The sequence below is a fragment of the Streptomyces sp. CA-106110 genome, from assembly GCF_050936285.1.
GTDB lineage: Bacteria > Actinomycetota > Actinomycetes > Streptomycetales > Streptomycetaceae > Streptomyces.
Genome location: NZ_JBNJNB010000001.1, coordinates 11697063 through 11925829, shown reverse-complemented (window position 1 = coordinate 11925829; position 228767 = coordinate 11697063). Strand labels below are relative to the sequence as shown.

Annotated in this window: 198 protein-coding genes and 29 pseudogenes (1 of these 227 only partly in view); 123 read left to right on the top strand and 104 right to left on the bottom strand. The window is 68.7% G+C overall.

Annotation, left to right across the window (positions count from 1 at the left end):
- Window positions 1–249: 249 nt before the first annotated feature.
- Window positions 250–1698: a dihydrolipoyl dehydrogenase family protein gene (locus ACQEXA_RS55300; protein WP_432920905.1), complete on the bottom strand. Its 1449-nt coding sequence runs from the start codon at window positions 1696–1698 to the stop codon at window positions 250–252.
- 145 nt (window positions 1699–1843) lie between these two features.
- Window positions 1844–3559 carry an MOSC domain-containing protein gene (locus ACQEXA_RS55295; RefSeq protein ID WP_433133978.1) on the bottom strand — a complete coding sequence of 572 codons (1716 nt, stop codon included), beginning with the start codon at window positions 3557–3559 and terminating at the stop codon, window positions 1844–1846.
- Window positions 3560–3817: 258 nt separating this feature from the next.
- Here ACQEXA_RS55295 and ACQEXA_RS55290 point away from each other — a divergent pair, with 258 nt between their 5' ends.
- Both ACQEXA_RS55290 and ACQEXA_RS55285 read left to right on the top strand, forming a co-directional pair.
- Window positions 3818–4249 carry a VOC family protein gene (locus tag ACQEXA_RS55290; RefSeq protein ID WP_433133976.1) on the top strand — a complete coding sequence of 144 codons (432 nt, stop codon included), beginning with the start codon at window positions 3818–3820 and terminating at the stop codon, window positions 4247–4249.
- A 131-nt stretch (window positions 4250–4380) separates the two neighbouring features.
- Window positions 4381–5307 carry a LysR family transcriptional regulator gene (locus ACQEXA_RS55285; RefSeq protein WP_432920914.1) on the top strand — a complete coding sequence of 309 codons (927 nt, stop codon included), beginning with the start codon at window positions 4381–4383 and terminating at the stop codon, window positions 5305–5307.
- A gap of 781 nt (window positions 5308–6088) precedes the next feature.
- Here ACQEXA_RS55285 and ACQEXA_RS55280 read toward each other — a convergent pair.
- Window positions 6089–6610, bottom strand: coding sequence for a CGNR zinc finger domain-containing protein (locus ACQEXA_RS55280; RefSeq protein WP_432938741.1), 522 nt, complete (start codon window positions 6608–6610; stop codon window positions 6089–6091).
- A gap of 219 nt (window positions 6611–6829) precedes the next feature.
- On the opposite strand from ACQEXA_RS55280, the gene ACQEXA_RS55275 reads away from it, so the two are divergent.
- From ACQEXA_RS55275 to ACQEXA_RS55260, 4 genes are all read left to right on the top strand, one after another.
- Complete coding sequence (locus ACQEXA_RS55275) at window positions 6830–7108, top strand: hypothetical protein (protein WP_433133974.1); 279 nt, start codon at window positions 6830–6832, stop codon at window positions 7106–7108.
- A 192-nt stretch (window positions 7109–7300) separates the two neighbouring features.
- Complete coding sequence (locus ACQEXA_RS55270; RefSeq protein WP_432920919.1) at window positions 7301–8170, top strand: alpha/beta fold hydrolase; 870 nt, start codon at window positions 7301–7303, stop codon at window positions 8168–8170.
- A gap of 76 nt (window positions 8171–8246) precedes the next feature.
- Window positions 8247–8669 (top strand): ATP-binding protein, encoded by a 423-nt coding sequence (locus tag ACQEXA_RS55265; protein WP_432920922.1) that lies wholly within the window; start codon window positions 8247–8249, stop codon window positions 8667–8669.
- A gap of 82 nt (window positions 8670–8751) precedes the next feature.
- A complete protein-coding gene (locus tag ACQEXA_RS55260) occupies window positions 8752–9612 on the top strand; it encodes a DUF427 domain-containing protein (RefSeq protein ID WP_433133969.1) in 861 nt (286 codons plus the stop codon).
- A gap of 308 nt (window positions 9613–9920) precedes the next feature.
- Here ACQEXA_RS55260 and ACQEXA_RS55255 read toward each other — a convergent pair whose 3' ends face one another.
- Window positions 9921–10217 (bottom strand): hypothetical protein, encoded by a 297-nt coding sequence (locus ACQEXA_RS55255; RefSeq protein WP_432920928.1) that lies wholly within the window; start codon window positions 10215–10217, stop codon window positions 9921–9923.
- A 103-nt stretch (window positions 10218–10320) separates the two neighbouring features.
- Here ACQEXA_RS55255 and ACQEXA_RS55250 point away from each other — a divergent pair, with 103 nt between their 5' ends.
- From ACQEXA_RS55250 to ACQEXA_RS55220, 7 genes are all read left to right on the top strand, one after another.
- Window positions 10321–11208 carry a haloalkane dehalogenase gene (locus tag ACQEXA_RS55250; protein ID WP_432920930.1) on the top strand — a complete coding sequence of 296 codons (888 nt, stop codon included), beginning with the start codon at window positions 10321–10323 and terminating at the stop codon, window positions 11206–11208.
- 956 nt (window positions 11209–12164) lie between these two features.
- The gene (locus ACQEXA_RS55245) at window positions 12165–12923 is read left to right on the top strand and encodes a DUF899 family protein (RefSeq protein ID WP_432920936.1); all 759 of its coding nucleotides are present in this window, start codon (window positions 12165–12167) and stop codon (window positions 12921–12923) included.
- A gap of 656 nt (window positions 12924–13579) precedes the next feature.
- Window positions 13580–14890 (top strand): NtaA/DmoA family FMN-dependent monooxygenase, encoded by a 1311-nt coding sequence (locus ACQEXA_RS55240; RefSeq protein WP_433133967.1) that lies wholly within the window; start codon window positions 13580–13582, stop codon window positions 14888–14890.
- A 71-nt stretch (window positions 14891–14961) separates the two neighbouring features.
- Complete coding sequence (locus ACQEXA_RS55235; RefSeq protein ID WP_432920942.1) at window positions 14962–16131, top strand: ABC transporter ATP-binding protein; 1170 nt, start codon at window positions 14962–14964, stop codon at window positions 16129–16131.
- Entirely contained in the window at window positions 16128–16778 is a 651-nt protein-coding gene (locus ACQEXA_RS55230; protein ID WP_432920945.1) for an ABC transporter permease, read from the top strand. Before ACQEXA_RS55235 ends, ACQEXA_RS55230 begins: the two co-directional genes overlap by 4 nt.
- Window positions 16775–17617 (top strand): ABC transporter permease, encoded by an 843-nt coding sequence (locus tag ACQEXA_RS55225; protein WP_433133965.1) that lies wholly within the window; start codon window positions 16775–16777, stop codon window positions 17615–17617. The genes ACQEXA_RS55230 and ACQEXA_RS55225 overlap by 4 nt, the downstream gene beginning before the upstream one ends.
- Entirely contained in the window at window positions 17614–18564 is a 951-nt protein-coding gene (locus ACQEXA_RS55220) for an ABC transporter substrate-binding protein (protein ID WP_432920951.1), read from the top strand. Before ACQEXA_RS55225 ends, ACQEXA_RS55220 begins: the two co-directional genes overlap by 4 nt.
- Window positions 18565–18786: 222 nt before the next feature.
- On the opposite strand, the gene ACQEXA_RS55215 is transcribed toward ACQEXA_RS55220, so the two are convergent.
- Window positions 18787–20007 carry an RNA-guided endonuclease InsQ/TnpB family protein gene (locus tag ACQEXA_RS55215; RefSeq protein WP_433133962.1) on the bottom strand — a complete coding sequence of 407 codons (1221 nt, stop codon included), beginning with the start codon at window positions 20005–20007 and terminating at the stop codon, window positions 18787–18789.
- Window positions 20008–20186: 179 nt separating this feature from the next.
- Here ACQEXA_RS55215 and aroQ point away from each other — a divergent pair, with 179 nt between their 5' ends.
- Together aroQ and ACQEXA_RS55205 are read left to right on the top strand one after the other, a co-directional pair.
- Window positions 20187–20843 carry a gamma subclass chorismate mutase AroQ gene (gene aroQ, locus ACQEXA_RS55210; RefSeq protein ID WP_433133959.1) on the top strand — a complete coding sequence of 219 codons (657 nt, stop codon included), beginning with the start codon at window positions 20187–20189 and terminating at the stop codon, window positions 20841–20843.
- A 213-nt stretch (window positions 20844–21056) separates the two neighbouring features.
- A complete protein-coding gene (locus ACQEXA_RS55205) occupies window positions 21057–21821 on the top strand; it encodes an alpha/beta hydrolase family protein (protein WP_432920966.1) in 765 nt (254 codons plus the stop codon).
- 753 nt (window positions 21822–22574) lie between these two features.
- Here the strand turns inward: ACQEXA_RS55205 and ACQEXA_RS55200 are convergent.
- The 3 genes from ACQEXA_RS55200 to ACQEXA_RS55190 form a co-directional block, all read right to left on the bottom strand.
- A complete protein-coding gene (locus tag ACQEXA_RS55200; RefSeq protein WP_432920968.1) occupies window positions 22575–22751 on the bottom strand; it encodes a hypothetical protein in 177 nt (58 codons plus the stop codon).
- Window positions 22752–22929: 178 nt separating this feature from the next.
- The gene (locus ACQEXA_RS55195; RefSeq protein ID WP_432920971.1) at window positions 22930–23637 is read right to left on the bottom strand and encodes an alpha/beta fold hydrolase; all 708 of its coding nucleotides are present in this window, start codon (window positions 23635–23637) and stop codon (window positions 22930–22932) included.
- A gap of 125 nt (window positions 23638–23762) precedes the next feature.
- A complete protein-coding gene (locus tag ACQEXA_RS55190) occupies window positions 23763–24245 on the bottom strand; it encodes an alpha/beta fold hydrolase (RefSeq protein ID WP_433133957.1) in 483 nt (160 codons plus the stop codon).
- Between ACQEXA_RS55190 and ACQEXA_RS55185 the strand changes: the two genes are divergently transcribed.
- Window positions 24189–25432, top strand: a protein-coding gene (locus ACQEXA_RS55185; RefSeq protein WP_432920220.1) for an IS3 family transposase whose coding sequence is annotated in 2 segments (ribosomal slippage) — window positions 24189–24528 and window positions 24528–25432 — 1245 coding nt in all. Because the reading frame shifts where the segments join, the coding sequence is not laid out codon by codon here. The two genes, ACQEXA_RS55190 and ACQEXA_RS55185, sit on opposite strands and share 57 nt — an antisense overlap.
- Here the strand turns inward: ACQEXA_RS55185 and ACQEXA_RS55180 are convergent.
- Window positions 25390–25983 carry an alpha/beta fold hydrolase gene (locus ACQEXA_RS55180; protein WP_433133954.1) on the bottom strand — a complete coding sequence of 198 codons (594 nt, stop codon included), beginning with the start codon at window positions 25981–25983 and terminating at the stop codon, window positions 25390–25392. The two genes, ACQEXA_RS55185 and ACQEXA_RS55180, sit on opposite strands and share 43 nt — an antisense overlap.
- A gap of 446 nt (window positions 25984–26429) precedes the next feature.
- Here ACQEXA_RS55180 and ACQEXA_RS55175 point away from each other — a divergent pair, with 446 nt between their 5' ends.
- Entirely contained in the window at window positions 26430–26663 is a 234-nt protein-coding gene (locus ACQEXA_RS55175; RefSeq protein WP_433133951.1) for a transposase, read from the top strand.
- A 333-nt stretch (window positions 26664–26996) separates the two neighbouring features.
- Here ACQEXA_RS55175 and ACQEXA_RS55170 read toward each other — a convergent pair.
- The 4 genes and pseudogenes from ACQEXA_RS55170 to ACQEXA_RS55155 form a co-directional block, all read right to left on the bottom strand.
- Window positions 26997–27999 (bottom strand): annotated as a pseudogene (locus tag ACQEXA_RS55170) (IS5 family transposase).
- A 203-nt stretch (window positions 28000–28202) separates the two neighbouring features.
- The gene (locus tag ACQEXA_RS55165) at window positions 28203–29468 is read right to left on the bottom strand and encodes an IS701 family transposase (RefSeq protein ID WP_433133949.1); all 1266 of its coding nucleotides are present in this window, start codon (window positions 29466–29468) and stop codon (window positions 28203–28205) included.
- Between the two features lie 69 nt (window positions 29469–29537).
- Window positions 29538–30176, bottom strand: coding sequence for an IS630 family transposase (locus ACQEXA_RS55160; RefSeq protein ID WP_433134462.1), 639 nt, complete (start codon window positions 30174–30176; stop codon window positions 29538–29540).
- The gene (locus ACQEXA_RS55155) at window positions 30089–30670 is read right to left on the bottom strand and encodes a helix-turn-helix domain-containing protein (RefSeq protein WP_433128951.1); all 582 of its coding nucleotides are present in this window, start codon (window positions 30668–30670) and stop codon (window positions 30089–30091) included. The genes ACQEXA_RS55160 and ACQEXA_RS55155 overlap by 88 nt, the downstream gene beginning before the upstream one ends.
- 198 nt (window positions 30671–30868) lie before the next feature.
- Here ACQEXA_RS55155 and ACQEXA_RS55150 point away from each other — a divergent pair, with 198 nt between their 5' ends.
- Both ACQEXA_RS55150 and ACQEXA_RS55145 read left to right on the top strand, forming a co-directional pair.
- Window positions 30869–32290: a transposase gene (locus ACQEXA_RS55150; RefSeq protein ID WP_433133947.1), complete on the top strand. Its 1422-nt coding sequence runs from the start codon at window positions 30869–30871 to the stop codon at window positions 32288–32290.
- 35 nt (window positions 32291–32325) lie between these two features.
- Window positions 32326–32724 carry an STAS domain-containing protein gene (locus ACQEXA_RS55145; RefSeq protein WP_432920977.1) on the top strand — a complete coding sequence of 133 codons (399 nt, stop codon included), beginning with the start codon at window positions 32326–32328 and terminating at the stop codon, window positions 32722–32724.
- Here ACQEXA_RS55145 and ACQEXA_RS55140 read toward each other — a convergent pair.
- The 5 genes and pseudogenes from ACQEXA_RS55140 to ACQEXA_RS55120 all read right to left on the bottom strand — a co-directional run.
- Window positions 32659–33024, bottom strand: a pseudogene (locus tag ACQEXA_RS55140) (alpha/beta hydrolase); the annotation flags it as partial. The gene ACQEXA_RS55145 and the pseudogene ACQEXA_RS55140 sit on opposite strands and share 66 nt — an antisense overlap.
- Before the next feature lie 253 nt (window positions 33025–33277).
- A complete protein-coding gene (locus ACQEXA_RS55135) occupies window positions 33278–33442 on the bottom strand; it encodes a hypothetical protein (RefSeq protein WP_433133945.1) in 165 nt (54 codons plus the stop codon).
- A gap of 62 nt (window positions 33443–33504) precedes the next feature.
- Window positions 33505–35706, bottom strand: a complete 2202-nt coding sequence (locus ACQEXA_RS55130; protein WP_433133943.1) for an ATP-binding SpoIIE family protein phosphatase — start codon at window positions 35704–35706, stop codon at window positions 33505–33507.
- A gap of 593 nt (window positions 35707–36299) precedes the next feature.
- On the bottom strand, window positions 36300–37985 hold the full coding sequence (locus ACQEXA_RS55125) for an FAD-dependent monooxygenase (RefSeq protein ID WP_433133941.1): 1686 nt from the start codon (window positions 37983–37985) through the stop codon (window positions 36300–36302).
- Window positions 37986–38720: 735 nt separating this feature from the next.
- Window positions 38721–39496: pseudogene (locus tag ACQEXA_RS55120) on the bottom strand (3'-5' exonuclease); the annotation flags it as partial.
- Window positions 39497–39613: 117 nt separating this feature from the next.
- On the opposite strand from ACQEXA_RS55120, the gene ACQEXA_RS55115 reads away from it, so the two are divergent.
- From ACQEXA_RS55115 to ACQEXA_RS55090, 6 genes and pseudogenes are all read left to right on the top strand, one after another.
- Complete coding sequence (locus tag ACQEXA_RS55115; RefSeq protein WP_433133939.1) at window positions 39614–40102, top strand: transposase; 489 nt, start codon at window positions 39614–39616, stop codon at window positions 40100–40102.
- Window positions 40103–40160: 58 nt separating this feature from the next.
- Window positions 40161–40565, top strand: a pseudogene (locus ACQEXA_RS55110) (helix-turn-helix domain-containing protein); the annotation flags it as partial.
- Window positions 40463–41236, top strand: coding sequence for an IS630 family transposase (locus ACQEXA_RS55105; RefSeq protein ID WP_432921848.1), 774 nt, complete (start codon window positions 40463–40465; stop codon window positions 41234–41236). The pseudogene ACQEXA_RS55110 and the gene ACQEXA_RS55105, both read left to right, overlap by 103 nt.
- Window positions 41237–41504: 268 nt before the next feature.
- Window positions 41505–42734: an IS110 family transposase gene (locus ACQEXA_RS55100; protein ID WP_432938746.1), complete on the top strand. Its 1230-nt coding sequence runs from the start codon at window positions 41505–41507 to the stop codon at window positions 42732–42734.
- 12 nt (window positions 42735–42746) lie between these two features.
- Window positions 42747–43922: a transposase gene (locus tag ACQEXA_RS55095; protein ID WP_433133937.1), complete on the top strand. Its 1176-nt coding sequence runs from the start codon at window positions 42747–42749 to the stop codon at window positions 43920–43922.
- A gap of 227 nt (window positions 43923–44149) precedes the next feature.
- A complete protein-coding gene (locus ACQEXA_RS55090; protein ID WP_432942438.1) occupies window positions 44150–45379 on the top strand; it encodes an IS110 family transposase in 1230 nt (409 codons plus the stop codon).
- A 133-nt stretch (window positions 45380–45512) separates the two neighbouring features.
- Here the strand turns inward: ACQEXA_RS55090 and ACQEXA_RS55085 are convergent.
- Window positions 45513–46541: pseudogene (locus ACQEXA_RS55085) on the bottom strand (helix-turn-helix domain-containing protein); the annotation flags it as partial.
- A gap of 382 nt (window positions 46542–46923) precedes the next feature.
- On the opposite strand from ACQEXA_RS55085, the gene ACQEXA_RS55080 reads away from it, so the two are divergent.
- A complete protein-coding gene (locus ACQEXA_RS55080; RefSeq protein WP_432920995.1) occupies window positions 46924–47295 on the top strand; it encodes a hypothetical protein in 372 nt (123 codons plus the stop codon).
- 63 nt (window positions 47296–47358) lie between these two features.
- Here ACQEXA_RS55080 and ACQEXA_RS55075 read toward each other — a convergent pair whose 3' ends face one another.
- The 3 genes from ACQEXA_RS55075 to ACQEXA_RS55065 are packed head-to-tail and all read right to left on the bottom strand — an operon-like array spanning window position 47359 to window position 48993.
- Entirely contained in the window at window positions 47359–48210 is an 852-nt protein-coding gene (locus tag ACQEXA_RS55075; RefSeq protein ID WP_432920997.1) for a helix-turn-helix domain-containing protein, read from the bottom strand.
- A gap of 23 nt (window positions 48211–48233) precedes the next feature.
- Complete coding sequence (locus tag ACQEXA_RS55070; protein ID WP_432921000.1) at window positions 48234–48761, bottom strand: DUF6879 family protein; 528 nt, start codon at window positions 48759–48761, stop codon at window positions 48234–48236.
- A complete protein-coding gene (locus ACQEXA_RS55065; protein WP_433133935.1) occupies window positions 48733–48993 on the bottom strand; it encodes a hypothetical protein in 261 nt (86 codons plus the stop codon). The genes ACQEXA_RS55070 and ACQEXA_RS55065 overlap by 29 nt, the downstream gene beginning before the upstream one ends.
- A gap of 183 nt (window positions 48994–49176) precedes the next feature.
- Here ACQEXA_RS55065 and ACQEXA_RS55060 point away from each other — a divergent pair, with 183 nt between their 5' ends.
- Window positions 49177–49593, top strand: a complete 417-nt coding sequence (locus ACQEXA_RS55060) for a hypothetical protein (RefSeq protein WP_361003558.1) — start codon at window positions 49177–49179, stop codon at window positions 49591–49593.
- Between the two features lie 370 nt (window positions 49594–49963).
- Here the strand turns inward: ACQEXA_RS55060 and add are convergent, their stop codons facing one another.
- The 4 genes from add to ACQEXA_RS55040 form a co-directional block, all read right to left on the bottom strand.
- The gene (add, locus tag ACQEXA_RS55055) at window positions 49964–50965 is read right to left on the bottom strand and encodes an adenosine deaminase (RefSeq protein ID WP_433133932.1); all 1002 of its coding nucleotides are present in this window, start codon (window positions 50963–50965) and stop codon (window positions 49964–49966) included.
- A 136-nt stretch (window positions 50966–51101) separates the two neighbouring features.
- A complete protein-coding gene (locus tag ACQEXA_RS55050) occupies window positions 51102–51875 on the bottom strand; it encodes an SDR family oxidoreductase (protein ID WP_432921006.1) in 774 nt (257 codons plus the stop codon).
- A complete protein-coding gene (locus ACQEXA_RS55045) occupies window positions 51875–52777 on the bottom strand; it encodes a dihydrodipicolinate synthase family protein (RefSeq protein WP_433133929.1) in 903 nt (300 codons plus the stop codon). Before ACQEXA_RS55045 ends, ACQEXA_RS55050 begins: the two co-directional genes overlap by 1 nt.
- A 223-nt stretch (window positions 52778–53000) precedes the next feature.
- Window positions 53001–54434 carry an aldehyde dehydrogenase family protein gene (locus ACQEXA_RS55040; protein WP_433133926.1) on the bottom strand — a complete coding sequence of 478 codons (1434 nt, stop codon included), beginning with the start codon at window positions 54432–54434 and terminating at the stop codon, window positions 53001–53003.
- Window positions 54435–54736: 302 nt separating this feature from the next.
- On the opposite strand from ACQEXA_RS55040, the gene ACQEXA_RS55035 reads away from it, so the two are divergent.
- The 5 genes from ACQEXA_RS55035 (at window position 54737) to ACQEXA_RS55015 (ending at window position 60009) form a co-directional block, all read left to right on the top strand.
- Window positions 54737–55294, top strand: a complete 558-nt coding sequence (locus ACQEXA_RS55035; protein ID WP_359408036.1) for a helix-turn-helix domain-containing protein — start codon at window positions 54737–54739, stop codon at window positions 55292–55294.
- A gap of 168 nt (window positions 55295–55462) precedes the next feature.
- Window positions 55463–56695: an MFS transporter gene (locus ACQEXA_RS55030; RefSeq protein ID WP_433133924.1), complete on the top strand. Its 1233-nt coding sequence runs from the start codon at window positions 55463–55465 to the stop codon at window positions 56693–56695.
- A complete protein-coding gene (locus ACQEXA_RS55025) occupies window positions 56688–58052 on the top strand; it encodes an FAD-dependent oxidoreductase (protein WP_433133922.1) in 1365 nt (454 codons plus the stop codon). Before ACQEXA_RS55030 ends, ACQEXA_RS55025 begins: the two co-directional genes overlap by 8 nt.
- The gene (locus ACQEXA_RS55020) at window positions 58049–59227 is read left to right on the top strand and encodes a CaiB/BaiF CoA transferase family protein (RefSeq protein WP_432921025.1); all 1179 of its coding nucleotides are present in this window, start codon (window positions 58049–58051) and stop codon (window positions 59225–59227) included. The genes ACQEXA_RS55025 and ACQEXA_RS55020 overlap by 4 nt, the downstream gene beginning before the upstream one ends.
- Window positions 59224–60009: an enoyl-CoA hydratase-related protein gene (locus ACQEXA_RS55015; RefSeq protein ID WP_361829642.1), complete on the top strand. Its 786-nt coding sequence runs from the start codon at window positions 59224–59226 to the stop codon at window positions 60007–60009. Before ACQEXA_RS55020 ends, ACQEXA_RS55015 begins: the two co-directional genes overlap by 4 nt.
- A gap of 56 nt (window positions 60010–60065) precedes the next feature.
- Here the strand turns inward: ACQEXA_RS55015 and ACQEXA_RS55010 are convergent, their stop codons facing one another.
- Together ACQEXA_RS55010 and ACQEXA_RS55005 are read right to left on the bottom strand one after the other, a co-directional pair.
- Window positions 60066–60500 (bottom strand): hypothetical protein, encoded by a 435-nt coding sequence (locus ACQEXA_RS55010; RefSeq protein ID WP_433133919.1) that lies wholly within the window; start codon window positions 60498–60500, stop codon window positions 60066–60068.
- Window positions 60497–61393 (bottom strand): annotated as a pseudogene (locus ACQEXA_RS55005) (hypothetical protein); the annotation flags it as partial. The pseudogene ACQEXA_RS55005 and the gene ACQEXA_RS55010, both read right to left, overlap by 4 nt.
- On the opposite strand from ACQEXA_RS55005, the pseudogene ACQEXA_RS55000 reads away from it, so the two are divergent.
- A pseudogene (locus ACQEXA_RS55000) lies at window positions 61380–62339 on the top strand (IS630 family transposase); the annotation flags it as partial. The pseudogenes ACQEXA_RS55005 and ACQEXA_RS55000 overlap by 14 nt on opposite strands.
- A gap of 82 nt (window positions 62340–62421) precedes the next feature.
- Here ACQEXA_RS55000 and ACQEXA_RS54995 read toward each other — a convergent pair.
- From ACQEXA_RS54995 to ACQEXA_RS54985, 3 genes are all read right to left on the bottom strand, one after another.
- Complete coding sequence (locus ACQEXA_RS54995) at window positions 62422–62799, bottom strand: fic family toxin-antitoxin system, toxin component (RefSeq protein ID WP_432921031.1); 378 nt, start codon at window positions 62797–62799, stop codon at window positions 62422–62424.
- A complete protein-coding gene (locus ACQEXA_RS54990; RefSeq protein WP_433133917.1) occupies window positions 62799–63035 on the bottom strand; it encodes a hypothetical protein in 237 nt (78 codons plus the stop codon). Before ACQEXA_RS54990 ends, ACQEXA_RS54995 begins: the two co-directional genes overlap by 1 nt.
- Window positions 63036–63163: 128 nt before the next feature.
- Window positions 63164–64384: an RNA-guided endonuclease InsQ/TnpB family protein gene (locus ACQEXA_RS54985; protein ID WP_433133915.1), complete on the bottom strand. Its 1221-nt coding sequence runs from the start codon at window positions 64382–64384 to the stop codon at window positions 63164–63166.
- A gap of 179 nt (window positions 64385–64563) precedes the next feature.
- Here ACQEXA_RS54985 and ACQEXA_RS54980 point away from each other — a divergent pair, with 179 nt between their 5' ends.
- The 3 genes from ACQEXA_RS54980 (at window position 64564) to ACQEXA_RS54970 (ending at window position 66149) form a co-directional block, all read left to right on the top strand.
- Entirely contained in the window at window positions 64564–64719 is a 156-nt protein-coding gene (locus ACQEXA_RS54980) for a hypothetical protein (RefSeq protein ID WP_433133913.1), read from the top strand.
- Window positions 64716–65024: a transposase family protein gene (locus ACQEXA_RS54975; RefSeq protein WP_432921042.1), complete on the top strand. Its 309-nt coding sequence runs from the start codon at window positions 64716–64718 to the stop codon at window positions 65022–65024. The genes ACQEXA_RS54980 and ACQEXA_RS54975 overlap by 4 nt, the downstream gene beginning before the upstream one ends.
- Before the next feature lie 450 nt (window positions 65025–65474).
- Window positions 65475–66149 (top strand): DUF4097 family beta strand repeat-containing protein, encoded by a 675-nt coding sequence (locus ACQEXA_RS54970; protein ID WP_432921044.1) that lies wholly within the window; start codon window positions 65475–65477, stop codon window positions 66147–66149.
- An 80-nt stretch (window positions 66150–66229) separates the two neighbouring features.
- Here the strand turns inward: ACQEXA_RS54970 and ACQEXA_RS54965 are convergent, their stop codons facing one another.
- Both ACQEXA_RS54965 and ACQEXA_RS54960 read right to left on the bottom strand, forming a co-directional pair.
- Window positions 66230–67450, bottom strand: coding sequence for an RNA-guided endonuclease InsQ/TnpB family protein (locus ACQEXA_RS54965; RefSeq protein WP_433133911.1), 1221 nt, complete (start codon window positions 67448–67450; stop codon window positions 66230–66232).
- A 338-nt stretch (window positions 67451–67788) separates the two neighbouring features.
- Complete coding sequence (locus ACQEXA_RS54960; protein ID WP_433133909.1) at window positions 67789–68265, bottom strand: hypothetical protein; 477 nt, start codon at window positions 68263–68265, stop codon at window positions 67789–67791.
- A gap of 141 nt (window positions 68266–68406) precedes the next feature.
- Here ACQEXA_RS54960 and ACQEXA_RS54955 point away from each other — a divergent pair.
- Window positions 68407–69144, top strand: a pseudogene (locus ACQEXA_RS54955) (HARBI1 family protein); the annotation flags it as partial.
- Here the strand turns inward: ACQEXA_RS54955 and ACQEXA_RS54950 are convergent.
- Entirely contained in the window at window positions 69145–69918 is a 774-nt protein-coding gene (locus ACQEXA_RS54950) for an IS630 family transposase (RefSeq protein ID WP_432921848.1), read from the bottom strand.
- A pseudogene (locus ACQEXA_RS54945) lies at window positions 69816–70196 on the bottom strand (helix-turn-helix domain-containing protein); the annotation flags it as partial. The gene ACQEXA_RS54950 and the pseudogene ACQEXA_RS54945, both read right to left, overlap by 103 nt.
- 101 nt (window positions 70197–70297) lie before the next feature.
- Here ACQEXA_RS54945 and ACQEXA_RS54940 point away from each other — a divergent pair.
- Window positions 70298–70408, top strand: a pseudogene (locus ACQEXA_RS54940) (IS5/IS1182 family transposase); the annotation flags it as partial.
- Window positions 70409–70432: 24 nt separating this feature from the next.
- Here ACQEXA_RS54940 and ACQEXA_RS54935 read toward each other — a convergent pair.
- Complete coding sequence (locus ACQEXA_RS54935; protein WP_433133907.1) at window positions 70433–71038, bottom strand: hypothetical protein; 606 nt, start codon at window positions 71036–71038, stop codon at window positions 70433–70435.
- A gap of 212 nt (window positions 71039–71250) precedes the next feature.
- Window positions 71251–71442 (bottom strand): hypothetical protein, encoded by a 192-nt coding sequence (locus tag ACQEXA_RS54930; protein WP_432921060.1) that lies wholly within the window; start codon window positions 71440–71442, stop codon window positions 71251–71253.
- Window positions 71443–71974: 532 nt separating this feature from the next.
- Between ACQEXA_RS54930 and ACQEXA_RS54925 the strand changes: the two genes are divergently transcribed.
- The 3 genes from ACQEXA_RS54925 (at window position 71975) to ACQEXA_RS54915 (ending at window position 73817) form a co-directional block, all read left to right on the top strand.
- On the top strand, window positions 71975–72574 hold the full coding sequence (locus ACQEXA_RS54925) for a hypothetical protein (protein ID WP_361004122.1): 600 nt from the start codon (window positions 71975–71977) through the stop codon (window positions 72572–72574).
- A 222-nt stretch (window positions 72575–72796) separates the two neighbouring features.
- On the top strand, window positions 72797–73264 hold the full coding sequence (locus ACQEXA_RS54920; protein WP_433133905.1) for a hypothetical protein: 468 nt from the start codon (window positions 72797–72799) through the stop codon (window positions 73262–73264).
- A 43-nt stretch (window positions 73265–73307) separates the two neighbouring features.
- A complete protein-coding gene (locus ACQEXA_RS54915) occupies window positions 73308–73817 on the top strand; it encodes a hypothetical protein (protein ID WP_432921066.1) in 510 nt (169 codons plus the stop codon).
- 510 nt (window positions 73818–74327) lie between these two features.
- On the opposite strand, the gene ACQEXA_RS54910 is transcribed toward ACQEXA_RS54915, so the two are convergent.
- From ACQEXA_RS54910 to ACQEXA_RS54880, 7 genes are all read right to left on the bottom strand, one after another.
- On the bottom strand, window positions 74328–74777 hold the full coding sequence (locus tag ACQEXA_RS54910) for a hypothetical protein (protein WP_433133902.1): 450 nt from the start codon (window positions 74775–74777) through the stop codon (window positions 74328–74330).
- Window positions 74778–74806: 29 nt separating this feature from the next.
- Entirely contained in the window at window positions 74807–75532 is a 726-nt protein-coding gene (locus ACQEXA_RS54905; protein WP_432921072.1) for a hypothetical protein, read from the bottom strand.
- A 91-nt stretch (window positions 75533–75623) separates the two neighbouring features.
- Window positions 75624–76028 (bottom strand): hypothetical protein, encoded by a 405-nt coding sequence (locus ACQEXA_RS54900; RefSeq protein WP_432921075.1) that lies wholly within the window; start codon window positions 76026–76028, stop codon window positions 75624–75626.
- Between the two features lie 126 nt (window positions 76029–76154).
- A complete protein-coding gene (locus ACQEXA_RS54895; protein WP_361005811.1) occupies window positions 76155–76346 on the bottom strand; it encodes a hypothetical protein in 192 nt (63 codons plus the stop codon).
- A gap of 17 nt (window positions 76347–76363) precedes the next feature.
- Window positions 76364–77218: a hypothetical protein gene (locus ACQEXA_RS54890; protein ID WP_433133901.1), complete on the bottom strand. Its 855-nt coding sequence runs from the start codon at window positions 77216–77218 to the stop codon at window positions 76364–76366.
- 200 nt (window positions 77219–77418) lie between these two features.
- A complete protein-coding gene (locus ACQEXA_RS54885) occupies window positions 77419–77775 on the bottom strand; it encodes a hypothetical protein (RefSeq protein ID WP_432921081.1) in 357 nt (118 codons plus the stop codon).
- Complete coding sequence (locus ACQEXA_RS54880) at window positions 77772–78248, bottom strand: DUF6247 family protein (protein WP_432921084.1); 477 nt, start codon at window positions 78246–78248, stop codon at window positions 77772–77774. Before ACQEXA_RS54880 ends, ACQEXA_RS54885 begins: the two co-directional genes overlap by 4 nt.
- A gap of 816 nt (window positions 78249–79064) precedes the next feature.
- Between ACQEXA_RS54880 and ACQEXA_RS54875 the strand changes: the two genes are divergently transcribed.
- Window positions 79065–79406 (top strand): DUF6233 domain-containing protein, encoded by a 342-nt coding sequence (locus ACQEXA_RS54875; protein ID WP_433133898.1) that lies wholly within the window; start codon window positions 79065–79067, stop codon window positions 79404–79406.
- Window positions 79407–79421: 15 nt separating this feature from the next.
- Here ACQEXA_RS54875 and ACQEXA_RS54870 read toward each other — a convergent pair whose 3' ends face one another.
- From ACQEXA_RS54870 to ACQEXA_RS54860, 3 genes are read right to left on the bottom strand one after another with little or no spacing between them, the layout of a single operon-like run.
- On the bottom strand, window positions 79422–79796 hold the full coding sequence (locus tag ACQEXA_RS54870; protein ID WP_433133895.1) for an alkaline phosphatase family protein: 375 nt from the start codon (window positions 79794–79796) through the stop codon (window positions 79422–79424).
- A gap of 27 nt (window positions 79797–79823) precedes the next feature.
- Complete coding sequence (locus ACQEXA_RS54865; RefSeq protein ID WP_433133893.1) at window positions 79824–80144, bottom strand: hypothetical protein; 321 nt, start codon at window positions 80142–80144, stop codon at window positions 79824–79826.
- A gap of 10 nt (window positions 80145–80154) precedes the next feature.
- Complete coding sequence (locus ACQEXA_RS54860) at window positions 80155–80301, bottom strand: hypothetical protein (protein WP_433133891.1); 147 nt, start codon at window positions 80299–80301, stop codon at window positions 80155–80157.
- Window positions 80302–80627: 326 nt separating this feature from the next.
- On the opposite strand from ACQEXA_RS54860, the gene ACQEXA_RS54855 reads away from it, so the two are divergent.
- The gene (locus tag ACQEXA_RS54855) at window positions 80628–80774 is read left to right on the top strand and encodes a hypothetical protein (RefSeq protein ID WP_433133888.1); all 147 of its coding nucleotides are present in this window, start codon (window positions 80628–80630) and stop codon (window positions 80772–80774) included.
- A gap of 181 nt (window positions 80775–80955) precedes the next feature.
- Here ACQEXA_RS54855 and ACQEXA_RS54850 read toward each other — a convergent pair whose 3' ends face one another.
- Entirely contained in the window at window positions 80956–82347 is a 1392-nt protein-coding gene (locus ACQEXA_RS54850) for an IS1380 family transposase (RefSeq protein ID WP_433133885.1), read from the bottom strand.
- A 494-nt stretch (window positions 82348–82841) separates the two neighbouring features.
- Here ACQEXA_RS54850 and ACQEXA_RS54845 point away from each other — a divergent pair, with 494 nt between their 5' ends.
- Window positions 82842–83789 (top strand): hypothetical protein, encoded by a 948-nt coding sequence (locus ACQEXA_RS54845; RefSeq protein WP_432921101.1) that lies wholly within the window; start codon window positions 82842–82844, stop codon window positions 83787–83789.
- A gap of 190 nt (window positions 83790–83979) precedes the next feature.
- On the opposite strand, the gene ACQEXA_RS54840 is transcribed toward ACQEXA_RS54845, so the two are convergent.
- Window positions 83980–85200 (bottom strand): RNA-guided endonuclease InsQ/TnpB family protein, encoded by a 1221-nt coding sequence (locus ACQEXA_RS54840; protein ID WP_433133883.1) that lies wholly within the window; start codon window positions 85198–85200, stop codon window positions 83980–83982.
- Window positions 85201–86053: 853 nt separating this feature from the next.
- On the opposite strand from ACQEXA_RS54840, the gene ACQEXA_RS54835 reads away from it, so the two are divergent.
- Window positions 86054–86614 carry a hypothetical protein gene (locus tag ACQEXA_RS54835; protein ID WP_433133881.1) on the top strand — a complete coding sequence of 187 codons (561 nt, stop codon included), beginning with the start codon at window positions 86054–86056 and terminating at the stop codon, window positions 86612–86614.
- Window positions 86615–86912: 298 nt separating this feature from the next.
- A complete protein-coding gene (locus tag ACQEXA_RS54830; RefSeq protein WP_433133189.1) occupies window positions 86913–90665 on the top strand; it encodes a S8 family peptidase in 3753 nt (1250 codons plus the stop codon).
- Window positions 90666–90894: 229 nt separating this feature from the next.
- Here ACQEXA_RS54830 and ACQEXA_RS54825 read toward each other — a convergent pair whose 3' ends face one another.
- The 4 genes from ACQEXA_RS54825 to ACQEXA_RS54810 all read right to left on the bottom strand — a co-directional run bounded on the left by ACQEXA_RS54825 (window position 90895) and on the right by ACQEXA_RS54810 (window position 95065).
- Window positions 90895–91365 carry a GAF domain-containing protein gene (locus ACQEXA_RS54825; RefSeq protein WP_432921109.1) on the bottom strand — a complete coding sequence of 157 codons (471 nt, stop codon included), beginning with the start codon at window positions 91363–91365 and terminating at the stop codon, window positions 90895–90897.
- Between the two features lie 162 nt (window positions 91366–91527).
- Complete coding sequence (locus tag ACQEXA_RS54820) at window positions 91528–94362, bottom strand: NACHT domain-containing protein (protein WP_433133879.1); 2835 nt, start codon at window positions 94360–94362, stop codon at window positions 91528–91530.
- 295 nt (window positions 94363–94657) lie between these two features.
- Window positions 94658–94861: a hypothetical protein gene (locus ACQEXA_RS54815; protein ID WP_432921117.1), complete on the bottom strand. Its 204-nt coding sequence runs from the start codon at window positions 94859–94861 to the stop codon at window positions 94658–94660.
- Window positions 94862–94873: 12 nt separating this feature from the next.
- Complete coding sequence (locus ACQEXA_RS54810) at window positions 94874–95065, bottom strand: hypothetical protein (RefSeq protein ID WP_432921119.1); 192 nt, start codon at window positions 95063–95065, stop codon at window positions 94874–94876.
- A 98-nt stretch (window positions 95066–95163) separates the two neighbouring features.
- Between ACQEXA_RS54810 and ACQEXA_RS54805 the strand changes: the two genes are divergently transcribed.
- Both ACQEXA_RS54805 and ACQEXA_RS54800 read left to right on the top strand, forming a co-directional pair.
- Window positions 95164–95883, top strand: a complete 720-nt coding sequence (locus ACQEXA_RS54805; protein WP_432921122.1) for a hypothetical protein — start codon at window positions 95164–95166, stop codon at window positions 95881–95883.
- Between the two features lie 188 nt (window positions 95884–96071).
- Window positions 96072–97324: pseudogene (locus ACQEXA_RS54800) on the top strand (IS3 family transposase).
- A 77-nt stretch (window positions 97325–97401) separates the two neighbouring features.
- Here the strand turns inward: ACQEXA_RS54800 and ACQEXA_RS54795 are convergent.
- Window positions 97402–97830, bottom strand: a complete 429-nt coding sequence (locus ACQEXA_RS54795) for a hypothetical protein (protein WP_432921124.1) — start codon at window positions 97828–97830, stop codon at window positions 97402–97404.
- A gap of 9 nt (window positions 97831–97839) precedes the next feature.
- Window positions 97840–98595 carry an IS110 family transposase gene (locus ACQEXA_RS54790; protein ID WP_432938752.1) on the bottom strand — a complete coding sequence of 252 codons (756 nt, stop codon included), beginning with the start codon at window positions 98593–98595 and terminating at the stop codon, window positions 97840–97842.
- Here ACQEXA_RS54790 and ACQEXA_RS54785 point away from each other — a divergent pair.
- From ACQEXA_RS54785 to ACQEXA_RS54765, 5 genes are all read left to right on the top strand, one after another.
- Complete coding sequence (locus tag ACQEXA_RS54785; protein ID WP_433134807.1) at window positions 98482–98886, top strand: transposase; 405 nt, start codon at window positions 98482–98484, stop codon at window positions 98884–98886. The two genes, ACQEXA_RS54790 and ACQEXA_RS54785, sit on opposite strands and share 114 nt — an antisense overlap.
- 76 nt (window positions 98887–98962) lie before the next feature.
- Window positions 98963–100150, top strand: coding sequence for a CE1758 family FMN-dependent luciferase-like monooxygenase (locus ACQEXA_RS54780; protein WP_432921127.1), 1188 nt, complete (start codon window positions 98963–98965; stop codon window positions 100148–100150).
- The gene (locus tag ACQEXA_RS54775; RefSeq protein ID WP_432921130.1) at window positions 100150–100632 is read left to right on the top strand and encodes a MarR family winged helix-turn-helix transcriptional regulator; all 483 of its coding nucleotides are present in this window, start codon (window positions 100150–100152) and stop codon (window positions 100630–100632) included. The genes ACQEXA_RS54780 and ACQEXA_RS54775 overlap by 1 nt, the downstream gene beginning before the upstream one ends.
- Window positions 100629–101357, top strand: a complete 729-nt coding sequence (locus tag ACQEXA_RS54770) for a CE1759 family FMN reductase (protein ID WP_432921133.1) — start codon at window positions 100629–100631, stop codon at window positions 101355–101357. Before ACQEXA_RS54775 ends, ACQEXA_RS54770 begins: the two co-directional genes overlap by 4 nt.
- On the top strand, window positions 101347–102552 hold the full coding sequence (locus ACQEXA_RS54765) for a flavin-containing monooxygenase (protein ID WP_432921136.1): 1206 nt from the start codon (window positions 101347–101349) through the stop codon (window positions 102550–102552). Before ACQEXA_RS54770 ends, ACQEXA_RS54765 begins: the two co-directional genes overlap by 11 nt.
- Here the strand turns inward: ACQEXA_RS54765 and ACQEXA_RS54760 are convergent.
- Complete coding sequence (locus ACQEXA_RS54760; RefSeq protein ID WP_432921139.1) at window positions 102461–102991, bottom strand: PAS domain-containing protein; 531 nt, start codon at window positions 102989–102991, stop codon at window positions 102461–102463. The genes ACQEXA_RS54765 and ACQEXA_RS54760 overlap by 92 nt on opposite strands.
- Window positions 102992–103287: 296 nt before the next feature.
- On the opposite strand from ACQEXA_RS54760, the pseudogene ACQEXA_RS54755 reads away from it, so the two are divergent.
- From ACQEXA_RS54755 to rbsK, 7 genes and pseudogenes are all read left to right on the top strand, one after another.
- Window positions 103288–104280: pseudogene (locus ACQEXA_RS54755) on the top strand (SMI1/KNR4 family protein); the annotation flags it as partial.
- A 254-nt stretch (window positions 104281–104534) separates the two neighbouring features.
- Window positions 104535–104896 (top strand): annotated as a pseudogene (locus ACQEXA_RS54750) (SMI1/KNR4 family protein); the annotation flags it as partial.
- Between the two features lie 808 nt (window positions 104897–105704).
- A complete protein-coding gene (locus ACQEXA_RS54745; RefSeq protein WP_432921145.1) occupies window positions 105705–106745 on the top strand; it encodes an ABC transporter substrate-binding protein in 1041 nt (346 codons plus the stop codon).
- Between the two features lie 47 nt (window positions 106746–106792).
- The gene (locus ACQEXA_RS54740) at window positions 106793–107371 is read left to right on the top strand and encodes a hypothetical protein (protein WP_432921148.1); all 579 of its coding nucleotides are present in this window, start codon (window positions 106793–106795) and stop codon (window positions 107369–107371) included.
- Complete coding sequence (locus ACQEXA_RS54735) at window positions 107368–108180, top strand: ABC transporter ATP-binding protein (protein ID WP_432921150.1); 813 nt, start codon at window positions 107368–107370, stop codon at window positions 108178–108180. Before ACQEXA_RS54740 ends, ACQEXA_RS54735 begins: the two co-directional genes overlap by 4 nt.
- Window positions 108177–109775 (top strand): ABC transporter permease, encoded by a 1599-nt coding sequence (locus ACQEXA_RS54730; RefSeq protein ID WP_432921153.1) that lies wholly within the window; start codon window positions 108177–108179, stop codon window positions 109773–109775. The genes ACQEXA_RS54735 and ACQEXA_RS54730 overlap by 4 nt, the downstream gene beginning before the upstream one ends.
- A 48-nt stretch (window positions 109776–109823) precedes the next feature.
- Window positions 109824–110984 (top strand): ribokinase, encoded by a 1161-nt coding sequence (gene rbsK, locus ACQEXA_RS54725; RefSeq protein WP_433133877.1) that lies wholly within the window; start codon window positions 109824–109826, stop codon window positions 110982–110984.
- Window positions 110985–112154: 1170 nt separating this feature from the next.
- On the opposite strand, the gene ACQEXA_RS54720 is transcribed toward rbsK, so the two are convergent.
- The 5 genes from ACQEXA_RS54720 to ACQEXA_RS54700 all read right to left on the bottom strand — a co-directional run bounded on the left by ACQEXA_RS54720 (window position 112155) and on the right by ACQEXA_RS54700 (window position 119363).
- Window positions 112155–113375, bottom strand: coding sequence for an RNA-guided endonuclease InsQ/TnpB family protein (locus ACQEXA_RS54720; RefSeq protein ID WP_433133875.1), 1221 nt, complete (start codon window positions 113373–113375; stop codon window positions 112155–112157).
- A gap of 620 nt (window positions 113376–113995) precedes the next feature.
- The gene (locus ACQEXA_RS54715) at window positions 113996–115270 is read right to left on the bottom strand and encodes an IS701 family transposase (RefSeq protein WP_433133873.1); all 1275 of its coding nucleotides are present in this window, start codon (window positions 115268–115270) and stop codon (window positions 113996–113998) included.
- 95 nt (window positions 115271–115365) lie between these two features.
- Window positions 115366–116835 (bottom strand): transposase, encoded by a 1470-nt coding sequence (locus tag ACQEXA_RS54710; RefSeq protein WP_432928856.1) that lies wholly within the window; start codon window positions 116833–116835, stop codon window positions 115366–115368.
- Between the two features lie 82 nt (window positions 116836–116917).
- Window positions 116918–118165: an ISL3 family transposase gene (locus ACQEXA_RS54705; RefSeq protein ID WP_433133871.1), complete on the bottom strand. Its 1248-nt coding sequence runs from the start codon at window positions 118163–118165 to the stop codon at window positions 116918–116920.
- Window positions 118166–119147: 982 nt separating this feature from the next.
- On the bottom strand, window positions 119148–119363 hold the full coding sequence (locus ACQEXA_RS54700) for a hypothetical protein (RefSeq protein WP_432921173.1): 216 nt from the start codon (window positions 119361–119363) through the stop codon (window positions 119148–119150).
- A gap of 267 nt (window positions 119364–119630) precedes the next feature.
- Here ACQEXA_RS54700 and ACQEXA_RS54695 point away from each other — a divergent pair, with 267 nt between their 5' ends.
- Window positions 119631–120248, top strand: coding sequence for a DUF6230 family protein (locus tag ACQEXA_RS54695; RefSeq protein WP_433133869.1), 618 nt, complete (start codon window positions 119631–119633; stop codon window positions 120246–120248).
- 148 nt (window positions 120249–120396) lie between these two features.
- Here ACQEXA_RS54695 and ACQEXA_RS54690 read toward each other — a convergent pair whose 3' ends face one another.
- Together ACQEXA_RS54690 and ACQEXA_RS54685 are read right to left on the bottom strand one after the other, a co-directional pair.
- A complete protein-coding gene (locus ACQEXA_RS54690) occupies window positions 120397–121599 on the bottom strand; it encodes an IS1380 family transposase (protein WP_432921179.1) in 1203 nt (400 codons plus the stop codon).
- 99 nt (window positions 121600–121698) lie between these two features.
- Window positions 121699–121857: a hypothetical protein gene (locus ACQEXA_RS54685; protein ID WP_432921182.1), complete on the bottom strand. Its 159-nt coding sequence runs from the start codon at window positions 121855–121857 to the stop codon at window positions 121699–121701.
- 518 nt (window positions 121858–122375) lie between these two features.
- Between ACQEXA_RS54685 and ACQEXA_RS54680 the strand changes: the two genes are divergently transcribed.
- Window positions 122376–123821 carry an aldehyde dehydrogenase family protein gene (locus ACQEXA_RS54680; protein ID WP_432921185.1) on the top strand — a complete coding sequence of 482 codons (1446 nt, stop codon included), beginning with the start codon at window positions 122376–122378 and terminating at the stop codon, window positions 123819–123821.
- 570 nt (window positions 123822–124391) lie between these two features.
- Window positions 124392–125395: pseudogene (locus ACQEXA_RS54675) on the top strand (IS5 family transposase).
- 161 nt (window positions 125396–125556) lie between these two features.
- Here ACQEXA_RS54675 and ACQEXA_RS54670 read toward each other — a convergent pair.
- The gene (locus ACQEXA_RS54670) at window positions 125557–126306 is read right to left on the bottom strand and encodes an SDR family oxidoreductase (RefSeq protein WP_390747414.1); all 750 of its coding nucleotides are present in this window, start codon (window positions 126304–126306) and stop codon (window positions 125557–125559) included.
- 378 nt (window positions 126307–126684) lie between these two features.
- Between ACQEXA_RS54670 and ACQEXA_RS54665 the strand changes: the two genes are divergently transcribed.
- The 3 genes from ACQEXA_RS54665 to ACQEXA_RS54655 all read left to right on the top strand — a co-directional run bounded on the left by ACQEXA_RS54665 (window position 126685) and on the right by ACQEXA_RS54655 (window position 130142).
- Window positions 126685–127272, top strand: coding sequence for a TetR/AcrR family transcriptional regulator (locus ACQEXA_RS54665; RefSeq protein ID WP_432921189.1), 588 nt, complete (start codon window positions 126685–126687; stop codon window positions 127270–127272).
- Between the two features lie 591 nt (window positions 127273–127863).
- Window positions 127864–128307, top strand: a complete 444-nt coding sequence (locus ACQEXA_RS54660; protein WP_433133867.1) for a VOC family protein — start codon at window positions 127864–127866, stop codon at window positions 128305–128307.
- 362 nt (window positions 128308–128669) lie between these two features.
- Window positions 128670–130142 (top strand): FAD-dependent monooxygenase, encoded by a 1473-nt coding sequence (locus tag ACQEXA_RS54655; RefSeq protein WP_432921195.1) that lies wholly within the window; start codon window positions 128670–128672, stop codon window positions 130140–130142.
- 113 nt (window positions 130143–130255) lie between these two features.
- On the opposite strand, the gene ACQEXA_RS54650 is transcribed toward ACQEXA_RS54655, so the two are convergent.
- The 3 genes from ACQEXA_RS54650 to ACQEXA_RS54640 form a co-directional block, all read right to left on the bottom strand.
- Window positions 130256–131548: an IS701 family transposase gene (locus ACQEXA_RS54650; protein WP_433134805.1), complete on the bottom strand. Its 1293-nt coding sequence runs from the start codon at window positions 131546–131548 to the stop codon at window positions 130256–130258.
- 469 nt (window positions 131549–132017) lie between these two features.
- Window positions 132018–133019 carry a transposase gene (locus tag ACQEXA_RS54645; protein ID WP_432921204.1) on the bottom strand — a complete coding sequence of 334 codons (1002 nt, stop codon included), beginning with the start codon at window positions 133017–133019 and terminating at the stop codon, window positions 132018–132020.
- Between the two features lie 57 nt (window positions 133020–133076).
- A complete protein-coding gene (locus ACQEXA_RS54640) occupies window positions 133077–134426 on the bottom strand; it encodes an ISL3 family transposase (protein WP_432920902.1) in 1350 nt (449 codons plus the stop codon).
- A gap of 457 nt (window positions 134427–134883) precedes the next feature.
- On the opposite strand from ACQEXA_RS54640, the gene ACQEXA_RS54635 reads away from it, so the two are divergent.
- From ACQEXA_RS54635 to ACQEXA_RS54600, 8 genes and pseudogenes are all read left to right on the top strand, one after another.
- On the top strand, window positions 134884–136089 hold the full coding sequence (locus ACQEXA_RS54635) for an ISAs1 family transposase (protein WP_433133865.1): 1206 nt from the start codon (window positions 134884–134886) through the stop codon (window positions 136087–136089).
- Between the two features lie 153 nt (window positions 136090–136242).
- The gene (locus ACQEXA_RS54630; protein ID WP_432921207.1) at window positions 136243–136995 is read left to right on the top strand and encodes an SDR family NAD(P)-dependent oxidoreductase; all 753 of its coding nucleotides are present in this window, start codon (window positions 136243–136245) and stop codon (window positions 136993–136995) included.
- A gap of 407 nt (window positions 136996–137402) precedes the next feature.
- Window positions 137403–137663, top strand: a pseudogene (locus ACQEXA_RS54625) (hypothetical protein); the annotation flags it as partial.
- 378 nt (window positions 137664–138041) lie between these two features.
- The gene (locus ACQEXA_RS54620; RefSeq protein WP_432921210.1) at window positions 138042–139433 is read left to right on the top strand and encodes a C69 family dipeptidase; all 1392 of its coding nucleotides are present in this window, start codon (window positions 138042–138044) and stop codon (window positions 139431–139433) included.
- Window positions 139434–139541: 108 nt separating this feature from the next.
- On the top strand, window positions 139542–140990 hold the full coding sequence (locus ACQEXA_RS54615) for an ABC transporter substrate-binding protein (RefSeq protein ID WP_432921213.1): 1449 nt from the start codon (window positions 139542–139544) through the stop codon (window positions 140988–140990).
- A gap of 77 nt (window positions 140991–141067) precedes the next feature.
- A complete protein-coding gene (locus ACQEXA_RS54610; protein ID WP_432921216.1) occupies window positions 141068–142504 on the top strand; it encodes a purine-cytosine permease family protein in 1437 nt (478 codons plus the stop codon).
- 122 nt (window positions 142505–142626) lie between these two features.
- Window positions 142627–143026 (top strand): annotated as a pseudogene (locus tag ACQEXA_RS54605) (transposase); the annotation flags it as partial.
- Window positions 143027–143663: 637 nt separating this feature from the next.
- Window positions 143664–143951: a reverse transcriptase N-terminal domain-containing protein gene (locus ACQEXA_RS54600; RefSeq protein ID WP_432921219.1), complete on the top strand. Its 288-nt coding sequence runs from the start codon at window positions 143664–143666 to the stop codon at window positions 143949–143951.
- Between the two features lie 84 nt (window positions 143952–144035).
- On the opposite strand, the gene ACQEXA_RS54595 is transcribed toward ACQEXA_RS54600, so the two are convergent.
- Both ACQEXA_RS54595 and ACQEXA_RS54590 read right to left on the bottom strand, forming a co-directional pair.
- Entirely contained in the window at window positions 144036–144413 is a 378-nt protein-coding gene (locus ACQEXA_RS54595) for a transposase (protein WP_433130488.1), read from the bottom strand.
- Window positions 144414–144490: 77 nt separating this feature from the next.
- Window positions 144491–145495, bottom strand: a complete 1005-nt coding sequence (locus ACQEXA_RS54590; protein ID WP_433133863.1) for a transposase — start codon at window positions 145493–145495, stop codon at window positions 144491–144493.
- Window positions 145496–145594: 99 nt separating this feature from the next.
- On the opposite strand from ACQEXA_RS54590, the pseudogene ACQEXA_RS54585 reads away from it, so the two are divergent.
- The 4 genes and pseudogenes from ACQEXA_RS54585 to ACQEXA_RS54570 all read left to right on the top strand — a co-directional run.
- A pseudogene (locus tag ACQEXA_RS54585) lies at window positions 145595–146191 on the top strand (reverse transcriptase domain-containing protein); the annotation flags it as partial.
- A 317-nt stretch (window positions 146192–146508) separates the two neighbouring features.
- The gene (locus tag ACQEXA_RS54580; protein WP_433133861.1) at window positions 146509–148221 is read left to right on the top strand and encodes a recombinase family protein; all 1713 of its coding nucleotides are present in this window, start codon (window positions 146509–146511) and stop codon (window positions 148219–148221) included.
- Window positions 148130–149224, top strand: a complete 1095-nt coding sequence (locus ACQEXA_RS54575; protein ID WP_433133859.1) for a group II intron maturase-specific domain-containing protein — start codon at window positions 148130–148132, stop codon at window positions 149222–149224. Before ACQEXA_RS54580 ends, ACQEXA_RS54575 begins: the two co-directional genes overlap by 92 nt.
- Before the next feature lie 8 nt (window positions 149225–149232).
- Window positions 149233–149379, top strand: a pseudogene (locus ACQEXA_RS54570) (IS1380 family transposase); the annotation flags it as partial.
- Window positions 149380–149602: 223 nt separating this feature from the next.
- Here ACQEXA_RS54570 and ACQEXA_RS54565 read toward each other — a convergent pair.
- From ACQEXA_RS54565 to ACQEXA_RS54555, 3 genes are all read right to left on the bottom strand, one after another.
- Window positions 149603–151678, bottom strand: coding sequence for a prolyl oligopeptidase family serine peptidase (locus ACQEXA_RS54565; protein ID WP_433133857.1), 2076 nt, complete (start codon window positions 151676–151678; stop codon window positions 149603–149605).
- A gap of 223 nt (window positions 151679–151901) precedes the next feature.
- A complete protein-coding gene (gene lysA / locus ACQEXA_RS54560) occupies window positions 151902–153290 on the bottom strand; it encodes a diaminopimelate decarboxylase (RefSeq protein WP_433133855.1) in 1389 nt (462 codons plus the stop codon).
- Window positions 153291–153294: 4 nt separating this feature from the next.
- Window positions 153295–154017, bottom strand: a complete 723-nt coding sequence (locus ACQEXA_RS54555; protein ID WP_433133853.1) for a helix-turn-helix domain-containing protein — start codon at window positions 154015–154017, stop codon at window positions 153295–153297.
- A gap of 128 nt (window positions 154018–154145) precedes the next feature.
- Between ACQEXA_RS54555 and ACQEXA_RS54550 the strand changes: the two genes are divergently transcribed.
- From ACQEXA_RS54550 to ACQEXA_RS54485, 14 genes and pseudogenes are all read left to right on the top strand, one after another.
- Window positions 154146–155114: a MurR/RpiR family transcriptional regulator gene (locus ACQEXA_RS54550; RefSeq protein ID WP_361828978.1), complete on the top strand. Its 969-nt coding sequence runs from the start codon at window positions 154146–154148 to the stop codon at window positions 155112–155114.
- Window positions 155115–155307: 193 nt separating this feature from the next.
- Window positions 155308–156681 (top strand): M20/M25/M40 family metallo-hydrolase, encoded by a 1374-nt coding sequence (locus ACQEXA_RS54545; protein ID WP_433133850.1) that lies wholly within the window; start codon window positions 155308–155310, stop codon window positions 156679–156681.
- 345 nt (window positions 156682–157026) lie between these two features.
- Window positions 157027–157416, top strand: a pseudogene (locus ACQEXA_RS54540) (ABC transporter substrate-binding protein); the annotation flags it as partial.
- A 116-nt stretch (window positions 157417–157532) separates the two neighbouring features.
- Window positions 157533–158870, top strand: coding sequence for an ABC transporter substrate-binding protein (locus ACQEXA_RS54535; protein ID WP_433133848.1), 1338 nt, complete (start codon window positions 157533–157535; stop codon window positions 158868–158870).
- A 3-nt stretch (window positions 158871–158873) separates the two neighbouring features.
- A complete protein-coding gene (locus tag ACQEXA_RS54530) occupies window positions 158874–159932 on the top strand; it encodes an ABC transporter permease (RefSeq protein WP_433133846.1) in 1059 nt (352 codons plus the stop codon).
- Complete coding sequence (locus tag ACQEXA_RS54525) at window positions 159929–160894, top strand: ABC transporter permease (protein ID WP_432921230.1); 966 nt, start codon at window positions 159929–159931, stop codon at window positions 160892–160894. Before ACQEXA_RS54530 ends, ACQEXA_RS54525 begins: the two co-directional genes overlap by 4 nt.
- Before the next feature lie 5 nt (window positions 160895–160899).
- On the top strand, window positions 160900–161940 hold the full coding sequence (locus tag ACQEXA_RS54520; protein ID WP_432921233.1) for an ABC transporter ATP-binding protein: 1041 nt from the start codon (window positions 160900–160902) through the stop codon (window positions 161938–161940).
- Window positions 161937–162965, top strand: a complete 1029-nt coding sequence (locus ACQEXA_RS54515; protein WP_432921236.1) for an ABC transporter ATP-binding protein — start codon at window positions 161937–161939, stop codon at window positions 162963–162965. The genes ACQEXA_RS54520 and ACQEXA_RS54515 overlap by 4 nt, the downstream gene beginning before the upstream one ends.
- Window positions 162962–163816: a hypothetical protein gene (locus ACQEXA_RS54510; RefSeq protein ID WP_432921239.1), complete on the top strand. Its 855-nt coding sequence runs from the start codon at window positions 162962–162964 to the stop codon at window positions 163814–163816. The genes ACQEXA_RS54515 and ACQEXA_RS54510 overlap by 4 nt, the downstream gene beginning before the upstream one ends.
- Window positions 163817–163846: 30 nt before the next feature.
- On the top strand, window positions 163847–165001 hold the full coding sequence (menC, locus tag ACQEXA_RS54505; RefSeq protein WP_433133844.1) for an o-succinylbenzoate synthase: 1155 nt from the start codon (window positions 163847–163849) through the stop codon (window positions 164999–165001).
- Complete coding sequence (locus ACQEXA_RS54500) at window positions 164998–165837, top strand: M55 family metallopeptidase (protein WP_432921245.1); 840 nt, start codon at window positions 164998–165000, stop codon at window positions 165835–165837. Before menC ends, ACQEXA_RS54500 begins: the two co-directional genes overlap by 4 nt.
- The gene (locus ACQEXA_RS54495) at window positions 165830–166999 is read left to right on the top strand and encodes a M20/M25/M40 family metallo-hydrolase (RefSeq protein ID WP_432921248.1); all 1170 of its coding nucleotides are present in this window, start codon (window positions 165830–165832) and stop codon (window positions 166997–166999) included. Before ACQEXA_RS54500 ends, ACQEXA_RS54495 begins: the two co-directional genes overlap by 8 nt.
- Window positions 167000–167104: 105 nt before the next feature.
- The gene (locus ACQEXA_RS54490) at window positions 167105–168034 is read left to right on the top strand and encodes a S66 peptidase family protein (RefSeq protein ID WP_433133842.1); all 930 of its coding nucleotides are present in this window, start codon (window positions 167105–167107) and stop codon (window positions 168032–168034) included.
- Between the two features lie 460 nt (window positions 168035–168494).
- Window positions 168495–169046 (top strand): annotated as a pseudogene (locus tag ACQEXA_RS54485) (site-2 protease family protein); the annotation flags it as partial.
- Window positions 169047–169421: 375 nt separating this feature from the next.
- Here the strand turns inward: ACQEXA_RS54485 and ACQEXA_RS54480 are convergent.
- Window positions 169422–170128 (bottom strand): annotated as a pseudogene (locus ACQEXA_RS54480) (phosphorothioated DNA-binding restriction endonuclease); the annotation flags it as partial.
- 343 nt (window positions 170129–170471) lie between these two features.
- Between ACQEXA_RS54480 and ACQEXA_RS54475 the strand changes: the two are divergent.
- Window positions 170472–171113, top strand: a complete 642-nt coding sequence (locus ACQEXA_RS54475; RefSeq protein WP_433133840.1) for a hypothetical protein — start codon at window positions 170472–170474, stop codon at window positions 171111–171113.
- Between the two features lie 423 nt (window positions 171114–171536).
- Window positions 171537–171825 (top strand): annotated as a pseudogene (locus ACQEXA_RS54470) (RNA-guided endonuclease TnpB family protein); the annotation flags it as partial.
- 40 nt (window positions 171826–171865) lie between these two features.
- Here ACQEXA_RS54470 and ACQEXA_RS54465 read toward each other — a convergent pair.
- On the bottom strand, window positions 171866–173092 hold the full coding sequence (locus tag ACQEXA_RS54465; protein WP_433133838.1) for a hypothetical protein: 1227 nt from the start codon (window positions 173090–173092) through the stop codon (window positions 171866–171868).
- A 51-nt stretch (window positions 173093–173143) separates the two neighbouring features.
- On the bottom strand, window positions 173144–173455 hold the full coding sequence (locus ACQEXA_RS54460; protein WP_433133836.1) for a hypothetical protein: 312 nt from the start codon (window positions 173453–173455) through the stop codon (window positions 173144–173146).
- A gap of 95 nt (window positions 173456–173550) precedes the next feature.
- Here ACQEXA_RS54460 and ACQEXA_RS54455 point away from each other — a divergent pair.
- Window positions 173551–173634, top strand: a pseudogene (locus tag ACQEXA_RS54455) (IS6 family transposase); the annotation flags it as partial.
- Here the strand turns inward: ACQEXA_RS54455 and ACQEXA_RS54450 are convergent.
- Window positions 173633–173767, bottom strand: coding sequence for a hypothetical protein (locus ACQEXA_RS54450; protein ID WP_432921272.1), 135 nt, complete (start codon window positions 173765–173767; stop codon window positions 173633–173635). The pseudogene ACQEXA_RS54455 and the gene ACQEXA_RS54450 overlap by 2 nt on opposite strands.
- 246 nt (window positions 173768–174013) lie before the next feature.
- On the opposite strand from ACQEXA_RS54450, the gene ACQEXA_RS54445 reads away from it, so the two are divergent.
- Window positions 174014–174529, top strand: a complete 516-nt coding sequence (locus tag ACQEXA_RS54445; RefSeq protein WP_432921275.1) for a VOC family protein — start codon at window positions 174014–174016, stop codon at window positions 174527–174529.
- 413 nt (window positions 174530–174942) lie between these two features.
- Here ACQEXA_RS54445 and ACQEXA_RS54440 read toward each other — a convergent pair whose 3' ends face one another.
- Window positions 174943–176931 (bottom strand): transposase, encoded by a 1989-nt coding sequence (locus ACQEXA_RS54440; RefSeq protein ID WP_433133834.1) that lies wholly within the window; start codon window positions 176929–176931, stop codon window positions 174943–174945.
- 335 nt (window positions 176932–177266) lie between these two features.
- On the opposite strand from ACQEXA_RS54440, the gene ACQEXA_RS54435 reads away from it, so the two are divergent.
- On the top strand, window positions 177267–177407 hold the full coding sequence (locus ACQEXA_RS54435; RefSeq protein ID WP_433133832.1) for a hypothetical protein: 141 nt from the start codon (window positions 177267–177269) through the stop codon (window positions 177405–177407).
- Between the two features lie 701 nt (window positions 177408–178108).
- On the opposite strand, the gene ACQEXA_RS54430 is transcribed toward ACQEXA_RS54435, so the two are convergent.
- Together ACQEXA_RS54430 and ACQEXA_RS54425 are read right to left on the bottom strand one after the other, a co-directional pair.
- A complete protein-coding gene (locus tag ACQEXA_RS54430) occupies window positions 178109–178375 on the bottom strand; it encodes a hypothetical protein (protein ID WP_433133830.1) in 267 nt (88 codons plus the stop codon).
- A 478-nt stretch (window positions 178376–178853) separates the two neighbouring features.
- Complete coding sequence (locus tag ACQEXA_RS54425; protein ID WP_432921284.1) at window positions 178854–179060, bottom strand: DUF6417 family protein; 207 nt, start codon at window positions 179058–179060, stop codon at window positions 178854–178856.
- A 189-nt stretch (window positions 179061–179249) separates the two neighbouring features.
- Here ACQEXA_RS54425 and ACQEXA_RS54420 point away from each other — a divergent pair, with 189 nt between their 5' ends.
- The 6 genes from ACQEXA_RS54420 (at window position 179250) to ACQEXA_RS54395 (ending at window position 187055) form a co-directional block, all read left to right on the top strand.
- On the top strand, window positions 179250–179387 hold the full coding sequence (locus tag ACQEXA_RS54420; protein WP_432921287.1) for a hypothetical protein: 138 nt from the start codon (window positions 179250–179252) through the stop codon (window positions 179385–179387).
- Between the two features lie 569 nt (window positions 179388–179956).
- Window positions 179957–183610 (top strand): nitrate reductase subunit alpha, encoded by a 3654-nt coding sequence (locus ACQEXA_RS54415; protein ID WP_433134806.1) that lies wholly within the window; start codon window positions 179957–179959, stop codon window positions 183608–183610.
- Window positions 183610–185241, top strand: coding sequence for a nitrate reductase subunit beta (gene narH / locus ACQEXA_RS54410; protein ID WP_433133828.1), 1632 nt, complete (start codon window positions 183610–183612; stop codon window positions 185239–185241). Before ACQEXA_RS54415 ends, narH begins: the two co-directional genes overlap by 1 nt.
- 50 nt (window positions 185242–185291) lie before the next feature.
- On the top strand, window positions 185292–185957 hold the full coding sequence (narJ, locus tag ACQEXA_RS54405) for a nitrate reductase molybdenum cofactor assembly chaperone (RefSeq protein WP_433133826.1): 666 nt from the start codon (window positions 185292–185294) through the stop codon (window positions 185955–185957).
- On the top strand, window positions 185954–186697 hold the full coding sequence (gene narI / locus ACQEXA_RS54400) for a respiratory nitrate reductase subunit gamma (RefSeq protein WP_432921295.1): 744 nt from the start codon (window positions 185954–185956) through the stop codon (window positions 186695–186697). Before narJ ends, narI begins: the two co-directional genes overlap by 4 nt.
- Before the next feature lie 25 nt (window positions 186698–186722).
- Window positions 186723–187055 (top strand): cupin domain-containing protein, encoded by a 333-nt coding sequence (locus ACQEXA_RS54395; protein WP_359410360.1) that lies wholly within the window; start codon window positions 186723–186725, stop codon window positions 187053–187055.
- A 212-nt stretch (window positions 187056–187267) separates the two neighbouring features.
- Here ACQEXA_RS54395 and ACQEXA_RS54390 read toward each other — a convergent pair whose 3' ends face one another.
- From ACQEXA_RS54390 to fdxA, 3 genes and pseudogenes are all read right to left on the bottom strand, one after another.
- Window positions 187268–187696 carry a hypothetical protein gene (locus ACQEXA_RS54390; RefSeq protein WP_433133824.1) on the bottom strand — a complete coding sequence of 143 codons (429 nt, stop codon included), beginning with the start codon at window positions 187694–187696 and terminating at the stop codon, window positions 187268–187270.
- Between the two features lie 231 nt (window positions 187697–187927).
- The gene (locus ACQEXA_RS54385) at window positions 187928–188119 is read right to left on the bottom strand and encodes a hypothetical protein (protein ID WP_432921301.1); all 192 of its coding nucleotides are present in this window, start codon (window positions 188117–188119) and stop codon (window positions 187928–187930) included.
- 136 nt (window positions 188120–188255) lie between these two features.
- Window positions 188256–188577 (bottom strand): annotated as a pseudogene (fdxA, locus tag ACQEXA_RS54380) (ferredoxin).
- 508 nt (window positions 188578–189085) lie between these two features.
- Here fdxA and ACQEXA_RS54375 point away from each other — a divergent pair.
- The 5 genes from ACQEXA_RS54375 to ACQEXA_RS54355 all read left to right on the top strand — a co-directional run bounded on the left by ACQEXA_RS54375 (window position 189086) and on the right by ACQEXA_RS54355 (window position 191576).
- Complete coding sequence (locus ACQEXA_RS54375; protein WP_433133822.1) at window positions 189086–189496, top strand: DUF2249 domain-containing protein; 411 nt, start codon at window positions 189086–189088, stop codon at window positions 189494–189496.
- Complete coding sequence (locus ACQEXA_RS54370) at window positions 189453–190154, top strand: DUF2249 domain-containing protein (protein WP_432921307.1); 702 nt, start codon at window positions 189453–189455, stop codon at window positions 190152–190154. The genes ACQEXA_RS54375 and ACQEXA_RS54370 overlap by 44 nt, the downstream gene beginning before the upstream one ends.
- A complete protein-coding gene (locus ACQEXA_RS54365; protein ID WP_433133820.1) occupies window positions 190147–190575 on the top strand; it encodes a cupin domain-containing protein in 429 nt (142 codons plus the stop codon). The genes ACQEXA_RS54370 and ACQEXA_RS54365 overlap by 8 nt, the downstream gene beginning before the upstream one ends.
- Before the next feature lie 29 nt (window positions 190576–190604).
- Window positions 190605–190784 (top strand): DUF6104 family protein, encoded by a 180-nt coding sequence (locus tag ACQEXA_RS54360; RefSeq protein WP_433133818.1) that lies wholly within the window; start codon window positions 190605–190607, stop codon window positions 190782–190784.
- Window positions 190785–190871: 87 nt separating this feature from the next.
- Entirely contained in the window at window positions 190872–191576 is a 705-nt protein-coding gene (locus tag ACQEXA_RS54355; protein ID WP_433133816.1) for a helix-turn-helix transcriptional regulator, read from the top strand.
- A 184-nt stretch (window positions 191577–191760) separates the two neighbouring features.
- Here the strand turns inward: ACQEXA_RS54355 and ACQEXA_RS54350 are convergent, their stop codons facing one another.
- From ACQEXA_RS54350 to ACQEXA_RS54330, 5 genes and pseudogenes are all read right to left on the bottom strand, one after another.
- Complete coding sequence (locus tag ACQEXA_RS54350; RefSeq protein WP_432923211.1) at window positions 191761–192795, bottom strand: IS630 family transposase; 1035 nt, start codon at window positions 192793–192795, stop codon at window positions 191761–191763.
- A gap of 688 nt (window positions 192796–193483) precedes the next feature.
- Window positions 193484–193900 (bottom strand): hypothetical protein, encoded by a 417-nt coding sequence (locus ACQEXA_RS54345; protein WP_433133814.1) that lies wholly within the window; start codon window positions 193898–193900, stop codon window positions 193484–193486.
- Window positions 193897–194439, bottom strand: a pseudogene (locus tag ACQEXA_RS54340) (transposase); the annotation flags it as partial. The gene ACQEXA_RS54345 and the pseudogene ACQEXA_RS54340, both read right to left, overlap by 4 nt.
- 78 nt (window positions 194440–194517) lie before the next feature.
- Complete coding sequence (locus tag ACQEXA_RS54335; RefSeq protein WP_432921322.1) at window positions 194518–195861, bottom strand: IS110 family transposase; 1344 nt, start codon at window positions 195859–195861, stop codon at window positions 194518–194520.
- 225 nt (window positions 195862–196086) lie between these two features.
- Window positions 196087–196398: pseudogene (locus tag ACQEXA_RS54330) on the bottom strand (transposase); the annotation flags it as partial.
- Window positions 196399–196584: 186 nt separating this feature from the next.
- On the opposite strand from ACQEXA_RS54330, the gene ACQEXA_RS54325 reads away from it, so the two are divergent.
- The 4 genes and pseudogenes from ACQEXA_RS54325 to ACQEXA_RS54310 form a co-directional block, all read left to right on the top strand.
- Window positions 196585–197637, top strand: coding sequence for a M4 family metallopeptidase (locus ACQEXA_RS54325; RefSeq protein ID WP_432921325.1), 1053 nt, complete (start codon window positions 196585–196587; stop codon window positions 197635–197637).
- A gap of 154 nt (window positions 197638–197791) precedes the next feature.
- Window positions 197792–198052: pseudogene (locus ACQEXA_RS54320) on the top strand (transposase); the annotation flags it as partial.
- Between the two features lie 225 nt (window positions 198053–198277).
- Window positions 198278–199621, top strand: coding sequence for an IS110 family transposase (locus ACQEXA_RS54315; RefSeq protein WP_432921322.1), 1344 nt, complete (start codon window positions 198278–198280; stop codon window positions 199619–199621).
- Between the two features lie 78 nt (window positions 199622–199699).
- A pseudogene (locus ACQEXA_RS54310) lies at window positions 199700–200206 on the top strand (transposase); the annotation flags it as partial.
- 62 nt (window positions 200207–200268) lie between these two features.
- Here the strand turns inward: ACQEXA_RS54310 and ACQEXA_RS54305 are convergent.
- Window positions 200269–200505, bottom strand: a complete 237-nt coding sequence (locus ACQEXA_RS54305; protein ID WP_432938763.1) for an integrase core domain-containing protein — start codon at window positions 200503–200505, stop codon at window positions 200269–200271.
- A 567-nt stretch (window positions 200506–201072) separates the two neighbouring features.
- Here ACQEXA_RS54305 and ACQEXA_RS54300 point away from each other — a divergent pair.
- Window positions 201073–201606 carry an NUDIX hydrolase gene (locus ACQEXA_RS54300; protein WP_433133812.1) on the top strand — a complete coding sequence of 178 codons (534 nt, stop codon included), beginning with the start codon at window positions 201073–201075 and terminating at the stop codon, window positions 201604–201606.
- Between the two features lie 13 nt (window positions 201607–201619).
- On the opposite strand, the pseudogene ACQEXA_RS54295 reads toward ACQEXA_RS54300, so the two are convergent.
- A pseudogene (locus ACQEXA_RS54295) lies at window positions 201620–202318 on the bottom strand (hypothetical protein); the annotation flags it as partial.
- A gap of 281 nt (window positions 202319–202599) precedes the next feature.
- On the opposite strand from ACQEXA_RS54295, the gene ACQEXA_RS54290 reads away from it, so the two are divergent.
- Window positions 202600–202731, top strand: coding sequence for a hypothetical protein (locus ACQEXA_RS54290; protein WP_433133810.1), 132 nt, complete (start codon window positions 202600–202602; stop codon window positions 202729–202731).
- A 633-nt stretch (window positions 202732–203364) separates the two neighbouring features.
- Here the strand turns inward: ACQEXA_RS54290 and ACQEXA_RS54285 are convergent.
- The 10 genes from ACQEXA_RS54285 to ACQEXA_RS54240 all read right to left on the bottom strand — a co-directional run bounded on the left by ACQEXA_RS54285 (window position 203365) and on the right by ACQEXA_RS54240 (window position 214074).
- On the bottom strand, window positions 203365–203691 hold the full coding sequence (locus ACQEXA_RS54285; RefSeq protein WP_432921334.1) for a putative quinol monooxygenase: 327 nt from the start codon (window positions 203689–203691) through the stop codon (window positions 203365–203367).
- Between the two features lie 33 nt (window positions 203692–203724).
- On the bottom strand, window positions 203725–205134 hold the full coding sequence (locus ACQEXA_RS54280; protein WP_433133808.1) for an Nramp family divalent metal transporter: 1410 nt from the start codon (window positions 205132–205134) through the stop codon (window positions 203725–203727).
- Between the two features lie 82 nt (window positions 205135–205216).
- Window positions 205217–206884, bottom strand: coding sequence for a chaperonin GroEL (gene groL, locus ACQEXA_RS54275; protein WP_432921339.1), 1668 nt, complete (start codon window positions 206882–206884; stop codon window positions 205217–205219).
- A 139-nt stretch (window positions 206885–207023) separates the two neighbouring features.
- Window positions 207024–208049 carry an NAD(P)-dependent alcohol dehydrogenase gene (locus ACQEXA_RS54270; protein WP_433133806.1) on the bottom strand — a complete coding sequence of 342 codons (1026 nt, stop codon included), beginning with the start codon at window positions 208047–208049 and terminating at the stop codon, window positions 207024–207026.
- Complete coding sequence (locus ACQEXA_RS54265; RefSeq protein WP_433133804.1) at window positions 208046–208780, bottom strand: iron-sulfur cluster assembly protein; 735 nt, start codon at window positions 208778–208780, stop codon at window positions 208046–208048. The genes ACQEXA_RS54270 and ACQEXA_RS54265 overlap by 4 nt, the downstream gene beginning before the upstream one ends.
- Window positions 208777–209784, bottom strand: a complete 1008-nt coding sequence (locus ACQEXA_RS54260; RefSeq protein ID WP_432921348.1) for an amidohydrolase family protein — start codon at window positions 209782–209784, stop codon at window positions 208777–208779. Before ACQEXA_RS54260 ends, ACQEXA_RS54265 begins: the two co-directional genes overlap by 4 nt.
- A 19-nt stretch (window positions 209785–209803) precedes the next feature.
- Complete coding sequence (gene mimD, locus ACQEXA_RS54255; protein WP_432921350.1) at window positions 209804–210160, bottom strand: propane 2-monooxygenase effector subunit MimD; 357 nt, start codon at window positions 210158–210160, stop codon at window positions 209804–209806.
- Complete coding sequence (locus ACQEXA_RS54250; protein ID WP_433133802.1) at window positions 210157–211287, bottom strand: aromatic/alkene monooxygenase hydroxylase subunit beta; 1131 nt, start codon at window positions 211285–211287, stop codon at window positions 210157–210159. Before ACQEXA_RS54250 ends, mimD begins: the two co-directional genes overlap by 4 nt.
- A gap of 46 nt (window positions 211288–211333) precedes the next feature.
- A complete protein-coding gene (locus ACQEXA_RS54245) occupies window positions 211334–212365 on the bottom strand; it encodes an FAD-binding oxidoreductase (protein WP_432921356.1) in 1032 nt (343 codons plus the stop codon).
- A 65-nt stretch (window positions 212366–212430) separates the two neighbouring features.
- Window positions 212431–214074, bottom strand: a complete 1644-nt coding sequence (locus ACQEXA_RS54240; protein WP_432921359.1) for a methane monooxygenase — start codon at window positions 214072–214074, stop codon at window positions 212431–212433.
- A gap of 280 nt (window positions 214075–214354) precedes the next feature.
- Between ACQEXA_RS54240 and ACQEXA_RS54235 the strand changes: the two genes are divergently transcribed.
- On the top strand, window positions 214355–216271 hold the full coding sequence (locus ACQEXA_RS54235; protein WP_432921362.1) for a sigma-54-dependent Fis family transcriptional regulator: 1917 nt from the start codon (window positions 214355–214357) through the stop codon (window positions 216269–216271).
- Between the two features lie 51 nt (window positions 216272–216322).
- Here the strand turns inward: ACQEXA_RS54235 and ACQEXA_RS54230 are convergent, their stop codons facing one another.
- Window positions 216323–216538: a hypothetical protein gene (locus ACQEXA_RS54230; protein WP_432921365.1), complete on the bottom strand. Its 216-nt coding sequence runs from the start codon at window positions 216536–216538 to the stop codon at window positions 216323–216325.
- A 275-nt stretch (window positions 216539–216813) separates the two neighbouring features.
- On the opposite strand from ACQEXA_RS54230, the gene ACQEXA_RS54225 reads away from it, so the two are divergent.
- Together ACQEXA_RS54225 and ACQEXA_RS54220 are read left to right on the top strand one after the other, a co-directional pair.
- Window positions 216814–217302 carry a hypothetical protein gene (locus ACQEXA_RS54225; protein ID WP_432930635.1) on the top strand — a complete coding sequence of 163 codons (489 nt, stop codon included), beginning with the start codon at window positions 216814–216816 and terminating at the stop codon, window positions 217300–217302.
- An 81-nt stretch (window positions 217303–217383) separates the two neighbouring features.
- Entirely contained in the window at window positions 217384–218904 is a 1521-nt protein-coding gene (locus ACQEXA_RS54220) for an ISKra4 family transposase (protein ID WP_433133530.1), read from the top strand.
- A 120-nt stretch (window positions 218905–219024) separates the two neighbouring features.
- Here ACQEXA_RS54220 and ACQEXA_RS54215 read toward each other — a convergent pair whose 3' ends face one another.
- Window positions 219025–220392 (bottom strand): 6-phospho-beta-glucosidase, encoded by a 1368-nt coding sequence (locus tag ACQEXA_RS54215; protein ID WP_432921368.1) that lies wholly within the window; start codon window positions 220390–220392, stop codon window positions 219025–219027.
- Window positions 220389–221174 carry a DeoR/GlpR family DNA-binding transcription regulator gene (locus ACQEXA_RS54210; RefSeq protein ID WP_432921370.1) on the bottom strand — a complete coding sequence of 262 codons (786 nt, stop codon included), beginning with the start codon at window positions 221172–221174 and terminating at the stop codon, window positions 220389–220391. The genes ACQEXA_RS54215 and ACQEXA_RS54210 overlap by 4 nt, the downstream gene beginning before the upstream one ends.
- Before the next feature lie 145 nt (window positions 221175–221319).
- On the opposite strand from ACQEXA_RS54210, the gene ACQEXA_RS54205 reads away from it, so the two are divergent.
- The 4 genes from ACQEXA_RS54205 (at window position 221320) to ACQEXA_RS54190 (ending at window position 225538) form a co-directional block, all read left to right on the top strand.
- Window positions 221320–222267, top strand: a complete 948-nt coding sequence (locus tag ACQEXA_RS54205; protein WP_432921372.1) for a carbohydrate kinase family protein — start codon at window positions 221320–221322, stop codon at window positions 222265–222267.
- A 111-nt stretch (window positions 222268–222378) separates the two neighbouring features.
- The gene (locus tag ACQEXA_RS54200) at window positions 222379–223761 is read left to right on the top strand and encodes an extracellular solute-binding protein (RefSeq protein WP_433133800.1); all 1383 of its coding nucleotides are present in this window, start codon (window positions 222379–222381) and stop codon (window positions 223759–223761) included.
- A gap of 11 nt (window positions 223762–223772) precedes the next feature.
- Window positions 223773–224720 (top strand): carbohydrate ABC transporter permease, encoded by a 948-nt coding sequence (locus tag ACQEXA_RS54195; protein ID WP_432921377.1) that lies wholly within the window; start codon window positions 223773–223775, stop codon window positions 224718–224720.
- On the top strand, window positions 224717–225538 hold the full coding sequence (locus ACQEXA_RS54190; RefSeq protein WP_433133799.1) for a carbohydrate ABC transporter permease: 822 nt from the start codon (window positions 224717–224719) through the stop codon (window positions 225536–225538). The genes ACQEXA_RS54195 and ACQEXA_RS54190 overlap by 4 nt, the downstream gene beginning before the upstream one ends.
- A gap of 41 nt (window positions 225539–225579) precedes the next feature.
- On the opposite strand, the gene ACQEXA_RS54185 is transcribed toward ACQEXA_RS54190, so the two are convergent.
- A complete protein-coding gene (locus tag ACQEXA_RS54185; RefSeq protein ID WP_433133797.1) occupies window positions 225580–226287 on the bottom strand; it encodes a response regulator in 708 nt (235 codons plus the stop codon).
- On the bottom strand, window positions 226284–227120 hold the full coding sequence (locus tag ACQEXA_RS54180; protein ID WP_433133795.1) for a sensor histidine kinase: 837 nt from the start codon (window positions 227118–227120) through the stop codon (window positions 226284–226286). The genes ACQEXA_RS54185 and ACQEXA_RS54180 overlap by 4 nt, the downstream gene beginning before the upstream one ends.
- Window positions 227121–227256: 136 nt before the next feature.
- Between ACQEXA_RS54180 and ACQEXA_RS54175 the strand changes: the two genes are divergently transcribed.
- Window positions 227257–227982: an ABC transporter ATP-binding protein gene (locus ACQEXA_RS54175; protein WP_433133793.1), complete on the top strand. Its 726-nt coding sequence runs from the start codon at window positions 227257–227259 to the stop codon at window positions 227980–227982.
- Window positions 227979–228767, top strand: partial view of an FtsX-like permease family protein gene (locus ACQEXA_RS54170; protein ID WP_433133791.1) — the beginning only. 1548 nt of this gene lie beyond the right edge of the window; only the first 789 of its 2337 coding nucleotides appear in the window; the start codon lies at window positions 227979–227981; its stop codon lies off the right edge, out of view. Before ACQEXA_RS54175 ends, ACQEXA_RS54170 begins: the two co-directional genes overlap by 4 nt.

Sequence of the window (228767 nt, the reverse complement as noted above, 5' to 3'; positions counted from 1 at the left end):
CTGCTGCGTTGACACACGACACCTCCCACTATAACCTCCTTCATCGATTTGAGCAGTTAGATACAGTCAAGCATGCGAACACTAACTCGTCAACCTCGCCGTGGTGGTTAGATTTCTTGCGACAAGGGTCTTCTGCCGTCTGTTCACACCCCAACTGGCCGTGGAGGGCCGCAGCCACGGGGCGTCCATGGCGCCCGGCGTGGTCTGCGGCATCTTGTGACGGATAGTGGCGTGGTTCCTTAATGCGGCTCAGTCGCGCTGGTAGGCGGCGAGGAGGAAGAGCCAGATCTCGCTGACGGTCGGGAAGCAGGCGATCGCATGCCGCAGCCGCTTGAGCGGGACCTCGCCGACGACCGCGACGGTGGCCGAGTGCAGGAGCTCGCCGACCCCGGGGCCGACGAAGGTGACCCCGAGCAGGATTTCCCGGTCCAGGTCGACGACGATGCGGGCATGGCCCCGGTAGCCGTCGGCGTAGAGGTTGGCGCCCTGGGCGGCATTGAAGTCGAGGTCGACCGTCTTAATCCGGTGGCCGGCGCGGGCCGCCTGCTCGGCGGTCAGGCCCACTGCGCCGGCCTCGGGGTCGGTGAAGAAGACCTGGGGAACGGCGTGCTGGTCGGCGGTGGTGGCGTGGTCTCCCCAGGCGGTGTCGTCCACCGGGCGGCCGACGGCGCGGGCACCGATCGCATCGCCTGCGGTCCGGGCCTGGTACTTGCCCTGGTGGGTGAGCAGAGCACGGTGGTTGACGTCGCCGAGGGCGTACAGCCAGTCGCCGTCGACGCCTTCGACCAGACAGGTGGTGTCCACATCCAGCCAGGAGCCGGGGGTGAGACCGACCGTATCCAGCCCAATGTCGTCGGTGGCCGGGGTCCGGCCGGTGGCGAACATGACCTCGTCGGCCTCGAGTTCGCTGCCGTCGTCGAGGGTGAGCATGACGGGGCCCGTGGGGTCCGGGCGGCGCAGGGCCGACACCTTCACACCGATTCGCACGTCCGCGCCGGCCCCGGTGAGGCTGCGTTCGATCAACTCGCCCGCGAAGGGCTCCATGCGAGGCAGCAGGCGGCGGGCGAGCAGGGTGACCTGGGAGCCGAGACCCTGCCAGAGGGTGGCCATCTCCACCCCGACCCCACCGCCCCCGACGACGACGAGCCGGGCGGGCACAGTGCTGGAGTCGGTGCCATTGCGGTTGGTCCAGGGCCGGGTCTCCTCGATGCCCGGGATATCGGGCAGCGCCGGCCGGCTGCCGGTGGCGATGGCCACCGCGTGCCGGGCGCTGAGGATGTGCTGTGCGCCGTCGTCCCGGGTGACGGTGACCCGGCGGGGACCGTCCAACCTGCCGTGGCCGCGGAGCAGGTCGGCGCCGATGGATTTCACCCACCGGGCCTGGCCGCTGTCGTCCCAGTCGGTGACATAGCGATTGCGGCGGGTGAACACCCCATCGGTGTCGAGCCGGCCGGTCACGGCCTGCCGAGCGCCCTCCACCCGGTTGGCGTCGGCGAGCGCGATGACCGGGCGCAGCAGTGCCTTGCTGGGCACGCAGGCCCAGTAGGAGCACTCGCCGCCCACGAGTTCGCGTTCCACGACGGCTACGGAGAGTCCGGCGGCGCGGGCGCGGTCGGCGACATTCTGGCCGACCGGACCGGCGCCCAGCACGATCACGTCATAGGTGCCGTTTCCCTGGGCTTGCTGTGTTTCGCTCATGGTGTCCTCACATCACGATCGGGCTGATCATTTCGTTCGTTCATGGGATTGCTTGCCGCCGGTCTTCGCCCTGACCTGCGGACGAGGCAGGGGCAGGAAGGCATCGGGAGAGGAGTTGCTGGCCGGCCGTGCGGTCGCCGGCCGGTTAGAGGTCGAGGACGACTTCGGTGGTCGGTTGGCTGCAGCAGATGAGGATGGTGCCGGGCTCGGAGAGTTCGAGGGGTGGGGTGGTGTAGGTGATGTCGCCTGCCACGAGGTGGGTGATGCAGGTGTGGCAGACGCCTGTGCGGCAGGACCAGCGGGTGGGGATGTCGCAGGCTTCCGCGAGATCGAGGAGGGACGCGTGGGCGGGTGACCATGCAGTGGTGATGCCGCTGCGGGCGAAGGTGATGAGGGGGCCCGTGTCCGTGGGGCCGGGTGGTTGGTGCGGCCGGATCGCGGCGGTGAGTGTGAGGCCGGGGTTGATGGCGGGGAGAGCGCTGAACTGTTCCGTATGGATCTGCTCAGGGCGTAGGCCGTGATCGCGCAGGAAGCCACCGAGGTCGTCCATGAAAGCGGGCGGTCCGCAGAGGTAGGCGTCGGCGTCGGTGGGGATACCCAGGGCCATGAGTGATTGGGCGGTCGGGCGGCCCTGGGCGATGTGGAACTCGTCGCGTTGCGGGGTGGTTTCGGCGGTGTAGTAGATGTGCTCGTGGGCGTGGGGAAGTTGCGCCAGAAGGGTGTGGGCCTCGTCCGCGAAAGCGTGGTGGGCGCGGTCGTGGGCGGTATGGATCCACCACACCGGGCGTGGGTCGCGCGTGGCGGCGAGTTGGTGAAGCATGGCCAGGACGGGAGTGGCACCGATCCCCGCGGAGATGAGGACGACCGGGCGGGTGCTTTCTTCGAGCACGAACGTTCCGCGGGGACTGGTGATGTCCACGAGGTCCCCGGGGCGGAGCGTTGCATGGATGTAGCTGCTGACTTGCCCGTGGGGCTCGTCCTTGACGCTGATGCGGTAGGTGGTGGCTGTGGGCATGCAGGACAGGGAGTAGCTGCGCACGGCGGGGGCGGCATCGCTGATCGCGAGGCGGATGGAGAGGTACTGGCCCGGGCGGGCCTCGGGTAGGGGTGTGCCGTCGGTGGTGTCGAGGTAGATCGACGAGACGGTGGGGGTTTCGGGGACGATGCGGGCGACGCGCAGGGTTTTGAAGCCCGGCCATCCCGGTTCTTGTCTGGGCTGCGGGGCGGCGGCCAGTTCGCGGAAGGACTGCTGCCATCCGGGGCTGAGGGCGGGGACGTTCAGGGCTTTGCGTAGCTTCGCGGGGTCGCGGTCGGGGAGGTAGAGCAGTGCGTCAGTGTCGGCGACGCTAAGTTCTTCGGGCCCTTTGCGGGCCAGGGTGATCTCGTCGCCGGCCTGCACGTGTCCCTCGGTGATCACACGGAGGTAGAAGCCAGGGCGGCGGTGGGCAACCAGCAGGGAGGCCATGGCGGGTTCACCCAGCCGCATGCCGACGCGGTAGCAGGTGACACGGGGCTGGGTGACTTCGAATTCGGCTTCACCGATGCGGTACCGGTCGCCGATGCACACCTCGTCGTCGGGCAGTCCGTCGACGGTGAAGTTCTCCCCGAAGCTCCCCAACGTCAGGTCGTCGCGACCGAGCTGCTTCTGCCAGTACTGGTAGGACTGCAACTGGTACACGAGGACGGCACGAATTTCACCGCCGTGCCCGGCCAGGTCTCCTTGACCGTCTCCCTCGATGTTCAGCCGCCGCACCATCCGGGGACCGTCCACAGGGGACTTCCAAGCTCCGGTGTGGACGGTCCTTCCCCGCCAGGACACGTCCTTGGGCATTCCTACATTCAGGGACAGCAGCGTCGCCATTGCGGACCTCCTGCGGGGCGGCCGGCCGGGGCAGCCCTCATGGCGCTGTGACTCTGCGCGCTGGAGCCGATCCTGCGTTCTTGTGCCGGTGCCGCCGCGATTCCGTGATCATGAAGCTATTGGTGCACTCGCTGAGATTCTTCGAAATGGAGGGACCGGCACGGAAGGTGATGTCCATTCGTTTTTCCTGGGCGGATCATTCGTATCGCGCATGCTCGTAAGGTGGCGGCGTACTTCGCGATGCACCAGAATGATCATATGGAGTACATGTTCGAGGTCGTCGTCCTGCCGGTAAGCGACGCCGACCGCTCTTTGGCCTTCTACACCGAGCGTCTGGGCTTCAATCTCGACGTGGACTACGGGCCCAGCCCCGATTTCCGTGTGGTGCAGCTGACGCCTCCCGGCTCCGCCTGCTCGGTGCAGATCGGAGTGGGTCTCACCGACGCCGAACCCGGCTCGGTGAAAGGCCTTTACCTGGTGGTCCCCGACCTTGAAGCTGCACGGGCCGAACTTGCGGAACGCGGCGTCGACGTCAGGGAGATCAAGCACAAGGCGCCTCTCGACACGTGGCAGGGCAGCTTCGAGCCCGGCGTCGACCCGGAGCGCCGCGACTACGCGAGCTTCGCCGAGTTCACCGACCCCGACGGCAACACGTGGACGCTGCAGGAGCGCGGTTTCCGTCCCTCGTGAGCTAAAGCCGTCGCCTCTGGCATCCTGACTTTGACGTTGCTGTAAATTTCCGGGCCTGTGCCCGCTCATTCCGGCTCAGCGGTCCGGCCGTGCGGCCGCTCACGCCTGCAGCCGATCACTAGGAATCAAGCATGGCCACTTTGCGGGCGCTGGAGTGTCTGGTGGCATTGGTCGACGAAGGCTCGGTGACCAAAGCCGCAGGCGTACTGCACATGTCGCAGCCGGCGCTGTCCCATCAGATCGCGGCACTGGAGAGAGAACTGGGCACCCCTGTGGTGGAGCGGCTGGCCCGGGGCATCCGGGTCACGGCTGCGGGCCGAGCTGTCGCCGAGGAAGCACGCGTGGCTCTGGCGGCCTCCTCGCGCGCGGTCCAGGCCGGCCGGCGCGTGGGGGAAGGGCTGGGTGGCCGTCTGCGGATCGCGTGCGCGGAGACAATGACGGCCTGGTTGCTCGTGCCCGTGCTGAGGCATTGGTGCACACGCTGGCCTGAGGTGCAGTTGGACCTCATGGAGTTCAGCAGCGCGGACCGCATGATCGAGCACTTGATGGCCGATGGCACGGACCTGGTCGTGGGGCCCGAGCCGACGGTTACCTCCGCACACGTCGAGGTGCTGGGACGCGAGGAAATGGTGGTCGTCACCTCGCCCGGACACCCATTCGCAGACCGGGAGTCCGTCGCGGTGAAGGAGCTCGTCGGCGAGCCGTTCGTGCACTACGACCCGGAGAACGGTATGAGCGTGTGGGTCGATCAGTTCGTCGCCGCCCGGCAGACCGATCTGACGGTCGTCCTGCGGACCCGCAGCCCGCGGACCGCCGCCCAACTGGCGGGCGCCGGCATGGGAGTGACCATCGTGCCGGTGTCCGCGCTGGCGGGACGGCCCTCGGCTGTCATGCGCCGTCTGGAACCGCGGGTGCACCGTGACATCCTCGCCATCACGATGGCTCCCTCCGACGCGCTGGTCCGCAGGTTCATCGCCGACCTGCGGCGGCGGGGGCTGCCCTCGGTGAACACCGAAGCGCGGGACCAGTTGGGGGTGGTCCTGCCGCGGGAGGGGTGAACCCCGCCGCCCATCAGTAGCCGTGAACGAGCTGATCTGCGCGCGTGCCGACCGTGAACCAGTAGGTGCCGGCCGGCACACCGGCAGCGCTCGCGAGTAGCTTCTGGTGCCCGGGGCTGGGGCATGACAGAGCCGGTCGGGATCCAGCAGAGTCAACGCCGTTCGGCGGAAAGCGCGATCCCGCTCGGGTGGTCGCGTTCAGCGAGGCCGTCACGCCATCGCCATCACGCTGCTCGTCCTGGGTCCGCACGACACCCGCCACCTGTGGCACGGCCTCGCCACGCTCTCTACGCCATCGCCTTCATGCTGATCGGGCCGGTGTTTGCCGACCATCGCATCATGGTCGACCACATCCGCAGCGCCGACCGGGTGGTGCTGTTTCTCGACACCGTGCTGCTGATGGACATCGCGTTCCCGCTCTTCGCCGCCTACGTACTGGCCGAAGCACTCTGCGACGGACACAGGCAGCGCACCGCCGCCGTTTTGCACAGCATCGCGTTCCAACTCGCGGCCGCGTCCCGTCCAACGTCATCTGGTAGTACGCCCGTCATGATCGTCAGCTGCTCGCCGCCACCATCCGACGGCGAGCCAGACAAGAGCGAGCCGGAAGCGCCGGACGATGCCTGCCAGGGCGGCCGAACCATGCTCGGCGCCCTGCTTCCCGCACTCGACGTGACAGTGATCGCCGCCCCCTTCTCTGATGCCGACTTCCATCGCGGGCGAGATCGCCAAGGCGAAGCGGCGGCGGGCCCGCGGGCATCAGAGGTGACCGCCAAAGGTGTTACCCGGCTGCGCCGTCGCGGGCGCGCTGGTAGTGGCGCCTGGCCTTCATCCTGTTGCCGCAGACGGCCATCGAGCACCAGCGAGCCTTGTTGGTCTTGCTGTGGTCGAGGAGGAACAGCCGGCACTCCGGGTTGGCGCAGGGCCGCAGCCGGCCGGGCATGGTCTCCTGCAGCGCGCTCCAGGCCAGGACGGCCTCTACCGCCATCCGGCGCTCAGCAGGGGCGTCCAAATCCCACGACACCCCGGCAGACGAGAGGTGCGGACGGGAGGTGACGCCTTTGAGGAGCGGAGCCAGCGACGCGGCAGGCTGGCTGCCGCGCACCACGTCCTGCAGGGCATCACGTGCCTGTAGGAGGCGCTGGTGCTCTTGTGTGCTGCCGCTGCCACCGTGGACCTGCTGCCAGGACCTGGCCGCTTCCGGGTCTGCCAGCTGGTCCTGGACGACGCCCTTGACCACTGGCGTGGTGTTGAGGAGCTCCAGCAGTGCGTTCTGCTGTTCTGGACCGGTCACCGTCACCATCATCGCCTCCTAACCGCGGTGATTAAGTTGACAGGTTAGCACGAACCTGGCCGCCCTAACTAGAGAAAGGCATTGATTGGTTAGTTTTCCTCCTCGTTTGAAGAACTGCAGTCCCACGCCGGCCGCGTCGAGCGCGACATCGCCTCGGCCGACTGCAGCGGGGTCCCAGGGACACCCTTCTTCAACAGACAGCGCCACCACGGTACCCATGACCTCGCCGTGCTCACGCCGGCCCTCGACGCGGCGCGCGAAGGGGCCGAGGACATCCGCTCCGGGCCGGTGCCGAGGGAGCAGTTCTGCGTCCTGCGCCTGGCCGTGCGGCATTACCGGACCCGTGCGCCACGCGGGCTCACCGTGCCAGGCCGGGCAGGCCGCCGTGCCGCCGTGTGCGCGGGTACGAGGCCGGAGTCCGGGCGCCTCGAGACGGTCGGCCGCGACAGTCCACAGAGCCGAGCCGACCTGCCCCTGATGGACCGCGAGGCAGGCAGGCCGGCGTGACGGCCTGAGCAGGCCTGGGGTGGGCGGCTGCGCCGATGGACTGAGGGTGAAGGCAGGCCGCCGCCCTGCCGCCAGGGCGCGGCGGGTCCTCGACCTCACCCAATCTAACCCTCAAAACCATCTTGACAGGTTAGGTCGAGTGTGCTCGACTGGAGGTGTAACCACTAAAACGCAACCACAGGGGTTAGGGATATGGCCTCCGCAGTCCACCACCGCACCGCCACCATCGACGGTCTCGAGGTCTTCTACCGGGAGGCCGGCGATCCGAAGGCACCCGCCGTGGTACTGCTCCACGGCTTCCCGACCAGCTCGCACATGTTCCGCCACCTGATCCCGGCGCTCGCGGACCGGTACCACGTCATCGCCCCCGACCACATCGGGTTCGGCCAGTCCGCGATGCCGTCGCCGCAGGACTTCCGCTACACCTTCGAGGCCCTCACCGAGGTCACCTCAGGGCTGCTCCAGCACCTCGGCGTCGACCGGTTCGCGATGTACGTACAGGACTACGGAGCCCCCATCGGCTGGCGGCTCGCACTCCAGGCCCCGGACCGCATCACCGCGATCGTCACCCAGAACGGCAACGCCTACGAGGAAGGCTTCGTCAAGCCCTTCTGGGACGGTGTGTTCGCCTACGCCAAGGACCCGCGACCGGACACCGAAGCCCCCATGCGCGGCGCCCTGACCGCCGAGGTCACCCGCTGGCAGTACCTCAACGGAGTCGCCGACCCCAGCCTCGTCAGCCCCGACAACTGGGTCCACGACCAGGCACTGCTGGACCGGCCCGGCAACGACGAGATCCAGCTCGGGCTCTTCCGCGACTATCCCACCAACGTGGACCTCTACCCGCAGGTCCACCAGTACTTCCGCGACTCCCAGGTCCCGCTGCTGGCGGTCTGGGGAGCGGGCGACGAGATCTTCGGCCCCGACGGCGCCCGGGCGTTCGCCCAGGACCTGCCAGGCGCCGAGATCCACCTGCTCGAGTCCGGGCACTTCGCCCTGGAAAGCCACCTCGAGACCATCACACGGCACATCCGCGACTTCCTCGGCCGCGTCCTCGCCTGACGCGCAGGAGCCGAGGCGGCTGCGGCGGACGTGGACCCCCAAGCCCCGTCCGCAGCAGTCGGGCAAAGGACCCGTCATGCAGTACCTCACCCAGCACGCTTTCAGCCCCACCCCCCAGACCGTGCGCGCCGCCCGCGACTTCGCGATGCAGGCCCTCGACTCCTGGGGCGGGTGCCGGCGCCGGGACGACATCCAGGTATGCGTCTCGGAACTGGCCAGCAACGCCGTCCAACACGGAAGCCCCGAAAGCCGCGACTACCTGCTGCGCCTCATCCGTCACCCGCACTGCCTCCACATCGAAGTCCACGACAGCACGCGCCACTCCCCCGTCTGTACCCCGCCCGCATCACCGAGCGCGGAGTCGGGGCGCGGCATGTACATCGTCCAGGAGCTCTGCGACGACTGGGGCGTCAGCAGCACCGACGACGACGGCAAGATCGTGTGGACCTGCTTCCACAGGCCCGAGGCCCACACCTCCCGCTGCTCCTGCACGCCCTGACCGTCAACAAGAATCACCCCACCCTGGGCGCGGCCACCCGCGCACCCCGCACCCCGCACCCCGCATCCGGAAGGAGCACGCCATGGGACTGTCCTGGCAGCAAGGCCCCCTTTCCGCCGGCACGATCGGGCACTTCCTCACGCCCGAACCGCTTCCCGAACGCCTCCTGTTCGCCGAGCGGCTGCGTCGCCGCATGCGCGTCAAGTTCAACGACACCTGGGTCGCCGACAGCGAGGACGTGGTCCTGCTCCACGAGCCTGGCCGCTATCCCGTCGCCTATTTCCCGCGCGCGGACGTCGACGAGCAGGCGCTGGTCCCGAGCGGCAAGGTGACGCAGCACAAGGACCTGGGCGATACCGCCTGGTTCACGGTGCGGTCCGGCGACCGCACCACCGAACGCGCCGCCTGGGAGTTCACCGCGCTGCCCGGGCACGCCGCCGAACTCCAGGGCCGCATTGCGTTCGCGTGGCGGGCGATGGACGCCTTCTACGAGGAGGACGAGCGCATCCTGGGACACGCCGCGGACCCGTACCACCGCATCGACATCCGCAGCACCTCCCGCACACTGGAGGTCCGTCTCGGCGACACCGTGGTGGCCCGCTCCGAGCACCCTGTCGTGCTCTTCGAATCCGGGTTCGCCCCGCGCTGGTATGTCCCGCGCGCCGACATCGACCAGACCCGGCTGCGCCCGGTCGAAGGCCAGACCTTCTGCCCCTACAAGGGCCTGTGCGACTACTACGACATCGGTGACGCGCGCCGTGCCGCGTGGTCGTACCGCAACGCCTACCGGGAGGTCGACCGGATCAGCGACCTGGTGTCCTTCGAACAGGACAAGGTCGAGGTCTATCTCGACGGAAAGCGCCTGTATCTCGAGCCCGGGCAGAACGTCGTCCCCCACGGCGTCGACCGCGGCCTGGACGTCGACGAGATCAAGCCACACTGACCCAGACGAACTCACGTCCTGACTCTGCACCCGTACCAGAGTCCACCGATCCCGACGGTGATGCGGAGACCCTGCAAAGACAGCGGACTTCCCCGCGCGAGGGGGGCCACCTCTTCAGGCAGGCTTTCTGTACTTCGATGGACCTTCCCGGACGGAATCCTCGCACGTTTCGGGATCGCGAGTCGGCTGCTCACCGCCACCACCCATTCAGCTCACTGAAGACCCGTCAAGCAAACAGCGGCAACCCGGTGGTTGGGGTCAGTGACGTGCCACCGAAAGACGGCCGCCGAAGGGGACAGCTAACGCGTTCAGCTGTCGTTCGAGCTCTCAGGACACATCTTCCGGGAAAACCTGCAGTTGGAAGATGGCTCCCGAGGACCGGGGCCCAGTGACGTGGCCGGCCGAGTGCCGCGCACCACGGCCTGCCGTGCGACGCACACCCCAAACAGGTGCAGGCGCTCCCCGAGGCGCAGCTGCGGCCGTGCACCTGCCGAGAAGGGCCGGCTGTTCGGGTCCGCCAGCTGGTGCCGGGCCGCGCCGTTGACCACCGGTGTGATGTTGAGGAGTTCCAGCAGGGCGTCCTGCTGCTCTTGATCGACGACCATGACACCCCCATTCCTCTCCTAACTCTATTGAAGCCATTGACGGGTTAGAAATATGGGGTCACCCTGTAAGAGCAAGTCCCAGAAAGAAAGAACCAGGAACAAAATGATCTCTGCGGTATTTCCATATGAAAAGCAGCGGCGGAAGGTCCTCGACCGCGAGATGGCGTACGTGGAGGTGGGAGAGGGCGACCCCATCGTGCTGCTGCACGGCAATCCCACCTCGTCGTACCTCTGGCGCAACGTGTTGCCGCATCTGCAGCCGCTGGGCCGCTGCATCGTCCCCGACCTGATCGGGATGGGCGACTCCGACAAGCTGCCTGACAGCGGCCCCGGCTCGTATCGCTTCGTCGAACACCGCTGCTACCTCGACGCCCTGCTCGAGGCTCTGGATGTGCGCGAGCGGGTCACCCTCGTAATCCATGACTGGGGCTCGGCCCTGGGCTTCGACTGGGCCAACCGCCATCGCGAGGCCGTGAAGGGTATCGCGTACATGGAGGCGATCGTGCAGCCCCAGGACTGGACTCACTGGGACCTGATGAATATGCGTCCAGTTCTGCAGCAACTGCGTTCAGAGGCAGGCGATGCGATGGTCCTGCAGAACAACTTCTTCGTGGAGGAGATTCTCCCGAAAGCAATCCTGCGCACGCTCTCCGAGGAGGAGATGGCGCAATACCGGCGGCCGTTCGCCGAGCCCGGCGAGGGGCGACGGCCGACGCTGACGTGGGTCCGGCAGATCCCCATCGACGGCGAGCCCGCCGACGTGGCTGAGATCGCGACCGCCTACGCAGAGTGGCTGGCCACGAGCAGTGTGCCCAAGCTGTTCGTGAAGGCCGAGCCCGGTGCACTCCTCGCCGGCGGCGCGAATCTCGAATTCGCCCGCGGGCTGCCGGCGCAGACCGAGGTGACGGTCCCAGGGGTGCATTACCTCCAGGAAGACTCGCCGGACGAGATCGGGCGAGCCATCGCCGACTGGATGGGCACGCTGGGCTGACCAGGGACCACGCCAAGCCACGATCTGGGGCTGGAGTAGTTGGTACAACAGTCGCCAATTACTGGCTGACCAGGGCGTAGTCCAGGCCCGTGCACGTTGGCAGAACCAACGCGCACGGGCCTGGTGGGCAGAGGACGTGCACCTTCACCGCTCACTGAGATATAGGCATGTCTCAGCGAGACACCCATTCCTGGATGAAAGTCCCGTACCCACCCGAAAGAAGGCAGGTCATGGGTACACGCTTCGCAGCCGACCGCCTGGCATACACCTGGTCTCACACCGGCTCCACGTGCGGTTTTACGTCTCCGAGCCGCTCCCGGCGACGACGGGCCGAAGCCCACACATGAGGCGCTTTTCACCTGGCACCGCAGGATCCGAGCGCCCGAACGGCTTGGCTCTCGCCGACCGGACGCCCCCAAACTGCCAAAAAGCGACGGCAGTTGGCAGCCCCCAGGACGCCGAGGAGCACGACTCGCTGGAACCGCGCAACGTCGCTCAGGCGGTCACCGTGGCGCGCCCTGCCGTCCCACCTGGCGTGCGAATCGGGGCCACCACCTGGGCCCAGGCGGTCCCGGATCCCGAGCAGCGAACGGCACCGTGCGCTCCAGGAGCACCATGTCCGACCATGGCTTGGTGAAGTGGCATGAAGAAGGCATTGAGTAGGTGGCCGAGGCGCTGCTGGACCGCGAAACCGGCACGCTGGCTCTGCGTCTCGCCGCTGGCCGGCTGGGTCCTGCGAGGCTGGCCGAGGTCACCGACAACTCGTTCGGTCACCGTCGAACGAACTGCCCTGGATCTGCTGGAGGCTGTCTGGATGCTGGCCGGCGGCTTTGTTGCGACGGACAACGCCGCACTCGTGTGCGCGGCGTTCAGCAGCTCGGCGGCACAGGGGCGCTGACCCGGTGCCAGCAGGGCGCGGCCGATGAGTTCGCGCCGGCCAGCAAGTCAGTATCGGCATGACTGCTACGAACAAACCGCCGGTCGTCTCCCGCTCGGAATGGCTGGCCGCGAACGACGCCCTGCGCACGCGGGAGAAGGCACACACCCGGGAGGGCGACGCGATCGCCGCCGCACGGCGACGGCTGCCCATGACCGAGGTCGACGCGTCGACCCCGCTCGCTGGAGGCACGGGAGAAGTTTCCCTGATCGACGTTTTCGACGGCCGTACCCAGCTGTTCGCGTCGTATCACATGTGGCACGGCGGCCGCCCCGCCGCAGACCAGTGCGAGGGCTGCACCTTCTTCACCGGCCAGGTCCGCGAACTGTCCTACCTTCACCAGCGCGACGTCACCTTCGTCGCCTTCTGCCAGGGTCCCTACGAGGAGTCCGAACGCTACCGCCGCTTCATGGGCTGGGACATGCCCTGGTACTCCGTACCGGCCGAGTCCCACGAACGGCTCCTCGCCGGCCGCCACTTCGGGATGAAGGCGTGCTACCTCCGCGACGGGGACCGCGTCTACGAGACGTACTGGACAACCGGCCGAGGAGTCGAGCCCATGGCGCCCTCCTACGGCATCCTCGACATGACCGTCTACGGACGGCAGGAGACCTGGGAGGACTCCCCCGCGGGCTGGCCGCAGCCTTATGAGACCCGGGGCCAGCAGTTCCGCAAGGATGGACGCCCGACCGCGCAATGGGCACGGCTTGCCACCGGACACGACGACGACATCCACGGCGAGCAGGCCGGTACGGGCCACTCAGGCTGCTGTGGCTGACCCGGCCCCAGCTTCTCAGCGGAACCACCACCCGAAGGCCAGGGCTTCCGGCTCGCCTCTGAGGCCCCGGTCCCTCGGTGGGCACGATCCGCGGGCACGCCTGGCACGCCGGGCTCCCCCGCCAGGGCCACCCACGGCACAACGATCAGATGGTGCACGGGGCCCGAGTCCAGGCCCGGCTCTGCGAGGTGCGGGCGAGGGCGTCCTCGAGCCCGCAACGCTCGTCATGCCAGTGCTGACAGTCCGCGGTGAGGCACGTCCCGGCGAAGCGGAATCATTCCTCGGACCGCCGAAGCGCGCGAGTCCCTGCGACGAAGGCCTGCCGTCCGGACGGGACGGCTTCCCAACAAACCACCTCCACCCCTAACCCGCATACGCCACTTGACAGGTTAGGTCGAGTGTGCTCGACTGAACATATCACCACTGAAGTTCGATAGAGGGGTTAGGGACATGGCGGGCTGTCCGCGGCCGACCCCGTGCGCCGTATCGGCGGTACTGGGGACGTGGCACGCGTGATCTTCGCGTGGACGAAACAGCTTGCCCGTCGATGACGAGCCCGTTCTCGCCTGACTCCGTCACGCTACCCGCCGACAACCGGGGCCTGCCGGCTCCGAGCCCGTCCTTACCCGAACCCGTTCTTCCGAGAGGATCCGGCGGTGACCGAGGAAGCTCCTCATCTCAGCCTCAATCTGTATCTGCGCAATTCTGGCTACCACGAGGCCGGGTGGAAGATCAGCTCGGCTGACCCCGCCGCGCCCCTCGACCCGCGCTACTACGTGGACCTAGCTCGGACGGCGGAACGGGGCGTGCTGGACTCGGTCTTCCTGCCCGACAGCCCCGGCCTGGTCATGTTCCGTGCAGCGCACTTGCCCTCGACCGGGCTCGATCCCGTACAACTGCTGTCCGCGATAGCGCCGGCCGCCACACATATCGGCCTGGTCGCCACCGTCTCCACCACCTACACCCAGCCTTGGGAGACCGCCCGGCGCCTGGCCACGCTGGACTTCCTCAGCCACGGGCGGGCCGGTTGGAACATGGTCACCACCGCCGAACCCGAAGTCGCCGCCAACTTCGGCAGCCTTCCCCACCCTCCCCACGCTCGACGCTACGAGCGCGCCCATGAATACGTCGACGTCGTGCTCAAGCTTTTCGACGGCTGGAGCGACACGGCGGCCGTAATGTCCCGAACTGCGGGCATCTGGGCCGACACCACGCAGGTCACTCCACCGCGCCATCACGGACAGTACTTCGACGTCGAGGGGCCGCTTCCGCTGCCGCGCTCTCCCCAGGGCCGCCCCTATCTCACGCAGGCCGGAGCATCGCCTGCGGGCATGGAACTGGCCGCCAGGTATGCCGATGCGGTGTTCACCCCGCAGCGCGACATTCCCTCGGCCGCCGCCTTCCGCAGCCGGCTGCGAGAGATGGCCACTCGCTGTGGCCGGGCAGCCGACCACATCAAGGTTTTGCCGGGTCTGCCCTTCCTTCTGGCCTCCACCGACGCCGAAGCCAAGGCCCTGCACGCCGAACTGGAGAACGCCTCCAGCGATGAGTTCCGTTGGCGCAACACCGCCCACCTCGCCGGCCTGGACCACACCACCGTTGACCCGGATGCACCGCTGCCCGACCACATCCTCGGCGCCCCGCCCCTGACCAGTTTCGGTGCATCGATCTATCAGCTCGCCAGGCAGGCACCGGCGCCCTTCCGGGAGGTCGCGCGGCGTTTGTCCGCACTGCCGGGTGCGCTGGACTTCATCGGCACCCCCGAGGGCCTTGCCGACCTCATCACCGACTGGTGGCAGGCCGGTGCGAGCGACGGCTTCACTCTGATGCCCAATCTCCTGCCGGATCAGGTCGACATCTTCGTCGACCACGTGGTGCCGATCCTGCAGGGCCGGGGCATCGGCCGCCGCGAGTACCGCGGCACCACGCTGCGCGAACACACCGGACTGCCACGGCCCACTCACTGACAGAGCCAGAAATTGATGACACAACGACCCACCGGCATGCGACGGCGCGGTGCGGCCCGAGGAGATGCACGATGATCCGGTTCGATGCGGTGACCAAGTCCTATCCCGAGGGGACCGTCGCCGTGAACGCTCTCACCTTGGAGGCGGCCACGGGTGAGACGACCGTGCTTGTCGGTCCCTCCGGCTGTGGCAAGACCACCTCGCTGCGGATGGTCAACCGTATGGTCGAGCCCACCTCGGGGCGGGTGTTGCTCGACGACCGCGACACCGCTGTCATGGCGCCCCACGAACTGCGCCGTGGCATCGGCTATGTCATCCAGCAGGCGGGCTTGTTCCCCCACAAGACCGTCTTGGACAACATCGCCACCGTTCCTGTCCTCACGGGCCGCACCCGCCGCCAAGCCCGAACCCGCGCCGCGGAATTGCTCGAGTTGGTCGGCCTCTCGGCCGATCTCGCCTCCCGCTATCCCAACCAGCTCTCCGGCGGCCAGCAGCAGCGCGTAGGCGTCGCCCGGGCCCTGGCCGCCGACCCGCCGGTGATGCTGATGGACGAGCCCTTCAGCGCCCTCGACCCGGTGGTCCGCGAACAGCTCCAGAATGAGTTCGTCCGTCTCCAGCACGACCTCGGCAAGACGATCATCTTTGTCACTCACGACATCGACGAGGCGATCAGGCTCGGGGACAAGGTCGCTGTCCTGGCCGCCGGAGGAGCCCTCGCCCAGGTTGGAAGCCCGGCCGCACTTCTTTCCCGGCCCGCGAACCCCTTCGTCGCCTCGTTCCTCGGCCGCGACCGCGGCTACCGCGCACTGACCTTCGCCCAGGCCGGCCCGCTCCTGGCGACCGACGAGGCCACCGTTCGGCTCGGCGATCCCCTGGCTCTGGCCCGCGACCGGCAATTGGACGGCTGGGTCCTGGTCGTCGACGACCAGGACGCCCCCCAAGGATGGTTGAACACGGCCTTTCTGACCGACCGCCACTCGACCGGCACTGTGAGCGCGGAGCTGCTGTACCTGGGCGGCACGCTCGCCACCGCCCACGGCACGCTGCGCGAGGCCTTGGACGCGGCACTGTCCTCCCCCAGCGGACGCGGAGTGATCGTCCAGGAGAACGGACAGCTGGCCGGAACCGTCACCGCCTCCCAAGTGCTGGCCCGCGTCGAAAGCCGAGCCGCTCACCTGCGCGCCGCCGACCTCCCATCCGCGGCCGCGGCCAGCACCGAGATATCTAAGGCACAGCGATGAACCAGCTGCGGATCTACTTCACCGCCCATCAAGACCAGATCCTCAGCTGGGCCTGGACCACCGTGTGGCTGGCCGCACTCCCCGTTGTGATCGGTCTTGCCCTTGCACTGCCCTCCGGATGGCTCGCCCACCGCCACCGAGCCGTCCGCGTCCCGTTGGCCTCAGGCCTGGGGGTGCTCTACACGATTCCCTCGGTGGTCATGTTCCTGATCATCCCCGAAATCCTTGGCACCAAGATCCTCTCCCCGGTCAACGTGGTGGCAGCCCTGAGTCTCTACGCCTTCGCTCTGCTCGTGCGCAGCGTCCTCGATGGCCTGGACTCGGTTCCGGAAACGCTCCTGTCCACGGCGACGGCCATGGGACACACCACCCGGCAACGACTGCTGTTCATTCAGCTGCCCCTTGCGCTGCCGGTCATCGGTGCCGGGGTGCGGGTCGCGGCGGTCTCCAACGTCAGTCTCGTCTCTGTCGCTTCTGCGATCGGAACCTCCCAGCTCGGACAGCTCTTCCTCGTCGGCAATAACACCAGTTCGCTGCCACCCATCGTCCTGGGCCTGGTGTTCTTCGCCGCTATCGCCCTCCTTTTCGACCTCGTCGTCCTCGCGGCCATCCGGCTGCTGGCCCCCTGGCGGGCGGTGAACCGATGAACCTCGCTCTCGACAACGGGCTGCCCAGTCCCGGCCGGGTTCTCGTCTGGTTCGACGATCCCCTGAACTGGTGGGGCCCGGGCGGGCTCATCGCCGACGTCCGCCAGCACATCGTCTACACCTTGATCGTGATCACGGTGGCAGCCATGATCGCGCTGCCCGTGGGTCTGGTGATCGGCCACACGAGCCGCGGCACCCTGCTGGTCGCCGGAGTTGCCAACGTCCTTCGTGCCGTACCGGCTCTGGGGCTGCTCATCCTCCTGGTCGTGGTCCTGTCTCCGCACATCCACGTCCAAGGCGGCGTGCCCGGCATCCTCGCCCCCGGCAGCGTCCCCTACTTCATTCCCGCGGCCCTGGTCCTGATCCTGATCGCCGTACCGCAGATCCTCACCAGCACCTACGCCGTTATCCAGGCCCTCGACCCCGCCGTCCGCGACGCAGCCCGAGGCTGCGGCATGACCCCCCTCCAGGTCGTCCTCAAGGTCGAGCTGCCTGCCGCGGCCCCACTGATCATCTCCGGCATCCGCAGTGCCACGCTCCAGGTCATCGCCACCCTCGCCGTCGCGGCCTACGCACCGCTCGTGGGCGGCCTGGGCCGACTGATCGTCGACGGCCAGCAAGACCTCGCAGACCCCCGCTACGGCTATCCCGCCATGCTCGCGGCCGGCATCACGGTCGCCGTCCTTGCTGTCGCCACCGATGCCCTCCTCGCCCTGGCCCAGCGCAAGGCCACCTCACCCGGACTCGCACTCGCCCCCACCGACACCCGCCCCCACACGCGCTCCCGGTCGCACCGCGGCCCCGGTCGCATCCCCGCCACATCCAAGGAACTCACATGAGGCGCATCCTGCCTACAGCACTCGTCCTAGCCACCGCACTCGCCGCCGCGGCATGCGGAGCACCAGGCTCCTCTTCCAAGACCACCGCCCCACGCCAGACCACCAGCGCCGCCCCCCGGGCAAAAACCCCTCTCCCGAACGTCCCTGGGAAGGTCACCATAGGATCGGCCGACTTCCCCGAGTCCGAACTGCTGGCCCACCTCTATGCCGGCGCGATGACGGCCCGCAAAGTCGCCGTGCAGATCCACGCCAACATCGGCGAGCGCGCCGCATACGTGAGCGCCCTCAAGGAAGGGTCCATCGGCGCGGTCCCTGAATACACCGGAGCCATCCTCAACTACCTCGCCCCTGAGCAGAAGGCCACCAGCCCGCAGGACATCTACGCACAACTGCAGCGCAGTGCACAGGCGCAGGACCTCACGGTGACCAACTACGCGCCCGCGCAGGACGCCGACACCATCACCGTCACCAAGGCCACCGCCCACAAGTACCACCTGCGCAGCATCGAAGACCTGCAGCATGTCGCGGGCAGGTTCCGGCTCGGAGCCCCCCAGCCCCTGCTGACCGTCCCCTACGGCGTACCGGGTCTGAAGAAGGTGTACGGCGTCTCCTTCAAGCAGTTCGTCGCACTCGCACCGACCGGAACGATCACGCAGACAGCACTGCGCAACGGCACCGTCGACGCGGCCGACATCTTCTCCACCGACCCGGCCATCCCCCGCTACGGCTTTGTGTCGCTCAAGGACCCCCAGAACCTCTTCGCCGCCCAGAACGTCGTGCCCCTGTTCAAGAAGGACGTCCTGACCCAGCCCATGGCCGATGCCTGCAATGCCGTCTCCGCCAAGCTCACCACCGCCGCCCTCGGCGAACTCGACGCACAGGTCGCCCAGGGTGCCGACCCGGACATCGTCGCCCACAAGTGGCTTTCCTCCAACGGACTGGCATGAACCCGCAATCGCATCCTGGCCAACCGAACGCAAGGGCGATCGCCACTCCGTCAACCACACAGCACGATCGCCCGGCGGCGCTTCGCACCTGCCGGCGGACACAGCCGTCCATGCCAGCAGTTCGCAGCACTGCACACGAGTAAGGAAGGAACGCATTGAAGGCTCCCCTCCCTGAAGGGAGGGGATTCTCCACTCTCCAGGGCTGATGTGGGGATTTACGGCTCAGGCCGCCACCGGAGCCGGCGGCTCAGGTGGTCTTACGCCCTCGGCACCGTCCGGGTTCCAACCTGCCCGGACCAGCATCACGCGGGCGAAGTTCTTGTCCCTGGGCGAGACGGCTCCGCACACGGTGCAGGCATAGGTTCTCATCGAGAGAGGTAGTGCGTGCTTGGTTCTCGCTGCGCACTGCGCGCAGTCCATCGTGGTGTGCGCCGGGTGCACGAGGCGGACGTCCCGTGCGTGCTTGCGCCCCATCTCGACCAGAGCGCGTTTGGTGGCGGCGATGGCGGCATCGGCTGCCTTGCGGGCCATCGTGGTTTTCGCGAGGAACTTCGGGCGGAAGTCCTCCACCGCAACCCCGTCATGACCGCGCATGACGGCCTTGGCCCACTTGCGGCCGGTGTCCTCCCGCTGCCGCGCGATCTTCCTGTGCAGCTTCGCTGCCTGTACCTGCGCCTTCCGGTAGCCCTTGGATGCGGGCCGGCCCTTCGGACGCCGGCACCGGGCCATCATCCGCTGGTAGCGGGCGAGCCCCTGCGCGGCCCGCTTGCCGTGCTCGGCATGCGGGAGATCGTAGGCGTCATCCGTGGTGGTAGCGGTCTCCTTCACACCCCAGTCCACCCCGAGCACCCGCCCCGTGAGGGCGAGCGGTTCGCTCCGCGCGGGGGCGACGAAGGACACATACCAGTGCCCGAGCGTGTCCTGGTACACGCGCACACTCGACGGGTCGGCCGGAAGAGCCCGCGACCACACCACGCTCACCACGATCTGGCCCGCAAGGTGCAGACGACCGTCCTTCAGACGGAAACCGCGCCGGGTGTAGTTCAGGCTCGGCCTGGCCTCCCGCTTCTTCTTCCAGCGGGGCATCCCGGCCCGGCGGTGCACCGGAAGCCCGTCCTTGATGTCCTTCAACGCCTTCGCCCGCGACTTGGCGAAGTCCCGAATCACCTGCTGCTGCGGCACCGAGGCACCCTCAGCCAGCCACGGCATCACCCCGCGGGCCTCGGTCAGCATCCTGTCCAACTGCGCCGGACCACACGTCAGCTTCCCGCCGGACTCCTTGCTCTGCCGGTGGACCTGCTTGGACTTGGCCACGCATTCATTCCAGAGCCACCGGCAGCGGTCCCACTCCGCTTCAAGTGCGCGCCGCGCGGTAGCCGACAGGCGCACACGAAAGGAGTACCGGGCATGCCCGGCCCCCTCCGTGGTCGCGTCTGTCGTCATGCATCCGAACCTATATGGGAGGACTGACAGTTGAGACCTCTTGATCGCCACGGGCTCGCTCACCTCGTCGCGGGTGGACGGTCCTTCGCCCTGGAGGCGAAACCCCTATTTCCCGTCCTGCTCCGCAGGAGACCGATTCCTCCCCGGCCTGAAGGCCGGGGCATCCTCGGAGGAACCCGGTGAAATCCCAGAAGACGCTTCGCCGTCCCCTAGCACTGAGTGCGGCCGCGGTGGCGGCGACGGCGTTCGCCGGCCCCCGGGCCGTGGCCGCAACACCCGCTCCCCCCGCGCAAACACAAGGCTCGCCTGTGCACCTCAAGAAGCCCCTTGGCCGGCTGGGCTCGCTCACGAACCTGATCGTCCAGCGACTCCTGGTCAGCGACCTGGTCGCGGCCGCGAAGTTCGGCACGGGCACACCCATCAACGATCCTGCGCGTGAGCAGCAGGCACTGGGCGAGGTCAGACAGCAGGCCATCACTCTCGGTCTGGATCCCGACGAAACGGTGGCCTTTTTCCAAGGCCAGATCACCGCAAGCAAGATCGTTCAAGAGGGCCTCTTCGCCGAATGGACGGCACACCCCAACGAGGCCCCCACGGCGCGCCCCGACCTTAGCAAGATCCGCGCCCAACTCGACCAACTCACCACGGAACTCCTCCAGGAGCTAAAGGCCACCCTGTTTGTACGCGGCACCCTTATCGGCTGCGCTGAGGAATTGACACTGTCCAAGCAGTGGATCACGGCTCTCGACCACGTGGATTTGCTCCATCGCCAAGCCCTCGCCGCGGCCATGCAGTCGGTCTGTACGGGCCCCAGTAAGCGACGGAAGCGGAGCTGAGCACTCACATTCCCGCTGCGCCCCGTACGCCCATCAAGTCCATCGGGAAACTGACTACGACGGAACATCGATCTCCGTCGCCGACAGCGCCGGCGATCATCTGCTCACGCAGCTGCTTTCACCGCGAGATCCGCCTCAGCACGGTCCGCCCCTGAAGACATCGTCGAGAACGGCGACGACGCCGACATCCCATACGAGGAGCTGGAAATTATCGTGACAGACATCATGCAACGCCCCGCGCCCGGACCCGACCTCACACTGTCCTACGGCGAACTGCCGGACCAGGTGATCGACCTGCGTATCCCGCCCGGCATCCCGGCACCGCTCGTCGTCCTGGTGCACGGCGGCTTCTGGCGTCCGGAGCGGGACAGGACCTATATCGCGCCGATGGCGCACGCATTGGCGGCGGCGGGGTACGTCGTGGCGGTGCCGGAATACCGGCGGGCCGGCATGTGCGAGGAGGGCTGGACCGGCACGTTCAACGACGTAGCCGCGGCCTTGGACCAGGTCGGCAAGCTGGCAGAACCACACGGCGCTGACCTGAGCCGGACCACCTGGGTCGGTCACTCGGCCGGCGGCCACCTAGTGCTCTGGGCAGCCGCGCGGCCCTTCCTCCCGGCAGACTGTGCCTGGCACGGATCTTGCGAGGCCACTCAGATCGTGTCACTGGCCGGGTGCAATTCGCTCCGCCTGGGCGCAGAGTGGAACCTCGGCGACGGCGCGGCCAAGAACCTGATGGGCGGAACACCGGACGAGGTGCCAGATCGCTACACCCTCGCCGATCCCGCCGCGCTCACGCCGACGCCGCTGCCGGTCACTCTGGTACACGGGAGTAGCGATACCAGGGTCCCGCTCGCCATGAGCCAGGCTTACCAGGCTGGGCGGCTGGTCGAGGTACCGGGCGCCGACCACCTCGACCTCGTCGACCCGCTGAGCGGCGCCTGGCCGCACGTGCTCGCGGCGATCAGGGTTCCCTGACCACGCAAGGTCAGGGCTCCGGGTTCGAATGCTAGCCCGCCGGGCCGCCGGGGGATCTCACCCCGGGCGGCCACGGGGTGAAGTAGGCCCCGACGAGGTGCCCGTGGCTCGGGTCCTTTTGCGACACGGCAGCTGTAGAGCTTAGTCGTTGGCGTGCCTGTGCAGGTCACGCTGGCATGGGAACGGCCACCGCGATCATGGTCGTTTGTGAAGACAACGCAAGACGTGATGGCCGTGGAGGCCGCGATAGCTCAGCAGAAGTGGACAGTCGGCGCAGGTCGCGGGCTGCTTCCCACGACGGGACTCGCGGCTGCTGGCCCGGGAGACGATGGAGCCAATGCTGATGGAGCTGGAGCGGCGCCACTGCTGGTCGCTGGCGGAGGCGCTGGCGCGTCGGCGGTTCGCAGCGCCCGTTCTGCGGGGTCGATGGCCAGCAGCGGACGCGGGCAGCGCCGCCACCTCGCCCGGCGCGACGGTGGTCAGGACAACGGCGTTCAGGCGGCGGGCAGTCGTGGAAGTGGACGCAGGTTCCCCCTGCATAGTGCGGGCGGGCCCCACGCGGCCTGACGGCCGCGCACGAGCGGTGCGAGGTGCGGTTGCGGGCCGGGATGCCCGCGCGTTCACACTGTGCAGGGAATCTGGGCGATCCATAATGGGCTGCCGAGCGCTGGGCACGTGCGCCTCGTCTACGTACCCCAGCAGCCCGCAGCGGTGCGTAGACATAACCGCCACCACGAAGGCGGCGTAGTACGCCTAGTCGCCGCCGTGCAGCTCGGCCGCGACCGAACCGACGTACCAGGTGGTGTCCATGAAGGGCACCGCGGCGAACGCCACGACGAAGGCCAGGATCGCCGGCCACCGGGGCTGCTGTGCCTCCCATCCCCCAGTGCTGCGGCCGTACGCCGCCGGCGCGCGCCTCCAGATCACCAACGCTTCAGCGTGGGAAGGCGTAACAGCCGGCGTGCCGCCCTTGGGGTCCGGCCACCCTCAGCTGACTGAGGCCAATTCTCTCGGCCGAGTGCAAGCTGGGCGAGGGCAGCAACCCTCTGGCCGAGGCCTTCGGACACCGGACCCCGCGCAACCCGCACTGGTTGGCGTAGCGTCTGGGCTAGTGGCCGACCGGCTGGTCCTGCTTGATCTTCTCCACGACGTCCAGGAGGAGGTCGCTCACGAGGGCGGGTGCTGTGACGATCGGGGTGTGGTCCACGGAGTGGGAGCGCACCGTGGCGCCCATACGCTCGGCCATGAAGTGCTGGTTCTCGGCGGGGATCATGCGGTCGTCCTCGGCGATGAGGTACCAGCTTGGTCGGTCCTTCCAGAGCGGGCGGTTGACCGCGGCCGTGATACAGACCACCGAGATGGGTCGCTGCGCCGCGCGTAGGCGGGTGTGCTCCTCGGCCGTGGCGTTCTGGGCGAACGCGGTGGGGAAGGCTGCGTCGGGAAGCCACATGAGGCCATTGGCGTCGGGCGCAAGTACCGGGGCGTCAGGATGCGGGGTTCCGCGGCTGAAGACCTGGCCCACCGTCTCTCCCTCATCCGGGGCGAGCGCTGCGACGTAGACCAGCGCGCGGACGTTCTCGGCCCGCGTGGAGCCTATGACTCCTCCTGCGTAGGCGTGCCCGGCCAGCACAACCGGGCCGACGACGTGCTCCAGGGTGTGGTTGAGCGCAGCTACATCGTCCTCGAACGAGGTTAGGGGCAGCGGCGCCGCGATCGTGCGTACACCCGCGGCCTCGAGCGCGCTGATGACCTTGCCCCAGCTGGAACCGTCTGCCCAGGCGCCGTGGGTGACGACGACGGTCAGTTCGGAAGACATGTGTACTCCTCGTGGATAGGCCGGTTGCGGCCTTCGTGGCCCGGCCCGGCGTTGACGTGCGTGCGGAAAGGTGCAGAGCCCCGAGGCCGGTGATGGTGCTGTTTCATTCGGGGTCCGCAGGGGGCTTAGAAGCCGTGGTTCGCAAGGAACTCGCGGATTGCTTCGGCGATCTGGACGGCGTGGGTCTCGAGGGCGAAGTGGCCGGTGTCGAGAAGCCGGACCTCGGCGTTGGGGTTGTCACGTTTGAAAGCCTCGGCGCCGGTCGGCAGGAAGAACGGATCATTGCGTCCCCAGATCGCCAGCAGCGCGGGGGTATGCGTGCGGAAGTAGTGCTGGAAGACGGGGTAGAGCTCGACGTTGGTCTTGTAGTCGCCCAGCAGGTCGAGCTGGACCTCATCGGCGCCGGGGCGGGCGAGGTAGAAGTTGTCCAGGTTGTAGCCGTCCGGCGAGACCAGTTCGGGATCCGGGGCACCGTGGGTGTAGGAGCCTCCCCCTGAGTGGTGGACACCCTGACCTCGACCCCGGTGGGGGTCGGGAGAGGGTGACCGATTATGGTGATGAAGGTCTATTCGCCCGAGTTCAAGGCCGACGCCGTGGCCCTGTTCCACTCGGATGCTGATCTCACGATCGCGCAAGCCGCGCGTGACCTGGGACTCAACGCGGAGACCCTGCGGAACTGGATCCGCGCCGACCGCGCCCGCGGCGGCAGCACCACCGGCTTGACCAGGAAGAACGTGACCAGCACCACCCCGGCCGTCGAGGCCACCCGCGAGGAGCTCGCAGCCCGCATCCAGGCCCTGGAGGCCGAGCTGAAGGCCGCCCGCAAGGAGAACGCCACGCTCGCCACCGAGCGGGACATTCTGCGCAAGGCGACGAAGTTTTTCGCCTCGGAGATGACCTGGTAGGCCGCTGCCAGTTCATCGAGGACCACTGCGAGACCTACCCGGTCAAGCGGCTGTGCCAGGTGCTCGACGTGCACCGCTCCAGCTTCTACAAGTGGCGGGCGGGTCGCGAGGCCCGCGCCGCGCGGGAGCGGACCGAGGCGGCCCTGGCGACGAAGATCAAGGCCGTGCACGACGACTCCGACGGCACCTACGGCTCCCCGCGCGTCACCGCCGAGCTGCGGGACACGCACGGCATGGAGATCAACGAGAAGAAGGTGGCCCGCGTCATGCGCAAGTTCAACATCGTCGGGGTGCACCTGCGCAAGAAAGTCCGCACCACCGTGCCCGAGCCGGCGAACCAGGTGGTGCCGGACCTGTTCGGCCGGGACTTCACCGCCGCCGAGCCGGGTGCGAAGTACATGGGCGACATAACCTATCTGCCCGTCGGCGACGGCGAGTTCCTCTATCTCGCCACCGTGCTGGATTGCTTCAGCCGCCGGGTGGTCGGCTACTCCATCGCCGACCACATGCGCACCGAACTGGTCGCCGACGCGCTGCGGATGGCCGCCACGACCCGCGGCAGCCTGGACGGGGCGATCTTCCACAGCGATCACGGAGCCCAGTACACGTCGAAGGAATTCGCCGACCTGTGCAAGGAGTTGGGCATCACCCAGTCCATGGGCGCCGTCGGCACCAGCGCGGACAACGCCGCCTGCGAGAGCTTCCACGCATCCCTGAAACGCGAAACACTGCAAGGCGCCCGCCGCTGGGACGGCGCCCGCGCCTGCCGGCTGTCCGTGTTCCGCTGGCTCACGCGCTACAACACCCGCCGCAGACACAAGAAGAACGGCCAGCTCAGCCCCGTCGCCTACGAGGCCCGACACTCAGCTACACTCACACTTGCCGCATAAGCATACAAACCGGTGTCTACTTCTCGGGGGGAACCCCCGTACTGCCACACGGTGGTCTCTGGGGTCAGGAAGGTGCGCAGTCCTTCGCGGTTGGCCGGGGAACGCTCCTCCCAATATGCGCGGATCGGGGCCCATCCCTCGCTCAGTCCCTCGTCGTACGCGTTGCCGTTCTGGGAGATGATCGCCGCGATCTTCTCGGGATGCGTTGCTGCGAGGCGGAATCCGGTCGGCGCGCCGTAGTCGAAGACGTAGAGCCCGAACCTGGTCAGCCCGACCTCCTCGGTGAACCGGTCGATGACCTGGGCGAGGTGGTCGAAGGTGTAGTCGAACTCGGCTCGGCTGGGCATCTCGGACTGGCCGAAGCCCGGCAGGTCAGGGGCGATGACCCGATACCGGTCGGCCAAGTGCGGGATCAGGTCCCGGAACATGTGGCCAGCGCTCGGGAAGCCGTGCAGCAGGAGCAGGACGGGGGCATCGGCCGGCCCTGCTTCGCGGTAGAAGATGTTCAGCCCGTCGACCTGGACGGACCGGTAGCTCACTACGTTGTTCATTTCACAGCTCCGTGGCTCTGATCGGTGGCGGGGTCTAGCCAACCAAGCACTTTCTAACCTGTCAAGTGAGTTTTAGTAGTTAGATAGATGGGGGTCGGCGCCGCCGGCTCTCGCGCGCGCTCACAATGTGGGGCAGGGTGGGCATGACTACCGGCAGCCAGTCGGCGCGGGCCAGGCCAGCGTGGGCACTTACCGGGGGCGAAGGTCCGGCGCGAGGATCTCGACTGGCGAGCGAACCAGGTGCGCCCCGTCCGGAACGGGCGCTGCCGGGCGCGACTTCCGACGCCCTTGGTCACTTGCCGGGGAGATCGGGTGTCGCAGGCCGCAGATGTGACTCGGGCTAGCGCACCTCAACCCGCGGCCCTCCGGCACGAGACTTCACCGGCCCGGAGTCGCGATCAGGGCACCGCCCGAGTCTTGGTGCTGCGACTTGCGGCCAGGGCCCAGTGCCTCGCTTCCTGCCCCGGACGGAGGCAACCGGCTCAACTGGTTGTGCGGTTGGTGCCAGATTCGTTGCGGGAGCTCTTCCGCTGGGTGGTCCCCCCACCGTGGTGCAACGACGTCAGGGTCGGCGTCGCGCCGGAGACCGGGAAACGCTGGCGGCGATCTTGTTCGTGGCCACCTCCGGCTACACCTGGAGGCAACTCCCGCCTGTCGGACCGTGCTGGCAAACGGTGTGAGGAGCAGGCCTTCTCCAACTGAGGCTGGTCCAGCCAGGCAGCAGCGAGCCGAACTCGACGCCCTTCGCATGCGCTGGCATGCATCGGCTCGGGTGTCGGGAGCTGCGGAACGAAGTTCCTTCGCCCATCCAATCGCCGGGTAGGCCGAGGCCGGCTCCAGGCCCTCGCTCTACTTCCGCAATCATCGCGACGACGTTGGTGTCTTGCTTCCAGCTTGCGATCAAGAAACGGGCGTCTTCGATTGGAACCAGGCCTCCTATGGATATACACGCCTGACCATGGAGAACGTCGGACCCTGCGCCCAAGAGCGTTAGGGCGCGTATTTGGTTGTGATCAATGGGCGGTCCGGGTGAGGTCCCTGATCCAGATCATCGAGGCCCGCAGGTGGAGGCCGGCGAGGTAGCTGTCTGGGGTCTTGTCGTATCGGGTGGCGATGCCTCGCCAGGCCTTGAGTTTGTTGATCAGACGCTCGACGGCGTTCCGTTCCTTGTAGAGGTCGGCGTCGTGGCTGACGGGCCGTCCGCCTCTGGAGCCCTTCTTCCTCCGGTTGGCGGCCTGGTCCTTCTTCTCCGGGATGACTGCCTTGATGCGGCGTTTCCGCAGGTGGGCGCGGTTGCCGCGGGACGAGTAGGCCTTGTCCCCGGCTACCGCGTCGGGGCGGGTGCGGGGGCGACCGACGGGGCCGCGGACCCGTATTTTCTTGAGCACGGGGATGAATTGCGGGCTGTCGGCGGCCTGGCCTGCAGTCAGGACGAACGCCAGCGGGCGGCACTTGCGGTCGGCGGCGAGATGGACCTTGCTGGTCTGCCCGCCCCTGGAGCGTCCGAGGAGAGCGGCCTTCAGCCGGAGTTTTCGTCGGCGCCGAATGCGTCGTCGTTCTTCCCGCTCGCGGCCGTTTCCGGCGTCCTGCCCGTCTTGTCCTTCCGGACTGCCCCCTTGACCTGGCCTTTTCCTCCTCGGCGGCGGCGTTCTCCAGTGCGGTGAGCACGTCCTCGCTCAGGTGCATCCCGGCGGCGTCGTGGTGAGCGCGTGCGGTGGTGGAGTCGACGCTGACCAGGGACAGGTCCACCTCGCCCCGCTTCGCGGCCTCCGCGATCAGCCCCTCCAGCAGGGCCTCGAACACGCCGGCGTCACGCCACTGACGGAAGCGGTTGGAGACGGTCGACCAGGCGCCGAACTCCTGCGGCATCTCCCGCCACTGCCCGCCGGTCTTGAACCGCCAGATCACGCCCTCGAACTGCTGCCGCAGGCGCTCGGGGTAAGGGCCGTACTCGCCGATCGGCAGGTACGGCCCGATGAACTCCCACTCTTCGTCTGTCAGTTGCACTCGCGTCACGCAAGACGATCTACCGGATCAGACCTCGGCACGAGGGCAAATCCACAAGATTGATCGCGACTCGATACGCGCCCTAATAGGGCTTTGTTAGGTGGGAGCTCGGGCTTGTTGCTGGTTCTGCAGAAGTGGTTGGCGGCAAGCTCGGCATATCCCGGTCCACAGCGCCAGAAGGGTCTGGAGTGCCTTCAGGACGGCGTACAGCGTCAGGCCCGAGCAGGGACTTTTGGGTCCAGCCGCAGCTCTGTGCAGAACGCCTGGGCCAGCGCGGCCATGGTCACGTGACGGTGCCAGCCGGTGAAGTTGCGTCCTTCGAAATGGTCCACTCCGAGGCCGTACTTCAGTTCCCGGTAGTCGTGTTCCACCCGCCAACGGATCTTGGCGAGGCGGACCAGGTCGCGCAGCAAAGTGCCGACGGGCAGGTTCGAGAGCCAGTAGTCGGTCGGCTCCGCCGCTCCCGGGGGCCATTGGGCCAGCAGCCAGCACTCGGGCAGACAGCCGTCGTCGGCACGGGGGATGTCTCGGTTGGCCGGGCGCACGCGCAGGGCCAGGAACCGCGAGCGCATCGCGGCGGAGGGGTTGCTCCTGCTGGCGCGGGTGCCGTGCCGCCAGGTCACATAGTGTCCTGCCGTTCGCCCGGCAGCCATGGCCAACTCCTTGAGGGAGGACGGATCCTGTGGGTAGCGCGGGCGCGGGCGCGGGCCGCGTCCGGCGTAGGGGGGCTGTTGCGGGACGGCCTGCCCGGGGTGGGCGCTGGTGGTGGCCTTGACCGCAGCGACGTAGGCCAGGCCGCGCTCTTCCAGGGCCAGGCGGAAGGCGGTGATGTCGCCGTAGCCGGCGTCGCAGACCACCGGTAGGGGCTGCAGGCCCCAGTCCCCGGCCATCTCGTCGAGCATGTCCAGTGCCAGGTGCCACTTGGCCCGGTGGCCGAAGTCCTCTCCGATGCCGCAGCGTCGGCGCCGGGTGCGGACCAGGGCGGCCTGCTCGGGGTCGTCGATCAGGGCGGGGTCCCAGCTCTCGGGCAGGAACAGGCGCCAGTTGGCCGCCGCCGAGGCGGTGTCGCCGGTGAGGTTGACGCTGACGCCGATCTGGCAGTTGGTGATCTTGCCCGCGGTACCGGTGTACTGCCGGGCCACCCCGGGACTGCTGACGGAGGCGGCGTCCTTGAGGAAGCCGGTGTCGTCGACGACCCAGGCCCGCACGGGGAACGCCCCGCTCGCCCAGGTGGCGATGTTGGCTCTGACCTGGGTGTAGTCCCAGGTGGAGGAGGAGATGAACTGCTGCAGGCGCTGGTGGTCCACGCCCAGGCGTTCGGCCATGGGCTGCATGGACTTGCGTTGCCCATCCATCATCAGGCCCCGGACGTAGAGCTCTCCCTTCTCCCGCTGGTCGGCGCGGGGGAGCTCGGCCAGCATCGGGGCGATGAAGGCTTCCAGGCGGGGGCGCAGTTCGTTGATCTCTTCTGGCGTCACGGAACAGATCAACACAAATCCGGCACACAATATTTCCGAGCTAACAAAGTCCTACTAATGCTGCGTTCCTCAAAGTAGGTAGGCGAACTTCCGGCGTAGTCGGCGGTGCGGTGGCGGGGGTCGCCCCCAAACCCACGGTTTGGCACGGGCGTTGAGCTGGGCGGTGGCCAGGCGGGTGGCCTGGTCGATCTCGTCGGGGTCGGCGAAGGTCTGCCCGGCCAGCGCGGTCTTGCGGAAGATCCGCCACCACCCCTCGGCCAGGTTCAGCCAGCACGCGCCGACGGGGATGAAGACCTGATGGACCCTCGGATGCTTCCTCAGCCACCTGCGGATGGGGCCGCTGGCGTGGCTGGAGAGGTTGTCGGCGACCACGTAGACCTGGCCCCGCGGGTTGGCCCGGGCGATCTCCTGCAGCAGCTTCAGCCAGCCGGCGGTGTTGCGGGACGGCGCGCAGAGGGTCACCTCCTGGCCGTCGCGGATGCGCAGGCCCCCGTACACCCAGGTCTTCTGACTGCCGCGGGCGTACTCCAGCGGCGCCTTGATCCTGTGCCCGTCGGGGGACCAGGCCGGCGCGGGGGCGAAGGTGCGCGGGATGACCGGGCCGAGCTCGTCGCCGCAGATCACCGTGGAGCGCGGCGGCGGGTCGGTGTAGAGCCCGACGACCGCCGTTCTTTTGGGGCGAAGTCGGGGTCCTTGCTGGTCGCCCAGGAGTGGGTACGGCGCCAGCGCACCCCCTCGGCCAGCAGGATCCTGCGCACCTGGCTGCGGTGCACGTCGATACCGCCGGCCCGGGCTGTCTCGGTGAGCGTATCCAGCGTCCAGGCCGGCGCTCCGGTCTCGTCGGCGGCCTGAAGGGCGCCGCCGGGGCCGGGCACCGGGCGCCCGGGAGGATCGCTTTGGGCCAGGGCGATGACCACCGAGCGCTCGGCCTCGGTCAGCCGGCGCGGGCGTCCGCTGATCGGCCGGTCGCCGAGCCCGTCGATGCCCTCGGCGTTGAACCGGTGCAGCCGCTCCCGCACGGTCTTGGGATGGCAACCCAGTTCGGCGGCGATGGCGGTGACCTGCTTCCCGGCCCAGCTGAGGCTGATCATGCGGGCTCGCAGGATCCAATCAGCGGGGGCATGACGAGCGCCGGCCAGCTTGCGGATCTTGTGCTCCTCGTCCGGATCACGCGCCGGACGCGCGTACAGAGGCAGATACATGGCACAGTCCTCCACCACGCATCATGCGCCCCCTGACGCCCAGCGGTCCACACCCACTTTGAGGAACGCAGCACTAAGCTTGCGATTTTAGGACGTGAAGATCGTTTAGGTTTGGATTCTGCTGTTCGCCGGACATGGGAACGGCCTTCGGGTGACGCTGGGTTCTCGCCAGAGATCCAGCTGCACCAGAAGGCCGTGATGGACAGTCTGCAAGACACCCCTGCCCGCGTCGAGGCGTTGTCCGAGTTATCCAGGTTCCGTGCGGGTCTCCATGCCTGCTTCACCCGCCGCGGGGATGCCTTGTTCGAGTTGGCGGACGCGATGCTGTGCGCGCAGGGCCCGGTGCGATCACCGGTTGAGCTGTCCTTGGAGCCGGAGTTCCGCCGACGACACGGCTCTGTCTACGACGCCCTGGCCCATGGCCAGATAAGCAGTAGCCGCTTGCGGTACCTGCTGATCGGCCTGTCGGCCCCGGCCAGGGAGGACGAGCCGCTGATGTTCGCGATCGACACCACTCCGCACGCGCGCCCCGACGCCGAGTACGCCGACGAGCGGACGATGGTGCAGGTCCGCGGCAAGGGCGGGGACCGCTGGCTGCCCGGCTGGCCCTACAGCCTGCTCGTCGGCATCCAGTGGGGGTCCTCCTCCTGGGTCGACCCCATCGAGGCACGCCGACTGCGGCCCGGCGAGGAGCACACCGACGTCACGATCGACCAGATCACCGGGCTGCTCAAAGACCTGACCGCGACCGGGAAGTGGCAGCCCGGCGACCCGCCGCCGCTGGTCCTGCTCGACGCCGGCAACTACGCCACCGACCTCACCCACGCCCTGGCCGGCCATGACGTGCAACTGCTGGTCCGGCTACGTGCCACCCGGGTCTTCTACCTCGACCCCCCGCCCCGGCGACCGGGCCAGATGGGCGCGCCGCTGCGCCACGGCGCGGAGTTCTCCTGTTCCGACCCCGCCAAACGACACGCCCCCGACTTCGAACGCACCGTGGAGTCCGAGCTGTACGGCACCGTGACCGTCCGCGCCTGGAGCGGACTGCACCAAAAACTCGGCAGCACCGGCCGCTGGGCCAACTGGCCGCGGGACAAGCAGTTGCCGATCGTGCGCGGCACGGTCCTGCAAGTGGTCGTCGACCACCTGCCCGACGGCCGCAAGCCACCCAAGGACCTGTGGCTGTGGCACGCCGGCCCCGTTCCGGCCGACCCGGACCTGCTCTGGAAGGCCTACCTGCGGCGCTTCGACCAGGAGCACTTCCACCGCTTCGCCAAGTCCTATCTCGGCCTGGCCAGCGCGCACCTGAGCTCGGCGGCAGCCACCGACCGGTGGGTGTCCCTGACCATGGGCGCCTACGCCCAACTACGCCTCGCCCGCCACCTCGTGGACGACCTGCGCCGCCCCTGGCACCCAAGACCGGACCCGGGTAAGCCCCTCAGCCCCTACAAGGTCCGCCTCGGCTTCCGCCGACTCCGCGCACGCATCGGCACACCCGCCGACTCGCCGAAACCCACCCGCCCCGGCCCAGGCCGCCCGAAAGGCTCGAAGAACCGCTCGAAATCCAAGCGACCGCCCTACCGCAAGAGCGAACCGACCACCGGTAAACACACAGAGTGACGACAGAAGCTAAAATCGCAAGCTAAGGGGGTGTCATGAGAACGAACATGATCCGCAACGACCACATGGCCATCACCTACGACGTGATCAACGGCTGGACCGTTATCGAGGTCGATGGCGAGGTCGACGCCCACACCGCTCCTCTGATCTGCGAAGCAATGATCAAGCTTCTCGACGAAGGACACCGCCACTTCGTCCTCGACCTGTCCATCGTTCCCTTCCTCGACTCGATGGGGCTGCGCATGGTCGTGGCGGTGACCAAGCGCATCCGCGGCTGTGGGGGCTCACTGCGGATCACGTGTACCTCCAGCCGAATAATCAGGGTCTTCGAGTTCACCGGCCTGGGAGACGCCTTCGAGTTCTACAGCTCACCCGAGGAGGCAACACGACGCGGCCCGCTGGCCGGCGGCCTGGCGAGCCGGCCCCGCTCCTGAGACCCATGTGGCTCTGCCACCACTTGGGTGTGGTCGACGGAGCCCCGGTAGCGGCCTGGGCGTGGCCGGCAACAGGTGGAGCCCAGCGGAAGCCCAGGCGGCCTGCACCAGGCCGGAAGCGAGGTTACCGCCGCCCGAGTCGCCGGACACCACGATGTTTGACACCTGCAATTCGGCGATGTGCGCCGCGATCCACTTCAGACCGATGGCACAGTCCTCCAGTCCGGCCGGGTAGGTGTGCGGGCCGAGCTTGCCCGCGCCGTTGCGGAACTCGACGCCGACGACGACCAGACCGGTGGCGGCGAGTTCCTGCCGCCAGCGCTGTTAGGGGCGCTCGTGGCCCCCATCATGACCATGGCGCCGCCGTGTATGTGGTATACGCGCGGCAGCGGAATCTCTACGCCCTTCGGGCGGGACACGTAGAGCTTGGTCTCATGGCCGTCCGCTGCCGTGACACTGTGCGTTTTGGCGGCGCCCTCCGCCACACCGCCCGCGACTACAGACGTCCCCTGATCACGCTCGGCCTCACCTGACGAAACCGGACAGAAGGCAATCACGCAAAGACGCTGTGCAACAGCCAGCCTTCTCCGGTCAGTTGCAGACCCTCGTTGCGGGCCCTGTCGACGATCATCGCGATCAACTGCTCGTCGGTTGCCGTATCCGACGCTGCTCCGACGGAAGGCTCTACGGACTCGCGCTCACCGGCGGTCTTGGTCATCTGGCGTGTCCTTGATCATCAGATCCGCTGCTGATTAGACACTCCCCCAGCCCGGTGTCCGGTTAGGCTCTGGTCGCCTGCTCGAACCAGATCGTCTTCCCGCGACCGCTCGGCGTGTTGCCCCATTCGGAGGCGAGACCGTCGACGATGATCAGTCCGCGCCCGTGCTCCGACTCGGAGCCGGGCTGATTCGACAGGACGATCGGCTCCGGCACGGGCGGTGTGGGGTCGGAGTCGCGGACCTCCACACGGACGCGGTCCTCGTACTGCTTCACTCTCAGATCGACGTCGCTGTCGGCGTGCACCAGGGCGTTGGTCACGACCTCGGAGGTCATGAGCTCCAGTTCGTCGGCACGGTCGTCGAGGCCCCACTCGTGGAGATGCTCGCGGACGAAGGTCCTGGCGGCCCCGACCCCCTGCAGGTTGTGGCGGCGGATGCTCGTGCCCTCTGCGTGCTGCAAACCGCCGCCCTGGCCGCCCTGGTACTCCGCAATCAGCAGCGCGACGTCGTCTCGGCGGACCGGTGGCTCGGGCCAGGCTTGGAGGACAAGGCCGACCAGCCGCTCCGGCCGGGTCTCCGCAAAGCGGCCGAGCGAAGCGAGCAGCGACTCCGCGGTGAGCTCATCCGCGGACGACGCGCTCAGGCCGTTGGTGTACAGCATGAGAACTGTCCCGGGAACCACGGACAACTCGGTCGGCCTGTAGCACGGGTCAAGGTCGACGCCGAGCGGTAGGCCGGTCGATATATCCGGAGCAAGCACAGAACCGTCCGGGTAGCGGACCACAGGCCCGGGGTGGCCCGCCGAAGCGATTTCGAGTGTCCCGTCGTCGGAGTCGACATCGACGATGCAACATGTCGCCAGCAGGCCAGGATCGAGCACGGCCAGCATCCGGTTGGTCCGCTCCAGTGCGGAGGTAGGCGTGTGGCCTTCCATGAGGTAGGAACGAATACCGGTGCGGAGCTGAGCCATGACCACGGAACTGTCAATGCTGTGGCCTTCGACGTCGCCCACCACCAATGCGGCCTTCGCCTGGCTCCGCGTGATCACGTCATACCAGTCGCCACCCAGGCCGGAGGCGCACGCCGGAAGGTATCGGGCTGCGGTGGCGAGGCCGGGCAGATCCCAGGTGGCCTCCGGCAGCAGCTTTTTCTGCACACGCTCGGCAAGGCTCTGCTCTGCCTGGTGCAGCCAGGCTCTGAGAAGGGTGGGCCCGAGCAGATCGACCATCATAAGCAAAACGGCCTGTTCATCGATGCCGAGATGCAGCGGGCGGCGGAACCCGAGCGCGAACGCGCCCGTCGGGCGGGAGCCGACACCGATGGGGAGATAGACCCATCCGCCGTCCGCGTTCTCCTCGATCCGCGGTAGGCCCTCGGCCTCGGGGTACTCGTCCAGCAGCGCCGCCTGGTCGCAGTAGACCAGCGGGGCCCTCGTTTCGAGTACGGTCGTGAACGGACTGGGCAGGTGAACGCTAGACCCGTGCAGGCGCTTCACGGCTTCCTGGGGGCAGTCGCTGTACCCTGCCACCCACAGCCTTTCGTACTTAACCGAGGTCACAAGAAAGCTCTCGGCTCCGAACGGCTTCATGATCCTCTGCTGCACCACCTCCATGACGTCTGTGATGTTCGTGGCCTCGTTGAGAGCCGCAGCGAGCTGGTGGATGTGGTACATGAAGGTGATCGCGCTGGACCCGGGAATCTCCGGCAGTCCCCAGTCGCTCGCCCCGGCCTGGCCATCGGCACCACCGGCGAGGACGCGGGCCGGACGCAGGACCGGCGCGATCACCGGTTTGGGCCCCGGAGTCATTGGCACTCCCGCCTCCGCCAGCTCCGAGAGTCTTGTCGACAGTTTGTCGGCCATCGCCCCGAGGTGCGAACCGCTCTTGTCTGTTGGTGACGCTGTTGGAGCCAGCGCCCACACCGCGGTGAGAGCCCCCAGGGGGTGTCCATGGCACGCGAGCGGAGCCGAGACCACCTGCCAGGGGATCGGCACGGCCCCCGGCAGCCTCACCGCTGTACAGGCCGAGGGGCCTCCTATGGCGATCTCGCCACTCCGGGCGGCGACCGCCGTGGGGTACTGAGTCTTGACCGCGATGCGCTCGGGCATGATGTAAATCGTCGGCGGAGTCCCATCCGCTGCCGTCAGCCGCAGGGCCTCGCCGTCCTCTTCGAACAGGTAGGCAAGGACAGCCTCGGCGTCGAGGGCTACGACAGCCTCTCTCAGTGCCTCAACGAGAATGGTGTTCCGGCCGGAGAAATCCATCAGGGTCGACTCCTCGATTCGTGGCACTGCCACGCTCCAGACGACCACTGCCAGTATCGCGCCGTCGGCCCCGACCAGCCCCCTGAGCAGACTGGCTCACGAGGACCGAGCCAGGGTGACGGGGACGATCACCGGCCGAGAATATGTGCACCCCGCACCCTGGCGGCGTCAGGCTTACTGATGCGGCTTGACGAGGGTGAATTCGTTGTTGGAGCAGCGGTCTCCGGCAAAGTTTCGGCGCATTTCGGCTGCCGCGACACAGGGGTGGAAGGTGAGGGTTCGCCTGAGGTCATAGCGCTGCTGGGTCACCAAGAGGGCGATCTGCGCGGCGGCTGCCCCGCAGCGCTTCGCTGGTGTAGCTGTTGAGACTACTGAGGCTGCTGTTGAAACTGTTGCTCAAGGTGCGGCGTTGGCTGATGGTGCGGTCCTGGCCGTGGCTACTCACACACACTCCCGTCGGCCTGGAGGCGTTTCAAGATCCTGCGATTCAGCTCATGGGCGAGCCGCTCGGTGAGCTGGAGCTCGCCCATGAGCCGGCGAAGGTCCTCTGCAGGGTGTCGTTCACCCGGAGGACGCCTTCAAGCACTGGAGTCTTAGCCAGGGAGGCGGGTGAACTCATTGCGCAGGTCGGTTATCAGGCCGTTCTGGTCGACCGTCGCATGTTCCACTCCAGCCACCGTGATGAGGCTGTCGTCTGCCATGCGGGCCGCGGCCACCCATTCGGCTCGCAAGGTGCCGTCCTCGAGAACCGTGGTGTTCCAGTAATGCCGGGAGTCGGCGAAGGTGGCGAAGTGGGTGCGGTAGAAGGCCGCGATGGCCGCGCGCCCGCGCACCGGTTCGGGACCGATCAGGACGGTCGCTTCGGGTGCGAACACCGCCAGCAATTCGTCCAACGCCGACTTTTCGTGCACCGCCCGGTCGGCAAGGCCGATGTAGCGGTCGAGCGGGGTTGCCGTCATTTTGGCCGACGCCGCGTCGTTGGCGGCGACGGCCCGTTCCAGCAGCGCGGGATCGGCCAGGGTGGCGGGATGGCGCAGCATGTAGGAGACGTCGTTGAACGCACGCGCGATGCTTCCGTCGACGAGGGTCGCGCCGACCACCTGCTCCATGGCCCACCGCTGCCGCCGCACGTCCTCGGGCACCACGCGGTCGTTCGTTGCGTCGAGGCGGGCCTTGTCACCGGCCGTGGACACCGACCAGGCCGCGTCCACGACCAGCTGCTGCAGGCGGAAGAACTCCGTGGCCGCCGTGCCGAGGTCAGGGCCGTCGCCAAGGTAAAAGGACAGGCAGGAGGCTTGCAGCGCTGCGGAGCTCATGCCTTGGCCGTATACCGGATTGAAGGACGCCACGGCGTCTCCCACGCTGACCAGGCGCGCCGGGAAGCGGGGCGCTTCGGTGAAGTGGCGCCGTCTGCTCTCCGCCTGGTGATAGGTCACCACGTCGCGGGTGACAGCGCCGCTGGTGGCCTCGCCGAAGATCGCCGGCAACTTGTCGCAGGCCGCGCGGAACTCGTCGATCGTCCTGCCGGGCCGGATGTTGCCGTACCCCATCAGCATGACGAGCCACTGCTCGTCCTCGATCGCGTTCGCCGCGGCGACGGACACCCCGCCCGAGGGGTACTGCGGCGTGAACAGTCCCAGCACACAAGCCTTGTCCAAGTCGTCGGACTTCACTGGGCGTTCGAACAGGGCGGTCGCGTAGTTGATGGGGGCTTCCAGCCGCTCAAGCCGGGGCTGGTCGTAGCCGTCCTGCCCGAGCCAGTCCGACAGCCTGCTGGAGCGGCCCATCGCGTCCACGACGAAGTCCGTCTCCACTACCTCCTCAGCTCCCCTCTCCGGCCCGTTCGTGACATAGCGGACGGCGCTGACGGCGCCGTCGCGGTAGCGCAGCCCCGTCGCCTGGGCGTGCAGGACCGAGACGTTGGGCAGGCCGGTGACCCGGGCCCGGATGAGGGCCTCCAGCAGAGGCCGGCTGATCGACAGCAGTTGGTAGTCGGTTCCGCTCGGCGCTTGGGGGCGTCCGTCCACGGCGGTGAGCGTGAGATCGGTGCCGGCCAACGTCGCGCCTCGGTCCTGTGCCGCGTGACTGAGGCCCGGAAGCCACCGCTCGATCCACAGCCGACCGGCTGGCAGCAGCGTGTGCACCTGCTGGTCGTGGGGCACGCCAGGTCGCGAGGTGCCCTCCGCCGAGACCTCATCGCGTTCAATGATGACGACCCGGCGCGCATGGTCGGAGAGCACCCGCGCCGCGAGCAGCCCCGCGACGCTGCCGCCGAGCACGCAGGCAGTATCCAATACGACGGGCCCACCGACAGGCGGCTCGGCGTCGACGAGTCTTTCGAAGAGGGAAACTACGGTCTCGGTCACGGACGCACTTCCAAAGCAGGTGAGGTGAACATGGGCATGGCTAAAATTTGCGCCCCAAGAAGGGACCCGAGGGGCGAATGGCCGTCACAGCGGCTGTTGGTGCCGAGGAAATCTGCGATCAGCGGATCAAGGCCACTCTCGAGTGGCCCGGACAACGGCTCGTTGCACCTGAGTGCCAATGCCTTCCATACCGAAGGACGGCCGTCTTCCCAGCGGAGGTCCGGGCCGTTGGGCTGTCCACGGACGGACTGAAACTGAAGTGCCTTTAATCTTAGGGGCGTTGGGAATTGCTACCGCAGCGGGTGAGATGAAACTGCTCCGCGTAGCGCGACGTGGCCAAGCGTCATGAGGCAGATGCACCGCCCCACGGGCTGCACCACCAACCGCACTGGCGGTTCCGGTGCTATTGCCCACGCCGAGATTCCTCTTGACCTGCATGGTGCTGACACGGTGTCCCTTACTTTGGATCATCCCAGATCGATGCTAGAGCCCCTTCGGTTACCTGCCGCACGTTCTGCCATGCATCTTTCGGTGGCTCGTGCCAAGTTTTCCTGATACCAGGCGTCAGCCGCTCGTAGGCGGCCTGAGGATCAGCGCGGGCCAGCCGGGCCGCGTCGCGTAGCTCATTTTGGGGCCCCGAGCTACCTCTCAGCCCTGATAGGACCAGGCATGCGGGGGCCGTTGCTGGCTGTGGGGGTTTCCATCCGGGTGGTGGTCGATCCACGACAGTCCGTCCATGTCCAGGCGCTCGCGGGTACGGGTGACGGCTACGTAGGCGAGGCGGGCCTCGCTGTCGTCGATCGGCCCGGGAATGGCGCATCCGTTGGCGTTTTTTTGATCGCTGTCCTTCGGCGGGGTGAGTCGTCGGCGATTCTCACGCGGGCCCATTCGCGTCCCTTGGCCTTGTGCGCGGTGGAGACGGTGACCTCGGCGTGCTGCTCGGGCGCGAGTCCGTCCACGGCGTTGAGGATGGCGTCGGTGCCGTGCTTGTCGACGAGTTCGACCAGGGGCTGCAGGTCGCGCCCGGCGGGATCGTGGGCGGCATAGTCCTGGAGCTCGCCCCAGGCCGGGAAGAGGAGGAGTTCGGGGTGGGCGGTGCGGCGGCCTTCCTTCAGGTCACGGGCGGCCAGGGCGAGGGCGCGCAGGCCGTCTCCTCCCCCGGCCAGAGCGACCCGTTGTCCGACGGTCATCACGGTCATGACTTGGGCCATGGCGCCGGCGTTGGTGCGGCACAGGATCGCGTCGGGGCAGGCCACGGGGCCGAGTTCGGTGGGCACGGTCGGTGTGCCGGTGAGGCGGATGGGTGCGCCTGCGATGTGCAGCCAGCGGTTGGCTTCCTGGGCCAGGTGGGGGCCGAAGCGGAAGGACTGTGAGAGGGCCAGCTGGGTGCCGTCGAAGCCGGTCATGACGTCTTTGGCGCCGCGCCGACCCTGTTGCCCATTGGCAGTTGAGAGCTGACAGCGGCTTGGTGGTGCTGGCAGGGTTGGTGGTGCGGCCGGTTCCTTTCTGATCCTCGGTCGTGGGGTGGGATGGGCGTGTCGATGGAGCCGCAGTCGTGGCCGGAGCCGGATCCCGTGGTGGCGCGGGCGGTGCGGGCGAAGAACTACGGGCGGCAGGTGCCGCTGCCGGTGGCGGTGCGCGACCGGCTGGGGGAACTGTTCCCGGACGAGGAGTTCGCGCAGGCTTTCGGCGCGACGGGGCCGGCGGGCTGGTCCCCGGGTCGGCTGGCGTTGGTGACGGTGTTCCAGATGGCGGAGAACCTGACGGACCGCCAGGCTGCGGAGGCGGTGCGTGACCGGCTCTCGTGGGCCTACGCGCTCGGGTTGGAGCTGACCGACACCGGCTTCGACTTCACCGTGCTGTCGCAGTTCCGTACCCGGGTGGTCGAGCACCATCTGGAGGAGAAGGTCCTGGACCTGCTGCTGAAGAGGCTGACGGAGCAGGGTCTGGTCGGAGCCGGGGGCAAACAGCGCACCGACTCCACCTACATCGTCTCCGCGGTGCGGGACCTACTGATTTCGGCGTTTTGAGGTCAGGCTGGGGCTGGTCCTGTTGGCGTCCTCCGGATGCGGCGGTAGACCGGGAGGTATGAGGTACGCAGACGGTGGCGGGATGAACGCCAAAGAGCGTGCACGGCGTGAGGCAGTACGCCTGCGGGCGTCCGAGCTGTTCGCGGCCGGGGCCGGCGTCCCGGAGGTGGCCCGGCAGCTGCGGGTGTCGCCGAAGTCGGTCTACCAGTGGCGGCGGAACTGGGCCGCCAGCGGCCCGGCGGCCCTGGCCTCCACCGGGCCGGGCGGGCAGCGGTGCAAACTCGGCCCGGCCCTGCGCGGGAAGCTGGCCGCCATGCTGGAGCAGGGCCCGGCCGCGCACGGCTGGGATGAGGACCAGGTGTGGACCGGTGCCCGGGTGGCGACCCTGATCGGCCGGAAGTTCCACGTCTCTTACAGCGTCTCGGGGGCGACCCGGCTGATGCGCCGACTCGGCTTCACCCCGCAGAAGCCCGCCCGGCGGGCTGCCGAGCGCGACGAGGCAGCGGTGACCGCCTGGAAGGAAGGCGCCTGGCCGGAGGTAAAAGGACACAGGCGGCCACCGGCGGCTGGATCTGCTTCGAGGACGAGGCCGGTCAGCGTCAGCGGCCGCCCACCGGGCGCACCTGGGGCCGGCGGGGCCGCACCCCGGTGGTGACGGTGTCCGGCCGCCGGTCGGGCCGCATCTCCATCGCGGGCCTGATCGCACTGCGGCCCGGTTCCCGGACCCGACTGTGCTACCGGATCCGCGTCCATCACGGCCGCAGGGGCGAGCGGCGCAGCCTGTCGGAGACCGACTACATGCGGCTGGTCGATGGCGCCCACCAACTGCTGCGGGCGCCGATCGTGCTGGTCTGGGACCGGCTCAGCACCCATGTCTCGAAGGCGATGCAGCAACTGGTGGCCGCCCGCCCGTGGCTGACCGTCTTCTTCCTGCCCACGTACGCACCGGAGTTGAACCCGGTAGAGGGTGTGTGGTCGCAGTGCAAGCGCAGTCTGGCCAACCTCGCCGCCGGTACGGTCGACCGGCTGGAATCCCTGGTCCGCAATCGGCTCAAGAGCCTGCAGTACCGCCCCGCAACACTCAACGGCTTCATGACCGAGACCGGACTCCAACTCGACTCACCACCGCCCTGACCTCAAAACGCCGAAGTCAGTAATGGGGCTCGTCGGGCGGTAGGAGAGACTACGGTCCGTAGCCGCCAGTAGGTGAGCACTACCGGGACCGGAGCCCTTGGAGCTCTGGGTTCAGACCGTGCCCCTACTGGTCGGCCGGGAGGCCTGACTGCTGATGGGATGGCGTGCCCGCCGGGTGGTTGGGCGTGAGCACTTGATCCATTAGGGCGCGAGCCGTGCCTTCCGTCGGCTGTGCAAGGTCCGTACGAGAGTGAAGGGTTGGGTGCTGGTGCTGTTCATCGGCGATGACTGGGCCGAAGACCACCACGACGTCGAGCTGCAGGATGCGACGGGCCGCAGACTGGCCTCAGCGCGGCTGCCGGAGGGCGTTGCGGGCATCGCGAAGCTGCACGCCCTGGTCGCCCGGCATGGCGGCGATGACCTGGAACCGGGGCAGGTGGTGGTCGGGATCGAGACCGAGCGCGGTCCGTGGGTCCAGGCGCTGATCGCAGCCGGCTACACGGTCTACGCGGTAAACCCCCGCCAGGCGGCCCGGTTCAAGGAGCGGTACGGCACTTCCGGGGCCAAGAGCGACAAGGGCGACGCGCACGCTCTGGCGGACATGGTCCGCATTGACGGCGCCCAGCTGCGGCCAGTGGCTGGGGACAGCGAGCAGGCCCAGGCCGTCCGCGTCGTCGCCCGTGCTCACCAGACCCTGATCTGGGAGCGCACCCGCACCTTCCAGCGGTTGCGAAGCACGCTGCGCGAGTACTTCCCCGGCGCGCTGGCCGCTTACGCGGGGCTGGAGCTGACCAGCACCGACGCGCTGGAGCTACTGATCAAGGCGCCCACCCCGGAGCGGGCGACGAAGCTGACGAAACAGCAGATCACGGCGGTGTTGGCCCGGCAACGCCGACACCACCGGGATCAGAAGGCCGCCGCGATCCGGGCCGCACTGCGCGAGCCCCAGCTCGGCGTCCCGGCACTGGTGGTCTCCGCCTACGCCGCGGCGGCGGTCGCACACGCGAGACTGCTGATCGCCATGAACGAGCAGATAGCGGAGCTGGAAGAGCAGGTGAGTGCGCATTTTCTCGCGCACCCGGACGCTGAGATCTACCTGTCGATGCCCGGCATCGGCGAAGTCACCGGTGCCCGGGTGTTGGCCGAGTTCGGGGACGACCCCACCCGTTACACCAGCGCGAAGGCGCGCAAGAACTACGCCGGGACCAGCCCGATCACCCGCGCCTCCGGCAGGACACACAGCGTCCAGGCCCGCTACGCGCGCAACGACCACCTCGCCGACGCCCTCCACAAGCAAGCGTTCTCCGCCATCAGCGTCTCGCCCGGCGCGCGGCGCTACTACGACAAGCAGCGCGCCCGCGACGCCGGCTACAACCCCGCCCTGCGCCAGCTCGGCAACCGGCTCGTCGGCATCCTCCACGGTTGCCTCAAGACCCGCACCCTCTACGACGAGGCCACCGCGTGGTCACACCACGCAACCCTCACCGCAGCTGCTTGACATCCCTACGCCATGGGATGTCTGAACCGCCTGGAGCTGGCCGGGGAGAGCGTGCGGGCGGCGGTGGAGGCGTTGACAGTGGCCGCGCCGCACTGGGTCGCCGACGTGCTGGACGTGCCCGGCTGGTCGCGCCGCTACGACACCCGCATCGACACCTGGCGCATGCCCTCCTCCGCCACCAAGCGCGACCAGCTCGCGCTGACCTACGCCCGCGACGGCTTCGCCCTGCTCAGCGCCGTCTACGATCCGCGCTCCGAACCCTGGCTGCGCGAGCTGCCCGCGGTGCAGACCCTGCGCACTGTGCTGCTGCAGAACTACACCCGTACCACAGCGCGGGGCGGACGCGAGGTCGTGGCCCGCCGCGCCAGGACCGAGGAGGGCGGTGACGGGCTGCCGCCCGGCCATCTGCGCATCGCTTCCCCCTACGATCTCGACACCCGCTGGTCCGCCAAGCGCGACACCTTCTGGAACGGGTTCAAGCTGCACGTGAGCGAGAGCTGCACGGACGCGCCCGAGAAGGAGCGCACCGCCCCGAACCTGATCACGAACGTGGCCACCACTGCCTCCACCGTCCCCGACACCAAGGCCCTGGACGGCATCCACCAGCAGTTGCAGCGCCGCGGCCTGCTCCCGGGCGAGCACTACCTCGACTCCGGCTACCCCAGCGCCGACCTGATCGTGAAGTCCCGCCAGGCCTACGGCATCGCACTGATCACCCCGGTCCTGCTCGACCAGTCCCGCCAAGCCCGCGAGAACGCGGGCTTCCAGGCCGACGCGTTCACCATCGACTTCAAGTACCAGCAGGTCACCTGCCCCCAGGGCCGGGCCAGCTCCTCCTGGAGCCCGTGCACCCAACACGGCTATCCGATGATCGTGGTCGCTTTCACCAAGCCGACCTGCGGCCCCTGCCCGGTCCGGGAGTTGTGCACCACCAGCCGCCGGGGCTTCCGCCAGCTCACCTTGAACCCGCGCCCGCTGACCGAGGCCCTGCGCACCGCCCGTGCCGAGCAGGCCGACCGGGACTGGCAAGACGCGTACGCCCTACGCGCCGGCGTCGAGGGAACCATCCACCAGGCCCTCACCGCCACCGACAGTCGCCGGGCCCGCTACCGCGGCCTGGCCAAGACCCACCTCGAACACGTCCACAGCGCCGTCGCCCTCAACCTAATGGGGCTCAGCGGGTCGTAGGTGAGACTACGGTCCGTAGCCGTCAGCCGGTGAGCACTACCTCAACCCGAGCCACTGTGAGTTCTGGGATGAGACCGTGCCCCTGCTGGTCGGCCGGGAGGCCAGACTGCTAATGGGATGGCGTGCCCACCGGGCAGTTGGGTGTGAGCACTGGATCCATTAGGGCGCGAGCCGTGCCTTCCGCAGGCTGCGCAAGGATCCTACGAGAGCGAAGGGTTGGGGTGCTGGTGCTGTTCATCGGCGACGACTGGGCCGAAGACCACCACGATGTCGAGCTGCAGGACGGGACGGGCCGCAAGCTGGCCACCACGCAGCTGCTGGAGGGTGTGGAGGGCATCGCGAAGCTGCACGCCCTCATCGCCCGGTACGGCGGCGAGGAACTGGAGCCCGAGCGGGTGGCGGTGGGGATCGAGACCGACCGCGGGCCGTGGGTGCAGGCGCTGATCGCCGCCGGCTACCGGGTCTACGCGATCAACCCACGCCAGGCAGCCCGGTTCAAGGAGCGCTACGGCACTTCCGGAGCCAAGAGCGACAAGGGCGACGCGCATGCGCTGGCGGACATGGTCCGTATCGACCGCGATCAGCTGCGACCGGTGGCCGGGGACAGCGACCAGGCCCAGGCCGTCCGCGTGGTCGCCCGGGCCCATCAGACGCTGATCTGGGAGCGCACCCGCACCTTCCAGCGGCTGCGCAGCACGCTGCGTGAGTACTTCCCCGGCGCGCTGACCGCCTACGCCGCCCTGGAGCTGACCAGCACCGACGCCCTGGAGCTGCTGATCAAGGCACCCACACCCGAGACGGCGGCGAAGCTGACGAAGCAGCAGATCACTGCGGTCCTGGCCCGGCACCGCCGCCGCAACCGGGAGCAGAAGGCCGCCGCGATCCAGGCCGCGCTGCGCGAGCCCCAGCTCGGCATCGCCGCCCCGGTGGCCGCCGCCTACGCTGCGGCGGCGGTCGCGCACGCCAAACTGCTGATCGCCCTGAACGAGCAGATAGACGCCCTGGAAGAGCAGGTGAGCGCGCATTTTCGCGCGCACCCGGACGCTGAGATCTACCTCTCCCTGCCCGGGATGGGTGTGATCACCGGCGCCCGGGTGCTCGCCGAGTTCGGAGACGACCCCACCCGCTACACCTCCGCCAAGGCCCGCAAGAACTACGCCGGCACCAGCCCCATCACCCGCGCCTCCGGCAAGAGCCACACCGTCCAGGCCCGCTACGTCCGCAACGACCGCCTCTCCGACGCCCTCCACAAGCAGGCCTTCTCCGCCCTGAACACCTCGCCGGGCGCCCGCCGCTACTACGACAAGCAGCGGGCCCGCGACATCGGCTACAACCCCGCCCTGCGCCAGCTCGGCAACCGCCTCGTCGGCATCCTCCACGGATGCCTCAAGACCCGCACCCACTACGACGAGGCCACCGCCTGGTCACATCACGCAACCCTCGCCACCGCCGCTTGACACCGCTACGGCATGGGATGTCTCATCCGACTCAACGCCTGGTGGAACGGCAAGCCACTCGACCGCCGCCACACCAGCCACCTCGCCCGACTCGAACTCAGCCTCGCCGCGTAGCCGAATGGGCAACAGGGTCGCGGGTGGATGGGCGCAGTGCGGTCATCAGTTCCAGGCCGGTGACGGCGGTGGAGCCGCGCGGAGTGTGGACGCGGGTGGCGTAGGTGCCCAGCAGGCGGGCGAGTTCGGCTGACTCGAGTTGGTCGGCGGGGCCCCAGGCGCGGGTGTCGAGGGCGTCCCAGGGCAGGATGGCGAACTGGACGCAGTGGCGGCGGGTGCCTTCGGCGGTGCGGTAGACGCGTGCCCAGGGGCCGAAGCCTCGCTTGGTCAACTTCCACTGTGCTACCGCTAGTTGCTAGATGGCCGGGTGGTCGTCGGGCAGGCGCAGGCCGCGTCGGTCCTCGAGCACGGTCGGCAGGCCGAGGCGTTGGGTGGCGGATGCGGTCAGGACAATCAGCGGGTCGGCGTCTTTGCCGGAGCGGTGAAGGCGGGGTGCGCCGAGCTTCGCCTCGAGCAGTGTCCACTCCACCATTACCGGTAGGTCGGTGAGGGGGCAGTCGAGCACCAGGCCGCCGACGCAGTACGCGGAGCCGTCCCCGTCGACGACGGCGAGCGGCCCGTTGATGAAGCGCTCATCCGTGTTGGCTGGGGCCGCCTGCTTGTTCGCCGTGCCCTTCATGGGACCTGGGTGGCGCGGTGTCGCTGATGCGGGAGCCGAAGCCGCAGGCCGTGTTTTGGGTGCCGCCATTGATGCGGGGGCTGCCGGCTGCGCTGTGGTGGACGGAGCGGGAAGGGGCCGCGGTGCGGAGGCGGCGAGAGACGGGGGTAGGGGGAAGCGGGCAGCGAGGCCGTCCAAGAGCCGGATGTAGGCGGCCCGCTTGGGCGGGCGCGGTTCAGTGCGGCCGGACTCCCAGCCGGTCACCGTCTCCCGCCGTACGTGCAGAGCGGTCGCGATCTGCTCCTGGCTCAGACTCGCCGCCTCGCGTAGCCGCTTACGCTCGGCCGGGGCAGGCAGAACGTCCGGCGCGGCAGCCTGCTCGAGCAGGGCGTCAACCGCCGTGAAGAGCCTGTTCTGCTCATCGGACACAAGCGTCACCTCCACCCTCATCCTACCTGAAACACACACTCAATCGCACGTCAATCACACACATTTTGCGTGGAGTTGGGAGAGGTGCGCGGTTATCCGGATAGTCCCTTGACCTGTCGCAGCCAAGGTTGAGTTTCTTTTCTCGCCGAAGGTTGAGCGACCTCAGTGTGGCTAGGGCCAGCCCGTCTCGGCTTTCCGGATCACGCCCTGTTGTCGACTCGGCCAACAGCCCTTGGCCCCAACTGGAGCCGGTCACCACACTCGAGCAGTACCTGCGCGCACTGCACACCTTCAGCGTCGGACGGTTCGCCGGGGAACGGGACGGTATCTGCCTTCCATCGGCCCGTTCCTGGGCGAACTGGCATGCCGTGGTCTCTCGTTCGATCGTCAGGAGTCGAGCCACGTGTTCATAGCGGACACGCAGCTCCGCCCAGACCTGGCCGACCTCTGGCCGTTGCCCGAAGACATGAACCTCTTTCTGAACCTGACCCCGTCCTTCGGCGGCCCCGGCAGCGAGCCCGAGGAGGAACTGGACCGGATGGTCTCCGTACTCGGGCCACTGACCATGAACGTCAGCTGTGACTGCGGCTGGCGGGACCTGCCCGATTTCAAGGGGGGTGGCGTCCAGCTCTGTCTGAACAGCGTCTGGACCGAGCAGTACGCCGAGCCGACCCCCAGTGAGTTCGGTTTCTGGGTCTCCTTCGGCTCCCGCGTCTCCTGGAGCCCGGCCGGCAAGGCCTGGCTGCGTGACTCGGGACTGCCGCGACGCACGTAGGCATGACGACGCCGCCTGCGCGACCACCATGGTCGTGCAGGGGGCGTTCTGTCATGCCCAGGGTCAGTGCAGCGCGTCGATGGCCTTCACGATCAGGGCGCGGGCGTCTGCTCCGTATACGGCCATGCTGCGCAGTTGCTCGAATGCCTTCACGTAGAGGGCGATCTCGGAGGGCCGGGTGACTTGGACGCGCGCTGCGAGCAGTTCGACGGAGACGAGGGTCTCGTCGTACAGGTGGAACAGTTCCTGCGGCCACATCGGGCGTTCTTGGACCGTGCTGGGGATGATGCCCAGTGACACCTGTGGCAGCGCCCCGGCCGTGAGGAGGTAGCCCAGTTGGGCGGCCATCGCATCGGGGTCACCCAGCCGGTAGTGGAGCACCGGTTCCTCGATGACCATCGTGAACCGGTGGCCGGGCTCGTGAATGATGCGGGATCGTTCCAGTCGGGCGGCGACCGCGTCGGCGACGTCGTCGGGGATGTCCCGGAAGCGGGTGATCGAGGTCATTAGGCCGCGTGCGTAGCCTTCGGTCTGCAGCAGGCCGGGCACCATCGTCGGCGAGTAGATCCGAAACTGCTTCGTCGCCTTGAACAGCGGCACGTAGCTGTGTTGCAGCTGCTTCAGTCCGGTGCGGGTCTTGCGTCGCCACTCCAGGTACATCGACTCGGCGGTATGGGACTGGGCGATGATGTCGTCCGCTTGGCTGGTGGCTTCGCAGGCTTCGCACCATCGTCGGATGTCGTTGGCCGATGGCGGGGTGCGGGCGCCCTCGATGCGGTACGTCTTCGGGTGGGACCAGCCGCAGCGTGCGGCCAGCTCAGGCCCGGTGATTCCGGCGTCGGCACGGAGTTCTTTCAGGCGCTGCGCGACGGCTTCGCGGGCGGCCTGGGCCGACGAGGACGGGGAGATGGGCATGAGCTGGCCGGGCACCTTCCGTGTTAGCTGATCGTGTATTGGTCGTGTGGGATCGCGCGTGCCCACACTGCTTCGAAGGCGTCGGCGCACAGCTTCGCAGCGGCCGGGTCCTCGCTGATCTGTCCGCCTGCCGAGGCGCCCTGGCCGGTGAAGTGGTTCCAGCGGATGAGTCGGCCGTCGATGAGCCAGAAGTCGTTGCCCGGCAGGGCGATTGTGCTGGCCTGGCGGCGGGGCAGCCAGCGCACCTGCTCCCCTGCGGCGACGTTGGTGAAGGTGTTGTCGTACAGGAAGCGGGTGTACTCGCTGACCGGCTCGGACACGATGCGCGCCCGACGTACGACGACGCCGCGGCCCACGGTCTCCTGGATGAGATCGAGCCACGCGCGCCACCAGGACGCCCGGTCGGCGGGGTTGTGCCGGTGCCCCGCCCGCCAGTCGGCGAACGGGCCTTTCTCGTAGTCCACGGCGTAGGAGTCGCGCATCTCCAGGTGGACAGCAGTGCTCGTTGCCGAGCCGAGGAGCTCAGGAAATGTCGGCACGTTCGACGGCATCGCACGCCTTTCTGATCATCGGCACCATCCTGGCGGGGATACGGATCAGGGCCTCGTGGTCCGGGATGCCTACCGCGTGGCCGGGGACTGCGAACGCAGCGCACTCGGCTTCGAGTTCGGGTCCCGGCTTCCAGCCCTGCAGTACGAGCTCCCTCGCCTCCTGGTCGACCCACACGGTCGGGCTCTCGCCGTCGCCGGTGTTCGGGTCGATCCCGATGAACTGTAGATCCACAGTCGCCTCCACTGCTCTGTGTGTTCAGGGATGTACACCACCGTTATGCGGCACACATGGCAGGTCAAGACCGCAAACAAGCCGCGTGTACATCGGTGCACATTCCTGGCGATGGCGCTGTTCACGCTCCTAGCGTCGGGAGAAACGACGAAATCCCGGCGAGGCGGCAAAGCCTGCCGGGACATGGCCGACGCCGCGAAGGAGCGCCGACATGAGGCAAGGCACAGCCCGGCCGCCCGAGGCGGCGATCCGGTGAGCAGCGTCGTCCAAGAGATCCCGCCCGACGTACTGGCCGTTCTGGCGCTTCCCCCGCTCGACGGGCTGACCGACGATCAGAGGCGCGGAGCCACATGCGTATGGCACGACGGCAAAAGGCTCACCGGCGAGAAGGCCGTCGCCCTCGGCGAGCACATGAGCCCCCTACGCGGCTCCACCACGCCCACGCGATGGTTCCCGCGTGCCTGCCACACCTGCGTCGCGGACCGCGCGCACCACAGCCTGTTCGCCCACTGCACGACGTGCAAGGACTGTGCGGACGAGGCCGGCCGGTGCGAGATAGGGCGAGGCCTGTACCGCCTCGTCAGGCAGTACCGCCGATGATCTGCGCACGCTGCGACGAGCGGATCAAGCCCGGCCAGGACTACGTCAAACGGGACGTCGAGACAGGGTCGGCGGCGGCCCCGACCGTCTACCTGCACGCCTGGTGCCGGCAGGCCGCTGTCACCCAACCCCTGAGGTACCACCGCAGGTCCCGGATCGCGCTACCGCAGGTATTGGGGTGTTATCTGTGGGATGACTTCAGACGGGTCAGCGACGGGGGAAGAAGTGACGGCGCCGCAGGGTGAGACGGCGGGCCTGCCCACGGCGCGACACCCACGCGGCCCGGCGACGACGTGGGCGGCCGCCCGGTGGACGCCCCCTGGACCCGGCACACCCCGAACGTCCCACGTCCCGCAGCCCGCGACCGCTTTCACCCCCCTGACCGTGCGCGCCAGGCGGCCAGTCGGGTCAGTGCGGCCGTCCGCCGGGGAGCGGGGCACGCGCTGAAGCGGACGGAGCTCTCCGCGAGGTCGGCGAGCGCGGGCGCGTCGAGGGCGAGCCATTCCTGCACTCGCCGGTACTCCTCGAGGAGGGTGGTGCCGCAGAACAGCGGGCAGTCGCTGTTCACCGTCACGGGCACGCCCGCGGCCATGATGGCGGGCAGCGGGTGGTCCGCCAGGGAACTGCTGACCTGCAAAAGCGTGTTGGAGGTCGGGCAGACGTCCAGGCACACGCCCCGCTCAGCGAGTTCGCTGAGCAGCCGGGGGTCCTCCGCGGCCCGGACCCCGTGGCTGATCCGGTACGCGCCCAGCGCCTGAACGCAGGTCCGGACGCTGGCCGGACCCGCGCCCTCGCCGCCGTGCGGCACCGCGGGCAGCCCGGCCTCCCGGGCCTCGCGGAACAGTTCCGTGAAGCGCTCGGGTGGATGGCCGGCCTCGTCACCCGCGAGACCGAGGCCGACCACCCCCGCTTCGCGGTAGGCGACGGCCAGTTCGAGCGACCGGCGTGCCGACTCCATGGGCAGCCCGCGGTTGATTCCGACGATCACGCCCGCCGCGGAGTCCTCGGTCGCGCCGGCCCGCATGCCGTCAAGAACCGCTTCGACGATCCCCTCCGCCGGGCCGAGCCGGCCGCCGTAGCTCGGCGGGATCAGGTACACCTCGCTCCACACCACCCCCTGGGCAGCGGCGTCCTCGACCAGTTCACGCCCTATCCGGTGCAGGTCGTCCAGGCTGCCGACGAGGTCGCGGGCGCCTTCGTAGGCACCCACGAACTCGCCGAGCCCGGCGAACGGCCCGACCGGCGGCGCCGGCCGACCGTGGGCATCGGCCAACTCCGCCGCCGTGGAGGGGCGCAGCGCGCCCTCCAGATGCAGATGCAGTTCGGCCTTGGGAAGTGAGAGCAGATCCGGCGGGACTTGTTCTCCGTTCATTTGGTGTGTCCTCCGTTTCCGGCCGCGCCCGCGGGCGTTGCTTGTTCCAGGGTCTGGCACGGGCGGCCGGTGAGGTCGCACGCGGCGGTGGTGGTAGGGGTGTCGCCGGCTCGGGGGCGGAGCGCCGGCGGGTCGGTCACAGGTTGCGGATCAGGCCGCCGTCGCAACGCAGGGCGACACCGGTGACGTAGGAGGCGGGGGCGCCGCACAGGAACGCGGCGGCGGCGGCGAACTCCTGCGGCCGTCCGTAGCGGCCGGCAGGGATGGTGCGGCGGGACTCGGCCGCGACCTCGGCCGGTGAGCGGCCGGTCCGCTCGGCGGCCGCGGCGTCCAGGCGGGCCACCCGCTCGGTGCCGATCCTGCCGGGCAGCAGCAGGTTGACGGTGACTCCGTCCGCGGCCACCTCTGCCGCGAGTGTCTTGAGGTACGCCGCGAGCGCGGCCCGTGCGAGGTTGGACGAGGCCAGTTGCGGCAGCGGGGCGGCGACGCCGCTGGAGCCGATGGCGAGCACGCGGCCCCAGCCGCGTTCGCGCATGGCGGGCAGGGTGAGGGCGACCAGCCGCTGCTGCGGTCGGACCAGCGCGTCGACCGCCTCGGTGACGTCCTGCGCGGTGACGTCGGCTGCGGCTTTGGGCCGCGGGCCCGGCCCGTTGAGGACCAGGACGTCGATCGCGCCGAGTGCCTTGGTGGCGGCGGCCACCAGCCGTTCGGGGCCGTCGGCGGCGAGCAGGTCGGCGGCGATCCCGATCGCGCCCGGCAGTTCGCCGGCGATCTGCCGCGCGCGGTCGCCGGAGCGCCCGCAGATGACGACGCTCGCGCCCTCTGCGGCGAGCGTCCGTGCGGTGGCCTCGCCCAGTCCCTGGGTGGAGGCGCAGACCAGAGCGGTGCGTCCCTTGAGTCCGAGGTCCATCAGCGCGTCCCCGTCGTCCGCGCCACGGCGTCCAGGTGGCGTTGGAGTTGCTCGGCCAGGGTGTCCGGCATGGCCGAGGCGGGCGGCCGTACGGCGGAGTCCTGGAACAGCCCGCGCCGGCGCAGGCATTCCTTGCGGATGGCGAGCGCGATCTGGGCCTGCTGTTCGAAGTTGACCAGTGGCAGGTACGGCAGCCACGCCTGCCTGGCCTGCTCGTAGCCGCCGCTCTGCCACGCCTCCACGCAGGCGATCAGACCTTCGGGGTAGGAGAAGCCGGTCATCGCGCCGGCGGCGCCGCAGGCCAGTTCGTCCAGCAGTCCGATGCCGCCGAGCCCGCCGAAGACCGGGACGTCCAACTCTTTGGTGAGGGCCGCGACGGCGCCCGGGGTCGGCGGGGCCTCGGCCTTGACGGCGGCGACGAACGGCAGGTCCCGCAGTGCCCTGGCGAGTGCGGAGACTGCGATGCGCACCCCGCTGACCACGGGGTAGTCCTGGACGACGATGCTGGCACCGGTCCGCCGGTGGACCGCGCGCAGGTGTTCGGCGAGCACCGCCGGGTCCGGCGAGTTGACCTGGACCATCACGGCGGCCATCCGGTCGCCGAGCACCTGCTGCGCCAGCCGGGTCTCCTCGGCCACGGTCGCGGTGCCGAGCGAGGTCGCTCCCACCACGAGCGGGAGCGAGCTGTTGGCGGCGACGGTCTCAAGGACCGCGCGCCGTTCACCGGTGTCGAGCTGTGCGGCCTCGCCGAAGACGCCGAGCGCGGTGAGGCCGGTGGCTCCCGCACGCTCGTACGCCTCGACGATACCGGCCAGGCTGGTCGTGTCGATGTCGAGGGCGGGCCCGGTGAAGGGGGTCGCGAGAACGCCCCAGACTCCGGGTTTCAGGGTGGTCGATGACATTCCTGTTCCTCGGTTCCTCACTACTCGTGCGCTGTGAACGGCTGCCGCCGGATCCCGCGGTGGATCGGCGGACGGGCCGCAGTCGCGCGCGGTCCTCCCGGGGCGGCGTGGAATGCGTCTTGTCGGTGTGGTTCGGGCCGGTGATCCGCCCGCGCGGGTCGTCGGCCGCCGGCTGCGTCACGGCGGTGGCGGTCCTGGCCACGTGCACGGATCGCTGCCTTCCTCACTGCGCGGCCGGAAGGAGCCGTGCTCGAACCTCCCGGGGCAGCAGCTCCACGGGCCAGTTCTGGTACGTGACCGGGCGCAGCCAGCGCTGGGCCGAACCCGCGCCGATCGAGCCGTAGGTCGGCGAGGTCGTGGCGGGGAAGGGGCCGCCGTGGTGCAGGGCGCGGGTCACGCTCACTCCGGTCGGCCAGCCGTTCCAGATGACCCGGCCGGCCAGGGAGCTGAGCTGGTCGACGAGGGACGCGGCGACGGTGTCGGCCGGCTCACCGTGAATCGTCGCGGTGAGGCTCGGGCCGAGCGAGCGGGCGATCGCGCCGATCTCGGCCGTGTCCCGGTACTCGATCACGACGGCCGCCGGCCCGAAGCACTCCTCGATGCCGCCACCCCCGCCGGCGAGCACACTCGCGGGGGGTATCGAGACGAGTGTGGGCGAGGTGCCCCCCGAGCCGGCCACCACACGTGCGCCTGGCAGGCCGGACAGGGACGTGGTGCCTTCGGTGTAGGCGCCGGTGATGCGGTCGGTCAGGAGTGTCGCCGGTTCGAGACCGGCGAGGGCGGTGGCGGCGGCGTCGAGGATTCCGGAGTTCTCCGGTGCGATCAGCACGCCCGGCTTGGTGCACAGTTGTCCACCGCGGAAGGAGACGCTGGCGGCGAATTGGGCGGCGATCTCCTCGGCCCGTGCGGCGGCGGCCGCGGGGGTGACGAACACCGGGTTGAGGGAACCGAGTTCACCGTAGAACGGGATCGGGTCCGGACGGCCCACCGCGATGTCGAACAGCGCACGGCCGCCGGCGAGCGAGCCGGTGAACCCGCACGCCTTGATCCGGGTGTCGCGCAGCGCGGCCACTCCCGGCTCCACTCCCTGGATGTGAGCGAAGGTGCCCTTCGGGGCGCCGGCCTTCGCCAGGGCGGTGGCGACGATCTCCGCCGTCAGGGCGCTGAGTGCGGGGTGCCCCGGGTTGGCTTTCACCACCACCGGGCAGCCCGCGGCCAGGGCGGAGGCGAAGTCGTTGCCGGCCACACTGAACGCGAAGGGGAAGTTGCTGGCGGTGAAGACCAGCACGGGGCCGAGCGGCATCATCGACTGGACGAGATCGGGACGGGCCGCGACGGGGTAGTCCGCATCGGCGGGTTCGGCCAGGATCCGGAGCAGCTCGCCGGACTCGGCCGCCTGCGCCAAGTGCTCCAACTGGAACACCGTGCGGTTCACCTCGCCGTCCAGCGCGGTCCGATCGAGGTGGGATTCCGCCGCCGCCAGGTCGAGCAGTTCCGCCCTTTCCTCATCGATCGCCGCACCGACTGCACGCAACCACGACGCCCGCTCGCTGCCGGTGGAGTCACGCAGTGCGGAGGCGGCCTCCTGCGCCGCCGAAAGTATGGATTCAAGCTCGCCCGCGGTGGTATCCGCGCTGGCCAAGGACGGGTTGTTCACGGGACAGGCTCCCTAGCGACGTCGCAACAAACCGTTGACAGAATGAAAATCTTCACTACGTTGTGCCCATGCGTCAAGGCAACGGAGTCACGCAGTGCAAAGGCGGCCTCCTGCGCCGCCGAAAGCATGGATTCAAGCTCGCCCGCGGTGGCGTCCGCGTCTGACCAAGGACGGGTTGCTCACGGGACAGGCTCCCCAGCAACGTCGCAACAAACCGTTGACAGAATGAAAATCCTCACTAGGTTGTGTCCATGAGTGAAGCAGCGAAGCCTCGGTCGAGCGACGGTCCAACGATCGCCCCCATGGTTGCTGCCATCGGTGAGACGGTGCGGTCCATACGCCGGGAACGCACGCTGACACTGGAGCAGCTTGCTGAAGCCAGCGGTCTTTCGGTGGGTGTGATCAGCCAGCTCGAGCGCGGAATCGGCAACCCTGCTTTCGCCACCCTGGTTCAGCTGGCGCACGCCCTGGACGTTCCCGTGGGCCGGCTCCTGCTGCGCATCGAGGACAACAAGTCGCCCATCGTCCGCAAGACGGAACGCCGTCGGGTGGGCGGGCACGGCCTGGCGACCGCCGCGGCCACCTACGAACTGCTCACGCCCGACCTGTCCGGCGCCCTCGAAGCGACCTGGGTGACTTCGCAACCGGGCCACGACACCAGTAAGACGCCGTTTACCCACAACGGAGAAGAGTTCGGGATCGTCCTCTCGGGCAGTCTCGACGTGTTCGTCGACGGCGTGCGTCACCATCTCGAAGCGGGCGATTCCATCCGCTATTCCTCAACGATTCCGCACTGGTACGTCAACGCCGGCGACGAGCCGGCGAACTGCATCTGGGTTTCCACGCCGCCGACTTGGTAGTCAGAGCGGCGCTCCCCGTCCCCTATGCCCGACGGTCCGCACTCGCGGCGGCCGTCCGGAAGGCGAGCCATGTCCATATCTCCCGAAAGGGCGCTCGGCGCCGCCGATTTCACCAACGAAACGTCCGCCAGAGAATCTAAGGATCGTCCCCCAGCGACGCGCCGCGCGATGCTCGGCCTGGGTCTCGGCAACACCCTCGAGTGGTACGACTGGCAGATCTTCGGCCTGCTGGCGGTCACCATCGGCCCGCACTTCTTCCGCAACGAGAGCTCTGTCGACGCGACACTGAGCACCTTGTCGATCTTCGCCGTCGGCTTCGCGATGCGGCCTATCGGCGGAATTGTGCTCGGTGGTGTCGCCGACCGCATAGGCCGCCGCAGGGTGATGCTTCTGTCAGTGGCGATGATGGCACTGACGACTTTGGTCATCGGGGTGATACCCGACGCCGGCACCATAGGTGTGGCGGCACCGCTGATCCTGCTCGTCTGCCGCCTGCTGCAAGGGATTTCCACCGGCGTCGAAGCACCGCTGTCCACGGCGTACGGTGCGGAGGTCATGCCGAAAGGCCGGTCGGGCACGGCCGCCGGTGTCATCAGCTTCTTCGTCAACTTCGGCATTTTGCTCGCCTCGCTGATCAACTATGTGTTGGGGCTCACGCTGGGCGATGCGCTGATGGGTGACTGGGGTTGGCGCATCCCGTTCTGGGTCGGCGCCGTGATGGGCCTCGTCGTACTGTGGCTGCGCCGTTCCCTCCCGGAGACCCTGCACGAGGACGACCCCGAATACGTCGGCTCCACCTCGAGGGTCTGGGGCTCGGTATTCCGCCGGTGGCGGAGCCTGTTGGCGATCATCTTCGTGGTCGGCGCTGCGCAGGCGTTCAACTACGGGTGGAACGTGGGCCTGCCGACCCTTGCGCGCGCCAGATTCCACGAGGACCCGACGGTCGTCTTCGGCATCACCACCGTGCTGGCGCTGATCATGATGGGCGGCTCGCTCGTCGTCGGACGGCTCGCGGACCGATGGGCCCTGTCCCGGGTGTTCCTCTACGGACGGTTCCTGATGATCCCCGCGGTCTTCCTGATCCTGCTCTACGTGCACAAGAGCATCGCCACGTTCACTGTCGTGCTTCTGGTGGGCGCGCCGGTACTGGTGATCAACATGACCCTCTACGTTCTGGTGAGCACCTCGTTGATGCCCAAGGGAGTCCGGGCCGCGGGCTGCGGACTTGGTTACGGGGTCGGGGTCGCCGCGTTCGGTGGCACCGCTTCCTATCTCGTGGTCTGGCTCTCCAGCAACGGATTGAGCGGACTGTTCCCCCTCTACATGGCCGTTCTCGCGGCCCTGAGCATCGCCTTGTATGTGTGGGCGAAGAAAACTGAAGGAGTGTCCCTCGGTGAGTGATCTTCGAGTTGCGCCCGGCTCACTCGACTGCGAGGTCGTGGCCCAGTCCGACGTCGTCGTCGTCGGTGGTGGCCCGGCCGGCGTGTCCGCCGCCGTGACCGCAGCCCGCAGCGGAGCTTCCGTCACCCTGCTGGAGCGCTATCCGGCGCTCGGCGGCCTGGCCTCGGGCGGCATGGTGCTCGTGCTGGACGACATGATCAACGGCCAGGAGATCACCGTCACCGGAATCGTGGCGGAGTACGTCGAGCGCATGACCAAGATGGAGCTGGCTGTCGTACCGCCCGAGGAAGACCGTTACGCCTCGACGGAGATGTGGAACAAGTGGGGCCGCTACGGCGTCTTCGACTTCCACCAGTCGCAGACCCCGAAACCCATCTGCTACGCGGTCGCGTTCGACCCCGACGCATGGAAGAGGGTGTCCAACGATCTGGTGCGCGAAGCAGGCGTGAATCTACGGCTGCACAGCTGGTTCTCGCGGCCGATCGTCGACGACGGGACGATGCGCGGAGTGATCGCGGAAACGAAGGAAGGTCCGCAGGCGATCCTGGGCGACGTCGTCATCGACACCACCGGCGACATTGACGTGGCGTCCCGTGCGGGTGCCTCCTACGTCAAGGATTCCTATCTGACCACGCTCGTCTTCCGCCTCGGCGGGGTCGACACGGCGCAGGCCGAGCGGTTCGAACAGGCCGATCCGAAGGCGGCCCGCCTGATCAATAAAAAGATCAAGCGGGTACTGGGCGGGGCCTGGGAGCTGTGGTGGCTCAAGACCCCGGTCCCTGGCGTGGTGTGGTGCAACGCACCGCACATGACCGGTTACGACGGCACGGACCCGACGTCGATGACCTCGGCCGAGTTCGCGGCACGGGACCGTATCGCGGAAGCCGTCGCCCTCTGCCGGCACACACTGCCAGGCTTCGAGAACGCCTACATCGTGGATGTAGCGGAACAGATGGGCGTGCGGCAGACCCGACTGCTCCAAGGTGAGTACGTAGTCACCGCCGAGGATGTCCACTCGCGAAGGCACTTTGCCGACTCGGTGGCACGCGGACGGGACTACTACACGCCCTACCGTGCCCTACTGCCGAAGGAGGTCGATCAGTTGCTGGTGGCCGGACGGCACTATTCCGCGACCCCACAGGCGCAGAAGATGTCCCGGGAGATTCCGCCGTGCATGGCGATGGGCCAGGCCGCAGGCGTGGCGGCGGCCTTGGCGGCCGATCGTGGCTGCACGGTGCGGGAGGTTCCCCCACCCGACATCCAGGCAGTGATGCGCAAGTTCGGGGCGGACCCGGGCGACCAACCGAGCGCGAACGCGACGGTCACCACCGCATCGACCGAAGGAACGGACGTATGAAAGCACTCGAAGGCATCACGGTCGTCGACTTCACCCAGGTGTTCATGGGCCCCTCAGCCACGCAGCTGCTCGGCGACTACGGCGCGGACGTCATCAAGATCGAGCGCCCGAAGGTCGGCGACCTCTCCAGGTCGTCCATCGTGGACCCGTCCGGCTTGGATAACCCCATCTTCTACTCCATCAACCGGAACAAACGCAGCATCAGCATCGACACCCGCGGCGAGGAAGGCAAACAGGTCGTCCTCGACCTGATCCGTGACGCCGACGTGGTGGTCAGCAACTTCCGGGCCGGGGTGATGGACCGCATCGGGTTCGGGTACGAGGCGATGAAGGCGATCAACCCGCGCCTGATCTGGGCGTCCGGAACAGGCTTCGGCGAAAGCGGCCCCTACGCCCACAAGGGCGGGCAGGACGTGCTGCTGCAGGCCCTTTCGGGGGTGATGTGGCGCCGCCAGAGCGAGGACATCCCGCTGAGCATCTACCCGACAACGTTGTGCGACTACACCACCGGAATGCATCTCCTCCAAGGAATCCTGCTGGCCCTACTCGCGCGCGAACGGACCGGCGAAGGCCAGCGCGTCGACGTCCGCATGTTCGACTCCATGCTCCACATGCAAATGCAGGAGGCAGCAACCCACCTCAACCGCGGAACGGAGATCAACTGGGCGGCCATGCCACTGTCCGGGGTCTTCGCGACCACCGACGGCGCGGTGTGCATGGTCGGCGCCTTCAAGCAGGAGCCCCTGCGCGACATCTGTGCCGCGCTGGACCTCCCCGACACCCTGTGGCAGCGAGCGGACCTGCAGGATCCACCGGGGCACATGGCAGCCAAGGCGGAGCTGCAGGAACTCTTCCGCGACAGGTTCGCCACGAACACCACCGCCCACTGGGTGCATAGGCTCGAGGAACAGGACCTGCTGTGCGCTCCGGTGCTGACCATGGCCGATGCATTGGCGGACGAGCAGACCGCGGTCAACAACATGATCGTCAAAATGGAACACCCCGGCGAAGGCGTCGTGCAGGTGCTCAACTCCCCCATCAGCCTGTCCGCGACCCCGGCCACGGTGGACCGCCGCGCGCCGCAGCTCGGTGAGAACACCGCCGAACTGCTGGCCGAGCACGGATACGACGAGGTACGGATCGCGCGGCTGCGCGAGAACGGAATCGTGTCATGACCGATGAAGTCCGCCTCGAAATCAAAGACTTCGTCGCCTACGTGACGATCGACCGGCCAGCGGTACTCAACGCCGTCGACGGACCAACCACCGACCGCCTCAACCAGATCTGGGCGACGATCGAGGCCTCGTCCGAGGTACGGTGCGTGGTGCTCACCGGAGCCGGCGACCGCGCGTTCTGCGTCGGCGCGGACATGTCCCAAAAAGCGATCGACAAGACCGGCCTCGAGTACTGGTCGCAGCTCGATCCGAACGGCTTCGGCGGGCTGAGCCTGCGCACGACCCTGGACGTGCCGATCATCGCGAGGGTCAACGGCTACGCCGTCGGCGGTGGGATGGAGATGGTCCTGGGCTGTGACATCGTCATCGCCGCAGATACCGCCAAATTCGGACTGACCGAGCCGCGGGTCGGCCGACTGCCGCTCGACGGCGGCATGGTGCTGCTGCAGCGCAAAATCCCGCACAACGCGGCCATGGGCCTGCTGCTGACCGGCAAGCGAGTGCCCGCGAGCGAGTTGCACCGCCTCGGCCTGGTCAACGAGGTCGTCCCCGCGGTAGAACTCGACAACGCAGTGCAGCGCTGGGTGGACGACGTGCTGGCCTGCTCGCCGTCGTCGGTTCGGGCGATCAAGCAACTGGCCACCCGAACCGCTCAGCTCAGCGCCCGCGAGGCACGCGACGCGCGCCTGCCCGCCGTGATGGCTGCCCTCGACAGCGAGGACAGCAAAGAGGGAGTGCTGGCCTTCCAGAACAAGCGCGCCCCGGTGTGGACGGGACGCTGACGACGACGCCCGACGAGGGCGCCTGGGCATGATCGCGACACCCGTTCCACGACAACCTACGCCTGGACCGGGACGTCGAGGGGGATCCCGTGGCCAGCGGCAAACAGTCCCGTGAGCAGGCTGATGAGGGCGACGGCAGCGACGGATAACCGCAGGGATGCGGGGATGCTGCCCAAAACGATGCGCTGTGCGGGGCGCCGGGTCAGCCAGCGAAGGGCCAGGCCTTGCATGCGGGTCGCGGCCGGCGTGAGCGCCCCGACCTGGTGGGGACCTCGGGCGGGCTGCCGTCGCCGGGGACGGTCCAGGCGAGCCACCCCCCAGGGGGTGCGTTCGTGGACGAGCACGGGCTCGCAGGCGGCCGAGCAGGAGTGGTCACGGACGTGGCCGGTCCATGCGGCGCGGGCACGTTCCCTCTCCCATCGGCCCGGGTGGCCGATGAAGGGTCGCTCGTGGTGCGCGGTGGGCGGTGGGGTGTGGGGCGGGTTCGTCACGAGGTACTTCCCTCCAGGTGATCGGTGAAGGCGGAAGTGCAGCTGGTGCAGCGGCCGTCGCCCTCGGGGTGGGCGTGCCGGAGGGTTGGGCCGGGGCAGGTGCGGCACAGTGGCCAGTCGAGGCAGGCCGGGCAGAGGTCCTCGCCCGGGGCGGTTCCGGGCACGCCGCAGCCGGCGCATTCGACGAGGGCGCGGTAGGTCAGGGCCTCGCTCACCGTGCGGGCGGCGGCGGAGCCGGTCATGAGCTGCGGCCGCGGGTCGTCCCGCGCGGGCTGGTCGAGGTGAGCGGCCGCGATAGCGGGCGGCGGGTAGGCCTGAGCGGCGCGCAGGCGGGCGGCGATGATCGCGCCGACCGTGGTCCGCACCGGGTGGGGCAGGGGCCGGGCGGCGATGACGTGCCTCAGTTGCTCAGCTCTCCAGCCGGCCTCGAGCATCACGGTCACGACGCGGCCCTGGTCGGTCAGCGCCTGCCCGGTCAGCAGCAGCTCGGGGCGGGCCGCCCCGAGGTCGAGCAGCAGCCGGATCCCCAGGTGCATGTCATCCGCCGCAGGCGGGGCTGGCGGGGATGTTGGCATGTCTGGCCGGTCCGTCCGTCCAGGTGCTCGTGTCGCTTCGCCGCGGCACGGACGGAGGGGTCTGGTGCTCTGCCTGTTGGTCTTCTGATCGTTGGTGTTCTTAGTACCGGGATCAGCCAACGTAGGCTCAGCCAATCTTGGAAAACCCGACTCTGGTTGCGACCTGGGGTTTTGCAGGGCGGGCAGATCGGTGATGAAGTACAGCGCCTGGCCGAGCGTGCCGTTGGAGTTCCGCTCACGGGTGCGGTAGAGGAATCCGTGCCGCTCCAGCTGCTTGAGCCCCGTGGTGACCGCGTCGACGCCCTCGCGGCGATTACGGGTCTCCCGGAAGTCCGCTTATGCCTGGCATGCCCGGTGGCGGGAGGCCGGCGTGGAGGCGCTGCGGTCCAAGGGGGCGTCGGGGCGGCCGTCGCGGATGACGCCCAACTGGCGGGCCTGGCTGGCCGTCGAGTTGGAGAAGGGCCCGGCCGCGCACGGGTGGGTGGAGGACCAGCGGTGGACGCTGGCCCGGGTGGCCACGATGATCACGCGGCGCTTCCATGTCCGCTTCAGTGCGGCGCAGACCTGGCGCATCCTGCACCAGATGGGTTGGACGGTGCAGGTCCCGCAGCGCCGGGCCGCCGAGCGTGACGAGGATGCGGTGGCGACCTGGATCAGGGAGACCTGGCCGCGCGTGGAAAGACGGTGAGGGACCAGGACGCGTGGCTGTGCTTCGCGGACGAGTCGGGCCAGGTGCTGCGGCCGCCGAAAGCACGGACCTGGTCCCGGCGCGGGCACACGCCCCGGGTCACCGTCCGGGGCGGGGGCTCGGGACGTATCTCACTGGCAGGTGTGGTGTGCCGCAGGGAGGGGCGGCCAACCCGGCTCATCTTCCGGATGCTGGTGCACCACGGCCGCAAGGGCGAACGGAAGGGGTTTTCGGGAGAAGGACTTCGCCGCGTTGCTGGACGCGGCTCACCAGCAGCTTGGCGGGCCCGTCGTGCTGGTGTGGGACAACTACACCCATCACGTCGACGCCGCGATGCGTGAGCTGATCGAGGCCCGGAGCTGGCTGACCGTCTTCCGTTTCCCCGCCTACACGCCCGACCTCAACCCGGCCGAGGGCGTGTGGGCACATCTGAAGAACAGCCTGGGCAACCTGGCCCCGTGCAGCCTCGACGAGCTTGCCGCACTGGCCCGCTCCCGCCTGAAACGGATGCAGTACCAGCCCGCTCTACTCGACGGATTCATCGCCGAGACCGGAGTCATCCCGGCCCCGCCATGACGTCACCCCGAACCGAAAAGGTCAGTAGCGGCGCGCAACAGCACCGACCGGCTACTCCTGAGACGCCGAAGTGGCTCTCGGTTCAGGTGGCCTGCGGCCAGGTGCGCAGCAGGGCGGCAATCCGCGCGGCGGTACAGCCGGGATCCCGAAGCAGGTCACGCAGGGCTATGGCGTCCTCCCGGGTGGGCTTGACCGGGATGTTGGAGGCCTCCAGGTACATCACACCGGTCGCTGCGGCCACGGCGAGGTTGGAGCGCTCCAGCCAGCGGCAGCGGCCGAGGATGTGCACCAGGGCGGCGGCGCGAGCGTAGGGGCCGTCGTAGAGGGGCTGCTCGAGCAGCTCCGCCCGGTGGCAGGCGACCGCGGCCACGGGCACCCCATAGTCGTCTGGGGCCGGGTCCCCGGCGCCCGCGAGCTCGGCGACCTGCAGGATCCAGGGGACGTCGATGAACAGGTCCATTACGCGGCGTGCGCTCCCGGAGCGTGACGGTCGGCACCTTCCGCCTCGTCGAAGACGGCCTGATGATCGTCGAGGAAGCGTCGCGCGGCGTCCAGGCCACGCCGCAGTCCGCCGGCGTCCTCCTTCACGAGGGCGGCGATGTAGTCACCCACGCTCAGGCCGCGATCCTTGGCGCGGGCTCTGGCGAGCTCCGCGATGTCGTCATCGACGCGTGCGCCCAGCTGTGTCTTCGCCATCCCCCGATGGTAACACCTGTTACCACATCGCGGGGCGCGCAGCGGATGCCGGATGCGGGGCTTTGAAGGCTCCCCTCCCTGAAGGGAGGGGATTCTCCACCCTCCAGGGTTGAGCGGGGATGTACGGCTCAGGCCGCCTCTTGGTCCAGCGGACCAGGTGGTCTTACGCCCTCGACACCGTCCGGGTTCCAACCTGCCCGGACCAGCATCACGCGGGCGGAGTTCTTGTCCCTGGGGGACACGGCTCCGCACACGGTGCAGGCATACGTTCTCATCGAGAGAGGGAGTGCGTGCTTGGTTCTCGCCCCGCACGTTGCGCAGTCCATCGTGGTGTGCGCCGGGTGCACGAGACGGACGTCCCGTGCGTGCTTGCGGCCCATCTCGATCAGGGCACGCTTCGTCGCCGCGATGGCCGCGTCGGCCGCCTTGCGGGCCATGGTGGTCTTCGCGAGGAACTTCGGGCGGAAGTCCTCCACCGCCACTCCGTCATGATCGCGCATGACGGCCTTGGCCCACTTGCGGCCGGTGTCCTCCCGCTGCCGCGCGATCTTCCTGTGCAGCTTCGCTGCCTGTGCCTGCGCCTTCCGGTAGCCGGTGGATGCACGCTGTCCTTTCGGTCGCCGGCGCCGGGCCATCATCCGCTGGTACTTCGCGAGCCGCTGAGCGGACCGCTTGCCGTGTTCGGCATGCGGAAGGTCGTAGGCGTCATCCGTGGTGGTCGCGGTCTCCTTCACACCCCAGTCCACGCCCAGGACGTGGCCGGTCTCCACAAGCGGCTCGACCTGGGCCGGGGCGACGAAGGAGGCGTACCAGTGCCCGAGCGTGTCCTGGTACACGCGCACACTCGACGGGTCGGCCGGAAGAGCCCGCGACCACACCACGCTCAGCACGATCTGGCCCGCAAGGTGCAGACGGCCCTCCTTGAGGCGGAAACCGCGCCGGGTGTAGTTCAGCGACGGTCGGCTGTCACGCTTGCGCTTGAAGCGGGGCATCCCCGCCCGGCGGTGCTGCGCAAGCCCGTCCTTGATGTCCTTCAGCGCCTTCGCCCTCGACCTGGCGAAGTCCCGGATCACCTGCTGCTGCGGCACGCTCGCGCCCTCAGCCAGCCACGCTGTCACCCCGCGGGCGTCGGTCAGCATCCTGTCCAGCTGCGCCGGACCACACGTCAGCTTCTCGCCGCCCGCTCTGCTCTGCGCGTGGGCCTGCCGGGACTTGGCCACGCATTCGTTCCAGATCCAGCGGCAGCGATCCCACTCGGCTTCGAGTGCGCGCCGGGCTGTCTTCGACAGGCGTACACGGAAGGTGTACCGGGCATGCCCGGTGTCCTTCGTGGTCGCTTCTGTCGTCATGCATCCGAACCTACCTGGGAGGACTGACAGTTGAGAGTTCTTGACCGTTGTGGGCGGCATCACGGCCGTGCGGGGTGGACGCCGGATCGCCCTGACGGCGATCCGGCTGTCCCTGCCCTGCTCCGCAGGAGTCCGATTCCTCCCCGGCCTGAAGGCCGGGGCATCCTCGGAGAAAGCCGGTGAAGATCTACGACATCGTGACGATCCTCGACGAGCTCCAGGGGCAGGGCCTCGGCATAGTCGCCGGACGTCCGGTTCATGGCGATCTATCAGATATGTCCTGGGAACATGACAGGCACGGATTCCAAGATCATGGAGTTCTCGACGCCCCGTGATCCGAGTGGAAGACCGTGCCGACGCATCATCGCCGATCCCGCCTGCTCTTGACCAGCTTCGCCGGAAGCCCGCGCCCCGGCCTGAGGAGATCCCGGGCCTGCTGGAACAGCTCGCGGAAGTGCCGGACCCGCGTGATTCGCGCGGTGTGCGCCACGCCCTGGCCGTGGTGCTCGCACTGATCGCGTGCGCGGTTCTGGCCGGGGCGACCTCGCTTCTGGCGGTCGGCGAGTGGATTGCCGACGCCCCGGCCCACGTGTTCGACGTCCGCCCCGATCCGGAAGAGGCGGACCCGGCGGACGACTGACCTGACCTCGTCATGGTGCGCTCCGTAGCCGAGGCAGCCGGATGGGCCGAGCCCCTGCAGAGGGCGGTCCGCAGGGCGCTGCGCACCGTCCGTCCCGCCGGCAGCGACGTGGCCTGTCGGTCTATCACCCGTGGATGCTGGCAGCGCTGGACCACGGCGGCTGGCTGATGGCCAAGGCAGGCACACTCGTCCCAGCGGGCTGGGCCGCCAGGTCCCACACCGCTGCGGCGCTGCGCACGGAGTAGGGCGTGGTGACGGCACCCCGAGCCGAAAACCTCAGTAGCCGACCGCTTTGACCTTGCGCTTCCCGGAGGCGAACGGCTTGGCCGCTTTCGCACGTCACTCTTGCGACGGACAGGCAAACCGCTCGTACGAGGGATCTCGGCGGGTTCGACGGATGGCACGCTGGGACCAGCGAGAACCGTTGAGGGGAAAGTAATGATCCACCGTTTGGCAATCCGACTGCTCGGCACGGCCACCGCCGCCACGACCGCTGTCGTGCTGCTGTCCGCATGCTCCGCGCTGGCCCCTAACCAGCACCGCGAGGTCAGCTACGGCGTGAGTGCACCGGTGCACAAGCTGGTCATTGAGGGCCACACAGGGGACGTACAAGTGACCGGCGGTGGTTCGACGGTCAGCGTCACCGAGAGGCAAGACTACAAGAGCGCCCCACCGCACACCACACACACCGCTGCCGACGGTACTCTGACCCTGACCTACAACTGTCTTGACTGCGGCGTCGACTACGACGTACGAGTCCCGACCGGTACGATGGTCTACGTTACCGAGGACACCGGTGCCGTGTCGCTCACCGGCATAGGCGGCCCGGTGACGGCCAACACCGACACCGGAACCATCACCGGCACGCAACTCACGGCCGAGCAGGCCCGCTTGACCACGCAAACCGGCGGCGTCCGGGCGACATTCAGCCGCACCCCGTCCGTCGTCCACGCCACCAGTCAGACCGGCAGTGTCAACATCGCCGTCCCGCGCGGCACGCGGTACGCGGTCCAGGCCGGCGCTCGGACAGGCAAGGTCAATGTCAGTGTCGATCGGGCTGACGACAGCCCGCACGCCATCACCGCGAAGACCGGGACTGGCAACGTTACGGTCGAGCCGGCGTGAGATCGCTTTTCCATTTGAAGGCTCCCCTCCCTGAAGGGAGGGGATTCTCCACCCTCCAGGGCTGCGTGGGGATTCACGGCTCAGGCCGCCACCGGAGCCGGCGGCTCAGGTGGTCTTACGCCCTCGGCACCGTCCGGGTTCCAACCTGCCCGGACCAGCATCACGCGGGCGGAGTTCTTGTCCCTGGGCGAGACGGCTCCGCACACGGTGCAGGCATAGGTTCGTTCTGAGAGAGGGAGTGCGTGCTTGGTTCTCGCTCCGCACTGCGCGCAGTCCATCGTGGTGTGCGCCGGGTGCACGAGGCGGACGTCCCGTGCGTGCTTGCGCCCCATCTCGACCAGAGCGCGTTTGGTGGCGGCGATGGCGGCATCGGCCGCCTTGCGGGCCATCGTGGTTTTCGCGAGGAACTTCGGGCGGAAGTCCTCCACCGCCACCCCGTCATGATCACGCATCACGGACTTGGCCCACTTGCGGCCGGTGTCCTCCCGCTGCCCCGCGACCTTCTTGTGCAGCTTCGCGGCCTGTACCTGCGCCTTCCGGTAGCCCGCGGATGCGGGCCGGCCCTTCGGACGCCGGCACCGGGCCATCATCCGCTGGTAGCGGGCGAGCCCCTGAGCGGCCCGCTTGCCGTGCTCGGCATGCGGGAGATCGTAGGCGTCATCCGTGGTGGTAGCGGTCTCCTTCACACCCCAGTCCACCCCGAGCACCCGCCCCGTGAGGGCAAGCGGTTCGGTCCGCGCGGGGGCGACGAAGGACACATACCAGTGCCCGAGCGTGTCCTGGTACACGCGCACACTCGACGGGTCGGCCGGAAGAGCCCGCGACCACACCACGCTCAGCACGATCTGGCCCGCAAGGTGCAGACGACCGTCCTTGAGGCGGAAACCCCGCTTCGTGTAGTTGAGGCTCGGGCGGCTGTCCCGCTTGCGCTTGAAGCGGGGCATCCCGGCCCGGCGGTGCACCGGAAGCCCGTCCTTGATGTCCTTCAACGCCTTCGCCCGCGACTTGGCGAAGTCCCGAATCACCTGCTGCTGCGGCACCGAGGCACCCTCGGCCAGCCACGGCGTCAACCCGCGGGCCTCGGTCAGCATCCTGTCCAGCTGCGCCGGACCACACGTCAGCTTCTCTCCGGACTCCTTGCTCTGCCGGTGGACCTGCTTGGACTTGGCCACGCATTCATTCCAGAGCCACCGGCAGCGGTCCCACTCCGCTTCAAGTGCGCGCCGCGCGGTAGCCGACAGGCGCACACGGAAGGAGTACCGGGCATGCCCGGCCCCCTCCGTGGTCGCGTCTGTCGTCACGCATCCGAACCTACCCGGGAGGACTGACAGTTGAGACCTCTTGATCGCCACGGGCTCGCTCACCTCGTCGCGGGTGGACGGTCTTTCGCCCTGGAGGCGAAACCCCTATTTCCTGTCCTGCTCCGCAGGAGTCCGATTCCTCCCCGGCCTGAAGGCCGGGGCATCCTCGGAGGAACCCGGTGAAGCGATGGAGGCGGCGACTGCCCGCTCTTCCCCCCGGACGCTGTGGACACTGCCCTCGCGCTACTTGCGGTGGTGGACCGATCACGAAAACGACGAAGCCCTGGTGGCAGGGTGGCCATCAGGGCTCTGTCGTTTTCGCGATCGGCGCGGAATGATCAGTTGAGTCCGAGGGCGGCCGGCGGCCGGGTCATGTCCCGCCCGTGATGGCGCAGGCCCTCCGCAATGTTGGCCCACCCGGCCAGGCGGAGCGCGGCGATGGCCAGATTCCGCAGGGCGACCATCGCCCGCGGCGCGCCGCCGGTCCGCACCCGCGAGGCGTCCTCCGCGAACGTCACATCCCTGACGTGGTGCTCACGATTCTCGATAGCCCAATGCCCGCGGACGCGTTCCGCCAGGTCAACAGCGTTCGCCTGATGCACTGTCAGGCTCGTGATCGCGTAGACGCGCTCGATCGACACCTTCCCGGTGCGCAGGGTGCGCCGTCGGCGGACGATCTGCAGTGCCTGGTCGGCGTGCGGGAATGGCAGTCCTGGCAGGGTGGCGGCCTTGAGCCGGCGGATCTCGTCACGGCCGTGGGCGGTGGCCCGGGTGCGGTCCAGTAGCGGAACCTCCTTCCACGGTAGGTCCTTCACCAGTGAGCCTTTCCCGGTAACCGACGGTCGCTGAGGGTGATCGCCTCCGGGAGTTTCGTGGTGCACTCCCAACTCCGGGCAGGCGTAAGGCCCCTGGTAGGAACGATCTTGCGACAGAAAGATCCGACCGAGGGGCCTCACGTGCCGACCAGTGTCACATACACCGCCGTGCTCGATGTCCGGCGCTCCACCGCCGAGCACCTGGCCCGGCTCCTGCGAAGCCATCGAACCGAGGTCGGCACCCGCCGCGGGCGCCGCGCCCTGGGCTGCTTCAAGCAGGCCGTGCTGATCCTGAGCTGGTTCATCGACGGCACCCGTCTGTCCCAACTCGCCCGCGACAACGCCCTGTCCACGTCCACCGCCTACCGATACCTGCACGAAGGACTGACGGTCCTGGCGGCCGGGGCACCGGACCTGGCCACCGCGCTGGAACGGGCGAAGGCGGCCGGCCTGACCCATCTCAATCTGGACGGCACGGTCATCCGCACCGACCGCGTCGCCGCCCCGGGGCCCAACGGGGCAGACCTCTGGTGGTCGGGCAAGCACAAGCATCACGGCGGCAACGTGCAGGTCATCTCCGCCCCGGACGGCTGGCCGATCTGGGTCTCGCCGGTGCGGCCCGGCCGCGAGCACGACACTACCTGCGCCCGCCACCACGGGCTCGTCGATGCTCTGAACCGGCTCGCCGACCAACTGGGCACACTGACCCTGGTCGACCTCGGCTACGAGAACGCCGGAGACGGCTTCCGTCACCCGGTCAAGAAGCCCGCGGGCGGTGAACTCACCGAAGCCCAGCAGACCTTCAACAAGGTCATCCGAGGCATCCACGGGATGTGCGAACGCGCGAATGCCCTGCTTACTGACTTCGGCGTTTTGAGGTCAGGGCGGTGGTGAGTCGAGTTGGAGTCCGGTCTCGGTCATGAAGCCGTTGAGTGTTGCGGGGCGGTACTGCAGGCTCTTGAGCCGATTGCGGACCAGGGATTCCAGCCGGTCGACCGTACCGGCGGCGAGGTTGGCCAGACTGCGCTTGCACTGCGACCACACACCCTCTACCGGGTTCAACTCCGGTGCGTACGTGGGCAGGAAGAAGACGGTCAGCCACGGGCGGGCGGCCACCAGTTGCTGCATCGCCTTCGAGACATGGGTGCTGAGCCGGTCCCAGACCAGCACGATCGGCGCCCGCAGCAGTTGGTGGGCGCCATCGACCAGCCGCATGTAGTCGGTCTCCGACAGGCTGCGCCGCTCGCCCCTGCGGCCGTGATGGACGCGGATCCGGTAGCACAGTCGGGTCCGGGAACCGGGCCGCAGTGCGATCAGGCCCGCGATGGAGATGCGGCCCGACCGGCGGCCGGACACCGTCACCACCGGGGTGCGGCCCCGCCGGCCCCAGGTGCGCCCGGTGGGCGGCCGCTGACGCTGACCGGCCTCGTCCTCGAAGCAGATCCAGCCGCCGGTGGCCGCCTGTGTCCTTTTACCTCCGGCCAGGCGCCTTCCTTCCAGGCGGTCACCGCTGCCTCGTCGCGCTCGGCAGCCCGCCGGGCGGGCTTCTGCGGGGTGAAGCCGAGTCGGCGCATCAGCCGGGTCGCCCCCGAGACGCTGTAAGAGACGTGGAACTTCCGGCCGATCAGGGTCGCCACCCGGGCACCGGTCCACACCTGGTCCTCATCCCAGCCGTGCGCGGCCGGGCCCTGCTCCAGCATGGCGGCCAGCTTCCCGCGCAGGGCCGGGCCGAGTTTGCACCGCTGCCCGCCCGGCCCGGTGGAGGCCAGGGCCGCCGGGCCGCTGGCGGCCCAGTTCCGCCGCCACTGGTAGACCGACTTCGGCGACACCCGCAGCTGCCGGGCCACCTCCGGGACGCCGGCCCCGGCCGCGAACAGCTCGGACGCCCGCAGGCGTACTGCCTCACGCCGTGCACGCTCTTTGGCGTTCATCCCGCCACCGTCTGCGTACCTCATACCTCCCGGTCTACCGCCGCATCCGGAGGACGCCAACAGGACCAGCCCCAGCCTGACCTCAAAACGCCGAAATCAGTAAGACCACTTTCAAGGCCCTGCGGCGGGTCAGCCTCGATCCCAGCCGCATCACCCAGATCGCCGCCGCGGCCCTCGTCCTGCTCCAGCTCGAATACGACCGCACCATCTGAACGATCACACACAGACATGAGGGCTTACCGGGAAACGCTCAGTGCGTGCAGGCTCGGATGGTTGTCCTTGAGCACGGCGATGTAGTGCGCTCCTTTCTCCTCGACCAGGAACTTCGCGTGGTCGACGTCCTTGCCCGGCGCCGCGGGACGCAGGACGTTCACCCCGCACGCGGTCAGGGCGTTGGCCAGGCCCGCGATGTCCTCGTTGAGCTCGTCCACCAACTGCGCGGGGATCGGGAGCAGTTCCTCCCCCGACGAGCTGGTGTGCTTGCCGAGTTCTGGGGCGACGTTGTCGAAGAAGAACAGGCGCCACGAGGTGTCGGTGTGGTGGCTGGTGTTCGTCAGGGTGACCGCGGTGTCCAACTCAACGGTGGGTATGTCGTGCAGGTCGTGCTCCGAGTACCTTCCGTTCTTGTCGTTCTGGGCCCAGAAGTACCTGATGCTCCCCAACGCGTCCCGCTTGTAGCCGACTTCGATCCAGCTGGACGTACCGCTGTAGGTCGTGAGCCAGAACTCGTTGGTGATCAACCCGTCTCCAGGGGCCATCGTCGGGGTGACGTGGACACGCGTCTGGAACCCCAGGATGTGGTCGCCCAGGATCGTCTTCGCATAGCAGTGTCCCCGAGTCACATCGCCGCAACGGTAGGGCCCCGGTGCTGGCTTCCCGGAATTGCACGCGAGGACCAGTGCCCCCGTGGTGAGAACGGCCGTCCACAGCCGCCCCTTCCTGGCCCCCATCTCTGCCCCTCCCCAAGCTCTGCCTTGAGCGGCCCGTTCCTAGGGCCCGAGCAGCACCGGAATGCCCACGGAAGGAACGGGCGCACCGGCGCCGTCCGCGCCGATCACGAACAGGAGGTACGGGCCCGGGGCAGAGGATGCCGCCGCCCTCGCTCCGCGCGCCGGTCAGGGACCTGTCGCAGCCTGCTGAACAACGCAGACTCCACTGCCGCAGGGTCGGCGGCGAGCTCGGCCTCCCACAGCGCGAGGTCGGTGAGCCGGCCAAGGACAGGGCTGATCAGAGAGGATGCGGACACGAGCGCGGCTCCTGAGACGATCTTCTGGCGTAGGAACCTGAAAGATCATCAGAAGCCGTGCTCGCCTTGCAACTTGCCACCTCACTCCACGGACAAACAACCCAAAACCCATCAAAGATCAACTACGCCGGGGCCGTGCAGCTGCCGTGGCTGAACAGCTACGCTCACGCAGACCGACCGGCCGCTATCAAAACTCCACGTACTGACAACACACATCCACGTCGAAAAATAAATACCGAAAAACCGATACAGCTCAACAGGTCAACGCGGGCGGGCGCCCTGAACAGAGGGGCGGGCCGGGAAGCCCACGGTGCCCGGACGCGATGCTATCGCTTCCGCCTCTCCCTATGAAGATTTGCTGCCCGGGGTCCGTGTCTGGGATCTTGTCCGGGGCGGCTACCTCAAGCGACGCGCCCAGCCGCCTGCACCACTCGCCCCGGGGTCACCACTAGACCGACTGGTGGGGCCGTGGCCGAGCCACGAGCAGCGGCTCTCCGAACTGTCCGTGGCCATAAGAAGAAGGGGAAATAGCGTGAACACCGAAAAGGTTATGGCTCGACGTCTTACGACCGAGGAGGTTTCAGAATTGGGCCTCCAGGAGGATATCTTCGTCTCGGCAGAGATGGACGATCTTCCTCTCGACTGCTATGCCCCGGCTTTCCTTACGAAGCCGGGTAAATATTTCGATGGAGGATCCTTCACGGCAAGGACGATCTTCGGTAAGGAAATTCATATCCTTCCGGACAATGCCGAAGAGCGGGGGATCTGGGTTGCCGACGAGGCAGGGGAAGAAATCGAGGTTCTCCAGAGTGCTGGCGTCCTCCTGAATCTCGCCCTCTTCGTGCCCAACGGGAACAAGGAATCTCTGGAGTCGCTCTACACCGCCGCAAGAGAAGCGTTCGGCGCGGGACTCGTTCAGCGCTGGAACGAGGAAGTCGTCGCAGTCCCGGACGTCAAGGTCGACCTCTTCGAAGAGCCGACCCGCGGGCGGAAGAACACGAACAGCCAGACCCGCGACCGCCGCGCCCTGGACATCTACCCCACCCGAGTGCGGTTCATGGAGCCCAGCGCTGGCTGGAGGTTCATCGTCGAACCGCACGAGGAGACCATCGACAGCACACCGACGATCTGAGCTGACAGCAGCCCAGAGAAGGTACGCCAGCCGATCGGATGCGATCTCTCACAGGCCGATTCCAGCACGCAACATGGGCCGATCGGCTCGGAACGGGGCGCTGGTGGCCGGCGCCCCGCCCTGCGTGACCCACATAGGTTGCGGAGCACGGCCCCGGCGTTGTTCCGTTACGCCCGACTTCGTAGTAGTTGATCAGATGCCGTAGACGGCGAAGGCGTCGTTGTGGTTGAGGAGATCGCGGCGGGCGTGGGCGATGTTGGCTCGTCCGGCGAGGCGGAACGTGCTGATGCCCAGGTTGCGGAAGCTGGCCAGGGCTCGGGCAACCGGCGCATCACCGTCGGCAGCCACGTCCGCCCGCTCGACGACCTCACCCACCGAGCGGTCCTGGACTGGCTCGACCACCGCCGCAACCGCTGGCCGAACACGGCCAACCCCCACCTGCTGATCACCCAGAAGACCGCCGTCGAACTCGGCCCGGCCGGCAAGCTCTGGACCACCAGGGCCACCCGCAACCTCACCGCCACCCTCGAACGGCTCCGCGTCGACCGTCAGCTCGAAGAGGCGCTCACCCACGGCGCCGACCCGCTCCCCCTCGCCCTCGTTTTCGGCATCGACGAGAAGACCGCCATCCGCTACGCGGACTCAGCACGCGCGCTTCTGCGAGAAGCTGCCGAGCAGGCATCGCAATGAAACCCACTCGACCCGCTCAACCCACTGACGAGATCATGGACAGATGCCGTCGACCGAACCAGCAGCCCGCGAGCTTCAGGACCGTGCCGTCCTCTGGCGGATGGGCGAGATCCGCGCAACCGACGTCGTCACTGCTGCCTGTGATGCACTCGTTGCCGGCCTCGACAGTCCTGCCCTGCGGATCTTGGCCGCGTGCACACGCGCGGAGGCGGATTACGATGTCCCCGACCTCCTTCCCCCGGCACTCGACGAACTGGGTCTCACCTTCTACTCAGTGGGCAGCGTTGCCGGACAGGAAGCCGCCGCACGAGCACTTGCCGCCCGGATGCTGGCCGGCGAGCTGACGCCACGCGAGCTGGCCTTCAGGATCCATCAGTGCTTCGGGCACAAGCTGCCTCTGGCCGAGCGACTTGCCGAACTGGACGACGACTACGACGTCCTCGAATACGGCGACAGAACACCGGCACAGGTCGACGCCGATGTCACGGCCGAAGCTCTTCGGCTTGCACAGCATCCTCGTGTTCCAACCGAACCCACGGGTCTACCGACCTGAAGCAGACCGGTGGACCCGTGGGTTCAGGCTGAAGAACCTTCGGTTTCCTTGAACCCACGGGGATCGAGGCCCCGTGCTCCTATCTGTGACCTCAGGTGCAAGGTAGACGGAGGAGCGCAGGTCAGCAGCACAGCGGCCATGGTGGAGAGGCCGCCGGTTCGAGAGAGCCGACTGCGCCGATGACCTGCGCCAACCGCACCAGTTGGCCCCTCAGGTCGCAGATAGGAGCACAGGGCCTGTTCCCCCGGGGAACACCCGCCGAACCCCTCCCGCACCCTCGGGTGCACCCCGTCTGACCTGCGCGGACGAGGCGAACCCTCGAGGTGTGCGGCAAAGGCGAACCCGAACCCATGCGCCTTCCCAAGGCGAACCCGTACGGCGAACCCCAGCAAGGCGAACCCCTCGGCCGCAAGGCGAACCCTGCCGCTCGAGGGTTCGTCTTGAAGCCGTCCCACGAGGAAGGGCGCACCGCTCGGGGGTACGCCCTCACGTCCGCGCGGGGGTTCGCCTTCAGCTGTGCCCGGGGTGCTTCGCTCTGGCCCTCTTCGCCTTCTTGCGCTCGAGCGCCTGCGCGGCCGCCCGCACCCTGTCGGCCTCCTGCTCATCGCGGAGGAGCTCGAGGTACCGCACCGGGTACTCGTCGGCGAGCCGCCGCCGCGCCCGGGCCCGCGGGTTCGCGTCCGGGAGGAAGAACCCGCGGCGCGCAGCCTCACCGGCGAGCACCAGGTGCAAGAACTGCTCTTCACGCTCAGCCCGCGATCGGAAGGTGCCCACGCGCTTGAGGTAGGCGGCGCGGCTCTCCTCGGCCGGGGCGTACTGATACCGGTCCGGCTCGCGCACGACGTCGGGCAGGACCCGCAGCGCCTTGCGCGCCAGCTCCGGGGAGCGGATCGCGTACGCCTGGAGCTCGTAGTCCTCGCCGCGCGAGGCGGCGGGCTTGGACCCGGCAGTGACGAACACAGCGACAGCCTCAGCGAACTCCGGCGTGCTCATCGAGCGGTACAGCTCGATCTGCCGGGCGACTTCGGCCGGATCGGGGTCAGCGCGGCGGGGGCGTCGTGGCTCCTCACCGGCGGGCCCGGGACTGTGCTGCGGTGCCGCCATGCGGGCTGGCCCTCCTGGAATCGCTCGCGGCCGGCCAGAGCCGACAGTGGCTGATGCAAGAACGAGGCGACCGCGCCCCCCGTGTGCCGGATCGTCCCGGGAGCGACCAGTCCCCGACCCCTGGGCCCTCTCGAGCGCAGTGGGCTTGGCGCGTTCCCCGCGGCCGCTCCCGGCCCCAACCAGAAGTGGGCCCGGAACCGCGGGGCGCTGCCTGCGACGGTGGGCGGCGGCCACCTCTTCCTGCGGATGATACCCGCGCGATCTCCACAGAGCGCACGGTCAGAGCACTCTCCGGTCGTGCGCGCCGATCCGCTGGTCACGTCCTCCACGGCCGGGGCGATCTTGCTGGGCTTCCAGATCAGGTCATAGGTGGTCTGCGAAGCGGCGAGAACGGCCGCGACACCCGCGAGGGCGGGGAGCGGACCGTGCTGGAACTGGGCCAGTCCGCCGGCGGACGCCACGGTGGCGACGCCGCCCACGAGCGCGGCGACGACAGCCACGACCCGCTTGATACCGGCGGACCACTTCGGCTTCTGGACGATGGCGGTCAGGGGCGGGAGGAGAGAGCCGACCGCGGAACCGGTGGCGATGAGATCGAGTGTGCTGCTCATGAGGCCTTCCCTTGGGGTGGAGGGGTGGGGTGGGACGGCCGGGACTGTGCCGCAGGGCGGCCGCTTGCGTCCCGGCCGGCCGAGGCCTGGCTCAGTGCGTCTCGGTGAGATCGTCGGCGAGCTCCGGCGGCGGGGCCGGTACAGGCTCGTCGTGCAGCCTGGTGAGCATGGCGCGCAGGCGGTGGATGTACTCGACGGCTGCGGCCTTCCAGCGCCGCGACTGCCGCTGTTCCTCTTCCAGCCGCTCGACGCGGCTCTCGAGCGTGGTCACCCGCTCGAGGGTCTGGGTGTTGGTCGCGCGCTGCTGCTCCAGCAGCCTGGTGAAGCCCTCGGTCACGGTCTGCACGACGGTCACGTACGTCTGGCCCTCGGCTGTGTGCGCGTCCGTCTCGGCCTTGCGGGTGTCCTTCCGGTACACCAGCCACGCTCCGCCCAGCACGCCGGTCATACCGAAGAGGGGGGTGAGGACAGGCGCCAGAGAGGTGAGCCACTCCATGGCGCCTCCTCGGTCATCAGTCATCGGTCGGGGTGCGCGGGAGCCGGGACCCCGAGAGGTCCGCGGCTCCCCGCAAACCCGAACGCTGCACGACCGGGCACGCTTACGTCGTGGCCTGACCCGCGGTCAGGGCGCAGGCACCGTGACCGGGGTGATGTCGGTGATCTCTTGACCGCAACACCCGCAGCTCGCCCGGTAGATGGGCTCGGCAGCGTTGGGGAACAGGTTGATGGTGCGTGCCTGCTCTACGAGGACGCATCCCACGGTGTGGCAGACCACGATGCACGGGGTGGGGGTGGGTTCTATTTCGTCGGGCATCTCTGTCTTCTCCTTGGTTATCGGGCGAGCATCATCCACATGAGGGTCGTGGTGGCGTTGTCCTTCCGGTTGATCCAGAGCGTGAAGCCGTCGGAGCTGATGTTGCTCGCGCTGACCATGACGACGGTGCCGGGAACGGTGCTGTTCGCGGTGACCAGCACGGTGTAGGACCCGGCAGACGCGATCGGCACACCAGTGAGGGTGATGCTGGTGGGGGTATTGGGCACGGGGGTGATCAGGGTGTTGCCCCACGCCATGTTCCCCGGGGTCATATTGCCGAGGACCTTCAGGTCACCGGAGACCGTGGTGAGGTCGGTGTCGATCGTGGCCGTTGTCTGTGCGCCTACCTGCCGCAGGGTGAGGCCGTAGTCAATGATGTCGTCGGTCTTCGGGCCGAGCACGGCGAGCGACGTCTGAGACCCGTTCGGCTCGACCCGGTCGGGCGCAAACTCGAGGGCCGAGCCGGTGTAGAAGATCAGGGTTCCGCTGGGGTTTAGGACGATGCGGTGCCCGTTCGCCGAGCTCTGGACCGTCTTGCCGGTGATGGCGTTGGCGTCCAGCTTGTCGGCTGTGATGGACCCGGCGACTACCAGCGCGTTGTCGATGGCCTTGCGCATCTTGACGTTGGTGACGCACCAGTAGCCGGCCGCCGTGGTCGGTGTCGTCTGGCTGGTCCCGACGCCGAAGGCGGCGAGGTACTTCCCGGCCGGGATCGTGATCAGGCCGCTGATCTTGGTCCAGGTCTGCGCCGCGGAAGGTGCGGTGTTGCCGATGGACGGCCAGAAGACGTTCCCCCCGGACGCGTCCCAGGTCGAGAAGAAGAAGCGAATGTTGCTGTTACAGGTGCTGGACGCGACGACCCACGCCTCCACGTAGGCCCCGTGCTCCTATCTGTGACCTCAGGTGCAAGGTAGACGTAGGAGCGCAGGTCAGCAGCACAGCGGCCATGGTGGAGAGGCCGCCGGTTCGAGAGAGCCGACTGCGCCGATGACCTGCGCCAACCGCACCAGTTGGCCCCTCAGGTCGCAGATAGGAGCACAGGGCCGCTTTGTCGTAAATCCCGCGACGGGCGCTAGCGGTCGGTGGCCTTGGGGTGGCCGGTGGACGCCTGGTCCATCCAGACCGTGCGGCGCTCGACGTCGACCAGGTACCAGATTCTCCCACCGGCCGTGACCTCGATCTGCCACCTGTCCATCGTCTCGCCACGGTGCGTGCCGCGGGCCAGCTCGCCCCTGAGCCGGTGGTGGCGCTCGGTGCGGGTGGCCGGGGCCGGGTCGGTGCGCATCTGGTTCCAGGCGGCGCGGGTGTTGGTCGCGGCCTGGCTGCTGAGCTGGTCCCATCCCTTGGCAGCCTCGCCGTTGGCGAAGCGGATGTCCCACTCGTCCTCGGCGGGTGGTGGCGCGGCGCGGTCTCCGCGCTTTGGGCTCACGCGGCGGCTCCGGGCTCGGGAACGGGAACGGGCCCGAGGTCCTCGCCGGAGTCGGTGGTCAGGGCGGCGTACAGCTCGGGGTCGGCATGCACCTCGGCGGTGTGCCGCCACTCGGCGATCAGCTGGGCGACGGCGGCGGTGTTGTCGAGCTCGTCGGCGGCTTGCAGCGCGTCGACCAGCTCGACCGAGAACTCCCGAACGTCGTGGGCGGGCAGGTACTGCACCCACGGGAACGTCGCCGGCATCACGTCCAGGACCAGCGTGCGGCCCTCCGGCGTGCGCATCATCTCCACGAACATGCGGCTGGTCGCGCCCATCACCTCATGGTCCTGCTTGGCGCGTGCGGCCGTCGTCAGCACCAGGTCCTCGTCGTCCCGCCGCCGGAGCAGTATCCGGCGAGACCCACGCAGCGCGGCCAGCGTCAGCTTGGGCCTGTTCAGCAGCTCCGACAGATTCATCTCCAGCAGACTCATGACTTGAAGTTTAATTGACAAGTCTGGCGAGCGGCGGATGAACGCGGATCACACCACCCGTTCGGGTACTGCTTGAGATCCCCACGCGTCCATGCCGACCACCCCACCCGCAGGTCAGCGCCCAGGTGATGCTCGGCTTGCCGCACCGGGCAGGGCGGCAGCCTCTGCGCGAGGCCGCGTCTTCACGGGTGACGGCTGACGTACGACGGGTGACGCAGCCGTTTGCGGCTCCGACTTCACCGGTGAGGGCGGCAGCTCGTCGGGGCGGACACCTGCCGCCACCACTCGGTCCGGGCGTCATCGAGCCGGGCGGTCCGCGGCGGACGTTCTCAGCTGTCGCGGTCCTCAACCTCGCCTTGCGCCGTCCAGGTCTTGCGCACGCGCTCGGCGCCGTCGGTCTCCTCGATGAGCCGGATCACCACGGACGGGTTGCTGCCGTAGAGCCCGACCCACTCCGTGTACCGATCCTAGGCGGAGCCCGGAACGGTCCACTCGCCCTCGACGGCCGGGCCGCCCGCCTCGAACTGCAGCCGGACGAGATGCCTGGTCCCCATGTGCTGCTCCTCGCCTCGGTGATCGTCTCCATCATCTCGTCCGCGCCCGCCGGCGGCATCGGGACTGGTGGCATGACGTGCCGGACGGCCTCGCCGACGTCCCGTGCGGTGACGGCATGTCCGCCCCCGACCCGGCCCCGCCCCAGATCCGGGTGCTCCTGCCGGACGGCCAAGAGCTGCTTGGCAGCTCCATGGGCGACGACAGTGGCAGCTTGGCGGGTGGATGTACTGGGTGGGGTTGCCCATGTGGGCCATCGATTCAGTGAGCGAGGGGGTCGAGCCGCGGGAGTACCGGGTGTGGCTGACCCCGGAGCAGGCCCAGCCTGTCGAGGGCGCCTCGTACGAGCGAGTCCCGACATACGCCCTGTACGGGGAGCACCAAGGCGCTCAGGCTTCCGACCGGTGGGCGTGGAAGATCCAGCGAACGCGCCCTCGGGACGGGCGCCCCGGACGGGTCGTTGTGCACGTCTGGGACTGCCCCGACGCGCCCGCCGACGGCCCCGAGGTCGACGTGCACGAGGCGCTCGACGTCCTGCGCTCCACCGCCGGCGCGGTCACATGCGCGGACTGCAGCGCCACTGTGGCCCTCGATCCGCTGCGGTAGGCGCGGGTGGTTGGCCTACCAGATCGACACGTTCGTGGTCTGCTGGTGGTAGACCCCGGCGCGCACGTACGGGGAGACGATCATCGTGGGGGTGCGCGACCCGTAGCCGTAGTCGTTGACCATCGGCGGGGCGACGTGGTCCCAGAAGCCGCCGGCCTCGTCGTAGGTGATGAAGATGGCCGTGGAGTTCCAGTCGGGGCTCTTGGCGACGGCGTCGGCCACCTGTCCGACCCAGGCGTCAGGGTTGCCGAGGTCCTCCTCCGGCTCGCCGCTGTAGTCGCCGCCGGGGCGCAGGAAGGAAAAGTCGGGCAGGTTGCCCGAGGACACGTCGGTGAAGAACTGGTCCACGGTGGACAGGTCCGTCAGGTCCGGCGGAACGATCTTCTCCATCCCTACGAGCACGGCGTCTACAGGTGTCTACTTGGGCGGCTCCGGGTGCTGCTCGCCAGGCTGAGGTACCAGTCCGGCCCCGGATTGTTGCTCCAGGCTGGGAACGGTCGCCTTGACCGCGCACGCGTCCGCAGGAAGCTGCTCGAGCGCCTGGTGGGCCTCGGGCAGTTGCGGGGTGGCGATGTGCAGGATCGCGGTGTAGTTGCCGCGGCAGCCGCTGACGGTGAGCGAGGTGGAGGACCAGCGGGTCTCCACCTCGCAGAACCCGGCTTCTTTCAGCATGGCCACGGTCTTGGCCGCGAGCTCCCGGTCGGTCTCCTTCAGTGTCTTTCCGCTGTTGTTGGCCACGGTTGTTCTCCTACGGAAGAAGGACCAGGGCGACATTGCTGTCGGCGTTCTCCGAGCGGCCGCCCGGGTCCTTCGAACCGGAGCCGGGCAGGTAGTAGAGCATCGAGTGCGTGCCCGCGCCGAGCAGCCCAACTGCCTGGTCGACCAGGCTCTGCACCGTGGACACCCCCCCCGGGCACGGCCGCGTTGAGCTGGTCGTTGATGCCGTTCCTGCAGATCGGCTGCCCGCCGTCGTAGTGGTAGGACCAGCCGTCGACGTAGCCGTGGAGGTGCCTGGCTGCATCGAGGTAGAACACCAGCCAGTAGGAGATGGTGCCGTCCGCGTTGGTGCAGTACCCCGGCGTGGTGATGTGGAAGGGAACGAAGATGCGCACGAGCATGTCCCACGGCCGGTGCCGGGCGGGGTTGCTCCCGTAGTAGGGGACGTTCGTCCAGAACACGCCCTGGGCCTGGATGGGGCCTGAACGGTGCGCGGGTGCGTGGATGATGTTGTCCACCGCGCCGGTCACCAGCGGGTTCGACAGCACTTGGGCGAAGTTGATGATCGTCTCGTTGTCCTGCCGGTTCCACGACAGCGTGGCCGCGCTGTTCCCGCCCCGCGATATCCAGGCCCAGCCGCCGAGCGGATAAGGCTGGTTGTAGTTACTGAGCCCGGATCCACCGGCTTGATTCCGGAGTGAGCGTTTCGGGGGTTGTCCTGGCGGTCGGCGAGATGATCTGGCCGTTCGGGCAGGGAGTACTCGCTGGTCTGCCCAGCTCTTCCACGTGTTCGGTGCTCTCGGGCCCTTGCGGGCGGGGTGGTCAGGACTTCTCAGGCGGTGGGTGGCGGTCCGTGCACCAGGTCGAAGAGCCGGGTGAAGTCGTCGGCCCAGGGCCAGTGTTCGGGCAGGTGGAGAGTGAGACGCCGGGCCGAACGGGCCAGGCGGGCCGGCACGCCGATCAGATGGTCGCGGATCGTTTCGGTGGTGGCCTTGGCGTGGAACGCGGACGCCAGGGCGCCGGCGGCGCGGGTTAGATTGTGCGCGAGAGCGGCCAGCGCGAGCCAGGCGGCGTTCGCCTGGAAGTGCCCGGAGGGGGCGTGGGCGAACGGGCCGTTCTTCAAGTCCGCGATCGCCTGTTCCACGACAGCGTGCCGCCTGTGATCACGCTCGGCGTCCGTCAGCGGGAGCGGAGAGTCGGTGAACGCGGCGTGGTAGCGCCAGGTGTCGAAAAGCGTGCCCTGCCCCTCGGGCAGGGCCGCCGGGTTGAGCCGTTTGACGCGGCGCACGATCAGACGGGCGGTGACCTGCTGCTTCTTCGGCTTGGAGGTGAAGGCGGTGTAGCTGGTCTCGGCTATCTCGGCGTCCGAGATCCAGCCCTGTCCCTCCTCGTCCCACACCGCCTTGGGGTACTTGATCGCCTTCCACGCGGCTTCGTCGATGCCCGCGATCGCGGCCTTGATGGAGGCGTTCATCCGCACCGTGACCGAGAACCGGACGCCCAGGGCCCGGCAGGCGTTGACGACATCGGCGCCGTAGAACGCGGAGTCGGCCCGCACGACCAGCAGCCCGCTCGCGCCGCACGCTCGCGCGGTGCGGATCGATTCGGCGACGAACGCAGCCGCACCCCGGGCGGAGTTGGACGGTCCCTTGCGCAGGCGGGTGGCGGCGATCACCGGAGCGGCCAGCGGGGTGGAGACGATCCCGACCAGCGCGTTCAAGCCCTTGACCTTGCTGTATCCATAGCCGGCTCCCTGCTTGGCGTAGCCGTAGGTGCGGCGGATCGTGTCGTCGATATCCACGTAGGCCACCTGGTCGGCGCCGGGCAGCAGCGGGGTGTGCACGGCCAGGTGGGGCAGGAACCGGCGGGCCACCGCGTGCAGTTGCTTCACGTGTCCGTGACTGAAGGAGCGCAGGAACGAGCCCAGCGTGGACGGCGCCCGCACCCCGCTGAACAGCCGCGGCAGCCCACCGTGCCGCAGCCGGTCCATGTCATCGATGCTGTCCGACCCGGCGACCATGCCACCGACCAGCGACATCAGCTTCGCCGCGGGGAAGGCCCCGGTGCCGTCCTTCGAGGCCGGCAGCCGGACGTGCTCGTCGACGAGTGCGGGCAGTGCGCACCGCTCGGCCAGCCGTACCACCGGGGCCAGCCCGCCGTAGCCGACCAGATTCGGATCATCAAACCGTGCGGAGACCCTCGCCGCGGCATGGGAAGATTGCATCTCGGAAGTGCCTTGCCGATCGTGCGTGCTGGAAGCCTGAAGAACTCCCGTCATCGCAGGTCACAAGGCACTTCCTCGTTTCTGGAGAAGCTATCCACAGGCATCAAGCCGGTGGATCCGGGCTCAGTCGCTAGGAAACGTGCACGGTTTGTCAGCCAGCTGCATCCAGCGGGCGAAGCAGCGTGGCACCTGATGGGCGGGGCATGCGATGTTGAGCGACTCGCTCATCACGACGACTGGAAAAGATCTTGATGCGCGCGGGAAATAATCTTCGATGCCGTGTCCCCGTGCCTGATCAGCGCGCTCCGTCGGTGCGTGTCCGTTTCTGACCAGACCTGCCACGCCGGACCTCGACCGCGGGACGTACAACCATCGCCCGGCTTGGCATGTCTGAGTCTCTGTCACAGGCCAGCCCTCTCGGTTGGCTTTCCGAATCTGTGCGCCGGGAAGGAAGATCCGATCGCTGTTCCCGGCGCTTCTCCAACGGAGATCGCATGCGTATTCGCGCTACTGCGGCCGTTGCCGTCGTCTGCGGCGCCGCACTGACCGGCGCTGCCATCCCGGCCGCCCAGGCGGCTGGCACCCTGGGTGCCGCGCGCCCCTGGCAGCTCGCCGGCCACTCCGCGCCCACCACGTGGAAGTCCGCCTTCGCGGCATCCGCTACCGCGGCCGCGCCGTACCCGCTGGCGGTGACCTTCTCGAACGTGAAGGTCGCCGGCGGCAAGCCCGCCGTGTCCGTGGGCACCAGCGCCATCGTGCACGTGCCCTACAGCTTCACCCTCACCGCGACCAACGTCGACGTCTCCGCTTCCGACTTCTACGTCGGCCTGGATCTGTACCGGGGCTCCGCCACTTCCCCGTCGGCCGACCTGTACGGCGACCAGCCGGCGACGTGCACCGTGACCTCCTCCCAGTCCTCGCCCGAGAAGGTCGTCACCGTGGAGACCTGCAAGGGGACCGTCGACATCTACCCGAAGTCCGACCTGCGCAACGCCGACGCCGGAACGAGTTGGCACTCTGTGGCCTGGGCCATCGCCTACAACGGGCAGAACCCCAGCAACCCCTCGGACGTCAGCAAGATCGGCACCGCTGAGTTGACCGGGCAGCGCTCCCCCGCCGTCCAGCGCTTTTCCAAGCTCACCGTGAATGCCGCGCCCGAGCCGGTCAAGAAGGGCAGGACGCTCACCATCACCGGTCGCCTCACCCGCGCGAACTGGGAGACCCACACGTACGCCGGTTACACGGGCCAGAAGGTCAAGCTGCAGTTCCGGAAGAAGGGCACCAACACCTACACGACTCTCAAGACCATCAGCACCGACAGCCACGGCAACCTGAAGACAACTTACAAGGCGACGGTCGACGGTTACTGGCGCTACTCCTTCGCGGGTACGTCCACCACCCCGGCCGTCTCGGCCGCGGGTGACTACGTCGACGTCAAGTGATCACACGCCGAACCTGGTCCTGCGCCGCGGAAGCCCGTGCACACTGTGCGGAGCCCGCACGCAGGACCGAAACTGCTGCCGCGCACCGGAGCGGTGGCCAGTTCGTCCAACCGCCTCGGTGGCATTGAAGGCTCCCCTCCCTGAAGGGAGGGGATTCTCCACCCTCCAGGGTTGAGCGGGGATGTACGGCTCAGGCTGCCACCGGAGCCAGCGGCTCAGGTGGTCTTACGCCCTCGACACCGTCCGGGTTCCAACCTGCCCGGACCAGCATCACGCGGGCGGAGTTCTTGTCCCTGGGGGACACGGCTGCGCACACGGTGCAGGCATACGTTCTCATCGAGAGAGGGAGTGCGTGCTTGGTTCTCGCCCCGCACGTTGCGCAGTCCATCGTGGTGTGCGCCGGGTGCACGAGACGGACGTCCCGTGCGTGCTTGCGGCCCATCTCGATCAGGGCACGCTTCGTCGCCGCGATGGCCGCGTCGGCCGCCTTGCGGGCCATGGTGGTCTTCGCGAGGAACTTCGGGCGGAAGTCCTCCACCGCCACTCCGTCATGATCGCGCATGACGGCCTTGGCCCACTTGCGGCCGGTGTCCTCCCGCTGCCGCGCGATCTTCCTGTGCAGCTTCGCTGCCTGTGCCTGCGCCTTCCGGTAGCCGGTGGATGCACGCTGTCCTTTCGGTCGCCGGCGCCGGGCCATCATCCGCTGGTACTTCGCGAGCCGCTGAGCGGACCGCTTGCCGTGTTCGGCATGCGGAAGGTCGTAGGCGTCATCCGTGGTGGTCGCGGTCTCCTTCACACCCCAGTCCACGCCCAGGACGTGGCCGGTCTCCACAAGCGGCTCGACCTGGGCCGGGGCGACGAAGGAGGCGTACCAGTGCCCGAGCGTGTCCTGGTACACGCGCACACTCGACGGGTCGGCCGGAAGAGCCCGCGACCACACCACGCTCAGCACGATCTGGCCCGCAAGGTGCAGACGGCCCTCCTTGAGGCGGAAACCGCGCCGGGTGTAGTTCAGCGACGGTCGGCTGTCACGCTTGCGCTTGAAGCGGGGCATCCCCGCCCGGCGGTGCTGCGCAAGCCCGTCCTTGATGTCCTTCAGCGCCTTCGCCCTCGACCTGGCGAAGTCCCGGATCACCTGCTGCTGCGGCACGCTCGCGCCCTCAGCCAGCCACGCTGTCACCCCGCGGGCGTCGGTCAGCATCCTGTCCAGCTGCGCCGGACCACACGTCAGCTTCTCGCCGCCCGCTCTGCTCTGCGCGTGGGCCTGCCGGGACTTGGCCACGCATTCGTTCCAGATCCAGCGGCAGCGATCCCACTCGGCTTCGAGTGCGCGCCGGGCTGTCTTCGACAGGCGTACACGGAAGGTGTACCGGGCATGCCCGGTGTCCTTCGTGGTCGCTTCTGTCGTCATGCATCCGAACCTACCTGGGAGGACTGACAGTTGAGAGTTCTTGACCGTTGTGGGCGGCATCACGGCCGTGCGGGGTGGACGCCGGATCGCCCTGACGGCGATCCGGCTGTCCCTGCCCTGCTCCGCAGGAGTCCGATTCCTCCCCGGCCTGAAGGCCGGGGCATCCTCGGAGAAAGCCGGTGAACAATCGCTGGCTCTCGTCACTGCTTCCGGCCCGGCCGTCGGGGAGGTCGCTGATCGCGTAGCGATGGTCATCGATCTCTTTAGCCGACGCCACGGGTGGTCCTGCGGCGGTCAGCCTCCCGGCCTCGGCCGCGATGTGCGTCCCGCGGCCGCCGGAGTCGAGGAGCGGCAGCCCGTCGGCAGCCTTTCCCCATCGCCGGGTCCTCTCCCCGACGCGAAGTTTCCCACCCCAACTGGAGCGGTCCCGCGCGGCGTGCGAATGAAGCGCGGGACCGCCATGCCCTGCTGTCCTGTCAGAGCCGGGCAGTGGAACAGTACGAAGTGCTCCCTGACTCCGCATGCTGTGCAGCGCGTTCGAGTGAGCGCCGGCAATGCCACCCCGGGACGGCTCGGACGCTATCCCCCGTGTTTGTTAGCCCTCCCGCACGGCCGCGTCGGACACCGCTGCCACGATCATCCAGGCCCGCGGGACCCAGGCAGCCCGCACCGCGGGACATCCGCGCACCGCCTGCAGATGATCCGCCTGTCCCACGGGACGGAAGCACCGGCCACAGGCCCCGGCATGCCACTGCTGTCGATGATGGGCGCGTTCCGTGACCCCGTCATACATGGCAGGAAGTTGATGACGACTCAGCACCGCACGCACCACCCCCGCCGTCGCCTTGGTGCGGTGACCGTTGCAGTTCTCGGCGCTGCGGTGTTGACCGCGTGCAACCCGGGCGCGACCAACTCCTCCGGCGCAGGCGGCGCCGGCCCAGCCGCCGGGGCGGCCATGAAGACCCTCGCGCTGGGACAGCCGAGCCCAGGGGACCAGGAGATCTCCCGGTACGGCAAGACCGCGAGATTCTCCATCACGCCCCTCAAGGTGAAGGCAGGCTCGCACAGTGACGTGCGGGAACTAGGGAACGATCCCAAGTACGCCAACAAGCGGCTGGTGTGGGTGTACGTCCACGTCCGGGACGTGGGGGGCCCGACTATCAAGGGGCCCATGGTGATGACCGACATCGGTGTCGAGACCAGCATCGGCAAAGCGACCCGCCTGATCCTCATCGGCGACCTGAGCAGCAGGCCCAACGACTGCGTCAGCGAGAACCCTGACCTGATCTGGCGGAAGGGCAACAGCTGGACGGCCTGCGAGCGGTACGTGATCGACGCCAACGCCAAGGTCACCAAGATCACGTACTTCCAGGGCTACTACAACGACCCCCTCAAGTGGACCGTGACCCGGTGATCGCGCATCTCTCGACGACCACGGGCTGGGACGTTCCCGGGTCGGGCTGACGACCAACTGTGCCCTCGGTCCTCCCGCTGGCGCATCTGTGCCATGACCAACGGCGACACCTCTCCGGTATGGCTGGCCGGAAAGTTAACACTGCATCATCTGCCGGTACTGCACCCGCAAACACGGCGGTGAATTCACATTGCCCTTCATATCTTCTCGTAGAGGACGGCTGACGGCACTCGGCATCACAGCGGCCATGCTGTCCCTTTCGACCACAACATCCGCAGACGCGCAGCCCGTTGGGCAGGTGGAGAGCACGGCACCGGCCGGTGCATCCGGCCCGGCCGCAGCGGCCCCGCAGCCCGGCCCACGTACCGTCACCCTGATCACCGGTGACAAGGTCGTGGTCACGCCCGCCGGAGGCGCCGGCACCGTGACGGTGAGCGGTCCGCACGGTGAGCCCATCGCCGCGCACACCGACACGGTCGGCAAGGACCTGTATGTGTACCCCGAGTCGGCCGCGCCGTACGTCACCGCCGGACTCCTCGACAAGGAGCTCTTCAACGTCACCCAGCTGGTGGCCGACGGTTACGACGACGCCCGGGTGAACCGGCTGCCGCTCCTCGTCACCTACATCCGCAACTCTGCCGCCCGCGCACAGGCCGCACCACGCGGCGCGGCCCGGGTCCGCACCCTTTCCAGCATCAACGGTGCAGCTCTCACCGAGGACCACGGCAAGGCAGCCGAGTTCTGGTCGGCGATCACCTCAAAGGTGAGCGCATCCGCGATGGCCCGCAGCAGCCCCCTCCTCGCCTCGCCCGCACCCAGGCCCACCCTGGCCGGCGGTATCTCCAAGATCTGGCTGGACGGCAAGGCCAAGGCGACCCTCGCCGACTCGACCGCGCAGATCGGTGCACCCGAGGTGTGGCACGGCGGCAACACCGGCCAGGGCGTGGACGTCGCCGTGCTGGACACCGGCGTCGACGACGGTCACCCCGACCTGGTCGGCCAGGTCGCAGAGGCGACCAGCTTCGTACCCGACCAGGACCCCGGCGGCGGTGGCGGCCCCCAGGGGCAGGCGACCGCCGACACGGACACCGTGGACCGCCACGGACACGGCACCCATGTGGCCTCCACCATCGCCGGTACCGGCGCGGCCTCCAGCGGCAAGGAGAAGGGCGTCGCCCCCGGCGTCCGGCTGCACGTGGGCAAGGTCCTCAACGACTCCGGCCAGGGACAGGACTCCTGGATCCTGGCCGGTATGGAGTGGGCCGCCCGGGACGCGCACGCCAAGATCATCAGCATGAGCCTGGGCGGGAGCCCGTCCGACGGGTCCGACCCGCTCAGTCAGGCCGTCAACCAGCTCAGCGCCGAGACCGGAGCGCTGTTCACCATCGCCGCCGGAAACTCGGGCCCGAACTCGCAGACGGTCGCTGCGCCCGGCGCCGCGGACGCGGCGCTGACCGTCGGCGCCGTGGACGGCAACGACCAGCTGGCCTACTTCTCCAGCCGCGGCCCCCGCTGGTCGGACAGCGCGCTCAAGCCGGAGATCACCGCCCCCGGCGTCGACATTCTCGCCGCCCGCTCGCGGTACGCCGGCGGCACCGGCGACTACACGACGATGAGCGGCACCTCGATGGCCACCCCGCATGTCGCCGGAGCCGCCGCGCTGCTGGCCGCAGAGCACCCCGACTGGACCGGCCAGCAGATCAAGGACGCCCTGGTCAGCACCTCCAAGCCGACCCCGGACTACACCGCCTTCCAGGCCGGTGCCGGCCGCGTGGACGTCGCGGCCGCCACCAAGGCCACCCTGTTCGCCACCGGTACGGTCTCCCTGGGCCGACACCCCTGGCCCGCCGAGCCCGGCGCGACGGCCGACAAGACGGTGACGTACACCAATACCGGTGACGCCCCGGTGACGCTGGACCTCGCGGTCTCGGCCCCGAAGGCCCCCACCGGCCTGTTCACCCTGTCCCAGGACAAGATCACCGTCCCGGCGCACGGCACCGGTACGGTCACCGTGACCGCCAACGTCGACCAGGCCGCCCGGGGGAAGAACTACGACGCACGTATCGACGCCTCGGCGGCGGGCGTGCACCTCGCCCACACCGCCGTCGGCTTCACCACCGCCAACCAGACCTTCAAGGTCACCATCATGCCCAAGGACCGGTCGGGCGCGATCTACACAGGCCCCGCGGATCTCATGGGGGCGTCCGACGAGGACTCCGACCCCCTTGTGAACAACTGGGATCTCCCCCTCGGCCTCTTCACCGGCACGTCGCCCGGCGTGATGACCCTCGAACTGCCGGCCGGCACCTGGTCGCTGGGCGAGTGGATGCAGGTCGAGGGCGTTCATGGTCCACAGTCCCGCGGACGCGCCCTGGTCATGGCGCCGGAGTTCGACCTGGACCACGACACCACCATCGTGCTCGACGCCCGCAAGGCCCGCCAGATGAAGCTGCTGACCCCGCGGGAGTCCACGAGCACCGCGCTTCGGGTCGACTACACCCGGACCTTCCCCGGTGTGAGCAACCAGGTCGTGTCCTTCCTCGCGCCGCGCACGGAGGACAGCCTCTGGGCGACGCCGACCCCAAAGGTGACCAAGGGAACCTTCGACGTCCGTACGCGGTGGCGCAACGAGCAGCCCGCGCTGAAGATCTCCATGGGCGGCACGTCGTTCGACGACCTGCTGGTGCGGCGCGGGACCAAGCCCCTGTCCAAGGGTTCGCACCGGCTCGAGCCCGTGTATGTGGGGCAGGGCGCCGCGGCGGACTACACGGGACGTGACGTCCGCGGCAAGGCCGTCGTCGTCGACCGTAACGACACGGTGGGGCTGCCCGACCAGGCGGCCACCGCAGCGGCAGCGGGCGCCCAGCTGCTCCTCGTCGTCAACGACGGCCCCGGCCTCGTGGAGCCGCTTGCCTTCGACAGCATTGCGCCGCTGAACATCGCGACGCTGGACCAGGAGGAAGGCCGGCGCCTGATCTCCCAGGCCACCAAGGCCAGCACCGCACTGGACGTGTACTCCAACCCGACCACTGAGTACCTCTACGACGTGGTGCGGAAGTACCACAACGAGATCCCGGCGGATCTCTCCTACCGTCCGGACACCAGCGACCTTGCGCGGGTCGACATGTCCTTCCGCAACTACCGCCCCGCCCCGGCGACGGACTTCCGCTACGACGTGTGGCCGGAGTCCGATTGGTGGGCCATCGGGTGGCCGGAGATTCCGGGGCAGGGCCAGGGCAATCGCACCGACTACGTGTCCCCCGATGTGCAGTACCAGGAGAGCGCGATGGTCACCGGTGAGACCCGGGTCATCGCCGCGGACAAGCACTACAGTGCGGGCAGCCACACGGCGGAGAACTGGTTCTCCCCGATCCAGCGGCCGCGCATCTCGTACGGCAGCACGATGCTGTCCCGCCAGGACGACGCCCTGTTCGCGTTCGTCGCCGGATGGGGCGACGCGGGCGCCGACCGCGTGGGATACGCCTCGGACCCGGGTGTCCAGGCGAGCACGTCGATCTACCAGGGCGACACCCTGCTCGCCCAGACGCCCAACTACTACACCTATGCGACCGGGCTGAAGCCCGAGCGGCTTCCGTACCGGATCGTCTCGGAGTTCTCCCGGGGCACCTGGGTCAGCCCCTACTCCACCCGCACCCGCACGGTCTGGGACTTCACGTCCGCGGCTGGTCAGCGGTACCAGAACCTGCCCTTGCCGCTGGTCCAGCTCGACTACGACGTCAACACGGACTTCTCGGGCAAGGCGGGCCGCGACGCGGCGTTCACCATCAAGCCGGCCAAGCCGGGCCAGTGGCCGACCGCCTACGCGGAGCTGCCTCCGGCCGCCTTCCATGACGTGACCCTGCAACTGTCCTACGACGACGGCGCCACCTGGCACGAGGCGCACCTGGCCCGGACGCCCGACGGCCGTGGCTGGCGGACCGAGCTGAACGCCCCGAAGGACGCCCGCTTCGTCACCCTGCGGGCAAGCGCTCGTGACTCCGACGGCAACGCCGTGGAGCAGACCATCACCCGGGCCTTCGGCCTGAAGTGACGCCAGCTCACCACCGCTGAGAACGGAACGCAGCCGCCGGGGGCGGGGCCAAGACACGGTCCCGCCCCCGGTCGGCGTACCGGGCACCCTGCGGTGCGTCATGCCCGGAGGAGTGGGATTTCACGTCCGCTGCTGGTCAGCGGTTCCAAAATCTGCGGATCAACCAGTAGACGCGTCCGCAGTCGACATCCCGCGTCGAGGCCAGAACCGACTGTGTCCGGCGGGCCGGTCAGCGGCCACGGCGGGCCGCGTTCTCAAGCCTTTCGACCAGTTCGGCAGCCATCGCCTTGATGGTTTCCAGGCCCTTACGGCCCCACGGCTGCGGGTCCTGGTCGACGACGCAGATGGTGCCGAGCACCACGCCGGTGCTGTCTATCAGTGGTGCGCCCAGGTAGGAGTGGACGCCGATCGCGTCGACCACCGGGTTGCCGGCGAACCGCGGGAAGTCCCGGATGTCCTCCAGCACCAGCGCCCGGCGGCGCTTGACCACGTGCGGGCAGATGCCCATGTCGATGTCGCGGGGCATGACGCGGCCGGGCACCGGGTCCTCCAGCAACGGCGGTCCCACATGGACCGTGGTGTCCTGCGCGGTGCTGTACAGCCCCGCGAAGTACTGGCGGTCGGCGTCGAGGAAGAATTTGACACCGGTTGTTTTTCGGCGAGTACTACCGGAACCCCCAGATGTGCCGCAGAGCCACACCGAAGTCCTTGCCGCTCACCGCCAACCTTGCACGAGCTCGTTGGCTGACAGCGGCTCGAACGTGTTCGCGTCGCAGTTCCGCGAGAACCAGTGCGCGGACGCATCCGTATCCGTCACAAACGGCCCGCACTCGGCGAACCCGCGGGGTTGCTCAGAGACGAGTCATTCCGGGTCGGCGGCTAGTTGTTCTTGCAGTCGGGCGTGCCGGAACTGATACACGGCCCCGGCCTGACGGAGGACACCCCTGCGGTGCGCGTCGTCGAGGAAAGCCATGAGCCGCCAGGGCAGCCTGCCAGCCGCGCACAGCCACAGCCGGGTGGTGAGCAGCCAACCCCAGGCGCTTAGACCGATCGTGAGCGGGCCGACTGGGGCCCAGACAAGCCATAGAGCCAAGTAGTACCGGTAGGGCTCGGCCAAGAGATCGCCAGTGATCAGTACCAGGAGGATGCCGGTTCCGAGCGCGGTCAAGGAGAAGCCTCGGGCAATGACGGCCGCCCGGTCGGCCCTGAGACTGGCCAGAGGGCTGGAGGTGCGAGCGGTGTCGGCTGGTGACACCAGCAGGTAGAACAGCCCAGCCGCGGCGCTGCTGATCACGGCGAGGCCATAGCCAACTTGCAGGCCGAAGGCGGACGACTCGGTAAAGAGCTGCTCGGGGGCGGCGGTGTAGATCCAGTCCTCGATGCGTGGAGGCAAAGGGAAGTCGTAGTCGGGACTGTCCTTGAGGACGGCACCACTCGGCAGCTTCAAGGAAGAATATTGGTCATGCATGTCTTTATCGAATTCGATCGGCCCAAAGAGGGCGGTGCATCGGAGCCTGTACCTACCGCAACCCACCGCCTCGGAGACTTCGGCCAATGTCCCCGGGGTTGCAGAGTCTCCGGCGACGACGACGTGCACCGGGCCGCGAGTGCGCGCATATTTGACGCCATTCGGGAGTCGACCGAGAAGCCAGCCGTTCGCAGTGGTGGCATAGCGCGTGCCATCGGGCCGTTCGTGCAGCACGGCACCGGCAGGAAACTCGCGCAGGCTCGCCCTGGCCGCGAGGGTGGTCCCCTGAGCCAGGCCGAAAGCGGCACCCAAACAGATACCGGCGAGCAAGCCGTAGGCCAACCCTTGAACCAGAGCCCGGCCCGCCTGGCGATTCCGCCGTGCAGCCTGGCCGCGCCCTTGCGCCGGGACACGGACTTTCCACAGCAACCGCACCATCAGCAGGCCGACCACCACGCCGGCTGCAATCAAGACCAGCAGCGTCCTCGCGCCACTTTCTCCGAAGGCGAGGAACGCGGCGGCAGGTAGCAGCACGCCTACCACCACCGTCAGCACGCGGAGCAGGAGAAGGCCAACCGCCGCGCCCCTAGGGGACAGTGCAGCGGGAAATGGGTCCCGGGTAGCGCCAAGAACGGCAAGTACAGGCGCGACGGCCAGCCCGGCTGCTACCGCGTATGCCAGGCCGCCCGGACCTGACCAACTCGGCCCGTCTGCCAACTGATATCCGGAGGTCAGCAAGTTGCCTACGGTGCCCGCAAGGACACCTGCGGGCACCGCCACCGCTGCCAGCATCACGGCGCGTGCCACCGGCCTTCGCCGTGGCCGCCTCGGAGCTGTGGTGCGCGTGGTGTCCTGGGACAACACCAAATATCCGATGCACCCACCGGCAACGGAGGCTCCCATCACCTTGGCCGCTGCTGCCGCGTGACCGAAGCCGGCGGCTATCTCCGCGGACGCGACTACTGTCACGCCTCCCAGGAGGAGGATCGGCGCGAGTTGGCGCAGCGGCCACGGTAGTAGCAGGCGCAGGTGCCACCAGGCGAGGTCGCGTGTCTGCTGGTGTTGCAAGTGGCGGGCGAGGAGGCCGAGCCAGCGCCGGGCGTGCTCGCCGTTGACGGAAGGGGCGTCGCGGAATGCGGCGGGTACGAAGGCGTCCAGGAGGTGCTGTTCCAGGACGGCCACGTCGTGGAAGCGGGGGGCGAGGAGTTCGGCGGGGTCCTCTTCGGTGTCGTCGTAGGCGGCGCGGGCCATCGCCACCATCAGCGGGCTGGTGAGCACCTGGCGCAGCGCCCGGGCCGCCGGCTCGTCGGCATCGGAGCGCAGCCGGTCGAGGACCGGGTCCCAGCGGGTCGTGCGTTGCCCGTTGGCGCCCCGGGTGGGGCGGGCGGTGTGCTGCAGGTAGGCGCTGACGTCCTCGATGGGGAGGGGCTGCAGTTCGACCACTGCGGCTGCGGTGAAGACGTCTCCGTTCTCTACGACGTCGGCGTACTCCTGGGTGCGGCAGGTCAGCAGGACCGGGGCGTCGGCGTCAAGCTCGGCGTTGAGCCGCTGTATCGCGTGCCCCTGCATGGGTGCGGGGATCTCGTCGAGACCGTCGAGGACGGGCAGGATGCGGCCGGCGGTCAGCAGCTCGCGTCCCCAGGTGGCCCCGGGGTAGGTGGCGGTCAGCGAGGCCGTCATCCACTCCTGCAGGCTTTGGTGGTCTGGCAGCCAGTTGGACAGGGGGAACAGGACGGGGACGGCGTCTTGGGGCTGGCGGTGCTCGAGTTGGTCCAGGGTGAAGCGCACTGCCAGCACGGTCTTGCCGCTTCCCGGCTCGCCCAGCACCACCAGCCGCCTGGACGGCACTTGGGTGAAGACCTCGGTGATCTGCTCGAGCCGGGCGCTCAGGTCTTCCGGGCCGCCGATGTTCTCTCGGTGATCGGACAGCCACGGGTCGGCCGACGCCCAGCCAACTTGCAGCGGAGCCGGGTCCTGCAGCCGCCGCAGCCGCCACTCCGCCTGCCACTGCTCCTGGACAACGGCGGCCAGTTGCCCGGTGAGCCGGTCGATCCGCTCCTGCGGCGACCGCCTGCCGTCTTCCGTGGTTCCTTCGCGCAGCAGGCTCATGGCCAGGCCCGTCATGGACAGCCCAAACCCGAGGACAGCCGTTAACGGCTCGGTCTTTCCAAGATCCCCGTTCCTGTCCGCCACGAGGAAGACCACGCCCGTGACGAGCACCGCCGCCACCCAGATGCCATGCCGCCAGTACCGCATCCCGCGGCCCCCCGCCCCCTGGATTTCCCCTGCCCAGACAATACGTGCCGCCACAGTGCCCGGGAACGAGAGAACGCGGACGAGTGCCCGCGATTACCCGGCGCAACGCCGTTACATCGCGAGCTGACCACCAGGCTCGGATTGCGCTCGACCGGCGAGTTGGTCGAGCAACGGCAGGCCGATCCGGAACACCACGATGAGGAACATGCTGAGGACCGTGACCAGTCCGTATTCGCTTGTCCGGACGGTGGTTTCGGGCATCGTCCGCTTACCGCGGCGTCCCATTGCAGTCGACGTACTCGCCATCGGCGGCCCGGTGGGGCTCGACGCAATCGGCGTGTGCCTCTTCGGGGTCGGCTGCGGCGGCGTGCTGGGCGAGGAAGGCGCCGGCGTAGGCGGCGGCCTCGGTACGGCTTGCGTACGGTTCTTCGGCCTGGCCGCTCGTGCCGTCGGCTCCGGTGGCCTCCCACACGTATCCGCGTTCTTACGGGAGTTGCCTGATCTCGGCGATGCCGTCGCCGAGCTCCAGTTCAAAGGGCTCGGAACCGTCCGAGCGGTCAGTCGGCTTGCGTACGGCGCCGGGCCAGCGGAGCCGGACGGCCTGCTTGGTCACGCCCCAGGCGGCTCCAAGGTGGACGTACTTCGACGACGGCACGGTCATCTCTGCGGCCGACATCGAGGTGACGTCGTACGGGCGGCGTGGCCGTGACCAAGAGGGCCCAGTGACCGTTCACACTCTCACCACCACTCGCCTCAAGGCCCCGGAGACACCTGATGATCATGACCGATGACCGGCCCCGCCTGACAACCCCGACCGGCGGGGCGGAATCGAAGCCGGAAAGGCCCCTGAACTGGCACGGTCACCCCTACGTGTGGGCGTGGAACGTGTGCCTGGGGGCGACCAACCCTACGTTCATCGAGGGCGAGTGCCTGGCCGCCGACCTGGCCGGGGCCCCGGCGGACGCGGTGTACAAGGACGAGCGGGACGAGTGGATCACCGTCGGCATGATCGTTCATGTCGACCGGCAGCAGCGGGTGCGCGAGTACGCCCAGGCGCTCATCAAGTGGGAGGCGGCGCTGAAGGCGTACCGGAGCGGGCCGGTGGTGCGGCCGCTGCGGGAGGCCAAGCAGTCGGAGGGCGGGCCGGAGCGGGGCGGGGAGGAGTTCGAGTACTGCATCGCTTTCACTCCTTCAACCATCACGGGTGTGGTGAGGGCGCGCAGTCTGCGCGAGGCGTACGCGAAGCTGACGTCCGGGGAGCAGTTCTCTCCTAGCGGCTACGGCGTCCTCGATCTGACGGGCCCGGACGGAGTCATGTGGCACGTCGGGTTCGACTCGACCAAGAGCCGGATCATCGGCACGAACGACCCCTACATCACCGAGGCGCCCACGCCCGGGGAGGAGGCGCCGGCCGGGCCGGACACCCCGCCGGCGCCGGCCGTCCCCGGGACGGGACGCGGCGTGACCCGCGTCAAGCGCTGGCCCCAGTCGTAACCGCACCGCCCCCTGTACGGCCCGCCCCTCACGACGGGGGGACGGGCCTTTTTCATGGCAATCCCAGGCTGGGTGCCATTGAAGCCTTTTTCCATGTCTCGCAACCTGGGGTTCGGCCGAACTGAGGTGACCCCGGTGGTGTGGACACTCTGACAATGGATCTTGCAGATCCGAGGGAGGGTGTCCTGGTGGGACGTAGGTCTCCGTATCCGGTGGATTTCAGGAACGATGCCGTCGCGCTGTACCGTGCGGCGGGCGGGAAGCGCACGTATGCGGCGGTCGCGGCGGATGTCGGGGTGACCGGCGAGACCCTGCGGAGCTGGGTGCGCCAGGCCGACGAACACGCGGGCCGCGATCACGGCCGCGGCGAGTAGAACTCGGAGAGCCGGGAGGAGGAACTGGCCCGGCTGCGCGCGGAGAACGGCCGGCTACGCAAGGCCGAGAAGGAATGGGAACTCGAGCGGGAGATCCTGCGCCGGGCGGCGGCCTATTTCGCAAAGGAGATGAAGTGAAGACCCCTCCCCAAGCTCTGCGAGCAGGGGATACCCCATGCTGGGACTTCGTCTCCGCCCACGCCGAGACCTTCGGCGTTCAGCGGATATGCCAGGTCCTTGAGGTCTCCCGCTCGGGCTATTACCGGTGGCTCGCCAGCGCGAAGGCCCGCGCCGAGAGGCAGGCCGCCGAGGACGCGCTCGTCGCGGAGATCCGCGAGGTCCACACCGCGCACAAGGGAACATACGGGGTCCGCCGCGTCCACGCCGAGCTGCGGGGCTTCGGGCACACCGTCAACCGCAAGCGCGTCGAGCGCCTGATGCGCCGGCACGGTATCGAGGGCCGGCACCTACGGCGCCGCAAGCGCACCACGGTCCCCGACCGGCTTGCACCACTGGCCCCGGACCTCGTCCAACGTGACTTCTCCGCCGCGCAGTTGGATGAGAAGTGGTGCGGCGACATCACATACGTGCAGGCCGGCGGGACGTGGCTGTATCTCGCCTGCGTCATCGACATCTGCTCCCGCCGGGTGCTCGGCTGGTCGATGGCCACTCACATGCGCACGGAACTCGTCATCGACGCCCTGACGATGGCGGTGGCGACCCGCGGCGGCCACGTGGACGGGGTGATCTTCCACGCGGACAGGGAGCCCGGGCAATACACATCGGCCGCGTTCGCGCAGGTCTGCGACGGCCACGGGATCCTCAGGAGCATGGGCCGGGTCGGCTCGAGCTACGACAACGCCCTCGCCGAGTCGTTCTGGCAGGGACTCAAGAGGGAGACGATGCACCAGAGGCTGTTCACCACGATGCGTCAGGCGAGGCTGGAGATCTTCCAGTGGCTCACCTACTACAACGCCCGACGGCGTCACAGTGCCCTCGACTACCTCTCGCCAGCCGAGTTTGAACAACGGCACCAGCAAGAACGTAAACTCACACTCGCAGCATGAACCCCGTGTCCACACGCCGGGGGACGCCTCAATGCCACGTGCGGCGCCGCACCGGTAGCGTTTGCCGTTTTACCTGGTCAGAGGATCCCGTGTTCCTCGTTGTGTGCGGTGGCCACCGCCGCCGCGGCGATCACGCCGTAGGTGAGATGATCCGCCACTTGCGGCCACCGTGGCAGCGCACGGATCTGGACGGTACGCCTGCCCGGCACACTCAGGTCAAGCGCGGCGATGGCGAGTCCGGCGAGCGCGCCCCACGCGGTGGTCGCCCGCCGCGGCAGCACGGCCGCGAGCGCCACGCCCCAGCCCACACTGAGCCCGAAGTGGACGGGGATTGCGGCAGCGAGCAGTCGCGACGAGCGTGCTTCGTCCGGCAGCAGGAGCGATCCGGCCGCGCGGGTCGCCGCCAGCGGATCGCGCCGCGTGGCCAGGGCGTGCACCGTCGACGGCACGCCACTGAGCACACCGGCGACGATGCCCGCGCGCATCCCGGTTCCGAGGACGGTCATGTCCTTGGACTACCCCGTGCTGGGGCGCTCCGCAATGACCGAGGTTCCGGTGGCCAACTGCTCGGGCGCCGGGTATCCAAGCCTCCGCTTACCGATCAACGGGCTTGTCTGGTCGAAGGGGGCCCTGATCGGGTGGTCGCGGTGCGGTCGGTGCATGAGGGTGTGCTGTCGGCCAGCGGCTCCCGCTGCGGTGCAGGCAAGCACGGCTGACCAGCGGGCTCCGCGGCTGCGCAGCCACTTCTGAAGGCGGCTGGCGCCGAGTCGGCGAATCGCGCCGGGGGTCTGGTAGCCCGTCAGCAGGATCAGCGGTTCCATGGCGGCCAGGTGCAGCTCACGCTCGAGGGCGGGGAAGATGCCGGTCAGCAGGCCGCGCAGGCAGTTGGAGGCACGGGTGTGGTCGCAGACCAGGTCGGTGCGTCGAGCTGTGAGGAGCTTCGGCTCTGCCATGGCCTCGTCCGCGGCCCTGAGCGGGCTGAGGTCCCGAGGCACCCTCGCCTGGTCGGCGATGATCAGCGCATTGCGCGCGTCGGTCTTGCCCTCGCCTCGGTAGCTCCCCGACGCACGGTTCACGGCCCGGCCGAGGATGTAGAGGGGCCGCTGCCCATGGCTGACCAGCAACGTGATCACCACGCCGGCACAGCCGTCCGGAAGATCGATCACCCAAGTGACCTCGACCGCAGCAGGCGGTACACGGAGAAGTTCACACGGGACGCGGTCGCGCTCGTGCGCTCCTTCGGAAAGACCGTCACCGAGGTGGCCCGTCAGATCGAGGTCAGCCCCGAAGGACTGCGGAACCGGGTCAAACAGGACGCGAACGACCCTGGGCAGGGGGCGCCGGAAGAGCTGACGAGGGCCGAGCGCGAAGAACTGCGCCCACTGCGCATCGGGGCGGTCAGGTCGAGGCCGCGTCGTCGGGGTGCGGAGCCTTCGTGCGTCTCGCCGTCGCCCCTCTCCCCCGGTCGCCGCTGCGCTGCCGATCCGGGCCGTCCCGCCAGGTGGCCACCGTCGGCGTCCGAGTCGCCGTACGGGCTATGCCGGGGATCACAGCGCCGCTAGTCGGACTCCAGGGGAATACATGCCCAGTCATGTTGTTGATTTGCATGCGAAGTCATGTATCAACAGGGAGCGCAACATGCAGTTCGGAATCTTCGGGGTCGGTGACATCTCGCCTGATCCGACCACGGGACACACCCAGAGCGAGGCGGAGCGGATCAGCAACCTGATCAAGATCGCCCAGCGGGCCGACGAGGTGGGCCTCGATGTCTTCGCGCTGGGCGAGCACCACAATCCACCCTTCGTGATGTCCTCGCCGCCGGCGCTGCTCGCCCACATCGCGGCGCTGACGGAGCGGGTCATCCTGAGCACCGCGGTGACCCTGATCACGACGAATGACCCAGTGAAGATCGCCGAGGACTACGCGATGGTGCAGCACGTCGCCAAGGGGCGGCTGGACCTGATGCTCGGCCGCGGGAACACCGTGCCGGTATATCCGTGGTTCGGCAAGGACATCCGCCAGGGCGTCCCCCTTGCCCTGGAGAACTACAACCTGCTCCACCGGCTGTGGCGCGAGGACGTGGTCGACTGGGAAGGACAGTTCCGCACCCCGCTGCAGGGCTTCACCTCCACCCCGCGCCCGCTGGACGACGTCCCGCCGTTCGTGTGGCACGGCTCGATCCGCAGCCCGGAGACCGCCGAACAGGCGGCGTACTACGGCAACGGGTTCTTCGCCAACCACATCCTGGCCCCGAACTTCCACTTCAAGCCGATCGTCGAACTCTACCGGCGACGGTATGAACACTACGGCCACGGCACCGCCGAGCAGGCCATCGTCGGACTGGGCGGCCAGGCGTTCGTCGCCAAGCGCTCCCAGGACGCGGTCAACACCTATCGGCCCTACTTCGAGAACTATCCGGTCTTCCGCGGCTCGAAACTGGAGGACTACATGGCGGGCACGCCGCTGACCGTCGGCAGCCCGCAGGAAGTGATCGAGAAGGTCCTCACCTTCCAGGAGGGCTTTGGGGACTACCAGCGCCAACTCTTCTCCGTCGACGCCCTCGGCCTGCCCCTCGACATGGCGTTGGAGCAGGTCGAACTGCTGGGCACCGAGGTGGTACCGGTGCTGCGCAAGGAGATGGCGGCCCGCCGTAAGCCCGGTGTCCCCAACGCCCCGACGCACGCTTCCCTCATCAAGGCGAAGTACGGCGACGCCGAGCCGCGTCAGCCGCGCCCGAACCCGAACCGAGGCGACAACCTGTCGGGCACCTCGCCGTACCAGGACAGCGACCCGGCCGTCGAGGCCAGCTTCCCGGCGGCGTTGTGATGAGCGGCGTCAGCCGACTGGCGAACGAGGCCTGGGAGGCGATGTTCCGGGCCCAGGCGACCCTCGCCCGCGAGTTCGAGTACGAGGGCGACTGGGGTGGCTTCCCGCCACGCGAGTACGGCGTGCTCTACGCGCTGGCCGGAGCGAAGGACGGCTTGCGGATCACCGACCTGATCGACGACGCCCTGCTCACCCAGGCAGGGGTGTCCCGCCTCGTCGCCCGCCTGGACAAGCGGGGGCTCGTCGAACGGCGGCCCGATCCCGACGACGCCCGCGCCTGCCGCATCGTTCTCACCGCCGAAGGCCGTGAAGTGCAACGGCGCCTCGGCCGCGCACACGCCCGGCACGTCACGACTGCGATGACGAGGGCTCTGACTCGCGAACAACTGCAGACGCTGCGCGAGCTGGGCCGCGCACTTCTCGCCGCCGCCCCGGCCACCGCCGCCCACCACACGAAAGCACCCGCGAGGGACACCACATGAACGACCTCACCCCCGCCGCGACCTCGGTGACGGTCGCCGTCGTCAACGCCGGCGTCAGCGATCCGTCCTCCACCCGGCTGCTCGCCGACCGCATAGCCCAAAAGACGCTCGACGCCCTCGGGACGTCGGGCACGACAGCCACCGTGCGCTCGCTCGATCTCGCCCCTCTCGCCACGGACATCGCACAGAGCATCGTCTCCGGCATCCTGGGCCCGAAGATGCAGTCGGCCATGGAGCTGCTCGCCCGCTCCGACGCGGTCATCGCCGCCACACCGGTTTATAAGGCGGGGATCAGCGGCCTGTTCAAGTCGTTCGCCGACCTGATCGACAACGACCTGCTCATCGCCAAACCCGTCGTCCTCGCCGCGACGGGCCAAAGCACACGACACGCCATGGTCGTCGACGACCAGCTCCGGCCGCTGTTCGCTTTCCTGCGCACCATCCCGGTGCCCACCTCCCTGTACGCCGCACCCGAGGACTGGGCCTCGAGCGACCTCGGCAAACGCATCACCCGAGCCGCACACGAGCTCTCCGTCATGCTGCACAGCGGAGCCGGCCAGCAAATCGCCGACAGCAACTGGAGTGGCTACGACCACCAGTTCGGCGGCAACGCCACACGGGCCGAGCGGTCCCTGGACGACGTCGACTTCACCACCGACCTCATGCGACTCGCCACCGGCGCAAGCGCACGCCCTCACGATGGTGACCGGACCGATGTACGTTGACGCACCCGCCCCGGAAAGGGGACAGGCGCAATACGCGCGAGCAGGCCGACGCGCGACGGTGGTGGTCATAGGAGGCGGACAGTCGGGGCTCTCGGCCGGCTACCACCTCAAGCGGCGCGGCTTCGCCAGCGCCCTGACCGGCCCACACGGCCCCGGCAACGAGGGGACCTTCGTGGTACTCGATGCCGAACCGGCGGCCGGCGGGGCGTGGCAGCACCGCTGGGAGTCGCTGCGGATGGGGACCGTGAACGGCATCTTCGACCTGCCCGACTTCCCGCAACCACCCGTCGACCCCGACGAGCCCAGTCGCATGGCGCTGCCGCGCTATTTCGCCGCTTTCGAGCAGGCGAGTGACCTGCCGATCCTGCGTCCGGTGACCGTCACCTCCGTACGGACCGTGGACGACCGGCCCGACGGAGAGCTGGTGGTGGAGTCCAGCGCGGGGACGTGGACCACCCGGGCGGTCATCAACGCCACCGGCACCTGGACCAACCCCGTCCGACCCCACTACCCGGGGCAGGAGACCTTCACCGGCATCCAGGTGCACACCCATGACTACGTCTCGGCCGACCGGTTCGCCGGCCTGCGGGTCGCCGTCGTCGGCGGCGGCATCTCGGCACTGCAGCAACTGGAGGAGATCTCACGGGTGGCCACCACGTTCTGGTACACGCGTCGCGAACCCATCTTCCGCGAGGGCCAGTTCGAGCGCGAGGTCGCCGGCCGTGAGATCGTCGCCAAGGTCGCCGCCGACGTCGAAGCGGGCAGGCCCACCGGCAGCGTCGTCTCCTACACCCACCTGGCCTGGACTTCCTACGCGCTGGCGGCAAAGGAACGCGGGGCACTGCGGCGTCGTCCCATGTTCACCGCCATCGAACCCGACGGCGTCCGCGAGGCAGACGGTTCCTTCACAGCCCTCGACGCCATCCTGTGGGCCACGGGATTCAAAGCCGCCCTGGCGCACCTGGAACCCCTCAGGCTGCGCAACGAACTCGGCGGGATCACCATGCGCGGCACCCAAGTCGCCGACGAACCACGCGTGCACCTGGTCGGCTTCGGACCATCCCAGTCCACCGTCGGCTCCAACCGCGCCGGCCGCCAGGCGGTCAACAGCCTGCTACGGCAGTGGAAGACCACCGCACCGTCCCTCGCCGGCGCGACGGGCACGTCCAGCGAAGTACCAGAGTTCCAGCGGTGACGTCCCGCAGGACGGCGGCCACACCGTATACCTGCCCGCGGTCATCGTGCAGGAGCGTGGCGTGGAACTCGACGGACAGGCGCGTGCCGTCCCTGTGCACCGCCGGTGCCGCCGCGAGGTCGCCCGGCTCGGCCAGCACGCCCCGAAAGACGGCGTGCCGGTATCCGCCCCAGTGAGCCGCGCGTAGCTCCTGAGGAACGATCAGGTCCACCGGCCGACCCACGGCTTCCTCGGCGGAGCAGCCGAACATCCGGGCAGCACTCGGGTTCCATCTCCGGATGACACCACTGCGATCCGCGACGATCACAGCTTCCACTGCCTCGTGAACGACATCGGGCGCGTAGGAGGCCGGGAGCTCGCCGGAGGGCCCGGTTGGGCCGTCAGCCGTCGACGGCCGAGTGGGGCGGGCGGTGCATCGGTCATGGCTGCTCTCCTTCATCACAGGGCAGGCCCGGCGCGAGCAGCGGCGCCGACCGGTGCGGTGCGGCCCTGCGGGACTGCCGTCACGAGCGGGCAGGCGCACCAACGTTCGCGGCGGTGAACCCGGGGCCGCTCTGCCCGGTCATGACGGTGCCCAGTCGCCCGGTCCGCGGCCCTTCCCCACGAGCGCCGCTCAGGCTCGATCCGGCCGACTTGCGCCGTTCGTGCCGGCCAGGCCGACGAGCCGGGCAACTCCTTGCCTTCGGTGTCAGTGGCCCCGCGTACGGTCTGCGCATGGTTGATCAGAATTCTCCCCTGCCCTCAGTGCACGACTTCGCGACCTGGGAGCCCGTCCTGCGACTTCTGCGGGACAGCGGTGCGAAGGAGCAGGCCGCCCCGTCCATCCGCGTGGCGGGACGCATCGGCCAGCAGGGCTGGAGTCTGCCCCTGCGGCGACGGCTACCCCCGCCCGGTCGGGCCGCCCAGGTCGAGGACATGCGAGACGAGATGGAGGCGGTGGAGCGGGTGCGTCACGCGCTCGCGGACGCCGGTGTCGACAACCTCTCGTTCACAGCGGAGATATCGCCGGCCGGCAAGACCGCACTCCGCCTGCTCGGGCCCAGCCCGGCCGTGGAGCCCGGCATCGGCACCCCGCACCCGGGGGCGCTCATCCTGGTTGAGGGCGCCGTTGCCCAGCCCTGGCTCTGTCTTCCCGACCCGGTGCCTGGGGCGGTGCCAGCCCCTTCGGCGGATCCGGCGTTGCTGGAGCGGACGCTCCGTGAGCGGTTGCCCGGCGCCATCGGTGCGACGGAGACGGAGATCGCCGCTGCGGAAGCGCGCCTCGGCGTCACCCTGCCCGAGGAACTCAAGGTGCTCTACCGGGTGACACGGGCACGGTGGGAGGACTGGGGCGACGACGACCAGGCAGCAAAACGTGAATGCATGGCGGTCGGCTGCGAGCTCTTCGCGTTGGACGACCTGTACATCGCCGACGCGTCGTCCCGCCACTGTCGTTCGAAGTTCGCGGCGATGGAAGCGGTCGTCACCCCGCCCGACGCCGCGGTGCAGGGCCTGGTTGGCTCACCCGGCTGGATCGCCTTCGGGGACAATGGCGGTGGCGACCGGCTGGCCCTCGATCTGACACCCGGCCCGCGCGGACACGTCGGACAGGTCATCATCCTCAGCCACGAGGAGAACATCGGCGCCTGCCTGGTCGCCGACTCGCTCACCAACCTGGTGATGAACCAGCGCAGCAAGCGACGTGGCGGCTTTGGCGGGGACCAGCCGCCGGCCGTGGCCCGCGTCAATATTCGAAGCGTCTCTGATTGGCTTAGCGAGCCTGAGTGTTGCTCAGCCTTGGGAGCCAATCGCCTTCGTGCCCTGGTACTGAACGACAGGAGCCGCCAGCCCGCGTGGCACGTCCCTCCGGACGCTGGTCGACCGCGCCGCAAGACCCGACCGAGGAGGGTGCCCGACGTCGCCTGGGCGCCGGGCGTGCGCGTAGCATTCTGCCACAGGTTCACTACGGTTCGCTCATCCAACTGGTGAGCCTGCCAAGCATCGAGGCCGCCGCACACCCCGGCTTGGAGGTCCTGTCCATCGGCGTATGGGACGCCGAGCCACTCAGCCTCACCCCGGTCACCGAGCTACCCCGCCTGCGGCCCTTACCGCCTACCCCGGCACGCTCGCCGATCCTCTGGAGATCGCCGAGCTCACCACACTGGACTTCCTGGAACTCGGCCCGGAGGAATGGCGCGTCCTCCTCGACGCCGGAGCCGTCCCGCGCAGCCTGTCGGCCGCCGCCATCCATGTGCACGGCAACCACGACCCCCTGCCCATCGTGGCCATCGAAATCCTGGCCCTCTGGCACCGGCCCCAAATCATCCAGACGGTCCTTGAAGGCAACCTCGGCCCCAGGCCTTAGCCGGCAGGGGGCAAGCACCAGGTCGCAGGCCCACTCGTCACAGACTGGGACGAGAACGCAGCACGCAACCTCCCCGCTCTTGCGGGGAGGGCAGTAACGGGTACCACAGTGGCCGCAGACCAGGGGGCGTCAGCGCCGAAGCCTGGTGGAGCCGACCAGAAGACCCTCACCACCCGTCCCCGTCCCCGTCACCCGGCGCGGACAGGACGGGCAGGGCGGGCAGGTGGCGCAGCCCTGCCGCACCGGCGGCAGACAGAAACGAGAGACCGTACTCAAGCCGAAGCCTCCCGCTGTGGTGATGTGACGGACCTTCCGGGCCGCAATGCCCGGAATGTTGAGACCTGAGTACGGTCTCGGCAACGGATGGCGTCGCCAAGGTTCGCTCCTGCCGGGCAAGCGCCGTGCATTTCTCTAAATTGGTGCCTGGAGGGGATGGCGCGCAGCGGGCGGGAATGCTTACTGTTTCCCCCGGCAGCGCGTCGGGCGCTGTCGTGGAGCGATGAATCGAGGAGGCCTGCGATGCTTAGCGTCAGCCCTTGGCTCCTCGGTGAAACGTGGCGGCGTTCCAACTCACGTGCGCCCGCGGGTCTGATCTGAATCGGTAGCCGCACCGTCCTCGTGCCCATCTGGCCTTCGAGGCGGTTTTAGCACACCTCCTTTTTCGGGCCTGTTTCTTCAGGTTTCCGTGTGCTGCGCTCGACGTCACTGTTGCAGTCATGCGCCCGTCCGTGACTGGACGGCAGTGGGGTCGGCATGGATTCGTCACTGGCGTCTCAACGACGCCGGCTTGTCGCCATGAGGACATATCATGCTTTCACGTCGTCTGTCCCGTCACGCCCGTACGCGGTGCATCCGCGTTCTCGCCTCGGTGGTTGCCGTCGCCTCTGTCAGTCTCCTGTCCGGTTGCGGGGGCGACTCGTCCGCCGCTGCCGGCTCCAAGGACGCGACGCTGCAATTGGGGTGGATTGCCAACGTCGAGAACATGGGGCCGTACACGGCCCTGGATTCGGGCTACTTCAAGGACAAGAAAGTCAACGTCGCGGTCGCGCCGGGCGGGCCGAGCGTCACCGTGGAGCCGCTGGTCGTGAGCGGCAAGGCCCTGGTGGGGCTCACCTCGGCCGACATTGCGGCCAAGGCGATCATCGCGGGGGCGCCGATCAAGATCGTGGCAGCCACCCTGCAGACCAACCCGACCAGCGTCATGTCGCTTGCCAAAGCTCCCGTCAACACCCTCAAGGATCTTGAGGGCAAGCGGCTGTGCATTCAGACCAGCGGCCTGGAGACGATGAAGACGGTCCTGAAGGCCAACAAGATCGATTTGGCCAAGGTCAAGTTCGTCACTGCGGACTTCGACCCGTCACCGCTGGTGACGGGCCAGTGCGACGCCTTCACGTCGTTCCTCAACAACCAGCCGATCACGCTGGCCTCCCAGGGCGTGAAGACCAAGGTCTTCCCGTTGAGCGACTACGGCTACAACGTCGTCGCCGACGCCCTCGTGGTGAGCGACAAGACCCTGGCCGACCCCACCAAGAGGGCCACCGTCGTCAAGATCATCTCCGCTCTTGCCCAGGGCTGGCGCAAGGCTCTGGACAACACCGACGCCGCCACACAACTCGTCGTGGACAAGTACGGCAAGAACCAGCACCTCGACCTCACGCAGCAAAAACTCGGCGCCAAGACCTACCTCGACCTGGTTCAGAGCGACGAGACCAAGCGCAACGGCCTCCTCTCGATCAGCGATGCCACCGTGAAGGCCAACATCGCCACCCTGAACCTGCTGGGCATCCGCATCACCGCGGACCAGCTCTTCGACACCTCGCTCATCGCGGACGCCAAGCCAGTCGACTGACGCCCGGCCGCGCTCACCCTCCGCCCCATCACAACGAAAGCCGAGTCATGCCTGCTCACCACTCGAAAGACCCGTGGACCCGCGTCACCAGCGTGCACGGGTTCCCCGCCGATGAACTGATCGCCGCGCTGCAGAAGTCGATCCGGCGCGGGCTGCTCGACAACGCACTGCTGGTCGCACGGGAGATGTACGAGACCAGTGCCGAGCTCGAAGAACACCTGTGGATGCGGTTGTCGGTGATCAGCTGCGAGGACACCGGCGACGGCAGCTTCCAGGAGCCGATCGTGATCAACTCGCTCTACCAGATGCACCAGCGCCTGGACCGCAGCTTCGGCGACCGATGGCTCTTCGCCGTCCACGCCGTCCGCTTCCTCACCGGACGCACCAAGGACCGCACCACCGACGAGTTGGCCAACCTCACCGTCCACGACGTCAACGCAGGCAAGCGCCCCGATTTCCCCGACTGGGCCCTGGACGTCCACACACGGCGGGGCCAGGAGATGGGCCGCACGGTCCAGGACTTCTGGACCACTCACTCCCATGTCGAGAACGAACTCCCCAACCGCGATCACCAGTACCTCGACCGTATCAAGGAGCTGCTCGCCTCCGGAAAGTGGCAGGCATGACCACCGCCGTCCCAAGCCAGGGCACCACCGGCACCCGGCGCGGCCTCGTGGCCGAGGGCCTGGGCCGAACGTTCGCCACCAAGCAGGGCGAAGTGGTCGCCCTCTCCAACGTCGACCTCGCCACCCGACACGGCGAGTTCACCGCACTCCTTGGGCCCTCGGGGTGCGGGAAGTCGACCCTGCTCAAGATATTCGCCGGGCTCGATGGCCCCACCAGCGGAGCCGCAACCCTGGACGGCAGCGCTCCGGACGCGGTGCGCAGACAGCACCGCATCGGGGTCGCCTTCCAGGACGCCGCCCTGCTGCCCTGGCGCAACGTGAGCGCGAACATCGCCATGGCCTACGAGGTCGCGGGCCGGCCCACCGACAAGGCGGCCATCGCCGACCTGATCTCACTCGTCGGCCTGAAGGGCTTCGAGAAGGCCCGCCCAGCTCAACTGTCCGGCGGGATGCGCCAACGCGTCGCACTGGCACGGGCATTGGCCCTCGAACCCGACGTCCTCATGCTCGACGAGCCGTTCGGTGCCCTCGACGAGGTCACCCGGCACAGGCTCAACCTGGAGCTTCAGCGTATCTGGCAGGAACGGGCCATCACCACGCTGCTGGTCACCCACTCCATCAACGAGGCCGTCTTCCTCGCCGACCGGGTCGTGCTGATGGCGGCCCGGCCCGGTCGCGTCGTCGAGGTACTCGACATCGAACTCGAGCGCCCGCGCACTGCGGACATCATGCGCTCGCCGCGCTTCCACGAGCTGTGCGACCACCTCTCGGCCGGCCTGTACGGCGAGTCCACGCGGGAGCCGCGATGACCGGGGCCCCCCAACCCGTCACGGTGGCAGGCCTTAGGTCCGCGCTGCTGCGGCTGGCGCCCGCCGCCGTGATCGTGGCGCTGTGGACGCTGCTGGCCGTCTCCTTCACCGGCCTGCGGGTGGTGCCCACACCGTGGGCCGTCATCCATGCCTTCCTGGACGACCTGCCGGTCTACGGACCCAACGTCTCCTCGACGCTGTCGGTGGCCGGCGTCGGGTTCCTGGTCGGCAACGGCGCCGCACTCGCACTGGGCGTCGTGTTCGTCCAAGTGCCCTGGGTCGAGCGTCTGCTGCTGCGGATCGCGGTAGCCAGTTTCTGCGTCCCGCTGGTCGCCATCGCCCCGATCCTGGTCGTCGTGCTCCCGGGAGACGCGCCCAAGCAGACACTGGCCGCGCTGTCGGTGTTCTTCACCACCCTGATCGCGGTGGTACTCGGACTACGTTCCGCCGACCCCGCCTCACTGCAGGTCGTGCGGTCCCTGGGCGGCAGCCAGTGGCAGGCAATGTTCAAGATCCGCTTCTTCGCCATGCTGCCGAGCCTGTTCGGAGCACTCAGGATCGCGGCGCCCGCGGCACTGCTCGGCGCGATCATCGGTGAGTACCTCGGGGCAAGCCAAGGCCTCGGCGTCATGCTCGTCCAGGCCCAGTCCTCCTTCCAGGTGCCACGGACCTGGGCCGTGGCACTGGTCATGTCAGCCCTCGCCGGTCTCGCATACCTGGTCTTCGGAGTCATCGGACGCCTCATGACACCGTGGGCCGCCCACGACGTCACCCTCGTGACCGTCTCCCAACCGCCCCCACCCCCTCGCCGGATGTGGGCCGCGGTGACGATCCCCGTCCTCGGCGTCGCCGGATCCATCGCCATCGTGATCGCCTGCTGGTACGCGCTGATCGCCGCATTCGACCTCAACGCCTACTTCGCCAAGACACCCCTGGACGTGCTGCGGTTCATCACCTCCAGCCCCGAGGCATCCGAAAACCGGGCGTCACTGTGGAGCGGACTGAAGATCACCCTGACCGACGCCGGAGCGGGATACCTGTTCGGAACCCTGGCAGCGTCGCTCACCGCCCTGCTCATCGTCACCTCCAAAACCTTCGAACGCGCCGTCATGCCAGTCGCGATCGCCCTGCGATCCGTACCGCTGGTCGCGATGACACCCCTGCTGGCGCTCGTCTTCGGACGGGGACTGACCGGGGTAACCGTCATCGTCTCGATCGTGACGTTCTTTCCCACCCTCATCAACGTCGTCGTCGGGCTCCGCTCCGCCCCCGCCCTGGCCACAGACGTCGTCCGCTCACTGGGCGGGTCAAACGCCCTGGCCACCCGCAAGGTACGCATCCTCTACGCCCTCCCAGCCTTCTTCGCCTCCGCCCGCACCGCCGTCCCCGGCGCACTCGCCGGAGCGACCCTGGCCGAATGGCTGGCAACAGGGCAGGGCATCGGCTCGATGATCGTCCAGGACTACGCAGGATCGCGTTTCGATGCACTGTGGACGGAATCCGTCATGATCGTGGTCGTGTCCGTGCTCTTCTACACGGCCATCAGCGCACTGGAACGGCCCATCACCAGACGATTCGCCGTCGCCGGAACATAACCCGAAACCACCAACAAAGCAGCCCCGTACCGGCCTTACCGTCATGGAATGCCGGACCCGAACCAGCCCGCCACCCGGGCGCCACGGCACCAGCCCGGCACCGGCACCGGCACCGGCACCGGCACCGGGACCGGGACCGGGACCGGACGGGATCCGACCAGGCCCCACCACACCAAGGCACCAGCACAACTGCGCAGGGCACAGCCACGTGGCCGTGCCCCCGCTCATGCCCACAACAGCAGGAGGACCGCGATGCCCCGGACCGGTGTTCTCGTCGTCGGCAGCATCACCGCGGACGTCACCGCGTTCAGCCGGCGGCTGCCCCAACCCGGCGAAACGGTGCTGGGGGACGACGTCACCCTCGTCCTCGGCGGCAAGGGGGCCAACCAGGCGGTCGCCGCCGCCCGGGCGGGCGCACCCACCTGGATGGTCGGCTGCGTCGGACAGGACCTCTTCCGCGACCTCGCACTGGAGGGCCTGCGCGCACACGGGGTACAGACGTCCGAGATCCGCACCGTCCCCGACCGCACCGGTGTCGCCCACATCCGCGTCGACGCCTCCGGTGAGAACGACATCGTCATCACGCCACTGGCCAACACCGCCCTCACACCCGACATGGTCGACGCCAGCATCGCCAAAACCCGCAATCACACGCGCGTCATGCTGCTCCAACTGGAGGTCCCCGCCGAGGTCACCCGCCACGCCGCCCAGGCCGGGACCGACGCCGGGTACACCGTCGTCCTCGACCCGGCACCCGCACAGCCGCTGCCCGACGACATCTGGGCGCACGTGGACATCGTCACCCCCAACGAGAGCGAGGCCACCGCCCTGACCGGCATCACCGTGGACGGCCCCCACACCGCCGAACAAGCCGCCCACTGGTTCCTCGACCGAGGCGTACGCCACGCACTGATCACCCTCGGCGCAGCCGGGGCCATCTCCGTCACCGCACACGCAGTCCGACACCACCCCGCTTTCCCCGTCACCCCCGTCGACACCACCGCGGCCGGCGACGCCTTCACCGGCGCACTCGGCGCAGCCCTCGCCGCCGGCCTGGACACCGACACCGCCCTCCAACGCGCCATGGCCGCCGGAGCCCTGGCCACCACCCGCCCCGGAGCAAGCCCCTCACTCCCCGACCTGGCCGCAGTCCACGCCCTGCTCGCCACCGCCGATTCCGTAACCGACCTGGAAGAAGCCACCCCGTAAGGCGCACCAACACAACACCCACCAGGCAACCCGGCCCCGTCAAACCCGAGACCGCCACACCGGCCAACTCGTCGACACCGACGCCGACCCACCCACCCCACCCGGCACGAAGCAGACGGACCCCGGCCCTCACCCAAAACCTGCCACGCTTCCTCGATCCGCTCGACGCTGCCCCAACCCCAGGCGGCAGTAACAGACGTGCTCCTGCCGAAGCAGACCAACGAGGCAGGTCCTGCTGCGCGCCGAGATCGAGATGCGGTACGCGCCAGAGCGCCGCACTCCCCGCGCATTGTCGCCGCGGACTTCTTCACGCAGGCCCGCATCGCACAGGTCTCGACCGTACTGCCCCCACGGCAGGACAGGGACACAGTGAGCTGCCCGAAGGACAGCATCTGGCCCCGAAGCCACAGCACATGGGCCGCACCCGGACAGCCAGATGCGCTCGCCGTCACGGACGAGGCCGTCGAAAGCTGGTCCAGCGGCAGGTCTTCGACCGCCGGCGACCCCTCCGGGGCTTCATGGTCGAACTCCTCACGGGCACAACGGCCGGAGACGACGGCCGGCTTTCCCCGGCCGGAACCGAATCATCTCGGCCGGCAACCGCACCGCTCGATAGGACACGGGCGGACAACCCGGCGGCGCCGGCGCGCAGACGGAAGACCAGTGAGGAAGTGGCCCGAGCCGGCCGGGCTTTGGCCTGTGTCTGCATGCCTGATGCGCCGGAGTGAACGACGAGCGAGCCATCCTGGCGTACTCGGCCTCGACGCGCACCTGCAGCAGCGTGGGCGCCCGCGTCAGTGCGGGCCCGCTGCGAGCTGGGCCGCCTGACCTGCAGCTGGCACACGAGCCGGCCCCACCCCAATAGGCGCAAGTCTTCACTTATTGACCGAATTGACTCTTGTGGTGTCCGGTTCAACCACGAGACGTTGGCGTTGTATGGGCCTCCCTTCGCCACAGCAAAGGACATCGGCGGTGCATCTACGCAGGTTGGGACGTGCAGGTATAACAGTGATTGCCGCTGCCATCGCCTCGGTTGCCGCTGTGACACCGGCATCCGCTACGGGACAGGCTTCGGTCTATGACCGTCAGGCCGAAGCGGGTCGTTTGAAGGCTCCCCTCCCTGAAGGGAGGGGATTCTCCACCCTCCAGGGTTGAGCGGGGATGTACGGCTCAGGCTGCCACCGGAGCCAGCGGCTCAGGTGGTCTTACGCCCTCGGCACCGTCCGGGTTCCAACCTGCCCGGACCAGCATCACGCGGGCGGAGTTCTTGTCCCTGGGGGACACGGCTCCGCACACGGTGCAGGCATACGTTCTCATCGAGAGAGGGAGTGCGTGCTTGGTTCTCGCCCCGCACGTTGCGCAGTCCATCGTGGTGTGCGCCGGGTGCACCAGACGGACGTCCCGTGCGTGCTTGCGGCCCATCTCGACCAGGGCACGCTTCGTCGCCGCGATGGCCGCGTCGGCCGCCTTGCGGGCCATGGTGGTCTTCGCGAGGAACTTCGGGCGGAAGTCCTCCACCGCCACTCCGTCATGATCGCGCATGACGGCCTTGGCCCACTTGCGGCCGGTGTCCTCCCGCTGCCGCGCGATCTTCCTGTGCAGCTTCGCTGCCTGTGCCTGCGCCTTCCGGTAGCCGGTGGATGCACGCTGTCCTTTCGGTCGCCGGCGCCGGGCCATCATCCGCTGGTACTTCGCGAGCCGCTGAGCGGACCGCTTGCCGTGTTCGGCATGCGGAAGGTCGTAGGCGTCATCCGTGGTGGTCGCGGTCTCCTTCACACCCCAGTCCACGCCCAGGACGTGGCCGGTCTCCACAAGCGGCTCGACCTGGGCCGGGGCGACGAAGGAGGCGTACCAGTGCCCGAGCGTGTCCTGGTACACGCGCACGCTCGACGGGTCGGCCGGAAGAGCCCGCGACCACACCACGCTCAGCACGATCTGGCCCGCAAGGTGCAGACGGCCCTCCTTGAGGCGGAAACCGCGCCGGGTGTAGTTCAGGCTCGGCCTGGCCTCCCGCTTGCGCTTGAAGCGGGGCATCCCCGCCCGGCGGTGCTGCGCAAGCCCGTCCTTGATGTCCTTCAGCGCCTTCGCCCGCGACCTGGCGAAGTCCCGGATCACCTGCTGCTGCGGCACGCTCGCGCCCTCAGCCAGCCACGCTGTCACCCCGCGGGCGTCGGTCAGCATCCTGTCCAGCTGCGCCGGACCACACGTCAGCTTCTCGCCGCCCGCTCTGCTCTGCGCGTGGGCCTGCCGGGACTTGGCCACGCATTCGTTCCAGATCCAGCGGCAGCGATCCCACTCGGCTTCGAGTGCGCGCCGGGCTGTCTTCGACAGGCGTACACGGAAGGTGTACCGGGCATGCCCGGTGTCCTTCGTGGTCGCTTCTGTCGTCATGCATCCGAACCTACCTGGGAGGACTGACAGTTGAGAGTTCTTGACCGTTGTGGGCGGCATCACGGCCGTGCGGGGTGGACGCCGGATCGCCCTGACGGCGATCCGGCTGTCCCTGCCCTGCTCCGCAGGAGTCCGATTCCTCCCCGGCCTGAAGGCCGGGGCATCCTCGGAGAAAGCCGGTGAATTTCTTCCGGACTGGGCCGAACCACTATTACTTCGACTTCCGGGTCTCCGACACCCAGTGCGACGGATACTCCGTCTATGCGCAGTATCAAAGGGGGTCTTCAAAGTTGAGCGGTGCGGAGGTGTCCGCGGGCTCGGCGGGTGGTGACGCAGCGTGTCCGTAGGCGTTGGTTGTCGGCGTTACGGACCCTTCAGTTGTAGATCATGGTCCTTGTGGTACTTCTGACGTCGCGTGAGATGCGGACCGATCCATGCGTCGTCGTGCGCGGGTGCGGCGGTGGCAGGCGCGGGCGACGGTCTGGTGCAGGCGGCGGTAGGCGGACCAGGCCAGGCCGTGCCGGATACGCTCGGCCCGGTCGGGTTGCGGGGCGAGCAGGATGATCAGGCGTTGGATCTCGAAGGCCGTGAAGCGGACGGGGGCCGGGGTGCCGGTGGGGTCATCGTGGTCCCCCTCTCTGGTCGCCGGTCAGTGTGGGCTGGTCTTGGCCGAAGCGGGTGGAGGCCAGTGGGCCCTGTTCCCGGGCGGCTTGGGCGTCGCAGCCGGCCAGGAAGGCGGCGGCGAGCTGGGCGAGGGTGATGTGCCGGTACCAGCCGTGGTAGGAGCGGACCTCGTAGTCGGCCAGTCCGCAGGCGGATTTCGCCAGCTTGATCGCTTCTTCCACCCGCCAGCGTGCTCCCGGGACCAGCACCAGGTCTTCCATCGCTGTCCCGGGTGGTCCCCAGCCCAGGTAGTAGTCGCGCTTGGCTGGTTCCTCGGGGCGGCGGCGCGCGATGATCCATCGTGCCCAGGCCTCGTCGCCGACCGGCTCGCCCGGGTCGATGATCCGGCGTGCCCACCACTGCCAGACGCGGGTGTCCAGCTGGGAGGGCCCGGCTGGTAGCTGAACCCAGTCCTCCTCCTGGGCGACGCGCTCCACCAGCCGTCCCGCATGCCTCCATCCCGGGCGTGCCAGTACCGGCGTGTTCGCCTGGACCGCTACCACGTAGGGCAAGTGATGTTCCTCGAGGAAGGAGCGGAAGGCCTTTTCTCGCCCGTAGACCTCGTCCGCCGCTACCCACACTGCTCCTTCGCCCTGGGGCAGGTCGGGCAGCGCCCGCTCGATCATCGCCTCGGCCAGCCGCGGCTTGGTCATGAAAGCGCGGTCCTCGGGCACGTGCGCGGCCCGGCAGCGCGCCGGGTCGCCTGTCCACTCCTTCGGCAGGTACAACTCCCGGTCGATCAACGCCTGACCGGCTCCGGTCGCCCACGCGGCCATCACCCCGACCTGGCAGGGGAAGACACCCCCCAGCGCCCCGGAATACTGCCTGGCCACCCCCGCCGAAGCCGTGCCGCGCTTGGCGAACCCGGTCTCGTCCACCACCAGCACTCCCGCCCCGCCCGGCCCCGCGCCCTCCCCATCATCCGCCAGCGCCGCGACCACGTGACGCCGCGTAAAGTCCCGCATCCCCTCCACGTCCCAACGCGCACGGTCCAGCAGATGCTGCTGATTCCACGGCGCACCGTCGCCGGCGTACTCCGCCAACTGCCAGCCGTTCTTCCGCGAGACCGGCCCCAACAAGCCCCGCACACACGCCGCAGCCCGACACCGCACGTCCACCCGGGGGAAGAACCGGCCGACCTCCAACAGCAGGTCATCCAACTGCCCGGCCCACTCCTCCGCCCACTCCCGGTCCGACACCGCGCCCACAACGTCCAGCAACTCGACCTGCATACACGCCAGTTACCCGCCCTACGAGATCGACGAACTACGACCCCGACCATGATCTACAGCTGAAGGGACGGAACCCTTGCATTTTGAGTTCCCGGTCACTCCGGGTGATGCGGGCTGGTCGGGGGTCTGTAGGTAGGGCGGGGAAGTTTCGGCCTGTTCCGTGAGCCTTTGGGGCGGCCGGGCCCTGCGGGCCGGGGTTTCGGCGCCCTGGTGATCGCGGGCAGTTTCGCGCGGAGGCGGCGAAACCCCAACCGGACCCGGTAGGGGCTCAAGGTGGCGTCGACGGGCGGACGGGCCTGCCAGGGGCGGCGGAGATCGTCGACGAGGTCCCGGGCGAGATACAGCTGCGCGTATGCGGCCAGGACGAGCGCTATCCACCGGTCGACGGCTTCGGCTGCGTCCAGGCGCGCGGCGCCCAGGCCGAGGTGGCCCTTGACGAACCGGTGGAAGTGTTCCTGGTCGAAGCGGCGCATGTACGCCATCCACATCAGAACGGGGTCGGCGGGCTGGGGGCCAAGGTGCCACAGCCACAAGTCCTTCTCCGTGCCGCCGCCGTGCGGCAGCCGCTCGACCTGCACCTGCAGGACGGTGCCGCGCACGATGGGTAGGGACTCGTCCTCGGGCCAGTCGCTCCACCAACTGGAGCGGCGGGTCAGCTGCTGGTGCAGGTTGTGCCAGGCGCGGATGGTCACCTTCCCGTACCGGTCGCTGTCAAGGCTGACTTCGCTGTCGGGGGCCGGGCGGGTGTCGGGGCGGGCGCAGGAGAACTCCGCGCCGTGCCGCTGGGGGCGCCCGTTGGTGCCGGGCAGCCTTGGCGGCGGGTCGAAGTGGAAGCGCCGGTTGCCGCGCAGTCGCACCAGGAGCTGGACGGGCAGGCAGTCCAGCTCGGTGGCCAGTTCCGCGCCCCGGTAGCCGGCGTCCAGCAGGATCAACGGGGGCGGGTCGCCCAGCTGCCAGCGGCGGGTGGCCTGCAGGTCTGCCAGCAGGGTGCGGATCTGCCGCAGGGCGACCTCGCCGGCCTGCTCGGTGGGGCGCACCCGCCGCGCCTCCAGCGGCTGCACCCAGGAGGTGGCGCCCCAGCCGATGCCGACCAGGATGCTGTAGTCCCAGCCGGGCAGGAACATGTCCGGCCCCTTGGTGCGGACCATCACCATGGTCCGCTGGTCGGCGAAGCGCGCGTCGGGACGGGCCAGCGGGGTGGTGTCGATGGCGAACATCAGCGGCTCGCCCGCCCGGGCCGGGGACAGGCGCTGGACCAGGGCCTGCCGCAGCCGGTCGGCCGAGACCCCTCCGTGGTGCAGCGCGTCGTACACCGAACTGTGCCGCCGGAGGAACTCCGGCTCCAGCGACAGCTCCACCGGCGACTGCACCGGACCAGCGGTGCACAGCATCGCATCGGCGAGTTCGAACAGCGCATCGCCCCGACGGTACAAACAGGAGCGCAACTGACTTCGAAACGCGGCCAGTTCATGCAGGGCATCGACACCGGGCGTGGGAGAAGGAAGAGTGTGCATCACGGCCTTTGCCTGATCGACTGTCAACTCGTGGCGAGAAGACACGATCATGCAAAGGCCGCCCTGTTGTCATAAGAACCGCGGAATCCGTCCCGCCCCCGACCAGCCCGCATCACCCGGAGTGACCGGGAACTCAAAATGCAAGGAACCCGAAGGCGGCGCGCGCGACGAGCTTGATCACGCGGTTGATCCCCTCGCTCTTGGCGTTGCTGTGGCCGGTGTCGATGAGCGCGGAGATCTCGGTCCACCAGCGGTCGACGGTGACGGCGAGCTGGCGGACTTCGGGGATATCGGCGTCCGCGCACCAGGTCAGGAACTTCCACCGCGCGTGGCCGATGCGGTGGCGGTCGGCGCCGGTGCGGGCCAGGGCGAGGAGGTTGCGCAGGGATTCCTTGGCAATCCATGCGGTCAGCAGGACGCGGCCGATCTTCCCCTCGGCCAGCAGCGGGTTCCACATCTTCGCGAACTGCTCATCGGTGAGGTCCTCGCGATTGCGCAGCAGGCGCCGCCTCGCCTTCCACTCCGGGTCACTGGCGCGTCCACGCCGCCCGCGGACCTCGGCGGTGGTGCGGCGCCGGACCATGGAGAGCATCTTGTTGGCGAGCTGGACGACGTGGAAGTGGTCGACCACGACGATGGCGTCGGGCAGGCCGGTGCGGATCGCGGCGCGGTAGGTGGCCGACATGTCGATGGCGACGTGGCGGATGTTCTTGCGCCAGGTCAGCGGTGTGGTGGACAGCCAGGCCAGGACGTCGGCGACGGCGCGGCCCTCGACCTGGCCAAGCAGCCCGCCGTGGCCCAGCGCGTCGACAAACCCGGTGTGCCACCGGTCCCGGGTCAGATGCCACTTGCCGCTTTCGGGGTCCTGCTCCCACTTCGTCTTGCCCCGCCGGGTCTCGTCGATGCCCAGCACCGTCACCTTGGGCAGCGGGGCGTCGACGACCTCGCGCGCCGATATACGGAAGGCGCGCATCACCGTCGGCCAGGACAGATGCAGGTCGCGGGCAGCCTGGATGACCGTGGAGCCGGCATCGCGCACCCGGCGCCCAGCCGCCTGGCGCAGCCGGGCGGTGATCCGCGCTCCGGCCGGTATCTGGGCAATGCTCTCGGTGAACGACTTCCTCGGGCACTCCGGCTCGCGGCACCACCAGCGGCGCTTGTGCCAGAAGAACTCCAACCTCCGCTCTCCGTAGGGGATGTCACACGGCCGGGTCACCGCCGGCCCCTTCACCCGGGAGGCGATGACCCCGCAGGAGGGGCAGGCCCGCGCCGCCTCGTCCGCCGTGGTCAGGTGCACCCGACGCGTCCCGTCGGCCAGTGACTCGACCCGCACGACGGACACCCCGTCGAGACCCAGCAGCAACGTCGTATCGTTGACCAAGCCCGTGGCTCCCCAATGATCCTTCTGCGTAGAGAACAGAAATGATCAACCAGGACCACGGGCGTCCTGCGTCCGGGGGCCAGTCCCGCCACGCATATCACCCACCGTGACGAACAGTCAGCGTCCCTGATGAGACGCACCGCTCAAGTTCGAAGACCCATCAAAGGGCTGGAGCCAGTCGACGAACCATTCCGAACTCCGGGGGCTGCGGCACACACTCGGACTACTGGCGTCATTTCACAGCGGGGCAGAGCATCAAGTACCGGGTCTGCGTCGACAAACCCTGGTACATCGGCGACACCTGCGGTCGTTGGAAATGGGACACCACGGGTGGCTGAGCCGCGCTGAGGGCTGTCCAGTGAGGCTGGTTGCCATCTGCTGTGAGCCAGGCCCGGGCAGACACCACACCGCAGGCCCGCAAGGCGAGCCCTTGCCGTCAGCCGGTCTTGCGCGCGGTGGCACGTGCCGGCATCCAAAGCCGCGCCGAACTCCTGGTCGCGCTTGCGCCTCTGGTGGACCACGGCCGGGGTGATCCCGGCGGCGACCGCGGCCGCGAGCACCGTGGTCTCGGGCACGCTGAGAGCCTGCAGAAACCGGGCTACGCGTTCGGGGGTGAGACGGGTCAGATCCCTGTACCCGAATGACGGGACCTGGGCCGACACGGCGTCGCAGGCCTGAGCGAACGCTCGATCGTCACTTCTCGAGCCAGCCACGCGACCGGAGCCCACGATAAGCCCTGCCTCGCTCGGAGCCCGCCCGCGGCAAGGAGCCAAAGACCGGCTGGGGCCTCGTGGAGATCATCGTCGCTAAAGTGGCCTCGGTGCGCGACCCGGCAATCCGAACGCCCGTGGCGACGCTATGGCAGACCCGGTCCTCATGATGTGTTCGTCGGTGTTCATGTTCCTGCAGGCGAACCCTGGCGAACATCAGTTGCACGACATTCGGCACGTCAACGGATCCCGCTGCAGGGAGATTTGTCGTGTCAGTCCTTGCTCTCGCTCTTCTCTCCAGCGCGCTGGTTGCCGTCATCGCTCTGCTGACCGCCTTTGAGGTGCGCGTGGCGCACCCGCTGGACGGGGACGGCCAGCGCCGCGAAGGCGGAAGTGACGGTGTTGGAGAGGAAGTCGGAGCCGCCGTCGATACGGACCAGGTTGGGGATGCCGCCGGCAGGTCCGTAGACGTCGTCGCAAAGCTGCACTGCCCTGCGGCCAGACCTGCCATTTCACCCGATTGACGGCCATCAGAACAAGGCCTGTAAGTGAGTCTGTGTATATCATCGAATGCAGCCATGCAGCCTCCTCATTCCCTTTCAGCCTATGTAGCCGGCCTGGAGGTATGCACTGCTCCGTGATTAATTCACATCGGCAACTCGGCCCGACTGTGGCCCTAGTGAAGCTGCCCACATTGCCCCTCCCAGGCGGCGACGGATGAGTCTTACATGCAGCGCCGAAAGCGAGGATGAGTCGTGCCTGGTACGCGCGGCAGGATCAGATGGAAACTGTTCGCCTTCGTCACGCTGCCAAGCCTCACTGCCGGAGCGGCCCTCTCCGTGGACATGGCTAAGGGCGTACTTGCCGCGTCGTACCTTATCTCCAGTGAGAAATCTAAGAGCTCCTCTGAACGCATCAAAGGCGAGGGGCTGATCTCGTACACTGCATATGACAGGGTATACGAGGGGAAGATTGTTCCAGTCCTGGTCTCGGGCCTGAAGGAGTCAAAGACCATGGGCCTTTGTCAATCCACAGTCGTTCGAGACTTCCCGCTCATCGGCACATTCACGGTAAAGCTCACCGCAGCGCAAGTCGTGGCGCGCGACACATACAACGATGTAATCCAAAGCAGTTCCAGTTCTTACACACTGAGGAAGTCGGTCACCGGCATCGCCGTCGGCGCTAGCAGAAATGGGCCGGGCGTCAGGGCGGGGGACAAAACTAACCCCGCAAGTCGGGCAGATGAGGCCGATTCCATCCTGGTGACCAACTCCAAGCAAATCGTGGTGGCCACGAGCGCCGATATCGTCACTACGAGCGGAAGCAGGGTGAGATTCTATAGGGGCATCAACCTCGATTCTTCCGAAGGCTGACGTCGCCGCGGTGGGCGGCTGGCTGCCCGATATGTCCCGTGCCGTGTCGGGACTGGCCGTCGCGTGACGTTGCGGGGGCGTCGGGTTCCACGGGCCCGAGGGTGATGCGGTCCTCTCCTCTCCGGTGTCGTCGGGGTGGTGCCGGCCGTCAGGTGAGGGCCGGAAGCTGGGTGGCCCGCTGCCAGGCGGTGGTGAACGCCGTTGTCCAGGGCCAGGTGCGGTCGAGGTGCAGGGTGCGGGTGCGGGCGTGGGCGGTGAGCCGGGCGGGCAGGTGATACAGCTTCATCCGGATCGTCTCCGGCTCCGCGGCGGCGAGTTCGGGTTCGTCGTGCAGGAGGAGGAGCCGTGTCCAGGCGTCGAGGTCGGCGGCGAGGGTGGCGGCCAGCACCCAGGCGGCGTTGAGTTGCCAGGACTTCGAGGGCAGCAGGCCCAGGCCGACCCTCTTGATCGCTTTCACGCGATCCTCCACCTCTGCGTGATCGCGATACAAGGCGTCGACGAACCACACCTGCCCGGAGGCCGGAACCCCGGAAAGCCCGTGGTGGGCGGGGATGTTGGTGGCGACGACCTGATAGCGCCAGCCGGTGCGCTTCTCGAAGACCGTCAGCTTCTTCTCATCCCGCCGGGACGGTTTGACTCGGCGCACGGTCAGCCGCATCCCGGTGGGCCAGCCGGTCAGGTCGCGCACCCCGGTCAGCTCGGCGACCTGGTAGGAGAGCCACTGGCCGTCCGGGCCCTTGATCTTGTGGACCTCGCCGTCCTGCCGCAGTGCGGCGGTCCACACGTCCTCGGGCAGCAGTGCGATGGCCTGCTCGTCCGCGGTGTTGATCGCCCAGCCGGTCACCCAGCGCACCCGGCGCCGGCTCCTGGTCAGCGCCTGCAGGTGCTCCAGCAGGGCGTGACTGAAGGCCGCGCCATCGATCCGGACCAGCAGCTTCGACCACAGCGGCAGCGGGAGTTGCCGCAGTGCGGCGGCCAGGACGCCCTTGTGGTCGGCGACGTCGTTGGCGGCGGCGTTGCCGGGCCGCAGAAGCAGGGCGACGCACTCGCGGGTATTGGCCACCCACGCCCCCAGCGGATGATGCCCGAACGAGCCCTTGAACGTGCCGGCCGCGCCGTCCTTCCTGCTGGTGCAGGTCACGATGGTGGCGTCGAGATCGAGGACGTACCAGCTGGTGAGCTCCCGCCCGCACACCGAGATCCAGGGGAATCCGCCGGGGCGCAGGGCGAGCATGGTCCACACCACGCGCCGGATCGTGGAGCGCACGCGCTCCACCCGCGCGGCCACCGGGCCGTCGATCGCCTGCAGGGTGCGGCGCAGGGTGCTATCGGAGACCGGGCGCGGCAACAACGACCGCCAGTGGTACTAGAGTTGCTCGGCCTCCAGGATGTTCCTCGCGCCGAGCACGATCGTGCAGGCCAGCTGGATCAGCGCCATCCCGCGATCCCGTCACCCCGGCCCGATGCCCAGCGGAAGCGCGCCAGTCAGGGCCCGGGTCAGCCCGACGCGGTCGGCGACCTTCCGCAGCAGCACCACCCCCGCGTGGCCGACCAGGTTCCTGCCGTCGGCCCGCACGACGAGCCGGCGATCCCATTCGGTAGCCTGCACCTGTTGGGTGTCTCTTCCTCGCGACGTTCTTGATCTCAGCAGTCAGATCATCGCAGGTGGGAGGCACCCTTCTTCTGTCGAGGCGTCAGGTCACATCCGTAGCTGAATTCATGAGGTCGGTGGACGCCCTGCCTACGATGCCATGATCTTGCGGTATCCGCTCATTTCGCACGCGACACTCAGCGTTGAGGAATTCCTTTCCGCAGCCCCGTCCGCGGGAAGCTAGTACGCGAGACATCAGCGCGTCGAGCAGGTTCCGTCGGGCAGTCACACCAGGATCGGGTGTCGAAAGAACCAATGGTGCGACGGGCGTCGGTCACTGGTCTCGTATCGAACGTCGATAACCGCGAGTCACCGTCCGAAGGATGGACCGCCGCGCGAAAGCCTACCTTCCGGCATGCGCCTGCATGCGATCACTACACCACGTACAAAACGTCTGTCACCTCAGCGGTCCTACGGTTTAACTGCTGGCGGATGCACGTCAGCGCACCTTCAGACGTAAAGGGCCGTGACAGGACATGATTCCCACCCGTGCTTTCTGGCTCGCCGGCCGCGCGGCCAGTGGTGAGACGACCTTGGCTATTAGCTCCCCCTGGACCGGGCAGCTCATCGGAAAGGTCAGTGTTCCCACCGACGAGCAGGTCGAGGAGGCGGTGGCGTCGGCATACGCCGTTCGCGATGAGTTCGCGGCTACGCCGGCATATGTGCGTGCCGCCGCGCTCGACCACGTGAGCAAGCGCCTCGTGGAGCGCAGCGAGGAGATCGCGCAGCTCATATCCGCGGAGAACGGAAAGCCGATCAAATGGGCTCGCGGCGAGGTCGGCCGTGCGGTGTCCGTGTTCAGGTTCGCCGCGGAGGAAGCGCGCCGCTTCAACAGTGGCGAGGCTCAGCGGCTGGACACTGACGCCGGCGGCCAGGGCCGGCTCGCGCTCACCCGCCGCTTCCCGAAGGGCGTTGTGCTGGGGATCACGCCGTTCAACTTCCCGCTGAACCAATGTGCCCACAAAGTCGCCCCGGCTATCGCGGCCGGCGCCCCGATCATCCTGAAGCCGGCGCCCAATACTCCGCTCTCGGGCCTGATCATCGGTGACCTGCTTGCCGAGACCGAACTGCCGGCCGGTTCATGGAGCATCCTTCCCGTCGCCAATGAGCGGATGCCGGGGCTGGTGCAGGACGAGCGCCTGCCGGTCATCTCGTTCACCGGCTCCGAGAGGGTCGGGTACGCCATCATGGACTCGGTCCCCAGGAAGCACTGCACACTGGAGCTCGGCGGGAACGGCGCGGCCGTGGTGCTGGCCGACTTTGCGAGCGACGAGGATCTTGACTGGGCCGCCAAGCGTATCGCTGTGTTCTCCAACTATCAGGGCGGGCAGTCCTGTATCTCCGTGCAGCGTGTCATAGCCGACGCCGCGGTGTACGACCGACTGCTGCCGCTTATCGTCGCAGCCGTCGAGTCTCAGGTCACCGGCGACCCCTCGGATGACCGAACCGATGTGGGTCCGCTTGTCAGTGAGGACGCAGCATGCCGCGTCGAGTCGTGGGTCGCCGAAGCCGTCGGTTCCGGGGCCACGCTGTATACGGGCGGCAAGCGGGAGGGCGCCTCGTACGCGCCTACGGTCCTCGCGGATGTTCCGGCAGACACGACCCTGGCCTGCGAGGAGGTCTTCGGGCCAGTTCTCACGGTGCTCAAGGTGTCCGGTGAGGCCGAGGCTTTCGCGGCCGTGAACGACTCCAAGTACGGGCTGCAGACAGGCGTGTTCACACGCGACCTGCAGGCTGCCTTCCGAGCGCATCGGGCTCTGGAGGTCGGCGGAGTCGTGATCGGCGACGTGCCCTCCTATCGCGCCGACCAGATGCCCTACGGCGGGGTCAAGCAGTCCGGTGTCGGCCGCGAAGGAGTGAAGTTCGCCATGATGGATTACACCTACGAGCGCGTGCTGGTCCTCACTGACCTTGCGCTGTAGTAGCAAGGCCCTCCCGTCGGATGCCGTGCTGCGCGCTGGCCGCCGGTCGTGGAGGGCAGGCCGGCGTCGGACCCGAACCCGCCGTCGCCGGCCGCCGTGCAGAATCGGCTGAGCAGCTCGACATCCTCTGGTCCGGTTCAGCGGGCTACGGGCTGAAGGAGCTGCAGCAGGGCAGGCCACGGCACACGACGTCGACAACCATGGCTTCCCTGCTGCTCGTTCTGCTTTCGCACGCGTCCCGTTCGGTGCGGGTTCGCCGTCAAGTCCCTTTGGCGGGTGGCGCCCGCCTTCCTGGTGCTGTGGCTGCTCGGGTTCGTCACGCTCTGCACGGGCGTGGGCGACGGCCGCGGACGAGGGTAGCGGTGGTGATCTGACGCGCACGGCACCATAGGAGTGGGGTCCGGCCGCTAACGACCGGGCCCCCCTCATGTTGCTTACGCCGGTGCCGGCGCTCAGAAGCAGGCGTCTTTTCCATGGGCGCAGCGGCGGACTGCTAGGGCGCGTATCGAGTCGCGATCAATCTTGTGGATTTGCCCTCGTGCCGAGGTCTGATCCGGTAGATCGTCTTGCGTGACGCGAGTGCAACTGACAGACGAAGAGTGGGAGTTCATCGGGCCGTACCTGCCGATCGGCGAGTACGGCCCTTACCCCGAGCGCCTGCGGCAGCAGTTCGAGGGCGTGATCTGGCGGTTCAAGACCGGCGGGCAGTGGCGGGAGATGCCGCAGGAGTTCGGCGCCTGGTCGACCGTCTCCAACCGCTTCCGTCAGTGGCGTGACGCCGGCGTGTTCGAGGCCCTGCTGGAGGGGCTGATCGCGGAGGCCGCGAAGCGGGGCGAGGTGGACCTGTCCCTGGTCAGCGTCGACTCCACCACCGCACGCGCTCACCACGACGCCGCCGGGATGCACCTGAGCGAGGACGTGCTCACCGCACTGGAGAACGCCGCCGCCGAGGAGGAAAAGGCCAGGTCAAAGGGGGCAGTCCGGAAGGACAAGACGGGCAGGACGCCGGAAACGGCCGCGAGCGGGAAGAACGACGACGCATTCGGCGCCGACGAAAACTCCGGCTGAAGGCCGCTCTCCTCGGACGCTCCAGGGGCGGGCAGACCAGCAAGGTCCATCTCGCCGCCGACCGCAAGTGCCGCCCGCTGGCGTTCGTCCTGACTGCAGGCCAGGCCGCCGACAGCCCGCAATTCATCCCCGTGCTCAAGAAAATACGGGTCCGCGGCCCCGTCGGTCGCCCCCGCACCCGCCCCGACGCGGTAGCCGGGGACAAGGCCTACTCGTCCCGCGGCAACCGCGCCCACCTGCGGAAACGCCGCATCAAGGCAGTCATCCCGGAGAAGAAGGACCAGGCCGCCAACCGGAGGAAGAAGGGCTCCAGAGGCGGACGGCCCGTCAGCCACGACGCCGACCTCTACAAGGAACGGAACGCCGTCGAGCGTCTGATCAACAAACTCAAGGCCTGGCGAGGCATCGCCACCCGATACGACAAGACCCCAGACAGCTACCTCGCCGGCCTCCACCTGCGCGCCTCGATGATCTGGATCAGGGACCTCACCCGGACCGCCCATTGATCACAACCAAATACGCGCCCTAGCCGTCACCATGGGCAAGAGCGTCGGTGACGGGTCGTTCCCGCAGCGGCGGAGGGGCTCGGGGTGATTCGTGCCTTGTGGGGCCCTGCCGGGGGAAGGGCTCGTGTCTTCTGCCGCTTCCGCCGGCTGTATGGCTTCGGTCAGATCTGGTTGAGTCCGCCATCTACGAACAGCTCGGATCCGGTGACGAAGCTGCTCTCATTGCTTGCGAGGAACAGTGCGGCAGCTGCGGCCTCGTCCGGGTGCCCCATCCGGCCCAGCGGAATCTGGCTGGCAAAGACGTCCCTCATCTTCGCGGCCTGGTCGGCGTCCGCGGCCAGGCCGGTGATGCCCGGGGTGACGATCGGGCCGGGCACCAGGGTGTTCACTCGGATCGCGCGGCCGCTGAGTTCGTTGGCCCAGGTGCGGGAGAAAGAACGGACTGCGGCCTTGGACGCGGCGTACACGCCAAAGGCGGCGCCGCCTGAGGTGGCGGCAGTCGATCCGGTCAGGATCACCGAGGCGCCGTCATTGAGCAGCGGAATGGCCTTCTGAACGGTGAAGAGCATGCCTCGCACGTTGATGTTGAAGGTGGCGTCGAAGTGCTCCTCGGTGACCTGCTGAAGAGCGGCGAACTCACCGCCGCCCGCGTTGGCGAACAGTACGTCGATGGACCGGCCTTGCTCGGCGACAGCCGCGTAGAGGCGGTCGATGTCCGCGAGGTTCGCGACGTCGCCCCGGACAGCGGTGGCTTCCCCACCGATCTCGACCAGCGCGGCGTCGAGAGCCTCCTGCCGGCGGCCCGTGATGAACACGTGCGCGCCCTCACGTGCGAATCGCTTGGCGGTGGCCAGTCCGATTCCGCTGTTGCCTCCGGTGACGACTGCCGTCTTCCCGTCAAGCTGTCCCATGATCGTTTACCCCTGTCCGGTGCGAACGCCAGAAGACGTGCACCAAGTGTCACTGCGGCATTACAGCCCGAACCGGACGGTCCCGGGCCCAGTTATGGACTGTACGGTAAAGAACCGCGTTATGGACCGCACGGACAAAAACGTGACTGCATCCACACCTCCGAGCAGCGACAGGCTGGCCGACGCCGGCCCGTCCGCGAGGGGCGCCGCGAAAGGCTCCGACCGGGAGCCATGCATCACGCACCCCCGCCATCGCGCGGCCTGCCGCCCTGTGCTGCGATGACGGAGAGACCGCCCGGCCCTCCCGGCGCTCCGTACGGCCGGGACGGCACCTCACAATCTGGACCGATAGGTCAAGAACAACGTATGCTGTTGAACATGGGACGACCGCGGAATTTCGACGAGAACCAGGTACTGAAATCTGCGCGCGAGCAGTTCTGGAATCAGGGCTACGCGGCTACGTCACTGCAGGACCTGACGGACGCCACGGGACTGGGCAAGGGGAGCCTGTACGGGGCCTTCGGCGACAAGCGGCAGCTGTTCTTGCACGTGCTGGACGGCTACCGCGACGAACAGCTGAACGGCGTCCGGGCGGTCCTCACCGGGCCCGGTACGGCCTTCGAACGCCTGACCCTGCTGGTTGAGGGGGTGGCCAAGGGATTCACGGAGGACCCGCAGCGGCGCGGCTGTCTTCTGGTCAACAGCACGTCCGAGCTGCACAGCAATGATCCGGATGTCGTCTCCCGGGCCCGGACCAGCTATCAAGCGGTCGAAGATCTTCTGATCGCCTGCGTGAAGGAAGCCCAGGACGAGGGGACGGTCGAACCGAGCGCGGACGCCCAGGAGCTCGGGCGACTGCTCCTTGCCGTCATGCAGGGCATCGAGTTTCTCGCGAAGACCGACATGGACGGCTCAGCTCTGCTGCAGATAAGCCAGGCCGCCCTCAAGCAGCTGTCCCGGACCTGACTATCCTGCGGGCCGGCACCTTTCCCAGGTGATGTGCCAACAGGCAGGGATCCGGGTGGGCCTGCTTGAGTCGGCGTGCGAGCGTCCGGCGCACCTACCCTCCGAACACCCCCACGAGTGGCCCGGGCGCCCGCTCCAGCGCGGTTGACAGCCTGCCCCTTTCGCCATGCCCTTGAGCAGGCTCTCCGGCCGTGCGGCTGCGCCTCAACGCGGGCCAGACGACGCTCTGGCAGCCGACGGCGCCGGACCATTGCCCACGGGCCCTGGGGGCGAGGTCTCCAGCTCCCCAAGTCCGCGCAGGACTTCGTTCGCGCCTCTCTTCCGCATGCTGGCGGCGAGCCGTCAACTGGTGCAATGATCCACTGACTTCACAATGCACCTGAAGAGGACATACGTTCTTGACTGTGCGGTCCATAAGGCCTACCTTTGAGCTGCGACCCGCGGATTCGCTACTGCAAGTGGACGTCGGGTCGGCGGCTGACGGGCACAGCCTGTTCCGCTGCACGGCAGAGAGAAGCCGGGCGGGACTGCGCGAGGGTCTCGCGTGCCCCACCGCAAACGACTGCACACGCCCAACGAAAAGTGATCACCATGACCACCGCTGCCCAGCCGCCCTTCGCCTACAGCCTTCACAACGTGACGATTACCGTCAGTGACCTCGACGCGTCGATCCAGTGGTGGAACCGGGTGTTCGGCCTCACCCTGCTGGCGAAGTCCCGCTTCGACGCCATCGGAGCCGACGTCGCCTTCCTGGAGGGCCCCGGGTTCCGGCTCGAACTCCTTCAGCCCGCGGGCGGTGTGCGGATCCCCGAACTGACGGCAGAGCCCCACGCCCACATCCGCCCGATCGGCAACAAGGCCCTGGTCTTCCGCGTCGAGGACCTCGCCAGCGTGACCCGCACCTTCCGTGACCTGGGCGTGACGACCGTCTGGGAGCAGATGGACCTCGGCGACGGCAGCATCTCGACCGCGATCCGTGACAACGACGGAAATCTCATCAACGTCTTCCAGCAGGGCGCAAGCCCGATCGGCTGACACGGCGAACCGATCGCGCTCCGTCCATCCATGCGGCACAGGACCGGACGCGCACTGTGGAGACGGCGCGCGATCGCCCTGGCCTCCGAGCCAGGTTCAGCCGCTCCGAACGCGGCTGTCCGGGACGCGGTTAGGGAGCGCCTCCGGGCCGATGCCTGACAGGCGGGGAAGTGGCCCGTCTCGTACGGTGGTCCATACGATGCTGCGGGCGCTTGCACGGTCAGGAGAAGCCACGGGTTACACCACCCGAGTGAACTCCCGGGCACGGTCACCCACCCGCCCTGAACATCACCGCTGGCGGCGGACGGCAGTCTGATAATCACCCGTCGTACTAATCGTTCTGTCGACGCGGAGGACAGACTATGGGATCCGACATTGACGTGCTGGTCGTCGGTGCTGGTCCAGCAGGGTTGCTACTCGCAGGTGACCTGGCCGAGGCCGGAGTGCGCTGCACCGTCGTGGAACGGCGAGAAGGGGAATCCCAGCTAACCCGCGCATTCGCCGTCCACGCCCGAACGATGGAACAACTCGACGCCCGCGGCCTGGCCGACGACCTGCTGCTGACCGGCCTGCGCAACCCGATCCTGCAATTCCTGCGGATCGATCTCTCGCACCTGCCGACCCGATATCCCCACGTACTCGTGACGCCCCAGTACAACACCGAGCGACTACTCCTGGCCCGCGCCCTGACACACGGCGTGAACATCATGCGGGCCCACGAAGTGACCGGTCTCCAGCAAGACCCCACCGGTGTCGACGTCACCGTGAAGACACCAGCCGGCACTGAACACAGCCTGCGCGCAGACTACGTAGTCGGCGCAGACGGACGGAACAGCTGCGTGCGCCAGTCCCTCGGCCTCCCGTTCCCCGGCCGCTCCGCCGTCCGCTCCATGATGCTCGCAGACGTCCGCATGGCCGACCCGCCGAAGAAGCCGCCCACCGTGGCAGCGATCGGAGACGCCTTCGCCATCGTCGTCCCATTCGGCGACGGCTGGTTCAGGGTCATGGCATGGAATCGCCACCACCCCATGCCCGACGACGCATCGGTCGATCTAGAAGAAATCAAAGACGTCGCCCGCCAGGCGCTCGGCAGCGACTTCGGCATGCACGACCCCCGCTGGCTCTCCCGATTCCACAGCGACGAACGCCAGTCCCCCCGCTACCGGGTAGGCCGGGTGTTCCTCGTCGGCGACGCCGCCCACGTCCACTCCCCCGCCGGCGGCATGGGCCTCAACACCAGCATCCAGGACTCCGCAAACCTGAGCTGGAAACTCGCGGCCGTTCAGCGCGGACGCGCACCCGAGGCCCTGCTCGAGAGCTACCAGAACGAACGGCACCCGGTAGGACACCGGGTCCTGCGGATGAGCGGCGCACTGCTCCGCGGCGTCCTCACCACACCACGGGCACTGTGCGGCCTCCGTGACCTCTCAGCGCGTACGGTGCTGCAAACCCCACCAGTGGCCCGACGACTGGCCAAGGCAATCTCGGGAATCGACATCTCCTACGCCGCACCGGCCGGCGCACACCCCCTCGTCGGCAAGCGGGCACCTGACATCCCCCTCACCGACGGACGCAGACTCTACGAAGCCCTCCGCAAGCGACGGTTCATCCTTGTCACCCCGGCCGACACCGAACGCCTCCCCTCACTCATCACAGAGTGGGCCGGCGAGGTCGAGATCGTGTCACCCAAGGGGGCCACCAAGAAAAGCGTTCTGGTCAGACCAGACGCCTATATCGCGTGGGCCATCTCGGACCAGTCGCCTGAACGTCGCATCGACGCCGCCCGCCAAGCACTGACCGAATGGTGCGGGGTAGCCGGGTCTGGCGGGCAGTGACCGGCAGGCCAGAGCGCCAGCCGATGGTCTGAATTAGACCTCGATGTAGGCGATAACGACGACCGTTATCTCGGGTCTATGTGGCCTAGTACTCCAGCTGTACATCGTGATCTTCATGTCTGGGACGCGGCTTGTCGCCGGTAATGGCTGGTGCGTGATCGCTGCTGATGGCGGCGTCGCCAGTCGGACCAGCCGAGTCGGTGGGCCATGTCGTGCAGGGGCTGGACGGCGACGATGAATAGGCGCTGGATCTCGTTGCAGGACAGCGGGACCAGGTCGGCGGGCCCGGAACGGCGGGCGTGTTCGTCGGCGCGGACGACAGCAAGGAAGGCATGGGCGAGCATGGCCAGGGTGACCCAGCGGGCCCAGGAGGGGTAGCGGCGGACCTGGTGCTCATCGAGTCCCGCCAGCCCCTTCTCGGTCTGGAAGGTCTCTTCCACACGCCACCTGGAGCCGGCGACCCTGACCAGGGCGGCCAGTGGCGCCGGCTCGGTGCAATAGCAGCGGTAGTAGGCGAGTTCACCGGTGGTGCGGTTGCGGCGGATCAACAGCTGGCGGCTGCCTGGTGCCGCCTCGACGAGGTCGATGACGGCCCAGTCGTAGAACCGCTGCCCCTTCGCACCGGGCCCGGCCGACAGCTTCTGCCAGGCCCGCTTCGGCACCTTCCGCGCCAGGGCGTCAGCGCGGAACGTGCCCGCGCCGGTGGTCACTTCGGCCGAGCAGGCCACCGCGAGGACATAGCCGATACCGCGCTCCTCCAAAGCCGCCCGCAGCTTCGGATTGCCGCCGTAGACCTCGTCCCCCGTGATCCAGCCGACGCGGTGTCCGGCGTCCAGGAACCGTTCGATCATCACCCGGGCCAGTTCCGGCTTGGTCGCGAAAACGGTGTCCTCGCCGAGCCCCGCTGCCCGGCAACGATCCGGGTCGCACGTCCAAGAGCGCGGGATGTACAGCTCCCGGTCCACCGCCGCATGCCCCCGTTCGCCCGCGTAGATGAGGTAGACCGCGACCTGGGAGTTCTCGATCCGCCCGGCCGTTCCGGTGTACTGGCGCTGGACACCGACGGTGTGGGTGCCCTTCTTCACGTCCCCGGTCTCGTCCACGACCAGCACCGCGGCCTCGTCGCCGAGGTGCTCGACCACGTATTCGCGCACGTCGTCACGGACGGCATCGGCATCCCAAACGGCCCGGCACAGCAGATGCTGCATGCCGTGCGGGCCGGCCTCCCCGGCCCACTCCGCGATCGTCCAGCAGTTCTTTCTCGGCAGGTCCGACAGCAGCCCGAGCACGAGCCGCTCGGCCCGGCGCCGGGGCTCAACCCGCTTGAACCGGCCCGCGATCCGCCCCAACAGACCCTCGAACGCCTCCCGCCAACGCGCGGGATCTATGCTGTGACCTGCGGCCACCGTCTCTTCGTAAGTCCACACAACTCACGATGATCAACGGTGGCCGCACCCGTCTCCGCACCGGCCCCACCAGCAAGATCACGATCTACAGCTGGAGTACTAGTTGCAGCTCAGGGCTTCGCTGCTGTGTGAGGGACGTTAGCGACGGTCCCGCTTCAAATAGGGTGACGGTGTGTCTCAGAGTCCTGATCAGCCGCTTCTGCCGTCTCGTCATCAAGTTGGCAGCCTTCGTGACTTCCTCCATGGAAGGACATACTCGGCCGTCTCAGTCACCATCAGGCTCGACGGTGCACCGTCTCATGCTGCGGGCTCGCCTCTGGATGACGTGAGCAAGGTCTCGAATGCCCTGTATGAGGTTGTCGACGGTCTTGCCAGGCGAGTGCTAGACGCGGTTTTTTCCGGGCAGTCGAACGCTGAGGCGCGTGACGCATGGGTCGCGCTCTTGCTGATCGCCCAGAACTGGCGGGACTCACCTGATCTGCCGGCAGACCTGAAGACCATGGTTGATGAGGCCCTTCCACTCTGATAGGCGGTGGTAACGGGGTGGATCGTCACCAGCCGAACTCGTCAGGTCACGGCTTCTGGTGTCCAGCTGCGCGGAGTCTGGCAGCGGCTTCAGCGAGTGTGTCGTAGTAGCCGGGTCGAGCCAGGAGGACCGAGGTGAAGTGATAGCCCTGTTCCTCGTCGGGTTCGTCGTCCGCTTCGAAGGGGCGCCAGAAGCTGAGAAGAAGGTCTGGTGCGATGAAGGAGGCCGGGTCGTCCTCGGCCTCGGTGATCGTGGCGAGCCCTCGCAGCAGGGTGACCACAGCGGCAGCGGGAGCTGCCGCAAGGCGGTGGCCAGAACCGTCTTGTGGTCGGCGACGTCGTTGGCGGCCGCGTTGCCGGGCCGCAGCAGCATCGCCACGCACTCGCGGGTGTTGGCCACCCACGCCCCCAGCGGGTGATGCCCCCAGGTGCCCTTGAACGTGCCCGCCGCCCCTTCTTTCCGGCTGGTGCAGGCCACGACGGTGGCGTCGAGATCGAGGACGTACCAGCCGGTCAGCTGCCGGCCGCACACCGAGATCCAGGGAAAGCCGGCGGCCCGCAGGGCCAACCAGGTCCACACCAGGCGGCGTATCACGGCGCGGACCCGCTCGACGCGCGCCGCGACCGGGCCGTCGATCGCCTCCAGGGCGCGTCGCAACGTGCGGTCCGAGACTGGTTTCGGAAACAACGCCCGCCACTGGTACTGCAGTTGCACGGCTCCCAGAACGCTCGTCGCGCCGAGAGCGATCGCGCAGGCCAGCTGGACCAGCACCATGCCCCGGTCCCGCCAGCCCGGGCCGGCACCCCCCGGAAGCGCGGCGGCCAGAGCACGGGTCAGCCCCACACGGTCGGCGACCTTCCTCAGCAGCACCACCCCCGCATGTCCGACGAGACGCTTGCCGTCGGCCCGCACACCGAGCCGGTGATCCCATTCGGTAGCCCGCACCTGTTGGGTGTCTCTTCCTCGCGACGTTCTTGATCTAGGCAATCCGGGTCTTCGAATTTAGTGGGGGTGCGCCTCCCGGCGGCTCCGGCGTGTGGTTGCACAGCGTGACCGGAGTCGTTGGTTGGCTCGGTTCCGGAAGCCGAAGGCGTTACGCGCTTCGAGTTTGATGAGGCGGTTGTTGCCTTCGGAGGCGGCGTTGGTGATTCCAGTGGTCAGGTAGGTCTCGATGCCGTCCCACCACTGCTCGATGGTCTCGGCGAGGGTGACGAGTTCGGGCAGGTGGGCGTGGTCGGCGACGTGGGCGAGGAAGCGGTGGCGGGCGGCGGAGATCGCGGAGTGGTCGGGGGTGGTGTGGGCGCGGCTGACGGCGAGGTGCAGGAGGTCGCGCAGGAGTTCTTTGGCCTGCCAGGCGGTGTAGATCTGTCGGCCGTAGGTGCCCATGTGGTCCAACTCGACCTTAAAGAGGGTGTGTTGGTCCTCGGTGAGGTCTTCTTTGTTTCGGCGCAGGAGTTTGCGGACGGTGTAGATGCTGTCGCCTTTGCGGGCTCGGCGGCCGTGCTGCTTCCAGGTGAGGCGGCGGCGCAGGTCGGCGAGGTGGCGCTGGGCGAGTTGGACGATGTGGAAGCAGTCGACGACCACGGCCGCATGCGGCAGGGCACGCTGGACGGCGGCACGGAAGGTGGAGCACAGGTCGATGGCGACGTAGCGGACCTGCTCGCGCCAGGAGGCGGGCTGGGCGGTGAGCCAGTCGGCGACCGAGGCCGCGTTACGGCCCTCGACCTGGCCGAACAGCCCTTGTCCGCCGATCGCGTCGACGAAACCGATGTGCCAGGCGTCCGCGACGAGTTCCCACTTCTCCGTGGCCGGGTTCTGCTTCCACACCGGCTTGCCCCGCCGGGTCTCGTCGATCCCTATCGCCGAGGTCGCGGGCGGGGTCTCGGGCAGGACCTGGGCGGCGTAGTCCTCGAAGCATTGCTGCACGATCGGCCAGCTCAGGTGCAGGTCGCGGCCGGCCTGCACGACGGTGCGGCCGCCGTCGCAGACCGCGGCCCCCGCCGCCTGGCGCAGGGCGGTGGTGGTGCGCATCCCCGCGGGCACCGCGCGTATCGCCTCGGTGAACGAGCCGCGTGGGCACGCGGGGTCGGTGCAGTGCCAGCGTGCCTTGCGCCATCGGATGCTCACCGGGCGCCCACCGCTGGGCAGGTGTCTGGGCCGGGTGGTGCGGTAGTCCTTCAGCCGGGTGGCGAAGACCCCGCAGGCGGGGCAGGCCCGGGCGGAGTCCTCGTTCGTGACCACGTACACCGTCGAACCGCCCGCCCCATCGTCCTTGACCTGCGTCACACTCACCCCCTCCAGCCCCAGAAGTCGCGTTGCCGCCTCGTTGATCCCGGTATCGTCGATGTTCAAGCCCGTGGGGTTTCATGATCGGTTGCCTAGACAACAACCATGATCACGAAGGCCCGCGGGCTCCTTGCATCTGGGCCACCCGCACCCCAACCACCTCACACAGAGTGACCGGCCAGCCCGCCCGTCACCGCCGCACCCCCATCAAGTTCGAAGACCCGGCAATCCAGATCATCGCAGGTGGGAGACACCCTTCCACTGTCGGTGCATCAGATCGCTTTTATAGCTGAATACATGAGGTAAACGCCCTGGAGCTTATGGCGGCCATCGCAATCGCCAATAACCGAGACGGAATCCCAGGAAATGCAGGGGCATTGCATGATTGGGATTGGTCCTGTTCGCCGGTCTCATGAGTGACGTGGCGTCATATCTGTTGTGCGGTAAGGGACCCGGGAGAGCAGAGCAGGCACGGTGCTGGTGATCATGTGGTTGTCGAGACCCATGAGAACCGAGCGAGACCGTGCCTGCCCGAACATCATCGCCCATCCCTTCCGCACTGGAGCAACTGGGCTCCCCGACTGATCCCCTCACCTCAAGCGATGTCGCTGACCTGCGGCGTTTCCTGATCCTGGTCGCCGATCCCCGCGATGCGCGAGGACTGCGGTATCCCGCCCTCGCGTTGCTGTGCGCAGCCGTCTCGGCGGTGCTGACCGGGGCTCGCTCACTCATCGCGATCAGCGAGTGGATCAGGGATGCCCCGCAGCATGTGCTGGGCGTCCTCGGCTTCGCTGCCGATCCACTTACCGGTCTGCGGCCGGTGCCGCACGCCGCAACCGTGCGCCGCCTGCTACAGCGTGTGGACGGTGACGCGCTGGACGCGGCGATCAGCGCGTATCTGCAAGCCAGAACGCCGCCCCCGGTCGAGCCGGAGGCGGAGAAAGGGCCGGTGCGACGGGTGATCGCAGTCGACGGCAAGGTGGTCCGCGGATCGCGAACCGCAACGGCCGCAGCGATTCAGCTGCTGGCGGCGATGGACCACCACGGTGTGGTCCTGGCCCAGCGGGAGGTCGCTTCCAAGAGCAACGAGATCCCCTTCTTCGCGCCGTTGCTGGACGGTCTCGAGCTGGAGAACACGGTGGTGACCGCCGACGCCCTGCACACCCAGCACGACCACGGGACCTATCTGACCAGTCGCGGCGCGCACTACGTGGCCGTCGTGAAGAAGAACCATCCGGGCCTGTATGCCCAGGTCAGGAAGCTGCCCTGGCGGGACATCCCGCTCGGGCACCGCACTCGCGACCACGCCCACCACCGCGACGAGATCCGCCGGCTCAAAGTCGCCGCGTTCAGCCACCTCGACTACCCCGGCGCCCGCCAGGCAATCCAAGTCGTACGGTGGCGACGCGACTTGAGCACCGGGAAACTGTCCATCGAGCGCGCCTACCTGATCACCAGCCTGAGCGTCTTCGACGCCACCTGCACCGAACTCGCCACCTGGATCAGAGGCCACTGGGGCATCGAAAACCTCCTGCACCACGTGCGGGACCGCACGTTCCGCGAGGACGACTCCAAGGTCCGCGCCGGCAACCTGCCCCGCGCCATGGCCTCCCTGCGCAACCTCGCCATCAGCGTCTTCCGCCAGGACGGTCAGACCAACATCGCCGCTGCCCTCCGCCACACCGGCCGCGACTACCAGCGGCCGCTACGAGCCCTCGGTCTCACGTGACGAACCCAGACAGATCTCGATCATGCAATGACCCTGCCAGGAAATGGACATGAGTTCTCGATCACGTCAGCTGACGAACGAGGTGACGGGGCAACGGAAGCGGCACAGCCGCGCCCCGATTGCGCTCTCATTTCCGATACGAAGGACGAACTCATGGGCTCTTTTGATCTGGCCGGACGCGTGGCCCTGGTGACCGGAGCGACCAGCGGCATCGGCGCCGCCACCGCAGCGCTGCTTGCGGAGCGCGGCGCACATGTGCTGGTCGCGGGGCGTGACCGCTCCCGCGGTGAGGCGGTCGTCACCGCCATCCGTGACCGGGGAGGCAAGGCCGACTTCCTCACAGCCGATCTGGGCAAGGCAGAGTCGGTGCGGCAACTGGCGCGGGAAGCCGGCGACCTGGGCGGCGGCCGTGTGGACATCCTGGTCAACAACGCGGGCGCCTTCCCGTTCGGTCCGACGGATCAGACGCCGGACAGTGACATGGACGCCGTCTACGCCCTCAACGTGAAGGCGCCGTTCCACCTGGTGGCGGCCCTGGCCCCGGCGATGGCCGAACATGGGCGGGGAGCGGTCGTGAACGTCAGTACCATGGTCGCCGAGTACGGCGTCCCTGGCATGGCGTTGTACGGGTCGAGCAAGGCCGCGCTCAACCTGCTCACCAAGGCGTGGGCCGCCGAGTTCGGCCCGCGTGGGGTGCGAGTCAACGCCGTTGAGCCCGGCCCGACCCGCACGGAGGGCTCGGCCGGCATGGGCGACGGGCTCGACGCCATCGCCGCCCAGGCGCCTGCCGGACGAACCGCCTCCGCCAGGGAGATCGCCGAGGCGATTGCCTACATGGTCAGCGACGCGGCGAGTTTCGTCCAGGGCGTGGTGCTGCCCGTGGACGGCGGTCGCACAGCCGTCTGATATCCGGTAACCGCCAGGCCAGCGCGGCACTCAACCGCCATCCCACGGTCTAGTCTCCCCCAGGAATCGCCGCCTCGAGTGTCGCTGGCCCTCGAGGCGGCGCTGGTGCCGGAGGCGCGCACGCGATCGCTGCAGGTGGTCGAGCACCAGCGGCGCCGAGCGTGCTCGCCAACGAACCGGCGGAAGCTCGCCGGCCATGCCGCCCAGGGCGATGCGCTGTGCGGGGCGCCGGGTCAACCATCGCGCCCCCTCCGCCGGCATCCAGCCACCACTCGCCCGCGTCTCGCGCCCCTGGACGCTGAGAACTACCTTTCGATGCCCGGCATCACGGAGATCACCGGCGTCCGGGGCTCGCCGAGTTCGGGGACGACCCTACCCGCTACGCTTCCGCCAAGGCCCGGAAGAACTACGCCGGCGCGAGCCCCATCACCCGAACTTCCGGCAAGAGCCACACCGTCCGGGCCCGCTTCGTGTGCAGCAACCGGCTCGCCGCCGCCCCGCAGACCCAGGCGTCTCCGCCTTGCGGGCCTCGCCCGGCGCCCGCCGCTACTACGACAAACAACCCGCCCGCGAGGCCTTATGCAACGCCGCTTGCCGCTAGGTCGGCAACCGCCTCGTCGTGCATCCTCCACGGATGCCTCAAGACCCGAGCCCTCTACCACGAGTGACCGCTTGGTCGCACCATGCGCACTCCCATGCCGCTTGACCACATGGGGTGTCTGACCAGGACGGACGTAATTTCTGGCAGGCACAACGTCCGACCGTATGGCGTTCCGCCCGTGACCTTGCCCTCGCCGAAAACGTCGTTCGTGCAGGTCACGCCCATGTTCGTACTCGTGGGCAATGCTCGGCAACTCTCGATCAAAAGCCTGCGATTTCCGGCGGCGGGGCGGGCTGTGGGGGGAGGCCGCGGAAGCAACTGTCGACAAATTTGCCACTTGGCGTGATCCTGAGATCTCAAATCCGCCGCAACGAGCCGACGGCCAGATCTAGCCGAAGTGGGAGAAATCAACGTGCTTCCATGGAGCTGCGACACCTTCGTGGCCATGGCCGACAGCGTGCCCGGAGGGCACGTCCTGCTGGCCAAGAACAGCGACCGCCCTGTGTCCGACACACAACCCCTGCGCTTCCTGTCGCGCCGCACCGCGCAGGCGGGCGCCACCGTGCGGCTGGCCCACGTCGAGATTGACGACGTCGAGGAGTCCTACGCGCACCTGGGCGGTTCGCCCTACTGGTGCTGGGGACACGAAGAGGGCCTGAACGAATGGGGCGTGGCCATCGGCAATGAGGCCCTGTTCACCAGGGACTGGGCCGCCACGGTTTCCGCGGTCAAGGGCGGCGCCGACCGGGACGGCGGCATCCTCGGCATGGAGCTGCTGCGCCTGGGTCTGGAGCGGGGCCGCACGGCCCGGGAGGCGCTCGACGTCATCTGCTCACTGGTGGAGCGCTACGGGCAGTGGGGCTCCGGTGTCGTGGGGCAGCCGCCGGTCACGGGTGGCTATGACAACTCCTTCCTCATCGCCGACGCCCAGGAAGCGTGGGTGCTGGAGACCAGCGGTCACCGCTGGGTGGCCAAACAGGTCACCACGGGGACGTACGCCATCTCCAACCAGCCGACCATCCGCACCCAGTGGGACCGCGCCAGCGGCGATCTGGTGGAACACGCGGTGGACTCCGGCTGGTGGGAGTCCGCGCCAGGGCGATCGTTCGACTTCGCGCGCGCCTATGTCGACGCTGGTACGCCGCTGCAGTTGTCGCACATCCGGCTCCAGCGCTCACGCCAACTGCTCGGCGAGGCGGTGGGTGCCGGTGGGGTGGGGCTCGGCCAGGCTCAGCGGGTGCTGCGCGACCACTACGAGGACACCTTCCTGGGCGGCCCGTACTTCAACGCGGCGGTGCCCGACTTCCTGAGCCTGTGCATGCACTCCCACCCGTCAGACTTCACCTGGGGCAACACTGCCGGCTCGGCGGTGTTCGTGCTGCCGAAGAGCGGGGAGGGGCTGGCTCACCTGTGGTGGACGCCGGTGACGCCGTGCACCGGTGTGTACGTGCCGGTGTTCGTGGACGCCGGGAGGGTCCCTGGAATCTTTTCTGCGGCGGGGACGGCTGGCGTCCGGGAGTGTCCTGCCGAGCACGCGTCGGTGGACACGTATGACGAAGGGTCCTACTGGTGGCGGTTCCGTCGGCTGCTCGATCTGGTCAAGGGCGGCGAGCAGGCGTGGAGCTTCAACGAGAACCAGCCCGTGGTGCGGCGGGCGTTCGACGCCCTGGAACGGCAGTGGGCGGCCGAACTCCCGCAGGTGGAGAAGGACGCGCTCGTGTTGCGTGAGCAAAGCGATCACACGGCGATGGCGGACTTCCTGGCCGACTACACCGAGTCCTGCGCGCAGCAGGCACTGGAGGTCCTCGACCACCTCGTCGCGCAACTGTCCGGCTGAGAGGCGTTCTGTCACGGCCGGAGAAGCCTTGACAAGCCGATGTGATGTATGCATGCTACCGGCCAGAGCGTCGGATCTGAGATCTCAAGAATGCCACTTGAAGGTGCCATGGACCGTCCGGAAACCGTTCACATCCGCAGCAATGGGCAGGTCACTCTTCCCATGCCGGTGCGCCGTGCGGCCGAACTGCACGAGGGTGACGTGATCGAGGTCGTCCTCCAGAGTGACGGAACGATTCTGCTGCGCCCGGTCGCGGTCCTCGACCGCTTGCAGGCGGACCTGGTCTACCGGGTCGGGGACCGGTCCGACCCGGAGCTCACCGAGGACGACATAAGGGAACGGGCCCGCGGGCTGGTCCGACGCCGCAGGCTTCCGGTCACCACCGGGCGCACGCTCGACGCGCTGGTGGAGCGCTACCAGCGCGGTGACCTGACCCAGCGGGCGTTCATCGGCGAGTCACTGATGCTGGGCCTGCCCTCGGCGTCGATCACGGCGCTGCTGGCCGGCACCGAGCCCGCCCCCGCCGACGCGCCTCCCGGGCCCCCCGTGGCCGAGGAGGCGCCGCAGGCGGCGGTACGGATCGCCCAGGCGTACCACTCGCTGCTGTATCTGCCGCTGTACATCGCCCATGACGTCGGTTTCTTCGCAGACGAAGGAGTGCGAGTCGAGATCACCACCGCCGGCGGAGGCACCGAGGCCTGGTCTGCGGTGGAGGCGGGCGTCGCCGACTATTCCGTCCACGATCCGGTGTTCACCGTCCGCGCTTTCGAACAAGGGATCGGGGATGCGGTCGTGGTCGGCAGCATCTGCAACGGGCAGGCCATTCTGGCGCTGGCCGCGGACTCGGAGGTGGAGGCAACCGACGACCCACGTGTTTTCAGCACGCGCACCGTCGCCGGGCGCACCGTCGCCACCCAGCCCCAGCCCGACTCGCAGTGGGCCCTGCTGCGCTACCTTCAGTTCCTTTACCAGGCGGGCCCCGAGTCTTCCTACCGCGGCCTCCAGGTGCCGATCGGCACCGAACCGGCTCGCGTCCTGGCGGGGCAGGCCGACATCTGCCTCGCCTTTCCGCCGCAGGCGGACGTGGCCATGTCGCAGGGCCTACGCGAGGTCTTCGACTTCTCCACCTATTTCGGCCCGTATCTGCTGTCGGCTCTTGCCACCCGGCGTGGCACCGTGCAGGAAAAGCCCGCACAGCACAAATCGGTGATCACCGCGCTGGAAAAAGCCTGCCAGTACGCCCATGCTTTCCCGGACGAAGCCGTCCGGGTGGCTCAGCTGGAATTCCCCGGTGTCGACTCGAAGGTGATCGAGAGCGCCACACGGCGCTGTCTGCGGCGCAACTTCCTGCCACCCCACGTCGCGGTGGACCACGAGGCCTGGAAGGAGAACGGCGTTCTCAACAGGTTCGTCGGCACCATTCAGCAGTACCACTCGTCGGCCGAACTGGTCGACAACGAGATGAGTCTTCACGTTTATCGCACGCTCGGCAATCTCCGCCTCGTGTGGGACGGTCCCCGCCCCATCGGGAAGCCGGTCGCCATAGCCGGAGCGTGACCAGACGGACGTGAGGTGGGACCAGAACGGCACGCCGGATGTCCCTACGGTCACCCATGCCCGAGGAAAGGTGCACCATGAGCGTACTGGCAAAATTCAGAGGACCGGCGACATCGATCGACGACCAGATCGAGAGCTTCGCAATCAACCGCGTCCCGGCAAATCTGCGGTGGCCCATACCCGCCATCAGCCTCGTGCTTCTCGGCAACGCCACCGCGATGTTCTTCTTCTCCTTCGGTGCCCAGCAGGCATTCCTCGTGGGATGGCCCGGGATGCTCGGTCCGATCGCGTACTTCTTCATCGGCTCCGTGCTGATCGGCATGCTCACCATGCGCATGGCGAGCCGGGAAGGCCTGTCGCAGAACCTGCTCAGCCGGGGTCTCGGTTTCGGCAGTCGGGGCGCGGCAGTCACCTCGTTCATCTACGCCATCAACTACGTCTTCTACTTCCTCTTCGAAGGAACGATCGTCTCGCACGCGATCGCGGAGTATTTCAAGGTCGACATCAACTCCATCGCCGGCATCGGCATCTTCGCCGTGGTGGGCCTGGTCACCCTTCTGGTGGTCCGACGCGGCATGCACGCCATGTCGTTCCTCCAGTCCTGGGGCTTCCCGGTGTTCCTGATCCTGCTCGGCTGGGGCCTGTACAAGATGTTCACGGAGCACACCCCGGTCAGCGTGGGCGGCTGGCATGCCACCGGCGCCACGGGCAGCGTCGCGATGTGGAGCGCGTTCAGCCTCGCCAACGGCCAGATGATCTTCCAGGGCCTGATGGCGACCGACTACGGGCGTTTCGCCTCCCGCAACATCCGCTACCGCGGCACCGCCACCATCATGCTCGGTGAGCTCATCCCGATGTTCGCCGTGATCTTCCTGGGCGCCTTCATCGGCATCACGCTGCTGACCGAACTGCACGGACCGAACGCGCAGTCCAACGCCCAGGACCCGGGCTTCATGTTCGTGTCCCTCATGGGCGGTGTGGGTGTCGTCTTCGCTGTCATCACCCAGATCCGCATCAACGTCATGAACCTGTACGGCGGCTCCATCGCGCTCTCGTCTGGATTCGACGTCGCCGCCAACTTCCGCCCTGGCCGCCAGTACTGGACGTACCTGGTGTGGATTTTGGGCGTGGTCTTCTACGCATTCAACGTCATCAACCACCTGGGGACATTCCTGGCGATCACGGGTGTCCTCACCAACACCTGGGTGCTGATCATCCTCGCCGACTACTTCGTGTGCCGCCGCTGGATGAAGCTCGGCCGGTCGGAGAACATCGAGTTCGAGCCGCACGAGGTGCGGTCCTGGAATCCCTGCGGTCTGGCCTCGCTCGGACTGGCGGTGCTGGTCGGCGCGCTGGGCATCGGCGGCGTGTACCCGGTGTACTACGCGTCGTTCATCTCGATGCTGCTCGGCCCCATCCTGCACGTCGCGTTCACCGCGGGGACCAAGGGCCGCTACTACAAGCCCGTCCAGGCGGACGAGGCCCCGGAAGAGCCGCAGAGCGCCCTCATTTGAAGTGCTCTCCTCCCTTCAGCAAGCCTCAGGAAGGCGAGGGGGACGTTCACCCCGGCGTCAATGCCGATCTCCGGCCCGGGGTGGGGTTCGGGCTTGGTTTCCAGGGTGGTGATGCGGAAGGCGATGTGCCAGCCCAGCTCATCCTTGATCAGTCGGGCGCCGGTGACCCGGCTGTCGACGGCACGGGTCCAGTGTACGGACCGTTGGCCTCCGAACCGACGGTGTCCCGCCTGGTCGACACCCTGGGGCCGGACCGAGAGCCCTGGAGGCGATCCGGGCCGCACGAGCCCAAGCCCGTGAATGCGTATGGAAGTTGGCTGGCTTTTCAGCGCCAGGTGCCGACAGGGAAGTGATCGTGGACCTGGATGGGGTGCTGGTGTTGGCGCACTCCGAGAAGCAGGACGCTGCCGCGGCCTGGAAGAAGACCTTGGGCACCATCCGCTGATGGGCTTCGTCAATCACGGCCGAGGCGGCAGCGGCGAGCCGGTCGCGGGCCTGCTGCGGCCCGGCAACGTGGGCAGCGTGCGACACGAGGTCGCACAGTTTGAGTGATCACATCGATCGGAGGGTTGACTGATGTCGAGGGTGTAGATCCGGGCCAGTGTCCAAGGCCCGTCCCCGCTTCGACGTGCGTCACTGGCAACGGTGGGGTGCGGAGCTCGAAGAAGACGCCCAAGGGTCCCCGATCCGTCCGGGGGCCACAGGCAAGGGGAAGACCGGACGGGTGAACGCGAGTGAACCCCTGATGATGCCTCGTCACGTTTGGGCTCCGCCAGACGGAAGTCTCCAGCGGAGTGCAGGGACTGGCCGCTGAGAAGCGGCGGGTGCCGGTCGGACAGGTTGCCGCCGACCGGGAGGACACCGCCGTCCCCGGGGTATAGGGGGCACCCACCCCGGTCGCGTCTCAACTGTGTGGAACGTGGAAACCCCGACGGGGTCCGCCCGGGCGACCGGGCGGTGAGCCGACCGTGAGGAAGGCCCAGCCCCCGGGCGGGAACAGGATGGCCCAAGAAGCAAACGCCGGCGGCCGAAAGGCAGCGGGAAGACGGGGCAACATGTTCGGCCCTCCGCCGATCGCCCTGCATAACCGGCCGGATACGGGCACATGCCCGAACCCGAAAGGGTGCCGACGTGGGCCAGGTGAGTCTGTGGAGACCAGATGCTCGAAGCACCGGAACCAAGGGACAAGTTAGGCGCCGTGGCCACGGCCGCGGTGAACGGACCCGAGGACGAGATCACCGACTGGCTGGCCGTCGACTGGCAGCAGGTTGAGGACGACGTACGGCGACTTCGGCAGCGCATCTTCACGGCATCGCAGGCAGGGGACCTGAAAAGGGTCCGCAATCTGCAGAAGCTGACCTCGATTGTTCTGCGGCGTGACGGCCTCGCCATGGGCGGCTGTCTGCCCGTTATGTCCCGTGCCGTGTCGGGGTGGGCCGTCGCATGACGCTGCGGGGGCGTCGGGTTCCACGGACCCGAGGGTGGTGCGGGTCTTCTCCTTCCTGGTCCTCGTCGGGGTGGTGACCAGCCGTCAGGGGGCGGCCGGGAGTTCGGTGGTGCGCTGCCAGGCGGTGGCGAACGCGGCCGCCCATGGCCAGGTGCGGTCGAGGTGGAGGGTGCGTCGGCGGGCATGGGCGGTGAGGCGGGCGGGCAGGTGGTACAGCTTCATCCGGATCGTCTCCGGCTCGGCACCGGCCAGCTCCGGCTCGTCATGCAGGAGGAGGAGTCGCATCCAGGCGTCGAGGTCTGCCGCGAGGGCGGCGGCCAGGATCCAGGCGGCGTTGAGCTGCCAGGACTTCGAGGGCAGCAGGGCGAGCCCGACCCGCTTGATTGCTTTCACGCGGTCCTCCACCTCAGCGTGATCGCGATACAAGGCATCGACGAACCACATCTGCCCGGAGGCTGGCACCCCGGAAAGCCCGTGGTGGGCGGGGATGTTGGTGGCGATGATCTGGTAGCGCCAGCCGGTGCGCTTCTCGAAGGCGGTCAGCTTCTTCGCATCCCGGCGCGAGGGTTTACCCGGCGCACGATCAGCCGCATCCCCTCGGGCCAGCCGGTCAGGTCGCGCACCCCGGTCAGCTCGGCGACCTGGTAAGACAGCCACTCGCCGTCGGGGCCCTTGATCTCGTGCACCTGGCCGTCCTGCCGCAGCGCGCAAGTCCACACCTGCTCGGGCAGCAGCGCGATCGCCCGCTCGTCCGCGGTGTTGATCGCCCAGCCGGTCACCCAGCGCACGCGGCGCCGGCTGGTGGTCAGCGCCTGCAGGTGCTCGAGGAGGGCGTGGCTGAAGGCCGCACCGTCGATCCGGATCAGCAGCTTCGACCATATGGGCAGCGGTAGCTGGCGCAGAGCTGCGGCCAGGACGCTCTTGTGGTCGGCGACGTCGTTGGCGGCGGCGTTGCCACACCGCAGTAGCATCGCCGCGCACTCGCGGGTATTGGCCACCCACGCCCCCAGCGGATGATGCCCATAGCTGCCTTTGAACGTGCCGGCCGCCCCCTCCTTTCGGCTGCTGCAGGTCACGATGGTCGCGTCGAGATCCAGGACGTACCAGCCGGCCAGCTCCCGCCCGCACACCGAGATCCAGGGAAAGCCCCCGGGGCGCAGGGCGAGCATCGTCCACACCACGCGTCGTATCGCAGCGCGGACGCGCTCAACCCGCGCCGCCGCCGGGCCGTCGATCGCCTCCAGGGCGCGGCGCAGGGTGCTGTCTGAGATCGGGCGCGGGAACAATCGCCGGCAGTGGTGCTGGAGTTGCTCGGCCTCCAGGACGTTGGTGGCGCCGAGCATGATCGCGCAGGCGAGCATGACCAGGGCCTCGCCGCGGTCACGCCAGCCCGGCCCGGTTCCCTGGGGCAGGGCTCGGGCCAGGGCCGTGGTCAGTCCGGTCTTGTCAGCGATCCTGCGCAGGAGCACGACGCCGGCGTGCCCCACGAGGTTGCGGTCGTCGGCCCGCACGCCGAGCCGGTGGTCCCAGCGGGTACTCTTCACCTTCCGGGTGCCTCTTCCTCGCGACGTTCTTGATCTAGGCAATCCAGATCATCGCAGGTGAGAGGCACCCTTCTGCTGTCAAGGCGTCAGTTCCACTTCATAGCTGAATACATGAGGCTGATGCTCCGCTCCCGTGCCAACACGCTGCTCAGCGTGCGCCGGGTCACGGAGATCAACGCTGGCCGCACGACCGCCGGGATCGACGGGAAGGTGGTGCTGCTGCCCCAGGGCAAGGCCGAACTGGCTGACTGGATGCAGCGATCCTCCGGTTCCTGGAAGTCCCGGCCGGTCAGGCGGGTGTATATCCCCAAGGCAGGAGGGAAGAAACAGCGCCCGCTCGGCATTCCGGTGATCGTTGATCGCGCTCTCCAGGCGCGGGCCCTCAACGCGCTGGAACCCGAGTGGGAGGCACGGTTCGAGCCGAAGTCGTACGGCTTTCGGCCCGGCCGTGGCTGCCACGACGCCATCGAGGCGATCTTCAATGCGGTCGGGGGCAAGAACCCGCACCGCCGGTGGATTCTCGACGCGGACCTGGCAGCGGCGTTCGACCGCATCGACCATGGGCATCTTCTCCGCCAGCTCGGCACGTTCCCCGCGCGGGAACAGATCAGGCAGTGGCTGAAGGCGGGCGTGGTCGAGCGGGAACAGCTCACCCCGACCGAGGAGGGGACTCCACAAGGCGGGGTGGTTACGCCCCCAACGCAATGGGCAACTTCTGCTTCGAGGTCACGCTGAGTTACCGGCGGGTGGAGCGGCCGCGGCGGGGCGGGGGCGGTTGAGATGGCCGGCGGTACGGTCGGCTCATGGCCAGTGGTCTCGGTGCCGGCGGCCAGAGCCCTCCCCGGTGGGCCGAGGCGACAGCCCGGCGAGTACGGCGATGAACGGGGCGAAGGTCGAGACCGCGTGCGTCTTCGACCGCCTGGCGGCCGCGGACCTCTCGGCGGCCTACGCCATCTTGGTACCTCCGCGGCGGGCCCGCGTGCGGCGGGCCGGCCAGGAAGGAGCGCCGCATCATGACGAGCGCGGCGATCTACGCCCGGGTCTCCTCGGCCCGGCAACGGCAGGATCAGACGATCGGGTCGCAGACGGCGGCGCTGCGCGCGCACGCCGCGAAGCTGCGGCTTGAGCTGCCCGAGGAGTGGGTCTTCGAGGACGAGGGGCACTCCGGGGCCACCTTGATGCGGCCCGAACTGGAACGGCTGCGGGACCTGGTCGCGCAGGTCGGGGTGGACGTGGTGCTGTGCTACGCGCCGGACCGCCTGGCCCGCAAGTTCGCCTACCAGGCCCTGCTGATCGAGGAGTTCGCCCGCGCGGGCACCCGGGTGGAGTTCCTGCGCGGCCCGCGCGGCGACAGCCCCGAGGACCAGCTCCTCATCCAGTTCCAGGGCATGTTCGCCGAGTACGAAAAGGCCCAGCTGATGGAGCGCTACCGGCGGGGAAAGGCCTACCGGGCCCGGGCCGGCTCCATCAACGTCCTCGGCGGTGCCCCGTTCGGCTACCGCTACCGGCGCAAGAGTCCGGAGTGCGGGGCCACCTACGAGATCGTGGAGAGCCAGGCCGCACTGGTCGCGGAGCTGTTCCGCCGCTACACCGACGAGGGCGCCTCCATCGCGGAGCTGACCCGCTGGCTCACCGAGTCCGGCACCCGCACCCGCACCGGCAAGACACGCTGGGACCGCAGCGTGGTCTGGGGCATGCTCCGCAACCCCGCCTACGCGGGCACCGCCGCCTTCGGCAAGACCCAGGCCGTCCACGAACCGGCGGGCCTGAACCGCCGGGCCCGCCTGGAAGGCCGCACCACCCCCAGCCCGGTCAAGGCCGTCGCCCGCCCGCCCGAGGAATGGATCACCATCCCCGTCCCCGCCATCATCAGCCCCGCCACCTTCCAGCGGGCCGCCCAGCGCCTGACGGACAACAAGAAATTCGCCTCCCGCAACAGCAAGGACCCCTCCCTGCTGCAGGGCATGATCGCCTGCGCGAGCTGCGGGTACGGCTACTACCGCAGCCACACCACGACGACCGCCAAGAACAAGATCTACTACTACCGGTGCCTGGGCTCCGACGACTACCGCCACGAAGGGGGCCGCGTCTGCGCCGGCAAGCCGGTCCGCGCCGACTACCTCGACGCGGTCGTCTGGGACCACATCACCGCCCTGCTCGCCGACCCCGCCCTGATCCGCGCCGAGATCGACCAGCGCCTGGCACAGGCCCGCGCCGGCGACCCGGCCACCCGCCAACGGCACCGACTCCAGCTCGCCCAGGCCAAGGCAAGCACCGCGATCACCCGCATGATCGAAGCCTTCCAGGAACAGCTGATCACCATCGACGAGCTACGGGCCCGCATGCCCGGCCTGCGGGCCCGCGAGGCCGACCTCCGCCGCCAGCTCGACGCCCTGGAAGCCCAACTCGCCGACCGCGACGCCTACCTGAAACTCGCGGACGACCTGGAAGGCTTCCTCGCCCAGCTCCGCCACCACGCAGCCACCGCCACCCTCCAAGAGCGCCAGCGCGTCCTGCGACTGCTCGTCAAGGACATCCTCATCGGACCCGAGAAGATCACCATCCGGCACCGCATCCCCATCCGCGAACCCACCCCCACCAGCCGACCCCACGACCGCGCCCCCGACACGGAGAGTGACACGGAGAGTGACCGCGGCCCGAGTTATCTATTGCGTTGGGGGCGTAGTCAGCCCGACGCTGTTGAACGTCGCCTTGCACGGGCTTGAGGAAGCCGCCGGGGTCCGGTACTTCCCTGACGGGATGAGGCACGCGGGTAAGTCGGAGCCGGGCACCCCCGTGGTGATCCGCTATGCCGACGATCTGGTGGCCTTGTGCGTCAGCGAGGAGCAGGCCCGGCAGGTCAAGCAGCAGCTCGCGGTGTGGCTGGCGCCGAAGGGACTGGCCTTCAACGAAGACAAGACGCGCGTCGTCCGTCTTGAAGAGGGCTTCGATTTCCTCGGGTTCAACGTCCGCCGCTATCGCAACGGCAAGCTGCTGACCAAGCCCAGCAAGGCAGCGGTGCGGCGCATTCGCAGCAGGCTGGCCGCTGAGGTCGAGGCCCTGCACGGGGCCAACGCTGAAGCGGTGATCAACAAGCTCAACCCCGTGATCCGGGGCTGGGCGGCCTACTACCGCACCGGGGTGTCCAAGGAGATCTTCTCCTCTCTGGATCACTACATGTGGCGGCTCACCTACCGGTGGGGACTGCGGGCGCACCCGAACAAGTCGAAACGCTGGGTCGTGGCCCGGTACTTCGGCGCGTTCCACCCGACCAGGCGGGATCGCTGGGTGTTCGGCGACCGGGACACCGGCCGCTTCCTGGTGAAGTTCTCCTGGACGAAGATTGTCCGGCATCGGCTGGTGAAGGGCAGAGCGTCTCCGGACGATCCCGCTCTGACCGGCTACTGGGCCGATCGTCAACGGCGGCGAAAGCCCCCGCTGGGGCGGTTCGTGCTGCGGCTGCTACACGCGCAGCACGGCCGCTGTCCCGGCTGCGGCACTCTGCTGCTGCACGCTGATCAAGAGCCGCAAAGCCCCACCGAGTGGGAGCAGTGGCTCACCGCCGTCCGCAAGGCGATCCGCCGCACGGCGCTCGCCACCGAGGATGGCAGCCCACCGGACGACACCGCACGCTGCCTCATGCACGCCCACTGCGCGCGGCGGCGCATCGCCGCCCGCGCACCGGGACCAGCAACTCTGCCTGCCCGCGGGCCCGCGGGACTTGCTTGAGCCGTGTGCCTGGAAAGCAGGCACGCACGGTTCTGAGGGGGCCCCGGCGCAGCAATGCGCTGGGGCTACCCGACAACACCGCCGCCGACCACATCGAAACCGCCCAACTCGCGCTAGCCCAGCTGCCCAAACACCATCAACGTGGCCAGCAGACTGAACCACCCCGGTTCGAATAGAGACTCGATTTTATACCTGCTGGTCGATGGTGGCCTTGGCGACGCTGTTCAGCAGCAGTCGGAGTGCCCCTGGGCTCGCTCCAGCACGATCCGGGATCGCAAGGCCAGAGCCTGAGCCGTCGCCAGCGACGCATCCATCCCTCAAGCACAGCCCGCTGGACCTCCGTTACTGACGACGGCGGGATCTTCGGGCCGCAACGATTCACGCCAAACCAACGACGGCGTCGGCGTCCAGGGAGACATCGGGGGCGATGTGGGCGCCGAGGACCTCGCGGTAGAGGGCGACCTCGGCCAGCAGGGAGCGGCGGACGCTTTCGACCCGGCGGAAGCCGTGTCCCTCGCCCTCGAAGAGCAGGAAGCGGTGCCATACTCCGCGTTCGGCGAGGTTGTCCACGATGCGAGTGGCCTGGTCCGGGCGGCAGATGAAGTCATCCGCGCCCTGGAGCATCACCAGCGGCACGGTGATGCGGTCGGCGTTCGCGGCGGGTGAGATCTTGTCGAACCAGGCCCGGTCCTGTGGGAGGACGCCGACCAGGGTGTCCACGTAGCGGGACTCGAAATCGTGGGTCTGCTCGGCCCGCCATCGTGCCGGTTCGCTGATCGGGTAGAGGACCGTACCCGCGCAGAAGACGTCGGTGTGGGTCAGACAGGCCAGGGTGGTCCAGCCGCCAGCCGAACCGCCGCGCACGGCCGTACGGGCGGGGTCGGCCAGGCCCTCGGCGGCCAGTGCGCGGGCGACGGTGACGCAGTCGTCGACGTCCACCACTCCCCACTGCCCGCGCAGCCGGTCGCGGTAGGCCCTGCCGTAGCCGGTGGAGCCGCCGTAGTCGACGTCCGCAACGGTGAAGCCCCGGCTGGTGAAGAAGGAGAACTCCAGGTCGGCGGTGACGCCGGTGGAATTCGTCGGGCCGCCGTGCACCTGCACCAGCAGCGGTGGCCGTTCGCCCTCGGGTGCAGTGGCGGTGGGATGAGTGGGCCGGTGCAGCACGAAGTGGACGGGTCGGCCCTGCGCGTCGTACACGGTACGGCGTTCGGGCAGGGGCTGCCAAGGAGCCAGCGGGTCTTCGGCCTTAGGCCTGACGTGTCGCGCCGGACCGGACCCGGGTGCCAGGGGCACCGACAGCAGGGCCGAGCCGCGGACCGGATCGGCGGCCCGGACCAGGATCCGTTCGCCGTTCGACCAGAGGTCGCCCTGGAAACTGCTCCAGCCGTGGGCGAGTTCGGTCAGTTCGCCGCTCTTCGGCGACCAACAGGACATCCGCTGCGGGCCGTTGCCGTGCGGCAGTACCACACCGTACGGCGTGACGGCGAACCAGCTCGCGCCGACCCGCCAGATGGGGCCAGCGCAATCCTCCTGCAGGGGGAGGACGTTGGCAATCGCGGTGGCCGTCGGCCGGTCGGCGGCCAGGTCGACGCGGTGCAGGTTCCACCAGCCGTCCGGGTCGGCCATCGCGTACAGGGTGTCGGGGCCCGCCCATGCGGCCTGGGAGACGGAGACCTCGGTGCCGTCATGGCTGCCGCCGAGCAGACGAACGGGCTCGCCCGCGACGCCATCGTGCAAGTCGGCGACCATCAGCTCCGAGCTGTCCCACGGCATATGAGGGTGATCCCAGCCGATCCAGGCGAGCCGTCGGCCGTCCGGGGAGAGACGGTGACCGCAGTGGAAGTGGTGCGAGCGGGCCACTACGCGCAGCGCGCCGGGGTCGTGGGCGGCGGCACCGGACAGCGGTACGGCGACGATCTCACGGACGGCGCGGACGGCCGGGTCGGCGTCGTGCGGTCCGGTAGCGGCCCGGGTGGTCTCCCGCACGCACCACACCTCGGTTCCGTCCGGGCCGGTCACCGGGTCGGCCCAGCAGGTCTCCCGGTCGGGCGGGTCGGCCGGGGTGAGCGGGATGAGCACTGGGAACACGTCGTCCTCGGCTGCACCGAGGCGGGGCACCTCGGCGCGGTACAGCCGCTGGTCGCGGTGGTCGGTGAAGACCAGCAGGTGGCGGTCGGCGGCCGAGTCTGCGGCGCGTACCCAGTACGGTTTGCCGCCGTAGCCGAGGGAGCGGTTGCGTACGGAGACGCCGGGGGCGAGCACGGGGACGGGCTCCTCGTGACCGGGGGCGTTGCGCAGCAACCACACGGTCGCGGTGGCCGGGTCGGAGGCGCACCACCAGTTCTCGTCGCTGGCTCCGGAGGGCCAGGAGGTGGATCCGGAGGCGTCGGCGACCGCTTCGGCAGTGATCGGGGACGGCCAGGTGCCGTACGGCAGGTGAGGCGCGGTGGACATGGGTGACTCCGAGTACGGGAGAGGGAGTTGGGCGGGGTGCGGGCGGTGGGCTGCCACGGGGCCCGGTGCGCGGGTTACTGCCCCCTGGGTGGACGGTTCCGGGGCTGGCGTGCCGGCTCTAGGCGCTTGCGGGAAGTTGCGCGCGTACGCCGTGGGCGACAGGTGTCCCTGAATCCGGCTTGAGGGCGGCCCTCGGGCGCTCGGCGGACGGGCGCCCGCCTGCTCACATGGCAGTCAGATGCACCGGGTCGCCGTGGGCGTCGCGGCGGCGCAGGTCGGCCGGGGTCTCCCGGCGGACCATGAGGCGGGCGCGGCCGTCCCGCACAGCGACAACGGCGGGCCGGGGCTGGGCGTTGTAGTTGCTGGCCATGGCGTGGTGGTAAGCGCCGGTGGCCGGGACGGCCAGCAGGTCTCCGGTGGTCACACCGGCTGGCAGGGCGATGTCGGGCACGACCACGTCCCCGCTCTCGCAGTGGCGGCCTACGACCACGGCGTGCACCGGCTCGCCCTCGGCGGGGCGGTTGGCGGTCCACGCCGTGTAGCGGGCGAGGTAGAGCGAGGGACGCAGGGCGTCGCTCATGCCGCCGTCGACGGAGACGAATCGGCGGCGAAGCCCGTCCTTGACGGCGCCGACACGGTAGAGCGTCACCCCGGCGGTGCCGATCATCGACCGGCCGGGCTCGACGGCGAGCCGTATCGGTGAGCCGGGTAGCACGCGTTCCAGGCCCGCTCGCAGGGCCGTCGTGAACTCGGCCGGTTCCAGGCGGGGTTGGCCTGGCAGGTAGGGGATGCCAGCGCCGCCGCCGAGGTCGATATCCGCCACTGTGATGCCGTGTCGCTCGGCGAGCAGGGCGACGAAGGCGGCGATTCGTTCGGCGGCGAAGGTCAGCCCCTCGGTGGCGGTGATCTGCGAGCCGATGTGGGAATGCACACCTGTGAGCCGCAGCGAGGGGTACGCCGCGACGGCGAGCACGGCCTGCTCGGCGTGGCCGCCGCGCACCGGGAAGCCGAACTTCACGTCGTCGCCGCCGGTGGCCATGTAGTCGTGCGTCTCGGCGGCGACGCCGGGGGCGATCCGGACGTAGACGTCCTGGACCCGGCCGGCTGCGGCCGCCGCGTCCGCCAGCCGGTCGATCTCCTCCAGGCAGTCGACGACCACCACGCCGACGCCGTGGGCGACGGCCGCCTCCAGTTCGGCGACGGACTTGTTGTTGCCGTGGAAGACGATCCGGGCGGCGTCGAAGCCGGTGTCCACGGCGAGTTGGAGTTCGCCGCCGCTGCACACGTCCAGGTGCAGCCCCTCGGCGTCGACCCAGCGGACCATCTCCGCGCACAGGAACGCCTTGGAGGCGTAGTGCACCCGGTCCGCGCCGGACTCGCGCCACAGCCGGGCCCGGTGGCGGAAGTCGGCCTCGTCCACCACGTACAGCGCCGTGCCGCAGGCGTCGGCCAGGTCGTCCAGGGCGACGCCCCCGATGTGCAGCCGGCCCTCGACGGTGCGGGCGGTCAGCGGCCACACCTCGGGGGCCGTCTCGGGTGGGGCGGCCGCGGCCAGTCCGTCGGGCAGCGGGGTCCCCGCGCGCGGTGCGGGCAGGGAGGGTGCGGTGGACACGGGGCTACTCCTCGGTGAGGACGACGAGCATGAGCAGGTCGTCGCTGGCGTCGGTGAAGTGGTGTTCGTCCATGGCGGCGAAGTGGCAGCTGTCGGTGGGGCGCAGCAGCCGTGCGGTGCCCGCCACCGCCACCCGGCAGGAGCCGGCGAGGACGAGCACGAATTCCTCGCCGGGGTGGGCGGTCGGGTGGTCGTGGTCGCCGAGGTCGGCGTGGAGCAGCCGGGCGCCGATGCGGCTCGCGCCCGGGGCCGTCAGGTCCCAGATGCCGAGGTGGCCGTCGACCTGGGCGAGCAGCGGGGCCGGGGCGAACCGCGGGGGGAAGCCCGGGGCGACGACGGTGCCCGGCCGGGTGCCGCCGAGGAGTTCGGCGGGTGTGCAGCCGAGGGCGTCGGCGATCTGGCAGAGGGTGCGGACCGTGGGGTTGGCGGCGCCTGACTCCATCTGCGAGACGTACGCCGGTGAGACGCCGGCGCGGACGGCCACCGCGCTGAGAGTGAGGCCGGCGGCCCGGCGCACACGGGCGACGGAGGCCGCGAGCAGGTCCCCGGTGTCGGCGCTGTCGGGGGCCGCGGCCCGACCGGATCCGGTGGGGTCGCTCTTTCCTTCCCCTCCGCCCGGTTCGGCGTCCTGTTGTCCGGGATCGTCCGGGGAGCGACGCGAAATCTCTTCTGGGACGCGGGAATCGGCCGAAGAATTTTCCGCCCCTGTGACTCTTGACGAGGTCATAACGCGACAGTAAGACTCACGCATCGCTTAGATCAAGCAATCTGACACCACCGTTTAACTGTCAGCAGAGAGGCAGTTCAGCACCCGGACTCCCGGGTGTGGGCTGCCCCGAGTGGGAGGGGTGAGCAGTGACCGGTCCTCTGGCGCCAACGCCGACCCTCGAGCTGCTGCGTGCGGCGGCCGAGCTGTGCGGGCCCGCCGCACAGCGCTTGTTCGCGGTACTGGCGGAGGACTATCCGGCCTCGCTGGAGCGCCGTCCGGGTCAGTTGCTGCGCGCGGCCGACGCGAGTGCTGCGGACCTGGACGGACTGCTGGCGGCGGCCGGGGTCGCCTCCACCGACGACCTGCGCCAACTGGCGGCCCGGGAGGTCGGTCTGCGGCTGGCCGAGCCGGATCTGCGGTTCACCAGCCGCGAGCCTCAGTCCGAGCCGCGCGAGCGGTCGGCGCTGCGCCGGATGATCACCGCGGAGGAGGACAACCTCCGCCGTACGCTCGCGGATCTCCAGGCCAACGGCGCCCTGGAGGTGGCGGCCGCGGCCCTGTTGCGGGCGCGGCGACGGTGGGTGCTGGGCGACCTGAAGTCGGCCGGGTACGCCTCGCTGCTGACCAGCGACCTCACCAGCAGCATGCGGGACGTGTTCCTGGTGCAGCCGGCGACGGGCGCGGCGGTCAACGCCATCAGCGACGCGCACGCGGACGACGCCCTGGTCGTGTTCAGCTTCCGCAACTACAGCCGCCTGACGGTGGACGTGGCCCGGGAGTTCCACGCGCTGGGCGCCTCGGTGATCGCGCTGACCGACAGCTACACCAGTCCGGTGTGCTCCTTCGCCACGCACGTTCTGGCGGTGGACACGCGCAGCGAGTCGCCGCACCACTCGCCGACGGCGGTGGCGGCGGCGGCCCATGTGCTGGCGGCCTTGGCCGCCGCAGGCGCCAAGGGCGCCGCCCGTCGCAGTCGGCGCCGCGCGGAGCTCTTCCGCTCCCTGGGCAGTTACGGCCTCGGCCGTCCGGCGTCCGACGCGACCGCGGGCACCTTAGGGGCCGTCGCCGGTGACCCAGGCCTCCCGGGACCCGCCGGCGACACCCCCGGCACGTAAACCCCGGACACCCGTAGCTCCTCCTGCTTCCCCCGGCGACGGCGCCCACCCGCACGGTGGCCGTCCCCGTGCCCTGTCCTCGTCCCCCGTCCCAACCATTCCCCCGCCTCCGCGAGTCCGTCTCGCGGAGCCATCGGCGGCAGAGGGTTCGCCCTCGGTCCCTGTCGCCGGGAAGGCACCTGGTCCCCTCCGCATGAACGATCCCTCTCACTGTCAGGGCAGCGTCGCTCTCTCCTCCGCCGAGGACGCCGCCCTGACCTCCGAAGTCACCGAGCTGTGCGCCCGGTTGATCCGTTTCGACACCAGCAACTACGGCGCAGGCGACTCCCGCGGTGAGCGGGAGGCGGCCGAGTGGACCGCCGAACTGCTCTCCGACTCCGGTTACGAGCCGGTCGTGCTGGAGTCGGCACCGCGACGGGCCAGCACGGTGGTGCGTATCCCCGGCGAGGACCGCGACGCCCCCGCCCTGCTGGTCCACGGCCATCTGGACGTGGTCCCGGCCGAGCCCGCCGACTGGAGCTTCGACCCGTTCTGCGGGGAGATCCGCGACGGGGCCGTCCTCGGGCGCGGGGCGCTGGACATGAAGGACATGGACGCGATGATGCTGGCGGTCGCCCGCTGGTGGGCGCGCCGGGGCGTGCGTCCGCCGCGCGATGTCGTGATGGCGTTCGTCGCCGACGAGGAGGACACGGGCGAACTGGGTGCGGGTTTCCTCGTCGAGAGGCATCCCGGCCTCTTCGAGGGGGTGGCCACCGCGATCGGCGAGTCCGGGGGTTACTCGGTCCACCTGCCCGACGCGAGCAGGCTCTACCCGATCGCCGTCGGCGAGCGCGGCAGCGCCTGGATGGACCTGACCGCGCGCGGTGCCGCGGGCCACGGCTCCCGTCCCGGTCCTGACAACGCTGTCGCCACCCTGGCGGCGACGCTCGCGGCGCTCGCCGCGCACCGCTGGCCGGTCAGGATCGTGCCTGCGGTGGCCGCCCTGCTGGAGGGGCTCTCGGCCCACCTGGGCGTCACGGTCGACCCGGCCGATCCCGCGTCGCTGGCGCAGCTCGGCGAGGCGGCGAAGCTGGTCGAGGCCACCGTCGCCAACACGCTCAACCCGACGATCCTGAAGGCGGGTTACAAGCACAACGTCATCCCGAGCGAGGCGACGGCAGGTGTGGACGGCCGTATCCTGCCTGGCGCGGAGGAGGACTTCTTCGCGACCGTGGACGCGCTGCTCGGCGAGAAGGTCTCCCGTTCCTTCCACAGCTTCGCCGCCCCGGTCTTCGCCGACCACGAGTCCCGTGAGTTCGCGGCGATGGCGGCGGCGTTGCGCAGGGCCGACCCGCAGGCACTGGTACTGCCGTTCATCATGTCCGGCGGCACCGACGCCAAGGCGTTCGCCCGGCTCGGCATCCAGTGCTACGGCTTCGGCCCCGGCCTGACCCCGCCCGGCTTCGACGCCTGGCGGTACGTGCACGGCGTCGACGAGCAGGTCCTGGTGAGCAGCCTGGAGTTCGGGGTGCGGGTGCTGGAGGACTTCCTGCGCACCGACCCTCTCGCCCCTGGCACGGACCGGTGACCGGGCCCCGTACCGCCTGAACCGGCCGGCCACATCGCCACCACGACCGCCCTCCCCCGAACGACCTTGCCACGTCCGTAGCCGCCGCCCTCCTTCCCTCGGACAACCATCGCCACGTCCGCGACGCCCCACCTGCCTCAGACGACCTTCACCACCAGCACGTCCGCACCGACTCGGAAGGCACACCCCGCACGCAGCACCGCACTGCGCCGCACCAATAGATGCATCACGCATCGATTGGCCCCACCGCACGGCCCGCACCCGGGTCCGCAGCGCAGCGGCGCTCGTATCTCCCTCCCGTCCCTTCGCGGCCCCGGCCGCCGGCACCTCTTGGAGAAGTTCACGATGACCACGTCCACCCCCGTGCGCAGAACCGGCCGCAAGGCCGCCGCGCTGGCCGCCTCCCTGCTGATCGGCACCGCCGCGGGCCTCGTCGCCGCGCCGACCGCCTCGGCCGACGACGGCGGCAAGACGCTGCGGATGCCGATCACGGGCATCGGCATCGACTCCCTCAACCCGTTCCTCGCCTACTTCGCGGGTAGCCTGGACGTGTTCTCGGGCATCTACCCCGCCCTGGACACGGTGGAGCAGGACGGCACCGTCAAGCCGTACCTCGCCGACTCCTGGACGACGTCCAGCGACAAGCTCACCTGGACCTTCAAAATCCACAAGGGTCTGAAGTGGAGCGACGGCAAGCCGATCACGGCCGAGGACGCCGCCTGGACGTTCAACCTGATCATGACGAACTCCACCGCGGCCACCGCCAACGGCTCGCTGGTGAGCAACTTCGCCTCCGTCAGTGCACCGACGACACCACGCTGGTCGTCAAGACCAAGAAGCCGCAGGCCACGATGCTTTCGGTCAGCATCCCGGTGTCAGGCATCCCGATCGTGCCGAAGCACATATGGGAATCGCACGTCAAGGATCTCAAGAACTACAAGAACGACAGCTTCCCGATCGTCGGGTACGGCCCGTGGACGCTGACGGACTACAAGCCCGAGCAGTACGCCAAGTTCGACGCGAACAAGGACTTCCTGCTGGGCGCGCCCAAGTACGACCACATGATCCAGCAGGCGTTCAAGAACACGGACGCCGCCGTGGCCGCCCTGCGTTCGGGCCAGCTCGACTACGTCAGCGGCCTCAACCCCACCCAGTACCAGGCGCTCAAGGGCCAGTCCGGCATCAAGGCGTACGAGCAGGTCGGCAACCGCTGGAACGGCATCGAGGTCAACGGCGGCGCCCGCACCCGTGACGGCAAGAAGATCGGTACCGGCCACCCGGCGCTCGGCGATGTCAAGGTCCGTGAGGCGCTGGCGCTCGCCATCGACCGGCCGACGATCGTGAAGAAGGTCCGCGACGGCCTGGCGCAGGTCGGCGCCAGCTACCTGCCGCCATCGCTGCCGCAGTACGCGTGGCAGCCCTCCGACTCGGAGAAGTTCGACTACGACCCGGCCAAGGCCAACTCCGTGCTGGACCAGGCGGGTTACAAGAAGGGCTCCGACGGGATCCGGGTCGACCCGAAGTCCAAGCGCAAGCTGGAGTTCCGCCTCGGCATCCACTCCGACGACGACTCGGACGCCAAGGTCTCCACGTACCTCTCGGGCTGGTTCAAGCAGATCGGCGTCAAGGTCGACATCCAGTCGATGAGCTCCGCCAAGCTCAACGCCGACCTGGCCAAGGGCGACTGGGACATCCTGATGGACTCCTGGTCGACCGGGCCGGACCCGACGTACCTGCTGGGCATCCAGACCTGCGCGGCGCTGCCCGACAGCAAGGGCGAGGGCGGCAGCACCGACTCCTTCTTCTGCGACAAGAACTACGACGACCTGTTCCTGCGGCAGCAGAGCGCCTTCGACGTCAAGGAGCGCTCCGGTCTGCTCCGGCAGATGCAGGCGATCCTGTACAAGGCCAACGAGAACATCATGATCTACAACGCCAACGGCCTCGCCGCGTACCGCAGCGACCGGGTGAGTGGCATCGTGAGCGGCAAGGCTGACTCCACCGGGGACTTCCCCGCGCAGGTCTCCTTCGACCAGTACCTGAACGCGGCCCCGGCGAAGGCCTCGTCCTCCTCCTCGGGCGGCAACTCCGGCACGGTGATCGGCGTCTCGGCGGCCGCGGTCGTCGTCCTGGCCGCCGGCGGTGTGTTCCTGGCGCGTCGCCGCTCCTCCTCCGACGACCGCGAGTAGACCGTGGCAGACACCATCGACGTCACGGGCGCCGTCGCGGCGAAGCCCGCCGGCGCCCCGGACGGCGGGCGCCGGAAGGGCTCCGGGTTCGCGCGCTACCTGGTCACGAAGCTGGTGGCCGCGGCGATCAGCTTCCTGGTCACGCTCGTCATCGGGTTCGTGCTGTTCAGTCTGATGCCGGCCGACCCCGTCCAGTCCATCACCCGCGGCCGTCCCACCAGCGACGCGCAGATGGCCCAGCTGCGCCATCAGCTCGGCCTCGACCAGTCGGTGCCGGAACGCTTCTTCCATTTCGTGACCGACACCCTGACCGGGCACCTCGGCACCTCCTGGGAGTTCCAGCAACCGGTCAGCTCGCTCATCGGCGACCGGCTGTGGCCGACCCTGCTGCTGATGGGCACCGCCACCGTGATCTCGGTCCTGCTCGGGCTCTGGCTGGGCGTCAGGTCCGGCTGGCGGCACGGCAGTTGGCTGGACCGCATCGCCACCGGCGCCTCGCTGACGCTGTGGTCGGTGCCGACCTTCTGGCTCGGCATGATCCTGCTGATCACCTTCAGCGTGGGCATCGGCCCGTTCCCCGGCTTCCTGCCGGCGGGCGGCATGAGCGACCCGGCGATCACCGGTGGCCTGGACCACGTCGTCGACGTGGCCAAGCACCTGGTCCTGCCCTGCCTGACCATGGTCCTGGTGGTCTTCGCCCAGTACGTGGCCGTCATGCGTTCCTCGATCATCGACGAGCTGGGCAGCCCCTATCTGCTCACCGCACGGGCCAAGGGGCTGCGCGACGACGACGTACGGCGCAAGCACGCCGTGCCCAACGCCCTGCTGCCCTCGGTCACGATGATCTTCATGCACCTGGGCACGGTGCTCGGCGGTGCCATCACCGTGCTGACCGTCTACTCCTGGCCGGGCCTGGGGCAGCTCAGCTACCAAGCTCTGAAGGTGCCCGATCTGCCGCTGCTGCAGGGCACGTTCATCGTCTTCAGCGCATCGGTGATCCTCATGAACCTCCTTGCTGACGTGATCTACCGCTTCCTCGACCCCCGGGTGCGTGCCCAGTGACCAACCACGAACCCCTCACCCAGGCGGACCCGCCGGTCGCCGTCCCACCGCCGGCGGGCGCCGAACCCGCGCCGCCGGTCGCACCGGTCGCGGCGAAGCCGCGCCGCAACGGATTCACCGGCTTCGTACGCTCCTTCGTGCGCATCCGCTCCGGCGTGGCGGGCCTCGGCATCCTGGTCGTGTTCGGCCTGCTCGCCCTGTGCGCGCCGCTGTTCATCTCCGACAACGACCTCGACGTCATCAAGGTGGACGGCCCCTCGCTGCACTCCCCCACCGACGGCTACCCGCTCGGCACCGACCAGGAGGGGCGCTCCATCCTGCTGCTGGTCATCTGGGGAGCCCGCTCCTCGCTGTCCATCGGTCTGATGGCGACCCTGCTGACGGTGGTGCTCGGCAGCGCCGTCGGCCTGGTCGCCGGGCACTACGGCGGCTGGATCGGCAAGGCGCTGATGCACCTCACCGACTGGTTCATCGCGCTGCCTAGCCTGCCCCTTGCCATCTCGCTGTCGGCGGTGATCGGGCAGGGAACCGCCTCCATCACCATCGCCATCGCGGTCACCAGTTGGTCGTCCACGGCCCGGCTGGTGCGGGCGCAGACCCTCGCCGTGGAGGCCAAGCCGTTCATCGAGCGGGCCAGGGCGCTGGGCGCGGGCGGGCCGCAGGTGATGCTGCGGCACGTCCTGCCGAACGTCACCCCGCTGATCCTGGTCTCCTCGACGCTGACCGTGGCCTCGGCGATCCTGTCCGAGGCGACCCTGACCTTCCTCGGTCTGGGCGACCCGACCGGCATCTCCTGGGGCGCGATGCTGAACTCGGCGCTGAGCGGCGGCGCCGTCACCTCCGGCGCCTGGTGGTACCTGTACCCGCCGGGCATCGCCATCCTGATCGTCGTCCTCGGCTTCACCCTGACCGGCCGCGCCGTGGAGACCATTCTCAACCCGAGGTCGGTGAAGACACGTTGAACGCGATGCTGGAGGTCAGGGACCTCAAGGTCACCTATCGCGGCGGCGGGCGCACGGTGCCCGCCGTGCGCGGGGTGAACCTCACGCTGGACGCCGGACAGACGCTCGGCCTGGCTGGCGAGTCCGGCTCGGGCAAGTCCACCCTGGCGATGAGCCTGCTGCGGCTGCTGCCGTCCGCCGCCGAGGTCACCGGCCAGGTGCTGTACCAGGGCGAGGACCTGCTCACCGCCAAGTGGAGCCGGATGCGCGCGGTGCGCTGGGCGGAGGCCTCCGTGGTCTTCCAGGGCGCGATGACCGCCCTCAACCCGGTGCACACCATCGGCGACCAGCTGATCGAGCCGATCCTGTTGCACGGCCGCAGGGCCGGCGAGGAGGGCGGCCGGATCACCGACAAGCAGGCCCGCGCCCGCGCGGCCGAGCTGCTGGAGTCGGTGGGCGTCCCGGCGCGGCGGATGCGCAGCTATCCGCACGAGTTCTCCGGCGGGCAGCGCCAGCGCATCATGATCGCGATGGCGCTGGCATGCCGCCCCAACCTGATCATCGCGGACGAGCCCACCACGGCGCTGGACGTGATGGTGCAGGCCCAGATTCTGGACCTGCTCACGGACCTGGTGCGCGACGAGGGCATCGGCGTCATCATGATCAGCCACGATCTGTCCGTCCTCGGCCAGATGTGCGACCGGCTCGCGGTGATGTACGCCGGCGAGCTGGTGGAGTCCGGGCCTTCCCGGCAGCTCCTGGACGACCCCAAGCACCCGTACACCCAGGCGCTGTCCCGCGCCTTCCCCACCATCGGCGACCCCGCCTCCCGCAGGGCGCCGGCCGGGCTGCCCGGCGACCCTCCCGACCCTGCCGCGCTGGGCGCGGACTGCCCCTTCGCGGCCCGCTGCCCGGACGTGCACGAGGTCTGCGACAGCACCCCCGTGAAGCTGTGGCCGGCCGGTCCCGGACGGCAGTCGGCGTGCCTGCGGGTACTGCCCGATTTCCCGAACGTCTCCACGGCCCCGGACGCGCCCGAACCGTACGCTGAAGGAGCCCGCTCATGACCGTCACTACCACCGGCGCGAGCACCGGACCTGCCGCGGCCACGGCGCCCGCGCTGGAGGTCCGCGACCTGCACATCACCTACCCGCCCCGGGCTGGCCGCGGCCCCGCCCGGGCGGTGGACGGCGTCGACCTCCAGCTGGGCCGCGGCGAGATCCTCGCCCTGATCGGCGAATCCGGCTGCGGCAAGTCCACCCTGGCGCGCGCCCTGACCGGGCTGGTCAAGCCCACGTCCGGCGAGGTGCTGTGCGACGGCGTGCCGCTGCGCTACATGAGCGCTGCGCTGAAGGCGCACCGCCGCAAGGTCCAGTTCGTCCTCCAGGACCCCGGCGGCGCCCTGAACCCGCGGCAGAACGTGTTCGACGCGGTCGCCGAGGGTCCCCGGCTGCACCGGATGAAGGACGGCCTCGAACAGCGCGTGCACTCCGCCCTGTCCAAGGCCGGGCTGCGCCCTCCGGAGCAGTTCCTCTCGCGCTTCCCGCACGAGATGTCCGGCGGTCAGCAGCAGCGCGTGGTGATCGCGGGCGCGCTGGCGCTGGAGCCCTCGGTGATCGTCGCCGACGAACCGGTTGCCTCGCTGGACGCCTCCGTACGCGGCGAGATCCTCAAGCTCGTCCTCGACCTGCGCCGCGACCTCGGCCTGTCCTCCTTGGTGGTCAGTCACGACCTGGGGTTGGCTTGGAACATCGCCGACCGGGTGGCGGTGATGTACCTGGGCCGGATCGTCGAGGTGGGCACCGTGGAGGAGGTCCTTCTCGCGCCGAAGCATCCGTACACCAAGGCACTGCTGTCGGTGGTGTCCACGGAGGGCGGCCGCGGTGAGCGGCCCCAGCTGCTGCAGGGCGAGCCGCCGGACCCGACGGCCGTCCCCGAGGGCTGCCGCTTCCATCCGCGCTGCCCGCTGTGGGCCGGCCTCGACGCGGCCGGCCGCGCGGAGGCGGGCTGCGACCGGCGGACGCTGCCGGTCCTCACGGCGCAGGCTCCGACGGGCGGCCAGGCCGCGTGTCACCTCGCGAGCGTATCGTGAACTCGACGGCGACACCGAGGTCCACGGCCGGTACCCGGCAGGGTCCGCCGCTGGTCGTACGCGACGTGGACGGCCCGCTGGAGATGGCCGACTGCATCGCGCTGTACGAGCGGGTCATGGGGTTGCGCCCCGGCGACGGCAGCCTCAACGCGCGCCTGCTGACCGCCCTGCAGGACAACAGCGGCCTGGTCGTCGGCGCCTATCTCGGCGAGGCGCTGGTGGGTTTCACCTACAGCTTCCTCGCCCGCGAGCGGGGCGCGGACGGGCCAGTCCCGCGCCTGTACCAGTACTCGCAGCTGGCCGTGGTGGCGCACGAGCGCCAGGGCCTCGGCATCGGACGGCTGCTCAAACTCGGCCAGCGCGACCGCTGCCTCGCGGAGGGCACGACGCTGATCCGCTGGGCGTACGACCCGATGCAGACCCGCAACGCCCACTTCAACCTGGACGTACTCGGCGCGGTGGTGGACGCCTTCAAGCCCGCGATGTACGGCACCTCGGGCTTCGGCGCCGCCACCGGCGAGTCCACCGACCGCTTCATCGTCTCCTGGCACCTGGGCACCCCGGCACGGCCCGCCGCGCCCGCTCCCAGTCCTCCGCCGGGCGGCTGGAGCGTCGGCCAGGTCCACGACGACCGCGACGACCGGATCGTGGTCCTGCCCGACGACTGGCACCGGCTGCGCGCCGAGGCCGGCCCGGAGCACGCCGCCCGGCTGCGCGGCCGCCTCACCCACACCTTCGCCCGACTGCTCGCCGACCGCACGGCCGTCTCCTGCGTACGGCTGCCGGACGGGCTCGCCGCGTACCGCTTCACCCCCCGTGCCGCCGCACCCGGCACGGCCCCTCGCCCCTGACCGGGGCCCCGCACGGTAGGACGACCCCACATGACCGTCACCCTTGCCGAGATCGAGCTGGCGCTGGTCCGGCTCGACCTCGTCCACTCCTTCGAGACCAGTTCGCACCGCAAGTCGTACCTGGAGCACATCGTCGTCCGCGCGACCGCCGAGGACGGCAGCGTCGGCTGGGGCGAGTGCGCCTCACCCACCGACCCCTACTACTGCGGCGAGTCCACCTGGAGCTGCTGGCAGGTGCTGGGCGAGTACCTCGCCCCGATGCTGCTCGGCCGACCCTGGGACCACCCCCACGACGCGGCCCGGCTCACCGCCAAGGTCAGCGGCAACCACTTCGCCCGCGCCGGCCTCGACATGGCCTGCTGGGACCTGTACGGACAGCGCCGGGGCGAACCCCTGGCCAACCTGCTCGGCGCCGACGCCGACGCGGTGCCCGCCGGGGTCAGCCTCGGCATCGAGCCGACGATCGACGCCCTGCTGGCGCAGGTCTCCCGGCACATCGCCGACGGCTACCGCCGCATCAAGCTGAAGATCCGCCCCGGCTGGGACCTCGAACCGGTCCGCGCCGTCCAGGACGCCTTCCCCGGCATCGCCCTCCAGGTCGACGCCAACACCGCCTACCGGCCCGAACAGGAGGCGGTGCTGGCAGAGTTGGACGGGCGCGGCCTGCTGATGATCGAGCAGCCGTACGCCGCCTCCGACCTGCTCTCCCACGCCCGGCTCGCCGCCCGGCTGGACACCCTGGTCTGCCTGGACGAGTCGATCACCACCCCGGACATGCTGCGCACGGCGCTGTACCTGGGCGCGGCCGACATCGTCAACATCAAGGTGTCCCGGCTCGGCGGGCTCGGCCCGTCCAAGACGGCGCACGACCTGTGCCTGGACGCCGGAGTGCCGGTGTGGTGCGGCGGGATGCACGAGTTCGGCATCGGCAGGGCCGCCAACCTGGCGCTCGCCGGACTGCCCGGCTTCACCCTGCCCTCGGACGTCTCCGGCTCCGACAAGTACTACCGGCGGGACATCGTCACGCCGCCGATCCGCGCCGTGGACGGCATGGTCGCCGTGCCCCGCTCCCGGCCCGGCATCGGCCTCGACGTGGACCTCGACCAGCTGAGCCGGCACACCATGCGCACCTGGACCATCCGTCCCCGCGCCCATCTCACCACCCCTGAGGAGAAGGCAGCATGAAGGTCCTGATCTCCGCCGACATGGAGGGCGTCACCGGCGTCACCTTCCCCGACGACTGCGAGCCCGGTCACGCCCGTTGGGAGTACAACCGGCAGTTCCTCACCGCCGACGTCAACGCCGCGATCGCCGGTTTCGCCGCCGCCGGCGCCACCGAGATCCTCGTCAACGAGGCCCACGCCGACCAGCGCAACCTGCTCCTGGACCGGCTCGACAAAAGGGCCACGCTGCTGATCGGCACGCACAAGCCGCTCGGCATGATGGAGGGCATCGACCGCTCCCCCGACGCGGTCGCCTTCGTCGGCTACCACACCGGCGCCGGCCAGCCCGGCGTCCTCGCCCACACCTATCTGCCCAACACCATCACCGCGGTGCGGATCAACGGCGAGCCGGCCTCCGAGGGTCGGATGAACGCACTGCTCGCCGACGAGTACGGCGTCCCGGTGGTCCTGGTCACCGGCGACGACCTGTGCTGCGAGGACGCCCGCGGCTGGGCTCCGCACGCCGCCCACGCCGTGGTCAAGACCTGCGTGGACCGCTACTCCGCGATCTGCCTGCCGCCCGACGTGAGCGCCGCCCGCATCACCGAGGCCGCCCGCGAAGGCCTCACGGCTCTGCCCGCCTCCACCCGGCCGGCGGCCCCGCCCGCCGAGGGCTACACCTACGAGGTGTCCTTCGACGCCGCCCACCTGGCGCCCGCCGCGAGCTACATCCCCGGCGTCGTCCAGACCGACCCGCTGACTGTGCGGTTCACGCTCCCGACGATGTACGAGGCAATCCGCTGCTTCCGCGCCCTGACCCGTGTCGTCACCTCGGCCGTGGAGAACTGCTATGGCTGAGCCCGCCCAACTCCTCGCCCTGGCCCGCACGTTCGGCGACACGGTGCTGGAACGCTGGGAATGCCTGGTCGCGTTGGAGACCCCGTCCGGCGACGCAGACCGTGCGGCCGTGTTCGGCAAGGAACTCGCCGCCGGCCTCGCCGCCACCGCCGACCGCGTCGAGCAGCCGCCGGGACCGGGCGGCGACCACCTGGTGGCCTACTGGGACGGCCGCGAGACGGAGGGCGACGCGGGAGACGGCCCGTCGGCGGGGCACACGCTGCTCGTGGCCCACAGCGACACCGTCTTCCCGGCCGGGACGGTCGCCCGGCGCCCGTTCACGCTCGCCGAGGACGGGGACACGGTCACCGGGCCCGGGGTCTTCGACATGAAGGGCTCTCTGGTCGCCGTCGAACTGGCCATAGACCTGCTGTCCCATACGGGCGCCACGCCCCGGCGCCCGGTACGCCTCGTGGTGGTCAACGACGAGGAGATCGGCAGCCCCGACGGCAGCCGCCTGGTGGCCCGGCACGCCCAGGGCGCCCACGCAGTCCTCGGCCTCGAACCGCCACTGCCCGGCGGCGCATTGAAGATCGGCCGACGCGGCGTGGCCCGGGTACGGCTTAGCGTGCGCGGGGTCAGCGCCCACGCCGGCCTCGACGCCGCGCTCGGCGTCTCCGCCATCGACGAACTCGTGGACCAGCTCGCCGGGCTGCGGGCGACGGCCGCTTCCCTCCCCGACGCCGCGCTGAACGTCGGCACGATCAGCGGCGGCACCCGCGCCAACGTCGTAGCGGACCACGCCGAGGCGGAGATCGGCCTGCGCTATGCCACCGCCGAGACCGAACGGGCCCTGCTGTCCGCCCTGTTGGAGCCGACGCCAGTGCGGGAGCGGGCCGCCCTGTCCGCCGAAACGCTGTCCCACCGCCCGGCCTGGGCGATGGACCCGGCCAACCCCCTGGCGGCCGAACTGACCACGCTCGCCGCCGCCTTGGGCCTGGATCTGCCCCTCGGTTCCTCCGGCGGCGCCGGCGACACCAACCTCACCGGCGCGCTCGGCATCCCGACGGTCGACGGCCTGGGCCCTGCGGGCGCCGGCGCCCACGGCGAGGACGAACACGCCTCGCTGGCCTCCCTGTTGGAGCGGGCGGCGCTCCTGGCCGCCTTCCTGGACACCCACTGACGCCGCACCCACCCCTTCCCGCGAACGGTGCCCCCGGCGCTCCACGCCCCGCACCGAACGCGGACCAAAACATCCGCACCTCCACCCCTCTCCCCAAGGAGCCCCATGCCCACCCTGCCGCCCGAGGGGCTCGTCCGGCCCTCCGCACCCAAGCCGGGTGACCGTGTCGCCGTCATCGCCGCCAGCGGGCCGCCCAACCAGGAGAACCTGGAGGTCGGCCTGGAATCGCTGCGCGGACTCGGCCTCCAGCCCGAAGTGTTCGCCTCCACGCGGGCGGGCGGCGAGTACCTCGCCGGTGACGACGCGCTGCGCGCCCGCGACCTGACCGCCGCGCTCACCGACCCGGCGTTCACGGCCGTCTTCTGCGCGGCCGGCGGCTACGGCGCCCAGCGCACCCTGGAACTGGTCGACTGGGACGCCGTCGGCACGCCCACCCCGCGCACCGTCATCGGCTTCTCCGACGTGACGGCGCTGCTGGAGGCGGTGGCGGTGAAGCTGGGCTGGACGGGGCTGTTCGGGCCGATGCCCGCCATCCGCGGTTTCCGTCCGGGCCGGGCCGACTTCGACGGGCTCGCCGCGCTGCTCAACGACCCGGCGTCCGTCAAGGAACTGCGCTTCCCCGACTCCCGCCCCTTGGTCGGCGGCACGGCGGAGGGTGTCACGCTGGGCGGCACGGTCACCCTGCTCGCCTGCTCCCTGGGCACCGACACCTCGCTGCCCGCGCGCGGCGGCATCGTCCTGCTGGAGGACGTGGACGAGGAGACGTTCCGGCTCGACCGGTTCCTCACCCAACTGCGCCGCGCCGGTTACTTCGACGGCGCGGCCGGCATCGTCTGCGGCACCTTCACGGACTGCGGCACGCGCAAGCAGGTCGAGGAACTGCTGCACGACCGGCTCGGCGACCTCAGCATCCCGGTCCTGACCGGCGCGGACATCGGCCACGGCGTGCCGCAGCAGACCTTCCCCATCGGTACCCGGGCCCGGCTCGACACGGACGCGGGCATACTCACGTTCCTGAATCCCGTACTCGCCTAAACCACAGCGGGAGGCCCGGCTCCGTTCTTGCGGCCTTGTGGCCGTCCGGGGCCGAGCCGGCGATCGATCTCCGCTCTGGCCCGGACGGCAAGGCAGCTGACCGCGCAGGCCGGGCAGCGCATCAGCGAGGGCGCGCAGCGCGATCTAGAAGCGACGCTGCACACGGTGATGGCAGACCCGGCTGCGGGCCAGGAGTGGATGCAGGGCCGGCTGACCAGGCCGCTGGACAAACCCGCCTGATGCCCCTGTCCGTCGCGGAGATCCGCCTGATCGGACTGTTCCTTCGCACACAACACCTCACGCCGACGCACCATCTGCATTGGTCATGGTGGAGACGGCTCAGTCAGACACGCGCTCGCCGCAGCCACTACAAACGCTGAGGTCAGACCCCTAACTGTGATTGCAGTATTAGGAACCGCAAGGGACGGGACGGCACGCACGCTGCTGGACTCGCGGCCGGGTGTGCCGCCCGGGCACGCCCCGGAACGCCGCCGTGCCCACCTGGGCAAAGCCCGCATCGAGGAGCAGGCCCGAACGAGCGTTGGGAGGTTCTGCGTACTACACGCTGGGCGCCTTCGCCGATACGGCGCTCGATGACGCTGTGTGGCAAGGACACCTTCGCTATGGAGACGGCCTGCCAGAAGCCGTCCGAGCACCCTGGGGCGCTTTGGTACCCCGCAGAGTACGCGTCCGTGGTCTGCCCCGACTGCGATGCCGTGATCACGACCTGACGGTCGTGACCGACTGCCCCGCCGTCGATGCGTCGCCCGAGGGGATCGCTGATCTGCTCGGCGGGGCTGCGATAGGGGGCTCCGCCGCGGTGGACGCGACACTCCGCTGGCGGGTACCGGTTGCCGTGCTGGGCTGGCTGGGCGGCACGCACCTGCTGCTGGGCGTCTTCAACCTGCTGCCCGCCGCGCCACTGGACGGGGGCCGGGTGCTGCAGGCCGTGGTGTGGTGGCGTACGCGGGACCGCGAACGGGCCCAACGGGCGGCCGGACGCAGCGGACAGGTCCTCGGCATCATGCTGGCCCTCATGGGATGGGTGGCATTCTTCAGGGGTGTGTCGGGCGGATTGTGGCTGGTGGTCATCGGCCTGTTCGTGACGAGCACCGCCGCAGCCGAACGACGGTGGGCCCAACTGTCCACGGCCTTGCGCGGCGTACGGGTGACGGAGGCGATGACCAGTCCGGTAGTCGCCGGCCCCGACTGGCTGACCGTGGACCGCTTCCTGTCCGAGGTGGCCGCCCAGGCAGGGCATGCGGTGCTGCCGTTGCTGGACTTCGAGGGCCGGCCCAGCGGTGTCGTACGGCTTAACCGACTGGCCGCCGTGCCGTCCCGGCAGCGGCAGTCGCTGCGTGTACGGCACGTGGCAACCCCCCTGTCGCAGTGCACACAACGCCAGCCCGTTGCTCACCTCGTCCGGGCCGTCTTGGCTGCGCCAGCGCACGTGGGCGGCCCCCACACCCACCGGATTGCGGCCGATGGCGCCATCGAACCCGCAAAACGCGCACGCGTAGGCGTAGGCGTGCAGGACGTCCTCGACGAAACCCGGCCGCCATGTCCGCTGCACTCTCTGCCCCGGGACGGAGATCGCATGCTCATCCCAGCTGGTCACGTCGAGGCCGACGGCGTCGCAGATGGGTGCTTCCAGAACGGGTGTGAAGTGCTGCTGCAGCAGGAGCCTGGCCGCCGCGGCCACGGTGCCGGGCTGGGCCAGCAACCCCTCCACCTGCGAGTGCAGACGGCCGTGGGCGCCATGGGCGCGCAGCCACGCGCCCCGGTCCGGGTCGCTCGCGTGTATCGGCCGGCCGGCGCTGTCGCGTAGGTCCCACAGGGTGCCTCCCAGGTGCACGAAGGGCATCGCGGCACGCTGCCTCGCCAGCGACGGACTCGCCATCGCCGGACCGAAGCCGTTGATCAAACGGCTGACCGGGTCCTCGGCTTCGCCATACGCGACCGCGGTACTCCCCGACGCGACGAACCGGCCCAGCAGCCACAACACCTACAACGGCTTGTGAGGCGCGCGGACCGCTCCGATCCGCGCCTGCCGCAGCCCCGCAAGGGAGCTCAACAATACTCGTCCCGCGTCATCACGACGGCCACCCTGCCATGCCCTCAAGATCGCGCTCGCCGCGGGCTGTGTGCACGCAACAGGACGTGCGCATAGGCCTGGTGTCACAAGGGCGGTTCGCCACTCCAGCCGCCGGTTGAGTGCTTCACACCGCCCGGCTGTGAATCTCAGCTCGAGCAAAAGACATCATTCGAGAGAAACAACAGACTCCACACGCTTTACTATCTCTATGCCGGGCTACGTGCAGCAGTTAATGTCGCTGCCCCATATGCCGGCCCGAGAACACAGAGCGCTTGGCTCCGTACGTCTGCGCTCACCAACCTGGCACAACCGGCCAGGACACCGAAGGAAAGGTTCACCACCATGTCGCAAAGCACGAGCGCTGTTACGGGGCTGACGTCGCAGTACGCCGCCCAGGTGACCGGCGACCTGGAACGCAACGTCAAGGAGCAGGACCGCGTCAGCGCGGAGATTGCGGGATTGCAGGAGCAGTTGGCTGCTCTGCAGTCCGACCATTTGGTGCTGGCCAATGTGCAGCAGGCGCTGGGTATTTCATCGGCCCCCATTCCGCCTGCGGCCGCCCCGGACAGCACCACGGTGCCTGCTCCTCGCACAAAGGCCGCTGCTGACACCGGTGCGGGCAAGCGGACGCGAGCCAAGAAGGCGGACACCGCCGCGCCCAGCCGCACCACGGCCAAGAAGCCCGCGGGCAAGGCCGCTGCCGTGAAGACGGCCCAGCTCACGCTGGTCGAACTCGTCCGTCGCCACCTCACCGGACACAGCGAACCGCGCTCCGCGGCCGACGTGACCACGGCACTGGCCACGGCCCACCCCGAGCGTGGCATCAAGGCCACCGTCGTGCGCACCACCCTCGAGGGCCTCGTCGCCAAGAACCAGGCCCGCCGCGCCAAGCAGGGCGCCTCCGTCTACTACACGGCCCCCAACGCAGCCGAGCAGACGGCCACCCTCGACCCGGAGCAGACGCAGTCCAAGCAAGCCGAGTAAGAACCGCCAGGCGGCGGGCTGTCGCGGCAGACGGCCCGGCTGCCTGCCGCATCACGCTACGCAACGCGCGCCTGCAGCTCGACAGTGCTGTCCTGGGCGCCAAATCGCCGGTGAGGTACAACGCCCAGACCGTCTTCGGCGGTCAGCGGCGTTGGACCATGCAAGCACCGAGGGCGTTGGCCCGACGGGTTCTTCACCTGATTCTGGCGAGGATGCCCCGGCGTTCACGCTGGGGAGGAATCGCCTCCTGATGTCGCGACGCGGGGCGTCGCCGTATCTACTCTCTGCCGGGCGCGGAACGCCCCTCACGGCCGCCCGGCGGAGCCGGACAATGCGAACAACCGCCCCACGGGTTGCCAGGTTGTGCTGATGGTTGGGTGAACTAGGGTCGTGTGTACAGCAGTCGTACTACCGCCTGGTTTTGTGAGACTGGTGGTGCAGGTGAAGTTGCTGCCGACGCCGGAACAGGCCTCGGCGCTCGAGGCGACCCTGCAACCGGGCCGCCACCCATGCCTCGCAGGTTGCCTTCGCCAAGGAATTGAAGGACCACAATGGCCTGCAGAAAGCGGTGTATGCGGATCTGAAGGCGACGTTCGCGCTGTCCGCGCAGCCGGTGGTGCGGGTCGTGAAGAAGGTCGTCGACGCCTACGCCACGCTCAAGACCAACCTGCGGGCGGGCAACCTGGGCCCGCCCACCTCGAAGCGGTACCGCTTCGGCCTCACCCGCTGCACCGACCGGTGTTGCGCCGCAGTCACGGCCGCGTGAACGGTGACCGTCGACGGCCGGCGGCAAGCGCACTGAGGCGGTCGCCGATGACGGAAACACCAGGGCGGGACTCGTTCGCGTAATACCAGGGCTTACGTCGGCGCAGCAGCGCCTCGCCGTGCTCGCACCAGGTGAATCCGGGCTTGCGCAGCAGCTTTCGGAACACCGTGTCGACTGTCTCCGGGTGAGCGGCAGCCAGCCGGCGGATCGGCAGCGGCCCGATCGACTCCTCGCGCAGGTACGTGCGCAGCAGGTCCTGGTACTGCCTGCGGCCCCCGAGCGCCGGGTCCGCGAAGAGGTCTTGGAGCATTCCGTAGTCCGCGTAGAAGTTGAGCCCGTCGACTTGGTCGTAGATGACACCGATGGTGTCCGAGCCCGCCAGTTCCGGCGGCAACTCGAAGAAGGGCAGGTCCAGGCCGGGCAGTCGCCTGCCCCGGGCGCGGTCGGGCTGTTTGGCGACGGCGGCCTCTTGGCGGTGGCGGTAGTAGGCGTTGAGGAGATCTTCGGCTTCGGCAGGCGGAAGGGTCAGTTCGTCGCCGCCGCAGAACTCGACGAACGCGGTCCGGTCCTTCCGCATCGCCTGCCACCCCTGCTCGACCTTCTGGGGGTTGCGGAAGACCAGTTCGGGTCGGCTGGTGGCCAGTTGGAGAGCGGCCTGGGCGATCTCGGTCGCGCTGGACTTGGGGTAGCTCGACATCGCCCCGGACACCAGCCACGCCCCGCCGGCCGAGTGAACCGGTACCAGGCAGGTGTGAAGGAAGCTCCCCTTGGACACTCCTCGGAACGCCGCCCGCCCGACATTCGAGTACGTGCGGTACTCCAGGTCGTCGACCAGGTTCAGCAGGACGACGGCATCCTTTTCCTTGCGCTGGATCTCGAAGATGCCCTCGACCGGGTCGCGCCAGCCGAGCAGCATCTCCCGGTCGAGGGCGGTCAAGTCCTTGCGCCCGGTGACGAACCGGTCCACCACGGTCGAACCGTCCGGCAGGCGGTAGCGCAGGATGAAGTGGTCGACGATCCGGATCGCCTCGCCCTCGTCCAGCTGCCGCTCAGGCCCTGCGGCCTGAAGCAGGAGGGGCGTCAACCACCGGTCGAAGCGGGCGCTCTGTCCGAAGGCGACCAGCTGCCCTTTCAACTCGGCGCTGCGCTCGATGAGGTCGGTCAGCGACCGTTCGCCGACTTCCCTGTGCGTGCCCTGTTCAGCATCAGCCATGTTCAGCCCTTCCACACAAGCCGGTTCCGCGTGGGTGCGAGGTGCCCGGCCTCAACCGGCCCAGTGACGGTACGCCTCGATCCACTGCGCACCCTCCGGCGCCGGGCTGGGCAACGGCAGATCCAGGATTCCGATCGACTGCCGCATGCGGCCGCCAGAGCACAGGGCGACGATCCTTCCGTCCGGCGTGAGGTCGACGCCGCCCACGGTCACCTCGACGCCGAGAACCACCGTGGTGAAGGGCAGGTCGAGATGCTCCTCAAGCATGGTGAACAGACCGGTCAGCTGCTCGCCCTCGTTGTAGGCGTCGACAGTCGCCTCTTCGATCATGGCCTCGAGCTCGGCCGTGTCCAATGCGCTCATGGAGCAACATTAACGAACTGGTCGCGGTGCTTCGGGCCGAAGGCGGCGGTGAAGGCGTCAGTCCAGATACCCATACGCAGGGATGCAGCAGCGCATCCCACCAGCCGACCAGGCAGCGCGAACGCGCGATGAAGGGGTTCCGCTCACCGGGAGCCACGCAAAGGTTCCTGTCCGCGTTCAGACGACCACGCACCCGTCAACGTGACAGCACCTCTCGGCCCGCTTCGCCCGCGAGACCCATCTCCCCAGGGTCGTCTCATTGACCCCCAGGTCCTTCGCGACCTCGGGGACCGGCTTCCTGGTCTCCGTCACGATGCGTACCGCCCCTCACGAAACTCCGCCGTGAACTTGCGACGCTTCTCCGCCATGACAACCAACTTCCCCTGCCGTCACGGACTCCACGCTACGAGGGGAACCTCACGACCTGTTTAGTTGACGGTGCAAGCACATTGCATATACTTGACACGTCAAGGATGCGGCCGAGTATGCGTCGCCTTCACCATGAGTGCCAGCCAGCCCGGTCACGGCAGCCTGGAAGACAGCGAGAGGATTTCAACTATGCCCGAACCGCAAGGTGAAGAGCTGCAGGCCATACGGCGTCGCCAGGATGAGCTGAAGGCGCGGTATCTGGTCGATGTCGCGGAACGACCCAAGACCTCGTCCCGAGGAATTCATCACGCTGCGTTCATCTGTCGAGACGTGGAGGAGACGATCCTCTTCTACCGGGACGTTATGGGCTTCCCGCTCGTGGACCTGGTCGAAAATCGCGATTACCCGGGGTCCACGCACTTCTTCTTGGACATCGGAAACGGCAATATGCTCGCTTTCTTTGACTTCCCGGGTCATCCCCACCCCGAGTACGCAGAGACCATCGGCGGAGGTCACCACGTGGCACTGTCGGTCACCGATGAGACTTTCGCCGACATCAGGACTCGTCTCCGCGAACGTGACATCCCGTTCATGGAGATAGAGGGAGGGGTAGCGCCGAACCTGTTCGTGGCCGACCCCAACGGTCTCAGGCTGGAACTCAACGGGGAGTCTCTCGGATACGCGGCGGGCACGTACCTGTTGTGATGCCGTGCTCGCCCACCTGCTGATCACCGCAGGCCAGGAGCCGTTCGGGAGAGGGAGCAGCAGACTTCGCCGGGATGACAGCTGGCGCCTTCATGGACGGCAGACCCCTTCGACCGAGTGCTTCAAGAGTGATACGTCCTTACAAACGATCAGCGTCGCCGTGGCCGTTCCAGCCCCACAGGTCTCCCCTACCACCTAAGGGCTCGCAGAAGAACAACACGCGGATTCCGGTTCTGGGGCCGATCGTTGTGGTAGGCCTTGGCGACCAGGAAAGAGGCGACGTCAGCCGTCGCCGTAAAGCGTGGCCTCCATTGCCGCAGCCAGACGAATCCCGCAGCTCAGCGAGCCGCGTACCACATGACGACGTACTCGAACCGGACATCAGCGCGTTGTTCTTCTGCGAGCCCTAAGAGTCATCCCGTATTGGGATGCCACCCGATCGGTTCCCGCGCAGGGATACCGCCGCGGGCTGCGGTGTTTCCTGTGTGGGCGGCTGTTCCGACGTGGTCCTTGTGCCGCTGATTCGCGGGTCGGGTCTCATTCGGGGTGGGCCGGTGCCGGTCGGGGGTGTTTCGTCGAGCAGAGGTCTGCCGGCCGGGGATTCCCGGACCGTGGGCTGCCGCGTGGGTGCGGCCCCTGCTGGGGCGGCCACCGCGCTGCGGTTGACTCGACAGGGCTTCTTGCAGCCCTGGTGAGAACAAGGTCTGTGTGGTGCGGGCCTGGACGGTGTCCAGGCCCGCAGTGCTGGGATCGTCCGGGTTTTGAACCCGGACGTGCGCGGCGAGTGCGGCGGAGACCATGTCGCGGTCGGCGACCAGGCCGCAGGAGGTGCAGGTGTGCGCCCGGGCGGCGAGGCTTTTCCGCACCTGGGCGCCGCACAGGCAGGTCTGGGACAGCTTCGTGGTGACGGTCGACGCGCGCAGCAGGCGGCCGCTGGTCTTCTCGCATTCTTTGCCGATCGCGGCGATGAGCCGGCCAGGTGTGGTGGCTTGCAGGGCGCGGCCCCACAGCCGGTACCAGGTGCGGATGTCGCAGTCCTCGACGGTCAGGTTGGCGCCATGATCGGCAACGATCCGCTCAGCGATTCGCCGTGCGCGGTGGTCTTTCGCGGCGGCCGCAGTGGCCGCGGCCTCGGCGAGCTTCGCCCGGTCAAGGCGGTAGCCGGCCGAGAGGGTGTCCCTGCGGTTTGCCTGTTTGGGTACTCCGGCCTTGTTCGCCGCCCGCGCGCCGCCCGGAACGTGAACGTGCCGTTCCGGGAGTCCGGCGGTCTTGCGTCGTGCGGCTCGGGCCTGCCGGCGTTTCGAGGGCGCGTACTGGCCTGGGTTGGTGGCGCGGCGGGACCGGTCGAGGGCACGTTTGCGGCCCCGTTCCTTGCGACGGGCCTTTTCGAGTGCGGCCCTCTCGGCGTCGGTGAGCTCGACCCTGGTCGAGTGCACCTGTCCGTCTGCGGGGTCGAAGGTGTCTGGGAAGGAGACGACGGACAGGTTGGAGACGTTGCCGTCGATCCCACCGACCCGGTTCAGGTCGGCTGCGGCAGCCCGCCGGGCCCGGGTAGCTGGGGACGCGTATCCGCTGGTGAGGACCATCAGGTGCGCCTCGTATGCCCACCCACCAGGAGACGAGGCGTCTCGGCGGCGGACCAGGTCCACCTTGTGCCACGTCGTCGGATTGTTCAAGAAGTGCACCAGCCGCGGCCAGCGGCCGGCACCGGAAGGCAGCCGCACGGGCAGGACGAGGTCGCCGCGCTGGGAGTCGGCGCCGCCGGTGAACACCAGGGCGAGCGGGCCGGTGTGGTCCCACCAGGTCGCAGCCCGGGTTTTTGGTTTTCCCTTCGCGCTGACGTCGCCGGTCTCCACTCGGCGGGGCCTGGTGGGTTGGGGCATGCGCCGCGGCTGCGCGAGAACACTCGTGGTCGGCGCCAGCCCGGCCGCCTGCTCCGGGGTGGTGATGGCCTGGTCGAGGTCCCGGTGCCGGTAGGCGTCCAGATGCCCGGCAAGGGTGCCGTGCAGAGGGAACGTCTCCCACTTCCGGGCCGTGGTGTGCGAGCGGGCACGGCCGGGGATGCGGGTGTAGTCCCACCAGGTGCCGGTCCTCGGCCGCCCGAACCGGCGACCGGACTCATCGGGGAACAGGTGCCGACTGACGCCTTCCCACACCTCGTCGGCCTGATGCATCACCAGAGCTTTGGTGACGTGCCGGCCCAGATGCCGGGAGCGTTCCATGTGTCGGTACCCGCGGCGTTCCATGCCCTCGCGGGACAGGCCCAGCTCGACACGCCACCCTTTCGCGTCGACATCGCGGCGCACGTCCCCGGCCCAGTACGCGTCGACCGCGGCCCGGGCATCGCGCTGTAGCGCGCGTTTGACCGACCACATCGCCCAGTACAGTTGCTCTACTCGCAACTGGCTGTCGAGCCCTCTCACCTCGAGCGGCAGCCGGATTACCGCGAGATGCCGTGGACTTCCATCGCCGTTGTCGCCCTTGGTCGACCTCGCACGGCCCAGCAAGCCCGGCGCTGAGCGGGCCGGAGCTCGCCCGGTGAATCACCCAGCGATGAACACCCGGCCCAGCCGCTCGTTCGTCTGCACGGGCAGACTCGGGACGGGTGCGCCTCACTCAGTCCACCCCAGGGCGGCACACGCATGCCTGGTGGTAATAGATCTGCCGGCCCGCCTCCCTTGCGCCAGATCGAACTGTGCCTGGTCCGGCGCTCGCCGAGCATCGTCTCGAACGTAAGATGCACGAGACCCGGATGGTGCGCGCGAAGTGGTTTAGTTGGTCGTTCTGGGAACGTGCGGGTCGCGGCGAGGGCGTCACCCTGCGTACGTACACGGATAAATCATCCGCCCAGTTCACAGCCTTGATCACCAGTCTCTGATCGTGCCCGCTGATCGCGTCAGAGCCTTGGCCAGTGCCGGGCATCGACAGCTGGCCCGGTATGGGGAGGCCAGCCACCTCTCCCCCACGAAGCCCACCAACCTCGCGGAACTGGCCATCGCCACTATGCAGACACCTCCACCGCAGGGGCGGCGCAGCCGACGCACAGGATCCACGTCGCCGCAGCCCCACGCCGCAACGCGAAAACCCCACCCCCTTGGCAGGGGACGGGGGTTCGCACACGAGCGCCGGGCAGGCCTTGCACCGGCATCTCCCCGCAGGAAGCGGAACATCTTTTCCCGGACCACCAACGCACAACCGGCACCAGAAGTTGCGGCGGCCTGCTCAAGATCAGTCCTAGCGCATGCCCACCCGTGAGCCCGACACTCGGGCCGAGCCGGGCAGTGCGCAGCGTCACCGTGTCCATGCACACACCCCGCCGCAGGGAAACCGACGCCCATTGCGCAGGCCCCCACCCCCGACCACAAGCCCCACCACGGCAGGTCACAGCACCGCACAGCCCGCCGGGCCGGACCACGCAGCTCCCGGGCGCCTGCGCATCGCGTGCGCAACCGGCCCACGCCATGCCGAGACTGCACACACGCGGTCAGCGATTGCGCATCGCGGCCACGGGCGCCCTCCGCGGTTCAGGGCGCTGACCAGGCATGGCCGCACCTGTGGTCGGGCCGGCCACGGCGACGGTCAGGGGATGTCTCCGCGCCAGTCGAACCGGCTCCGGTCCACCGGTCTCGGGGAGTACAGGGCGCGGCCGCCCGGCCCGTATCGGCCTATCTCCGTATGCAGGGCGACGTCTTCGGCTCGAGCGTGGTCGGGCCAGTCCGTGACGTCCAGGAGCAGACCATCCAGCGGGCCGGCCACCAGCTCCACGTAGGTGCGCCCCTGCCGCGGTCCGGCATCGTCGTGGTCGGCTCCGTAGACACGGCCGCGCAGGAACTCCAGCTCATCCATGACGGACAGCGTCGCAGCCGCCACCGACAGCCTGCGTGACCCACTCGCAAGACGGCCGCTGAACCGGGCTGACGGCGACCACATCGTCGCTGCACACCTCGGCCTCCGTCGTCTGCTGCGGGCCCAAGCCCTCAACCCGGGCCCGCACCACCACGTCGCGGTCACTCACTCAGTCTCACTGGAGCGCTCACACACCAGAGCGTCGCGCGCCGCAACGGCACTCGCGGCCGCACAACCCGGCCCCGGCCACAGAGAATCGTTACATCCCGAAGGGTCACAGGGCTGACCCCCTCGCCCCGTGGGCGAGGCCCCCGTTGGCAGCCGTCTCCGCCTTCGCCCGTATGGGCATCCCTGCGCATCGCGACGGCTTTATCCCTTCCTGAAAAGGGCGGGGAAAGGTTGAGACATCGGAACGCGTCAGGGCCGCACCCGAACCTCGGGTGCGGCCCCCATGTCCAGGTTCATCCGGGCCATGCGGTCAGTTCTCCAAGGGGATGCAGGCGGCGATCCCCCGCGCCAGACGCGCCGCCCCGCGGGACACCAGCCCGCCGGCCTGGGCGACCGCCACCAGCAGACGCAGCAGATCGTGCGCCTCCCCGAGGGAGAGCAGGGTCAGGCGCTTGGTCGTGTGCCCGACCGGCGCGAAGTCGATCTCGTCGAGGTCGAGGTGATCGTAGGCGTCCATGCCTGGGCAACGTGGTCGGCAGCCCCGGCCAGCGCGGGCACCGGTCGGGGCTGAGCGAAGTGTGGTCGTGAAGGGCGGTTCGCCTACGCGGCGAAAGGCTCCATGAGGCTTCAGCCGAACGATCGTCCTCATGGGCAATAGGTGAGGCCCGGGGTCCCGCCCGCTGTGCGCACCGCCTCCAGTGCGCCGGTGACGTTCTCCAGCGACCTGCCCGCCGGCAGCGCCTTCGTCCGCGTGGTCGGGGGTGTGCCGATGCATATCCGGCTCACCGACACCGAGCTGTACGGCGGCGCGTACGCGGCCGAGCCCCAGAACCTGTACCCGTAGGCGCCAGGCCCGGGGAGGGGCGGGAGAAACGGCGCAGCACCACGACCTCATGGCGCAAAGAGATCAGCCCGGCATCTCCGGCCCGGTCGGTACGGGAAGCAGCAGAAGCCGGGCGAAGATCCGGGCAGAGCATGCGCAGTGCCATGCCCGCCGAACGGACCAGGTCCGCCGACCCTCGCAAAGTTCCAGTCCAGTGCCTATACGGGAGTTTCGGCATCCCCCAGGGGCTGGTGTAACCGCAGAGCCTGCGGTGGGTGGATAGGGGGTGGCCCGGTGGCCACGGCAGCGGCGGTTGCGCCTGCCGGCAGGGCCCCGTGCTCAGTATCCCAACGCCTGGCCTGCACACAGGCCACTGTTCTTCAGCCGTTCAAGCTTCTGGTCTGCCGCGCATGTGGGCTGACGGAGTGTCGGCCCCGTTCGGTTCGGCCGTGGGCGGAGCATGGTGGTCACCACCCCGCGGCCAGCCACGCGAGGCACCGGGGGATGCAGGTCGCGAGTAGGCAACGGCAGCATCCGAGGAGGCGAATGGTGTGAGCACTGACCGGGCCGACGCCGCGGCGGAACGGCTGATGCGTACGGCGCAGTACTTCTTCCCCGGAACCCAGTCACCCGACCGGCGGATGCTGTACCGCGAGGGCGGCCGGGCGGCGGAGGAGTTCTACCGGGAGCGGTGGCGCCACGATCGGGAAGTGCGCTCCACGCACGGCGTGAACTGCACCGGGTCGTGCTCCTGGCGGGTGTTCGTCAAGGACGGCCTGATCACCTGGGAGACGCAGGCGACCGACTACCCCTCGGTCGGCCCGGACTCCCCGGAGTACGAGCCGCGAGGCTGCCCGCGCGGCGCGTCGTTTTCCTGGTACACCTACTCGCCCACCCGCATCCGCTACCCGTACGTGCGCGGCCCGCTGCTTGAGCTGTGGCGGCAGGCGAAGGCGCGGCACGCGGATCCGGTCGAGGCGTGGGAGTGGCTGACCGCAGACCCGGAGCGGTGCGCCGCCTACAAGCGGGCCCGCGGCAAGGGCGGCTTCGTACGCTGCGACTGGCGCGAGGTCACCGAGTTGGTGGCGGCGGCGCAGGTGCACACCGCGAAACGGTACGGCCCCGACCGCATCGTGGGGTTCTCCCCGATTCCGGCGATGTCCATGGCGTCCTACGCGGCCGGGACGCGGTATCTATCGATGATCGGCGGCACGATCTCTTCCTTCTACGACTGGTACGCCGACCTGCCGATGGCCTCGCCGCAGGTGTTCGGCGACCAGACGGACGTACCGGAGTCCGGCGACTGGTGGAACGCCGGCTACCTGATCGTGTGGGGCACCAACCTGCCCATCACCCGCACCCCGGACGCCCACTTCATGACCGAGGCCCGCTACCGCGGGCAGAAGGTCGTGGTGGTCTCCCCGGACTACGGCGACCACACCAAATTCGCCGACGACTGGCTCGCGGCGACCCCGGGCACGGACGGCGCGCTGGCGATGGCCATGGGACACGTCATCCTGACCGAGTTCTACCGCGACCGGCAGGTGCCGTACTTCACCGAGTACGCCAAAACCTACACCGACCTGCCGTTCCTGGTGCGGCTGCGCGAGCGCGGAGACGCGTTTGTGCCGGACAAGTTCCTCACCGCCTCCGACCTGCCCGGCCGGGATGGCAAGGAGGAGGCGGCCGAGTTCAAGACGGTGCTGCTGGACGCCCGTACGGGAGAACCAGTGGTGCCGAACGGGTCGCTGGGCTTTCGCTGGACGTCCCAGGACGGTGGCCCCCGGTGGAACCTGAACCTGGAGAGTACGGATCCGCTGCTGTCCCTGCACGGCCGGCCAGACAGTGAGGCGGTGGCCGTCGACCTGCCGCGCTTCGACGCAGGGCCCAGCGAGTCCGGCGCAGTGCTGGGGCGCGGGGTGCCGACGCTGCGGGTCGGCGGACACCTGGTCACCACCGTCTTCGACCTGGTGCTCGCCCAGTACGGCGTGGCCCGCAAGGGCCTGCCCGGAACGTGGCCGGCCGGGTACGACGACGCGGACAGCCCCTACACCCCGGCCTGGCAGGAGGCGATCACCTCCGTGCCGGCCAAGGCGGCCGCCCGCATTGCCAGAGAGTTCGCCCGCAACGCCGAACGCACCGGCGGCCGTTCGATGATCGCGATGGGAGCGGGGACCAACCACTGGTTCCACTCCGACCAGATCTACCGCGCGTTCCTGTCGCTGGTGATGCTCACCGGCAGCCAGGGAGTGAACGGCGGCGGCTGGGCGCACTACGTCGGCCAGGAGAAGGTGCGCCCGCTGACCGGCTGGTTCCATCTCGCGTTCGGCCTGGACTGGCAGCGGCCCACCCGGCACATGGTGGGCACCCCGCTGTTCTGGCTGGCCACCGACCAGTGGCGCTACGAGGCGTTCCCCGCCGACACGCTGACCAGCCCGCTCGGGCAGGGCCGGTTGGCGGGACGTAGCCTGCCGGACTGCAACGCGCTGGCCGCACGGCTGGGCTGGATGCCCTCCCACCCCGCCTTCAACCGCAACCCCCTCGACGTGTGCGACGAGGCCGAACGGGCCGGTAAGGAGGTACCGGAGTATGTCGTAGAGGAGTTGAACGCCGGCCGGCTGCGGTTCGCCGCCGAGGACCCCGACGACCCGGCCAACTTCCCCCGCGTGCTGCTCATCTGGCGGGCGAATCTTTTCGCCTCGTCCATGAAGGGCCACGAGTACATGCTGCGGCACCTGCTCGGTACCGACGACGCGGTGACTGCCGCCGAGACCCCGCTGGAGCTGCGTCCCAAGGACGTCACCTGGCGCGAGCAGGCCCCGGTCGGCAAGCTCGACCTGTCGGTGGCCGTCGACTTCCGCATGACCAGCACCTGCCTGTTCTCCGACGTGGTGCTGCCGGCTGCAACTTGGTACGAGAAATACGACCTGTCCTCCACCGACATGCACCCCTTCGTGCACGCCTTCAACCCGGCCATTGCACCGCCCTGGCAGACCCGCACCGACTTCGACATCTTCCACACCGTCGCGGCCGAGTTCTCCCGCCTGGCCGCCACCCATCTCGGCATGCGACGGGACGTGATCGCCGCCCCGCTCGCCCACGACACGGCAGACGAAATGGCGCAGCCACACGGGCGGGTACGCGACTGGAAGGCCGGCGAATGCGAGCCAGTACCGGGCCAGACGATGCCGAAATTGATCGTGGTCGAGCGCGACTACACGGCAGTGGCCGAGAAGATGGCCGCCATCGGCCCGCTGCTGGACCGTCTCGGCACCACCACCAAGGGCCTGACCTGGAAGCCCGACGAGGAGATCGACTACCTGTGCCGCCGCAACGGCACCGTGCGCGGCGGCATCGCCACTGGGCGTCCCTCGATCGCCCGAGACGACCAGTTCTGCGAGGCGATCCTCACCCTGTCCGGCACCACCAACGGCCGTTTGGCCGTGCAGTCGCTGCGCGCGCTGGAGGAGCGCACCGGCGTGGACCTGGCCGACCTGGCCGAGGAACGCTCCGGCGACCGCATCACCTTCGAGGACACCCGGACTCAGCCCCGCGCGGTGATCACCTCGGCGGAGTGGTCCGGCACCGAGTCCGACGGCCGCCGCTACTCCCCGTTCACCGTCAACGTCGAACGCCTCAAACCCTGGCACACCCTCACCGGTCGCCAGCACTTCTTCCTCGACCACGACTGGATGGCCGAGTTCGGCGAACAACTGCCCGTCTACCGGCCGCCGCTGAACATGATGGCCCGCTTCGGCGACCCGACCCGCTCACCGGACGGCCACCCGGAACTCGTGGTGCGCTACCTGACCCCGCATTCGAAGTGGTCCATCCACTCCGAGTACCAGGAGAACCTGCACATGCTCACCCTCTTCCGCGGCGGCCCGGTGATCTGGATGAGCCCGAAGGACGCTGAGAAGATCGGGGTGGCCGACAACGACTGGATCGAGGCGTACAACCGCAACGGGGTGGTGGCCTGCCGGGCGGTGGTCACCCACCGAATGCCCGAGGGCACGGTGTACATGTACCACACCATGGACCGGCACCTGAACGTGCCGAAGACGGAGACCTCCGGGCTGCACGGCGGCGGTGACAACTCCCTGACGAGGCTGCTGATCAAGCCGACTCATCTGATCGGCGGCTACGCACAGTTCTCCTACGGCTTCAACTACATCGGCCCCACGGGCAACCAACGGGACGAGGTCACGGTCGTCCGGCGGCGCAGCCAGGAGGTGCAGTTCTGATGCGCGTGATGGCTCAGGTCGCCATGGTGATGAACCTCGACAAGTGCATCGGCTGCCACACCTGCTCGGTCACCTGCAAGCAGACCTGGACGAACCGGCCGGGATCGGAGTACGTCTGGTTCAACAACGTCGAGACCAAGCCCGGCGCCGGATACCCGCGCCGCTACGAGGACCAGGAGAAGTGGAAGGGCGGCTGGACCCTGAACCGCCGGGGCAAGCTGAAGCTGAAGGCCGGCGGCCGGGTCCGCAAGCTGCTCAGCATCTTCTACAACCCCGACCTGCCCTCACTCGAGGACTTCTACGAACCGTGGACATACGACTACCAGAGCCTGACCACCGCGCCGCTGTCCGACAGCTTCACCAGCGCCCGCCCCAAGTCCCAGCTCACCGGCCGGGACATGCGTCCGGTGCATGGACCGAACTGGGACGACGACCTCGCCGGAGCCGCCGAGTACGCAGACGCCGACCCGAACCTCAAGGGACTGTCGGAGCGGGTGCGGATGGAGTTCGAGCACGCGTTCATGTTCTACCTGCCACGGATCTGCGAGCACTGCCTCCACCCCTCCTGCGTCGCGTCCTGCCCGTCCGGGGCGATGTACAAGCGGGAGGAGGACGGCATCGTCCTGGTCGACCAGGACCGCTGCCGCGGCTGGCGGTTCTGCGTGTCGGGGTGCCCGTATAAGAAGGTCTACTTCAACCACCGCACCGGCAAGGCCGAGAAGTGCACCTTCTGCTACCCGCGCATCGAGGCCGGGCAGCCCACCATCTGCTCCGAGACCTGCGTGGGTCGGCTGCGCCACCTCGGCGTCATGCTGTACGACGCCGACGCCGTCCTGAAGGCCGCCTCGGTCAAGGACGACAAGGACCTGTACGAGGCCCAGCTGTCGGTCTTCCTCGACCCCAACGACCCCGAGGTGCAGGCGGCGGCAGAGCGTGACGGCATCGCCCACGACTGGGTCCAGGCCGCCCGGCGTTCCCCTGTGTACGCGCTGATCAAGAAGCATCGGGTGGCGCTGCCGTTGCACCCGGAGTACCGCACGATGCCCATGGTCTGGTACGTGCCGCCGCTGTCCCCGGTCACGGACGCGGTGCATGCCACCGGCTACCACGAAGACGACCCCGACCGGGTGTTCGCCGCCATCGACGCCCTGCGCATCCCCATGGAGTACCTGGCCAACCTCTTCACCGCCGGGGAGACCAGCGTGGTGGAGGGCGTGCTGCGCAAACTGACCGCGATGCGCGCCCACATGCGCTCCCAGCAGCTCGGCGACCCGCCCGACCAGGACCTGCTCTGCCAGGTCGACAGCAGCGCCGACGACATCGAGGACCTGTACCGGTTGCTGGCCATCGCCAAGTACGACGACCGCTACGTCATCCCCCGGGTGCACGCCGAGGGCTCCGGCGCCCTGATGGCCCAGCACTGCTCCCTGGACTACCCCGGTGGGGTGGCCGATCTCGCCGCCCACGAGGAGGATCAGTTGGCCGCCGCTCCGCCACCCCTGCCGGGCCTGGCCCCATCGAGCGGCGGCAGCCAGTTCCGCGACGGCGACGGGAAGGTGCGCTTCAACCTCCTGGGCTGGAACGGCACCGGCCCCGCTCCCGGCCTCTTCGGCGACGGGGGCAACCGGTGATCCGCCGCCGCGCCCGCCGTCCGGCGGCCGATACGCCATTGGTGCACCGCATGGCCTCTATCCTCCTGCGCTACCCGGACGAGACGATGCTCGCCTGCCTGGACGACATCACCGCGGTCCTGCCCGCCGTCGACGATCCGGCTGACCGCGCCCGGTTCGCCACCGCCCGCGACCACCTGCGGCGCCTGGCCCCCACCGAGGCCGCCCAGCAGTATGTGGACACCTTCGACCACACCCGCCGCCGCGGCCTGCACCTGACGTACTACCGGCACGGCGACACCCGCGCCCGCGGCATGGCCCTGCTCGCCCTCAAACACACCTACCGACAGGCCGGCCATGAACCGCCCGAGGCGGAGCTGCCCGACTTCCTGCCGCTGGTCCTGGAGTTCGCCGCCCTCGCCCCCGAGCCCGGCCACCGCATCCTGCTGCAGTGTCGGCCAGGACTCGAACTCCTCCGGCAGGCACTCCACGAGCACTCCACCCCGTACGCCGGCGTGCTCGACACGCTCTGCAGCCGGCTGCCCGAACCGGCCCGCCATGAGCGCGACGCCTGGCACCGGCTGGCCATCGAAGGGCCCCCGGGTGAACAGGTCGGTCTGGAGCCCTTCGGCCCACCAAAGCAGACCGGACTGGAGCCGTTCGCCCCGCACGGACACCCGACAGCATCCGCAGATCCGACGCCAGAAGCGTTCTTGAGCGCAAAGGAGGGCCGGTGAGTTCCTGGGACCTGTGGTGGTGGGTCATCCTGCCCTACCTCGCCCTTGTCACCTTCGTCGTCGGCCACGTCTGGCGCTGGCGCTATGACCAGTTCGGCTGGACCAGCCGCTCCACCCAGCTGCAGGAGCGCCGCCTGCTGAAATGGGGCGGGCCGCTCTTCCACTACGGCACCTTCGCCGCCATCGCCGGCCACGTCATGGGCATCCTCATCCCCGAGTCCTTCACCCGGTGGCTCGGCATCCCCGAGGACACCTATCGCTGGTTCTCCTCCATCGGCGGTACCGTCGCGGCGCTCGCCGTCGTCTTCGGCGTGGTGATCCTCGCCTTCCGCCGCACCACCGTGCCCAAGGTCCGTGCCACCACCAGCCCCGTCGACTGGGTGGCCCTCATCCTGCTCGCCATCGTCATCGTGCTCGGCATCATCCCGACCATGGGCGTCAACCTCCTCGGTGCCGGCTACGACTACCGCCAGAGCGTGGCACTGTGGTTCCGCGGCCTGTTCGCCGGCAACCCCGACGTCGACGCGATCTCGCACGCCCCGCTGATCTACCAGGTCCATGCCACCGCCGCCTGGGCCATCCTCACCGTGTGGCCCTTCACCCGGCTCGTCCACGCCTGGAGCGTCCCGCTGTGGTACCTGTGGCGTCCTTTCGTCCTCTACCGCTCCCGCACCGCGGCCCACCCCACAGAGCCCGGCACCAGTGGACGCCGCTGGCGCCGCATCGGCGTCCGCTACTGACAAGAGAAACGGCACACCCATCCCCATGCAAAAGCTCTCCCTCGACGCCCGCGTCCGCGAACACCTGGAACGGGCCGCCGCATCCTCCACCGGCCGCAGCGCCGAAACCGTCTACGGCGGCCACGAACACACCCTGCGTCAGACACTGATCGCCCTGCGCGCCGGCACCACCCTGGCCGAACACGAAAACCCCGGCGAGGCCACCGTCCTCGTCCTGCGCGGCCGGGTGCGGCTGCACAGCGGCGACGAGGCATGGGAAGGCATGGCCGGAGACCTGCTCCTCGTACCACTCGCCCGCCACAGCCTGGAGGCCCTCGAAGACGCCGCCGCCCTGCTGACCGTCGCCAAGACCGCCTGACCTCGGCGTCTCCTGGTGGGCCGGCTCCGGGAACCGGGCCTCGCCTCCGGATTGGTTGCCGAAGGTGAGCGGAGGCGTCGGCTACGGCTCGGGCCAGCGGGTCAAGCTCTCCGGTGAAGGCCGAGGTTGGAGTGCGCTGGCCGCTGCGTGACCTTGCCCGTTCCGCGCGGCCAGCCCTCCCCGTACTGCCTGTAGAGGCCCGGCCAGGCGGATTACCGTGCCAGCAGGCTGATCCCCAGCACGGTCAGGGCGATGACCTTGGCGATCTCGAAGGCCACGTAGTACACGTGCCCGTGGGAGCGGGGCAGGTCCTCCCCGGCGAGAACCCGGTCCGACCTGCGGTTCAACCGAGGGCGGACCACCCCCAACTGCACGGCGAGCAGCACCGCCGTGACGACGGTGAGCACCACGACGCCCGCCGGAGAGCCGCCGACGGCCACCGCCGCGACGACGACGGCTGCCAGGACGGACTCGACGAGGTTCAGTGCCCGGAAGACCATGCGGCCGATGCCCAGTCCGATGGAGATGGTCACCCCGGGGGCGCGAAACTTCAGCGGCGCCTCCAGGAAGGAGATCGCCAGGACCATTCCGAGCCAGAGGAAGGTGACCGCGCCCGCGGTCGCGGCCGACGTGGTGTTCATCGATGCGTTGCCTCTCTGCCGTGCCCAAGGACGACTGTCGGGTGTGTCGGATCAAGCCGGCGGCCAGGACGCGAGCCGGCCCGCGAACTCCGGTGGCGAGGCCACGACCATCAGCGAGGCCGGCTGGTCACCGAGGTTGGCCAGGCTGACGCGCTCGCCGATGGCGATGTGGGCGGCGGCCGTACCTGCCGTCAGCGTCCGGGTCTGGCCGTTGTGGTGCAGTTCGACGGATCAGGCCAGCGGAATGAGCACGATCTGCGAGGCGCCGTGGTCGTGTTCGGGCATGGTGGCACCCGCGGGCAGTTCCACGTGGAGGACGGCAACCTGGTCGGAGGTTTCCGCAGTGGTGAGCAGGGCCGCGGTCGGGCCGCCTGGCACGGGTGCGCGGCGGCGGGGGGACGTGGCGATCTCGGCGATGTGCATGACGTTCCTTCCTCGGTATACGGATAATGCGGCGTGGGGGAATCAGACCGGGCTGGGCGGTCACGGGCGCTTCGGCAGGTCAGGCTGGTGCCGGGCTCCGCGAACGGCCCAGCGCCCGTGATGGCTTCCGGCGCCCTCACTCCCCCTGTGGCGGAAGGGCAGCGATGAGCAGGTGGTCACGCCTCGATCAGTCCCAGCTTGGCCGCACCGCCGGGCGACTCGAGCGCGTCGAATAACTCCACGTTCGCCCGGGTGTACTCCCGCCACTCGGCCGGTACGTCCTCCTCGTAGAAGATCGCCTCGACCGGGCAGACCGGCTCGCACGCCCCGCAGTCCACGCACTCGTCCGGGTGGATGTAAAGCGACCGCTGTCCCTCGTAGATTCAGTCCACCGGGCATTCCTCAACGCACGCCTTGTCCTTCACATCGACGCACGGCTGCGCGATCACGTAGGTCATCGGCGCACCTCCTCCCCTCGGTAGAGGTTTTTCAGCACCAAGTTTCTACGAATAATACATATAATAATTAATGTATCCGTTCGGGGTGTGACAGGAGAAGGGCCAGAACCATGACGCTGACGTCCGAGGTGTTCATCCAGGCCACCGAGACCGACCCGGCCATCCAGACGCGGGCTGTGTGATCCGCACCGCCAGCAGCGGCTGCTCGCCGGCCTGCGGCCGAAGGCCACACTGCTGACCGACCTGAAACTGGGCACCGATGCCCGCGAGGCCGCCCTGGCGACCCTGACCGACTTCTGCACCGGCCCGGTACGCCGCCACCTGAACGCCACCGACCAGGCCCTGTACGCCCCCGCTGCAGACTCTCCGGAAACCCGCCTGCTCATCCGGGGCCCTGCGTACTGCCGCGACCGCACTGGACCAGGAGATCGACGCTCTCACCCGCACCGATGACGCGCACCGCGCGAAGGTCATCGCCCAGAGCATTGAGGCGCGCCTGACCACCCACGTGGCGGTGGAGCAGGCCGTGCTCCTGCCCGCCCTCGCCGCCCTGTTCGGCGGCCATCTCACCACCCTGGCCACAGACTTCAGGGCCCTCCTCGACGGCGGTCGCCTCGACCGGCCCGCCGTCCTGGACGTCACCGGCATCCCCCACGGCCGGCGTCACCCTCATGTTTTCGCCCGCTGGGCACGCCTGATCCCCGGTGAAGCCTTCACCCTCGTCAACGACCGCGACCCCGAACCCCTGCGCCATGAGTTTCGAAGCCTTGGGGACGCTCCTCGGCAACACGGACGTCTTCAGAATTTTTACGAAGTAACATGTAATAATTGTGGCGGTATTCGCAGTACCCCAGCCGGACGAAAGAGGATCACGCATGCCACCCGCAGCAGAGGTGTTCATCCAGGCAACCGACACTGACCCGGACGTCCAGGCCCAGCGCGTTGTCCAGGAAACCCACCGGCAACTGCTGGAACGACTGGCCGCGCTCACCGAGCCCCACGAGGAACTCACCACCGCGTCCACCGAACAACTCCGCCGCCTCCTGACGGCCACCGAGCAAACGCTGTACGCCGCCGCGTCCGGCGCCGCCGAAACACGGCTGCTGATCCGGGCACTGCGCACCGCGGCCAGCACGATCGACCGGCACGCCGACTCCCTGACCGCTGCAACGGACAGCTCTGAACGCGCCGGAGCAGCCCGCACCCTCGCGGGCATGCTCAGCGTCCATCTCGGCATGGAGCGCGCCGTGCTGCTGCCCGCCCTGCGGGCGCTGCCGGGAGTCGACCTGTCCGCGCTCGTCGGCGACTTCACCACGGTCCTGGCAGGCGACCGACTGGAAGACCCGGCGGTCGTCGACGTCCGCGGGATCCCGCACGGCCAACGCCACCCGCGCATCTTCACCCGCTTCGCCCGCCTCGCGGACAGGGAGTCCTTCGTCCTGGTCAACAACCACGACCCCAAGCCACTGCGCCATGAATTCGAGGCCACCCACCTCGGCCGCTTCACCTGGGAGTACGTCGAGTCGGGGCCCGAGCAGTGGCAGATCCGCATCACCCGGGTGGACGGCGATGCCTGAGCCGCGGACCGGCGGGCAGCCGGAGGAGGCGACCGTGGCACGCATGCTGTGCAACGTCCAGGCCCTCACCGGCAGACTCCCCGAACCCGCCGGCGTCCTGTGGAAACTGGCCGAATCCGGCCGCCAGCTCGATGCCAACCTGATCCGGCTGCCCGCCGGGGAACACATCGGCACCCACTCCGAGCCCGACCTGGACGTCCTGCTCCTCATCGTCACCGGCGACGGCGTGATGAACACCCCCGAAGGAGAACTGCCCCTGACCGAAGGAGCACTCCTGTGGCTGCCACACGGCTCGACACGCAGCCTCACCGCAGGGCCTGGCGGCCTGGTCTACGTGACGGTGCACCGCCGCCGCCCCGGCATGCAGATCCGTCGCCGCTCCGATCCGACCCCGCTGACGGCACAGCCTCACAGTCCATGACACCAGCACGGCACACGGGAGAGTGAGCGATGCACCTCACCGACCAGGCGATCGAGGAACTCCAGGAACGCCGGGGCAAGGAAACCGTGAGCATGGCCTGGCTCGCCGACCGGCTGCAGTACTTCGCCGACCTGAACCCGGAGTTCGAGATCCCCATCGACCGGCTCTCAACCTGGCTTGCCCGGCTCGACGACCCCGACGACGAATGACGGCTAACGAATGACGAAGCCAGTAACGGGACGCGGGAAACAATTTTTCACTCGTTTCTACGACGCACAGTGGGTAAAATTGGTGAAATGAGTGAGCAGACGTTGCATGATCCAGCCGGCCCTCCCGCCGTGGGCGAGAGCCGGGCCCATGTACTCGACGTACTGCGCGCCACGCCCGAAGCAGTGGGCGTACGGGAAATCGCCGAGCATACGGGCCTGCACTCCAACACGGCCCGGTTCCACCTCGACACGCTGGTCAAGAAGGGGCTCGCCGAGCGCAGTACCGAGGGACGCGGCCGGCCTGGCCGGCCCCGCACCGTCTACCGCGCCGCCGCCTCCCGCGTACCGGCAGGCCGCCGCAGCTACCAGCTGCTCGCCCAGATGCTCACCGGCCTCGTCACCGAAGCACTGCCGCAACCCGCGCAGGCCGCCGTCAACGCCGGAGAGGCATGGGGCCACTACCTCGCCGACACCCCCTCTCCCGCCCAGCGCATCGACACCGACGACGCCATCCGGCGGCTGACCCAAGTGCTCACGGACGTCGGCTTCGCCCCCGGCCCCGCCGAGAACCGGCCAGACCCGGTCATCCCACTGCGCCACTGCCCGTTTAGGGAAGTCGCCGAGGAGCACCGCGACGTGGTGTGCTCCCTGCACCTGGGCCTCATGCGAGGCGCCCTGAAAGAAGTACGCGCCACCCTGGGCGTCGAGCGGCTGGAGCCCTTCGTCGAGCCCTCGCTCTGCTTGGCCCACCTCACACCCACGGAACAGCACGGGGTAGACCGCACCGCCTGAGCACGCACGACGACGCTGACGACTTACCTCCGTCACCTCGTCATCTTCCCGGCAACGGTCAGCGTGCGGACAACCTCACCGCTGGGCTCAGGCTAGGGCATGGCAGGTGCCTGCGGCCCCGAGGGAGGAAATGGGTGGACGCACCACCATGCAAGTGGATAAGTTCCGTCTGGCCATGCGTCGTCTAAGCGGCTTGCCTGAAGTTCTGCGCGTAACTCTTCGGCAGCCAGGGCGAGGCCCAGGGTGCGGCGGTGGTCAGCATCTGGGTGGGTGAGCGCTGCCGGAAGAAGGCGTGGACCTGGCGCAGGCGGCCCGGCCAGGTGACGGCGGTGTTGGCAATGTGGGCCTTCAGCGCGGCCCAGATGCGCTCGACCGGGTTGTCGTGCGGGCTGTAGCGGGCGCCGAACAGCAGGCGCAGGCGGGGCTGGTCGGCCAGGTAGGCGGTCACCGCCTTCGCGTGATGAATGCTGTCGTTGTCGCAGACCACCGCGACGACCGGGGCGGCGGGGTAGGCGGCCAGCAGTAGCTGGAGGAAGGCGACGAAGGCGGCGGCATTGCGGCGGCCCAGGGTGTAGACCCAGGCGCCGGTGGCCACTTCCAGGGCCCCGAAGACGGTGGCCTGCCGGTTCTTGCCTGGGGTGGCCACCTGCTGCCGCGTCCCGCGCAGGATCCAGCTCGCCCGCACGTGCGGCAGTAGGTGCAGGTGGGTCTCGTCCTCGGCCCAGACCACCGACCCGTGGGGCAGGGCGGCGAGTTGGCGGCGCAGGGCGGCGAGGGTGCGCCTGCGCTCGGGGTCACCCCTGGCCACCAGGCGGGGCCGCCGCCAGGCCGCCTGTTCGCGAGTGTGCCGGTACACGGTGCGCAGGCTCATCTTCGGCCGGCCCAGGCGGCGCCAGATCCGGCGGATGGTCCACGGCCCGGGGCGGGTCAGCAGGCGGCGGATGCGCTCGCCCAGCCTCGGCCCGCCGAGCCGGGGCCGCCCCGCGCGGGGGCGATCGGCCAGGCCCGCCAGGCCGGCGGTGTTGTAGCGATGGATCCAGCGGCGCACCGTGGCCGGGTGGTAGCCGAGCAGCTCGCCGATCTCTCCTGCGGTCATGCCGGCCGCGGACAGCAGCACGATCACCGCGCGGGAGGCCTCTCGCCACCGGTGATGCAGCAGGTGATACAGGTGCTGGTACGCCGGACCGGGGCGGTTGGCGAACACGGATGCCGGACGCATACTGGCCTTGACCTCGCCGGTTTTGTCGTAGTTTGGTCAACCTCGATACAACACCCGGCGAGGTCTTCTCGTCATCGAGGCCATCGCGCCAGGCCGCCGCTGCCGCTCCAGATTCCGCGCAGAACTTCAGGTCATCCGCTTAGCGGCCTAAAACGAGCTCGTGCACAGTAAGCGGTGAGACGTCGAGGTCTCGATCGTTGATCATGGTTGTGTGGTGGAGAAAGCGTCTCGTGCAGCGATCGGCGCATGACGTGGATGCATTCGACCCCAAGGGCGCCGAGACGCTGGGTCAGGGCGGCCGCTTCGTTGGATCTGGTGGCGCGTCTGATCCGCTCCCCTCACGTGGACCACGCGCCCACTCGAGGGGCCCCAACCCTGACCGACGGGGCCCCTCGAGGACCGCGCGACCGTAGACAGCGTGTCCGCCGGGTCCCGGTTCGTTGCCTTTGGCAGCGACCGCGACGAGCCGGAGGAGTGATTCCCCTCGTTCGAGGCAGGCGAGGGCGTCACGCTGCCCCGGCAAGGGGCTTGAGGAGTGCGGCTCAGGCTGAATCCCACACCAAGATCATTCTTGCCCGATTACGCAAGCCTCTCGGATCAGCTTTGAGAGCGCGGTTCGTGAAGCTACGTCCGTTTCATCGGGTGTCCTGGGTTGAGCTTGATGGTCACGATGCCGGACGGGTGCGGGTTAGGGCCTGACCGGGTGGAACTCTCCCGGGGTTGACTCTTCGAGGATGCCCCGTTTGACCAGGCGTTTCAGCTTGGAGCGCATGCCCTCGATGCGTTTCGGCTCCATGCCGGTGTCCAGCGCCTCGCACAGGTCCCTGGCGCGCAGGGGACGGTCGGCGGTGGAGAAGGCGTCGAGGATGCGCTGGTAGTCCGGGTGGTCGGGCAGGGCGGGAGGTTCGTGGGCTGGTGACTGAGGGTCGTCTTCGTCGGGCAGCGCGAGGACGGTCTTGCGGCTGATGCGCAGGTTCTCCAGCTCCTGCTCTGCCTCGCGCAGCTGGGCCGACAGCTCCGTGATCTGCTCGCGCAGCTGCTCGGCCCGGGCGGCGGCCTGTTGTTCGCAGGTGGCGAGCTTGTCGAGCAGGGGCTTGAGGTTCACGCGCCTACCACCTGCGGATCGCGCCACGGGGGCGGGGTGTGACGGCGGGTCAGCCGCCGGGACATCACGTCGATCATCGCCCAGTGCACGCGGGAGGCGGAGGAGGACGGGAGGTGCTCGTAGTCCCGCACCAGCCGACGGAAGAACATCAAGATCCCGTAGGTCTGCTCCACGATCCACCGCTTGGCCTGCGGCACGAAGCCGTGCTGGTCGGGGTTGCGCTCGACGATCTCCACCTCGATGCCGAGGGCGGCGCCGTGCTCGACCACCGCGGTCTTGAAGCCCTGGTCCACCAGCGCCGTCTTGACGGTGTCCGTGGCCTTGGCGACGGCGTCCAGCAGCGCAATGCCGGCGGTGTTCTCGTGCGCGGAGGCGGCGAGGACCACCACGGCGATGACCAGGCCGGTCACGTCCACGTCCAGCACCCGCTTGCGTCCCGGGACCTTCTTAGCGGCATCCCGGCCGGTCGTGGCAGCGGGAACGCCGACCGCCGCGTGCACGCTCTGCGTGTCCAGCACCACCAGGCTGGGGCCCTGAACGGAAAATCGATCCCCAGCTGGGCAGGCGGCAGCATCCGTTCCGCGGAGCGGAACGGATGTCCTGGACGAGTGGGAAGTTCAGCTTGCGGGGGCGAGGCTGACGGTGTGGCCGAGGGCCTGGAGCTGGCGGACGAGTTCGCGTGTCTTGCGGGCCGGATTGAGGTGACGCTGGTGCCAGTCGGCGCCGAGGTCCTGGTAGCGGGCGTCAGGGTCGTTGATCAGGTGCCAGGCGATGACCAGGATGGACCGGGCGACGGCGACGAGGGCCTTGGAGTGGCCGCGGCGTTTGACGATGCGCCGGTAGCGTGCGCCGAGGAAGGTGTCGGTGCGGGCGGCCGCGCTGGCGGCCTCGCCCAGCGCCCCTTTGAGCCAGGGGTTGCCCTTTCCGGTCGGGCCCGCGGTGTTCTTCGTCCCGGACTGGGTGGTGCGGGGGCACAGTTTCGCCCACGAGACCAGGTGTTCGGGGGTGGGGAAGCGGCTCATGTCCGCGCCGATCTCCGCGAGGATGATCTGTGCGGCGGTGGGACCGACCCCCGGGATCGCGTCCAGCCGCTCGACGAGGTCTTGTGCAGTCCTGCTGGCGGCCGGCGCGGTGTCCTCGGCGTCAGGCGGGCTGGTTCCCGTGTCGTCGGACGGGGCGGTGATCTCTTCCAGGGCCAGGGCAATCAGCCGGTCGAGCTCACGGATCTGCGCGGTGAGGTGGTCGATGCTGTCCAGCAGGACGTGCAGCAGGCGGCCGTGGTGCTCGTCGAACTGCCCGGTCAGGGCCTCGATCAGCGCCGGCTTCTTCGCGGCCAGGCTGGCCCGGGCGAGGTCCGCCAGCGTCCGGGGGCTGCGTTCACCGGCGACGAGTGCGTCGAGCATGGCCCGACTCGATACGCCGAAGAGATCCGAGACCACACTGGACAGTTTGATCTGCGCATCCTGAAGAATCTTGTCCACCCGGTGCTTGTGCCGGGTGCGTTCCTGGACGAACACGGTCCGGGTGCGGGTGAGATCCCGCAGCTGCCGGACGGACTTCGGAGGGACGAACGAGGCCCGGACCATGCCCCGTTCGGCGAGCTTGGCCAGCCAGACCGCGTCCAGCTTGTCAGTCTTGGGCCGACCGGGGACGTTCTTCACATCCCGCGCGTTGACCAGCCAGCACTCCAGCCCCCGCGCCTCCAAGAGGTAGAAGAAGGGCCGCCAGTAAGGGCCCGTCGACTCCATGACCACGCGTTGGATGCCCTGGCAGATCAGCTTGTCGCCGAGTTCCAGGATCACGTTGGTGGTCGCGGCAACGTTCCAGACCTCCTGGACCCGCCGACCCTCGATGGTGTCGTGCGGCACCCGCAGGCACACCATCCCCGACGCCTTGGCGATATCGATCGCCGCGACCCGGGCCACCGTTCCGTCGTCTTGCTCCTCCGCCAGTTCCCCCATCGTGTGCCTCCCCTTGTGCCTGGTGCGGACGGGGCTGCCCGGGGTGCCTCAAGGGGAAACGGAGAACCTGAACGGCGTGCTCGAGACGACAATGCGCGGCCCCTCGGACGGCTCCCTCACCAGACTCTAATGCGGGCTCAACAGCTCATGGACCTGCGGCGTCGGCGGACAGCCCCAGTACCGATTTTCACGCCGGCGAGGCGTCATCGACAGATGAACGGACAACTCTAATCGGCCGTTTCGCTCGCGCAGTTGGCAGCGCAGCAGCTCGTGGATGGTCTCGGTGGTGCCGTCCTCGCGCCACAGGCCGTAGTAGTACAGCACGGCGCTCTTGGGCGGCAGGTCGTGCGGCAGGTAGTGCCACTGGCAGCCGGTACGGCCCTGGTAAAGGATCGTGTTGACGATCTCCCGCATCTCGTAGCGGCCCTCATGACCACTGACCGAGGGATGCGCGGCCTTCCACGCCTTGATCACCGGCTCGACCAGCGCCCAGCGGGCGTCGGATAAGTCGCTCGGGTACGGCTTGCGCTCACTCATGGCGCTACCCCAGCACCCTCAACCCCGCCGATCGGCCGCTTGTCCCCAAACACACCCGTCCGAGCGATACCAAGAGCCTCAAACTCCCTCAAGCTGCCTCAAACCGCACTCTGAGATCTTCCGCCCGTGGCAAGGGACGACTTACGTTGTCGTAGCCGATCCCTGAGCGCTGACTTGGAGGCATCAATGGCCACGAAGAGCTTGAAGACCACCGCCGTCCTGACCTCAGCTGCTGCACTGACACTGGCGACGTTGAGCGCGCCGGTCGCGGACGCGAAGCAGCCGCCCGTCGGGACGACGACGGCGAAGGCTCTGGTGTTCATTCCGAACCCCGTGCAATCCAGCGGCGACGAGTCGCTCACCGACCAGCACGACTCCGCGACCGCGGTCCCGCGGGGCGACTACTACGAGGTCACGCTGACCGACCTGGACGGTTCCGGCTATCTGCAGGGCACCTGGGCGAACGTGCGCAGTAACACCGGGCCGGCGGCGTACAGCACGGACGGCACCTATTTCTACAACCGGAGCGACGATCGGTTCGAGCAGGTCATGTCGTACTTCTGGGGGACCGAGACGCAGAAGTACCTGCAGTCGCTCGGGTTCGGCAGTGCGCTGCCTGCCGTCAATGCCGAGAGCCAGGACTACAAGGTCGATCAGTACGGCGGGGACAACTCGTTCGAGATCGAGAAGCGGGACACCATCACCCTGGGCAAGGGTGGTGTTGACGACGCCGAGGACGGCGAGGTGATCGTGCACGAGACCGGGCACGCGATTCAGGCCGCCCAGGTCCCGGGCTTCGGGTCGAACCTGGAGTCCGGCTCGATCGGTGAGGCGTTCGGCGACTACTTCTCAGTGACCGTCGGCGACTGGGTGGCGAAGAAGTACGGCGTCCCCGTGAAGGAGCCGTTGGCGTGCGTGATGGACTGGGACTCCACGTCGTACACCTCGACGGTGCCGCACTGCCTGCGCCGGCTGGACGCGGGCAAGCACTACCCGGAGGACCTCGTCGGCGAGGTGCACGCGGACGGTGAGATCTGGTCGCAGGCCCTGTTCCAGATCCGCACGGCCCTCGGCCCGACGGTCGCCGACCGGATCATCGTCAACGCCCAGTTCGGCTTCGCCCCGGACACCAGTTTCGCGGCGGCGGCCCGCCAAACGGTCGCAACCGCCCAGTCGATGTACGGCAACCGCCAGGCCCGCGTAGTCCAGCAAGCCTTCACCGACCGCGGCCTCCTCTGAGAGGGCGGTTCGTGAGTCTTTGAGTGGATTTGCTGTCGCCTGATGGTGTGGCGGCGGGGCGGAATCTACCGGTCCGCAGTAGTTGATCTGGTGATGCGACCGGGTGAGTGAACGCAAGCCGTATCCCAGCGACTTATCGGACTAGCAGTGGTCGTTGATCGAGCCGGTGATCACCGCGTGGAAGAACCGGCACCGCTCGGTCAGCGGTCATCAGGGCGCCTACGACATCCGGGAGATCGTGAACGCGATCCTCTACCAGGGGCGGACCGGCTGCCAGTGGGCCTATCTCCCGCACGACCTGCCGCAGAAGAGCGCGACCTACTACTACTTCGCCGCCTGGCGGGACGACGGAACCGACCAAGTCATCCATGAACTCCCGCGCTGCCAGGTCCGCGAACGCGCCCGCCGATTAGAGTTGTCCGTTCATCTGTCGATGACGCCTCGCCGGCGTGAAAATCGGTACTGGGGCTGTCCGCCGACGCCGCAGGTCCATGAGCTGTTGAGCCCGCATTAGAGTCTGGTGAGGGAGCCGTCCGAGGGGCCGCGCATTGTCGTCTCGAGCACGCCGTTCAGGTTCTCCGTTTCCCCTTGAGGCACCCCGGGCAGCCCCGTCCGCACCAGGCACAAGGGGAGGCACACGATGGGGGAACTGGCGGAGGAGCAAGACGACGGAACGGTGGCCCGGGTCGCGGCGATCGATATCGCCAAGGCGTCGGGGATGGTGTGCCTGCGGGTGCCGCACGACACCATCGAGGGTCGGCGGGTCCAGGAGGTCTGGAACGTTGCCGCGACCACCAACGTGATCCTGGAACTCGGCGACAAGCTGATCTGCCAGGGCATCCAACGCGTGGTCATGGAGTCGACGGGCCCTTACTGGCGGCCCTTCTTCTACCTCTTGGAGGCGCGGGGGCTGGAGTGCTGGCTGGTCAACGCGCGGGATGTGAAGAACGTCCCCGGTCGGCCCAAGACTGACAAGCTGGACGCGGTCTGGCTGGCCAAGCTCGCCGAACGGGGCATGGTCCGGGCCTCGTTCGTCCCTCCGAAGTCCGTCCGGCAGCTGCGGGATCTCACCCGCACCCGGACCGTGTTCGTCCAGGAACGCACCCGGCACAAGCACCGGGTGGACAAGATTCTTCAGGATGCGCAGATCAAACTGTCCAGTGTGGTCTCGGATCTCTTCGGCGTATCGAGTCGGGCCATGCTCGACGCACTCGTCGCCGGTGAACGCAGCCCCCGGACGCTGGCGGACCTCGCCCGGGCCAGCCTGGCCGCGAAGAAGCCGGCGCTGATCGAGGCCCTGACCGGGCAGTTCGACGAGCACCACGGCCGCCTGCTGCACGTCCTGCTGGACAGCATCGACCACCTCACCGCGCAGATCCGTGAGCTCGACCGGCTGATTGCCCTGGCCCTGGAAGAGATCACCGCCCCGTCCGACGACACGGGAACCAGCCCGCCTGACGCCGAGGACACCGCGCCGGCCGCCAGCAGGACTGCACAAGACCTCGTCGAGCGGCTGGACGCGATCCCGGGGGTCGGTCCCACCGCCGCACAGATCATCCTCGCGGAGATCGGCGCGGACATGAGCCGCTTCCCCACCCCCGAACACCTGGTCTCGTGGGCGAAACTGTGCCCCCGCACCACCCAGTCCGGGACGAAGAACACCGCGGGCCCGACCGGAAAGGGCAACCCCTGGCTCAAAGGGGCGCTGGGCGAGGCCGCCAGCGCGGCCGCCCGCACCGACACCTTCCTCGGCGCACGCTACCGGCGCATCGTCAAACGCCGCGGCCACTCCAAGGCCCTCGTCGCCGTCGCCCGGTCCATCCTGGTCATCGCCTGGCACCTGATCAACGACCCTGACGCCCGCTACCAGGACCTCGGCGCCGACTGGCACCAGCGTCACCTCAATCCGGCCCGCAAGACACGCGAACTCGTCCGCCAGCTCCAGGCCCTCGGCCACACCGTCAGCCTCGCCCCCGCAAGCTGAACTTCCCACTCGTCCAGGACATCCGTTCCGCTCCGCGGAACGGATGCTGCCGCCTGCCCAGCTGGGGATCGATTTTCCGTTCAGGACCCGACCCTGGTGGTCCTGGACACCCAGGGTGTCCACATGGCCGCTGGGGTCCCCGCCACCACGAGTGGCCACGATCCGGCCAAGCGGGTGCCGGGCCGCAAGCGCGGACTGGCCGTGGACGTCCTCGGCCTGGTCATCGCAGTCGTCGTCCTCGCCGCGAACACCCACGACAACGCCGCGGGCAGCATCCTGCTGGACCAGGTTGCCGAGCACGCCGGCGGAACCGTCCGCAAAGCCCTGGTCGACCAGGGCTTCAAGAACCAGGTCGTCATGCAGGAGGCCGGCCTGGGGATTGACGTCGAGATCGTCGAACGCAACCCGCAGAACAAGGGGTTCGTACCGCAGCCGAAGCGGTGGAGGGTCGAGCAGACCTACGGGATCCTGATACTGCACCGGCGCCTGGTCCGCGACTACGAGTACCGCCCCTCCGCCTCCCGCGTCTACTGGGCGATGACCCACGTCATGACCCGACGCCTCACCGGCGCGAACGCCCCCTGAAGGGTTCCAAAAGTCCCGCACGGGCGCTGAACTGCACGTTCACCGGCCTGCCGTGATGTTCGTCAGGAGGCATTGCGGTACTCGTGGATCAGTCCGTCGAGGACGTCGCGGCGGGGGATCCGTTGCGCGGGGAAGGGGACAACGTCCGGGTCGTCGCCGGGCGCGCGAAGCTGCAGGGCCCGGTGCGGCCTCCCGGTGTTGTAGTGCTCCGCGTACTCGGCGAGGACGCGCCGCGCGTGCTGCTCGTTGGAGATCAGCAACCGGTCGGTGCACTCGGCCCGCGCCCTGCCCTCCTGCAGTTCGCTTTCCTTCCGCCCCGGCGCGTCGCTGTGCGGCGCTCAGCGTGGGGAACGACGAGCGGGGGCCGACGAGCCGGAAGGGTCCTCCTGCCAGGTCGGCAACCAGGACTCCCGACTGCCCGTTGCACAGCCAGTGCACCTCGACCCGCCATGTGACGTCTTCTGGCGTACTGAGCATCGAGTGGAGGATGAAACGCTCGGGGTCAAGATGCGAAACCCTGTACGGGACATCAGGTACGCCGGCGGCCGGTCTCGGCAAGGGCGTCGGGTCGCCGAGGTTCACCTCGAACGTGCGTAACCTCTGCGATGCCATGGGTCCCGGCGCGCGTGGTGGAGCGATCGAGCCGATGCCGGGAGAAGCAGACCGTGATTCCACTCCCACGCGGAGCTCACGGAGGATCACGGCACGGTCGGCGGTTGCCTCGTGCTTCGGCGAGGGCACTCGGGTTTGTGACGGTGACTGTATTGTCGTAGCGCAGCAGGCTTCGGCCCGAGATCTTTCTCGTTGAACCCAGGTCGCTGTTCGCTCTGAGATGCTGGGATCAGTAGGCGAAAGGGACCGCGTTCATGCAGTGGAAGACCCATGGCGAACGCCAGATCTACACGAACCAGTGGGTCAACTTGTGCCTGGTGGACGTCCAGCAGCCGGACGGCCGTCGCTGGGAGCACCACGTGGTGCGTCTGCGGCACCTCGCCGTGGCTGCTGTGGTCAACGATCGCCGTGAAGTGCTGATGATGTGGCGGCATCGCTTCATCACAGACGCGTGGGCGCGGGAGCTGCCGATGGGGCTGATCGAGGACGGGGAGAGCCCAGAACAGGCCGCAGCCCGGGAGGTTCTCGAAGAGACAGGCTGGCGTCCAGGGCCGCTCAAGCCGCTGATCTACGCCGAGCCGGCCAACGGGATCACGGACTCGCAGCATCACATCTTCCGCGCCGATGGGGCAACATACGTCGGCGAGCCGACGGAGAAGAATGAATCGGACCGGGTTGAGTGGATCCCTCTGGCTGACGTGCGTGGCATGATCGACCGCCGTGAGATCGTGAGCAGCGGGTCACTTGTCGGGCTGTTGTATGTGCTCATGGATGAGGCGATCCGCTGAAGTGCCGTTCGCCTCACACCGTGAGCAGTTCCCGTAGGCGAGCCTCGAACACGGCAGCTGCAGGTTCGCGTCTGTGCGGCTCCAACTGGTCGTAGAACTCCCTGAGATGGCCCGTCACCCGCTGGGATGCAACTGCTGAAGCCTTTTCCACGGCTTGCGTGGCGGTGCGGCAGGCCTGGTCCAGCTTCCCTTGCTGAAGCTGGGTACGAGCCAGCCAGAACGCATGGAATGCGTGGCCCCGCTGGTTGATGCTGTTCTCCCTGCGTAGAGCATCGGCGATCAGCGGCTCGGCCGTGGCTGCCTCGCCCAGGCGTCCGTGCGCGATGCCCGTGTCCACAATCAGTTTGGGCTCGTCGAAGTAGGCCACCCAGGGCGGATCGGAGTCGCTCGGCTGGATGCGCTCGAACTGGCGGTGTGCCTCGGTGATCGCCGCATGCGTCGCGGTCCGGTTGCCAAGAGTGGCTTGGGCGAACGCTTCCCGCATGGCCAACATCGACCGTACGCGTGGGGTGGTTCCAGGCGCTGCGTGCGCCTCGTCCTGGGCAGCGCTGACGTAGGCGAGCGCGTCTGCGGGTTTGTCCTGGTAGGTGGCTTGGAGGCTCATGCATGCCAGGACGTTGGCCATGAACTGCCGGTCGTTGATCTGTTTGGCCAGCTGCAGGGCCTCACCGAAGTACGAACGGGCCTGGCTGTACTGGCGGGCGTCGAAGTAGCGGCCGCTTGAAGTCGCGTGCTGGTTTCAGCGATGCGAGCGCGGAGTCCATCCTGGCTCAGCAAGGCAGCTACCTCCGCGTCCGGGGACGCCGCTCCGGATTGTGATCCGCGCTCGGTGAGGTTCCCAGGGTGCGGTCGATCCGCGTGGCGGTTCCTCTGCGGGAGGGGTGGGCGAGCCGCGGCAACCTGGACGGGGGCTGCTGCTGTCTGCACCGGTCGCTGATCTGTCGTGGGAGGCGTTGCAGGCGATGCGCTTGCGGCCAGGACATCTTGCACCTGGTGTGGTTGGAACAGCGGCTGCAAGGCTCCGTCCGCGGCCTGCATGAGCAAGCCGCGCGCCTGGAGGTCGTCGACGAGGGCCTGGCCCTCCTCCCCGGGAACGCCGAGGGCTTGAGTGAAGTACTCGGGTGAAGCCAGTCCGACGGCGGCGGCGGTCGCCGCCCGGTGCAACGCGTCCGCTGACGCGGTCGGCCGGCGCCCGCGGCCGACAGTTGCGGCTGTCTCCGGCTCCACTGCGGGTGTGCTGCTGGCCACCATGTTCGTGATGCGGGCGTGCATCGCCTCCACGGTGACACGGGGCGAGGCAAGGGCTGTGACGAGCGCCTGGTTGTGGGCAGCGCTGAATGCGGGCCCGTGGATGAAGCGGGCCGTTCGGGCCAGCAGGTCGACCGCCTCATAGACCTCGAAGATCGACGGTTCGTCGACGATCTCCCGCATCACCGTGTGTGCGAGGCCGGTGGATGCCCAATCGATCGCCCATGAGGCAGCGTCCTGCAGACGCCCGATGCGCTGGTTCTCCTCAGGGCTGCCCACGGGGGCAGCCTCGTCCGCGGCCGCGAGTTGTGCAGCGGCGGCGATGTTCTGGATCGATTCCCACTGGGGGTACTCGGCGAGCACGACCGCCTGCTCGTGGAGCTGTCCCAGCAGGGTGCGTAGTTCAGGGGGCAGGCCCAGGACACCCCGCTGCTCGGCCAGCAGACCCGGCAGCCGACCATCAAGGTCGAGGATTCGGACGGCGGCCGCGGAGAGCGCTGTTCGGCACGGTCACTTCCGCGGCGTGACCTCCGCCATCCGTGACCACCCCTGCCCCTTCGTCTCGACGTTGATGATGTCGGGCATCTTTGCCACCACGTCCGGCATCCAGGCCATCGCCGTCTTGAAGTGGTCGGAGTTGACGTGTTCGACGCCCGCATCCTGGGAGGCGAACGCCTCCAGGAGGACGAAACGGTTGAGGTCGGCGATGTCGACGGACCACTCGAAAAAGAGGTTGCCGGGCTCGTCGCGGGTGGCGTCGGTGAAGTCGGCCACGCGATCGAGCCACTGGTCACGGTACTCGGGGCGGATGGTGAAACGTACGGCAATGAATATCATTCGAGGCTCCTCGGGACACGTACGAAGGGGCCCTCAGCCCGCGAACACGCTTGCCAGCAGAGCCACGTTGAGTGCCACCACCACCACGCTGACCGCCCAGGCGCAATATGTGGTCACGCGCCGGTTGACCCAGCGGCCCATGACGTCGGCATCGCGGGTGAGCAGGACGAGGGGGATGAGGGCGAAGGGAATGCCGAAGGAGAGGATGATCTGGCTGAGGACCAGGCTCTCCGTCGGGTCGGCCCCGGCCGCGAGGACCACGATCGCGGGTGTCATGGTGAGCAGCCTGCGCAACAGCACCGGGATGCGACGCCCGAGGAAGCCGCCCATCACCACCTCACCCGCGTACATGCCCACGCTGGTCCCCGCCAGGCCCGAGACGAGCAGGGCCAGCGCGAAGGCGAGGGCCACGGCGGGACCGACGAGCCGCCCGTACGCGTCGTGCGCCGCTCCGAGCGAGTCGGCGGCCTCGGGGGTGCCGGGGTAGAACAGAGTCGCCGCCGACACCAGCAGTGCCACGTTCACGGCACCCGCCAGGACCATCGCCACCAGCACGTCAGTACGTATGTGCCGCAGAAGCCGGTGCCGCAGTGGCCTGTCGGGGTCGTCCACGGGGCCCTGGGCGGGGCCGACGGCCCCAGGGAGGAGAGAGAGGTTGTAGCGGTCGCTGGTGAGCGCCGAGTGCAGATAGATGACGTGCGGCATGACCGTGGCGCCGACGATCCCGCCCGCCAGCACCAGGCTCTCGGTGCCGGACAGCCCCGGTAGCAGTCCGTCGGCGACGGTGGCCAACGGGGCGCCAGCGCCGATGACTTGGCCGAGGAACAGACCGAGGAGGGAGGTCAGCCCCACCGCCATCAACACTTCGAACCGGCGCCGGCCGCGACCGCGCATCGGCATCATCAACAGCGAGACCGCGCCGACGACCACGCCGCCGAGCCACAGGGGCAGCCCGAACAGAAGGTACAGTGCGATGGCCCCGCCGACGACCTCCGCGAGGTCGGTCATCACGACGACCGCCTCCGCCTGCACCCACAGTCCCCACACCACCGGCCTGCGGTACCGGGCCCGGCACAACTCCGGCAGGCTCTTGCCGGTGGCGACACCAAGTTTGGCTGAGAGGTACTGCACCAGCATCGCCACGACGTTGGCGGTGAGCAGCACCCACAGCAGCAGCGGCCCGAAGGTGGCACCCGCCTGGACGTTGGTGGCGAAGTTACCCGGGTCGACATACGCGATGGCGGCGACGAACGCCGGGCCGAGCAGGGTGTACGAGAGGCCGGAACGAAGACGGGGCCGCCGTTCGCCGGGAGTGCGGCCGGACTCGCCGGACAAGCCCTCCCCCAGGGTGGATTCGAGCGGAATGGGATCGAGTTGCCCGGACCGGGCCGGGGCGGGTTCGGCCGTCATGACGTCGCTGCTCTCCTTGTCGGGTACGGACATGGGTCTCCGCGGGCGTGGGATGGCGGCGGACATGGTGGCGGAGCGGGCGATGCGCTCGCCCTGCCACCCAACGCGCTGCCGGCTAAGGAATGTTGGACGGCCGCGCCAGTCCCTCGGCGAGGTCGCCGATCTCTGGGGAGTGGATGGAGCCGGGATTTCCGATGATCTCCTCGACGATCAGCGTCTCGGTGGTGAGCAGCAGGGCGGCGATGGACGCGGCACTGAGCAGGGCGCTGCGGGTGACCTTGACCGGGTCGAGGATTCCGCGTCGGTGCAGATCGGCGTAGTCGCCGCGTAGGGCGTCCAGGCCGCTGCCGACGGGTAGCGCGGCCACCTTTGCCTCCGCCTCGTCCGGGTCGAGACCGGCGTTGATGGCGATCCAGCGCAGCGGTTCGGCGAGCGCCTTGGCGACGATGGCGCGACCCACCGCGGCGTCCCCGTCACCACCAGCCGGTTCGGGCCCGTCGAGCGCGGCAATCTCGGCCCGGGCGTGCAGCAGCGCCGCGCCGCCACCTGCCACCACGCCCTCCTCGGCCGCCGCCCGGGTGGCGGCGAGCGAGTCCTCCAGGCGCATCTGCTTCTCCTTGAGCTCGATGCCGCTCGCCGCCCCGACCCGGATCACGGCGACGCCACCGGAGAGCTTCGCGATGCGCTCGCCGAGCTTGTCCTGGTCGTGCTCGTTGGTGGCACGCTCCAGCTCGATCTTGAGGTTCTCGATGCGCTCGACCACCCGCTCGTCACCGCCGGCTCCGCCGAGGACGGCGGTGGACCGCTCGGTGGCGATGACCTTCTCGGCGCGGCCCAGGTCATCGAGGGTGACGCCCTCCAGAGTGCGGCCCGCGGTGCCGGTGATGACCCGGCCGCCGGTGAGGGCAGCCATGTCCTCCAGTTCGGCGATGCGCCGGAAACCGAAGCCGGGGGCGCGCACCGCGAGCGAACGGAACGTGCCGTGCGCCGCGTTGGTGACGAGCATGCCGAGCGCGGGCCCGTCGACGTTCTCGGCGATGACGACCAGCGGGGAGCCGGTGCGCATCACCTGCTCGAGGATCGGCATCAGCTCCTGCACCTTGGTGATCTTGGTGTCGCAGTAGAGGAGATACGGGTTCTCCAGGACTGCCTCCATGCGTCCCTGATCGGTCACCATGTACGGGGAGATCCAGCCGCTGTCGAACTCCAGGCCCTCGGCGTACTCGACGGTGATTCCGAAGGTCGACGACTCTTCCACGGTGACGACGCCGGTGCGGCCGACGCGGGCTACGGCCTGGGCGATGGCCTCGCCGATGGCGGGGTCGTTGTTGGCGGACAGGGCGGCCACCCGGACGAGCTCGGCATCAGTGTGCACCGGGCGCGACTGGGTGGTCAGCGAGGCGACGGCGGCCTCGACGGCGGCCTCGATGCCGTTCTTCAACAGCACTGGATTGGCACCGTCGTTGACTGCCCTCAGCCCCTCGCGGACGATCGCCTGGGCGAGCACGGTGGCGGTGGTGGTGCCGTCGCCGACGTCCCCGTTGGTGCGGGTGGCCACCTCCTTCACGAGCTGGGCGCCCATGTTGGCGAAGGGGTTCTTGAGCTGGATCTCGCGGGCGATGGTGACGCCGTCGTTGGTGATGGTGGGCGGCCCGGTCAGCTTCTCCAGGACCGCGTTGCGGCCCTTCGGGCCGAGCGTGACGCGCACTGCGTCGGCCAGCGCGTTCACCCCGCTCTCCAGCAGCGCGCGCGCTTCGGCGTTGAAGCGCAGTTCCTTCGCCATGGCGGTGTTCCCTTCAAATTGGGCTCAAATACGGCGGTGTACGGGACGGTGGTGGCGGCCGTGTGCGGTTTCCGCGGTGCGCCGACCCTCACGAACGGGGTCCACGGAACGGCCGCCACCACCTGCATGGGGGTGTTGATCAGGGCACGATTACGGCGCGTCCGCGCACCCGGCCCTGGTTCAGGTCGTCCAGGGCCCGGCCGAAATCGTCCAGCGGATAGGTGACGGTGTGGAGGGTGACCAGTCCGCGCCCCGCGAGTTCCATCAGCTCCACGAGGTCGGTGTAAGAGCCGACCAGGTTCCCGATGAAGTTGATCTCGGTGGAGATGATGTCGATGGTCGGCACGGACAGGGTTCCGCCGTAGCCGATGACGTAGTAGTCGCCGGCCCGGCGCAGCATCCGTACGCCGTCCTCCAGGGCGCCGCCCTCGCCGACGAAGTCGAGCACGGCCTCGGCGCCCTGCCCTCCGGTGAGCGCGGCGACCTGGTCGACCTGGCTGCCGTCGGCGACGACGGTGTGGTGCGCGCCGAGCGTCTCGGCGAGCTTCAGTGCCTGTGCCGACCGGTCGACGACGATCAGTTCGGCCGGGGTCAGCGCCCGCAGCACCTGGATGCCGATGTGCCCGAGCCCGCCCGCTCCGATCACCACGACCTTGGCGCCCGGAGCGAGCGTGCGGGCTGCCTTCTTCGCCGCGTGGTACGCCGTCAGGCCCGCGTCGGCCAACGCGGCCACGTCGGCCGGGGCGAGGCCCGCCTGGAGCGGGACGACCGCGCGGGCGTTGGTGCGCAGGTACTCGGCGAACCCGCCGTCCGCGTCGATGCCGGGGAAGGCGCTCGCCGCGCAGTGCACGTCGTCGCCGCGCCGGCAGGCGGCGCACAGTCCGCAGGTGCCGAGCGGATGCAGGATCACCGGGTCACCGGGCGCGACAGAGGTGACGGCGGATCCGACCTCCGCGACCCAGCCCGCGTTCTCGTGTCCCTGGACGTAGGGCAGACTCACCCCGCTCTTGGCTTCCCACTGGCCCTCGATGATGTGCAGGTCGGTACGGCACACGCCGGCGCCGCCGATCTGCACGATCACGTCCAGTGGTGAGGAGATCACCGGGTCGGGCACCTCGTCGAGCTGGGGCTGATGGTCGTACTGATGCAGTCGTACGGCTTTCATGACGTTTCCTCCTTTCTACGGCTCACCTGTGTCCAGCCGGCGGGCCCGTAGCGAGTGGCCAGCAGCCCCTCGCAGAACTCGGTGTTGGTGCCAATGCCGACGCCAGCCGTGCGGCCCATGAGCAGGTGCCGCTCCAAAGCGACGGCGGGCACGGCGTGCCCCAAGTTGTCGGTGAACAGCGGTGCGGACGCGTCCGCCTGGAGGCCGAGCAGGGCGCGTCGGCGGCGCAGCGTCACCGTCAGGCGCTCGGGCAAGTCGCCCAGGACCGCGTCGGCCAGCTGACGGTGGGTCCAGCCGCGCTCCATCAGCCGTTTGCCAAGGCGGGCCTGGGCCGCCAGGTGCCCTTTGCGCAGGAAGACGGCGCGCAGCTCCTGCATGCGGTCGGGGTTGGCGAGCCCCGGGAACGCCTCGGCGAACGACTTCTCGCATCCCACGCCCTGGTTGATCTCCTCGGAGGCGAAGTGGTCCTCCAGAACCACCGTGCACTCCCCCACCCAGGACAGCCGGGCCAGCTCGCGCCGAGCGTCCTCCACCATCAGCCAGGCGAAGTTGGGAGCGCAGAAGTAGGTGGGCAGCCGGAGTCTGGCCTCCACCGAGCCGTCGGCGCCGACGCTGACGGAGCGGACGAAGCCGAGTTCGGTGATGGGGCGGTCGAGTTCCGGGTCGAGCACCGCCGCCAGGGCCGCGTTGACGGCGGTGACCCGGTCGACCGCCTCGGTGACGGCGGTCATGCCGCCACCGCTCCGGCGGCGGCCAGTTGGGCACTTTCGGGGACCTTGAGGTCGTACAGCCGCGCGTGGTTGAGGCCGAGGATCTTGCGCTTGACGTCGGTGGTGAGGGTTCCGTACTCGCTCTGCAGGTCCTCGGGAATCTGGAAGTCGACGAACTTCTCGATCAGCCACTTCGGGCTCCAGATCGCGTAGTCGCTGCCGAACACGATCCGGTTGCCGTCGAGCCAGTACAGCAGCTCGCCGATGACCTGGGCGAAGTAGCGGGGGCGGGAGTGGATGAACGGCATGACCACGGACAGGCCCGCGTACACGTTGGGTTCCTGGGTGGCGATCCAGCAGAAGTCGTCCAGGCGGGGCAGCCCGGAGTGCTCCACGACGAAGTTCAGACCGGGGAAGGCGCTGGCCGCGTGGTCGATGTCGGCAACGTCGAAGGCGTCCCGGTTCAGCGGCCAGATGGTGGGGCCCTTGTGGACGTGGATGTTACGGATGCCGAGCTCCTGGCACAGGGCCAGGTAGTCCTGTGCCTCGGGGTCGCTCAGCTTCCAGCCCTTGGAGGAGCCGCGCCATTCGGCGGTGTAGAGCTTGACGCCCCGCAGGTTCCACTCCGCGTGCAGCTTGCGCAGCCGCTCCAGGCCCGCCTCGCCCTCACGCGGGTCGAAGGAGCCGTTGGCGATGAGGCGGTCGGGATACTTGCGGGCCAGTTGCCCGTTGCGCTCGGTGGTGTTGAAACCGTTGCGGTAGAACTCGTGCAGGTAGGTGGGCTGGAAGATGCCCCAGTCGACGTAGCCGGTCTCGAACAGGTCGTGGACCAGGTCCCCTTCGGTGTACTTGCGGAACTTTTCCAGCGGCCACACCCATTCCTCGGGGCTGAGGTTGCGCTGGTAGTCGTAGAAGCAGCGGATGAAGCCCTCGCCGTACTTGTTGGCGGTGTTCTCCTCGCTGGCATCCCAGAAGTGGATGTGTCCGTCGACGATGAAGTAGTCGACGCCGTCCTTGCGGTACATGTGGCCCCTCCTCCCAGAATCAGTCGACCGGCCTGAGGTCGAAGTCGATGTATTCGGCGGCGTCCTCGGGGTTGGCGAAGAGCACCGTGCGGTCGTCGAGGTGGACCATGCGGCCGTAGTGGGTGGACATGATCTCCTCGAAGTCGGTCTGGTCGAAGTCGAAGCCGAGAGCGTCGGAGATCTCGTCGAAGTCGAAGGTGAGAACCCGTTCGCCATCAACGCGGATCATCGACGGGAAGTCGCTCACGGTGACGTTCTCCTTGGCCCGCATCACGTCGGCGACGACATGGCCGTTCTGGTTGTTCATCAGCGTCACACCACACCGGTTCGAGGAGGTGCGGTCCGCGCTGAAGGGCTGTGCGCTGATACTGGTCACTTCGCGGTCCTCTCACTCGTGCGGTCGGCGGGGGCCTTGAGCCCCAGGTCCTCGATGAGGCGGCCGAAGCGCTCCTTGGCGCGGTCGAGGCTGTCCTCGAACCGGACGGGTTTCTCGGCGGGCTGTGACCACAGCGGCTGCAGTCGCCGCGCGGCGTCGAGGCTCGCCGGCACCCAGCGTTCCAGCCACTCCTGGGCGATCGCCTTGTTACCGGCGCCGTGGGTGTCGTCGCCGAGCAGGAGGGTGAACAGGGCGCGGGTGTAGCGCAGGTCACGGTCGTAGTCGTTCTCGCCGGCGCCCATGACGGTGGGGGTGGTGTAGTCGCCGTTGCGGGCGGCGATCTGCAGGACGAGGTGGCTGCGGAACAGTTCGCCGACGAGGGGCTCGAAGACGAGGTTCGTTGCGAACAGGGCCTCGGCCCAGTCCTGTACGGCGGTCAGCCGCTCAGTGGTCTCGCGGACGCCCTGCCACGCCGGGTCCGACTGCCACACATCGCGGTGGGCGGAGCCGTCGAAGCCGTCGAGCTGCTCCTCGATGTCGAGGTTGTACAGCGCGAGGTCCTGGGCGAAGCGCAGTTTGTGGACGCTGTTCACCGCGAGCGCGTTGTTGATCATGTTGGTGGGCGCGGAGCGCTGGATGGCGACGAACACGTGCATGCCCAGGCCCTGTTCGGCGTGCATCCAGGCACCGACGTGCCGCTGGACGAACGAAACCCAGGAGCGGCTCCACTGCTGGTACGCCTCCGCCTTGCGGGCGTTGACGAGATTCTGCTGGACCTGCCGCACGACATTGGCGTTGTTGCGGTAGATCGTCTGCTCCCACTCCTCGTTGGGGTCGAGGAAGCGGTGCCAGTCGGACGACTTGAGGGCGGTCCAGTCCTGCGGGTAGCCGGCGGCCCCGTCGGCGAAGCCGTAGATCCAGCCCTGCAGCAGGTGGCGTTCGGGGTCGGGCTGGACGTCGAAGGTGACGTCCTCGTACATGGTGGCCCGCATCTTGTGCGGCTTGTAGTAGGAGAAGGCGCGGCTGGTGGAGCTCGGGAAGACGAGGGCTCCCGCTTCGGCGTCGGTGAACTGCGGTTTGGGGAAGCTGCGTTCGGCCTTGGCCAGCTTGTCGGCTTGAGTGGTCATGCGTACGGCTCCTCGCATGGGTTAGGAGGTTGGGTGTGTGCGCAGGTCAGGCGTCGGTGGACGTGGTGAACTTGTCCAGGAAGATCCGCTCCTCGGGCATTCCCTTGCCGGTGAGCAGCTCCAAAGCGGCGTCGCACATCGGCGGTGGGCCGCACAGGTAGGCGTCGGCCTGTGACAGGTCGCCCTCGTGCCGGTCGACGACCTCGGTGATCAGCCCTTGCTCGTACGCGCCCGCTCCGTCCTCGGACAGGGCCGGTACGAAGGCGAAGTCGCCGAGGCCGCACCCGAGTTCGGCGATCTCGTCGAGCGCGAACAGGTCCCGCCGGGTGCGCGCCCCGTAGTAGAACCGGGTGCGTCGAGCGCTGCCGGTGGCGGCGAGGCCGCGCAACTGGGCCAGGATCGGCGCCATGCCGGCGCCGCCCGCGAGCAGGATCAGGTCACGGTCCGGTGCGTCCCGCATCACGCAGGTGCCGTAGGGACCCTTGACCGTGAGCGGGTCTCCCGGCGTCAGGGCGCCGTCGAGCAGCCCGGAGAACAGGCCGCCGGGGTAGCGCTTGATGATGAACTCCAGTTGGCCGCCGGGCCCTTCAGCGGGCAGGCCCGCCATGGAGAACGACCGCCACTGGTCGGTACCGGGCACCTGGATGTCCACGTACTGCCCGGCACGGTACGGCAGTTCGTCAGCGGGGTCGACGATCAGGCCCAGCCGGACGATGTCGTGGGTGAGCGGCTGTACCACCGCGACAGTGGTGCGGGCCTCCCGCGGCGGGATGCCGGAGAGGAGCATCTCCTCGTCGTAGTTGATGAGTTCGACGCTGAGGTCGCCGTAGGCGTGCACACGGCACAGCAGGACGTATCCCTCCTCGCTCTCGTAGTCGGCCAGCGCGAAAGTGGAGTAGCGCTCCATCTGCTGGTCGCCGTCGAGCAGAAAGGACTTGCAGGACGAGCACTGGCCCTCTTTGCAGCCGTGCATGAGCATGACGCCCTGGCGGAACGCGGCGTCCAGTACGGTCTCGTCCTCGTCAGCCTCGATCTCGATGCCGACCGGTTCGAATCGGATGCGGTGCTTGTCGCCCACAAGGACCAGCCTTCCGGGGCGGCGACCCCGCGACGGAAACATCGCCGCCCCTGCCTGAGGATCGGTCAGGACATCGACGGTGTGATGTTGGTGCGGCCGCGATAGTCCACGACGTGCGCCTCGCGCTCCTCGTCGGACATCTCGTTGAGCGCCACATTGGGGCTGATGAGCGTGTTGCCGCGGATGTCGTCGAGCGTCCACAGCTTCTTCGGGTCGTCGAGGTCCAGGTGCGGCTGGGGGATCAGCGTCTTGCCGTCGTCGCGCACATAGCCCAGGTCGGTGACGATGTCGGCGAGGTCCTGGCCGTGGTAGCAGCTCTCCCACTCGCGCTTGCCGGTGAGGCGTCCCATCGACGGGGTGGGGCGGCCCTCGTACTCGGGGCGGAACGCGGTGGTGTCGGTCCACGCGCAGGTCTCCGAGCAGTACGTGCGCCACTGGCCGTCGACCTTGTCGACCACCATGTCCTTCCGGACCAGGCACGGCACCATGCAGGACCAGCAGCGGTGCGGGTACTGGTAGCCGACGTCCTCGAACGTGATGGGCTTGTTCGCACCCGGGTACCGCATCCGGTTGTACGCCTCCCACCAGGCGCCGTACTCCGCGTACCAGCCCGGGTACTTGGACTCGAACCATTCGAAGTCCTCGTCCGTCATGCCGTCGATGCGCCAGAAGTTGACGGGCCAGCCGGTGGCGAAGAACTGGGCGGTCTTGTGGACGTAGCCGTCGTCCCAGATCCGCTTCCACGCCGCCTCGACGAGGTCGTGCGGGATCTTCAGGCCGTACTTCTCCAGCGGGATCAGGTACGACCGGTAGTAGTCGTCGTAGATCCAGCGCCGCCACATCTCCGCGTAGCTGTCGCGGTCCTTGCGGCGGTCTTTGCTGCCGTACTCGATGAACGTGCCGATGGCGGCGTCCACCACGCAGTGGTTGTTCCACCAGGCGTAACGCAGGTCGCGCTCCAGGAGCTGCCGGTTGTCCTCGTCGGCCAGCGCCATCAGCAGGATCGAGTAGCCGTTGGAGATGTGCCGGGACTCGTCCGACTGGACCGAGTGGAAGACGGTGGGCAGCAGGTAGTCGCCGTTGGCGGCGGCCTCGGCGGGCATCGCCACGAACAGGGTGTTGGTGAAGGCCGTCTCCGCCACCAGCGTCAGGTAGACGTTGGCGGCGGTGATCGCGTCACCGGTGATGAACCCCTCGCCGAACTGCCGGCCGATGGTGCCCGCGTAGCAGTTGGCGAACGCCTTTTCGGAGATGTCGAACCCGGCGGGGTCGATGTAGTGGTTCATGTAGAGGCGCTTGAGGTTCATCTGGATCGTCGAGTGACGTACCTCGTCGATCATCTGCACCGCGAGCCCGTTGTGCAGCTCCGGGTTGGGCACCGCGCCGATCGCCATCGGCATCGCGCGGGCCGCGCTGATCTCGGGGAAGGGGATGATGGACAGGAACAGCTTCTGCCACTCCATCCAGCGCTCCTGGACCTGGCGGAACATGTTGCCGCGGATCGCGCCGTCCATCGCGCCGTAGACCCGGTTGTCCTTCTCCTCCTCCATCGGGAAGTAGGAGCGCAGGACCTGCTTGAGCGGGTCCTTCTTGGGGGCCTTGTCGAAACGGTAGTCGGTCGCGAAGCGGGTGGCCGGCGTCGCGAACGTCGGCTCCCACGACAACTCGGTGATCTTCTTGTGCGCCTTGCTCAGACTCTGTCGGCTCACGGGTAATACTCCTCCGGCTGACTCGGCAGCGATGGGGCTCCCCCGGGCCCCGGCACAGCCGGGACCGGAGGGAAGGGACCTCGTTCGCCCGGCGCTCGTGGCGGCGCACTGCCGTCGGTAACCGGGGCGTCGCCCATCGTGGGAGCACCTGCGGCAGCCGCGCGTCTCAAGTTGAGACGGGCCTCACATCCCGGGTCTGGCCACCACCGGACTTCCGGACTTAACGTGCGGGACATACCGGAAGCCCGAGAGTCATCGCACGGCAGAAGGCGCAGAGCCGATGGAACCTGTGGAATCCGTGGAACCCGAAACGACAGGACGGTCGCACACCGTCTCCCCGCTCGGCCTGGACCGCCCCCTCCCGCACCTCAATCCCGTCCGTGCACGGACCCACTTCCTGGAAGGCGAGAACGTCTCGCCTTCCGAAGTGCGCCCGCCCATCCTCGACTCCTGGCAGCGCTCACGCTTCTTCGGCGTGGACGCCGACCACATCCAGGCCCCCTACAACGCCGTCTTCGACCCGCATTCCCGGCTCGCCACGGCCGCCCGCCCGGTCCTCGACCGGATCTCCGACGCGCTCCAGGGCACCCCGATGTGCCTCATCCTGACCGACTCCAAGGGATGGGTGCGCGAGCGCAGGACCGGCGACCGTGCCCTGCACCGGCACCTCGACGACATCTGCCTTGCGCCCGGCTTCAGTTACGCCGAGGAGTACGTCGGCACGAACGGCATCGGCACCGCGGCCGAGGACGGCCGTACGGCGCAGGTATTCGGCTCGGAGCACTTCTCCGAACGGCTGCAACTGGTGTCGTGCGCCGCGGCGCCCATCCGCAATCCGGGCAGCGGGCGAGTGCTCGGCCTGATCGATCTGACGTCCTGGCAGCACACCGCCTCGCCACTGATGGTGGCATTGGTCCAGCAGGCCGCCGCAGACATCGAGGAGCGCCTGCTCGACATCGGGTCGGAACGCGAACGCGCTGCGCTGCGCGCTTTCTTGACGTCCCGTCAGAGTTCACGCCGGGCGCTGGTCACCCTCACCGACGGCTTGCTGCTCGCCGACGCGGCCGCGACGGAGATGCTCGGCCCGGCCGACCACCGACGGCTGCGGGAACTCGCCGCCGATCCGACCGGGCTGCGCGAGCAGCGGATGCTCCTCAGCGACGGACGGACCGTGCAGCTCCGGGGCCGCCGGGTGGAGGGCGACGAACCCGGCGGGAACCCAGCCGCTTACCTGATCGAACTGCGGCTGGTCGCGGAGCGGGACGAGTCCACACCGCCGCGCCCCGTGGCCCGGGTGTCGCGGCTGGCCGGCATCAGCGGGTCGAGCCCCGTGTTCCGGAGCGCCGTCAACCAGTTGATCCGCCACTGCGAGCAGGGACGCTGGACGCTCGTGGACGGTGAGGCAGGCACCGGCAAGCACGCACTAGTCCGGGCAGTGCACCGGCATGTGGCGCCTACGGCACCGATCAGCGTGCACGACGCGGCGGACGCGCGGGGCGGCGCGGCGCAGTGGCTGCAGGCCGTCTTCCAGGATCTCGCCGAGGACCGCGGCACGGTTGTACTCCGACATCTCGATCTGCTGTCGGCACCCGTGCTCGGACAGCTCGACGGTGTGCTGCGCACTACGGTCGGGCGCTCCGGCTGGGTGGCCGCGCTGCTCACCCATGACCGGCCTACGCTGCCCGGCGCGGGCGCCGACGCGCTGCCGGGTGCCGACGGAGCGGCCGCGTCACGGCCGACGGATCCCGTCGCCGCGGTGCGAGCGCGGTTCGGGGCCGAGGTCACCGTCCCGCCGCTGCGGCACCGCACCGCCGACATCCCCGCACTCGTCACCAGTCTGATGGCACGCCATGGTGGCGACACCGGAGGCGTCCAGTGCACAGACAGCGCGCTGCGGGCCCTCTCCCGGGCACAGTGGCCGGGCAACGTCCGCCAGCTCGAGGGCTCGCTCCGCTACGCCGAGGCGCACCGCTCGGGCCCCCTGATCGAGCAGTCCGACCTCCCACCGTCCCTGCTCTCCCAGACCCAACACCCGCTGTCCGCCTGGGAGTCCACGGAACGCGACCTGATCGTCCAGTCGCTCCTCGACCACGGCGGCGACAAGGCGAAGGCCGCAAAGGCGTTGGGCATCTCCCGAGCGACGATCTACCGCAAGATCACGGCGTATGGGATCCGGTTGGGGCCGGAGAACGGGTGAAGCCGGGAGGGATGTAGCGCCGACAGGGCCTGGTCGGGCGGGCAAACGCCGTCAGCCCCGGGAGCCCTTCCTCTCCCTTCCCACCCCGGCGTTCCACAGCCACAGGCCGAGCGCCTCCCAGCAGCCGAGGACCGCACCCGTGAGGGCGACTCCGGGACCGGCCGGGGCGCCCGCCACCGAGGCAACCGCGCCGCACACCGCCACCAGGGCCCCGAACCCGCCCACCGCGAGCAGCCGTTCCCGGTGTCCCCACGACCGTTTCACCATGTCCGCCCCTCCCACCCGTCACGCGCCGCCTTGGCGCGTCGCCCTGAGCATGCCCAGGGCCATCGATGAGAGGCGTCTCACTGTGAGACGCCTCGGCCGATACGGTGCCGTGCCACCAAACGATCCGCCGGTCTTCGTCCCGTCGGCCGTGCAGGATACGGTAATTCGAGGTGGGTGCGGATCCTCTCGGGGGACGGTTGAACTTGGGTTTTGCTGATCTGGGTGTGGGTGGGGTGTTGTCGTCTCTACCGTGCGGGTAGAGGAGGCGGTGCCGGATGGGCTCGTTGATCGGGGAACTGGAGGCTCGGCAGGCGGCGGTGCGGTCCCGGGTGGAGGAGCTCGAGCGGGAGATCGCCGTGTTGACCGTGCGGTTGGAGGCTGAGCGGGACCGGCTGGAACGGTTGACCGTGACGCGGGAGACGCTGGAGGAACTCGCGGCTGAGGGAGTGGCCGTGGACGCGGTCGAGCCGGTGGGCGGGGGCCGGGTGGTGGGAGCGCAGACGGTGACCGTGTGGCGGGAGGGGATGAGCAGCGCGGATCTCCCTGCGGTCTACCGCGACATCGTGGACGTGATCGACGACGGGCCCGAGCCGGTGCAGGCGAAGCAGGTCGTGCCGAGGATCGGCCTGCCCGCGCAGACGTCGAAAATCGAGGGGACGCGGTCGAAACTGAAGCGGCTGGTCGAGCGGGGCTGGCTGGACGAACAGACACCCGCACTGTTCACCGCGTCGGCCGGAAGGACGGCGACCGGTTCGGTGCGGTGAGCCAACTCCCGGTGGTCAAGGGGCTCTTCTTCCTACCGTCGTAGGTGCCAACCAGGAACAACGGCCGGAAGAAGAGCCCGGATGGAACGCTACGACACCCACGATGTCCCTGACCCGTTTGCCTGCTCGATGGAAGCGGTGGAGTCGCTGGCAGCACGGCTGTCGGCACCCGAGACCGCCGAGTTGGACCATGCCGCGGTGGAACAGCTGATCGAGACCGATGGCCGGGAGATCCTGCGCCGGTTCTTCCAGGACCACCTCGACCTGCGGGCGGCCCGTGAAGAGCAGGCGCCGCCGCCTCGGGCGGTCTTCGGTCCGGACCGCGAGGTGCGGCCGTACCGCGAGAGGGGGCATGCCCGGCAGCTGACCTGCTTGTTCGGCACGGTGAGTGTGACGCGGTGCGCCTGGCGGAGCCGGGGCCTGTCGAACGTGCACCCGGCCGACGCCCAGTTGTCGCTGCCACGCGGCCGGCACAGCCACGGCGTCAAACGCCTCGCCGTGCGCGAGGCGGTCCGTGGTTCCTACGCGCAGGCCGTCGCGGCGATCACCGACCGGTGCGGGCCGGTACTGGGCAAACGCCGGGCCGAGAGCCTGACCGTCGAGGCCGCCGCCGACATCGACGCCTTCTACCACCACAAGATCGCCTCCCCGTGCACGGCCGACATGCCGCTGGTCATCCAGGTCGACCAGAAGGGGGTGGTGATGCGGCCCGAAGCGTTACGCGAGGCCACCCGCCGCGCGGCCGAGGCAAAGAAGCGGCAGGGCAGGCAGGCGCGGCTCGCACCGGGCGAGAAACCGAACCGGAAACGCATGGCGACCATCGCCTGCGTCCACGACACCCACCCCGCCCAGCGCCGTCCGCACGACATCGTCCACCCACCCGGCGGCCGTACCCGCCTGCGGACGGTGCGGCCCGGCCCGAAAGCGGTCAACCGGTGGTGCACCGCCTCCCTGATCCACGACCCCGACGACGTAATCGCCGAGGCATTCACCCAGGCCACCGACCGTGACCCGGGCCATCACCGGCCCTGGCTCATCCTCGTCGACGGCGCCCGCCACCAACTCGACCTCGTCGAAGCCGAAGCACAGCGCCGCAACGCCAAGATCCACATCTTGATCGACTTCGTCCATGTCGCCGAGTACGCGTGGACGGCCGCGCACGCCTTCCATCCTGTCGGCAGCCTGGAGGCCGAGACTTTCGCCGCCGAGACACTCACCGCGATCCTGCACGGACACGCCGCCCGCGTCGCCGACGAGATGACCGCCCGCGCCGAGAAGGAACAGCTCACCGGGGCGAAACGGGACAGCGTCGACACCTGCGTGCGCTACCTGTCCGGCCACCTCGACCAGCTCCGCTACGACACCGCACTGGACAAGGGCTGGCCCATCGCAACCGGATCGGTCGAAGGCGCGTGCCGGCACCTCGTGGGCGACCGCCTCGACATCACCGGAGCCCGCTGGGGCCTCGCCAGCGCCGAAGCCGTCCTCAAACTCCGCGCTGTCCACGCCAACGGCGACCTCGACACCTACCTCGCCTACCACCACACCCGCGAGCATCAGCGCACCTACCCCGACCAGCACCACAACCAACCCAGCACTTGATCAACAACCTTCCCTCAGAAGGATCCGCACCCAGTCGAGGTTGGCGCAGGGGCGCTGGGGTGGATGATGCGTCGAGGCACCGCCCGGTGTCGGATCGGGTGCCTCGACGGAACAGTTTGGCTAGGGCCTGCGGCTGCTGAATACAGCCGCAACTTCGGGGATGCGCTCGATGTAGCCGTTGAGCAGCTTGCGGCCGATGGTGACCGAGTCGACCAGGGGATGGAGGGAGAAGGCCTTGGTGGCGTCGGCGCGGGAGCCGGTGGTGGCGGCGCTGATAGTGAGGCGTTCGACCGCCTTGACCTGCTGCATCAGGCCAGCCTGGTGCAGGTCGGGTTGGGTGATGGTGAGCGGGTGGACACCGTTGGAGTCGACAGTGACGGGCACCTCGACGACCGCGTCGTGCGGGAGGGCGGAGACGGTGGTTCCGTTGCGCACATTGAGGATCATCGTCGCGCGCTCGTTGCGGCTAATCGCGGCCATCACCGCGAGAGCGACACCGGCATAGCCGTGGTGCGCGGGGTCCGGCTGGAAGTATTCGTCGGCCTCGGCTTCTCCCTGTACGGCGCCTTTGGCCTCGGCCATGTAGTTGGCGCTGCGGTTCGCGACCGTCTCCCGCCACAGCGACACGGCCGTGCCCTCGGCCGCCTGTGTCACGCGCCTGTAGAAATCGTGCTGTTGACGGGCGAGGAACTCGCCGCGGGTTTGCGGGGCGTCGAGGATGCCTCGGACGGCGTCCCGGTTGAAGTAGTAGTAATACAAGTACTCGTTGGGGATCACGCCGAGGTCGCGCAGCCACTCGGTGCCGAAGACCACGCCCTCCTCCAGGTCGCCGAGGCGTTCGTCGGCGAGGAGGCGGGGCAGGACGTCCTCGCCGTCGTGTAGGACGCGGCGCATCCAGCCGAGGTGGTTGAGGCCGACGTAGTCGAACTGGGCCCGGGACGGGTCGAGGCCGAGGGCCCTGGAGATGCGGCGGCCCAGGCCGGAGGGGGTGTCGCAGATGCCGAGGACGCGGTCGCCGAGGACGTTCTGCATCGCTTCGGTGATCATCCCGGCCGGGTTGGTGAAGTTGATGACGTAGGCGCGTGGAGCGAGGCGTCGCACCCGGTGCGCGATGTCGAGCATGACGGGTATGGTGCGCAGTCCGTAGGCCAGGCCGCCGGGGCCGGTGGTCTCCTGGCCGAGGATGTTGAGGTCGAGGGCGACCCGCTCGTCGCACATCCGCCCCGTCAGTCCGCCCACGCGGATGGCGGCGAACACGAAGTCGCTGCCCTCCAGGGCGTCGTCGAGCGAGGTGGTGACCGTCACTCGTGGCGCGTCGGCGTGGCCGTCCGCGAACCGGGCGAGTACTTCAGCCATCGCCTTCAGCCGGGCCGTGTCGGTGTCGTACAACCACACATCGTCGATACGGGGGGAGCCCTGGTCGCGCAACAAGGCCTGGTAGACGAACGGCACACGGAATCCGCCGCCGCCAAGGACGGTCAACTTCATGCGAGTATCACCTTTCGGTCCGCCTCTCGGCAGAACTGGAGCGTGTTGGGGTCGGCACCGCCGGTGGTGATCAGGACGTCGATGTCCGAGAGCGAGCACACGCGCAGCGATCCGGTGCCTGGGAACTTGGTCTCCGCAGCGACCAGGACGACCGTGCCGGCCGTCTCGATCATGGCTTGCTTCAGGGGTGCCTCGACGGTCATGTTGTCCACCACGTGGCCGTTGGGTCGCACTCCGGTGCAGCTGAGGAACAGCAGGTCGGCGCTGACCTGGCGGAGTGACTGCTCGGTGAGGGAACCGACCAGGGACTGGTAGTTGCGGCGCAGCACGCCGCCGAGCATCACCAGCCGTACGGCGTCGTCGTTGCGGAGTTCATCGAGCACCGCAAGGCTGCTGGTGATGACGGTGACGGGGCGCCCGCGCAGCCGCCGGGCGATCGCTCGGGGCGTGGTTCCGATGTCCAGGACGATCACGCTGTTGTCCTCGACGAGCTTCACGGCCTCATCGGCCATGGCGTCCTTGAGCGCCTGATCGCGCGTGGCGACGACATCGAACGGAATCTCGTCCATCGCCTCCTCGGCGGCGGGTTCCGCGGCACCGCGCAGGGACAGGGCCGCACCGCCGTAGGTGCGGACCAGTTCGCCGTTGCGGTCCAGTTCCGTCAGGTCCCGGCGGATCGTGGACTCACTGACCTGCAGCCGTTCGGCGAGCTCGCGCACCGAAACCACTCCGGTCGTCCGGAGCGATTCCACGATCTTCGCGTGTCGTTTGCTTGAGGTCACGCATGAAGAATAGCCCCGATGACCGACTTCGGTCACTCAGTGAAGGGATGCTTGTTCGCTGCTGACTGACTCTTGTCAATCCATGAGCGCGGTGCTCATAGTTGAGCACTTCACGAACGGTTGCACCGGACGGAGGCGTTCCCCCGTGCTCGATGTGGTCTTCGCCGGCGAGGTGTTCTGTGACCTCGTCTTCTGCGGCACCCCGCACCTGCCCACCCCAGGAACCGAGGTGTACGCCGACCGGTTCGCCGTCTCCGCCGGCGGAACCGCGAACCGCAGCGTCGCCGCAGCGCGACTTGGGCTGCGCACGGGGCTGTTCGGTGTGATCGGCACCGACCTCTTCGGCGAGCATCTCGCCGCCCGGCTGGGAGCCGAGGAGAACCTGGACCTGACGTGGCTGCGCCGCGACGGCTCAGTGCAGACCCCCGTCACGGTCGCGGTGACCAACGAGCACGACCGCGCCTTCATCACCTACGAGGAAGAAGGCGCCCATCGCCTTGAGGTGTGGGAGGGCGAACTGCCCGACGTACGCTTCCTGCAGCTTGGCATCGGGCGCCCGCTGCCCGGCTGGGCGGCCGAGCTCCGCGCCCGCGGCACGCGCGTGGTGGGCGGCGTCGGCTGGGACCCCACGGGCCACTGGTCACGCGCACTGCTCACCCGGCTTGCCGAAGTCGACGTCTTCGTCTGCAACGCCGTCGAGGCGACGAGCTACACCCGCACCGGCACGATCGAGGAGGCCGTGAAGGTTCTCGCCGCCCTCGTACCCGATGTCGTCGTGACCGACGGTGCCAGCGGTGCGGTCGCGGTGGACGGCGGCACCGGCGAATTGGTCCGGGTTCCCGTTCCCCGCGTGCCGGCCGTCGATCCCACCGGCGCCGGTGACGTGTTCACCGCAGCGCTGATCACCGGCCTGATCCACAGCTGGCCCCTGTCCGCTCGTCTCCGCTTCGCCGGACTGTGCGCCGCACTGTCGGTGCAGAGCCTGGGCGGCGCGAACAGCGCACCGCACTGGCATGCGATCGACGCCTTCCTTGAACGCACCCCCGGCATTCCGGACGCGGACCTCACCCGCATCCGCGCGGTCATGCCCTAGCCGGACACGCGCAGGCCCAAGCTCTCGCGCGCCTAGCACCCCCTCACTCCGAGGGACATCGCCCCTCAGCTTCCCCGACGACTGCTCCACCAGCACGAGGAGGACCACCCCATGACCGAGACGACACCACATTCGCGTCGGCGTGTCATCGCCGCGGCCGCGCTTGCCACCGGCATCTTGACCGGCGTCGCAGCCTGCGCACCCGGCCCCAGCAGCGGATCGCCCGCCGACACGAAGAAGACCACCGGCCCCATCTCCACCAATCCAGCCAAGGCCGGCAAGGTCACTCTCACCGAATGGGACCAGAACACCGACCCCGGCACCAACGCCTCCACGGAAGCACTCAACAAGGCGTTCATGAAGAAGTACCCGAACGTCACCATCAAGCGCGTCTCCCGGTCCTTCTCCGACCTCAAGACGACCCTCAAGCTCGCCCTGTCCTCCGCCAACCCGCCCGACGTCGTCCAAGCCAACCAGGGCTACCCCGACATGGGCGCTTTCGTGAAGGCCGGGCTGCTGCAACCCGTCGACACCTACGCCAAGGCCTACGGCTGGGACCCCTCGTTCCCCGCCCAACTGCTCGACCTCAACAGGTTCACCTCCGACGGCAAGACCTGGAAGACCGGGAACCTGTACGGCGTCTCCCAGACCGGCGAGATCGTCGGCATCTACTACAACAAGGCCAAACTAAAGTCCCTCGGCCTGTCCGCCCCGACCACGCTCCGGGAGTTCGAGACCGCTCTCGCCAAGGCGAAGGCCTCCGGCCTGCAGCCCATTTCCTACGGAGACGCCACCAAGAGCCCCGGCATCCACCTCTTCGGCATTGTCCAGGCCGCCACCGCCGGCAAGGCCGAGGTCCGCAAGCTCGTGTTCAACGAGGGCGGCGCCAAGTGGACGGACTCCGGCAGCCTGAAGGCCGCGGCCACCCTGCGCACCTGGGCCACCAAGGGCTACCTCGGCTCCGGCTTCAACGGCAAGAGCGAGGACCAGGCCGTCGCCGCCTTCTCCCAGGGCACGTCCCTGTTCCTGGTGGACGGCACCTGGCAGTCGGCCGCACTCGCCCCGAAGATGAAGAACAACGTCGGGTTCACAGCACTCAGCCCCGCAGACGGGCAACCCCCGCTCACCCAGGGCGGTGAGGGTCTCGCCTGGGCCGTGACCTCCAAATCCAAGCACCCGGACGTGGCCGCCGCATACATCAACTTCCTCGTCGACCAGCAGGGCATGCAGGTGGCCGCCGACAACGGCAACCTGCCCGCCCTCCCGCCGGCCGACTACAAGCCCGCCGCGGACACCGTCTACGCCGAAGTACTCGCCGAGTGGAAGGCCGTCAGCCAGAAGGACGGCCTGCTGCCGTACCTCGACTACACCACCCCGACCTTCTACGACACCCTTACCGCTGCCGTGCAGGAGTTGACGGCCGGGCAGCTGACGCCCAACGCCTTTGGCGCGCAACTCCAGTCGGACTACTCCTCGTTCCAGCAAGGCAGGTAGGTGCGACCCCCATGGTTGTTACCGCACAAGGTCCGACGGCGCGCAGGCGCTCGGCCGACACCTCCGCCCGGCGCCCGGCCGGGCGCCGCGGCCACATCCAGTGGAAGGGCTATCTGTACATCTTTCCGGCGCTGACCGTCCTGACGGTGTTCCTCCTGGTGCCGCTCGGTCAGCTGGTCCAGATCTCCCTGTACCACTGGGACGGTGTGTCCGCCTCCACTTGGGCCGGACTCGCCAATTACACCGACATTGCCCAAGACCCGCAGTTGCGCGACGGCTTTCTCCACTCCTTCGTCCTCATCATTTTCTTCGCGGTCATTCCGATCGTGCTCGCCCTGCTGCTCGCCGCCGTCACTACCCGCGCTGGCCGACTGCGGGGGGTCTCCGTCTTCCGCGCCATGATCTTCCTACCGCAGGTCGTCGCAATGGTCGTTACTGCCACCGCCTGGACGGCGATCTACGCCCCAGACGGCGTGCTCAACGCCGCCCTGCGCGCTATCGGCCTGAACGCCGTCACCCGCCCCTGGCTCGGCGACTTCTCCACAGCGCTACCCGCCGTCGGACTCATCGGCACCTGGCTGGAGATCGGCCTGTGCCTGGTGCTGTTCATCGCCGGCATCGGCCAGATCCCGACGGAACTGTATGAGGCAGCCAAGCTCGACGGAGCAGGCGCCGCAAGGGAGTTCTTCGCCGTCACCCTGCCCGGGCTGCGCGGGCAGGTCACCGTGGCCCTCACGCTAACCGTGATCGCAGCCCTTCGCACCTTCGACCTGGTGTACGTCGCCACCCATGGCGGTCCGGGCAATGCCACCAGCCTGCCCGCCTTCGAGGTCTACAACCGTGCCTTCGGCACAGGTCAGGTCGGCTCGGCCTGCGCCATCGCCGTCGTACTGACCGCGGTGATCCTGCTCATCACCTTCCTGATCACCAAGCTGCAGCCCAAGGAGGACGGGACATGATCTCCCGTCGTGAACGCGCCCTCAACTACGCCATCTTGACGGCATTCGCGGCGTTGGCGCTCGTGCCGCTGCTCGGTGTGGTGACGTCCGCGCTGACCCCGGTCGCGCAGTCCTCGCCCTCCTTCACATGGCCACATCACCTCGACTGGGGCAACTTCGCCACTGCATGGCGCCAAGGCCACTTCGCCACCTATCTGACCTCCAGCATAGTGGTCGCGGTATCGGTGGTGCTCCTCACGTCCGTACTGGCGATCCTCGCCGGCTTCTCCTTCGCACACTTCGACTACCCGGGGCGGTCGCCGCTGTTCTACGTCACCCTGATCGGCTTGATGGTGCCGCCCGAAGCCTTCGTGATCCCGCTCTACTTCAACCTGCGTGACGCCGGAGTCACCGACTCGTACTGGTCCCTGATCCTGCCGCAAACCGCCCAGTCGCTCGCCTTCGGCGTCTTCTGGATGCGCAACTTCTTCCGCTCAGTGCCGGTCAGCATCATCGAGGCAGCGCGCCTCGACGGAGCGTCGGACTGGCGGCTGTTGTGGCGGATCCTGGTACCCACCAGCCGCCCCGCGCTGCTGACAATGGCCATGCTGGTGTTCATGTGGACCTGGAACGAATTCCTGCTCCCACTCGTCATGATCACCGACGAGAACAAGCGCACTGCCCCATTGGGCCTGGCGTTCTTCCAGAGCGAGCACACCACCCAGTACTCGCTCCTCGCCGCCGCCTCCATCATCGTCGCCCTGCCGGTGGTCGCACTGTATGTGCTCCTGCAGCGGCACTTCATCTCAGGCATGCTGTCCGGCGCAGTGAAAGGCTGAAGACGCCGGGGGGGCGTGCGGCTGTAGGACGCCGGGCCAGCCTATTCGCCCGATTCGCCTAGTGCGACGAGTCCGGTTTCGTAGGCGAGGACGACGGCTTGGGCGCGGTCGCGGAGGGCGAGTTTGGCGAAGATGCGGGTCACGTGGGTTTTGACAGTGGCTTCGCTGATGGTCAACTCGCGGACGATTTCGGTGTTGGACAGGCCGCGCCCCACGAGGGCGAGGATCTGCCGTTCTCTGGGGGTCAATCGGGCGAGGTCGCGGTGGATCGCAGGTGGCCGGCGGGCGTGCCCGTGATCGCGTTCGCTGCGTGTGCCGTGCGCGAAGCGTTCGACGAGGCGGCGGGTGATTGACGGGGCGAGAAGGGCGTCGCCGGTGTTGACGAGGCGGACGGAAGCGGCCAGGTGTGCGGGGGTGACGTCCTTGAGGAGGAAGCCGCTGGCTCCGGCGGCGAGAGCGTCGTAGACGTAGCGGTCGAGGTCGAAGGTGGTGAGGATAAGGACCCGGCAGTAGGTAGCCTGATCGAGGATCAGCCGGGTCGCCTGCAGGCCGTCCATGGTGGGCATGCGGATGTCCATGAGCACGACGTCCGGCTGGAGTTCGCGGGCCGCCGCAACCGCCTCGGCCCCGTCGGATGCTTCGTCGACCACGTCGATGCCGCGTGCGGTGAGGATCATGCGGAAGCCGGTGCGTACCAGGGCCTGGTCGTCGGCGATCAGGACGCGTGGGGCGGGGTCGGCAAGGGTCACGGCTGGTCCAGCGGGATGCGTGCGCGGACCCGGTATCCGCCGCCGAGGCGCCGTCTGGCGTCCAGGTGGCCGCCGTAGACGGCCACCCGTTCCTTGAGCCCGAGCAACCCGCGCCCGGCTCCGCTCTTTCCGCCACCGGTCACGGGCTTTTTTGCCGCGAGGTTGGCGCCGGTGAGCACGCTGGGGCCGCTGTTGAGCACCTCCACGCGCAGGTAGTGGTCCGCGTAGCGCACGCTCACCTCGGCCTTGGTCCCGTCGCCGTGTTTGAGTGCATTGGTCAGTGCCTCCTGCACGATCCGGTACGCGGTCGCGTCGATCCCGGCGGGCAGCGGCCTCGGTTCCCCGGAGATGCGGACCTCCACGGGTAGCCCGGCGAACGCGATCCGGTCGATCAGCGCGCTGAGCCGGCTGAGGCTGGGCTGCGGCGACAGGTCCGTCCCATCGTCCTCGCCGCTTGGCGAGGGCGCGAGCAGGCCGAGCATGTGCCGCAGCTCCGTCATGGTGTCGCGGCCGGCGGTCTCGACGGCGAGCAACGCCGCCGCAGCCTCGTCGGGTACATCGCCCAGCACGTCCCGGGCGGCTGCGGCCTGGATCACCATGACGCTCACGTTGTGGCTGACGATGTCGTGCAACTCCTGCGCGATCCGTGCGTGCTCGGCGTCGACGGCGGCCTGGGCGGCGCTGGCCCGTTCCCGTTCCAGGAGCCAGCCGCGCTCCTCCAGGGCCGTGCGGTGCAGGCGCCGGGCCCGGACGAGCGCCACGGCCAGCCACCCGGCGGCCACGCATGCCGCGGCCAGAGCGGCTGCCAGCCAGGCCGTCCCAGAACTCCACACCGGACCATCCTTGCAGCGCTCACCGCGGTCCGCGTCATGCCCCAGGTGCAGCCGCATACATCCCCGGTATGACCCGGCCGAAGGATACCTCCGGGGTCTGACGATCGGCGCTTGCGGCCGTGTTTGGCTTCCTGCCATGACGAGCGAAGACGGCACGACACCCGACGACGGCACGAGAGGGGTCATCGTGCGGCTGGACGGCGTGCGCAAGGAGTATGGGGACACCACCGCGCTGGACGGGATGTCGCTGGAGATCCGGGCCGGGGAGGCGGTCGCGGTGATGGGGCCGTCCGGGTGCGGCAAGTCGACGCTGCTGAACATGGTCGCAGGCCTCGACCGTCCCACCGCCGGTTCCGTGATCGTGCACAACGAGAATCTCCGGGCCCTGAACGAGACGGGGCTGGCGCTGTTCCGGCGGCACCACATCGGGATGATCTTCCAGTTCTTCAACCTCATCGACGACCTGCCAGCGCTGGACAACGTGGCGCTGGCCGCGCAGCTGACCGGCACACGGGCCCGGCACGCACGCAGGCGGGCGCTGGAGTTGCTCGACGAGCTCGGGATCGCCGACCGCAGGAACATCTATCCGGCGGCGCTGAGCGGTGGTGAGCGGCAGCGGGTGGCGGTGGCCCGAGCTTTGATGAACCGGCCCGCGCTGCTGCTGGCGGACGAGCCCACCGGTGCGCTGGACAGCCGCTCGGGCGAGCAGGTGATGGATCTGTTGCTCGATTTGAACCAGATCGGTCAGACGCTGCTGATGGTCACCCACGATCCGCGGCTGGCGGCCCGGTGCGCCACTCGTCTGGTCGAGGTCACGGACGGCCGGGTGGCCCGCGAGAGCAGCGTGGAGCGCACCGCATGAGCGCGGTGTGGCGGGTTGCGCGTGCCGCGGTGCGGCGGCGCAGGCTTCAGACATTCGTGATCGGTGTCGTCGTGCTGTTGTCGACCGCGACCCTGGTGGTCGCGCTGGGGCTGCTGGATGCCGCCGCGGGCCCCTTCGACCAGGCGTTCAACCGGCAGAGCGGTGCGCAGATCACCGCGGCCTTCGCTCCCGCCAAGATCTCCGACCACCAGTTCGCCCAGACCGCCCGTCGTCCCGGTGTCGAGGCCGCGTCGGGCCCCTTCGGCCAGGCCGTCGTCGAAGTGCCGGCAGGCGCCGGCATCCTCAGCGCCGGCAGGCGCCTGACCGTGGTGGGCCGGGCCGATCCGGCCGGCCCGGTCGATCGACTCAACCTGTGGGCGGGCCACTGGGCCACCGGCCCCGGCGAGATCGTCTTGGAGGCGCCGCCGCTGGCGGGGAACTCGTCCGTCGGCGCAAAGATCACGCTGCCTTTGGGTCCGGCGCTCACCGTCGTCGGCATGGCTTCCAGCACGACCCGCACCGCTGGCGCCTGGGTCGCGCCCAGCCAGATCGCGGCCCTGCACCCGACCGGCACCCAGATGCTCTACCGCTTCACCTCTGCCGCGACCACCGCTGAGATCCGTAGCGATCTCGCCTCCGTCACCAGCGGCCTGCCACGCGGGGCGCTGCTGAACTCGACGTCGTATCTCACCGTCAAGGACCAGGTCGACTCCGGGCCCGGAACGTTCGTGCCCTTCCTGATGGTCTTCGGCGTCCTCGGGCTCATCGTCGCCGTCGTGATCATC

Bases quoted from the DNA above. Each gene is read 5' to 3' on its own strand.
- ACQEXA_RS54415 (WP_433134806.1), top strand. From the start codon at position 179,957: ATGCGTACGGCGCAGTACTTCTTCCCCGGAACCCAGTCACCCGACCGG.
- ACQEXA_RS54580 (WP_433133861.1), top strand. From the start codon at position 146,509: ATGACGAGCGCGGCGATCTACGCCCGGGTCTCCTCGGCCCGGCAACGG.
- ACQEXA_RS54235 (WP_432921362.1), top strand. From the start codon at position 214,355: ATGGAACCTGTGGAATCCGTGGAACCCGAAACGACAGGACGGTCGCAC.
- ACQEXA_RS55225 (WP_433133965.1), top strand. From the start codon at position 16,775: ATGAACCTCGCTCTCGACAACGGGCTGCCCAGTCCCGGCCGGGTTCTC.
- ACQEXA_RS55035 (WP_359408036.1), top strand. From the start codon at position 54,737: ATGGTTGCTGCCATCGGTGAGACGGTGCGGTCCATACGCCGGGAACGC.
- ACQEXA_RS54370 (WP_432921307.1), top strand. From the start codon at position 189,453: ATGCCACCCGCAGCAGAGGTGTTCATCCAGGCAACCGACACTGACCCG.
- ACQEXA_RS54200 (WP_433133800.1), top strand. From the start codon at position 222,379: ATGACCGAGACGACACCACATTCGCGTCGGCGTGTCATCGCCGCGGCC.
- ACQEXA_RS54435 (WP_433133832.1), top strand. From the start codon at position 177,267: ATGCACGAGACCCGGATGGTGCGCGCGAAGTGGTTTAGTTGGTCGTTC.
- ACQEXA_RS54265 (WP_433133804.1), bottom strand. From the start codon at position 208,780: ATGACCGCCGTCACCGAGGCGGTCGACCGGGTCACCGCCGTCAACGCG.
- ACQEXA_RS54270 (WP_433133806.1), bottom strand. From the start codon at position 208,049: ATGAAAGCCGTACGACTGCATCAGTACGACCATCAGCCCCAGCTCGAC.
- ACQEXA_RS54655 (WP_432921195.1), top strand. From the start codon at position 128,670: ATGGGATCCGACATTGACGTGCTGGTCGTCGGTGCTGGTCCAGCAGGG.
- ACQEXA_RS54745 (WP_432921145.1), top strand. From the start codon at position 105,705: ATGCTTTCACGTCGTCTGTCCCGTCACGCCCGTACGCGGTGCATCCGC.
- ACQEXA_RS54665 (WP_432921189.1), top strand. From the start codon at position 126,685: ATGGGACGACCGCGGAATTTCGACGAGAACCAGGTACTGAAATCTGCG.
- ACQEXA_RS54460 (WP_433133836.1), bottom strand. From the start codon at position 173,455: ATGAGCGCATTGGACACGGCCGAGCTCGAGGCCATGATCGAAGAGGCG.
- ACQEXA_RS54780 (WP_432921127.1), top strand. From the start codon at position 98,963: ATGCAGTTCGGAATCTTCGGGGTCGGTGACATCTCGCCTGATCCGACC.
- ACQEXA_RS54300 (WP_433133812.1), top strand. From the start codon at position 201,073: ATGCAGTGGAAGACCCATGGCGAACGCCAGATCTACACGAACCAGTGG.
- ACQEXA_RS55115 (WP_433133939.1), top strand. From the start codon at position 39,614: ATGGAGCCGCAGTCGTGGCCGGAGCCGGATCCCGTGGTGGCGCGGGCG.
- ACQEXA_RS55015 (WP_361829642.1), top strand. From the start codon at position 59,224: ATGACCGATGAAGTCCGCCTCGAAATCAAAGACTTCGTCGCCTACGTG.
- rbsK (WP_433133877.1), top strand. From the start codon at position 109,824: ATGCCGGACCCGAACCAGCCCGCCACCCGGGCGCCACGGCACCAGCCC.
- ACQEXA_RS54230 (WP_432921365.1), bottom strand. From the start codon at position 216,538: ATGGTGAAACGGTCGTGGGGACACCGGGAACGGCTGCTCGCGGTGGGC.
- ACQEXA_RS54850 (WP_433133885.1), bottom strand. From the start codon at position 82,347: ATGCAATCTTCCCATGCCGCGGCGAGGGTCTCCGCACGGTTTGATGAT.
- ACQEXA_RS54355 (WP_433133816.1), top strand. From the start codon at position 190,872: ATGAGTGAGCAGACGTTGCATGATCCAGCCGGCCCTCCCGCCGTGGGC.
- ACQEXA_RS54195 (WP_432921377.1), top strand. From the start codon at position 223,773: ATGGTTGTTACCGCACAAGGTCCGACGGCGCGCAGGCGCTCGGCCGAC.
- ACQEXA_RS55245 (WP_432920936.1), top strand. From the start codon at position 12,165: ATGACTGCTACGAACAAACCGCCGGTCGTCTCCCGCTCGGAATGGCTG.
- ACQEXA_RS54335 (WP_432921322.1), bottom strand. From the start codon at position 195,861: ATGGGGGAACTGGCGGAGGAGCAAGACGACGGAACGGTGGCCCGGGTC.
- ACQEXA_RS54220 (WP_433133530.1), top strand. From the start codon at position 217,384: ATGGAACGCTACGACACCCACGATGTCCCTGACCCGTTTGCCTGCTCG.
- ACQEXA_RS54855 (WP_433133888.1), top strand. From the start codon at position 80,628: ATGATGTTGTCCACCGCGCCGGTCACCAGCGGGTTCGACAGCACTTGG.
- ACQEXA_RS55155 (WP_433128951.1), bottom strand. From the start codon at position 30,670: ATGTATCTGCCTCTGTACGCGCGTCCGGCGCGTGATCCGGACGAGGAG.
- ACQEXA_RS54805 (WP_432921122.1), top strand. From the start codon at position 95,164: ATGATCATGACCGATGACCGGCCCCGCCTGACAACCCCGACCGGCGGG.
- ACQEXA_RS54895 (WP_361005811.1), bottom strand. From the start codon at position 76,346: ATGCCCGACGAAATAGAACCCACCCCCACCCCGTGCATCGTGGTCTGC.
- ACQEXA_RS54425 (WP_432921284.1), bottom strand. From the start codon at position 179,060: ATGGACGCCTACGATCACCTCGACCTCGACGAGATCGACTTCGCGCCG.
- ACQEXA_RS55280 (WP_432938741.1), bottom strand. From the start codon at position 6,610: ATGGTGACGGTGACCGGTCCAGAACAGCAGAACGCACTGCTGGAGCTC.
- ACQEXA_RS54680 (WP_432921185.1), top strand. From the start codon at position 122,376: ATGATTCCCACCCGTGCTTTCTGGCTCGCCGGCCGCGCGGCCAGTGGT.
- ACQEXA_RS55295 (WP_433133978.1), bottom strand. From the start codon at position 3,559: ATGGCGACGCTGCTGTCCCTGAATGTAGGAATGCCCAAGGACGTGTCC.
- ACQEXA_RS55220 (WP_432920951.1), top strand. From the start codon at position 17,614: ATGAGGCGCATCCTGCCTACAGCACTCGTCCTAGCCACCGCACTCGCC.
- ACQEXA_RS55255 (WP_432920928.1), bottom strand. From the start codon at position 10,217: ATGGTCGTCGATCAAGAGCAGCAGGACGCCCTGCTGGAACTCCTCAAC.
- ACQEXA_RS54870 (WP_433133895.1), bottom strand. From the start codon at position 79,796: ATGGAGAAGATCGTTCCGCCGGACCTGACGGACCTGTCCACCGTGGAC.
- ACQEXA_RS55130 (WP_433133943.1), bottom strand. From the start codon at position 35,706: ATGGATTTCTCCGGCCGGAACACCATTCTCGTTGAGGCACTGAGAGAG.
- ACQEXA_RS54495 (WP_432921248.1), top strand. From the start codon at position 165,830: ATGGCTGAGCCCGCCCAACTCCTCGCCCTGGCCCGCACGTTCGGCGAC.
- ACQEXA_RS54565 (WP_433133857.1), bottom strand. From the start codon at position 151,678: ATGTCCACCGCGCCTCACCTGCCGTACGGCACCTGGCCGTCCCCGATC.
- ACQEXA_RS54710 (WP_432928856.1), bottom strand. From the start codon at position 116,835: ATGATCGTGTCTTCTCGCCACGAGTTGACAGTCGATCAGGCAAAGGCC.
- ACQEXA_RS55060 (WP_361003558.1), top strand. From the start codon at position 49,177: ATGGCCGACGCCGCGAAGGAGCGCCGACATGAGGCAAGGCACAGCCCG.
- ACQEXA_RS54465 (WP_433133838.1), bottom strand. From the start codon at position 173,092: ATGGCTGATGCTGAACAGGGCACGCACAGGGAAGTCGGCGAACGGTCG.
- ACQEXA_RS55195 (WP_432920971.1), bottom strand. From the start codon at position 23,637: ATGTCTTCCGAACTGACCGTCGTCGTCACCCACGGCGCCTGGGCAGAC.
- ACQEXA_RS54720 (WP_433133875.1), bottom strand. From the start codon at position 113,375: ATGACGACAGAAGCGACCACGAAGGACACCGGGCATGCCCGGTACACC.
- ACQEXA_RS55050 (WP_432921006.1), bottom strand. From the start codon at position 51,875: ATGGACCTCGGACTCAAGGGACGCACCGCTCTGGTCTGCGCCTCCACC.
- ACQEXA_RS54880 (WP_432921084.1), bottom strand. From the start codon at position 78,248: ATGAGTCTGCTGGAGATGAATCTGTCGGAGCTGCTGAACAGGCCCAAG.
- ACQEXA_RS54390 (WP_433133824.1), bottom strand. From the start codon at position 187,696: ATGAACACCACGTCGGCCGCGACCGCGGGCGCGGTCACCTTCCTCTGG.
- ACQEXA_RS54670 (WP_390747414.1), bottom strand. From the start codon at position 126,306: ATGGGACAGCTTGACGGGAAGACGGCAGTCGTCACCGGAGGCAACAGC.
- ACQEXA_RS54810 (WP_432921119.1), bottom strand. From the start codon at position 95,065: ATGTCGGCCGCAGAGATGACCGTGCCGTCGTCGAAGTACGTCCACCTT.
- ACQEXA_RS54260 (WP_432921348.1), bottom strand. From the start codon at position 209,784: ATGTACCGCAAGGACGGCGTCGACTACTTCATCGTCGACGGACACATC.
- ACQEXA_RS54995 (WP_432921031.1), bottom strand. From the start codon at position 62,799: ATGGACCTGTTCATCGACGTCCCCTGGATCCTGCAGGTCGCCGAGCTC.
- ACQEXA_RS54715 (WP_433133873.1), bottom strand. From the start codon at position 115,270: ATGCAGGTCGAGTTGCTGGACGTTGTGGGCGCGGTGTCGGACCGGGAG.
- ACQEXA_RS54600 (WP_432921219.1), top strand. From the start codon at position 143,664: ATGCTCGAAGCACCGGAACCAAGGGACAAGTTAGGCGCCGTGGCCACG.
- add (WP_433133932.1), bottom strand. From the start codon at position 50,965: ATGAACGGAGAACAAGTCCCGCCGGATCTGCTCTCACTTCCCAAGGCC.
- ACQEXA_RS54630 (WP_432921207.1), top strand. From the start codon at position 136,243: ATGGGCTCTTTTGATCTGGCCGGACGCGTGGCCCTGGTGACCGGAGCG.
- ACQEXA_RS54315 (WP_432921322.1), top strand. From the start codon at position 198,278: ATGGGGGAACTGGCGGAGGAGCAAGACGACGGAACGGTGGCCCGGGTC.
- ACQEXA_RS55290 (WP_433133976.1), top strand. From the start codon at position 3,818: ATGGAGTACATGTTCGAGGTCGTCGTCCTGCCGGTAAGCGACGCCGAC.
- groL (WP_432921339.1), bottom strand. From the start codon at position 206,884: ATGGCGAAGGAACTGCGCTTCAACGCCGAAGCGCGCGCGCTGCTGGAG.
- ACQEXA_RS54915 (WP_432921066.1), top strand. From the start codon at position 73,308: ATGCCGTCGACCGAACCAGCAGCCCGCGAGCTTCAGGACCGTGCCGTC.
- ACQEXA_RS54735 (WP_432921150.1), top strand. From the start codon at position 107,368: ATGACCACCGCCGTCCCAAGCCAGGGCACCACCGGCACCCGGCGCGGC.
- narJ (WP_433133826.1), top strand. From the start codon at position 185,292: ATGGCCTCTATCCTCCTGCGCTACCCGGACGAGACGATGCTCGCCTGC.
- ACQEXA_RS54730 (WP_432921153.1), top strand. From the start codon at position 108,177: ATGACCGGGGCCCCCCAACCCGTCACGGTGGCAGGCCTTAGGTCCGCG.
- ACQEXA_RS54985 (WP_433133915.1), bottom strand. From the start codon at position 64,384: ATGACGACAGAAGCGACCACGAAGGACACCGGGCATGCCCGGTACACC.
- ACQEXA_RS54545 (WP_433133850.1), top strand. From the start codon at position 155,308: ATGAACGATCCCTCTCACTGTCAGGGCAGCGTCGCTCTCTCCTCCGCC.
- ACQEXA_RS54765 (WP_432921136.1), top strand. From the start codon at position 101,347: ATGTACGTTGACGCACCCGCCCCGGAAAGGGGACAGGCGCAATACGCG.
- ACQEXA_RS54445 (WP_432921275.1), top strand. From the start codon at position 174,014: ATGCCCGAACCGCAAGGTGAAGAGCTGCAGGCCATACGGCGTCGCCAG.
- ACQEXA_RS54770 (WP_432921133.1), top strand. From the start codon at position 100,629: ATGAACGACCTCACCCCCGCCGCGACCTCGGTGACGGTCGCCGTCGTC.
- ACQEXA_RS55070 (WP_432921000.1), bottom strand. From the start codon at position 48,761: ATGCCGTCGAACGTGCCGACATTTCCTGAGCTCCTCGGCTCGGCAACG.
- ACQEXA_RS54190 (WP_433133799.1), top strand. From the start codon at position 224,717: ATGATCTCCCGTCGTGAACGCGCCCTCAACTACGCCATCTTGACGGCA.
- ACQEXA_RS55145 (WP_432920977.1), top strand. From the start codon at position 32,326: ATGAGAACGAACATGATCCGCAACGACCACATGGCCATCACCTACGAC.
- ACQEXA_RS54555 (WP_433133853.1), bottom strand. From the start codon at position 154,017: ATGACCTCGTCAAGAGTCACAGGGGCGGAAAATTCTTCGGCCGATTCC.
- ACQEXA_RS54280 (WP_433133808.1), bottom strand. From the start codon at position 205,134: ATGTCCGTACCCGACAAGGAGAGCAGCGACGTCATGACGGCCGAACCC.
- ACQEXA_RS54610 (WP_432921216.1), top strand. From the start codon at position 141,068: ATGAGCGTACTGGCAAAATTCAGAGGACCGGCGACATCGATCGACGAC.
- ACQEXA_RS55265 (WP_432920922.1), top strand. From the start codon at position 8,247: ATGCAGTACCTCACCCAGCACGCTTTCAGCCCCACCCCCCAGACCGTG.
- ACQEXA_RS54215 (WP_432921368.1), bottom strand. From the start codon at position 220,392: ATGAAGTTGACCGTCCTTGGCGGCGGCGGATTCCGTGTGCCGTTCGTC.
- ACQEXA_RS55250 (WP_432920930.1), top strand. From the start codon at position 10,321: ATGATCTCTGCGGTATTTCCATATGAAAAGCAGCGGCGGAAGGTCCTC.
- ACQEXA_RS54395 (WP_359410360.1), top strand. From the start codon at position 186,723: ATGCAAAAGCTCTCCCTCGACGCCCGCGTCCGCGAACACCTGGAACGG.
- ACQEXA_RS54990 (WP_433133917.1), bottom strand. From the start codon at position 63,035: ATGGCGAAGACACAGCTGGGCGCACGCGTCGATGACGACATCGCGGAG.
- ACQEXA_RS54535 (WP_433133848.1), top strand. From the start codon at position 157,533: ATGCTTTCGGTCAGCATCCCGGTGTCAGGCATCCCGATCGTGCCGAAG.
- ACQEXA_RS55285 (WP_432920914.1), top strand. From the start codon at position 4,381: ATGGCCACTTTGCGGGCGCTGGAGTGTCTGGTGGCATTGGTCGACGAA.
- ACQEXA_RS54905 (WP_432921072.1), bottom strand. From the start codon at position 75,532: ATGAGCAGCACACTCGATCTCATCGCCACCGGTTCCGCGGTCGGCTCT.
- ACQEXA_RS54845 (WP_432921101.1), top strand. From the start codon at position 82,842: ATGCGTATTCGCGCTACTGCGGCCGTTGCCGTCGTCTGCGGCGCCGCA.
- ACQEXA_RS55150 (WP_433133947.1), top strand. From the start codon at position 30,869: ATGGACAGTCTGCAAGACACCCCTGCCCGCGTCGAGGCGTTGTCCGAG.
- menC (WP_433133844.1), top strand. From the start codon at position 163,847: ATGACCGTCACCCTTGCCGAGATCGAGCTGGCGCTGGTCCGGCTCGAC.
- ACQEXA_RS54285 (WP_432921334.1), bottom strand. From the start codon at position 203,691: ATGATATTCATTGCCGTACGTTTCACCATCCGCCCCGAGTACCGTGAC.
- ACQEXA_RS54740 (WP_432921148.1), top strand. From the start codon at position 106,793: ATGCCTGCTCACCACTCGAAAGACCCGTGGACCCGCGTCACCAGCGTG.
- ACQEXA_RS54490 (WP_433133842.1), top strand. From the start codon at position 167,105: ATGCCCACCCTGCCGCCCGAGGGGCTCGTCCGGCCCTCCGCACCCAAG.
- ACQEXA_RS55260 (WP_433133969.1), top strand. From the start codon at position 8,752: ATGGGACTGTCCTGGCAGCAAGGCCCCCTTTCCGCCGGCACGATCGGG.
- ACQEXA_RS55135 (WP_433133945.1), bottom strand. From the start codon at position 33,442: ATGACCAAGACCGCCGGTGAGCGCGAGTCCGTAGAGCCTTCCGTCGGA.
- ACQEXA_RS54515 (WP_432921236.1), top strand. From the start codon at position 161,937: ATGACCGTCACTACCACCGGCGCGAGCACCGGACCTGCCGCGGCCACG.
- ACQEXA_RS55020 (WP_432921025.1), top strand. From the start codon at position 58,049: ATGAAAGCACTCGAAGGCATCACGGTCGTCGACTTCACCCAGGTGTTC.
- ACQEXA_RS54175 (WP_433133793.1), top strand. From the start codon at position 227,257: ATGACGAGCGAAGACGGCACGACACCCGACGACGGCACGAGAGGGGTC.
- ACQEXA_RS54760 (WP_432921139.1), bottom strand. From the start codon at position 102,991: ATGAAGGAGAGCAGCCATGACCGATGCACCGCCCGCCCCACTCGGCCG.
- ACQEXA_RS55235 (WP_432920942.1), top strand. From the start codon at position 14,962: ATGATCCGGTTCGATGCGGTGACCAAGTCCTATCCCGAGGGGACCGTC.
- ACQEXA_RS54385 (WP_432921301.1), bottom strand. From the start codon at position 188,119: ATGCACATCGCCGAGATCGCCACGTCCCCCCGCCGCCGCGCACCCGTG.
- ACQEXA_RS55030 (WP_433133924.1), top strand. From the start codon at position 55,463: ATGCTCGGCCTGGGTCTCGGCAACACCCTCGAGTGGTACGACTGGCAG.
- ACQEXA_RS55045 (WP_433133929.1), bottom strand. From the start codon at position 52,777: ATGTCATCGACCACCCTGAAACCCGGAGTCTGGGGCGTTCTCGCGACC.
- ACQEXA_RS54620 (WP_432921210.1), top strand. From the start codon at position 138,042: ATGGCCGACAGCGTGCCCGGAGGGCACGTCCTGCTGGCCAAGAACAGC.
- ACQEXA_RS55180 (WP_433133954.1), bottom strand. From the start codon at position 25,983: ATGAACAACGTAGTGAGCTACCGGTCCGTCCAGGTCGACGGGCTGAAC.
- ACQEXA_RS54840 (WP_433133883.1), bottom strand. From the start codon at position 85,200: ATGACGACAGAAGCGACCACGAAGGACACCGGGCATGCCCGGTACACC.
- ACQEXA_RS54475 (WP_433133840.1), top strand. From the start codon at position 170,472: ATGTCGCAAAGCACGAGCGCTGTTACGGGGCTGACGTCGCAGTACGCC.
- ACQEXA_RS54660 (WP_433133867.1), top strand. From the start codon at position 127,864: ATGACCACCGCTGCCCAGCCGCCCTTCGCCTACAGCCTTCACAACGTG.
- ACQEXA_RS54900 (WP_432921075.1), bottom strand. From the start codon at position 76,028: ATGGAGTGGCTCACCTCTCTGGCGCCTGTCCTCACCCCCCTCTTCGGT.
- ACQEXA_RS54225 (WP_432930635.1), top strand. From the start codon at position 216,814: ATGGGCTCGTTGATCGGGGAACTGGAGGCTCGGCAGGCGGCGGTGCGG.
- ACQEXA_RS54250 (WP_433133802.1), bottom strand. From the start codon at position 211,287: ATGACCACTCAAGCCGACAAGCTGGCCAAGGCCGAACGCAGCTTCCCC.
- narH (WP_433133828.1), top strand. From the start codon at position 183,610: ATGCGCGTGATGGCTCAGGTCGCCATGGTGATGAACCTCGACAAGTGC.
- ACQEXA_RS54775 (WP_432921130.1), top strand. From the start codon at position 100,150: ATGAGCGGCGTCAGCCGACTGGCGAACGAGGCCTGGGAGGCGATGTTC.
- ACQEXA_RS54520 (WP_432921233.1), top strand. From the start codon at position 160,900: ATGCTGGAGGTCAGGGACCTCAAGGTCACCTATCGCGGCGGCGGGCGC.
- ACQEXA_RS54615 (WP_432921213.1), top strand. From the start codon at position 139,542: ATGGACCGTCCGGAAACCGTTCACATCCGCAGCAATGGGCAGGTCACT.
- ACQEXA_RS54795 (WP_432921124.1), bottom strand. From the start codon at position 97,830: ATGACCGTCCTCGGAACCGGGATGCGCGCGGGCATCGTCGCCGGTGTG.
- ACQEXA_RS54500 (WP_432921245.1), top strand. From the start codon at position 164,998: ATGAAGGTCCTGATCTCCGCCGACATGGAGGGCGTCACCGGCGTCACC.
- ACQEXA_RS55095 (WP_433133937.1), top strand. From the start codon at position 42,747: ATGGGATGTCTGAACCGCCTGGAGCTGGCCGGGGAGAGCGTGCGGGCG.
- ACQEXA_RS54350 (WP_432923211.1), bottom strand. From the start codon at position 192,795: ATGCGTCCGGCATCCGTGTTCGCCAACCGCCCCGGTCCGGCGTACCAG.
- ACQEXA_RS55075 (WP_432920997.1), bottom strand. From the start codon at position 48,210: ATGCCCATCTCCCCGTCCTCGTCGGCCCAGGCCGCCCGCGAAGCCGTC.
- ACQEXA_RS55230 (WP_432920945.1), top strand. From the start codon at position 16,128: ATGAACCAGCTGCGGATCTACTTCACCGCCCATCAAGACCAGATCCTC.
- ACQEXA_RS54360 (WP_433133818.1), top strand. From the start codon at position 190,605: ATGCACCTCACCGACCAGGCGATCGAGGAACTCCAGGAACGCCGGGGC.
- ACQEXA_RS55215 (WP_433133962.1), bottom strand. From the start codon at position 20,007: ATGACGACAGACGCGACCACGGAGGGGGCCGGGCATGCCCGGTACTCC.
- ACQEXA_RS54325 (WP_432921325.1), top strand. From the start codon at position 196,585: ATGGCCACGAAGAGCTTGAAGACCACCGCCGTCCTGACCTCAGCTGCT.
- ACQEXA_RS55300 (WP_432920905.1), bottom strand. From the start codon at position 1,698: ATGAGCGAAACACAGCAAGCCCAGGGAAACGGCACCTATGACGTGATC.
- ACQEXA_RS55270 (WP_432920919.1), top strand. From the start codon at position 7,301: ATGGCCTCCGCAGTCCACCACCGCACCGCCACCATCGACGGTCTCGAG.
- ACQEXA_RS54365 (WP_433133820.1), top strand. From the start codon at position 190,147: ATGCCTGAGCCGCGGACCGGCGGGCAGCCGGAGGAGGCGACCGTGGCA.
- ACQEXA_RS54430 (WP_433133830.1), bottom strand. From the start codon at position 178,375: ATGGATGAGCTGGAGTTCCTGCGCGGCCGTGTCTACGGAGCCGACCAC.